This window comes from Pseudomonas sp. 3MA1, from assembly GCF_029237275.1.
In the GTDB taxonomy this organism is placed as follows: domain Bacteria; phylum Pseudomonadota; class Gammaproteobacteria; order Pseudomonadales; family Pseudomonadaceae; genus Aquipseudomonas; species Aquipseudomonas fluorescens_AP.
This window is the reverse complement of sequence record NZ_JAACFX010000011.1, coordinates 1-171,017: the sequence shown is the minus strand read 5'-3', so window position 1 is coordinate 171,017 and position 171,017 is coordinate 1. Positions and strand designations below refer to the sequence as shown.

The 171,017-nt window shown below is 60.4% G+C and carries 166 protein-coding genes, 1 tRNA gene, 1 other RNA gene and 1 pseudogene; 102 read left to right on the top strand and 67 right to left on the bottom strand.

Annotated features, from left to right (window positions below; all coding sequences use genetic code 11):
• The 3 genes from GWQ44_RS25600 to GWQ44_RS25590 form a co-directional block, all read right to left on the bottom strand.
• Positions 1-1,615: M10 family metallopeptidase (locus GWQ44_RS25600; protein ID WP_275928530.1), on the bottom strand; the 1,615-nt coding region annotated here is incomplete at its 3' end.
• Between the two features lie 171 nt (positions 1,616-1,786).
• Positions 1,787-3,130 carry a HAMP domain-containing sensor histidine kinase gene (locus GWQ44_RS25595; protein ID WP_103740516.1) on the bottom strand — a complete coding sequence of 448 codons (1,344 nt, stop codon included), beginning with the start codon at positions 3,128-3,130 and terminating at the stop codon, positions 1,787-1,789.
• Positions 3,123-3,797 carry a response regulator transcription factor gene (locus tag GWQ44_RS25590; RefSeq protein WP_016963924.1) on the bottom strand — a complete coding sequence of 225 codons (675 nt, stop codon included), beginning with the start codon at positions 3,795-3,797 and terminating at the stop codon, positions 3,123-3,125. The genes GWQ44_RS25595 and GWQ44_RS25590 overlap by 8 nt, the downstream gene beginning before the upstream one ends.
• A gap of 298 nt (positions 3,798-4,095) precedes the next feature.
• On the opposite strand from GWQ44_RS25590, the gene GWQ44_RS25585 reads away from it, so the two are divergent.
• From GWQ44_RS25585 to GWQ44_RS25570, 4 genes are all read left to right on the top strand, one after another.
• Entirely contained in the window at positions 4,096-4,350 is a 255-nt protein-coding gene (locus GWQ44_RS25585) for a hypothetical protein (RefSeq protein ID WP_253165753.1), read from the top strand.
• Between the two features lie 163 nt (positions 4,351-4,513).
• Positions 4,514-5,014, top strand: a complete 501-nt coding sequence (locus GWQ44_RS25580; protein WP_016963920.1) for a methylated-DNA--[protein]-cysteine S-methyltransferase — start codon at positions 4,514-4,516, stop codon at positions 5,012-5,014.
• 58 nt (positions 5,015-5,072) lie between these two features.
• Positions 5,073-5,717 carry an MBL fold metallo-hydrolase gene (locus tag GWQ44_RS25575; RefSeq protein ID WP_103740514.1) on the top strand — a complete coding sequence of 215 codons (645 nt, stop codon included), beginning with the start codon at positions 5,073-5,075 and terminating at the stop codon, positions 5,715-5,717.
• A gap of 111 nt (positions 5,718-5,828) precedes the next feature.
• Positions 5,829-6,575, top strand: a complete 747-nt coding sequence (locus tag GWQ44_RS25570; RefSeq protein WP_047306025.1) for an OmpA family protein — start codon at positions 5,829-5,831, stop codon at positions 6,573-6,575.
• A gap of 88 nt (positions 6,576-6,663) precedes the next feature.
• Here the strand turns inward: GWQ44_RS25570 and GWQ44_RS25565 are convergent, their stop codons facing one another.
• Positions 6,664-7,098, bottom strand: coding sequence for a DUF1043 family protein (locus GWQ44_RS25565; protein ID WP_011063336.1), 435 nt, complete (start codon positions 7,096-7,098; stop codon positions 6,664-6,666).
• A 144-nt stretch (positions 7,099-7,242) separates the two neighbouring features.
• Here GWQ44_RS25565 and GWQ44_RS25560 point away from each other — a divergent pair, with 144 nt between their 5' ends.
• The 3 genes from GWQ44_RS25560 (at position 7,243) to zapE (ending at position 10,435) form a co-directional block, all read left to right on the top strand.
• Complete coding sequence (locus GWQ44_RS25560; RefSeq protein WP_179602074.1) at positions 7,243-7,872, top strand: alpha/beta fold hydrolase; 630 nt, start codon at positions 7,243-7,245, stop codon at positions 7,870-7,872.
• A gap of 24 nt (positions 7,873-7,896) precedes the next feature.
• Positions 7,897-9,252 (top strand): tryptophan--tRNA ligase, encoded by a 1,356-nt coding sequence (locus GWQ44_RS25555; protein ID WP_047306023.1) that lies wholly within the window; start codon positions 7,897-7,899, stop codon positions 9,250-9,252.
• A gap of 88 nt (positions 9,253-9,340) precedes the next feature.
• Positions 9,341-10,435 carry a cell division protein ZapE gene (gene zapE / locus GWQ44_RS25550; protein ID WP_047306022.1) on the top strand — a complete coding sequence of 365 codons (1,095 nt, stop codon included), beginning with the start codon at positions 9,341-9,343 and terminating at the stop codon, positions 10,433-10,435.
• A gap of 43 nt (positions 10,436-10,478) precedes the next feature.
• Here zapE and GWQ44_RS25545 read toward each other — a convergent pair whose 3' ends face one another.
• Positions 10,479-11,378 carry a GlxA family transcriptional regulator gene (locus tag GWQ44_RS25545; protein WP_179602076.1) on the bottom strand — a complete coding sequence of 300 codons (900 nt, stop codon included), beginning with the start codon at positions 11,376-11,378 and terminating at the stop codon, positions 10,479-10,481.
• 243 nt (positions 11,379-11,621) lie between these two features.
• Between GWQ44_RS25545 and GWQ44_RS25540 the strand changes: the two genes are divergently transcribed.
• Complete coding sequence (locus tag GWQ44_RS25540; RefSeq protein WP_275928529.1) at positions 11,622-12,758, top strand: acyl-CoA dehydrogenase family protein; 1,137 nt, start codon at positions 11,622-11,624, stop codon at positions 12,756-12,758.
• A 60-nt stretch (positions 12,759-12,818) separates the two neighbouring features.
• On the opposite strand, the gene GWQ44_RS25535 is transcribed toward GWQ44_RS25540, so the two are convergent.
• Positions 12,819-13,859 (bottom strand): NADP(H)-dependent aldo-keto reductase, encoded by a 1,041-nt coding sequence (locus tag GWQ44_RS25535; RefSeq protein ID WP_275928528.1) that lies wholly within the window; start codon positions 13,857-13,859, stop codon positions 12,819-12,821.
• A gap of 247 nt (positions 13,860-14,106) precedes the next feature.
• Here GWQ44_RS25535 and rplM point away from each other — a divergent pair, with 247 nt between their 5' ends.
• The 7 genes from rplM (at position 14,107) to GWQ44_RS25500 (ending at position 18,978) form a co-directional block, all read left to right on the top strand.
• Positions 14,107-14,535, top strand: coding sequence for a 50S ribosomal protein L13 (gene rplM / locus GWQ44_RS25530; RefSeq protein WP_007928449.1), 429 nt, complete (start codon positions 14,107-14,109; stop codon positions 14,533-14,535).
• A 14-nt stretch (positions 14,536-14,549) separates the two neighbouring features.
• Positions 14,550-14,942 carry a 30S ribosomal protein S9 gene (gene rpsI / locus GWQ44_RS25525; protein ID WP_003228056.1) on the top strand — a complete coding sequence of 131 codons (393 nt, stop codon included), beginning with the start codon at positions 14,550-14,552 and terminating at the stop codon, positions 14,940-14,942.
• Between the two features lie 253 nt (positions 14,943-15,195).
• Positions 15,196-15,789 carry a ubiquinol-cytochrome c reductase iron-sulfur subunit gene (gene petA / locus GWQ44_RS25520; RefSeq protein ID WP_047306018.1) on the top strand — a complete coding sequence of 198 codons (594 nt, stop codon included), beginning with the start codon at positions 15,196-15,198 and terminating at the stop codon, positions 15,787-15,789.
• Positions 15,789-17,000, top strand: a complete 1,212-nt coding sequence (locus tag GWQ44_RS25515; protein ID WP_016966673.1) for a cytochrome bc complex cytochrome b subunit — start codon at positions 15,789-15,791, stop codon at positions 16,998-17,000. Before petA ends, GWQ44_RS25515 begins: the two co-directional genes overlap by 1 nt.
• The gene (locus tag GWQ44_RS25510; RefSeq protein WP_047306017.1) at positions 17,000-17,779 is read left to right on the top strand and encodes a cytochrome c1; all 780 of its coding nucleotides are present in this window, start codon (positions 17,000-17,002) and stop codon (positions 17,777-17,779) included. Before GWQ44_RS25515 ends, GWQ44_RS25510 begins: the two co-directional genes overlap by 1 nt.
• Positions 17,780-17,930: 151 nt before the next feature.
• On the top strand, positions 17,931-18,548 hold the full coding sequence (locus GWQ44_RS25505; protein ID WP_103740510.1) for a glutathione S-transferase N-terminal domain-containing protein: 618 nt from the start codon (positions 17,931-17,933) through the stop codon (positions 18,546-18,548).
• A gap of 16 nt (positions 18,549-18,564) precedes the next feature.
• Positions 18,565-18,978, top strand: a complete 414-nt coding sequence (locus tag GWQ44_RS25500) for a ClpXP protease specificity-enhancing factor (protein WP_016966670.1) — start codon at positions 18,565-18,567, stop codon at positions 18,976-18,978.
• A 53-nt stretch (positions 18,979-19,031) separates the two neighbouring features.
• Here GWQ44_RS25500 and GWQ44_RS25495 read toward each other — a convergent pair whose 3' ends face one another.
• The 4 genes from GWQ44_RS25495 to GWQ44_RS25480 form a co-directional block, all read right to left on the bottom strand.
• The gene (locus GWQ44_RS25495) at positions 19,032-19,610 is read right to left on the bottom strand and encodes a BON domain-containing protein (protein WP_016966669.1); all 579 of its coding nucleotides are present in this window, start codon (positions 19,608-19,610) and stop codon (positions 19,032-19,034) included.
• Positions 19,607-20,200 carry a phosphoheptose isomerase gene (locus tag GWQ44_RS25490; RefSeq protein WP_007928463.1) on the bottom strand — a complete coding sequence of 198 codons (594 nt, stop codon included), beginning with the start codon at positions 20,198-20,200 and terminating at the stop codon, positions 19,607-19,609. Before GWQ44_RS25490 ends, GWQ44_RS25495 begins: the two co-directional genes overlap by 4 nt.
• Before the next feature lie 104 nt (positions 20,201-20,304).
• The gene (locus tag GWQ44_RS25485) at positions 20,305-20,676 is read right to left on the bottom strand and encodes a YraN family protein (RefSeq protein WP_060844575.1); all 372 of its coding nucleotides are present in this window, start codon (positions 20,674-20,676) and stop codon (positions 20,305-20,307) included.
• Positions 20,676-22,490, bottom strand: a complete 1,815-nt coding sequence (locus GWQ44_RS25480) for a penicillin-binding protein activator (protein ID WP_275928527.1) — start codon at positions 22,488-22,490, stop codon at positions 20,676-20,678. The genes GWQ44_RS25485 and GWQ44_RS25480 overlap by 1 nt, the downstream gene beginning before the upstream one ends.
• A gap of 237 nt (positions 22,491-22,727) precedes the next feature.
• On the opposite strand from GWQ44_RS25480, the gene rsmI reads away from it, so the two are divergent.
• The 18 genes from rsmI (at position 22,728) to lpxC (ending at position 42,111) form a co-directional block, all read left to right on the top strand.
• On the top strand, positions 22,728-23,582 hold the full coding sequence (gene rsmI / locus GWQ44_RS25475; protein WP_275928532.1) for a 16S rRNA (cytidine(1402)-2'-O)-methyltransferase: 855 nt from the start codon (positions 22,728-22,730) through the stop codon (positions 23,580-23,582).
• Positions 23,583-23,654: 72 nt separating this feature from the next.
• Positions 23,655-24,008, top strand: an RNA gene (rnpB, locus tag GWQ44_RS25470) — RNase P RNA component class A.
• A gap of 308 nt (positions 24,009-24,316) precedes the next feature.
• A complete protein-coding gene (gene mraZ, locus GWQ44_RS25465; protein WP_011063319.1) occupies positions 24,317-24,772 on the top strand; it encodes a division/cell wall cluster transcriptional repressor MraZ in 456 nt (151 codons plus the stop codon).
• Positions 24,773-24,774: 2 nt separating this feature from the next.
• A complete protein-coding gene (gene rsmH / locus GWQ44_RS25460; RefSeq protein WP_275928531.1) occupies positions 24,775-25,716 on the top strand; it encodes a 16S rRNA (cytosine(1402)-N(4))-methyltransferase RsmH in 942 nt (313 codons plus the stop codon).
• Positions 25,713-26,006, top strand: a complete 294-nt coding sequence (ftsL, locus tag GWQ44_RS25455) for a cell division protein FtsL (RefSeq protein WP_016966657.1) — start codon at positions 25,713-25,715, stop codon at positions 26,004-26,006. The genes rsmH and ftsL overlap by 4 nt, the downstream gene beginning before the upstream one ends.
• Positions 26,003-27,742 (top strand): penicillin-binding protein 2, encoded by a 1,740-nt coding sequence (locus GWQ44_RS25450; RefSeq protein ID WP_016966658.1) that lies wholly within the window; start codon positions 26,003-26,005, stop codon positions 27,740-27,742. Before ftsL ends, GWQ44_RS25450 begins: the two co-directional genes overlap by 4 nt.
• Positions 27,742-29,205: a UDP-N-acetylmuramoyl-L-alanyl-D-glutamate--2,6-diaminopimelate ligase gene (locus tag GWQ44_RS25445; protein ID WP_179599905.1), complete on the top strand. Its 1,464-nt coding sequence runs from the start codon at positions 27,742-27,744 to the stop codon at positions 29,203-29,205. The genes GWQ44_RS25450 and GWQ44_RS25445 overlap by 1 nt, the downstream gene beginning before the upstream one ends.
• Positions 29,198-30,565 (top strand): UDP-N-acetylmuramoyl-tripeptide--D-alanyl-D-alanine ligase, encoded by a 1,368-nt coding sequence (murF, locus tag GWQ44_RS25440; RefSeq protein WP_016966660.1) that lies wholly within the window; start codon positions 29,198-29,200, stop codon positions 30,563-30,565. The genes GWQ44_RS25445 and murF overlap by 8 nt, the downstream gene beginning before the upstream one ends.
• Positions 30,565-31,647: a phospho-N-acetylmuramoyl-pentapeptide-transferase gene (gene mraY / locus GWQ44_RS25435; RefSeq protein WP_016966661.1), complete on the top strand. Its 1,083-nt coding sequence runs from the start codon at positions 30,565-30,567 to the stop codon at positions 31,645-31,647. Before murF ends, mraY begins: the two co-directional genes overlap by 1 nt.
• A gap of 5 nt (positions 31,648-31,652) precedes the next feature.
• Entirely contained in the window at positions 31,653-32,999 is a 1,347-nt protein-coding gene (murD, locus tag GWQ44_RS25430; protein WP_275928526.1) for a UDP-N-acetylmuramoyl-L-alanine--D-glutamate ligase, read from the top strand.
• A 2-nt stretch (positions 33,000-33,001) separates the two neighbouring features.
• Positions 33,002-34,213 carry a putative lipid II flippase FtsW gene (gene ftsW / locus GWQ44_RS25425; protein ID WP_173655959.1) on the top strand — a complete coding sequence of 404 codons (1,212 nt, stop codon included), beginning with the start codon at positions 33,002-33,004 and terminating at the stop codon, positions 34,211-34,213.
• On the top strand, positions 34,203-35,273 hold the full coding sequence (murG, locus tag GWQ44_RS25420; protein ID WP_016966664.1) for an undecaprenyldiphospho-muramoylpentapeptide beta-N-acetylglucosaminyltransferase: 1,071 nt from the start codon (positions 34,203-34,205) through the stop codon (positions 35,271-35,273). Before ftsW ends, murG begins: the two co-directional genes overlap by 11 nt.
• Entirely contained in the window at positions 35,266-36,723 is a 1,458-nt protein-coding gene (murC, locus tag GWQ44_RS25415; protein WP_016966665.1) for a UDP-N-acetylmuramate--L-alanine ligase, read from the top strand. The genes murG and murC overlap by 8 nt, the downstream gene beginning before the upstream one ends.
• On the top strand, positions 36,720-37,676 hold the full coding sequence (locus tag GWQ44_RS25410; protein ID WP_275928525.1) for a D-alanine--D-alanine ligase: 957 nt from the start codon (positions 36,720-36,722) through the stop codon (positions 37,674-37,676). The genes murC and GWQ44_RS25410 overlap by 4 nt, the downstream gene beginning before the upstream one ends.
• Before the next feature lie 4 nt (positions 37,677-37,680).
• Positions 37,681-38,547, top strand: coding sequence for a cell division protein FtsQ/DivIB (locus GWQ44_RS25405; protein WP_275928524.1), 867 nt, complete (start codon positions 37,681-37,683; stop codon positions 38,545-38,547).
• A gap of 14 nt (positions 38,548-38,561) precedes the next feature.
• A complete protein-coding gene (gene ftsA, locus GWQ44_RS25400; RefSeq protein ID WP_011063306.1) occupies positions 38,562-39,821 on the top strand; it encodes a cell division protein FtsA in 1,260 nt (419 codons plus the stop codon).
• Between the two features lie 72 nt (positions 39,822-39,893).
• Positions 39,894-41,087 (top strand): cell division protein FtsZ, encoded by a 1,194-nt coding sequence (gene ftsZ / locus GWQ44_RS25395; protein ID WP_011063305.1) that lies wholly within the window; start codon positions 39,894-39,896, stop codon positions 41,085-41,087.
• Positions 41,088-41,199: 112 nt separating this feature from the next.
• Entirely contained in the window at positions 41,200-42,111 is a 912-nt protein-coding gene (gene lpxC, locus GWQ44_RS25390) for a UDP-3-O-acyl-N-acetylglucosamine deacetylase (RefSeq protein WP_011063304.1), read from the top strand.
• Between the two features lie 67 nt (positions 42,112-42,178).
• Here lpxC and GWQ44_RS25385 read toward each other — a convergent pair whose 3' ends face one another.
• The 7 genes from GWQ44_RS25385 to GWQ44_RS25355 all read right to left on the bottom strand — a co-directional run bounded on the left by GWQ44_RS25385 (position 42,179) and on the right by GWQ44_RS25355 (position 52,052).
• On the bottom strand, positions 42,179-43,702 hold the full coding sequence (locus GWQ44_RS25385; protein WP_275928523.1) for a diguanylate cyclase: 1,524 nt from the start codon (positions 43,700-43,702) through the stop codon (positions 42,179-42,181).
• 143 nt (positions 43,703-43,845) lie between these two features.
• Complete coding sequence (locus tag GWQ44_RS25380; protein ID WP_275928522.1) at positions 43,846-45,168, bottom strand: OprD family porin; 1,323 nt, start codon at positions 45,166-45,168, stop codon at positions 43,846-43,848.
• 190 nt (positions 45,169-45,358) lie between these two features.
• Positions 45,359-45,583: a hypothetical protein gene (locus GWQ44_RS25375; RefSeq protein WP_016963263.1), complete on the bottom strand. Its 225-nt coding sequence runs from the start codon at positions 45,581-45,583 to the stop codon at positions 45,359-45,361.
• A gap of 179 nt (positions 45,584-45,762) precedes the next feature.
• Complete coding sequence (locus GWQ44_RS25370) at positions 45,763-47,127, bottom strand: heavy metal sensor histidine kinase (protein ID WP_275928521.1); 1,365 nt, start codon at positions 47,125-47,127, stop codon at positions 45,763-45,765.
• A complete protein-coding gene (locus GWQ44_RS25365) occupies positions 47,117-47,794 on the bottom strand; it encodes a heavy metal response regulator transcription factor (protein WP_016963265.1) in 678 nt (225 codons plus the stop codon). The genes GWQ44_RS25370 and GWQ44_RS25365 overlap by 11 nt, the downstream gene beginning before the upstream one ends.
• Before the next feature lie 8 nt (positions 47,795-47,802).
• Positions 47,803-50,898, bottom strand: coding sequence for a multidrug efflux RND transporter permease subunit (locus GWQ44_RS25360; RefSeq protein ID WP_275928520.1), 3,096 nt, complete (start codon positions 50,896-50,898; stop codon positions 47,803-47,805).
• Positions 50,895-52,052 (bottom strand): efflux RND transporter periplasmic adaptor subunit, encoded by a 1,158-nt coding sequence (locus GWQ44_RS25355; RefSeq protein ID WP_047306005.1) that lies wholly within the window; start codon positions 52,050-52,052, stop codon positions 50,895-50,897. Before GWQ44_RS25355 ends, GWQ44_RS25360 begins: the two co-directional genes overlap by 4 nt.
• Positions 52,053-52,276: 224 nt before the next feature.
• Between GWQ44_RS25355 and GWQ44_RS25350 the strand changes: the two genes are divergently transcribed.
• Together GWQ44_RS25350 and GWQ44_RS25345 are read left to right on the top strand one after the other, a co-directional pair.
• A complete protein-coding gene (locus GWQ44_RS25350; protein WP_275928519.1) occupies positions 52,277-52,522 on the top strand; it encodes a hypothetical protein in 246 nt (81 codons plus the stop codon).
• A 157-nt stretch (positions 52,523-52,679) separates the two neighbouring features.
• Complete coding sequence (locus GWQ44_RS25345; protein WP_047306004.1) at positions 52,680-54,263, top strand: PAS domain-containing methyl-accepting chemotaxis protein; 1,584 nt, start codon at positions 52,680-52,682, stop codon at positions 54,261-54,263.
• Positions 54,264-54,301: 38 nt separating this feature from the next.
• Here the strand turns inward: GWQ44_RS25345 and GWQ44_RS25340 are convergent, their stop codons facing one another.
• The 4 genes from GWQ44_RS25340 to norR form a co-directional block, all read right to left on the bottom strand.
• Positions 54,302-55,051 carry a YkgJ family cysteine cluster protein gene (locus tag GWQ44_RS25340; protein WP_275928518.1) on the bottom strand — a complete coding sequence of 250 codons (750 nt, stop codon included), beginning with the start codon at positions 55,049-55,051 and terminating at the stop codon, positions 54,302-54,304.
• A 125-nt stretch (positions 55,052-55,176) separates the two neighbouring features.
• Positions 55,177-55,665: an N-acetyltransferase gene (locus GWQ44_RS25335; protein ID WP_103740496.1), complete on the bottom strand. Its 489-nt coding sequence runs from the start codon at positions 55,663-55,665 to the stop codon at positions 55,177-55,179.
• A gap of 3 nt (positions 55,666-55,668) precedes the next feature.
• A complete protein-coding gene (locus GWQ44_RS25330; RefSeq protein ID WP_047306001.1) occupies positions 55,669-56,571 on the bottom strand; it encodes a chemotaxis protein in 903 nt (300 codons plus the stop codon).
• A 182-nt stretch (positions 56,572-56,753) separates the two neighbouring features.
• On the bottom strand, positions 56,754-58,346 hold the full coding sequence (norR, locus tag GWQ44_RS25325; RefSeq protein WP_275928517.1) for a nitric oxide reductase transcriptional regulator NorR: 1,593 nt from the start codon (positions 58,344-58,346) through the stop codon (positions 56,754-56,756).
• A gap of 156 nt (positions 58,347-58,502) precedes the next feature.
• Here norR and hmpA point away from each other — a divergent pair, with 156 nt between their 5' ends.
• Positions 58,503-59,684 carry an NO-inducible flavohemoprotein gene (gene hmpA / locus GWQ44_RS25320; RefSeq protein ID WP_275928516.1) on the top strand — a complete coding sequence of 394 codons (1,182 nt, stop codon included), beginning with the start codon at positions 58,503-58,505 and terminating at the stop codon, positions 59,682-59,684.
• 306 nt (positions 59,685-59,990) lie between these two features.
• The gene (locus tag GWQ44_RS25315) at positions 59,991-60,500 is read left to right on the top strand and encodes a disulfide bond formation protein B (RefSeq protein WP_275928515.1); all 510 of its coding nucleotides are present in this window, start codon (positions 59,991-59,993) and stop codon (positions 60,498-60,500) included.
• A gap of 573 nt (positions 60,501-61,073) precedes the next feature.
• Here GWQ44_RS25315 and GWQ44_RS30820 read toward each other — a convergent pair.
• Positions 61,074-61,268: pseudogene (locus GWQ44_RS30820) on the bottom strand (hypothetical protein); the annotation flags it as partial.
• Between the two features lie 27 nt (positions 61,269-61,295).
• On the opposite strand from GWQ44_RS30820, the gene cyoA reads away from it, so the two are divergent.
• From cyoA to cyoE, 5 genes are read left to right on the top strand one after another with little or no spacing between them, the layout of a single operon-like run.
• On the top strand, positions 61,296-62,240 hold the full coding sequence (gene cyoA / locus GWQ44_RS25310; RefSeq protein ID WP_016964599.1) for a ubiquinol oxidase subunit II: 945 nt from the start codon (positions 61,296-61,298) through the stop codon (positions 62,238-62,240).
• A gap of 3 nt (positions 62,241-62,243) precedes the next feature.
• The gene (cyoB, locus tag GWQ44_RS25305; protein ID WP_016964600.1) at positions 62,244-64,262 is read left to right on the top strand and encodes a cytochrome o ubiquinol oxidase subunit I; all 2,019 of its coding nucleotides are present in this window, start codon (positions 62,244-62,246) and stop codon (positions 64,260-64,262) included.
• A 3-nt stretch (positions 64,263-64,265) separates the two neighbouring features.
• Positions 64,266-64,892, top strand: coding sequence for a cytochrome o ubiquinol oxidase subunit III (locus GWQ44_RS25300; protein WP_011063285.1), 627 nt, complete (start codon positions 64,266-64,268; stop codon positions 64,890-64,892).
• Positions 64,893-65,222: a cytochrome o ubiquinol oxidase subunit IV gene (gene cyoD, locus GWQ44_RS25295; RefSeq protein WP_016964601.1), complete on the top strand. Its 330-nt coding sequence runs from the start codon at positions 64,893-64,895 to the stop codon at positions 65,220-65,222. It abuts the gene before it with no gap.
• Between the two features lie 10 nt (positions 65,223-65,232).
• Positions 65,233-66,120: a heme o synthase gene (cyoE, locus tag GWQ44_RS25290; protein WP_016964602.1), complete on the top strand. Its 888-nt coding sequence runs from the start codon at positions 65,233-65,235 to the stop codon at positions 66,118-66,120.
• Between the two features lie 140 nt (positions 66,121-66,260).
• Here the strand turns inward: cyoE and GWQ44_RS25285 are convergent, their stop codons facing one another.
• The 6 genes from GWQ44_RS25285 to GWQ44_RS25260 form a co-directional block, all read right to left on the bottom strand.
• Entirely contained in the window at positions 66,261-66,533 is a 273-nt protein-coding gene (locus GWQ44_RS25285; protein WP_103740492.1) for a hypothetical protein, read from the bottom strand.
• A gap of 397 nt (positions 66,534-66,930) precedes the next feature.
• Positions 66,931-67,200: a PAAR domain-containing protein gene (locus GWQ44_RS25280; RefSeq protein ID WP_179599925.1), complete on the bottom strand. Its 270-nt coding sequence runs from the start codon at positions 67,198-67,200 to the stop codon at positions 66,931-66,933.
• A gap of 43 nt (positions 67,201-67,243) precedes the next feature.
• Entirely contained in the window at positions 67,244-68,143 is a 900-nt protein-coding gene (locus GWQ44_RS25275; RefSeq protein WP_241774772.1) for a hypothetical protein, read from the bottom strand.
• Positions 68,144-68,162: 19 nt separating this feature from the next.
• Entirely contained in the window at positions 68,163-68,726 is a 564-nt protein-coding gene (locus GWQ44_RS25270; protein ID WP_275928514.1) for a hypothetical protein, read from the bottom strand.
• Positions 68,723-69,637 (bottom strand): hypothetical protein, encoded by a 915-nt coding sequence (locus GWQ44_RS25265; RefSeq protein WP_275928513.1) that lies wholly within the window; start codon positions 69,635-69,637, stop codon positions 68,723-68,725. The genes GWQ44_RS25270 and GWQ44_RS25265 overlap by 4 nt, the downstream gene beginning before the upstream one ends.
• 4 nt (positions 69,638-69,641) lie before the next feature.
• Positions 69,642-71,024 (bottom strand): hypothetical protein, encoded by a 1,383-nt coding sequence (locus GWQ44_RS25260; protein ID WP_275928512.1) that lies wholly within the window; start codon positions 71,022-71,024, stop codon positions 69,642-69,644.
• Between the two features lie 67 nt (positions 71,025-71,091).
• On the opposite strand from GWQ44_RS25260, the gene GWQ44_RS25255 reads away from it, so the two are divergent.
• On the top strand, positions 71,092-71,403 hold the full coding sequence (locus GWQ44_RS25255) for a hypothetical protein (protein WP_275928511.1): 312 nt from the start codon (positions 71,092-71,094) through the stop codon (positions 71,401-71,403).
• Between the two features lie 151 nt (positions 71,404-71,554).
• Here GWQ44_RS25255 and GWQ44_RS25250 read toward each other — a convergent pair whose 3' ends face one another.
• From GWQ44_RS25250 to tssI, 3 genes are read right to left on the bottom strand one after another with little or no spacing between them, the layout of a single operon-like run.
• Positions 71,555-72,397 carry a hypothetical protein gene (locus tag GWQ44_RS25250; protein WP_275928510.1) on the bottom strand — a complete coding sequence of 281 codons (843 nt, stop codon included), beginning with the start codon at positions 72,395-72,397 and terminating at the stop codon, positions 71,555-71,557.
• Positions 72,397-72,975, bottom strand: a complete 579-nt coding sequence (locus GWQ44_RS25245) for a DUF4123 domain-containing protein (RefSeq protein ID WP_047305995.1) — start codon at positions 72,973-72,975, stop codon at positions 72,397-72,399. Before GWQ44_RS25245 ends, GWQ44_RS25250 begins: the two co-directional genes overlap by 1 nt.
• Positions 72,972-75,056 carry a type VI secretion system tip protein VgrG gene (gene tssI / locus GWQ44_RS25240; protein WP_275928509.1) on the bottom strand — a complete coding sequence of 695 codons (2,085 nt, stop codon included), beginning with the start codon at positions 75,054-75,056 and terminating at the stop codon, positions 72,972-72,974. Before tssI ends, GWQ44_RS25245 begins: the two co-directional genes overlap by 4 nt.
• Positions 75,057-75,339: 283 nt before the next feature.
• On the opposite strand from tssI, the gene GWQ44_RS25235 reads away from it, so the two are divergent.
• Both GWQ44_RS25235 and queC read left to right on the top strand, forming a co-directional pair.
• Entirely contained in the window at positions 75,340-75,894 is a 555-nt protein-coding gene (locus GWQ44_RS25235) for a cytochrome b (RefSeq protein ID WP_275928508.1), read from the top strand.
• A gap of 119 nt (positions 75,895-76,013) precedes the next feature.
• Positions 76,014-76,712, top strand: coding sequence for a 7-cyano-7-deazaguanine synthase QueC (gene queC / locus GWQ44_RS25230; RefSeq protein WP_275928507.1), 699 nt, complete (start codon positions 76,014-76,016; stop codon positions 76,710-76,712).
• Positions 76,713-76,806: 94 nt separating this feature from the next.
• On the opposite strand, the gene GWQ44_RS25225 is transcribed toward queC, so the two are convergent.
• Together GWQ44_RS25225 and GWQ44_RS25220 are read right to left on the bottom strand one after the other, a co-directional pair.
• Positions 76,807-77,691: a queuosine precursor transporter gene (locus tag GWQ44_RS25225; protein WP_275928506.1), complete on the bottom strand. Its 885-nt coding sequence runs from the start codon at positions 77,689-77,691 to the stop codon at positions 76,807-76,809.
• Entirely contained in the window at positions 77,678-78,280 is a 603-nt protein-coding gene (locus GWQ44_RS25220) for a helix-turn-helix transcriptional regulator (protein ID WP_016964606.1), read from the bottom strand. Before GWQ44_RS25220 ends, GWQ44_RS25225 begins: the two co-directional genes overlap by 14 nt.
• A 530-nt stretch (positions 78,281-78,810) precedes the next feature.
• Between GWQ44_RS25220 and GWQ44_RS25215 the strand changes: the two genes are divergently transcribed.
• Positions 78,811-80,166 carry a serine hydroxymethyltransferase gene (locus GWQ44_RS25215; RefSeq protein ID WP_275928505.1) on the top strand — a complete coding sequence of 452 codons (1,356 nt, stop codon included), beginning with the start codon at positions 78,811-78,813 and terminating at the stop codon, positions 80,164-80,166.
• Between the two features lie 96 nt (positions 80,167-80,262).
• Here GWQ44_RS25215 and GWQ44_RS25210 read toward each other — a convergent pair whose 3' ends face one another.
• The 9 genes from GWQ44_RS25210 to GWQ44_RS25170 form a co-directional block, all read right to left on the bottom strand.
• Complete coding sequence (locus GWQ44_RS25210) at positions 80,263-80,964, bottom strand: hypothetical protein (protein ID WP_275928504.1); 702 nt, start codon at positions 80,962-80,964, stop codon at positions 80,263-80,265.
• A gap of 190 nt (positions 80,965-81,154) precedes the next feature.
• Complete coding sequence (locus tag GWQ44_RS25205) at positions 81,155-81,652, bottom strand: DUF6622 family protein (protein ID WP_275928503.1); 498 nt, start codon at positions 81,650-81,652, stop codon at positions 81,155-81,157.
• A gap of 127 nt (positions 81,653-81,779) precedes the next feature.
• Positions 81,780-82,706 (bottom strand): GTP-binding protein, encoded by a 927-nt coding sequence (locus GWQ44_RS25200; RefSeq protein WP_275928502.1) that lies wholly within the window; start codon positions 82,704-82,706, stop codon positions 81,780-81,782.
• Complete coding sequence (locus GWQ44_RS25195) at positions 82,703-84,451, bottom strand: amidohydrolase (protein WP_179599935.1); 1,749 nt, start codon at positions 84,449-84,451, stop codon at positions 82,703-82,705. The genes GWQ44_RS25200 and GWQ44_RS25195 overlap by 4 nt, the downstream gene beginning before the upstream one ends.
• A gap of 216 nt (positions 84,452-84,667) precedes the next feature.
• On the bottom strand, positions 84,668-85,849 hold the full coding sequence (locus GWQ44_RS25190; protein ID WP_275928501.1) for an aminotransferase class I/II-fold pyridoxal phosphate-dependent enzyme: 1,182 nt from the start codon (positions 85,847-85,849) through the stop codon (positions 84,668-84,670).
• Positions 85,850-85,892: 43 nt separating this feature from the next.
• Positions 85,893-86,597 (bottom strand): ABC transporter permease subunit, encoded by a 705-nt coding sequence (locus GWQ44_RS25185; protein ID WP_275928500.1) that lies wholly within the window; start codon positions 86,595-86,597, stop codon positions 85,893-85,895.
• Positions 86,598-86,606: 9 nt separating this feature from the next.
• The gene (locus GWQ44_RS25180) at positions 86,607-87,320 is read right to left on the bottom strand and encodes an ABC transporter permease subunit (RefSeq protein WP_047305985.1); all 714 of its coding nucleotides are present in this window, start codon (positions 87,318-87,320) and stop codon (positions 86,607-86,609) included.
• Positions 87,321-87,371: 51 nt separating this feature from the next.
• Positions 87,372-88,145 carry a transporter substrate-binding domain-containing protein gene (locus tag GWQ44_RS25175; RefSeq protein ID WP_016966680.1) on the bottom strand — a complete coding sequence of 258 codons (774 nt, stop codon included), beginning with the start codon at positions 88,143-88,145 and terminating at the stop codon, positions 87,372-87,374.
• 49 nt (positions 88,146-88,194) lie between these two features.
• The gene (locus GWQ44_RS25170; RefSeq protein ID WP_016966681.1) at positions 88,195-88,989 is read right to left on the bottom strand and encodes an ATP-binding cassette domain-containing protein; all 795 of its coding nucleotides are present in this window, start codon (positions 88,987-88,989) and stop codon (positions 88,195-88,197) included.
• Between the two features lie 225 nt (positions 88,990-89,214).
• Between GWQ44_RS25170 and GWQ44_RS25165 the strand changes: the two genes are divergently transcribed.
• The 3 genes from GWQ44_RS25165 (at position 89,215) to GWQ44_RS25155 (ending at position 92,455) form a co-directional block, all read left to right on the top strand.
• The gene (locus tag GWQ44_RS25165; protein ID WP_275928499.1) at positions 89,215-90,135 is read left to right on the top strand and encodes a LysR substrate-binding domain-containing protein; all 921 of its coding nucleotides are present in this window, start codon (positions 89,215-89,217) and stop codon (positions 90,133-90,135) included.
• Positions 90,136-90,259: 124 nt separating this feature from the next.
• The gene (locus GWQ44_RS25160) at positions 90,260-91,867 is read left to right on the top strand and encodes a 5-guanidino-2-oxopentanoate decarboxylase (protein WP_275928498.1); all 1,608 of its coding nucleotides are present in this window, start codon (positions 90,260-90,262) and stop codon (positions 91,865-91,867) included.
• Between the two features lie 111 nt (positions 91,868-91,978).
• The gene (locus GWQ44_RS25155) at positions 91,979-92,455 is read left to right on the top strand and encodes an HIT family protein (RefSeq protein WP_016966684.1); all 477 of its coding nucleotides are present in this window, start codon (positions 91,979-91,981) and stop codon (positions 92,453-92,455) included.
• 361 nt (positions 92,456-92,816) lie between these two features.
• On the opposite strand, the gene GWQ44_RS25150 is transcribed toward GWQ44_RS25155, so the two are convergent.
• The 6 genes from GWQ44_RS25150 to GWQ44_RS25125 form a co-directional block, all read right to left on the bottom strand.
• Entirely contained in the window at positions 92,817-94,070 is a 1,254-nt protein-coding gene (locus tag GWQ44_RS25150; protein WP_275928497.1) for a glycosyltransferase family 4 protein, read from the bottom strand.
• Between the two features lie 16 nt (positions 94,071-94,086).
• The gene (gene wecB / locus GWQ44_RS25145; RefSeq protein ID WP_275928496.1) at positions 94,087-95,217 is read right to left on the bottom strand and encodes a UDP-N-acetylglucosamine 2-epimerase (non-hydrolyzing); all 1,131 of its coding nucleotides are present in this window, start codon (positions 95,215-95,217) and stop codon (positions 94,087-94,089) included.
• The gene (locus GWQ44_RS25140; protein ID WP_275928495.1) at positions 95,210-96,340 is read right to left on the bottom strand and encodes an NAD-dependent epimerase/dehydratase family protein; all 1,131 of its coding nucleotides are present in this window, start codon (positions 96,338-96,340) and stop codon (positions 95,210-95,212) included. Before GWQ44_RS25140 ends, wecB begins: the two co-directional genes overlap by 8 nt.
• Positions 96,341-96,344: 4 nt before the next feature.
• The gene (locus tag GWQ44_RS25135; protein ID WP_275928494.1) at positions 96,345-97,379 is read right to left on the bottom strand and encodes a polysaccharide biosynthesis protein; all 1,035 of its coding nucleotides are present in this window, start codon (positions 97,377-97,379) and stop codon (positions 96,345-96,347) included.
• Complete coding sequence (locus GWQ44_RS25130; RefSeq protein ID WP_275928493.1) at positions 97,372-98,583, bottom strand: glycosyltransferase; 1,212 nt, start codon at positions 98,581-98,583, stop codon at positions 97,372-97,374. Before GWQ44_RS25130 ends, GWQ44_RS25135 begins: the two co-directional genes overlap by 8 nt.
• Before the next feature lie 107 nt (positions 98,584-98,690).
• Positions 98,691-99,875, bottom strand: a complete 1,185-nt coding sequence (locus tag GWQ44_RS25125) for an oligosaccharide flippase family protein (protein ID WP_275928492.1) — start codon at positions 99,873-99,875, stop codon at positions 98,691-98,693.
• Positions 99,876-100,324: 449 nt separating this feature from the next.
• Here GWQ44_RS25125 and GWQ44_RS25120 point away from each other — a divergent pair, with 449 nt between their 5' ends.
• A complete protein-coding gene (locus GWQ44_RS25120) occupies positions 100,325-100,954 on the top strand; it encodes a GNAT family N-acetyltransferase (RefSeq protein ID WP_275928491.1) in 630 nt (209 codons plus the stop codon).
• 8 nt (positions 100,955-100,962) lie between these two features.
• Here GWQ44_RS25120 and GWQ44_RS25115 read toward each other — a convergent pair whose 3' ends face one another.
• Positions 100,963-101,820, bottom strand: a complete 858-nt coding sequence (locus GWQ44_RS25115; protein WP_275928490.1) for a DUF4087 domain-containing protein — start codon at positions 101,818-101,820, stop codon at positions 100,963-100,965.
• Positions 101,821-102,066: 246 nt separating this feature from the next.
• On the opposite strand from GWQ44_RS25115, the gene GWQ44_RS25110 reads away from it, so the two are divergent.
• Positions 102,067-102,771, top strand: coding sequence for a hypothetical protein (locus tag GWQ44_RS25110; protein WP_275928489.1), 705 nt, complete (start codon positions 102,067-102,069; stop codon positions 102,769-102,771).
• A gap of 10 nt (positions 102,772-102,781) precedes the next feature.
• Here the strand turns inward: GWQ44_RS25110 and GWQ44_RS25105 are convergent, their stop codons facing one another.
• Positions 102,782-103,408, bottom strand: a complete 627-nt coding sequence (locus tag GWQ44_RS25105) for an SMI1/KNR4 family protein (protein WP_275928488.1) — start codon at positions 103,406-103,408, stop codon at positions 102,782-102,784.
• A 153-nt stretch (positions 103,409-103,561) separates the two neighbouring features.
• On the opposite strand from GWQ44_RS25105, the gene GWQ44_RS25100 reads away from it, so the two are divergent.
• From GWQ44_RS25100 to GWQ44_RS25090, 3 genes are all read left to right on the top strand, one after another.
• Positions 103,562-104,392: an amidohydrolase family protein gene (locus GWQ44_RS25100; protein ID WP_275928487.1), complete on the top strand. Its 831-nt coding sequence runs from the start codon at positions 103,562-103,564 to the stop codon at positions 104,390-104,392.
• A 134-nt stretch (positions 104,393-104,526) separates the two neighbouring features.
• On the top strand, positions 104,527-104,967 hold the full coding sequence (locus GWQ44_RS25095) for a DUF3592 domain-containing protein (RefSeq protein WP_179599949.1): 441 nt from the start codon (positions 104,527-104,529) through the stop codon (positions 104,965-104,967).
• A gap of 4 nt (positions 104,968-104,971) precedes the next feature.
• Positions 104,972-105,556: a hypothetical protein gene (locus GWQ44_RS25090; RefSeq protein ID WP_103740476.1), complete on the top strand. Its 585-nt coding sequence runs from the start codon at positions 104,972-104,974 to the stop codon at positions 105,554-105,556.
• A gap of 24 nt (positions 105,557-105,580) precedes the next feature.
• Here GWQ44_RS25090 and GWQ44_RS25085 read toward each other — a convergent pair whose 3' ends face one another.
• From GWQ44_RS25085 to GWQ44_RS25070, 4 genes are all read right to left on the bottom strand, one after another.
• The gene (locus GWQ44_RS25085; RefSeq protein ID WP_275928486.1) at positions 105,581-106,828 is read right to left on the bottom strand and encodes an aspartate aminotransferase family protein; all 1,248 of its coding nucleotides are present in this window, start codon (positions 106,826-106,828) and stop codon (positions 105,581-105,583) included.
• A 129-nt stretch (positions 106,829-106,957) separates the two neighbouring features.
• Entirely contained in the window at positions 106,958-107,530 is a 573-nt protein-coding gene (locus GWQ44_RS25080; protein WP_042942208.1) for a DedA family protein, read from the bottom strand.
• A 266-nt stretch (positions 107,531-107,796) separates the two neighbouring features.
• On the bottom strand, positions 107,797-108,315 hold the full coding sequence (locus GWQ44_RS25075; protein WP_275928485.1) for a hypothetical protein: 519 nt from the start codon (positions 108,313-108,315) through the stop codon (positions 107,797-107,799).
• 40 nt (positions 108,316-108,355) lie between these two features.
• Positions 108,356-108,865, bottom strand: a complete 510-nt coding sequence (locus tag GWQ44_RS25070; RefSeq protein WP_016968362.1) for a DUF2938 domain-containing protein — start codon at positions 108,863-108,865, stop codon at positions 108,356-108,358.
• Between the two features lie 109 nt (positions 108,866-108,974).
• Between GWQ44_RS25070 and GWQ44_RS25065 the strand changes: the two genes are divergently transcribed.
• From GWQ44_RS25065 to GWQ44_RS25055, 3 genes are all read left to right on the top strand, one after another.
• Entirely contained in the window at positions 108,975-109,640 is a 666-nt protein-coding gene (locus GWQ44_RS25065; protein WP_016968361.1) for a metalloregulator ArsR/SmtB family transcription factor, read from the top strand.
• 214 nt (positions 109,641-109,854) lie between these two features.
• Positions 109,855-111,903 (top strand): c-type cytochrome, encoded by a 2,049-nt coding sequence (locus tag GWQ44_RS25060; RefSeq protein WP_275928484.1) that lies wholly within the window; start codon positions 109,855-109,857, stop codon positions 111,901-111,903.
• 206 nt (positions 111,904-112,109) lie between these two features.
• Positions 112,110-112,679 carry a hypothetical protein gene (locus GWQ44_RS25055; protein WP_016968359.1) on the top strand — a complete coding sequence of 190 codons (570 nt, stop codon included), beginning with the start codon at positions 112,110-112,112 and terminating at the stop codon, positions 112,677-112,679.
• Between the two features lie 9 nt (positions 112,680-112,688).
• On the opposite strand, the gene GWQ44_RS25050 is transcribed toward GWQ44_RS25055, so the two are convergent.
• Together GWQ44_RS25050 and GWQ44_RS25045 are read right to left on the bottom strand one after the other, a co-directional pair.
• Positions 112,689-113,051, bottom strand: a complete 363-nt coding sequence (locus GWQ44_RS25050; protein WP_179599957.1) for a hypothetical protein — start codon at positions 113,049-113,051, stop codon at positions 112,689-112,691.
• Positions 113,052-113,103: 52 nt separating this feature from the next.
• The gene (locus tag GWQ44_RS25045) at positions 113,104-115,032 is read right to left on the bottom strand and encodes an alkaline phosphatase D family protein (RefSeq protein WP_275928483.1); all 1,929 of its coding nucleotides are present in this window, start codon (positions 115,030-115,032) and stop codon (positions 113,104-113,106) included.
• 508 nt (positions 115,033-115,540) lie between these two features.
• Here GWQ44_RS25045 and GWQ44_RS25040 point away from each other — a divergent pair.
• Positions 115,541-115,819 carry a DUF3077 domain-containing protein gene (locus tag GWQ44_RS25040; protein ID WP_016968356.1) on the top strand — a complete coding sequence of 93 codons (279 nt, stop codon included), beginning with the start codon at positions 115,541-115,543 and terminating at the stop codon, positions 115,817-115,819.
• 175 nt (positions 115,820-115,994) lie between these two features.
• On the opposite strand, the gene GWQ44_RS25035 is transcribed toward GWQ44_RS25040, so the two are convergent.
• Positions 115,995-116,318 carry a hypothetical protein gene (locus GWQ44_RS25035; protein WP_275928482.1) on the bottom strand — a complete coding sequence of 108 codons (324 nt, stop codon included), beginning with the start codon at positions 116,316-116,318 and terminating at the stop codon, positions 115,995-115,997.
• A gap of 167 nt (positions 116,319-116,485) precedes the next feature.
• On the opposite strand from GWQ44_RS25035, the gene GWQ44_RS25030 reads away from it, so the two are divergent.
• Both GWQ44_RS25030 and GWQ44_RS25025 read left to right on the top strand, forming a co-directional pair.
• Entirely contained in the window at positions 116,486-117,196 is a 711-nt protein-coding gene (locus GWQ44_RS25030; protein WP_047305971.1) for a response regulator, read from the top strand.
• Positions 117,193-118,533 (top strand): ATP-binding protein, encoded by a 1,341-nt coding sequence (locus GWQ44_RS25025; protein WP_016968353.1) that lies wholly within the window; start codon positions 117,193-117,195, stop codon positions 118,531-118,533. The genes GWQ44_RS25030 and GWQ44_RS25025 overlap by 4 nt, the downstream gene beginning before the upstream one ends.
• Before the next feature lie 99 nt (positions 118,534-118,632).
• Here the strand turns inward: GWQ44_RS25025 and GWQ44_RS25020 are convergent, their stop codons facing one another.
• The gene (locus GWQ44_RS25020) at positions 118,633-119,361 is read right to left on the bottom strand and encodes a hypothetical protein (protein WP_016968352.1); all 729 of its coding nucleotides are present in this window, start codon (positions 119,359-119,361) and stop codon (positions 118,633-118,635) included.
• 51 nt (positions 119,362-119,412) lie between these two features.
• Positions 119,413-120,255, bottom strand: a complete 843-nt coding sequence (locus GWQ44_RS25015; RefSeq protein WP_103741911.1) for an AraC family transcriptional regulator — start codon at positions 120,253-120,255, stop codon at positions 119,413-119,415.
• Between the two features lie 80 nt (positions 120,256-120,335).
• On the opposite strand from GWQ44_RS25015, the gene GWQ44_RS25010 reads away from it, so the two are divergent.
• Positions 120,336-120,962: a glutathione S-transferase family protein gene (locus GWQ44_RS25010; protein ID WP_275928481.1), complete on the top strand. Its 627-nt coding sequence runs from the start codon at positions 120,336-120,338 to the stop codon at positions 120,960-120,962.
• Between the two features lie 49 nt (positions 120,963-121,011).
• The gene (locus GWQ44_RS25005; protein ID WP_047305969.1) at positions 121,012-121,911 is read left to right on the top strand and encodes a DMT family transporter; all 900 of its coding nucleotides are present in this window, start codon (positions 121,012-121,014) and stop codon (positions 121,909-121,911) included.
• A gap of 95 nt (positions 121,912-122,006) precedes the next feature.
• Here the strand turns inward: GWQ44_RS25005 and ppk2 are convergent, their stop codons facing one another.
• Together ppk2 and GWQ44_RS24995 are read right to left on the bottom strand one after the other, a co-directional pair.
• Positions 122,007-122,903, bottom strand: coding sequence for a polyphosphate kinase 2 (gene ppk2 / locus GWQ44_RS25000; protein WP_179602084.1), 897 nt, complete (start codon positions 122,901-122,903; stop codon positions 122,007-122,009).
• A 615-nt stretch (positions 122,904-123,518) separates the two neighbouring features.
• Positions 123,519-123,603, bottom strand: a tRNA-Leu gene (locus GWQ44_RS24995).
• Between the two features lie 108 nt (positions 123,604-123,711).
• On the opposite strand from GWQ44_RS24995, the gene queA reads away from it, so the two are divergent.
• From queA to GWQ44_RS24965, 6 genes are all read left to right on the top strand, one after another.
• Entirely contained in the window at positions 123,712-124,776 is a 1,065-nt protein-coding gene (gene queA, locus GWQ44_RS24990; RefSeq protein WP_275928480.1) for a tRNA preQ1(34) S-adenosylmethionine ribosyltransferase-isomerase QueA, read from the top strand.
• Positions 124,777-124,790: 14 nt separating this feature from the next.
• Positions 124,791-125,906, top strand: a complete 1,116-nt coding sequence (tgt, locus tag GWQ44_RS24985; protein WP_161799191.1) for a tRNA guanosine(34) transglycosylase Tgt — start codon at positions 124,791-124,793, stop codon at positions 125,904-125,906.
• 47 nt (positions 125,907-125,953) lie between these two features.
• Positions 125,954-126,292 (top strand): preprotein translocase subunit YajC, encoded by a 339-nt coding sequence (yajC, locus tag GWQ44_RS24980; RefSeq protein WP_016968346.1) that lies wholly within the window; start codon positions 125,954-125,956, stop codon positions 126,290-126,292.
• Between the two features lie 62 nt (positions 126,293-126,354).
• Positions 126,355-128,223 carry a protein translocase subunit SecD gene (secD, locus tag GWQ44_RS24975; RefSeq protein ID WP_275928479.1) on the top strand — a complete coding sequence of 623 codons (1,869 nt, stop codon included), beginning with the start codon at positions 126,355-126,357 and terminating at the stop codon, positions 128,221-128,223.
• A 9-nt stretch (positions 128,224-128,232) separates the two neighbouring features.
• A complete protein-coding gene (gene secF, locus GWQ44_RS24970; protein ID WP_016968344.1) occupies positions 128,233-129,147 on the top strand; it encodes a protein translocase subunit SecF in 915 nt (304 codons plus the stop codon).
• A 122-nt stretch (positions 129,148-129,269) separates the two neighbouring features.
• Positions 129,270-129,824, top strand: coding sequence for a glycine zipper 2TM domain-containing protein (locus tag GWQ44_RS24965; protein WP_016968343.1), 555 nt, complete (start codon positions 129,270-129,272; stop codon positions 129,822-129,824).
• Positions 129,825-129,957: 133 nt separating this feature from the next.
• Here GWQ44_RS24965 and suhB read toward each other — a convergent pair whose 3' ends face one another.
• Positions 129,958-130,773 carry an inositol-phosphate phosphatase gene (gene suhB / locus GWQ44_RS24960; protein ID WP_011063220.1) on the bottom strand — a complete coding sequence of 272 codons (816 nt, stop codon included), beginning with the start codon at positions 130,771-130,773 and terminating at the stop codon, positions 129,958-129,960.
• A gap of 246 nt (positions 130,774-131,019) precedes the next feature.
• On the opposite strand from suhB, the gene trmJ reads away from it, so the two are divergent.
• The 22 genes from trmJ to GWQ44_RS24850 all read left to right on the top strand — a co-directional run bounded on the left by trmJ (position 131,020) and on the right by GWQ44_RS24850 (position 150,378).
• Positions 131,020-131,793 (top strand): tRNA (cytosine(32)/uridine(32)-2'-O)-methyltransferase TrmJ, encoded by a 774-nt coding sequence (gene trmJ / locus GWQ44_RS24955; RefSeq protein ID WP_092310762.1) that lies wholly within the window; start codon positions 131,020-131,022, stop codon positions 131,791-131,793.
• A complete protein-coding gene (cysE, locus tag GWQ44_RS24950) occupies positions 131,793-132,569 on the top strand; it encodes a serine O-acetyltransferase (protein ID WP_016968341.1) in 777 nt (258 codons plus the stop codon). Before trmJ ends, cysE begins: the two co-directional genes overlap by 1 nt.
• A gap of 239 nt (positions 132,570-132,808) precedes the next feature.
• The gene (gene iscR / locus GWQ44_RS24945) at positions 132,809-133,300 is read left to right on the top strand and encodes a Fe-S cluster assembly transcriptional regulator IscR (RefSeq protein ID WP_011063217.1); all 492 of its coding nucleotides are present in this window, start codon (positions 132,809-132,811) and stop codon (positions 133,298-133,300) included.
• Between the two features lie 50 nt (positions 133,301-133,350).
• Positions 133,351-134,565, top strand: coding sequence for an IscS subfamily cysteine desulfurase (locus tag GWQ44_RS24940; RefSeq protein WP_102860394.1), 1,215 nt, complete (start codon positions 133,351-133,353; stop codon positions 134,563-134,565).
• A gap of 94 nt (positions 134,566-134,659) precedes the next feature.
• Positions 134,660-135,046, top strand: coding sequence for a Fe-S cluster assembly scaffold IscU (gene iscU / locus GWQ44_RS24935; protein ID WP_007929523.1), 387 nt, complete (start codon positions 134,660-134,662; stop codon positions 135,044-135,046).
• 42 nt (positions 135,047-135,088) lie between these two features.
• Positions 135,089-135,412 carry an iron-sulfur cluster assembly protein IscA gene (gene iscA, locus GWQ44_RS24930; protein ID WP_007929524.1) on the top strand — a complete coding sequence of 108 codons (324 nt, stop codon included), beginning with the start codon at positions 135,089-135,091 and terminating at the stop codon, positions 135,410-135,412.
• Between the two features lie 8 nt (positions 135,413-135,420).
• Positions 135,421-135,942, top strand: coding sequence for a co-chaperone HscB (hscB, locus tag GWQ44_RS24925; RefSeq protein ID WP_011063215.1), 522 nt, complete (start codon positions 135,421-135,423; stop codon positions 135,940-135,942).
• Positions 135,943-135,993: 51 nt separating this feature from the next.
• The gene (hscA, locus tag GWQ44_RS24920) at positions 135,994-137,856 is read left to right on the top strand and encodes a Fe-S protein assembly chaperone HscA (RefSeq protein WP_016968338.1); all 1,863 of its coding nucleotides are present in this window, start codon (positions 135,994-135,996) and stop codon (positions 137,854-137,856) included.
• Positions 137,857-137,859: 3 nt separating this feature from the next.
• Complete coding sequence (fdx, locus tag GWQ44_RS24915) at positions 137,860-138,201, top strand: ISC system 2Fe-2S type ferredoxin (protein WP_011063213.1); 342 nt, start codon at positions 137,860-137,862, stop codon at positions 138,199-138,201.
• A gap of 14 nt (positions 138,202-138,215) precedes the next feature.
• Positions 138,216-138,416: a Fe-S cluster assembly protein IscX gene (gene iscX / locus GWQ44_RS24910; RefSeq protein ID WP_011063212.1), complete on the top strand. Its 201-nt coding sequence runs from the start codon at positions 138,216-138,218 to the stop codon at positions 138,414-138,416.
• Positions 138,417-138,510: 94 nt separating this feature from the next.
• Positions 138,511-138,936, top strand: a complete 426-nt coding sequence (gene ndk, locus GWQ44_RS24905; RefSeq protein WP_025129556.1) for a nucleoside-diphosphate kinase — start codon at positions 138,511-138,513, stop codon at positions 138,934-138,936.
• Between the two features lie 28 nt (positions 138,937-138,964).
• A complete protein-coding gene (gene rlmN / locus GWQ44_RS24900; RefSeq protein ID WP_103741917.1) occupies positions 138,965-140,113 on the top strand; it encodes a 23S rRNA (adenine(2503)-C(2))-methyltransferase RlmN in 1,149 nt (382 codons plus the stop codon).
• A 12-nt stretch (positions 140,114-140,125) separates the two neighbouring features.
• On the top strand, positions 140,126-140,884 hold the full coding sequence (gene pilW, locus GWQ44_RS24895) for a type IV pilus biogenesis/stability protein PilW (RefSeq protein ID WP_047305960.1): 759 nt from the start codon (positions 140,126-140,128) through the stop codon (positions 140,882-140,884).
• Complete coding sequence (locus tag GWQ44_RS24890; protein WP_275928478.1) at positions 140,884-141,906, top strand: RodZ domain-containing protein; 1,023 nt, start codon at positions 140,884-140,886, stop codon at positions 141,904-141,906. Before pilW ends, GWQ44_RS24890 begins: the two co-directional genes overlap by 1 nt.
• Positions 141,907-141,909: 3 nt before the next feature.
• The gene (ispG, locus tag GWQ44_RS24885; protein ID WP_016968333.1) at positions 141,910-143,019 is read left to right on the top strand and encodes a flavodoxin-dependent (E)-4-hydroxy-3-methylbut-2-enyl-diphosphate synthase; all 1,110 of its coding nucleotides are present in this window, start codon (positions 141,910-141,912) and stop codon (positions 143,017-143,019) included.
• Between the two features lie 23 nt (positions 143,020-143,042).
• Positions 143,043-144,332 carry a histidine--tRNA ligase gene (gene hisS, locus GWQ44_RS24880; RefSeq protein ID WP_016968332.1) on the top strand — a complete coding sequence of 430 codons (1,290 nt, stop codon included), beginning with the start codon at positions 143,043-143,045 and terminating at the stop codon, positions 144,330-144,332.
• Positions 144,333-144,372: 40 nt separating this feature from the next.
• Positions 144,373-145,014, top strand: a complete 642-nt coding sequence (locus GWQ44_RS24875) for a tetratricopeptide repeat protein (RefSeq protein WP_016968331.1) — start codon at positions 144,373-144,375, stop codon at positions 145,012-145,014.
• Positions 145,007-146,158 carry an outer membrane protein assembly factor BamB gene (gene bamB / locus GWQ44_RS24870; RefSeq protein WP_016968330.1) on the top strand — a complete coding sequence of 384 codons (1,152 nt, stop codon included), beginning with the start codon at positions 145,007-145,009 and terminating at the stop codon, positions 146,156-146,158. The genes GWQ44_RS24875 and bamB overlap by 8 nt, the downstream gene beginning before the upstream one ends.
• A gap of 141 nt (positions 146,159-146,299) precedes the next feature.
• Positions 146,300-147,772: a ribosome biogenesis GTPase Der gene (gene der, locus GWQ44_RS24865; RefSeq protein WP_016968329.1), complete on the top strand. Its 1,473-nt coding sequence runs from the start codon at positions 146,300-146,302 to the stop codon at positions 147,770-147,772.
• A gap of 187 nt (positions 147,773-147,959) precedes the next feature.
• A complete protein-coding gene (locus GWQ44_RS24860) occupies positions 147,960-149,108 on the top strand; it encodes a pyridoxal phosphate-dependent aminotransferase (RefSeq protein WP_275928477.1) in 1,149 nt (382 codons plus the stop codon).
• Positions 149,096-149,887 (top strand): amidohydrolase, encoded by a 792-nt coding sequence (locus GWQ44_RS24855; protein WP_016968327.1) that lies wholly within the window; start codon positions 149,096-149,098, stop codon positions 149,885-149,887. The genes GWQ44_RS24860 and GWQ44_RS24855 overlap by 13 nt, the downstream gene beginning before the upstream one ends.
• Positions 149,888-149,976: 89 nt before the next feature.
• Positions 149,977-150,378, top strand: a complete 402-nt coding sequence (locus GWQ44_RS24850; protein WP_275928476.1) for a hypothetical protein — start codon at positions 149,977-149,979, stop codon at positions 150,376-150,378.
• 88 nt (positions 150,379-150,466) lie between these two features.
• On the opposite strand, the gene leuA is transcribed toward GWQ44_RS24850, so the two are convergent.
• The 4 genes from leuA to GWQ44_RS24830 form a co-directional block, all read right to left on the bottom strand.
• Complete coding sequence (gene leuA, locus GWQ44_RS24845; protein ID WP_016968325.1) at positions 150,467-152,146, bottom strand: 2-isopropylmalate synthase; 1,680 nt, start codon at positions 152,144-152,146, stop codon at positions 150,467-150,469.
• A gap of 356 nt (positions 152,147-152,502) precedes the next feature.
• Entirely contained in the window at positions 152,503-153,324 is an 822-nt protein-coding gene (locus GWQ44_RS24840) for a peptidoglycan DD-metalloendopeptidase family protein (RefSeq protein WP_275928475.1), read from the bottom strand.
• A 3-nt stretch (positions 153,325-153,327) separates the two neighbouring features.
• Positions 153,328-154,707, bottom strand: coding sequence for an exodeoxyribonuclease VII large subunit (gene xseA, locus GWQ44_RS24835; protein ID WP_275928474.1), 1,380 nt, complete (start codon positions 154,705-154,707; stop codon positions 153,328-153,330).
• The gene (locus tag GWQ44_RS24830) at positions 154,704-155,651 is read right to left on the bottom strand and encodes a LysR family transcriptional regulator (RefSeq protein ID WP_275928473.1); all 948 of its coding nucleotides are present in this window, start codon (positions 155,649-155,651) and stop codon (positions 154,704-154,706) included. The genes xseA and GWQ44_RS24830 overlap by 4 nt, the downstream gene beginning before the upstream one ends.
• Before the next feature lie 102 nt (positions 155,652-155,753).
• Here GWQ44_RS24830 and GWQ44_RS24825 point away from each other — a divergent pair, with 102 nt between their 5' ends.
• From GWQ44_RS24825 to GWQ44_RS24795, 7 genes are all read left to right on the top strand, one after another.
• Complete coding sequence (locus GWQ44_RS24825) at positions 155,754-156,524, top strand: sulfite exporter TauE/SafE family protein (RefSeq protein WP_016968320.1); 771 nt, start codon at positions 155,754-155,756, stop codon at positions 156,522-156,524.
• Between the two features lie 129 nt (positions 156,525-156,653).
• A complete protein-coding gene (locus GWQ44_RS24820; RefSeq protein ID WP_016968319.1) occupies positions 156,654-157,202 on the top strand; it encodes a hypothetical protein in 549 nt (182 codons plus the stop codon).
• A 116-nt stretch (positions 157,203-157,318) separates the two neighbouring features.
• On the top strand, positions 157,319-158,788 hold the full coding sequence (gene guaB, locus GWQ44_RS24815) for an IMP dehydrogenase (protein ID WP_047305953.1): 1,470 nt from the start codon (positions 157,319-157,321) through the stop codon (positions 158,786-158,788).
• A 104-nt stretch (positions 158,789-158,892) separates the two neighbouring features.
• Positions 158,893-160,470 carry a glutamine-hydrolyzing GMP synthase gene (guaA, locus tag GWQ44_RS24810; RefSeq protein ID WP_199009698.1) on the top strand — a complete coding sequence of 526 codons (1,578 nt, stop codon included), beginning with the start codon at positions 158,893-158,895 and terminating at the stop codon, positions 160,468-160,470.
• Between the two features lie 148 nt (positions 160,471-160,618).
• Positions 160,619-161,503, top strand: a complete 885-nt coding sequence (locus GWQ44_RS24805; protein ID WP_275928472.1) for a M24 family metallopeptidase — start codon at positions 160,619-160,621, stop codon at positions 161,501-161,503.
• Between the two features lie 262 nt (positions 161,504-161,765).
• The gene (locus GWQ44_RS24800) at positions 161,766-162,044 is read left to right on the top strand and encodes a hypothetical protein (protein WP_042942202.1); all 279 of its coding nucleotides are present in this window, start codon (positions 161,766-161,768) and stop codon (positions 162,042-162,044) included.
• Positions 162,045-162,049: 5 nt separating this feature from the next.
• A complete protein-coding gene (locus GWQ44_RS24795; RefSeq protein WP_016968315.1) occupies positions 162,050-162,571 on the top strand; it encodes a hypothetical protein in 522 nt (173 codons plus the stop codon).
• Between the two features lie 16 nt (positions 162,572-162,587).
• On the opposite strand, the gene treR is transcribed toward GWQ44_RS24795, so the two are convergent.
• Positions 162,588-163,292, bottom strand: a complete 705-nt coding sequence (gene treR / locus GWQ44_RS24790) for a trehalose operon repressor (RefSeq protein ID WP_016968314.1) — start codon at positions 163,290-163,292, stop codon at positions 162,588-162,590.
• Between the two features lie 230 nt (positions 163,293-163,522).
• Between treR and treP the strand changes: the two genes are divergently transcribed.
• The 5 genes from treP to GWQ44_RS24765 all read left to right on the top strand — a co-directional run bounded on the left by treP (position 163,523) and on the right by GWQ44_RS24765 (position 170,868).
• Positions 163,523-164,965 carry a PTS system trehalose-specific EIIBC component gene (gene treP, locus GWQ44_RS24785; protein ID WP_047305920.1) on the top strand — a complete coding sequence of 481 codons (1,443 nt, stop codon included), beginning with the start codon at positions 163,523-163,525 and terminating at the stop codon, positions 164,963-164,965.
• Positions 164,966-165,026: 61 nt separating this feature from the next.
• The gene (gene treC / locus GWQ44_RS24780; protein WP_275928471.1) at positions 165,027-166,673 is read left to right on the top strand and encodes an alpha,alpha-phosphotrehalase; all 1,647 of its coding nucleotides are present in this window, start codon (positions 165,027-165,029) and stop codon (positions 166,671-166,673) included.
• A gap of 89 nt (positions 166,674-166,762) precedes the next feature.
• Positions 166,763-167,986: a carbohydrate porin gene (locus GWQ44_RS24775; RefSeq protein WP_275928470.1), complete on the top strand. Its 1,224-nt coding sequence runs from the start codon at positions 166,763-166,765 to the stop codon at positions 167,984-167,986.
• A gap of 60 nt (positions 167,987-168,046) precedes the next feature.
• Positions 168,047-170,575, top strand: coding sequence for a phosphoenolpyruvate--protein phosphotransferase (ptsP, locus tag GWQ44_RS24770; RefSeq protein WP_275928469.1), 2,529 nt, complete (start codon positions 168,047-168,049; stop codon positions 170,573-170,575).
• Positions 170,576-170,577: 2 nt separating this feature from the next.
• A complete protein-coding gene (locus GWQ44_RS24765) occupies positions 170,578-170,868 on the top strand; it encodes a PTS transporter subunit EIIB (protein ID WP_016965774.1) in 291 nt (96 codons plus the stop codon).
• Positions 170,869-171,017: the final 149 nt, after the last annotated feature.

Sequence of the window (171,017 nt, the reverse complement as noted above, 5' to 3'; positions counted from 1 at the left end):
AGCCTTCGCCCTCGAGTTCGATAATCTTGTCGGCGAGGTTGTCGACGATATAGGTGTCATCGCCCGTACCGCCGATCAGGGTATCGATGCCGGCACCGCCGTCGAGGTAGTCGTTGCCGGCACCGCCTTGCAATTGGTCATTGCCTGCGCCGCCGCTGAGTTGATTATTACCATCGTTGCCGATCAGTACATTGTTCAGTGCGTTGCCAGTGCCACTGAGGTTGGCATTGCCGGTCAGTGTGAGGTTTTCCAGGTTGGCACCCAAGGTCCAATTGACTGAAGAGCGAACAGTGTCGATTTCGCTGGCTAGGGTACTGGTTTCTATAACCTGATCGTTCAGGTCGTCGACCACATAGGTGTCGTTGCCGGTGCCGCCGATTAGTGTGTCTGTTCCTGCACCACCGTCCAGTAGGTTGTTGCCAGCGTTCCCGGTGATGCGGTTGTCGAGTTCATTGCCAAGCCCATCGATATTGTCTTTTCCGGTCAGGGTCAGTATTTCCAGATTGGCCCCAAGGGTGAAACTAACGGAGGACAGGACAGTGTCTATTTCGCTGGACAGGGCACTGGTCTCAGTCACTACATCGCCAATGTTGTCGACAATGTAAGTGTCGTTGCCCAGTCCACCGATCATCGTGTCCTTGCCGGCGCCACCGTCCAGTACATTATTCAGCGTATTGCCGATCAGAGTGTCGTCATTGGCAGATCCCACCGCATTCTCAATTTGGCTGCCATAGGCTATCGCCAGTCCGCTGTTGACCAGCGTCTGGTTCTTCAGGTCGACAAAAGCTTTACCAATGGTGCTGAAGTGACCTTCATTGAGATCAATGCTTACTGCGGTCAATTGATTGCTGGCGTTGATTGTATCGATGCCGCCGCTGTCCCAGATGGTCTCGAAAACAGATTGATCGGCGGCCCATTGATAGGTTGTGTTGCCGTTCTGCCACAACTTGTTGGCGCCATACAGGCGTTGTATCGCCAGGATATCCAGGAGCATTGGCGTGGTGGGCTCGTAGGAATAGGCGTTGTTGTAGCTCATCAAGGTGAAGCGCACGTCATCCAGTTCGGGCGTCAGGATCGTGCTGTTGCTACTGCTGGCACTGAATGGATGCTTGAGGCCCAAAGCATGGCCAATCTCATGCATGAACGTCATGTAGTCATAAGTGCCTTTGACTGGCATATCGCTATTGGTAGAGGGGCTGATCCATACATCCCCAGCATTTGGCGAGCGGCCGGGAAAGTATGCCCAGGCCGCCGCGTCATCATCCATGTAGGAGTAGCCGCCAAAACGCAGATCACCCACATTGCTTGGTGTTTCCGGCACCAGGGTGAACTGAATATTGGCTACCGCCGACCATTTACCCAGTGTTTCAGTTACAGCGATCTTCTGTTGGGCGGTCAGGGCATAGCTGGCCGTGTACTCGTTGTCACTGGAATAGTTGCGGGCGAACACTGACTGGAATGGTGTGATGAAACTGTAGCTCAGCCGAGTGGTGAAAATGCTGTTGCTCCACTCGCTGGATCCCCACGCCGTACCAGCCAGGAGGCTGTCGAGGTAAGGATTGCCGGTGAGTTGTTGCAGCGACCAACTAGAGGAAGAAGTGAGTGGAGAAGGCATTTTCAAGACCCGAACTAACTGCGGTCCATCCCAGTGTGACCGCTACAGGCGGCGATTTTGCATCAGAAATTATTTGCTTGATATTGTTTTGATATTATTTTTGGCGTCAAATTTATGTTTCTGATCATTGTTCATATAAATCAATAAGTTAGATTCATGGCTCTTTGGTTCTCAGTTATTTGGGCCGCAGTTGTGTTCCTGCGTTTCCGGTGGCGCAGAAGTGCTAGCAAGGGCCTCGGCGAAGTCCAGGGTGACGGCAAAATGCTGTTGCTTGACGATGACTTCGATATGCCAGCCTAACTTGGCGCATAACTGGCGCATCAGTTCCAATCCCAGACCGTAGCCGAAGTCACTGGACTCTTCCGTCGGTTTGGCTTCTCGGATGCGATTGACTATGCGCAGCTGCGGATAGTTGAAATTGATCTCTACGCTGCCTTCTTCAGCGTACTGCAGGGCATTGCGCAGGAAGTTGCCGACAACAATGCGGCAGGCGGTAAGTGGCAGGCGGCATGGGGTGCTGCTGATATCGAGCAGCAGCTCGATGCCCCGTTTGCCAATCAGGTAGCGATGTTCCTCGATCAACTCCGTGACCAGGCCGCTCATGTCGATGGCTTCTTCTGGCAAGGCTTCAGGCAGTTCCCGGCTCATCCAGAGGAGGGTTTCGGCGATGCGCTGCATGTTCAATACCGAGCGCTCGATCCGCTGCAGGGGCGGCGGCAGGACGCCGCCGGATTGCAGGGTCAGCAGTTCGATATTGGCCTTGAGCACCGCCAGCGGGGTGCGCAGTTCATGGCTGGTGTAGCGCAGCAGGCGGCCTTCGCGCAGGCTGGCGGCCTGCACCTGCTGCACACTTTGGGCCAGGGCACCGGCCAGCACGTTGAATTCCTTGAAACCGAAATTCGGCCGCTGGCTGGACACTGCATCCGCATCCTTGAGAGTCGAGGACCATTGGGCCAGGCGCTCCAGTGGCCGAACCAGCCACCACACCAGCAGGGCAATGATGATCAGCGCCGGGACGAACACCGCCAGGCTGATGAAGTTGACGCCGCGCAGCTCGCGGTCGAGGTAGGCGTCGGACAGCGGCGTTTCCACTTCGCCGCCCTCTTCCTGATCGTGGTCGACGTCGTACATGTATAGGGTCTTGCCGTCGCTAAGCGGCTGGGCCAGCACCGCCCGCCCTTCATCCTCGTTATCGGAATCCAGGTCGCCGAACACTTGCACCGCGCCGAAGGACAGGCTGGGCGGGGTGTCCAGCATCTGACGGATTTTCTCCGGCAGGGCTTCCTTGCCGATGACGCTGGTATAGAAGTAGTTGTGCGGCGGCGGGGTGGTGGGGTCCTTCTTGTAGTGCCTGGCGAAATACTGGGCTTCCTCTTCCATCATGGCGCTGGCGGTGTAGAGCAGGCCGCGCACGCTGTATTCGGGCAGCAGCAGGCTGTAGATCAGCAAGACGACGGCGATCAGCAGCAGGAAGCTGCCGCTGATCACCCATTTCAGGCCCAGACCGTTACGCATGTGACCTCAGCTGTATGCCAATACCGGGGAGGGTGTGGATCAGCGGTTGGCCGAAGGATTTGTCCACGGTCTTGCGCAGCCGGTGCATGTGCACCTTGAGGGTATTGCTGTCCGGCGGCTCATCGCCCCAGATGGTCGCTTCCAGGCGTTCCCGGGTCACGGGTTCCGGGCTGGCGCGCATCAGGCATTCCAGCAATGTCCAGCAAATGGGTGACAGGTGCAGTTCCTGGCCCGCGCGGCTGACCTTGCGGGTGGTCAGGTCCATGATCAGGTCGGCCACTTGCAGGCGGCTGGCCTGGCCGCTGCGGCGCATGCTCAGGGCGCGGATGCGAGCGACCAGCTCCGCCAGCTCGAAGGGTTTGACCAGGTAGTCGTCGGCCCCGGCGGCAAAGCTGGCGAGCTTGTCGGAAAGGGCGTCCAGTGAGGTGAGCATCAGGATCGGCGTCTGGCTGCCGTGCTGGCGCAACTGTTGGCACAACTGCTGGCCGTCCAGTCGCGGCAGCATGATGTCGAGGAGGATCACGTCGTAGTGCTGGTTCAGAGCCAGGTTAAGGCCGGTCTGGCCGTTGCTGGCGTGGTCGCAGACGATGCCGCTGATTTCCAGGTATTCGATGATGGTATTTGCCAGGTCGAGGTTGTCCTCGACCAGCAGCAGGTTGATATGCACGGGTATGTCCCCCTGGACCCTAGGCGCTCAGGGGAGGAAGGATAGCGGAGTCGGGTAGGGTTCTACCGATGTTTACCCAGTGTTAACCCCGCGCGGCCTAGGCTGGGGTTCAACTCATCTGGAGCGTCATCTGCCATGAACCTGTCTTCAGTGGTCAAAGGTCTATTGTTGCTCATGATTGTCCTGGTCCTGATGGCCTGTGTACTACCCTCCAGGGTGCCTTTGGTGCGCCTGGGGCAGGGTGGCCCATTGAGTTGGTTGGTGATTGGGCAGGGCAAGGAGCAAATAGGGTCGGATTATGTCGCCAGTGCTTTCTGATGACTCCGGCGCCCGTTACACCGATCAGTTGGTGGGGTGTCTGGTGCTGATTCTCTGTGTATCGATTTCCCTCGGGGTATACATCGTGCGCCTGAATGCGCAGATCGACAGTCAGCGCGAACTGGCGCCGGTGCGCTTGCTCGAATGTGGCCAGGGCCGTGGAGCCTTTATCGTCGATCCCTATGGTCAGCGCAGCAGCAGTGACAATTGTTATCTGGTGGATGAGGACGACTAGCCTCGGGCCCGCTCGGTGCGCGGAATCTGCGCCGTGAGATTCAAACGCAAGAAACGTGGTTCTTGCGCTTGAATCTCCCTTTACAGTGCAGGCTATCGAGAGGGCGGTGCGGCCGGCGCGACAGGCCCGCCTGACGCCTCTGGCGCACTGAAGGAGAGCTGAGATGTCCTGCGTATTCAAATCTATGGCGTCCCCTGTTGGCCAACTGACCCTGGTGGCCAGAGGGCGCAAGTTGGCGGCGATTCTCTGGGAGCACGAACGGCAGAATCGGGTTCGTCTCGGGCCGTTGCAGGAGGCGCCTGATGATCCGCTGTTGCGGGAAACCGAGCGTCAGTTGCAGGAGTACTTTGCCGGCGACCGTGAGCGTTTCGAGCTGGAGCTGGATTTTGTCGGCACCGAGTTTCAGTGTCAGGTCTGGCAGGCGCTGTTGACCATTCCTTTCGGTGAAACCCGCAGCTACGGCCAGATTGCCCGACAGATCGGCCACCCCAAGGCGGTACGGGCAGTCGGGGCGGCCAATGGCCGTAACCCGATTTCGATTGTTGCGCCCTGTCATCGAGTGATCGGCGCTTCGGGAAGCCTGACCGGCTTTGCCGGTGGGCTGCAAGCCAAGCAGTATCTGCTGGCTCTGGAGGGCGAAGAGACGTTGCCACTGAGGTTCTGAGTCAGCAGTGACGGCGAGCTGTGCCAGAATGGCCGATCGTTTTTTCTGGAGCCTTGCCATGAGCGCCGTCCTACCCAGCCTGATCCGCGAGACCTTTCCCGTCGGTCCGTTGCAGTGCAACTGCACCATCATCGGCGACCCGCTGACCAAGAAAGCCATAGTGGTCGATCCGGGCGGCAATCCGGATTTGATCATGGCCCGCCTCGATGCCCTGGGGCTGAAGGTGGTGAGCATCATTCATACCCATGCTCACCTGGACCATTTCCTGGCCTCGGGGCAGATGAAGGAAAAGACCGGTGCCACCTTGCATCTGCACAAGGACGACCAGTTCCTCTGGGACAACCTGGAGATGCAATGCAGCATGTTCGGCGTGCCCTTTACCCCGGTGCCCTCACCGGACCGCTGGCTGGATCACGAGGAAGAGTTGGCCTGTGGTTGCGGCGTGGCCTTGCATACCCCCGGGCATACCCCGGGTTCCATGAGCTTTTGGTTTTCTGAAGCTAAGCTTCTGATTGCCGGCGACACACTGTTCAAGCGTGGGGTCGGGCGTACGGACTTGTGGGGCGGAGATCAGGCCACCCTGGTGCGTTCGATCAAGCAGCGTCTGTATACCCTCGACGAAGACGCCACGGTGGTTGCCGGGCACGGTCCAGACACCCGCCTGGGGGATGAGATGCGTCAGAATCCGTTCGTGAGGGCCTGAGGATTTGCTCTGCTGTTCACGGAATTTTTGCCGTTTCGCGTGTTCCAACGCCAGCAAAGGTCTGTTGCCAACGTCCGCTGCACCACAGAATGCAAAAAGTAGGAGCTTTCCATGTTCACCTCGCGTCGTTTGATTGTTGTCGCTACTGCTGTGGCCTTGTTGTCCGGCTGCGCTTCGCCTAACCCCTATGACAATCAGGGGCAGGCCGACGGCGGCTCGTCGGGCATGAGCAAAACTGCAAAATACGGTGGCCTGGGTGCCCTGGCCGGTGCCTTGGCCGGTGCCGCCATCGACCACAACAACCGTGGCAAGGGGGCGCTGATCGGCGCCGCCGTGGTGGGGGCGTCCGCCGCCGGTTACGGTTACTACGCCGACCAGCAGGAGAAGAAGCTGCGCGCCAGCATGGCCAATACCGGGGTTGAAGTGCAGCGTCAGGGCGATCAGATCAAGCTGATCATGCCGGGCAACATCACCTTCGCCACCGACTCGGCGAACATCGCTCCCAGCTTCTATCAGCCGCTGAACAACCTGGCCAACTCCCTGCGCGAGTTCAACCAGAACCAGATCGAGATCGTCGGCTACACCGACAGCACCGGCAGCCGCCAGCACAATATGGACCTGTCCCAGCGCCGTGCCCAGAGCGTGGCGACCTATCTGACGTCCCAGGGCGTGAGCAGTGCCAATCTGTCCGCTCGCGGCGCCGGCCCGGACAACCCGATTGCCAGCAATGCCGACGTCAATGGTCGCGCGCAGAACCGTCGGGTGGAGGTCAACCTCAAGGCGATTCCGGGCCAGCAGTATCAACAGCCGAACCAGCAGTACCAGCAGCCCTACCAGCAGCAAGGTCAGCAGTACTAAGAGCATCCCTGACCGAGCTGGCTGAACCCCAGGCACAAAAAAGCCCGCCCGATGCAGATCGGGCGGGCTTTTTAATGGCTGAGGCGTATTACTTCTTCAGGCCGTATTGCTCATCGAGCATGCCGGGGGCATTCGGCGTCTTTGGCGCGTAGTCCCGTGGTGGCTCCTGGTCCCGCGGTGGTGTCAGGCGTTCACGCGGAGCCTGCACCGACTCCGAGTGCAGAGCGGCCAGCAGGCGCTGGCGGGTCAGTTCGTCCAGGGCCAGGCGGTTGGCGCCCTCGGCGAGATGGTCCTGCACTTCCTGATAGCTCTGGGTGAGTTTTTTCACCAGGGTGGCGGTGCTGTTGAAGTGGGTGACCACTTCGTTCTGATAATTGTCGAAACGTTCCTGAATATCGTCCAACTGACGCTGCGTGCGGTTAGGCGCGGCATTGGGCAGCAGGCGAGCAACCAGGAATCCAATGGCGACACCCGCGACCAGGGCAAGAGTCGGCAACAACCAAACTAAGAGCGAGTGTTCCACGAGTCCTTCCTCTATAAACGGCTTTGCTTTACGTTAACGGCTCGAACCTGCGCTGTATACCGCGATTCACTCGCAATAGATTGGCACAGACCATTTGCTAGACGAGTCGACCCCCTTCGAGGTCACGGAGTTCCTTCCTTGCTAATGCGTGAAACCCCTGTAGTGATTGCCGGCCCGGTGGGCCAACTGGAAGCCCTGTATCTGGAGGTGCCCGACGCTCGCGGCGTGGCGCTGATCTGTCACCCCAATCCGGTGCAGGGTGGCACCATGCTCAACAAGGTGGTGTCCACCTTGCAGCGTACAGCGCGGGATGCCGGGCTGATTACCTTGCGCTTCAACTATCGGGGCGTGGGCGCCAGTGAGGGCAGTCACGACATGGGCACTGGCGAAGTCGATGACGCCCAGGCCGCTGCTCAGTGGCTGCTGGCCCGGCACCCGGGGCTGCCATTGACGCTGCTGGGGTTCTCCTTCGGTGGTTTTGTCGCCGCCAGTCTGGGCGGCCGCCTGGAAGCTCAGGGCGTGCAGCTCAAGCACCTGTTCATGGTGGCGGCGGCGGTGACCCGGCTGCGAGACAGCGACCAGTTGCCGGAGAACTGCCCGCTGACCCTGATCCAGCCGGAAACCGATGAAGTCATCGACCCACAGGCGGTCTACGACTGGTCCGACGCGCTTGTTCGCCCCCATGAGCTGCTGAAAGTGGCAGAATGCGGGCACTTTTTTCATGGCAAGCTCACCGACCTCAAGGATCTGGTGCTGCCGCGACTTTCGAATTGATAGCAGTCTGATAAGCGATTACCCATGACTACTCGTACGCGTATCCTCACCGGCATCACCACCACCGGCACCCCGCACCTGGGCAACTACGCCGGCGCGATTCGCCCGGCGATCCTTGCCAGTCGCGACAGCAATGCCGACTCCTTCTACTTCCTGGCCGACTACCACGCGCTGATCAAGTGCGACGACCCGTTGCGCATCCAGCGCTCGCGTCAAGAGATCGCCGCCACCTGGCTGGCCGGTGGCCTGGATGTGGAGCGCGTGACTTTCTATCGCCAGTCGGACATTCCGGAAATCCCGGAACTGACCTGGCTGCTGACCTGCGTCGCAGCCAAGGGGCTGCTCAATCGCGCGCATGCCTACAAGGCTTCGGTGGACAAGAACCTGGAAGCCGGCGAAGACCCGGATGCCGGCATCACCATGGGGCTGTACAGCTACCCGGTGCTGATGGCCGCGGACATCCTGATGTTCAACGCCCACAAGGTGCCGGTTGGCCGGGATCAGATTCAGCACGTGGAGATGGCCCGTGATATCGGCCAGCGCTTCAACCACCTGTTCGGTCAGGGCAAGGAGTTCTTCGCCATGCCCGAGGCGCTGATCGAGGAAAGCGTCGCCACCCTGCCGGGGCTGGACGGGCGCAAGATGTCCAAGAGTTACGACAACACCATCCCATTGTTCACCAGCGCCAAGGACATGAAGGATGCGATCTCGCGCATCGTCACTGACTCCAAGGCGCCGGGCGAGGCCAAGGATCCGGACAACTCTCATTTGTTCACCCTGTTCCAGGCCTTCTCCACCCCGGCGCAGGCTGCCGAGTTCCGCGGCGAACTGCTCCAGGGCCTGGGTTGGGGCGAGGCCAAGAACCGCCTGTTCCAATTGCTGGATGCCGAGCTGGGCGAAGCCCGCGAGCGTTATCACCAGTTGATCGCACGCCCGGCGGACCTGGAAGACATCCTGCGTGCCGGCGCCGTCAAGGCCCGTGCTGTGGCCACGCCGTTCCTCGCCGAGTTGCGCGAAGCCGTGGGCCTGCGCTCCTTTGCCAGCCAGGTGCAGGTTGCCGCCACGACCAAGAAAAAAGCCGCCAAGGCTGCACGCTTCATCAGCTTCCGCGAAGACGATGGCAGCTTCCGTTTCCGCCTGCTGTCTGCCGATGGCGAGCAGTTGCTGCTGTCGCGCCATTTCGCCGACGGCAAGGCTGCCGGTGCGGCGAGCAAACAGCTGCAGTCCGGGCAGGCGCTGGATCTGCGCAGCGAAGCCGGCAGTTTCAGCGTCTGGCTGGATGGCGCCTGTGTCGCTGACAGCCCCGAGTTCGCCGACGCTGCCGCGCGTGATGCGGCCATTGAGGCACTGCGCATTGCGTTGACCCCGGCGCAGGACTAATCGGAATCTTCCCGACCAAGGGCTGATTGCCATTCCCCAGGGCCGTCGCTAAAGTGACGGCCCGTTTTTGTTGCCTTGCTAACGAATTATGACGCCCCTAGAACGATATCAAGCAGATCTGAAACGCCCGGACTTCTTTCATGACGCGGCACAGGAAACCGCTGTGCGTCATCTGCAGCGTCTGTACGACGATCTGATTGCAGCCGAGCAAAACAAGCCGGGGCTGCTCGGCAAGCTGTTCGGCAAAAAGGATCAGGTGCCGGTCAAGGGCCTGTATTTCTGGGGGGGAGTGGGGCGCGGCAAGACCTACCTGGTGGATACCTTCTTCGAAGCCTTGCCGTTCAAGGAAAAGGTTCGGACGCACTTTCACCGCTTTATGAAGCGCGTCCACGAAGAGATGAAGACGCTGGGGGGCGAGAAGAATCCGCTGACCATCATCGCCAAGCGCTTCTCGCAAGAAGCGCGGGTGATCTGCTTCGACGAGTTCTTCGTCTCCGACATTACCGATGCGATGATTCTCGGCACCCTGATGGAGGAGCTGTTCAAGAATGGCGTGACCCTGGTCGCCACCTCGAACATCGTTCCGGACGGTCTGTACAAGGATGGTTTGCAGCGTGCGCGTTTCCTGCCGGCCATTGCTCTGATCAAGCAGAATACCGAGATCGTCAACGTCGACAGCGGTGTCGATTACCGTCTGCGGCACCTGGAACAGGCCGAGCTGTTTCATTACCCCCTGAATGAAGCGGCTCACGAAAGCCTGCGCAAGAGCTTCCGGGCGCTGACGCCTGAATGCACTCAGGCGGTGGAAAACGATGTGTTGATCATCGAGAACCGCGAAATTCGTGCGCTGCGTACCTGTGATGATGTGGCCTGGTTCGACTTCCGCGAGCTGTGCGACGGTCCCCGCAGCCAGAACGACTACATCGAACTGGGCAAGATCTTCCACGCGGTGCTGCTCAGCGGCGTGGAGCAGATGAGCGTCACCACCGACGACATTGCCCGGCGCTTTATCAATATGGTCGACGAGTTCTATGACCGTAACGTCAAGCTGATCATCTCTGCCGAGGTTGAACTCAAGGATCTCTACACCGGTGGGCGACTGACGTTCGAGTTCCAGCGGACCCTCAGCCGGTTGCTGGAGATGCAGTCCCACGAGTTCCTGTCGCGGGCGCACAAGCCGTAATCGTCATCCAATAAAAAAGGGCCTGCATTGCAGGCCCTTTTTTTTATGCCGCCTGTTGCTGGAATTGCTGGCGGTACTGGTTGGGCGAAAGTTCGGTGTGCTGGCGGAACAGCCGGGCAAAGAAGCTGGCGTCGTCGTAGCCGACTTCGTAGCTGATGGTCTTGATGCTCTTGCGCGTTCCCGAGAGCAGGCCTTTGGCGGTTTCGATACGCAGCCGTTGCAGGTAATGCAGGGGTTTGTCGCCGGTGGCGGTCTGGAAGCGGCGCATGAAGTTGCGAATGCTCATGCCGTGCTCGCGGGCCACGTCTTCGAAGCGGAACTTGTCGGCGAAGTGTTCTTCGAGCCAGTGCTGGATCTGCAGGATGATCACGTCCTGATGCAGTTTCTGGCCGCCAAAGCCGATGCGTCCCGGGGCGTAACTGCGTTGCACTTCATAGAGGATGTCCCGGGCTACGGCCTGGGCGACGTTGGCCCCGCAGAAGCGCTCGATCAGGTAGATGTACAGGTCGCAGGCCGAGGTGGTGCCGCCAGCGCAGTAGAGGTTGTCGGCGTCGGTCAGGTGCTTGTCCTGATTGAGTTGGACCTGGGGGAAGCGTTCGCTGAAGGCGCTGAAGAAGCGCCAGTAGGTGGTGGCCTCCTTGCCGTTGAGCAGTCCGGTTTCGGCCAGCCAGAACACGCCGGTGGCCTCGCCGCAGAGCACGGCGCCGCGAGCGTGCTGGGCACGCAGCCAGGGCAGTATCTGTGGATAACGCTGGCACAGGGTGTCGAAGTCGTCCCAGAACGCCGGGAGGATGATCACGTCAGTGTCTTCCAGCGGGCCGTCCACGGGCATGATCACATTGCTGAAGCTGCAAACCGGCTGGCCATCGGGGCTGACCAGGCGGGTTTCGAAGGCCGGGGTCAGGCCTTGGCCCAGTTGTTTGCCGTAGCGCAGGCTTGCCAGATGGAAGAAATCCTTGGCTTGCATGAGGGTGGAAGCGAAAACCCGGTCGATGGCCAGGATGCTGACGCGCCGCAAGGGCGTGGAGGTTTGGTTAGACATAATTCAATTGTTCTTATAGGGGAAAGTGGTCACCAGACGGCTGGATCGTCTTATTTTTTGTCGGATGTGTCCAGTGTCCTGTGCGCGGGGCTGGGCTTAGGCTCAGACGGCCAATCCCGATCAATAACGACCACAGGTGGCCGCATGATTCCCAGAACCTTGTTCAGTTCCGAGCATGAGCTCTTCCGCGACAGCGTACGCAGCTTTCTTGAGAAGGAGGCGGTGCCCTTTCATGGCGATTGGGAAAAACAGGGCTATATCGACCGTCAGCTGTGGAGCAAGGCGGGGGAGGCGGGGATGCTGTGTTCGCATATTCCCGAGCAGTATGGCGGCCTGGGAGCGGACTTTCTGTACAGCGCGGTGGTGATCGAGGAAATCGGCCGGCTGGGCTTGACCGGCATCGGTTTTTCCCTGCATTCGGATATCGTCGCCCCCTACATCCTGCATTACGGCAGTGAGGCCTTGAAGCAGAAGTACCTGCCCAGGCTGGTGTCGGGGGACATGGTCACCGCCATTGCCATGACCGAGCCGGGTGCCGGTTCCGACCTGCAAGGGGTGAAGACCACGGCGGTGCTCGATGGCGACGAGTATGTGATCAATGGTTCCAAGACCTTTATCACCAACGGCTACCTGGCCGAGCTGGTGATTGTGGTGGCCAAAACCGATCCCAAGGCCGGGGCCAAGGGCACCAGCTTGTTTCTGGTGGAGGCCGATACGCCGGGGTTCTCCAAGGGCAAGCGTCTGGAAAAAGTCGGGATGAAGGCGCAGGACACGTCGGAATTGTTTTTCCAGGATGTGCGCGTGCCCAAGGAAAACCTGTTGGGGCAGGCTGGAATGGGGTTCGCCTATCTGATGCAGGAGTTGCCTCAGGAACGTCTGACAGTTGCCATTGGCGGTCTGGCCAGCGCGGAGGCCGCGTTGCAGTGGACCCTGGAATACACCCGTGAACGCACGGCGTTCGGCAAGGCGATTGCCGATTTTCAGAACACTCGTTTCAAGCTGGCGGAAATGGCCACGGAAATCCAGATTGGCCGGGTGTTTGTCGACCGCTGCCTGGAGTTGCATCTGCAAGGCAAACTCGATGTACCCACGGCGGCGATGGCCAAGTACTGGGGCACCGACCTGCAGTGCACGGTGCTGGATGAGTGCGTGCAGTTGCACGGTGGCTACGGCTTCATGTGGGAGTACCCGGTAGCCCGAGCCTGGGCCGATGCCCGGGTGCAGCGCATTTATGCCGGGACCAACGAGATCATGAAGGAAATCATCGCCCGTTCACTGTAGTGGTCGGCTTGCTGGCGAATGGGCGGCGCACATTCGCCGGCGAGCCGGCTCTTGAAGTGTTCAAGGGGCGGGGTTGGGGTGGTCCTTGTGAATCGCCTCGATTCCGGCCAGGACTTCTTGCGGCAATTTCAGTTCGGCACTGGCGATGTTGCTGTCCAACTGTTCCAGGGTTGTGGCGCCGATGATGTTGCTGGTCACGAACGGCTGCTGGTTGACGAAGGCCAGGGCCATTTGCGCTGGGTCCAGCCCGTGTTCGCGGGCCAGGGCGACGTAGCGGCTGCAGGCCGCTTCCGACTGCGGATTGAAGTAGCGGCTGAAGCGGCTGTAGAGGCTCAGTCGAGCCTTGGCTGGCCGCGCGCCGCCTTCGTATTTACCGGACAGGTAGCCAAAGGCTAATGGCGAGTAGGCCAGCAGGCCGCATTGCTCGCGAATGGCAATTTCCGCCAGGCCCACTTCAAAGCTGCGATTGAGCAGGTTGTAGGGGTTCTGGATCGAAACCGCGCGAGGCCAGCCACGGCTTTCGGCCAGGGCGAGGAACTTCATGGTGCCCCAGGGCGTTTCATTGGACAGGCCGATATGGCGGATCTTGCCGGCCTTGACCTGCTCGTCCAGGGCTTCGAGGGTTTCTTCCAGCGGGGTGAAGTCTTCGTCGGCCTGGTGCTTGTAGCCCAGTTGGCCGAAGAAGTTGGTGCTGCGCTCGGGCCAGTGCAATTGATAAAGGTCGATCCAGTCGGTCTGCAGGCGCTTGAGGCTGGCATCCACGGCTTGGACTATGTGTTTGCGGTTGTGCTTGAGCTGTTTGTCGCGGATGTAGTCGATGGTGTTGCCGGGGCCGGCGATCTTGCTGGCCAGGATCCAGTCGGCGCGGTCGCCGCGCTGTTTGAACCAGTTGCCTATGTAGCGCTCGGTGGTGGCGTAGGTTTCAGCCTTGGGCGGCACCGGATACATCTCGGCGGTGTCGATGAAGTTGATTCCGGCGTGTTTGGCTCGCTCGATCTGAGCGAAGGCTTCAGCCTCGGTATTCTGTTCGCCCCAGGTCATGGTGCCCAGGCAAATTGCGCTCACGTTAAGGTCAGTTCGGCCCAGCTGGCGGTAGTCCATCGGGTGCTCCCTTGGCAAAACAATCATAAAAGCAGGTTGAAATTTTTTTCGCAATCTGCATAATTCGGCAGCTCTTTCTGCAGTGGAAGTGATGCGCCGCCTGCCGAAGAATCTTGCCGTATCTCAGACGCGCTGACCCGAGCCCCCGATAGCGTCTGTGTCCGGCTGCCTTTGACCTTGTCAAAGTACGCACTATTCAGTAAGATCCGCCGTCTATTTTGCTGGGCGGCCCCTGAGGCTATAAAGAATGAAAACTTTTACTGCTAAACCGGAAACAGTAAAGCGCGACTGGTTCGTCGTCGACGCTGCTGGTCAGACCCTGGGTCGTCTGGCCACCGAAATCGCGAGCCGTCTGCGTGGCAAGCACAAGCCTGAGTACACTCCTCACGTTGACACCGGCGACTACATCGTCGTTATCAATGCCGAGCAGGTACGTGTTACTGGCGCTAAAACCACTGACAAAATGTACTACTCCCACTCCGGTTTCCCGGGCGGCATCAAGTCGATCAACTTTGAAAAGCTGATCGCCAAGGCCCCTGAGCGCGTGATCGAGACCGCGGTAAAAGGCATGCTGCCTAAGAACCCGCTGGGTCGCGACATGTACCGTAAGCTGAAAGTCTATGCGGGCGCTGCTCACCCTCATACTGCTCAGCAGCCCCAAGAACTGAAGATTTAACGGAATAGTTCATTATGTCGGCGACTCAAAATTACGGCACTGGCCGTCGCAAGACTGCAACCGCACGCGTTTTCCTGCGTCCGGGCACTGGCAACATCTCGATCAACAACCGCTCTCTGGATAACTTCTTCGGCCGCGAAACTGCCCGCATGGTAGTTCGTCAGCCGCTGGAGCTGACCGAGACTGTTGAGAAGTTCGATATCTACGTTACCGTTATCGGCGGCGGTGTAAGTGGTCAAGCTGGCGCGATCCGCCACGGTATCACTCGCGCTCTGATGGATTACGACGAAACTCTGCGCAGCGCTCTGCGTAAAGCCGGTTTCGTAACCCGTGACGCACGTGAAGTTGAACGTAAGAAAGTGGGTCTGCGTAAAGCGCGTAAGCGTCCGCAATACTCCAAGCGTTAATTCGCTACTGCGTTCAAAAACGCCCAGTCTCCTTGCGGAGCTGGGCGTTTTTTATTGTCTGAAATTTGCGCTGTGACAACTTGCCACATCCACGGAGGCCCTATACTACAAGGCTTCGGGCTGGCTTGGCTCGGTAATTACCTTGTCAGAATAGGGGCTTTTCATTACCATTCGGCAAAATTTTTATAAGTTCAGATTTTTACTTAGTAGATGCCTGATTTAACAGGCCACAAAGCTGATGGGAGAGGACTGAATGAGCAATGACGGCGTGAATGCAGGCCGGCGTCGCTTCTTAGTAGCAGCCACATCCGTGGTGGGTGCTGCAGGAGCGGTGGGGGCTGCGGTCCCGTTCGTGGGGTCATGGTTTCCCAGTGCCAAGGCGAAAGCCGCAGGTGCACCGGTGAAAGTGAATATCAGCAAGATCGATCCAGGTCAGCAGATGATTGCTGAGTGGCGTGGTCAGCCGGTGTTCATCGTCCGCCGTACAGAGGAAATCCTGGGGAATCTTAAAAAGATCGAGGGCCAGCTGTCTGACCCTGACTCCAAGAACTCGGTACAACCAACCTACGTCGATCCGGAAGTGCGTTCGATCAAGCCAGAGATTCTGCTGCTGATCGGGATCTGCACCCACCTGGGTTGTTCTCCGACCTTCCGTCCTGAAGTGGCGCCCGCCGATCTGGGCAAGGACTGGGTAGGTGGCTATTTCTGCCCTTGCCACGGCTCCCACTACGATCTGGCTGGTCGCGTCTACAAGGCGCAGCCTGCGCCCCTGAACCTGCCAGTACCCCCGCATTCCTATGAGTCGGATGACATCATCGTCATTGGCGTCGACACGGAGAAAGCGTGATGAGCAAGTTCATGGATTGGGTTGATGCGCGCTTCCCCGCGACCAAGATGTGGGAAGACCATCTCAGCAAGTATTACGCTCCGAAGAACTTCAACTTCTTCTATTTCTTTGGCTCCCTGGCGCTGCTGGTTCTGGTCAACCAGATCGTTACCGGTGTCTGGCTGACCATGAGCTACACCCCTTCGGCAGAAGAGGCTTTCGCTTCTGTTGAATACATCATGCGCGACGTAGAGTACGGCGCGATCTTGCGTCTGCTTCACTCCACCGGCGCTTCGGCGTTCTTCATCGTGGTCTATCTGCACATGTTCCGTGGCTTGCTCTACGGTTCCTACCAGAAGCCTCGTGAGCTGGTGTGGCTGTTCGGCATGCTGATCTACCTGGCGCTGATGGCTGAAGCCTTCATGGGCTACCTGTTGCCTTGGGGGCAGATGTCCTACTGGGGTGCCCAGGTGATCATCTCGCTGTTCGGTGCGATCCCCGTAATTGGTGACGACCTGACCCAGTGGATCCGTGGTGACTACCTGATTTCCGGGATTACCCTGAACCGCTTCTTCGCCCTGCACGTAGTGGCTCTGCCGATCGTGATTCTCGGTCTGGTGGTGCTGCACATCCTGGCGTTGCACGAAGTGGGTTCGAACAACCCGGATGGCGTTGATATCAAGAAGAACAAGGACGAGAACGGCATCCCGCTGGATGGCATTCCTTTCCACCCTTACTACACCGTGAAAGACATTGTCGGCGTAGTGGTGTTCCTGTTCATCTTCTGCTCGATCGTGTTCTTCTTCCCGGAAATGGGCGGTTACTTCCTTGAGAAGCCGAACTTCGAGCAAGCCAACCCGTTCAAGACCCCCGAGCACATTGCCCCAGTTTGGTACTTCACGCCGTTCTACGCGATCCTGCGTGCGGTGCCGGACAAGCTCTTGGGCGTTATCGCCATGGGCGCTGCAATTGCGGTCCTGTTCGTACTGCCTTGGCTCGACCGTAGCCCGGTCAAGTCCATGCGTTACAAGGGCTGGCTGAGCAAGATCTGGCTGCTGGTGTTCTGCATCTCGTTCGTGATCCTGGGTGTGCTGGGTGTCTTGGCACCAACTCCGGGCCGTACGCTGCTGTCGCAGGTATGTACCTTCCTGTACTTCGCCTACTTCATTCTGATGCCGTTCTACACCAGGCTCGAGAAGACCAAACCGGTTCCGGAAAGGGTGACTGGCTGATGAAAAAGCTATTTGCTGTACTGATTCTTGCTGCTATGCCTGTGCTGTCTTTCGCGAATACTGCGGGTCCTGAGTTGGAGAAGGTTGATATTGACCTGTCCGACAAGGCTGCCCTGCAAGACGGCGCGCGTACTTTCGCCAACTACTGCATGGGCTGCCACAGCGCCAAGTTCCAGCGTTATGAGCGAGTGGCCGATGACTTGGGTATTCCTCACGACCTGATGTTGAGCAAGCTGGTCTTCACCGGTGCCAAGATCGGTGACCATATGAACATCGGCATGCAGCCGGCGGATGCCAAGACTTGGTTCGGTGCTGCGCCGCCAGATCTGACCCTGGTGGCTCGTGTTCGTGGCACTGACTGGCTCTATGGCTACCTCAAGTCCTTCTATGAAGATCCGGCGCGCCCCTGGGGTGTGAACAACAAGGTCTTCCCGAACGTTGGTATGCCTAACGTCCTGGTCGGCCTGCAAGGGCGTCAGGTTGTCGGTTGCAAGCAGGTGCAGATCGTTGAAGACGGTAAGAAACAATACGATCCGCTGACGGGTACGCCCCTGACTCACGAGGCGTGCGACCAACTGACAATCAAAGAGGGTACCGGAACCCTCAATGAGGCTCAGTTCGACGAGAAGGTCAAGAATCTGGTGACTTTCCTTGCCTACTCGTCCAACCCGGTCAAACTGCAACACCAGCGCATCGGCACTTATGTGCTCTTGTATCTGGCCTTCTTCTTTGTGTTCGCCTATCTGCTCAAGCGCGAATACTGGAAGGATGTGCATTAATAACGTTTTAAGCATCAGTTGTTGAGCGTGCGCGCCCAAGGGCGTCTCTGAACAGTAACAACCCTGTATCATTCGGGGGTTACCAGAGGCGCCCTGAGGGCGCGCTCGTTTTTTCTGCTTCCGATAATTTCAACAAGCGAGGAGGATCGCCATGGGCGTGACCAATCGGTTGGCCTGTTACTCCGACCCCGCCGACCACTATTCCCACCGAGTGCGCATTGTGCTCGCGGAGAAGGGTGTCAGCGCCGAGATCATCAGTGTGGAGGCGGGACGTCAGCCGCCGAAGCTGATCGAAGTGAATCCTTACGGGAGCTTGCCAACGCTGGTTGATCGTGACCTGGCGTTGTGGGAATCGACAGTGGTAATGGAGTACCTGGATGAGCGTTATCCTCATCCGCCGCTGTTGCCGGTTTACCCTGTGGCGCGTGCCAACAGCCGTTTGCTGATGCACCGAATCCAGCGTGACTGGTGTGGGCAAGTGGACCTGATTCTGGATTCGCGGACCAAGGAGGCGGCGCGGGTGCAGGCGCGTAAGGAATTGCGGGAAAGTCTGACCGGAGTGTCTCCGCTGTTCGCTGACAAGCCATTTTTCCTCAGTGAGGAACAAAGTCTGGTGGACTGCTGCCTACTGCCCATACTCTGGAGATTGCCAATCCTGGGTATCGAATTGCCGCGGCAGGCCAAGCCGCTGCTTGATTATATGGACCGCCAATTTGCACGCGAGGCTTTCCAGGCGAGTCTGTCTGGTGTCGAACGTGATATGCGCTGAGGCTTAAGGAGCCGCTATGAACTCCAGTCGACCTTATTTGGTCCGCGCGCTCTATGAGTGGATTGTGGACAACGATTGCACCCCCCATCTGCTGGTCAATTCCGACTATCCGGCCGTGCAGGTGCCTCAGGGTTTTGCCAGTGATGGGCAAATTGTCCTGAATATTTCTCCCAGTGCCGTACGTCATCTGCATATGGATAACGACGCCGTGACCTTTGAAGGGCGCTTCGGCGGTGTGCCCCATAGCTTGCACGTGCCGGTATCGGCGATCCTCGGAATCTATGCGCGTGAGAATGGTCAAGGCATGGTTTTTGATCTGGAATCGCCTCTGGATGAAGAGGATGACCTCGAGCCGGATGACGATTTGCCGCCACCGGACAGTGAGCCGCCGCGCCCCAGCGGTCGGCCCAGCTTGAAAGTGGTCAAGTAATAAAAAAGGCGATCCGGATGGATCGCCTTTTTTGTGCCTGACGCAGTGCTGTGTCAGTCGATGTATTCGAACAGCTTGACGATTTTTTGCACGCCGGAGACGCCCTGCACCAGACTGGTGGCTTGTGCGGCTTCCTGTTGGGTCAGCAGGCCCAGCAGGTAGACGATGCCATTCTCGGTGACAACCTTGATCCGCGATCCGGGAATGCTGGCGTCAGTCAGCATCTGAGTCTTGATCTTGGTGGTCAGCCAGCCATCGTTCTGCCGTGCCAGAAAGCCGGAGGGCGGCAGTACTTGCAGTTCGTTATGTACCTTCTTGACTCGCTGCACTTCGCTGGCAGCCTGTTCGGCTGCTGCCTTGAGGTCGGGGCGCGGTGTCTGGCCTGCCAGCAGGACAATGCCGTTGAAGCTGGTGACGACGATGTGCGAGTTGTTTTCCAGGTCCGGGTTGGCCTTGGCAACGTTGACGGCGACTTTGGTTTCAATCAGTGAGTCGTCGATCTTGCTGCCAAAGGTGCGAGTGCCACGATCATCATCAATGGGTTTGTCGCGGGTGGCGGTAATCACCGAGCTGCAACCAGTGATGCCGAGGCACAAGGTCAAGGCCAGGAGGCCAAGGCGATTAGGGGTCATTCTTCACTCCCGAACAATTGGCTGTCGATCAAGTCGCAAAGGCAATGGATCGCCAGCAGGTGGACTTCTTGAATACGTGCGGTGACGTTGGCCGGTACACGAATTTCAACATCTTCAGGCAAAAGCAGGGAAGCCATGCCTCCACCATCGCGACCGGTCAATGCTACGACAATCATTTCTCGATCATGTGCGGCCTGGATGGCTTGAATAATGTTGGCCGAGTTGCCGCTGGTGGAAATCGCCAGTAACACGTCGCCGGGTTGTCCCAGGGCGCGGATCTGCTTGGAAAAGACTTCGTTATAGCTGTAGTCGTTGGCGATCGAAGTGATGGTCGAGCTATCGGTGGTCAGGGCGATGGCTGGCAGGCTGGGGCGTTCACGTTCGAAGCGGTTGAGCAGTTCGGAGGAAAAATGCTGGGCGTCGCCCGCGGAACCGCCGTTGCCACAGGAGAGCATTTTGCCCTCATTGAGCAGGGCGTTGACCATGACTTGGCTGGCTTGCTCGATGTGCGGTGCAAGTACGTCCATCGCCTGTTGCTTGGTGTCGATACTGGCCTGAAAAAGCTGGCGAATTCGGGATTGCATGTCCATCTGTGTGACCTTAAGTAGCGCGGCTTGGTGGCACGTGAATGTGCAGCCCGCAAAGCAAAGAGCAAAAAAGTTGAGTGAAAATGGGTGCTGCCTGATGGCTTCTTTCAGCTGTCAAAGGCATTGCGCAGCCAGTTCAGGCGGGCTTCTGCACCTGGGGCGCCGTCAATGGCGACCACATCGAAACGGCAGGGGTGGTTGGACCAGCGTGATTCTTTTTGCAGAAAAATCTGCGCGGCAAGAATGAGTTTCTGACGCTTGCGCCCATCAATACTGCCCAGAGCGCCACCCCATTGCGTGTGTTGTCTGTAGCGGACTTCGACGAATACTACTGTATCGCCGTCAAGCATGACCAGATCAAGCTCGCCGCGTTTGCACAGCCAGTTCTGCGCCAGCAGGCGCAGCCCTTGCTGTTGGAGATGCCTGAGCGCTTGGCTTTCGGCATCTCTTCCGCTTTGCTGGCGTGATCCTTGGAGCATCAGCGCGGCGTATCGGGCAGGCGGGTGACCTGACCGTTGACGAACTTGGCCCATGGCAACTGGCGCTCGATGCGCTGACCTGCGGCCATGCCCAGGCTGCCGGACTCACCTTCGATCCGGCTGTCAGGCAGGGCCTTGAGCTGGCCCAGGCGTGGTGCAAGACGGTAGGCATCGACGCCCATGGCGTACAGGCGACCTAGGCTGCCTCCGGCTTGTGGCCATTGTGCCGTGACCTGGCGCCGCAGAAGGCCGTTGGCGTCCAGCAGCCAGGGCGTTTCACAGAACATTACCCCGTTCATGTCGTTGTATTGGTTCTGATCACCGCTGGCGCTAAATACGTTGGAGGTGGCGTACACCGGAACATCGCCGGCGTACTGGAAGTTCAGGGTCGGCTTGATCTGTTGTGCCTGCTGTGGCGTTGCAGCAAGGAAAATGAACTCGATGTCCTGGCGGCGTGCTGGTTGCGCGGCGACTTGAGTGCCTACGGTGCTTTGCAGGCTCTTGGCGCGACCCTCGCTTTGGCGCAGTTGGAACAAGTCGGCAATCTGCTGTGCCAGGGCGACGGGCTGATCGATGCGTTCGATGCCAATCATGCTGCCACCGTTGGCTTCCCAATCCTGGCGGAAGGCCTTGAGTACGCGATCGCCCCACTCACCCTTGGGCACCAGCGCGGCGGCGCGGTGCAGGCCGTCGGCGCGGGCGCGACGAGAAACTTCACGGGCTTCGTCTTCGGCTGCCAGGCCAAACTGGAACAGCTGCGCGGGGCCCTGTTCACCGCCCTCGCTGTAATTCAGTGCCAGGGTGGTAATCGGCAGTTGCGGGCGCGCGGCCAGCTGTTTGACCAGGGGTTTTTCCAGTGGGCCGACTACCAGTTGCACGCCGGCGGCTTGGGCCTTGCGATAGAAATCATCCAGAGAACTCAGGCGCGAGCTGTCGTAGAACTCGATGCTGGGTGGTTTCTGTCCGGCTTGCTGGGCTTGATAGTGAGCCGCCATGAAGCCTTCGCGCAGGGCTTTGGCTACGGAGGCCAGCGGGCCGTCCTGTGGCAGCAGCAGGGCGATTTTCGACACGGGTTGGCTGGCCAACTCTTTGAGTTTGATCAGCGGTTGCGGCAATTGGAGAGCGGCAGGGTGTTTTGGATTCTGTGCGCGCCACTGATCAATGGCGGCCTGTTGTTGCTCCAGGGTTCCGGCGCTCTTGACTGCCAGGGCCAGGCTCAGCCATCCGGCCAGATCGTCATTGCCCGCAGGCTGCAGTTGGTCGGTCGGTAGGGCGGCGATCAGTGCCCAAATGGCCTCGTGGTTCTTTGCAGCGGCATCGTCCTTGAGCAAGGGGGCAATAAAGATGCGTTCCTTGGCGGCCGCCAATGTCTGGCCGTCGGCCTCAAGGGCGCGAGCATGAACAGTGCCGGTACGAATCTGCTGGGGGGCGGGCAGCTCGCTCAGGTGCTGCAGGCTTGGATGGCTTAGGGCGGTCAAAGCCGCTTTTGGCTGGTTGCGTACCATGGCCAGCTCTGCGGACAGTGTGCTGGCGAAGATTTGCTGGGCAGGTTTGAGCTGATCCAGCGGTACTTGCTGCAGAATCTGTCCGGCGCGTCCGGCGTTGCCTTGGCGATACGCCATGTCCGCCGCGCTCAGACGCAGCAGGGCGGCTTTGTCCGGGCTTTTGCTGGTGGCGGCCTGTTCGAGCAATTGCTCGATGCTGGCATCCGGTGTCCGTGGAAGTTCGCCAAGGCTGGAGGAGGGCGAGCTGGCGCAAGCCACCAAAAGGGTAGCCAGGCAGAGGGCGAGAAACAGCCGCAGGCAAGCGATCATGTAAGTGTTCCTGATACTCGATCAAATGAGCGTGGAATTGTACCCAAGCGCTGGCCGGGGCGCGATGTTACTGGTGATAAACCGTCCAATTTGCTGGTGCAAATGTTGCTGAGCGGCACAAAAGCCTGCAAAGGATCGGAGTATTGAGCGATTGTCGGGCCTATTGAGAGGGCTTCAACGCGCTACAATGGCGCTTTTGCCGATCAAGAGGTGTGCGCTTTGACTGTTCCGGGTCCTTTGAATTCCGCTGCTGGCTCGCTTTATGTGGTGGCGACGCCCATCGGTAACCTGGACGATATCAGCGCCCGGGCTCTGAAGTTGTTGCGTGAGGTGTCGCTCATTGCAGCCGAGGATACCCGGCACTCTCAGCGCCTGATGCAGCACTTCGGCATTGCTACGCCCCTGGCGGCTTGTCATGAGCACAATGAGCGTGACGAGGGCAGTCGTTTCATCACCCGTTTACTCGCCGGAGATGATGTTGCGTTGATCTCCGATGCGGGCACGCCGCTGATTTCCGATCCGGGTTATCACTTGGTGCGTCAGGCGCGAGCAGCAGGTATCAATGTGGTTCCTGTGCCGGGAGCCTGTGCTTTGGTCGCTGCATTGTCGGCGGCCGGCCTGCCATCGGACCGGTTCATCTTCGAAGGTTTTCTACCGGCCAAGGCGGTTGGGCGTCGTGGGCGCCTGGAGTCGGTCAAGGAAGAGCCGCGTACGTTGATTTTCTATGAGGCTCCGCATCGGATTCTTGAGTGTCTGCAGGATATGGAGGCGATATTTGGTGGCGATCGGCCTGCGTTGCTGGCTCGGGAGCTGACCAAGACTTTCGAGACTCTCAAGGGCTTGCCGCTTTCTGAGTTGCGCCAGTTCGTTGAGTCCGACAGCAATCAGCAGCGTGGCGAGTGCGTCGTGCTGGTTGCGGGATGGACGGCGCCGGAAGGTGATGAGGCGATCAGCAGTGAGTCGATGCGCGTGCTTGATCTGTTACTCAAGGAAATGCCTCTCAAGAGGGCGGCGGCGCTGGCGGCCGAGATCACTGGTGAGCGCAAGAACGTGTTGTATCAGGTCGCCTTGAATAAGCAGAAAGAGCAATAAATGGCACGCCTGGGTGGCCAATGGCTTTTAGCGCTTGTTCTCGGGCCGCTCTGCCGTTAACCTGCGCGGCGGAGAGTCGATTGGACAGTCGCTGCCCTCTATGAAAATTAGAGGGGGGAGGAAAGTCCGGGCTCCATAGGGCGGAGTGCCAGGTAATGCCTGGGGGGCGTGAGCCTACGGAAAGTGCCACAGAAAATAACCGCCTAAGCACTTCGGTGCCGGTAAGGGTGAAAAGGTGCGGTAAGAGCGCACCGCACGTCTGGTAACAGTTCGTGGCTAGGTAAACCCCACTCGGAGCAAGACCAAATAGGGTTCCAAGGCGTGGCCCGCGCTGGAACCGGGTAGGTTGCTAAAGATGTCCAGTGATGGCCATCGTAGAGGAATGACTGTCCTCGACAGAACCCGGCTTACAGATCGACTCTCCACCTTTTCCCTCCCTGCTTGAATCAATAGCAGAAGCGTTTTTGTAATACCGAAAAAATCTTACTCTTAATAAATCACTTTAACTTCGTTGTGCAGCTTATTGAGCTGTTTGAAGTTGATGCTCTGGAATGCCCCTCGAATTCTCGTTACCTCTCCTCTTAGTGTCCTAAATCTCCGTTCTATAAGGCTTTTCCGTCGCCGCGCGCCTTGACGGTGGTGTGGGCGCATTCCTATAGTGTGCGCAAGTGGCGGAAAGTGGCATGAAGTGGGTTTTATGAGCGCAAAACGCTAAAATTTGGAGAAACGCTGACGTGTTTCGCGGAGCTAACGCTATTAGTCTCGATGCAAAAGGCCGTCTCGCCATGCCGAGCCGGTATCGTGACGAGCTCGTTTCGCGAAGTTCTGGGCAGTTAATCGTCACGATCGATGCTGTTGATCCTTGTTTGTGTGTTTACCCTCTCGATGAGTGGGAGCTGATAGAAACCAAACTGCGCGCACTGCCTTCGCTACGCGAAGAGAACCGTCGTTTGCAGCGTTTGCTGATTGGTAATGCCGTCGATCTTGAGCTCGATGGCAGTGGTCGTTTTCTGGTACCGCCGCGCCTGCGTGAATATGCCAAGTTGGATAAACGCGCAATGTTGGTGGGCCAACTGAACAAGTTCCAACTGTGGGACGAGGATGCCTGGAATGCTGTTTCCGCAGCGGACCTGGCGGCTATTCAACAACCGGGCGCCATGCCTGATGAACTGCGTGATTTGATCCTGTGACTATTGATAGCGGCTTTAACCACATCACCGTGCTGCTTGACGAAGCCGTCGAGGCTCTCGCCGTGCGGCCTGATGGCTGCTATCTGGATGGCACCTTCGGTCGTGGCGGGCATAGCCGGCTGATTCTCAGCAAGCTCGGCGCTCAGGGCCGGCTCCTCGGATTCGACAAAGACCCCCAAGCGATTGCCACCGGGCAAGCGCTAGCGGCCGAAGACGGCCGCTTTGTCGTTGTGCAGCGCAGTTTTGCCGAGCTGGGTTCGGAAGTCGCCGAGCGCGGACTGGCCGGAAAAGTCAGTGGCGTACTGCTCGATTTGGGCGTGTCGTCACCTCAACTGGACGATCCTGAGCGTGGCTTCAGTTTTCTCAATGACGGCCCCCTGGACATGCGTATGGACCCGACTCGCGGCATCAGCGCCGCTGAGTTCATCGCCACCGCGCCAGTGGAGGAAATTGCCCGCGTATTCAAGGAGTACGGCGAGGAGCGCTTCTCCGGTCGTATGGCGCGGGCAGTGGTCGAGCGTCGTGAGATCCAGCCTTTCGAACGCACTGCCGACCTGGCTGAAGTGCTCAAGGTCGCCAACCCGGCCTGGGAAAAGGGCAAGAATCCGGCGACCCGGGCCTTCCAGGGCTTGCGCATTCATGTGAACAACGAGCTGGGTGATCTGGAGGCGGGCCTGGAAGCCGCGTTGGACGCCCTGGAAGTCGGTGGCCGTCTGGTGGTCATCAGTTTCCATTCCCTGGAAGATCGCATCGTCAAATTGTTCATGCGTCGTCTGGTAAAAGGCGAGTCTGACAATCTGCCGCGTAACCTGCCGGTGCGCTTCGAAGCCTTCGTGCCGAAAATCAAGGTCCATGGCAAAGCGCAGTTCGCCTCCGAGGCCGAACTCAGGGCCAACCCGCGTGCTCGTAGTGCTGTCATGCGTGTTGCGGAGAAGCTTCGGTGAGCAAGCTCTTCGCCAAGCCGCTTCCAGGCGGAAGCTTTTTCATGCTGCTGCTATTCGTAGGGGTGCTGGTGTCCGCGATCGCGGTTTCCTACAGCGCCCACTGGAACCGTTTGCTGCTCAATACGCTGTACGGCGAGCTGAGCGTGCGCGACAAAGCCCAGGCTGAATGGGGCCGGTTGATCCTTGAGCAAAGCACCTGGACCGCGCATAGCCGGATTGAAGTACTGGCCACCGAACAGTTGAAGATGCACATTCCGGGTGCGGCCGAAGTTCGAATGGTGGCGCCATGAAGCTTGAAGGCGCGCTCTATCCCTGGCGTTTTCGCGTGGTGCTGGGCTTGCTGGCGGTCATGGTGTCGGCGATTGGCTGGCGCATCATCGATCTGCAGGTGGTCGATCGTGACTTCCTTAAAGGGCAGGGCGACGCCCGCAGCGTTCGTCATATCCCTATTCCCGCGCACCGTGGCCTGATCACCGATCGCAATGGCGAGCCTCTGGCGGTGAGTACGCCAGTGACTACCCTGTGGGCCAACGCCAAGGAAATGCAGGTGGCCAAGGATCGTTGGCCAGCATTGGCCATGGCCCTCGGTCAGGACCCCAAGGCGCTGGCCGAGCGTCTCGAAGCCCAGGCCAATAAAGAATTCATCTACCTGGTCCGGGGGCTCACTCCGGAGCAGGGACAGGCTGTGCTCGACCTCAAGGTGCCGGGTGTCTATGGCATCGAGGAGTTCCGCCGTTTCTATCCCGCCGGCGAAGTGACTGCGCACATGGTGGGCTTCACCGACATTGACGATCGCGGGCGCGAAGGCGTCGAGCTGGCCTATGACGAATGGCTCGCCGGTGTTCCTGGCAAGCGCCAGGTGATCAAGGACCGGCGCGGCAGATTGATCAAGGACGTCCAGGTCACCAAGAACGCCAAGGCCGGCAAGCCCTTGGCGTTGTCGATTGACCTGCGCCTGCAGTATCTGGCCAACCGTGAGTTGCGCAATGCCATCGTCGAGAACGGTGCCAAGGCCGGCAGCCTGGTGATCATGGACGTGAAGACGGGCGAGATCCTCGCCATGGTCAACCAGCCGACCTATAACCCGAACAACCGTCGCAACCTGCAGCCGGCAATGATGCGCAATCGCGCGATGATCGACGTGTTCGAGCCCGGCTCGACCATGAAGGCGATCTCCATGAGCGCGGCGCTGGAAACCGGGCGCTGGAAGCCCAGCGATACCGTCGAGGTTTATCCGGGCACCCTGCAGTTGGGCAAGTACACCATTCGTGACGTATCCAAGACCGAAGGGCCGGTACTCGACCTGACCGGGATTCTGATCAATTCCAGTAACGTGGGCATGAGCAAGATCGCCTTCGACATTGGCGGCGAGACTATTTTCCGCCTGGCGCAGAAAATCGGTCTGGGTCAGGACACTGGGCTGGGCTTTCCTGGTGAGCGGGTCGGCAACCTGCCCAACTACCGGGAGTGGCGCAAGGCCGAGACCGCGACTCTGTCCTATGGCTACGGCATTTCCGTGACGGCGATCCAGTTGGTCCATGCGTTCTCCGCATTGGCCAACAATGGGCGTATTGCTCCCTTGACCCTGATCAAATCCGACAAAGCGCCGCAAACCACCCAGGTGATTCCGGAAAACGTCGCCAAAACCATGCAGGGCATGCTGCAGCAGGTGATCGAGGCGCCGCGTGGTGTGTTCCGTGCCCAGGTCCCGGCTTATCACGTGGCCGGCAAGAGTGGTACTGCGCGCAAGACTTCGGTGGGCACCAAGGGCTACGCCGAGAACTCCTATCGCTCGCTGTTTGCCGGCTTTGGCCCGATGAGCGATCCGCGCTACGCCATCGTGGTGGTGATCGACGAACCGAGCAAGGCCGGCTACTTCGGTGGTCTGGTATCGGCACCGGTGTTCAGCAAAGTGATGTCCGGCACCCTGCGTTTGATGAACATCACTCCGGATAACCTGCCGACCACACAACAGGCCAACGCGGCTCCTGTCACCCCAGTACGAGCCAATGGAGGGCGCGGCTAATGCCTCTTAGCCTGAACAAGATTTTTGCCCACGCTGGTCGCGATCTGCTGATCCGTGAGCTGACCCTGGACAGCCGCAACGTGCGCGCTGGTGATCTGTTTCTGGCCGTGCCCGGCGCCAAGTTCGATGGCCGGGCGCACATTGCCGATGCCTTGCAGCGCGGTGCTGCGGCTGTGGCCTATGAGGCTGAAGGGGCAACCGTTTTGCCGCTGACCGATGTGCCGCTGATTCCGGTCAAGGGCCTGGCAGCGCAGCTGTCGGACATTGCCGGACGTTTTTACGGTGATCCGAGCCGCCAGTTGAACCTGGTGGGCGTGACCGGTACCAACGGCAAGACCAGCGTCACCCAGTTGGTGGCTCAGGCGCTGGACCTGCTGGGTCAGCGTTGCGGCCTGGTGGGCACCTTGGGCACAGGATTCTACGGCGCGCTGGAAAGCGGTTTGCACACCACGCCGAACCCTATCGCCGTGCAGGCAACCCTGGCTGACCTGAAGAATGCCGGTGCCAAAGCCGTGGCGATGGAAGTCTCGTCCCATGGCCTGGATCAAGGACGTGTGGCAGCCCTGGCGTTCGATGTAGCAGTGCTGACCAATCTGTCCCGAGATCATCTGGACTATCACGGAACCATGCAGGCCTATGGCGCAGCCAAGGCCAAGCTGTTCAATTGGACCGACCTGCGTTGCCGGGTGATCAATCTCGACGACGAGTTCGGCCGGCAACTGGCTGCCGACAAGCACGAATCGCGGTTGATTACCTACAGCCTTGAGGATGCCTCTGCTTATCTGTACTGCCGTGAAGCGAACTTTGACGATGACGGCGTGCGCGCAACACTGGTGACTCCACAGGGTGAACACCACCTGCGCAGCTCGCTGCTCGGGCGCTTCAACCTGAGCAATGTGCTGGCCGCGGTCGGCGCTTTGCTGGGCCTGGAGTATGCCCTGGATGAAATCCTCGCCGTGTTGCCCAAGCTGGAAGGCCCCGTCGGACGCATGCAGCGCCTGGGCGGAGGCAACCAACCGTTGGTGGTGGTGGATTACGCCCATACCCCGGATGCCCTGGAAAAAGTACTGCTGGCCCTGCGTCCTCACGCCAAGGGTCGCCTGCTGTGCCTGTTCGGCTGTGGGGGCGACCGCGACCGCGGCAAGCGTCCGTTGATGGCCGAAGTGGTCGAGCGCCTGGCCGACGGCGTGCTGGTCACCGATGACAATCCGCGCAGCGAAGACCCAGCACAGATCTTCGATGACATCCGTGTCGGCTTCAGCGCCGTCGACAAAGTCGACTTTGTCCCCGGTCGCGGCCTGGCCATCGCCCGTCTGATCGCTGACGCTGCCGCAGACGATGTGGTGCTGCTAGCGGGCAAGGGGCATGAGGATTATCAGGAGATCAATGGCCAGCGCCATGATTTCTCCGATCTTGCCGAAGCCGACAAGGCTCTGACCGCATGGGAGGTGGCACATGCTTAAACCCCTGCAGCTCAGTGAAGTCATGGCCCCGCTGGACGCCCGCTTGATCGCGGGCGACGCGCGTTTTAATGGCGTCAGTATTGATAGCCGGGCCATTCAGGCCGGGCAACTGTTCGTGGCCTTGACCGGCCCGCGTTTCGACGGCCACGACTACTTGAATGAAGTAGCCGCCAAGGGCGCGGTAGCCGCGTTGGTCGAGCGTGAAGTTCCCGACAGCACCCTGCCGCAGTTGCTGGTCAAGGACACGCGCCTGGCGCTGGGACAACTGGGTGCTCTGAATCGTGGTGCCTTTACCCGGCCGGTGGCCGCGGTGACCGGTTCCAGCGGCAAGACGACGGTCAAGGAAATGCTGGCCAGCATCCTGCGTACTCGCGGTCCGGTGTTGGCCACCCGAGGCAATCTCAATAATGACCTGGGTGCCCCCCTGACCCTGCTGGAACTGGCTCCCGAGCACAGCGCTGCGGTGATCGAGCTTGGCGCGTCGCGTATTGGTGAAATCGCCTACACCGTGGCGATGACTCGTCCCCATGTGGCGATTATCAACAATGCCGGTACTGCTCACGTCGGTGAGTTCGGTGGTCCGGAGAAGATTGTCGAGGCCAAGGGCGAAATTCTCGAGGGACTTGATAGCACCGGGATCGCTGTCCTCAACCTGGATGACAAGGCATTTTCGATCTGGAAGGCTCGCGCTGCCGGGCGACAAGTTCTGAGCTTTGCCCTGAACAATAGCGCTGCGGATTTCCATGCCTCTGATATAGGACGCGATGCCCGAGGCTGCCCGTCCTTCAAATTGCATAGCCCCAAGGGCGTGGAGACGGTGCAATTGAACCTGTTGGGCACCCATAACGTGGCCAACGCCCTGGCCGCCGCTGCGGCCGCCCATGCCATGGGTGTGTCGTTGTTCGGCATTGCCACTGGCTTGAATGCAGTGCAACCGGTCAAGGGCCGTACCGTCGCCCAGCTGGCCAAGAATGGCATGCGGGTGATCGATGACACTTACAACGCGAACCCCACCTCAATGTGTGCCGCCGTTGATATACTCGCCGGCTTTTCCGGCCGCACCGTCCTGGTGCTCGGAGACATCGGCGAGTTGGGCGAGTGGGCGGAGCAGGGGCACCGCGAAGTAGGTGCATATGCCGCTGGCAAGGTTTCGGCCCTCTACGCCGTAGGCCCGATGATGGCGCATGCCGTCGCCGCCTTTGGCGAGCATGCGCGTCACTTCGCCAGCCAGGCTGACCTGATTGCCGCCCTGAACGTCGAGCAAGACCCCAATACCACCATTTTGATCAAGGGATCGCGCAGCGCGGTGATGGAAAACATCGTCGCGGCTTTGTGCGGTTCCAGTACGGAGAAACATTGATGCTGCTGCTGCTAGCGGAGTACCTGCAACAGTTCTACAAAGGCTTCGCGGTCTTTCAGTACCTGACCCTGCGCGGGATTCTCGGGGTACTGACTGCGCTGTCTTTGGCGCTGTGCCTGGGTCCGTGGATGATCCGTACTCTGCAAAACCGGCAGATTGGCCAGGCCGTGCGTAACGACGGCCCACAGTCCCACCTGTCCAAATCGGGTACACCGACCATGGGTGGCGCGCTGATCCTTTCCGCGATCGGCATCAGCACCCTGCTCTGGGCCGACCTGCGCAACCACTATGTGTGGGTGGTGCTGGTGGTGACCCTGGCGTTTGGCGCCATCGGCTGGGTGGATGACTACCGCAAGGTGATCGAGAAGAACTCCCGTGGCCTGCCTAGTCGCTGGAAGTATTTCTGGCAATCGGTGTTCGGTCTTGGTGCTGCGATCTTCCTTTATATGACCGCCCAGAGCCCGGTGGAAACCACCCTGCTGATCCCGATGCTCAAGGATGTGAGCATTCCTTTGGGTGTCGGTTTCGTGGTCCTGACCTACTTCGTCATCGTCGGTTCGAGTAACGCCGTCAACCTGACCGACGGCCTCGACGGCCTGGCGATCATGCCGACCGTGATGGTCGGTGGCGCGCTGGGGATCTTCTGCTACCTGTCGGGTAACGTGAAGTTCGCCGAATACCTTCTGATTCCCTATGTGCCGGGTGCTGGGGAACTGATTGTCTTCTGCGGCGCGCTGATCGGTGCCGGCCTGGGCTTCCTGTGGTTCAACACCTATCCGGCACAAGTCTTCATGGGCGACGTCGGCGCACTGGCGCTGGGCGCGGCCCTGGGCACCATTGCGGTGATCGTCCGTCAGGAAATCGTCCTGTTCATCATGGGCGGCGTGTTCGTGATGGAGACCCTGTCGGTGGTGATCCAGGTTGCCTCCTTCAAATTGACCGGTCGCCGGGTATTTCGCATGGCACCGATCCACCACCACTTTGAACTCAAGGGCTGGCCCGAGCCTCGCGTGATCGTCCGTTTCTGGATCATCACCGTGATCCTCGTGTTGATCGGCCTTGCCACCCTGAAGCTGAGGTAGAACGAGTGTCTCTGATCGCTTCTGACCACTTCCGCATCGTTGTCGGCCTCGGCAAGAGCGGCATGTCCCTGGTTCGCTTTCTGGCGCGCCGGGGCGTTGCTTTTGCGGTGGCCGATACGCGGGAAAATCCACCTGAGCTGGCCACGTTGCGTCGTGACTATCCCCAGGTGGAAGTGCGTTGTGGCGAGCTGGATTTCGATTTCCTGTGCCGCGCCGACGAGCTCTACGTGAGCCCCGGTCTGGCCCTGGCGACTCCGGCCCTGCAGGCCGCGGCTGCCCGTGGCGTGAAATTGTCCGGCGACATCGAGCTGTTCGCGCGTAACGCGAAGGCGCCGATCGTGGCCATCAGCGGCTCCAACGCGAAAAGCACCGTGACCACTCTGGTGGGCGAGATGGCCGCCGCGGCAGGCAAACGTGTTGCTGTGGGCGGCAACCTGGGCACTCCGGCCCTGGATCTGCTCAGCGACGACGTCGAGCTGTACGTGATGGAACTGTCCAGCTTCCAGCTGGAAACCACCGATCAGCTGGGCGCCGAAGTGGCTACTGTGCTGAACATCAGCGAAGACCATATGGACCGCTACAGCGGCCTGCCGGCCTATCACCTGGCCAAGCACCGGATCTTCCGGGGCGCGCGGCAAGTGGTGGTCAATCGTCAGGACGCCCTGACCCGGCCGTTGCTGAGCGAGAACCTGCCGTGCTGGAGCTTCGGCCTGGGCAAGCCGGACTTCAAGGGCTTCGGCCTGCGGGAAGAGAATGGCGAGAAGTACCTGGCCTTTGAATTCCAGAATCTGCTGCCGGTGCGCGAACTGAAGATCCGCGGCGCCCACAACCAGTCCAACGCCCTCGCGGCCCTGGCCCTGGGGCATGCGGTTGGCTTGCCGTTCGACGCCATGCTGTCGGCCCTGCGCGCTTTCGCCGGCCTTGAACACCGTTGCCAGTGGGTGCGGGATGTGGACGGCGTGGGTTATTACAACGACTCCAAGGCCACCAACGTCGGCGCCGCATTGGCCGCCATCGAAGGCCTGGGCGCCGACATCGACGGCAAGATCGTGCTGATTGCCGGCGGGGACGGCAAGGGCGCCGAGTTCAAGGACCTGCGTGATCCGGTGGCGGCCAACTGCCGCGCCGTGATCCTGATGGGCCGCGACTCCGACAAGATCGGCGCCGCTATCGGTGATGCCGTGCCGCTGATTCGCGCCAGTTCGCTGGTCGAGGCGGTAGCGCAATGCCGCGCCGTCGCACAGCCTGGCGACGTGGTGCTGTTGTCGCCCGCCTGCGCCAGTTTCGACATGTTCAAGAATTACGAAGACCGTGGTCAGCAGTTCGTCCGTGTCGTGGAGGAGCTGGCATGAACCTGAGAAACATCATCAAGCCCTATCCGTCTCCGCTGATTACCGGGCGTGGCATCGACCTCGACTTTCCGATGCTCGCCGGCTGCCTGACCCTGCTGGGCCTGGGGCTGGTGATGATTGCCTCGGCCTCCACCGAAGTGGCGGCGGCGCAGTCGGGCAGTGCCCTGTACTACATGATTCGCCACCTGATCTACATCGTGCTGGGGCTGGGTGCCTGCATCGTCACCATGATGATTCCAATCGCTACCTGGCAGCGCCTGGGCTGGATGATGCTGATCGGCGCGTTCGGCCTGCTGGTGATGGTGATCATCCCGGGGATCGGTCGCGAAGTGAACGGTTCGATGCGCTGGATCGGCTTCAGCTTCTTCAACGTCCAGCCTTCGGAAATCGCCAAGGTCTTTGTGGTGATCTACCTCGCCGGCTATCTGGTGCGACGGCAGAAGGAAGTGCGTGAGAGCTGGATGGGCTTCTTCAAGCCGTTCATCGTGCTGTTGCCGATGGCCGGGCTGTTGCTGATGGAGCCGGACTTCGGCGCCACTGTGGTCATGATGGGAGCCGCTGCGGCCATGCTGTTCCTGGGCGGTGTCGGACTGTTCCGTTTTTCCCTGATGGTGGTCCTGGCTGTGGCGGCGGTGGTCCTGCTGATTCAGATGCAGCCCTATCGGATGGCGCGTCTGACCAACTTTGCCGACCCTTGGGCCGACCAGTTCGGTGCCGGTTATCAATTGTCCCAGGCGCTGATCGCTTTTGGTCGCGGTGAGTGGCTGGGTGTCGGCCTGGGCAACAGTGTGCAGAAACAGTTCTACCTGCCGGAAGCCCACACCGACTTCGTGTTCTCGGTCCTGGCCGAAGAGCTGGGCGCCGTGGGTTCCCTGTGCACGGTGGCGCTGTTCGTATTCGTCTGTATTCGCGGTATGTACATCGGTCTGTGGGCCGAGAAGGCCAAGCAGTTTTTTGCCGCTTACGTGGCCTATGGCCTGTCGTTCCTGTGGATCGGCCAGTTCCTGATCAATATCGGCGTGAACGTCGGCCTGTTGCCGACCAAGGGTCTGACCCTGCCGTTTCTCAGTTATGGCGGCAGTTCGTTGGTGATCTGCTGCGCCTGTCTCGGCTTGTTGCTGCGCATCGAGTGGGAGAGCAGGACTCACCTGGGCAGCGAAGAGATGGAGTTCAGTGAAAGTGACTTTGCCGAGGAGCCGCTCCATGGGCGCTAACGTGCTGATCATGGCCGGCGGCACCGGTGGCCACGTGTTCCCGGCGCTGGCTTGTGCCCGCGAGTTCCAGGCCCGTGGCTACAGCGTGCACTGGCTGGGCACCCCGCGGGGAATCGAGAACGAGCTGGTTCCGGCTGCGGGCCTGCCGCTGCACCTGATCAACGTCACCGGCTTGCGGGGCAAGGGCAAGCTGTCCCTGCTCAAGGCGCCGTTTGTCCTGATCAAGGCGGTGCTTCAGGCGCGGCGGATCATTCGTCAGCTCAATCCGGTCTGCGTGCTGGGTTTTGGTGGTTATGTGACCGGCCCTGGCGGAGTTGCCGCCAAGTTGTCCGGAGTGCCGGTCATCGTTCACGAACAGAACGCGGTTGCCGGTACCGCCAATCGGCTGCTGGTGCCGTTGGCCGCGCGAGTCTGCGAAGCTTTCCCGGACACCTTCGGGGCCTCCGGCAGCCGCCGCACCACGGGCAATCCGGTACGCACCGAACTGTTCCTCGAAACACCGCGCGAGGCCCTGGCCGGACGCAAGGCGCGTTTGCTGATCCTGGGCGGAAGCCTGGGGGCAGAGCCGTTGAACAAGTTGCTGCCGGAAGCCCTGGCACAGGTCGCCCCCGAGCTGCGCCCGGAGGTGTTCCACCAGGCCGGGAAAAACCACGATGAAGTCACTGCAGAGCGCTATCGCGCCGCCGGCGTCGACGCGCAAGTGCAGCCCTTTATCAAAGACATGGCCCAAGCCTATGGCTGGGCCGACCTGGTGGTCTGTCGCGCAGGCGCGCTGACCGTCAGCGAACTGGCTGCCGCCGGTCTGCCCTCGATGCTGGTGCCGCTGCCCCATGCGATCGACGATCACCAGACCCGCAACGCCGAATATTTGGCTCGTGAAGGCGCCGCTTTCCTGATGCCGCAAAGAACGACTGGTGCAGCGGACCTTGCCGCTCGCCTGACAGAGGTTTTGATGCAACCAGAACGACTCGACAAGATGGCCCAGGCCGCACGCCGCCTGGCCAAACCCGATGCCACCCTGGATGTGGTGAATATCTGCCTGGAGGTGGCCCATGGTTGAGAACCAGAAAGCCATGCCGCAGCCGGAAATGCGCCGCATCCGCCGTATCCACTTCGTCGGCATCGGTGGCGTGGGCATGTGCGGGATCGCCGAAGTGCTGCTCAACCTGGGTTATCAGGTCTCGGGTTCCGATCTCAAGGCGTCGCCGGTCACCGAGCGCCTGGAATCCTTTGGCGCACAGATTTTCATCGGTCACCGTGCCGAGAACGCCGCCAACGCCGATGTGCTGGTGGTTTCCAGCGCCGTGAACACCTCCAACCCGGAAGTCGCCACTGCTCTGGAACGCCGTATTCCAGTGGTGCCGCGGGCGGAAATGCTCGCTGAGCTGATGCGCTACCGTCACGGCGTTGCCGTGGCCGGCACCCACGGCAAAACCACCACCACCAGCCTGCTGGCTTCGGTGTTCGCCGCCGGCGGTCTGGACCCGACCTTCGTCATCGGTGGCCGGCTCAATGCCGCGGGCACCAATGCACAGTTGGGCACCAGCCGCTACCTGATTGCCGAAGCCGACGAAAGCGATGCCAGCTTCCTGCATCTGCAGCCGCTGGTGGCCGTGGTCACCAACATCGACGCCGACCATATGGCGACCTACGACGGCGACTTCAACAAACTGAAGAAAACCTTCGTCGACTTCCTGCACAACCTGCCGTTCTACGGTTTGGCGGTGATGTGCCTGGACGATCCGGTGGTGCGCGATATCCTGCCGCAGGTCAAGCGTCCAACCGTGACCTACGGCTTCAGCGAAGAAGCCGACGTGCGAGCGATCAATGTTCGCCAGCAAGGCATGCAGACCTTTTTCACCGTGCTGCGTCGCGACCGCGAGCCGCTGGACGTCTCGGTGAACATGCCGGGCAACCACAACGTGCTCAATTCCCTGGCGACCATCTGCATCGCCACCGACGAAGGCATCAGCGACGAAGCCATTGTCCAGGGCCTGTCGGGCTTCCAGGGCGTGGGCCGGCGCTTCCAGGTCTACGGCGAACTGCCGGTGGATGGCGGCAATGTCATGTTGGTGGACGACTACGGTCACCACCCGACCGAGGTTGCCGCGGTGATCAAGGCCGTGCGTGGTGGTTGGCCGGAGCGCCGTCTGGTGATGGTCTACCAGCCGCACCGCTTCAGCCGTACCCGCGATCTGTACGACGATTTCGTGCAGGTGCTGGCCGATGCCAACGTCTTGCTGTTGATGGAGGTCTACCCGGCCGGTGAAGAACCGATCCCCGGCGCCGACAGCCGCCAGCTGTGCCACAGCATCCGTCAGCGTGGCCAGTTGGACCCGATCTATATCGAACGTGGTGTGGACCTGGCGCCCATCGTCAAGCCACTGCTGCGTGCCGGCGACATTCTGCTGTGCCAAGGCGCCGGTGATATCGGCGGTCTGGCGCCAAAACTGCTCAACAGCCCGCTGTTCGCCGGGGCTGTGGCCGCTGGCAAGGGAGTGTCGAAATGACGGCTGCCTACAGCAAGTTGTTCTCCACCGTGAAACCGAGCGATTTCGGCCGCGTAGCCGTGCTGTATGGCGGCAAGAGTGCCGAGCGCGAGGTTTCGCTGAAATCCGGCAAGGCTGTGCTTGAAGCCTTGCAGAGCGCAGGCGTGAACGCTTTCGGTATCGACGTCGGTGATGACCTGCTGCAGCGTCTCCTGAGCGAGAAGATCGATCGTGCCTTCATCATCCTTCACGGCCGTGGCGGTGAAGACGGCAGCATGCAAGGTCTGCTGGAGTGCCTGGGCATTCCTTATACCGGCAGTGGCATCCTGGCTTCGGCCCTGGCCATGGACAAGCTGCGCACCAAGCAGGTCTGGCACAGCCTGGGTATTCCGACGCCACGCCATGCGGTGCTGAGTTCGGAAGCCGACTGTATTTCCGCAGTGGCGGAACTGGGCCTGCCTTTGATCGTCAAACCGGCTCATGAAGGCTCCAGTATCGGTATGGCTAAGGTGACTTCCGCGCCCGAGTTGATCGACGCATGGAAGGCGGCCAGTACCTACGATTCGCAAGTGTTGGTCGAACAATGGATCCAGGGTCCGGAGTTCACCATCGCAACCCTGCGTGGCCAGGTGCTGCCACCGATCGCCCTGGGCACTCCCCACACGTTTTACGACTACGACGCCAAGTACCTGGCTTCCGATACCCAGTACCGGATTCCGTGCGGCCTCGATAGCACCAAGGAACAGGAACTGATGGACCTCACGGCGAAAGCCTGTGAGGCACTCGGTATCGCCGGTTGGGCGCGTGCCGATGTGATGCAGGATGCCCAGGGGCAGTTCTGGTTCCTGGAAGTGAACACCGCTCCCGGGATGACCGACCACAGTCTGGTGCCGATGGCCGCCCGTGCGGCCGGTCTGGATTTCCAGCAGTTGGTCCTGGCCATCCTGGCGGCCAGTCTTGAGGCGAGAGGTTAAGTCCATGCAAGGCGCGTCGCTTCGTCATCAGCAACCCGCACCCGGCCGCAAGCCGGTGCCGCGGGGTGCCAGCCGGATGGTGGCCAAAGAGCCGATGTCGGTGCGCCTGCCGAAAGCCAACTTTGGCTTTCTGAAAAGCCTGTTCTGGCCGGTGCTGCTGGTGGCGCTGGGGTTTGGCACCTATGAAGGTGCCCAGCGTTTGCTGCCATACGCCGACCGGCCGATCACCAAGATCGCGGTGCAGGGGGACTTGAGCTACATCAGCCAGCAGGCGGTGCAGCAGCGGATCGCGCCCTATGCCGCGGCGAGCTTCTTCACCATCGACCTGGCGAGCATGCGCACCGAGCTGGAACAGATGCCCTGGATCGCCCACGCCGAAGTACGTCGGGTGTGGCCGGACCAAGTGGTGATTCGCCTGGAAGAGCAACTGCCGGTAGCCCGTTGGGGCGACGAGGCGCTGTTGAACAACCAGGGCCAGGCCTTCACTCCACGTGAGCTGGCGAACTACGAACACTTGCCGCAGTTGTTCGGGCCACAGCGGGCCCAGCAGCAAGTGATGCAGCAGTATCAGGTGTTGAGCCAGATGCTGCGGCCGCTGGGCTTTTCGATCGCCCGTCTGGAGCTGCGCGAGCGCGGCAGTTGGTTCCTGACCACCGGCGCCGGCAGTGCCGGTCCCGGTATCGAGTTGCTCCTGGGTCGCGATCATCTGGTGGAGAAGATGCGCCGCTTCATTGCCATTTATGAAAAAACGCTGAAAGAACAGATCACGAACATCGCGCGCATCGATCTGCGCTACGCCAACGGCCTGGCCGTGGGCTGGCGCGATCCGGCGGCACCCACGACGGCGCAACCTGCCGTCGCGAAGAATTAAGAAGAGGCAGGACCATGGCAAATGTGCAAAGCGGCAAAATGATCGTCGGCCTGGATATCGGCACCTCCAAGGTGGTGGCGCTGGTGGGCGAAGTCGCGGCCGATGGCTCGCTGGAAATCGTCGGCATCGGCACCCATCCTTCCCGCGGCCTGAAGAAGGGCGTGGTGGTGAATATCGAGTCCACCGTGCAGTCGATCCAGCGCGCGGTGGAAGAGGCGCAACTGATGGCGGGCTGCCGTATCCACTCGGCGTTCGTCGGCGTGGCGGGCAATCACATCCGCAGCCTGAACTCCCACGGCATCGTGGCGATCCGCGACCGTGAAGTCAGCTCGGCGGACCTGGAGCGGGTACTGGATGCGGCCCAGGCCGTGGCGATCCCGGCTGACCAGCGGGTCCTGCACACCCTGCCGCAGGATTACGTGATCGATAACCAGGAAGGCGTGCGTGAGCCCTTGGGCATGTCCGGCGTGCGCCTGGAAGCCAAGGTGCACGTGGTGACCTGCGCGGTGAATGCCGCGCAGAACATCGAGAAGTGCGTGCGTCGCTGCGGCCTGGAAATCGACGACATCATCCTCGAGCAACTGGCCTCGGCCTACTCGGTACTCACCGACGACGAGAAAGAGCTGGGCGTGTGCCTGGTGGACATCGGCGGCGGCACCACCGACATGGCGATCTTCACCGAAGGCGCGATCCGTCACACCGCGGTGATCCCGATTGCCGGCGACCAGGTGACCAACGACATCGCCATGGCCTTGCGCACGCCGACCCAGTACGCCGAAGAGATCAAGATCCGTTACGCCTGCGCCCTGGCCAAGCTGGCCGGTGCCGGCGAAACCATCAAGGTGCCAAGCGTTGGCGACCGCCCACCACGCGAGCTGTCGCGCCAGGCCTTGGCCGAGGTGGTCGAACCGCGTTACGACGAACTGTTCACCCTGATCCAGGCCGAGCTGCGTCGCAGCGGCTACGAAGACCTGATCCCGGCGGGCATCGTGCTCACCGGTGGCACGTCGAAGATGGAAGGCGCGGTGGAACTGGCCGAGGAAATTTTCCACATGCCGGTTCGCCTGGGCGTGCCCCACAGTGTCAAGGGCCTGTCCGACGTGGTGCGCAACCCGATCTATTCCACCGGCGTCGGCCTGCTGCTGTACGGGCTGCAAAAGCAGTCCGACGGCATCTCGTTCTCCGGCATCGGCAGCCGCGACAGCTACAGCAGCGACGAGCCCAAGGCCGCGTTGCTGGACCGCATCAAGAGCTGGGTCCAGGGCAACTTCTAAAGATTTACCGCAACACCGTTTCAAAGCAGTAGGCAGTAGGCGAAAAACTAGAGAAATGAAAGGAGAGGGAAAATGTTCGAACTCGTAGACAACATCCCGCAGAGTCCGGTAATCAAGGTTATCGGTGTTGGCGGTGGCGGCGGCAACGCGGTCAATCACATGGTCAAGAGCAACATCGAAGGCGTCGAGTTCATCTGCGCCAACACTGATGCTCAAGCACTGAAAAACATCGGCGCGCGGACCATCCTGCAACTGGGCACCGGCGTGACCAAGGGTTTGGGTGCTGGCGCCAATCCGGAAGTCGGCCGTCAAGCCGCTCTGGAAGACCGCGAGCGCATCGCCGAAGTACTGGCGGGCACCAACATGGTGTTCATCACCACCGGCATGGGCGGTGGTACCGGTACCGGTGCGGCGCCGATCATCGCTGAAGTGGCCAAGGAAATGGGCATCCTCACCGTTGCGGTGGTGACCCGTCCGTTCCCGTTCGAAGGCCGCAAGCGCATGCAGATCGCCGATGAGGGCATCCGCGCGCTGAGCGAAAGCGTCGACTCGTTGATCACCATCCCCAACGAGAAGCTGCTGACCATCCTCGGCAAGGACGCCAGCCTGCTGTCGGCTTTCGCCAAGGCTGACGACGTGTTGGCCGGTGCCGTTCGCGGTATCTCCGACATCATCAAGCGTCCGGGCATGATCAACGTCGACTTTGCCGACGTACGCACCGTGATGAGCGAAATGGGCATGGCGATGATGGGCACTGGCTGCGCCAGCGGTCCGAACCGTGCACGTGAAGCCACTGAAGCGGCGATCCGCAACCCGCTGCTGGAAGACGTGAACCTGGAAGGTGCACGCGGCATTCTGGTTAACATCACCGCCGGTCCTGACCTGTCCCTGGGTGAGTACTCCGACGTGGGTAGCATCATCGAAGCCTTCGCTTCCGAACACGCCATGGTCAAGGTCGGTACCGTTATCGATCCGGACATGCGTGACGAGCTGCATGTAACCGTAGTGGCCACCGGCCTGGGCGCGAAAATCGAGAAGCCGGTAAAGGTCATCGACAACACCGTTCAGACTTCCATGTCCGCACAGTCGCAAGCGCCAGCCCCTGCTCGTCAGGAACTGCCGTCGGTGAACTACCGCGACCTGGACCGTCCGACCGTCATGCGCAATCAGGCGCAGTCGAACGCGGCGACCGCGGCGAAGCTGAATCCGCAAGATGATCTGGATTACCTGGACATCCCGGCATTCCTGCGTCGTCAGGCCGATTGATGGAATGTATCAGGGGTATTAGGGTGATTGGTGTTCAGCAAAGGCATGGTCTGCTATTATCGCCAGCCTTTGTTGATACCAGTTCGCAATTTGCGCTGAAGCGGCCCAAGCCATGATTAAACAACGCACCCTGAAGAATATTATCCGTGCCACAGGTGTAGGCCTGCATTCCGGGGAGAAGGTATACCTGACCCTCAAGCCTGCGCCTGTCGACACCGGCATTGTGTTTTGTCGTGCCGACCTGGACCCTGTGGTGCAGATTCCTGCTCGCGCGGAAAATGTTGGCGAAACCACGATGTCGACCACTCTGGTCAACGGTGACGTCAAAGTGGACACGGTGGAGCACTTGCTCTCGGCCATGGCTGGCCTGGGCATCGATAACGCCTACGTCGAGCTCTCCGCGTCCGAAGTCCCGATCATGGATGGCAGTGCCGGACCCTTCGTATTCCTGATTCAATCTGCTGGCCTCGAAGAACAGGACGCAGCTAAAAAGTTCATCCGCATCCTTCGTGAAGTGACCGTGGAAGACGGCGACAAGCGCGCCACTTTCGTGCCTTTCGATGGTTTTAAAGTGAGCTTCGAGATCGATTTCGATCACCCGGTTTTCCGTGACCGCACCCAGAGTGCAAGCGTGGACTTCTCCAGCACTTCGTTTGTAAAAGAAGTCAGCCGCGCCCGTACCTTTGGTTTCATGAGTGACATCGAGTACCTGCGCAAGCACAACCTCGCACTCGGCGGCAGCGTGGAAAACGCCATTGTGGTCGATTCGGATGGCGTGCTGAACGAAGACGGTCTTCGCTACGAAGACGAATTCGTCAAGCACAAGATCCTGGATGCAATTGGTGACCTCTACCTGCTGGGCAATAGCCTGATAGGCGAGTTCAAAGGCTTCAAGTCGGGCCACGCACTGAACAACCAGCTACTGCGCAAGTTGATTGAGCAGAAAGATGCCTGGGAAGTCGTGACCTTCGAAGACGCCAGTACTGCACCGATCTCTTACATGCGTCCGGTCGCGGCCGTGTAAGTACTCTCTCTTTCCTTTTGTTTTTGAAGGCCATCCCCCCGGATGGCCTTTTTTTATGCCCCAGGTTTCAGGCGCTGCGCGGGTAGCCGCTGTAGGACATGTTGGAAACCACCCGATTGCGACCGCTGTACTTGGCCTGGTACAGGGCCTTGTCGGCGTCGCTCACCCATTGTTCCAGAGCGACATCGGGTTGGCCCGACCAGGTGTTGATGCCGATGCTCACGGTCAGGGACGTGGCCTGTGCGCTGATGGCCGGCAAGGCGGCGATGCTGGCGCGGATCTTCTCCGCCAGGACGGCGGCGCCGGCACTGTCGGTCCCTGGCAGGATGACCGCAAACTCCTCGCCGCCATAGCGCGCTGCCAGGTCCGACGGCCGCCCGGCGCAAGCGTCGATGCACTGCGCCACCGCACGCAGGGCCTGATCCCCCAGCGGATGGCCGAAGCGGTCGTTGAAGGATTTGAAGTGATCGACATCGATCATCAATAGCGACAACGGCAGATGGGTGCGTCGGGCCCGTGCCCATTCGTTGCTCAGCACCTGGTCCAGAGTACGGCGATTGGCCAGGCCGGTGAGGGCATCGACAGCGGCCAGTCGCGCCAGCTCCAGCTCGGCGTTCTGCCGGCGCCGCAGTTCGCGACACAGTTGCCAGGTCAGCCAGAACAGAGCGATGCACAGTACCCCGGTGGCGCCGCTGATCAGCAGCGCAGTGCGTTGCCAGGCCGCGAAGACCTCGTCGATGGACAGCGCGACAATCACGATCAGCGGCAGATCGCCCACCTGGGAGAAGGTGTACAGCCGGTGCATCTGATCAACGCTGGAGACGCCGCTGAAGCTGCCATTGCCTTCGCGCAGGATGCGCAGGAAGTTGGGACGATTGCTGAAGTTCTTGCCAATCAGATCGTCCGCCAGAGGTGGCTGCTGGGCCAGCAGAACCCCGTCGCGACTCACCAGGTTGATCGAGCCGTTGCGCCCGATATCCAGATTCTTGAACAGCTCGTTGAAATAGCTCAGGCGCATGGCCGCTTCGGCAACCCCGATGAACTGGCCCTGTTCATCGCTGAGGCGACGGCTGAAGCTGATCCGCCAGTCGTGGTCGGCGTTACGGGCGCGGAATGGCGGGCTGATCATCATTCCCGGGTCCGGGTTGTCGATATGCGCGCGAAAATACTCGCGATCGGCGAAGTTGCCTTGGCGTGGCACTACCGATGCCGAGTCGGCCAGCACGTCGCCCTGCTTGTCCAACAGCAGGATGTCGCCCTTGTAGGGCGCGGCGGTGGCCCGGTCGAACAATGCCAGGTGACGAATGGGCGCCGAAACCTGCTGCAGGTCGTTGCGTTGCGTGGCGCTGATCAGGCCCTTGAGGGACAGGTCGTAGAGTTCGACGTTGCGCAAGACATCGGCATCGATCAGTTGCACGATGTTGTTCGCGGCACGGGTCGCTGCCTGCTCGGCGGCCGCGCGTTCGCGGATCAACAGATAGGTGACGATGCTGAGAATGGCCACGACGATCAGCGAGCTGGCCAGGACCACCAGGCGTTCCGTGTTTGACGCGATTTTCCCTGTGCGAGGGGGCGCACTGCTCACGTTCATGATTTTGATTTCTGCTACGTCGTCGACAGGTGTCAGGCTAGTGTGGACGTGGGCTACAGAAATCGGTCACGCCGTCGCGCCTGTATAAATCCCGAATGCAAAAAAGGCCAGCAAAACATGCCGGCCTTTTTGCCTGACGCGCCTTAGAAGACGTTGATCGGGTAGTCGACGATCACGCGGTATTCATCGGTGTCGTTATCCAGCGCGCCGTAACCGTTGCCGCCACGGTTGGTCGCCCATTGCAGGCGCACGGCGAGGTCCTTGGCGGTGCCGCCCTGGACCACGTACTTGAGGTCCAGGTCGCGTTCCCAGTGCTTGGCGTTCTTGCCGTCGGCGCTGTACCAGGAGGCGTAGCCACGGCTGTCCGGATCGACCTTGGTCAGGTCCAGTTCGCCGCGGGAATAGGACAGCGACGAGGTCAGGCCGGGCAGGCCGAGGCCGGCGAAATCATAGGCGTACTTGAGCTTCCACGAGCGCTCGTTGGGGCCGTTGAAGTCCGAGTATTGCTGGGAGTTGTCCAGGTAGATGCTGTCGCCTTGAGCGATGTAGTCGAACGGCGTGTTGCCGTTGACCCGCTGGTAGGCCGCAGTGACGCTGTGACTGCCCACGCCGACGGTGAAGTGCAGGCTGTAGGTGTTGTTGTCGATGTTGCCCAGCAGGGCCTGACCGGTGTCCTGGGTGTGATAGAAGTGCAGGCCAGGGTTGAGGCTGACCAGATCATTGACCGCGTAGGTGTAGTCCAGGTCGTAGTAGTACTGGTTCCAGATGTCCTTGAGTTCGGAGGCGTAGAGACTGCTGGTCAGCCCCGGAACGCCGCTCCAGGCCACCCCGGCCCAGTTCAGGTGCCGGCTCTCGTCGCCATCGCGCAGACTCCCGTAGGAACTGCCGATGCGCTGGCGACCGCTCTGGTTGTAGGGTTTGGTGAAGCTGGCCTGGCCGCCTTCGAACATCCAGCCGTCGAAGCTGCGGTTGGTCAGGCTGACGCCGCGGAACGTCTGCGGCAGCATGCGGCTCATGCCCCCGGCGATCACCGGGTTGTTGAGGAACAGGTCGCCGGCCTTGAGCTCGGTGTCGAAGGCTCGCATCTTCAGGGTGGCCCCAGCGCTGGAGAAGGCTCCGGGCGCTTTTCCGTTGCCATCGCTGATGGGCAGGATGCTCGAACTGTCGGTGCCGCCACCGCCATCGAGCTTGATGCCGAGCATGGCATTGGCATCCAGGCCGAAACCCACGGTGCCCTGGGTATAGCCGGACTCGAAGACCCCGAGGAAGCCCTGGCCCCACTCGATGTTGTCATCCGCCTGCTGCTGCCGGTTGCGGTTCATGTAGTAGTTGCGGGCGTTGAGCTTGAGGCTGGAGCCGGCGACAAAGCCCTGTTTGTCGCTCTCTTCGGCAGCCTGGCCCAAGGTGGGAATAGTTGCAGCGATTGCAATGAATAGTGGGCTGATTCTCAGCGTGATCCTGAACAACGTGTAGCTCCTTTGGTGGATGAACTTGGTTTTTTATTGTGAATTCGCGAGTTGCTTGCTCTGGGCCCGACGCCTGGGGCGCGGGTTCTTGCATGGCAAAAAAAAGCCGCTGAAGTCAGCGGCTTTAAGACAACTTACTCCGGGGTTGAAAGCAGAGAAGTTGTCGAGGGAAACGAGTCGGTATCGCGGATCAGCTGTCTTTTCGAGCGTCGCTCTTGCTTTGCTCGGCCGTGACTTTCTGGGCTTGCTGACTGTTTTGCTGCTGGGTGGCCTGGGCGATCTGTGCTTGTTCGAAGGCGGCGGCGCGTGCGGCATTTCTGGCCACGAATCCCTGGGATTCCTCGGCCATGGCCATCGGTGCCACGAACAGGGAAGACAAAACAAAAGCGCTGGCGATACCCATACTGTTGGACATTTCTGAAGACCTTCTTGCAGAGCAAGTTCAATTCGGTGCGACAAAAATATATCCAGTGGGTGCCAGGAAAAAGAGCCGAACAGGATAAGGACTGTTACCAAAAAAACAACAGTCGGCGCGAACTTGTGGGCACTGGCTGGCCAGCGCCTACAGAATCCGAGCGTCCGAGAATCCGCGAGTCAGAGAGGCAGGTAAAGTCCAAAGGTATTGACGCCGCGGTCGCTGCTGACGAAAACGTCGCCACCGTGCATCAGGGCGATGGCCTTGACGATGGCCAGCCCCAGGCCATGGTTGGCGCCGCTGTTGCTGCGCGAGGCGTCGACCCGGTAGAAGCGTTCGAACAGCCTGGGCAGCTGTTCACTGGCAATGCTCTGCCCCGGATTGCTCACGGCGATCGTCGCCTGATGGTCCTGCACCTCGATCCGCACCCGGATCACTTCTCCCGCCGCCGTGTGCTGCACGGCATTGCTCAACAGGTTGATCAGGGCCCGGCGCAGGTGGGCAATCTCGATCTGCACCTGGGCATCGCCCTGGACCTCGACCCGGACCTGGGCGTCTTCGAGGATGAAATCCAGGTAGTCCAGGGTGGTGGCCACTTCCGCCGCCAGGGAGGTGCTGGTGAGCTTGGTGGCCTTGCTGCCCTGGTCGGCACTGGCCAGGAACAGCATGTCGTTGACGATCGAGCGCAAGCGTTCCAGTTCTTCCAGGTTGGATTGCAGCACCTCGAAGTAATGCTCCGCCGAGCGGCCCCGGGTCAGGGCCACCTGGGTCTGGCCGATCAGGTTGGTCAGCGGCGAGCGCAGTTCATGGGCCACGTCGGCGTTGAACGATTCCAGGCGCGAGTAGGCATGCTCGACCCGTTCCAGGGTGGAGTTGAAGGAGTTGACGAACTGGCTCAGCTCCGGCGGCAGGGGCGAGAGCTGCAGGCGCCCGGACAGCCGTGGCGGTGCCAGGCGCTGGGCCTCCTGGGACAGCTTGATCAGCGGCTTGAGGCCGATCCGCGCCACCCAGTAACCCAGGGCCGAGGCCAGCACGACGCCGACAATGGCCAGGCCGATCAGCGCCATCAGCAACTGGTGCTGGGTCTGGTGAAAGGTGTCGGTCTCGATGGCGATCAGAAAGCGCAGGGCCGGGCGTTGTTCCTTGGCCGGCAACTGGCTGACCAGCACCTTCAACGGATAGGGGTGGTCGCTCAGGTTCAGGTCGCGCATGCCCAGCGGTCCTGCGGCGAAAGCGCGGATCTGCGGGTCCGGGTTGCCGTACTCATAACCGGGGTCGCCGCTCACCGCCCAGAAGCGGATGCGTTTGTCTTCCTCGCTGAGCAGCTTGAGCTTGGCATTGATCTTGGCCCAGTGTTCCGGATTGCCGTAGCGGTTCAGGGCCGACTCCAGCACGCTGTAGCGCGCATCCAGCTCGGCTTCCGGCAGCAGCCCCAGGCCCTTGTCCACCTGTTGATAAAGGGCGCCGCCAATCAGCAGGAAGATCAGCAGGGCCACCAGGGTGAACAGCCCGCTCAGGCGCAGGGCGATGGAGTTACTCGCCACTGCGGTTCTCCAGCACATAGCCCATGCCGCGGATGGTGTGCAGCAGCTTGTGCTCGAACGGCCCGTCGAGCTTGGCCCGCAGGCGCTTGATCGCCACTTCGACGACATTTGCGTCGCTGTCGAAATTGATGTCCCAGACCATCTCGGCAATCGAGGTCTTGGACAGGATCTCGCCCTGGCGCCGGGCCAGTACGCTGAGCAGGGAAAACTCCTTGGCTGTCAGGTCCAGGCGGGTGCCGGCGCGACTGGCCTTGCGGCTGATGAGGTCGATCCACAGGTCGGCGATGCTGATCTGTACCGGCTCGTGACCACCGCTGCGGCGGGTCAGGGCCTGCAGGCGGGCCACCAGTTCAAGGAAGGAGAAGGGCTTGCCCAGGTAATCGTCGGCGCCATCGCGCAGGCCGCGAATCCGGTCCTCGACGCGTTCGCGGGCGGTGAGCATGATCACCGGGGTCTGCTTGCGCGCGCGCAGGGCCCGCAGCACGCCAAAGCCGTCCAGGCCGGGGAGCATGACATCCAGCACGATCACCGCGTAGTCGCTTTCCAGCGCCAGGTGCAGCCCCTCGATGCCATCCCGGGCCAGGTCGACGGTGTAGCCCTGTTCGGTCAATCCGCGATGCAGATAGTCCGCAGTTTTTTCTTCGTCTTCGATAATCAGAACGCGCATGACCCGCCTCAGGTGTTGGTGGCCGGCGAAAGGGCCGGCCGGGGCCGGTGGAACAGCCGCTCGAGCCACAAGTATATGACTGGCGTGGTGAACAGCGTCAGCGCCTGACTCACCAGCAAACCGCCGACCACGGCGATACCCAGGGGCTGGCGCAGTTCGGCACCGGTGCCGTAGCCGAGCATCAGCGGCAGGGCGCCGAGCAAGGCGGCCAGGGTGGTCATGATGATCGGCCGGAAGCGGGTGATACAGGCCTGGTAGATGGCCTCTTCGGGAGGCAGGCCGCCGTTGCGCTGGGCTTCCAGGGCGAAGTCGATCATCAGGATGCCGTTCTTCTTGACGATGCCGATCAGCAGCACCAGGCCGATCAGCGCCATGATGGAAAAGTCCTGGCCACAGAGCCAGAGCATCAGCAGGGCGCCGAGCCCCGCCGAAGGCAGGGTGGAAATGATCGTCAGCGGATGCACGAAGCTTTCGTACAGCACCCCGAGAATGATGTACACGGCCACCAGCGCGGCGAGGATCAGGTACGGCTGGCTGGCCAGGGAGCTCTGGAAGGCCTGGGCCGCGCCCTGGAAATTGCCGCTGATGGCCGCTGGCATACCGATCTCGTTCTTGGCCTGTTGCAGCAGGATCACCGCGTCCCCCAGGGCCACGCCGGGGGCCAGGTTGAACGACAGGTTGGCGGCCGGGAACATGCCGTCGTGAGCGATCGACAGCGGGCCGATGCTGGGCGCATCGAAACGCGCCAGGGCCGACAGCGGGACCATGTCCCCGGTCAACGGCGAACGCAGGTAGAAGTAGTTGAGGCTCTCGGCCTTGCCCCGTTGCTGGGTGTCGAGTTCGAGGATCACGTTGTACTGGTTGATCTCGGTCTGGAACTCGTTGATCTGGCGCTGGCCGAAGGCGTCGTACAGCGCTTGGTCGACATCGCTGGCGGTGAGGCCGAAGCGCGCGGCGGCGGTCCGATCGATATTGATATGGGTGATGCTGCCGCCCAGTTGCAGGTCGTTGGAGACGTCGCGGAACGCCGGGTTGCTGCGCAGTTTTTCGGTCAGGCGCTGGGTCCAGGTGGTCAGGGTCGGGCCGTCGTTGCTTTTCAGCACGTACTGGTACTGGGCGCGGCTGGGGCCGGAACTGAGGTTGATGTCCTGCCCGGCTCGCAGGTAGAGGACGATACCGGGCACCTGCATCAGTTGCGGGCGGATGCGGTCGATGAAGGCGCTGGCCGAGACATCCCGGTCGCCACGGTCCTTGAGGGAAATCCAGAAGCGGCCGTTGGCAATGGTCTGGTTGCTGCCAGAGACGCCCACCGAGTGGGAGAAGGCTTGCACCGCCGGATCGGCGGCGACGATCTCGGCCAGGGCCTGGTGTTTTTTCACCATGTCCGGGTAGGAAATGTCGGCGGCGGCTTCGGTGGTGCCGAGCACGAAGCCGGTGTCCTGCACCGGGAAGAAGCCCTTGGGAATCAGGATGTAGCCGGCAATCGCCATGCTCAGGGTCAGGCCGAAAATGCCCAGCATCAGTTTCTGGTGGGCCAGGGCCCGGCGCAGGGCGCGTTCATAAAACGCCAGCAGGCGCTCGCCGAAGCCCGGTTTGGCGTGGACCGGGTGCACCGGGGCGCGCATGAACAGGGCGGCCAGGGTGGGCGCTAGCGTCAGCGAGACCAGCACCGAAATCAGGATGGTGGACGTGGCGGTCAGGGCGAACTCCTTGAACAGCCGACCGACCACGCCGCCCATGAACAGCAGGGGAATGAACGCCGCCACCAGGGAGAAGCTGATGGACACCACGGTGAAGCCGATCTCGCCGGCGCCCTTGATCGCCGCCTCGCGCATGCCGTCGCCGGCTTCCAGGTGGCGGTGGATGTTTTCCACCACGACGATGGCGTCGTCGACCACAAAACCCACGGCGATGACGATGGCCACCAGGGTCAGGTTGTTCAGGCTGAAGCCCATCAGGTACATCAGGGCGAAGCTGGCGGTCAGCGATACGCCGAGTACCGCGGAGACGATCAGGGTCGCCGACCACTGGCGCAGGAACAGCGCCATCACCGCCACCACCAGCAGCACCGCGATCAGCAGGGTGATCTCCACCTCGTGCAGCGAGGCGCGGATGGTCTGGGTGCGGTCCACCAGCACCATGACCTGCACCGACGCCGGCAGCATGGCCTCAAGCCCCGGCAGGGCGGCCTGGATACGGTCCACGGTGTCGACGATATTGGCCCCCGGCTGACGCGAGATCACCAGGTTGACCCCCGGCTGATCGCCGGACCAGGCCTGGACGTAGGCGTCTTCCGGGCCATTGACCACCCGGGCCACGTCCTGCAGGTGCACCGGTGCGCCGTTCTTGTAGGAAACGATCAGCTGAGCGTATTCCTCGGGATGAAACAGCTGGTCGTTGGTGGACAGGGTGGAGATGCTCGACTCGCCGTACAGCGCGCCCTTGGCCAGGTTGAGGCTGGTTTGCTGGATCGCCAGGCGGATGTCGGCCAGGGTCAGGCCGATGGCCGCCAGTTTGTCCGCCGCGGCCTGGATCCGGATCGCCGGGCGTTGCTGGCCGGTGATGTTGATCTGGCCGACGCCGTCGATCTGGCTGATCTGCCGGGCCAGCAGGGTTTCCGCGTAGTCGCTGAGCTCGGTGCCGGGCATCTGCGTCGAACTGATGCTGAGGATCAGCACCGGGCTGTCGGCCGGGTTGACCTTCCTCCAGGTAGGCAGGGTGGGCATGTCCTTGGGCAGTTTGCCGGCGGCGGTGTTGATCGCCGCCTGCACTTCCTGGGCGGCGGTGTCGATGCTCTTGTTCAGGGTGAACTGCAGGGTCAGCAGGGTCGAGCCCAGGGCGCTGCTGGAGGTCATCTGGGTCATGCCGGGGATGGCGCTGAACTGCACTTCCAGGGGCGTGGCCACCGAGGACGCCATGGTGTCCGGGCTGGCCCCGGGCAGGGAGGCGGAGACCTGGATGGTGGGGAACTCGGCTTCCGGCAGCGGCGCCACCGGCAGGCGTGGAAAGGCGATCACCCCCAGCAACACCAGGGCCAGGGTCAAGAGCACGGTGGCGACCGGATGGTCGACGCACCAGGCGGACAGGGAGCCGCGCCCCTTCATGGCTTGGGCTCCTGGGCAGGCGCAGGCGGCGGGGCATCCAGCACCTGGACCTGGGAGCCGGGCTTGAGCCGCGACTGGCCGTCACTGACCAATATGTCCCCGGCCTGGACCCCGGCAATGATGTTCAGCTCGCTGTCCTGGTACAGCAACTGCACCGGCACGCGTTCCACCTGCTGGCCCTTGACCCGGAACACGAAGTGCTGATCCAGGCCGCGCTGGACCACCGTGGGCGGCACGGTCAGCGCGCCCTGGTCCAGCGCGGTCTGGATCTTCACGGTCACCAGTTGACCGGGCCAGAGCTTTTGCTGGGGGTTGGCGAACTCCGCCTTGGCGCGCAGGGTGCCGGTGCCGGTATCGATCTGGTTGTCGATCAGGCTCAGATGGCCATTGCCCAGCAGGGCGTCGGCCTTGTTGCTGTCGGTGCCCAGGTAAGCCTGGACCGCTGCCGGGTCCTGGGCGCGAACCAGTTGCTGCAGGGTGGGCAGCATCTGCTGGGGCAGGGAGAACTCGACGGCGATGGGGTCGATCTGGGTCACCGAGAACAGGCCTTGGGCGTCGCTCATGCGCAGGAAGTTGCCTTCGTCCACGGTGCGAATACCCACCCGGCCAGTGACGGGCGAGCGGATCTGGGTGTAGGACAGTTGGACCTGCGCGGCATCGATGGCGGCCTGATTGCCCTGGGCCGTGGCGTTGAGCTGATTGACCAGGGCCGCTTGCTGGTCGTAGGTCTGTTTCGAGACGCCGTCATCCACCGACAGCAGCTTGTAGCGCTTGAGGTTGATCTGCGCCACCTGCAACTGGGCCTGGTTCTGCGCCAGTTGGGCCTTGGCCTGGTCCAGGTTGGCGCGGATCGAGCGGTCATCGAGGGTGGCCAGCAGGTCCCCGGCCTTGACCAGTTGGCCCTCCTTGACCAGCAAGCGAGTGAGGATGCCATCCACCTGGGGACGGATGATCACGCTGTGCAGCGAAAGCACCGTACCGATGCCGCTGACGTAGCGCGGCACATCCTGCTGGACCACCTGCACCACTCGCACCGGAATCGCCGTGGGCGCGGCCAGTCTGGCGGTCGCCGGCTTGTTGAGGAACCAGGCCGCGCCAGCGATGAGAGCCACCAGCAGCGCGGCGGACACGACGGTTTTCTTGGCAATGGGCATAGAGGTCGAGCGCCGGGGGCAATAGTGTCGGAAGGATGGCCATGATCTGTTGACAGTTATAGTCCGGCAACCCGGTCAGCACCGTGACCGCCAGCTGTCAGCGCTGTCAGAAAAGTACGGCCCGGGCGCCGCGCCCCAGGTCAAAGATCGCGGGCGCACAGGTATACTGCCGGCCACCGCAGCCTGTCCCCTGGCGCGGATTATCTTTCTCCCCTGGAGCTTCCATGACTGCCCCTGCACAACCCGCAGCGGATGACGGCCTGAACGTCGATCCCGCGGCCGCCCCGGCCACTCCTGAATCCGAGGCCAAAGCGGCGATTCCGGCGTTCAAGTTTCCGTTCAAGCCGTCCGAGTTCGCCACGGCCAAGAATGCCCAGCAGCCCTGGTACAAGAACGGCGCCAGCAACGGTCACACCAAGACCCCTGGCGCCGCGCCGCCCGGCACCCGTCGCTCCATGGGCAAACGTTGATATCGCCGACAATCGCAGACATTGCCTTGATTTGCGCTTTTTAAGCGCAATGATGGCTAATTGCTTTAAACCTGAGCTGGATCAGTATTTGTGGCATCAGTGCGCTTAGAGTCAGCAGCCCTGCCGACTCCTCCTAACAATTACGAGCGCGCTTGCCATGAAGATCAACCTGCCGGTTACTGGGCGAAACGTGGACTTTGCCCCTGATGCGAACATCCTTTCGACCACCGATCTGACCAGCGCGATCACCTACGCCAATCCTGATTTCATCAAGATCAGCGGCTACACCCGCGAGGAACTGCTGGGTTCGCCGCACAACCTGCTGCGTCATCCAGACATGCCCTCCGCGGCGTTCGGCCATATGTGGCGCACCCTCAAGAGCGGCCGCTCGTGGATGGGCATGGTCAAGAACCGCTGCAAAAACGGCGACCACTACTGGGTCAGCGCCTACGTCACGCCGGTGACCCGCGACGGTCAGGCGGTGGAGTACCAATCGGTGCGCACCAAGCCCAGCGCGCAACAGATCGACGCCGCGGAGCGGGCCTATGCCCGGCTCAGGGAGGGCGGGCGTTCAGGCTGGAGCCTGCTGCCGGTGGTGAGCCTGCGCTTGCGCCTGTGGGCCGCCATCAGCGCCGGTTTTATCGGCTGCTTCGGGGTTTCAGCGTGGCTGCTGCCCGAGTCCTGGATGCTCCAGGGCGCGGTGATGGCCATGGGCTGGTGCCTGAGCCTGGTGGCGGTCGGTGTGCAAATGCGTCCGCTGGATCGCCTCGCCGAGCGCGCCCGGCAGATCGGCGACAACCCACTGAGCCAGGGCATCTACACCGGTCGTGCGGACGAGTTCGGCCGTATCGAGTTCGCCTTGCAGATGCTCGAAGCCCAGGTCGGAGCCGTGGTGGGGCGCATTGGTGACGCCTCCCAGCGCCTGGCCGGGCATGCCGCGGAGCTGGTGGAGCATCTGCACAGCAGTCATAACAGCACCCTGGAGCAGCAGGCGGAAACCGATCAGGTGGCCGCCGCCATTCATCAGATGGCCGCCAGCGTGGCCGAGGTTGCCACCCATGCCCAACAGGCATCGGTGGCGGCCGATCAGGCGGAAAGCGAAACCCGCGAAGGTCATCAACTGGTGGGCGAAAGCCGCAGCGCGGTGCTGCGCCTGGCCAGCGAGCTGGAGCGGGCCACCGAGGTCATCCATCAGCTGGAGGGCCACAGCACGGATATTTCCGGGGTGCTGGAGGTGATTCGCAGCATTGCCGAACAGACCAACCTGCTGGCCCTGAATGCGGCCATCGAGGCGGCGCGGGCCGGCGAGCAGGGGCGCGGTTTTGCCGTGGTGGCCGATGAGGTGCGTGGCCTGGCCCAGCGGACCCAGGATTCCACCAACGAGATCCAGCGCATGATCAGCACCCTGCAAAACGCCGCGCGCCATGCGGTGGAGGCCATGCAGCACAGCAGTGCGCATGTGGAAAGCAGCGTCGACCAGGCCCAGCGCGCGGCGGTGGCCCTGGACGGGATCAGCCAGCGGGTCAACCAGATCACCGAGATGAGCCTGCAGATTGCCGCGGCGGTGGAAGAGCAGAGCGCGGTCAGCGAGGACATCAACCGCAACATCATGGGCATCCGCCATGCCTGCGAGGTCACGGTCAATGCCGGCCAGCTCAGCCACGTCAATTCAGGCGACGTGGCCGGGCTGGCGGGTGATCTGCGCCAGCTGGCCCAGGAGTTCTGGCATAAGCGTGGCTAGGCCGCTGCGCGGATCGCCCGCCAGCCGGCGCCGTTGGTTCAGGCGGCGCGCAGGGAGATGAAGGCGTAGTCCTGGCCGGCAGTGCTGACCACCTGGGCACCGGCGGCCAGCACCTGGCTGGCGATGTCGTCGCCGGACAGGTGAAAGCGCCAAGGCTGGCTCGCGCTCTGCGGGGGAGCGGCGCGGACCTGGTCGATGGCGTCGGCCAGGGCGTTCATCTCGGGCAGGTAAGCAGTGAAACCGTCGCCCTTGAGAGCCGTGGTGCGTATCCCCAGCAAGGCGCAGATGGCTTCCTTGGTGTGGATGTCGTCACGGTCGGCCTGGCGCGAGCGCGCGATCAGCTCCGCCAGCTCCTGGTCCACCAGTTCTCCGCCGAGGATCAGTTGCGGGCCCTGTTCCCATGAGTGCGGCGGGCACTCCTTGGCCAGTGGGTTGAGCGGAATGTGCGGGTTGATTTCCATCGGATAGATGCGACACACCAGCGGTCGCCGCGCGTAGATGCGACAGCGCGACTCTTCGTCAAGATTCCGGCAGGGGCCGACGTTGTAGGCGGCGAAAGTGATCGCCACATAGGCCTCGGCGCTGCCACTGAGCACCCGGCAGGAACGGCGTTGCGCATGTTCGCGCTGCGCCACCGGCAGGCCCAGGCCATTGCCGAGAAAGGCTTCCACCAGGACGATCACCTGACCGCCGTCAGCCGCCCAGGCCCGGGCTTCCGTGAGGGTCAGGGGCACGTGGTGATCGCTGCAGCACTTGCCGCAACCAACGCAGGAAAACTGGGTGTTCATGGATCGGGGAACCCTTCTGGGGCGATGGGGATGGCGTCGAAAAAAACACGTCGGCGCGGCTGGAGCAGGGGCCAAGCAAGTTGCACGCCACCCTCCGCGGCTGGCGGCGTGGGTCGTGCCGGTGTTCAGGAACCCTGGGGCACGCGCTCGCGACGCAGGATCTGCATGCCGGCGCTTTCATACAAACGGCGGGCTCGCCGGTTGTCTTCCAGAACCCGCAGATCGACGAAGCCTTCCCGGCGTTCGGCGAACATCACGAAGGCCTGCTCCAGCAGGGCCCGGCCCACGCCCTGGCCACGGGCGCGGGGATGCACCACCAGATCCTTGATGTAGGCACTGGTCCAGCATTGGGCGACCCCGATCAGTCCGCTGGCATCGCGGGCCAGCAGACAGAGTTGCGGATCGTATTCGGCATCGTTCTCGAATGACTGGCGCCAGCGGTCCAGCGTCGGCACGCTGCCGCCGCCGTCCTGGTAGCCCAGGTGCATCAGCTGATGCACCTGGGCGGCCAGCTCGGGCTGGTAGTGCAGCACCGTGACCCCGGGCGGCCACTGCGGGACGGCCTGCGGGCGGGAGAGATCGCGACGCAGCAGCAGGCAGTGGATCTCGCTCATGGCTCAGGCCGCCTGGGTGGCGATGGTTTTGGCAGCGTCGATCAGGCAGCGGGTCAGTTCCGGCGAGGAGAACTTGGTGAGTACCGCATTGGCCCCGGCCAGACGCGCTTTTTCACTGTTCATGGCGCTGTCCAGGGAGGTGTGCAGCAACACGTAGAGGTGAGCGAAGTCCGGGGTTTCCCGCAGGGTCCGGGTCAGGGCGTAGCCGTCCATTTCCGACATCTCGATGTCCGAGACGATCAGGTTGATTTCGTTGGCCGTGCCCTGCAGTTCCAGCAGGCAGTCGATAGCCTCCTTGGCACTGCGGGCGGTGTGGCACTGCAGGCCGAGGTTGCGCAGGGTGTGCACCGATTGCTGCAGCGCCACCTGGCTGTCGTCCACCACCAGGATCCGCGCGTTGCCCAGGGCTTCGGCGTCTTCCATGCTCAGCTCGGTGGGCGCCATCTCGATCTGGGCCGGGGCAATGCCGTGGATCACCTTCTCGATGTCCAGCACCTGCACCAGGGTGCCGTCCACCTGGGTCACGCCGGTGATGTAGGACTTGATACCGCCGGAACCGAAGGGCGGCGGGCGGATATCGGTGGTCAGGCAATGCACGATCTTGCTCACCGCCTGCACGTGCAGGCCCTGCTTGGAGCGGCTGACGTCGGTGACGATCAGGCAGCCGCTGTCGGGGTCGGCCAGAGGGCGTTCGCCAATGGCCCGGCTCAGGTCGATCACCGACAGCGAGTTGCCGCGCAGGGTGGCGATGCCTTTCACATGGGGGTGGGATTCCGGCAGCTTGGTCAGCGGCGGGCAGGGAATGATTTCACTGACTTTAAGCAGGTTGATTGCCATCAGCTTGCCGCTGCGCAAGGTAAACAGCAGAAGCGAAAGCGAATCTGCGCGGGCTTTGTTGGAGGACATAAAAACCTTCTCTGAAAAAGTTGGCGTGTGGCTCGACCCACGCAACACCATTGATAACGGGTTATCGACGTATTCAGGGCAGGCTTTAGCGGTGTTCCTGCTTTCCGTCGGTGCAGGGCGGTGCAGTGGATCCGTGCTCTGCCCTTCGCTGGCAAGCCAGCTCCTGCGCCCAACCCTGGTGCCTAGCGCAGGCCCAGGCGCTTGGCCAGACGGCTGAGGTTGGCTCTGTCCAAGCCTAGCTCACGGGCGGCACTGGCCCAGTTGTGCTGGTGCCGTTCCAGGCAGGCGTTGATCAGTTGGCGTTGATAGTGCTCGGTGGCCTGGCGCAGGTCGCCATGGAGGGGCGCCGATGGGGCGGTGTCAAGGGTGGTGTCAAGGGTGCTGTCAAGGGTGCTGTCAAGGGTTAGCTCGGCGATGTCCGGCGCTTTCTCGCTGATCCGCGGCAGGTCCAGGTCGGCGGCATCCAGGCTGAGAATCCTCGGTCGTTCGCGGCGGTTGCCCAAGGCCTTGAGGGCGCTGCGGCCGATCAGGTGCTCCAGCTCGCGAACGTTGCCCGGCCAGTGGTAGCCCAGCAGCGCCTGCTGCGCATCGGCGCTCAGCCGCAGGCTGCCCAGGCCCATGCGCGAACGGTTCTGCTCAAGGAAGTAACCGCTGAGCAGCAGCACGTCCCGGCCCCGCTCGCGCAGGGCCGGCACCCGCAGCGGGTAGACGCTGAGGCGGTGGTAGAAGTCGGCGCGATAGCGTCCGCTGCGCACTTCTTCGGCCAGGTCGCGGTTGGTGGCGGCGATCAGGCGCACGTCCACCTGATGCTCCTTGTCCGAACCCAGGCGCTGCAATTGTCCGCTCTGCAATACCCGCAACAGTTTGGCCTGGACCGTGAGCGACAGTTCGCCCACCTCATCGAGAAACAGCGTGCCGCCATTGGCCAGCTCGAATTTGCCCCGCCGATCCTGGGTGGCGCCGGTGAAGGCGCCGCGCACGTGGCCGAACAGTTCGCTTTCCACCAGGGTGTCGGGCAGGGCCGCGCAGTTGAGGCTGATGATCGGCTGTTCGGCCCGGGGCGAGGCGGCGTGAATGGCCTGGGCCACCAACTCCTTGCCGACGCCGGTTTCACCGGTGATCAGTACCGTCAGGTCGCTGCCGCCCACCAGGCTGATTTCTTCCAGCAGGCGCTTGTGGGCCTTGCTCTGGCCGATCATCTCGCGGTTTTGTCCACTGGCCTGGCGATAGACCTCGGCCCGTTGATGCTCGTTTTCGGCCCGCAGCGCCAGGCGTTCGATGCGCTCGGCGGCACTGACGGTGGCCGCGGCGAGGCTGGCGAAGGCTTGCAGGGCGTCGAGCTCGATGGGCTCGAAACGCTGCGGGTCCAGGGCATCGAGGGTCAGCAGGCCCCAGGGCCGCTCATCGACGAACAGCGGGCAGCCCATGCAGTCATGCACTTCCAGGTGGTCGTCAAGACCGTCCACCAGGCCGTCATAGGGATCGGGCAGCTCACTGTCGCTGGCAAAACGGGTCGGGCCCGGGCTGGCGAGCAGGGCGGCAAAGCGTGGGTGCTCGCTGACCTTGAAGCGGCGGCCCAGGGTGTCGGTGCTCAGGCCGTCCACCGCCAACGGCACCAGCCATTCGCCATCCAGACGCAGCAGCGCGGCGGCGTCGCAGGGCAGCAGGGCGCGCAAGGCTTCCAGCAGGCGGCGGTAACGTTCGCCCTCGGGCAGTTCCCGGGACAGGTCGGTCACCAGGGGGAGCAGGGTCGTGAGCAGGGATTTTGCGGTCATAATGACTCCGTCTAGTCTTAATGACTATAAGTGCAATGCTGTCTTTATGACTAACTTAATTTTAAGTTGTTGATTTATATGAATTTTAATCTTGGCATGAAAACTGACTGGATAAGGGAAACCTGCAAGCAGTCATAAAGTCCAGGAGTTGTCCTTATGCTAAGCGTTCAAGATCGCGCCATCATCAAAGCCACTGTGCCCCTGCTGGAAAGCGGTGGCGAAGCCCTGATTACCCACTTCTACCGGATGATGCTGTCCGAGTACCCCGAGGTGCGCCCGCTGTTCAATCAGGCCCACCAGGCCAGTGGCGATCAGCCCCGCGCCCTGGCCAACGGGGTACTGATGTATGCCCGGCACATCGACCAGTTGGATCAACTGGGGGATCTGGTGGCCAAGATCATCAACAAGCATGTGGCCCTGCAGATCCTGCCGGAGCATTACCCCATTGTGGGGGGCTGCCTGTTGCGGGCCATTTCCGAAGTGCTGGGCAGCGAGATTGCCACTCCTGAAGTGATCGCTGCCTGGGGCGCGGCCTATAACCAGTTGGCGGATATCCTGATCGGTGCCGAGTCGGCGATCTACGAGCAGAAGGCCCAGGCTCCGGGCGGCTGGCGCGGCGCGCGGGCATTCAAGCTGGTGCAGAAGGTGCAGGAGAGCGCGGAAATCACTTCCTTGCATTTGGAGCCGCTGGATCAGGGGCCGATCCTCGCCGCCGAGCCGGGCCAGTACATCGGCTTGCAGCTGTTCATTGACGGGCAGGAGGTGCGGCGCAACTACTCCCTGTCGGCACTTTCCAACCAGGGGCAGTACCGCATCAGCGTCAAGCGCGAACCCGGGGGCGTGGTGTCCAACTACCTGCACGACCAATGCGTGGTGGGCACGCGCATCATGCTGTTCCCGCCGGCCGGCGAGTTCACCTTGCAGCCCAGCGACAAGCCACTGGTGCTGATCAGTGGCGGCGTGGGCATCACCCCAACCCTGCCGATGCTGGAGGCGGCGCTGGCCACCGAGCGCCCGGTGCATTTCATCCACTGCGCGCGCAATGGCCAGGTGCATGCGTTCCGTGACTGGGTCGATGAACTGGCCCAGCGTTATCCACAGCTCAAGCGCTTCTACTGTTATGCCGAGGACGACGGCGTCAGCCCGGCGGCGGACAAACTGGGGCTGCTGACCCGGGAGCAGTTGGCCGACTGGTTGCCGCAGCAGCGAGATCTGGACGCCTACTTCCTCGGTCCCAAGGGCTTCATGGCGGCCATCAAGCGCCACCTCAAGGCCCTGGGCATTCCCGAGCAACAGAGCCGTTATGAGTTCTTCGGCCCGGCGGCGGCCCTGGAATAACCCAACCGTCGGCGCCTGCCAGCACAAGCCGGCCCTGCAACGGGGCTGGCTTGTTAATCCTTGCTTAACCTGCCTGACGTTAATTCCCCCCTCGATGCCGGGATGGCGCTGCCATGCCGGCCCTTTCATTCATGTGTCCCCCAGGCCCGTAAACCTTGGGTGTTGCCTGCGATGCCATGCATTCAAAGGTCATGATCAGCGTGTAGACTTCCGGGCACCCGATGGCAATCAGATCAACTTCGCAATTCAACCCGCGTGACAAGCACGGCCACGCCGGTTGAGCAGACAACAGAAAAAGGAATAGGGATGAGTGACGACAGACTGCGTTTAGGACGTGAACGGCGCTTCCTGGTACTGCTGGGGATTATCTGCCTGGCGCTGATCGGCGGGGCCCTGTACCTGCAGGTGGTGCTGGGCGAGGCGCCTTGCCCGCTGTGTATCCTGCAACGCTATGCCTTGCTGCTGATCGCTCTGTTCGCCTTTATCGGGGCGGCCCTGAGTTCGCGACGTGCGGTGACGGTGATGGAGACCCTGGTGGTCATCAGCGCCATCGCGGGGGCCGGGGTGGCCGGGCACCATGTGTACACCCAGTTCTATCCGGCGGTGAGCTGCGGCATCGATGTGCTGCAGCCCTTTGTCGACAGTCTGCCGCTGGCGAGCATCTTTCCCCTGGTCTTCCAGGTGGACGGTTTCTGCTCCACGCCCTATCCGCCGATCCTGGGCCTGTCCCTGGCGCAATGGGCACTGCTGGCGTTCGTGCTGACGGTGATCCTGGTGCCCCTGGGCGTGGTTCGCAACCGCAAGAAAACCTACTGATTCACCCGGAAAAGCCCCGGTCCCTCAACAGGGGCCGGGGCTTTTTCATGTCGCTCATCCAGCGCTTGAAAAGTCCGTGATGTGCAGCAAGGGAAGGGGCGGTAAAAGTGCGACATGTTGTCACACTGTCGCGGTCGCACAGGGCCGGAGGGAGGCCGATAACAGACTGCTGAGCGGGCTGTCGGTTCCCCTGAAGTCTGTCATTTTGTGTAAATCGCCAGGCTGGGTTAAATCCATAGCCTGCTATCTATACAACTCTTCACAAAGCCCGTTTTACGGGGGTTGAAGCCCCATCCAAGGCGGCTTTCAGCGGCTTGTTCAGCCGGTTGAAAGGGGGCGTTGGGAGTCTCTTTTGCGGCTTTTTATTGAGAATGAAAATCGATATAGTTGCGATCCATCGCAATAATCGTGAGGGATTGTTGCGCCCCGGGATAAAAATTATTTCGGGATAAGACATGGTTTATGAAACGCGACATATCTACAATCGCACGCACTGAATTTCCGACGCTGCTCATCCCTGAGCACACGAGGACGGTCGAGGGGCGGATTGAGCGCTCCGTGCGACTGCGGGTGTCGGCGCCTTCCAAACTTCCGCACCAAATGGAATTGGTCTGTAACAAGGCCTTTGACCACGAGATCGAATAAGAACCACTGCTAGCCCGGGATGTGTCGTTGAGCGTTTAACGCAACGGGCAGGCCCTTATTCAATTGAAGAAAAATGCCAACCCTTGGCAGGGTGAAGTGTTGGCGATCAAAACCCAACTGCATTGCGCAAGCTGCTTTAGAGGTCGTGAGATGAGTAAAAACAGGTACCCCAGATTACTAGGCTTATTGCCGCTGCTCGGCATGTTAATGCTGGGAGGCTGCAAATGGACCTTGCTTGATCCCAAAGGTCAGGTTGGTCTGGATGAACGAAACCTGATCATCACGGCAACCATTCTGATGCTGCTGGTGGTTGTGCCGGTCATTCTCATGACCTTCGCCTTCGCCTGGAAATATCGCGCCTCGAACAAGGACGCGACCTACGCGCCGAAGTGGTCCCACTCCACCAAGATCGAGATCGCGGTGTGGCTGGTTCCGGTGCTGATCATCATTGCCCTGGGTTATGTCACCTACAAGTCGACCCACGCCCTGGACCCTTATCGCCCGATCGAATCCGACGTCAAGCCGGTCACCATCGAGGTGGTGGCCATGGACTGGAAGTGGCTGTTCATCTACCCCGACCAGGGCATCGCCACCGTCAACAAGATCGTGTTCCCGGCCCATACCCCGGTGAACTTCCGTGTCACCTCCGACACCGTGATGAACTCGTTCTTCATCCCGGGCCTGGGCGGCCAGATCTACGCCATGGCGGGCATGACCACCAAGCTGCACCTGATTGCCAACCAGAACACCGAACTTGAAGGTATCTCCGCCAACTACAGCGGCGCGGGTTTCACCGGCATGAAGTTCAAAGCGATCGCTACCAGTCAGGAAGATTTCGACGCCTGGGTAAACGAAGTCAAGAAGGCACCTAAACAGCTGGATACCGCTGAATACGAAGCCCTTTCCAAGCCGAGCCAGAACAATCCTGTCGAGCTCTACTCCGCTTACGCGCCAAACCTGTTCCAGACCGTCATCGACAAGTATGAAGGCATGAAACCGGGCAAGCCGCTCAAGCACGAGAAGAAAGAAAAGGAAGTGGCCGCAACCGAAGGGATGGACGTGAGTTCGCATTCAGCTGCCGGGGCAGAGGAGTAAACGATGTTTGGTAAATTAAGTCTGGAAGCGATACCGTTCCACGAGCCGATCGTCATGGTGACCGTTGCCATGATTCTGCTCGGTGGTCTGGCGCTGTTCGCGGCAATCACCTACTTCAAGAAGTGGACCTACCTGTGGACCGAGTGGCTGACGTCCGTCGACCACAAGAAAATCGGTGTGATGTACATCATCGTCGCCATGGTCATGCTGCTGCGTGGCTTCGCCGACGCCATCATGATGCGTACCCAGCTGGCCATGGCCACCGAGGGTTCGCCTGGCTACCTGCCGCCTGAACACTATGACCAGATCTTCACCGCCCACGGTGTGATCATGATCATCTTCATGGCGATGCCTTTCTTCACCGGCCTGATGAACCTGGTCGTGCCGCTGCAGATCGGCGCGCGTGACGTGGCCTATCCGTTCCTCAACTCCCTGAGCTTCTGGCTGCTGGTATCGGGCGTGGTGCTGATCAACCTGTCCCTGGGCGTTGGCGAATTCGCCAAGACCGGCTGGGTTGCCTATCCGCCGCTTTCGGGCCTGCAATACAGTCCGGGCGTGGGTGTGGACTACTACATCTGGGCGCTGCAGCTATCGGGTCTGGGGACAACGCTGACGGGGGTCAACTTCCTGGCCACCGTGCTGAAAATGCGTACCCCTGGCATGAAGATGATGGACATGCCGATCTTCACCTGGACCTGCACCTGGGCCAACGTGCTGATCGTGGCTTCGTTCCCGATCCTCACCGCCACCCTGGCACTGCTGACGCTTGACCGTTACATGGATTTCCACATTTTCACCAATGAACTTGGTGGCAATCCAATGATGTACGTGAACCTGTTCTGGGCCTGGGGTCACCCCGAGGTGTACATCCTGATCCTGCCGGCGTTCGGTATCTTCTCCGAAGTGATCTCGACCTTCTCCGGCAAGCGCCTGTTCGGCCACCACTCGATGATCTACGCCTCCGGCGCGATCTCGATCCTTGGCTTCATGGTCTGGCTGCACCACTTCTTCACCATGGGTTCGGGGGCCAGCGTCAACGCCTTCTTCGGCCTGGCGACCATGCTGATCTCGATTCCGACCGGGGTGAAGCTGTTCAACTGGCTGTTCACCATCTATCACGGCCGTCTGCGCATCACCAGCCAGGTTCTGTGGACCCTGGGCTTCATGGTGACCTTCGCCATCGGCGGCATGACCGGCGTACTGCTGGCCATCCCGGGTGCGGACTTCGTGCTGCACAACAGCCTGTTCGTGATCGCGCACTTCCACAACGTGATCATCGGCGGCGCGGTATTTGGCTACATCGCCGGCTTCAGCTTCTACTTCCCGAAAGCCTTCGGCTTCAAGCTGCATGAAGGTTGGGGCAAGGCTGCGTTCTGGTTCTGGATCTCGGGCTTCTTCGTTGCCTTCATGCCGCTCTACGCACTGGGCTTCATGGGCATGACCCGTCGTCTGAACGCCACCACCAACCCTGAGTGGGTGCCATACCTGTACGTGGCCATGGTGGGTGCGCTGATGATCGCCGTGGGCATCGCCTGCCAGCTGATCCAGCTGTACGTCAGCGTGCGTGACCGCAAGCAGAACATGTGTGTGTCCGGCGACCCTTGGAACGCCCACACCCTGGAATGGTCGACTTCGTCGCCTCCGCCGTTCTACAACTTCGCGGTACTGCCGAAAGCCGAAGGCATCGACCCGTTCACCGAAGCCAAGGAAAACGGCACTGCCTACGCGCAGCCTGGCCGCTACCAGCCGATCCACATGCCCAACAACACCGCTACCGGTGTGGTCATGGGGGCTCTGCTGACCGTGTTCGGTTTCGCCATGATCTGGCACATCTGGTGGCTGGCCATCGCAAGCCTGGCCGGCACCGTGATCTATTTCGCGATCCACGCTGCCCGTGATGATCAAGGCTACATGGTGCCGGTCGAGACGATCGAACGCATCGAAGCCGAGCAGCACAAGCGTCTGGTATCGGAGAACAAGATCCCGGCTACCCGTGTTGAAACCTCGTTGGAACAGGCTTAATCCATGTCGAACTTAGTGACCAATGCTGGACACGCCCATGTCGATGACCATGGGCACGATGACCATCACCACGACTCGGGCGAGATGACCGTATTCGGTTTCTGGCTCTACCTGATGACCGACTGCATTCTGTTTGCGTCGATCTTCGCGGTATACGCGGTACTGGTTAACAACGTAGCGGGTGGCCCGTCGGGCCACGACATCTTCGAACTGCCTTACGTACTGGGCGAAACCGCTCTGCTGCTGTTCAGTTCGATCACCTACGGCTTCGCCATGCTGGCGTTCTTCCGGGGCAACAAGAAGCAGGTACTGGGCTGGCTGGCCATGACCTTCCTGTTCGGCCTGGGCTTCATCGGCATGGAGATCAACGAGTTCCACCTGCTGATCTCCGAAGGTTACGGCCCTAGCCGTTCCGGCTTCCTGTCCGGGTTCTTCACCCTGGTCGGCACCCACGGTCTGCACGTGACCAGCGGTCTGATCTGGATGGCGATCATGATGTATCAGGTGCAGAAAAACGGCCTGACGGCGACCAACAAGACCCGTCTGAGCTGCCTGAGCCTGTTCTGGCACTTCCTGGACGTGGTGTGGATCTGCGTATTCACCGTTGTTTACCTGATGGGGACTATGTAAATGGCCAACACACACTCCCACGACGAAGCCGGTCACGGCAGCGTCAAGTCCTACGCCATCGGCTTCATCCTGTCGGTCATCCTGACACTGATCCCGTTCGGCCTGGTGATGTACCCGTCGTTGCCTAAAGACGTGACCCTGTGGATCGTCCTGGCGTTCGCGGTCATCCAGGTGATCGTTCACCTGGTGTACTTCCTCCATCTGGACCGTTCCGCGGCGCAGCGTAACAACGTCATCGCGTTTATTTTCGCGGCGCTGGTCATTGTTCTGCTGGTTGGTCTGTCGTTGTGGATCATGTTCAGCATCCACACCGTCATGATGGCCAAGTGAGGTAAACCCGATGTCGCTCAAGCACTTTATCCAAATCACCAAACCGGGGATCATTTTCGGTAACGTGCTTTCTGTGGCAGGCGGGTTTTTCCTGGCCTCGAAAGGGCATGTCGATCTGGCCATTTTCCTGGCCGCCATGATCGGCACCTCGCTGGTGGTAGCCTCCGGTTGCGTGTTCAACAACTGCATCGACCGTGACATCGACCTGAAGATGGAGCGCACCAAGAACCGCGTGCTGGTCCAGGGCCTGATCTCCCTGGAAGCGGCCCTGGTCTATGCCTCCCTCCTCGGGATCGCCGGCGTCGCCCTGCTGTACTACGTGGCCAACCCGTTGGCCGCGTTGTTCGCGGTAATCGGCTTTGTCATCTACGTCGGCCTGTACAGCCTGTACCTCAAGCGCAAGTCGGTTCACGGCACGCTGGTGGGCAGTCTGTCCGGGGCCATGCCGCCGGTGATCGGTTATGTGGCTGTGAGCAACACCTTCGACATGGCCGCGCTGACCCTGCTGGTGATGTTCAGCCTGTGGCAGATGCCGCATTCCTACGCCATCGCAATCTTCCGCTTCAACGATTACCTGGCCGCATCGATTCCGGTGCTGCCGGTAAAACGCGGGATTCGCGTGGCCAAGAAGCACATCCTGCTCTACATCCTGGCGTTCCTGGTGGCGACCCTGATGCTGACCTTCAGCGGTTACGCCGGCATGAGCTACCTGGCGGTAGCGGCGGCGATGGGCATGTACTGGCTGTACATGGCCTGGACCGGCTACAAGGCGGTGGATGACACCGTGTGGGCGCGCAAGCTGTTCGTGTTCTCGATCTTCACCATCACCGCGCTGAGCGTGATGATGTCGGTGGATTTCAAGGCCCCGACCGAGTTGTTGCTGACCTACGCACACTAAGCTGTCCAGGCCACAGAAAAGCCCCGCCTTCGTAAGGAGCGCGGGGCTTTTTACATACGTGAACGAGTAACTCATTCTGGGTGACGATTAAGGTTTACGCTGCCGCGCTTTTCATCGCCACTGTCGCAAGGCCACCGGCGTTAAGGCTCAGGTAAATCCATTGCTTGTTGTTCTGCTACGTGCAACACGTCGCATCCGTCCTGCAACAACAAGGTGGCCACACTGGAGAAACGCATCAGATCGAGGTCGTCGGCGTTGCGGCGGGTCATGCCGGAGACACTGTCCAGCAGGTCGCGGGCAGCGCGGATGCGCAAGCCGGCGTAGGTCAGCAGATCAAGCAAGGGCGCTTGAGGGTTGATAAAGGCAACGGCGTGGTTGGTGGTGTTGGAAGAGGTGAAAGCTTGGTAATCCATTGGGTAACACTCCATCGTTTCGGGAGTTACCACCGTTCGCGGCCAAGCAAAGGAGGGTGTCAACTGTACGCGGGTTGGCCGACCGGGCCCGAAACATCCCGGCACACCCGAAGGTGTCCCACGCACAGTCGCCATAACACAAACGCGCAGGCGCAAAAAAAGCGCTTGCCTTTCGTTTGGTGAGCGCCTGTGCGTTACGGGAATGCTGACGGCCAAGTCAGGTCGCTGAATTGGCAGCGACGGGCGTCACTTTATGGATGCCAGTTCGTCACCGCAAGAGCCGTGTTTTTCCGAAATGTAAAAGCAGGACGTCCGTGAAACTGAGTGCGATACCTTGTCTGGAGCCACGTTTTCGCAGCGGGCATCGACTGTATTTCTCATCAATGAGTGGGCTCCCTCAGGCCTTCGCATATTGGGCTGTACAAGAGGACGTGACGCTGCAGCCACAGGCGAGCGTCGCGGGTTCAAATGCCATCGGGCGGCCATTATGGATCGCGCTGCCATCACCACCGGACACCAGGGCATAAGTACCCAGGTGGGTCGGGCAAAGGGCTTTATCGCCGAGCAGGCATTGGGCAATGCCATTCACCGGAAAGCCGCTGGCCTCAATCATGGCTCCCCCGCCTGAGTGATTGTCGCCCAAGCGGATTGCGCCTCGTCCGGACATGTTTGCCTCCTTTTCATTGAAGGTGTTGTCGTGTACCCATCGCTCACAACCCCGCCGGCAAAACCTGCGGATCACGCTGACGCACAACGGCCAGAAACTGCTCCAGCAACTCGTCGCGCTCGGTGACGGCGCCCGGCAGGCAAGTGATCGCGGCGTAAGGCGTCTTCATTAAGGGATGGTCGATTTCTTTGGGGTTAGGCAGGCCAAGCAAATCACGCAGACGCAAGACAGCGAGGATTTCGGTGGGGTGTACGGCCAAAAATTCAGAGCTGAATTCAAACTTTCCGCTGTCGCTTTCGCGTTCTGTCAGCGCGATGCGTTCCACGTGGGTATCGCAGGCCAGCAGTAGCGTAGATAGCAATACATCGGGGTCGGGATGGCGCCAGTGAGCGACCAGTTGCCCCCAAGCCACGTCACGGGGCAAGGCGTGCTTTTCAAGATCAAGGGGTTGACCCAGCCAGTCGCCGATAATGCTTAGACCGAAGGCGGCGTAGCGCAGAGTGGTGCCTAGGGGAAGGTCATGACCGTCACGAATGCCATAACCACCTTCAATACCGGCGAACAATATTTTATGAGCAGGTTGCACAAACTCCGACCGTCCCATTGCGATAGCACCTAACATCAGGTGAGTAACGCTGTCCAATCCGCCAATTATTTTTCGATTAGTGCCTTTCACGCTGTTTATATCAATTGTTTTCGCATACAACATACGTGTGAAGCCGAAAGCCATATGCAGGTTAGCCAAATTCCATTGGTTTCTCCCAGCTGCTAGAAGACTTTGATTGACCTCCTGCATTCCTAATGCAAATAGTCCGAAAACGCCATCAACAGCAGCCCTAACATCTCCCTGGCCTTCTAGGTATTCCTCAAAATCAGTTGTCGGAAAAGAACGCCCTGATGCCCATTCTTTTGTTCTACGTAGACTTTTCTCTAATCTACTCATAGTGCTCTTTGCCATTTTTTCACCACGTATTGAGTTGTAATCCGGAGCCCTCGCCAACCAGCTTGTTCAAGCCTCCTTGAGAGTCGAAGAATATCTGTGCGTGAAGGTATTCAATTTTTTCGTCGCGTTGCGCGCGCCTAATTGCTCTCATTTTATTATTCGCACTTGGGTCAACTTCTGCCATTTTTTCGGGAGTCCACCCCTTTTGTTTTTGTTCTATAGTTTCCATTAGTTTTTCTATTTTCTTCGCCCCACCATCTTTTTGCGTCTTATTAAACCCCGACGTTTTTATTCCCCCCAGCGTCGCTTTGACTTCGATCACCAGCAACGTATCTTCGGTAAAGTTCAAGGTCTTGGTCGGCGCCGTACCTTTGACTCCATCAATAAAATGCCGCTCGGCATCGGTAGGGACCCGTACGGTGATCGAGGGCGGTGGCGGTACCCAAACCAGCATGTCAAGGCCATGGCCCATCTTGTTCGACAAGCCGAAGCGGTTGGGGACTTGGGCGTTGTCGCTGTAGCCAAGAATGCGTTTGGGCGGCACACCCCACTTTTCGATCAGTGCTGCGACATCTGCATTCACAACCCCACTGGTAAAACCTGAGGATCGCGCTGACGTACAACAGCCAGAAACTGCTCCAGCAATTTGTCGCGCTCGGTGACGGCCCCCGGCAGGCAAGTGATCGCGGCATAAGGCGTCTTCATCAAGGGGTGGTCGATTTCTTTGGGATTAGGCAGGCCAAGCAAATCACGCAGACACAAGACAGCGAGGATTTCGGTGGGATGAACAGCCAGGAAAACCGAACCGAATTCAAACTTTCCGCTGTCATCCTCGCGCTCGGTCAAGGCAATGCGCTCGACGTGGGTATCGCAAGCCAGCAGTAGCGCAGGTAGCAGCACTTCGGGATCGGGATTGCGCCAGTTGGCCACCAATTGTCCCCAGGCCAGGTCACGGGGTAGGGCGTGTTTTTCCAGATCGAGGGGTTGGCCCAGCCAGTCGCCGATAATGCTCAGGCCGAAGGCGGCGTAGCGCAGGGTGGAACTGAGGGGTAAGTTGTGACCATTGCGGATGCCATAACCTTCTTCAATGCCAGCAAACAACACCTCATGATAGGGTTTGACAAGTTCGGGGCGCCCCGTTGCAATAGCACCTAGCATCAGATGAGTGGCACCATCTAGATCGCCAGCTGATTCACGATTAGTACCTTTCAATCTTTTTATATCGATTGTTTCCGCATACAACATGCGTGCAAAACCATAGGCCATATGTCGGCTGGCTAAATGTGATTGTCCTGCGCGAGCAGCCAGTAGGCTTTGTTGTATTTCTTGCATTCCTAATACAAACAATCCCGATAATCCACTTACAGCCAAGCCAATATTTCCAAGACCTTCAAGATACTCCTCAAAAGATATTGTGGGTAAAGAGCCTCCAGATGCCCATTTATTTACTTTGCGCAGGCTTTCATCCAATCTATCTATAGTGTTTTTTGCCATTTTTTCACCACGTATTGAGTTGTAAGCCGGAGCCTTCTCCAACTAGTTTGTTTAACGCCCCCTGCGAGTCGAAGAAGACTTGTGCATGGAAGTACTCAAGCCTTCCATTTATTAGGGCACTATCAATGGCTAAAATTTTTTCTGTGTAATTTGGATCCATTTCCGCCATTTTTTCAGGTGTCCATCCTTCTCGGGTCAACTGAATTTTCTTTCTCAATTCCTTCATTTTTTGCACCCCACCATCCTTCTGCGTCTTATTAAACCCCGACGTCTTTATCCCCCCCAGCGTCGCTTTGACTTCAATCACCAGCAACGTATCTTCGGTAAAGTTCAAGGTCTTGGTCGGCGCCGTACCTTTGACTCCATCAATAAAATGCCGCTCGGCATCGGTAGGGACGCGTACGGTGATCGAGGGCGGTGGTGGCACCCACACCAGCATGTCGAGTCCATGGCCCATCTTGTTCGACAAGCCGAAGCGGTTGGGGACTTGGGCGTTGTCGCTGTAGCCAAGAATGCGTTTGGGCTGCACGCCCCATTTTTCGATCAGGGCCGCAGCAAAGGCTTCCTCTCCGGCATCACCGACGATCTTGCCGACTCTGCCCACCACCTTGAGGCTGCCGCAGTGTTGCACGATCAACATGGTGAGTCGGTTGCGCAAGGTGTTGGACATGACCGCGTAGTTGGCTTTGCCCATGGGGGAGCTGTAGCCAACCTGGCTGCTGTTGGTGTCCAGCGAGGGGCGGTCGAACCAGTCGCCGCCGCCCGTCTGGTGATCGCTGTTCCTGGCGCTGTAGCCACCTTCGCGCTTGCTGCCGCGCAGTTCGATGGCCAGGGGCTCTGCCGAGGTGTGGCCGCCCAGGCGCTTGCGTTGCTCCTCGCTCAGGACCTGGACATTGAGTGCGGCCGAGGCTGGAGCGTCGCGGCGTATCTTGCGCAAGATCCAACGCGCCCCGCCAAAGGCCGCGGGGGTCAACATGACCAGGTTGATGAACATGAACACCTGACGTCCGCGCTCTGCGCCATCCTTGGGGTCGGCAAGCTGTCCCAGGCTGGCGAAGAGCTTTTCCCCAACGTCGATGTTTTCACCGGTGATCAGCTTGGTGCTGCCGCTGCCGATGGCATTCAAGGCCAGCGCCGTGTCTATGGCGGCGATGGTGTAGCGAATGGCCTTGTAGCCTCCGAACAGACCGCGGGTCGCGATACCCACCACCGGAATCAAGGCCAGGACGCCAAAGACGATCTCGGTAACGGCGAAGACCTTCATCCAGGTCTTGTCGATGTCCTTGGCTCGCTGCAGGTGCCGGGCCAGATCCTCGGCCGCTTTGGCCGGGTCGTACTGACCGCTGATAGTCCAGTTGAAACTGGGCAGCGCAGAGCGTTCTGCCATAGGCACCGATGGCTCGGTCGTCGGCACAGCGGGCACTGGTAAAGGTCCAGAAATAGATCCGCTGATCATGGAAGACGAAGTTGCCATTGCCGCAAGCGATGTTCGGCGGCGTTGGACGGATGCCGAGGACTTGCGCCCAGAAGTGCGGGGTGACGTAGTCCTCGGTGTCCATCTCGTCGTCCAGGCAGACGAACTCGTAACCCTTGGCTGCGACAAAGGCATAGAGCTCGGCCAGATAGGCATCGCCACGGGTCGCTCCCAGGCTGTCGATGACCTGCAACAAGTAGGCATCCCGGAAGTTCTGAACCTTGTCCTTAATCCACGGGTTGCGGGTAAACCAGTCGCTGGTGGCCGCCTTCTCGTGGGACGGGATGCCTAACAGCAGGTCCGCATCTCGGGGCCCCGATGGGCCGTTGAGGGCGAATGGAACCCCCAGTTCGGTGCAAGCTGCGCACACGATCCTGGGGCGCGGTGCCTGGTTATTCATTGCGTCCTGGGCGAGTTTTTCGTAGCTGGCGTTGACGGGGTTCTCAGCCATGGTCGGCCTCCATCAGGACGTTCTGGTGCTGGCGCAGGAAGGTCGCCAAGGCATGGCTTCGGGCAGGCAGGTTGGTGACTGGGTCGAGTGCGCGGTGCAGGGTTTTAAGCAGCGGATTGAGGTGGTAGAAGCGACCGAAGCTCGCCGCCAATAACAGGTGGTGTGTCAACAGCACCAGGCTGGTACGCGCCACGCCGTGCAGCTCATCGGTAGGCAGCGGCACGGGCAGCCCCATCTCCTGGTAGATCCGGTACTCGTAGGCGGTCAGCGCCTTGCGCTTGATGGGAGCCAATCCGAGAAACTCGCAGGCATCGGCTTCGTACAACATGAACAGCTGTAGGACCTCCGCCGCCTTGAGCACGCCGCGCAAGGCCGCTAGTCGCTGAAACGCCGACCAGATAGCGTCGTGACCGAGTTTTTCGCTGGGAATGGACAGGATGTCGAGGGTCACCTCATGCATCGAGCACTGCACGGACTCAAGCTGCCGACGCAGCTTGATCGCGGTATTGACCGCCATGTCCAGGCGCACGTCCTGTTCCATGCCTGGGTCTTCGAGGATGAGAGCAACCTGTGCGTAGGTCGGATCACGTTCCCAGTGCAGCCCCAGCAGGACACTCAAGGTGATGTGGCTGCTGTACGCCTTACCCTGATCGTAGCCGGCGGCTGTGGCATCAACGCCAGCCTGGTTGACCAAACCTTGTATGCAGTCCGGCTTGCTGGGGATGCGGGGTATGACGGCTGCCAGGGTCTCGCACAAATAGCACGTCAGCCTGCGGTTCGCCTGTTCGCGCTCGATGCGCTCCATCGCGCTTAGGTTCAAGGTGTTCAGGGGCATCAGCTTTCCCCCTTCGCCGTCACTTCATGCCAGACCAGACAACCATCGAATGTGGCAGCGCTGTCGCCTTGCTGTTCGAACAGGGGTTGCACCCGCCGCGACAAGCCGCTGTGTGGCCCATGAAAATACAGTGCTTCAATGCCGCCCTCGGCAAACAGTCGTGCCAGGGGTTCTGGGGCGTGAGAGAGCGAGGCCACGTAGGTGTGCAGCGCGTCCGGATGGCCCAGGCGCAGGAAAAAGAAACGGCCCTGATCTTCGAACTTGCTGAAGCGTCGCAGGTGTTGCCAGAGCTCCGGGAAAGGCCGTCGGCTGAACAGCCAGGTCAAGGCCAGCCTGTCGTAGTGTTCGCCCAGCCAGTCATCAAAATCGCTGCCCCGCTCGACCTGGCACAGGTACGGCGCATGTTGCTCCAGGCCACTGAGCGATTCCAGACGCCACAGTGAACGGTGGGCGACGCCATGGAACTCCAGGCGGGCGAGCAGATTGCGCTCGGCCGATGCTTCGACCAGAACGAAAGCGGATGGGCTGTTTGCAGGCCTGAGCAGGCCAAGGTCATCGAGGTGTTGATAGGCACTCATGCTTTGTCCCCCCTGGCGAAGGGGCACTCTTCGATCAACGCAGAACCTTGGTTGATCGCGGCCTCAATGGCTTGGACCTGGTCACCGGCGGGGGCGACGATGCTCACGTTGCCCTTGAGCCGGATGTTGGGCGCCTCCAGGGTGATACCGCTGGCATCGAGCACGATCTTTCCTGCCGGCCCACGAATCAGAATGCGCTCGGTACCTTGCAGTTGATATTCCCGGGTCAAGGTGCGCAGGGCCGTCCTGGCTTCGATGGACTGCACGCCCTCTATCACGATTTTTTCGTTTTCACCGACAGTCACCCAATGGCTGGCGGTGATGTCTTCCTTGAGGGTGTTTCCGATCTTGCGGACTTCGTTGCGATCAATGGTGATGAACACATCCTGACGGATGTGCTCCTTGCGATTGCGGCTGACCGTATTGGTTTCGTCTTGACCGATGGAGGTGATGCGATCACGCACCACACCAATAGTCTGGTCATTGCCAATAGAGACTGTCTCGTCGTTATTGACATGGATGGTCTGGTCTTTCTGTGCGTGAACGTAGATCTCTTCCTGGCCTTTGCGGTCTTCGATGCGCAACTCGTTGTAGCCGCCTCCGCCTGGACTACTGTTGCTTTTGAACACGCTGCGCGTTTTGTTCGCTGGCAGCGGATAGGGCACGGGAGTGTGCTGATTCGGTACGCAGCCGGTCACCAGGGGCTGCTCGGGATCACCACCGATAAAGCTCACCAGCACTTCCATGCCGATCCGCGGGATCACCACGTGGCCAAAGCCTTCACCGGCCCAGCTGGTGGCCACCCGCACCCAGCAACTGGAGAAGTCGTTGCGTTCGCCTTCGCGGTCCCAATGAAACTGAATCTTTATCCGCGAGAATTCGTCACACCAGATTTCTTCGCCCGCAGGACCGGTCACCAGCGCGGTCTGGCTGCTCAGTCGCGGCTTGGGGGCCGGCTCTTGGGGGCGGAAGAATGTTTCGCTGGGGATGGCGCTGAAGCGGTTGCGGTAGCCCTGGGTGAAGCCGCCGTGGCGCTCGTCGCTGGTGACCGACTCCTCCAGCACCTGCGGTTGGCGACCCTCATGTTCAACGCTCACCAGCAGCCACATCTGGTTGTATTCGCTGCGTGGGTGTTCGCTGAGGGAGACCAGATGGCCGCAGCGCAAGTTCGACAGATCACTTTGTCCCTTGGCCAACTGGTAGTCGGCGCGGTGACCTTCGAGGGCGATCTGGCTCAACTGCTTGCCCACCGCGCCGGTGCTGTAGCGGCCGGGGTAGCGATAGTCTTCCAGCTCCGGGGTGGTTTCGCTGCGTGCCCCGGTATGCAAGGTGCTGGGCACCGGATCGAGTGGAGCGCCGCTTGAGGCGCTGCGCGGATCGGGTTTTTTCAGGTTGTAGTCGCGACGCACCACCTGGCTGGTGCGGGTGCTGAAACGCACCGCGAAATGGTTGACCACCGGGTCTTCGGCGGCCAGGCCGCTGTCCTGCTGATAGCGCGCGGTGGGCAGGATCGGGTAGTCGGTCTGGTTGTCGGAAAACACCAGCAGGTGCTGGTCGAGGCTGTGTTCGTGGTGCCAGTGAATGCCGTCTTCAAAGCACAGGCGTTGCAGAAACTGGAAATCCGTCTCCCCATATTGCACGCAATACACCCTGGGTACTGAAGGCTTGGGAGCGATGTTGAAACGGTATTGGTCGGCGAGTATGCCGTGCTCCTTGAGCACCTTGGCAATGATCTGCGGCACCGTCAGGTTCTGGTAGACCCGCTGGTTGTGACGGTGCTGCAACTGGTACAGGTGAGGGCGCAGGATCAGTTGATAGCGGGTCATGCGCTTGCCGCTGTCGCCGATTTCGATGTCGTCGATCAGGCCATGGATGCCTTCGCCCTTGAGACCGAACTGTAAGAACGCCGGCTGGTTGAGCAGGCTCTCCAGATCGACACGGGGGTTGTCAGAAACCAGTTCGATGTGGATGGCATACAGCTCGCTGATGGCTTCGCGACCCTTAAAGGCCAGCACCTTGAAGTCGTGGCGAACGGCTGGGATGGACAGCACGAAATGCGCAGTGTCGGCCGGCGCGAACATAGGCTCATCCTTAAGCGTGAGAGAGGCCAGACCCGCGCCGTACCTGGCCCGGGTGCAAAGTGGCGCTCAACCTAGCAAAGGGTGCAACGAGGTTTATATGGGACTGGTCTGGAAAATTATTTGAAATTTCTGGCTTGATGTTGACGTTTTCGATGACGAAGCCTCGTGTGGAGCAATCGCCCCACCAAATGTGGAGTCACACATTCCTTAAAGTTTTTCGGCCCAGTACGATCGCTTGGCCGGGTAAAATTGCCGGTTCGTTGATTTAGCCTGAGTGGATGTCATGCAAAGCCGTATTGAAATGAACGACTCCAAGGCGCGTTACGGCGCGGTCAGTCGTGGGTTGCACTGGGCCATGGCGCTGGCCTTTGCCTGGATCTATTGCTCGACCGCCGCCCATTACCTGCTGGAGGATTCGGCACTGGACAAGTTCCTCTGGCCGACCCACAAGCAAGTCGGGCTGCTGTTGATGGGGCTGTTGCTGGTGCGGCTGCTCTGGAGCCTATTGAACCGCCATCGGCGCCCGCCGAGCCTGAACCTGGCCGCGCGTCTGGGGCATGGGCTGCTGTATGCCGGGATGTTCGCCATTCCGTTTCTCGGGCTGCTGCGCCAGTACGGCTCCGGGCGAGCGTTTTCCGCCTTCGGGCTGCCGGTAATGAGCGGCTTCGAAGGGCCGAAGATCCAGTGGATGACCGACCTGGGCAACAGCTTCCATAGCCTGCTGGGCTGGACCTTGCTGGTACTGATCGCCGGTCATGTGGCGGCGGTGATCCTGCATTGCGTCAAAGGCCAGGGGCATATCCTGCGGCGCATGGCCGGTCGCACGACCTCGGCTTGAGTGATCGTCCGAGCAGAGAAAACCCCGTCTTCTAGAGAAGGGCGGGGTTGTTTATCCACAGTCCGCCATTGGGCTGTTCAAACCTTACAAGTGACTCAACCTTTGCAGGAAGCAGAATGATGAAAAAAATAGCCGTTGTCGTTTTTAGTGGCGGGCAGGACTCAACAACCTGTTTGCTCCATGCACTGCCGGTTTATGACGAAGTGCACTGTATTACGTTTGACTATGGTCAGCGTCATCACGCGGAAATTGAAACGGCACAGAGACTGTCCAAACAATTGGGGGCGACAGTTCACAAGGTACTGGACGCTTCGTTGTTGAATGAGTTGGCGATCAGTAGCCTTACCCGGGACAATATTCCCGTTCCGACGGTAAACAGTTCCGGTGAAAGCTTGCCGAGCACTTTTGTGCCAGGAAGAAATATTCTATTTTTAACTTTGGCTTCTATATATGCCTATCAAGTAAAGGCTGAGACTGTCATTACCGGTGTGTGTGAGACGGACTTTTCCGGTTACCCCGATTGTCGGGACGAGTTCGTGAAAGCCTTGAACAAGGCCCTTGAATTGGGAATGGAGTACCGGCTGCGCCTTGAAACCCCGTTGATGTGGCTAAACAAGGCAGAGACTTGGGCGCTGGCGGACTACCACAACCGGTTGGAGCTGATTCGTGAGCAAACACTGACTTGCTATAACGGTGTCATTGGAAGTGGTTGTGCTAATTGTGATGCTTGCAACCTTCGTGCAAGAGGCTTGAACAGTTACTTGGAAAATAAAGCCGAAGTGATGAATAGCTTGAAAAGCAAAATGGCTCTGAAATAAAGATATAGATGTCGGCTCGCCATTGCTATTCAACACTGCACCTGTTTTTGACACAGGTGAGTGTTGAATTCAATGGCTTAAGCTGACGGGGTGTTTATCTAGCTATCTGGCTATCGGTGACGTATCTCTTGAATAGTGATCGCGCACCATAGGCAGGCAGAATGTTGAAAAAGGCAAAGCATACTTTGATCGCGATCTGGACATAGATCATGCTCAGGATATCGTTGTTCTGCATTGCTCCATAGAAAGCAATGTAGCAGAACAGGAAACTATCGATAATCACTGCAAACAAGGTGCTCAAGAATATACGCAGGAAGAGAAATCTAGAGTTTGTCAGTTCTTTTATCTTGCATAGTAAGTATGAGTTTACGTTTTCCGAAACCAGGAAAGAGACGGAGGATGCAATCAATACAGAAGTCACCTGAATGATGACGTCGTTATAAGGCTTGTCGAGCTTCCAGTCAGGCAGTCCAGGGAGAAAGGTCGAAGCATAAAGTAGGATGATGATCATTGCGTTGCTTGCAAATGCAAAGAAAATGGCTTTTCTTGCAAGCCTGAGCCCGAAGTTTTCGTTCAGCAGGTCAACGATCAAAAATGTCAGGGGATAAAGAAAGGTGCCGGGAGTGATGATGATATTGAGCGACTCCAGATAGATTGGCTTTGTCGCAGCAATACTTGTGAAAATATAGAACGTAAAAAGTAGTAGGTTCAGGATGATATAAATCATCCATGAGTTTTCGTGACGGTCATTCAGGTCGTAGGCAGTAAGTGCTCCTCCTTGGGAATAGAATTTTTTATATAGGTTTCTGATTTCCATTTTGTTCAGGTTGTCCATTATTTCGCTGTTCAATACTTCGCTCAGCTTTATTTTGATGACCTTGCCCGTGGCGATAATCATGATCACGGCTAGGCTCTTATTGTTTTCAAAGCCCAATAGTTTATATTTGCTATTCTCGATTTCACTTTCAAATGCTGTCATTGAATCGCTCCTCGATGATGTCTCCCACAACGCACATATCATCTGAGCTTGAGCACGGAGTGTTCACGATTAACAGCTTGTTTGTCAGCCTGTCGTAAACGAGTTTTTCCTTGTCGTCTGTCGATGACCCTTTTTGCACGATCAAGAGATCGCCAGGTTCATTCATGTCACGTATTTCATTCTCAAGCAGCACTGCTATCAAGTTGCAAGATGTGCCGAAATAATAAGTCAGCGGATAAAGCGTGGCCAGTTCGCCGATGCGTCTATCGAGATTGGCGATCAGCAGACTTTCCTTGATGATTGGCACAGCGGCGGGATTCATGTTGCCTTGAGGTGAGATGCTGCTTTCGATGATCTCCTTTTCCTCAAAGTCGATAGTTTCTATTTCTTCGTAGGAAACACCGAAGAAGTCGGAAATTTTTCGAATAGTGGACTGCTGTACATTAGTAACCTTGCCTTCCAGGATGTTGTATATGGTCGTTCTGGTCAGGCCACTAGCGTTGCACAAAGACAGTTGCGTCTCGCCGCGACTTTTTATCAGGTATTTTATATTGCTCTTCAAATACTCTGTTCTTTCTCTTTTGTGCATCAAATGCTCACCATTTCCTTATAGTCGTCAGGCATTGAGACGTTCATAGAAGTTGTGCCGTGCACGGCGCTCGACATATCTAATGCCAAGCGCTGGGCTACTGCCGCGAAAGTGGTCAGGTTAGTGTTTGATTTTTACCAATTCGCTACTACTCCTTTAGTCAGCCTGCATCCGTCCTGGGTTGCTCTGCTGTTGGTATGTGGGGCGATCAAATCGTGGGGGAAATCCGATTCGTGAGGGCCCGCGGTGGGTAAGTGTTACATGCGTCCGCCAGGGGAATAAAGCCCCAAAATCTGTCGTCTTGCTCCTCGTTGCTGGGTATTGAGCAGCAGCGCAGTGTTGATGTTTTCAGCTCAAGCAGAAAAGCATCATTTAATTTGGAAAATGTTTAATTCTTTGATTAATTTTGTTGCGCCTTATAGAGTCTGACGCCGAGGCTTGGATAAGCCCGATGCAGGCAAACGAACGTGATATCCAGGAAGCGTGCTGTCGTTCGTGGCGCGCAACACTCAAGGAAGGGACACAGAACAATGGCAGCTGACACTGAACCACTCAGGACCCAGGCCGACTTGCTGCGACGCGGTTTGGCCGATCTGCGAACCGAAGATGCCGAGCTGGCAAACATCCTCGATGCGGAAGTCACGCGTCAACATCACACGCTGTCGTTGGTTTCATCCTCCTGTGCCGCCGGCCCGCGGACCTTGGCCGCTTCGGCCTCGGCCCTGGTCAACGTCACTCTGGAAGGCACCCTTGGCCGACGTCATCACCCCGGGTGCGGGAACGCCGACCGGGTCGAGTCGCTGGCGATTCGGCGGGCCCAGGCGCTGTTCGGTGCGCAATACGCCAGTGTGCAATCGCATTCGGCCTCCAGTGCCGTTTACCAGGTGCTCACGGCCCTGGCCGAGCCCGGGGATACGATTCTCGGCATGGCCCTCGACCACGGTGGGCAGCTGACTCACGGCAGTGCGCTGGCTTTCACGGAGGCCCATTACAAGGCCATCCGCTACGGCACCACGTCCCTGGGCAGTATCGATTACCAAGAAGTGCGGCAACTGGCGTTGGCCCATCGTCCGCGGATCATCCTCTGTGGTGCGACGGCCTACTCGCGAGTTCTGGATTTCCAGCGCTTGCGGGCCATCGCCGATGAAGCCGGGGCGCTGCTGCTGGCGGACATTTCGCACATCGCCGGGCTGGTGGCCACCGGGCGCCACCCGAGCCCGATCGACGCGGCGCACGTGACCATCACCTGCACCCACAGGCAACTCGGAGGGCCTCGTTCAGGGCTGATTCTTTCCGGACGGGACGCCGACACCAAGGTGCCCGGGCTGCGCTCGACCTTGCGCCGTATCCTCGATCAGGCGGTGTTCCCGGGCATGCAGGGAGCGCCCATGGTGAACATGATCGCCGCCAAGGCGGCCGCCCTGGGGCATGCCATGTCTCCCCAGTTCGATGCCTACATGGGGCGGGTTCGCGACGCGGCGGATGAAATGGCCTGCGCGTTCATGGCTCGGGACTACGAGGTCGTGGGCGGGGGCACGGAGAACCATTCGATTCTGTTGCGGTTGCGGGGAGGCATCACCGGGGCCATCGCTGAGTCGGCGCTGGAAGCCTGCGGCATCATCGTCAACAAACTGCGCGCTCGGGGGGAAACCCGCTCGTCCTTTGTCGGCAATGGGCTGTGCATCGGCAGCGGCTCCGTCGCCCAGCGTGGCCTCGATCCCCAAGGCTGTCGCCAGGTCGTCGATCTGGTGTGCCGGATACTGGACAAAGTGACGCCCCTTGGCGAGCAGAGGTACCAGCTGGATCCCGTGCAGCAGGAGCAGTTCCGCCTGGAGGTGGAGGCTTTGTGCTTGAGGTATCCGATTGCGGATTACCGGGATAGCTGAGGAGCAGGCCAAGCCCCGACTTCGCTGTGAAGTACGGGGCTTTTTCTTGGCGGCTGGGGGAGGCTTCGCGAGCAAGCTCGCTCCTACAGGGCCGGGTTACAGCTGTTGTTGCGTGCTGTAGCCTTCGAATGCGGTCTGTTGCTGGATCGCGGTGATGATGTTCTTGCGGGTCGCTTGCTGCTCGTTGCCGTTCTTGTCGAGGAACATTTCGCTTTCCAGCTCCGCCTCATCGCCTTCGCCGACAAAGCTGAAACCGAGGAATTCGAAGGCTTCACGGTCGACGTTGGCCTTGGAGCGCGGGCGCATCGGCAGGGTGACGCTGATGCCGTCCTTGCTGATGGCGAACACTTCCATTTCCTTCTTCGGCCGCGCCTTGCTCTTGCCGCCGCTGGGGTTGCTGATGGCCTGGTGCGTCTGGTTCAGCACTTTCAGGGCCAGGCCGTAGACCAGCTCCTGGAAATCCGGGTCGTCCTTGTAGCTGGAGAGAATCCGGCTGATGGGGAATTTCTTGCTCAGGTCTTCCAGGGCGGCCAGATCGGCGGCTTCGGCGTCTTTGAGTTGCTTGAGCTGGCCCATGAGTTCATAGGCGGTGTCGTCGTCAAAGCGGTCGTGGGCCTGGCGAATCGCAGCACGCAGTTCGCGAATCTGGTCACTTTCTTTCGAGCTGTGGAAGGCGTCGAGCACCATCTCGCTGATGGTCTTGGCCTGGGACACGTGCTGGGAAAGATGAATGGCGTTTTCGTATTCGGCCTTGTTGGACAGGGCGATCACGGATTCTTCGGTGTTGGAATCAGGCATTGAACATCCACTACTTGGTTTAACAGGTTTGAGGCGCGAAAGGCCCGGGGGGCATTTTCGGGGGCGCCTAATCTATTGGACCCGGACCCTAATGTCACGGACCAAGCGACCCGCCCAGCAGGACGGTCCCTACAGACCGGTTTGCACAGCGAAGATTCCCCAGTGCCCGGAGGGCATGGCCGCGCGGCTTTCAGGCGTTGAGCCGCAGTTGCTGGAAGTTGCGGTACAGCTTGAGTGCTCGCCCGCAGAACAGACCAACGGTAAAGCCTGCGGCGGCGCCACTGATAGCGAGCATCTGCACGCTGGCGGCCTGTTCGGGGTGCACGGCGGTTTGGTAGCCGATCCAGTATTTCACCGCGAAGAACAGCAGCGAGATGGCGAGGATCTTCAAGGTGCCAGGCACCAGGATCGCCTCGCCGCCGGACTCCAGTAGCACGCCGGCGCTGGAGAACAACAGCAGCGCCAGCAGGCTGCCGAGTGTCGCGCCGCCGGCCCAGGCGCTCAGCGCCAGCAATGGGTGATCGCCAAGGTTCACCGAACACAGCGACCAGACCAGCAGGATCGCCGGTGTCAGCAGCAGCGAACGGCGGCTCTCGCGAGTGGTGGCGAGGGCGCGCAGGCCGTAGTAGCAGATCAGGGCGAAGACCGCATACACCCACATGGGGGTGCCTTGGAGGATATCGAGCATCTGTAGCGTCCTTGCTTCAGCGGAAAATGAGCGCTCCATGGTGCGCTTTGTACTCGCCTACGTGAAGCCTCCGCCCTCGGCACAGCTCAGCGCAGCCGCTTGCGCCTGAACACTTGCTGCTTGAAGCTCAGTGCACCTGCGTATCGCTGACCCCAGCCTCCAGTTCCTGGCGCAGATCGCTGCCCCGGCGGGCGATGAACACCAATTGCGCGGCATGTTCGGTGGGCTGGTCGGCGGCCAGGGTGAACTGACTGCGGTTGCCCACATGCTGCAACCAGTAGGGTTGTTCATTGCCCTCCAGGCGCACCAGGCCCTTGAGGCGCAGCAGGTCGGCGGGCAGGCGCGCCAGCCAGTCGCGCAGGGCCTTGGGCTGCAGCGGTCGCGAGCTTTTCCACACCCAGCTTTCGAACAGTTCGTCGTGGGCCTGGGGCAGGGCCTTGAACAGCACTTCGGTGGAGCGCACCGGCGGCGCCAGCAGCAGCTCGGGGGGCAGTTCGGCCTGCACCGTGTCGAACACCGGGGCACGATGGCCGAGGCTGGCGCGAATGCTCTGCAACTGCTCGGCGCTCACCAGGTCGGCCTTGTTCAGCAGCACCCAGTCGGCGCAGGCCACCTGGGCCCGGGACAGCCGGGCCATTTCCCCTTCCAGGCTCTGGTAGCCGCTGGCGTCCACCAGGGTGATCACCGCGTCCAGGTGCAGGCGGTTGCGCAGTTGCGGGTAGCCGATGGTCTGCACGATGCGCTGCGGATCGGAGACCCCGCTGCACTCGATGACGATCCGCTCCAGGGGCGGGCGCAGCTTGGACAGGCTCACCAGTTGCGCCAGCAGGTCCTCCTGCACGGTGCAGCAGATGCAGCCGTTCTGCAGGCTGTACACCGCGTCGGTGACCTCGGCAATGATCGCCGCATCGATGTTCAGTTCGCCGAAGTCGTTGACGATCACCGCCAGCCGGCCGCTGTCGGCGCGCTGCACCATGCGGTTGAGCAGGGTGGTCTTGCCGGCACCAAGAAAGCCTGCGACCACTGTGACCGGGATGCTCGGGGTGCTGTTCATTGTTCCTTGCCCTCGATCACCGGCGGCAGGCCTTCCCACACCGCTTGCATTGGCGTGTCGCTGAAGGTGCCCTGGCGGTCGTAGACCAGTTGCCCTTCGACGAAGGTCAGTTGCACCTGGGTGTGGTGGATGTAATTGCGCGCGCCCTGGGCAAACAGGTCGCGGTCGAGGACGATCAGGTCCGCCGACTTGCCGGCCTCCAGGCTGCCGGTCAGGTGTTCCAGGCCCATGGCGTGGGCGCCGTTGAGGGTCGCCACTTGCAGGGCCTGTTCCAGGCTGATGGGGTCGCCGAAGGTGTCGGGTTCCTGGTTCCACGGGTTCTGCCGGGTGACCATGGTTTCCAGGGCCAGCCACGGGTCGATGGACGCCACCGGCCAGTCGGTGCCGAACACCGCGATGCCGCCGGCCGCCAGCACGCCCTTGAAGTCATAGATGCGCTTGAGGCGCTCCTGGCCGTAGCCGGAACGCGCACCGCTGGCGAAGGGCGTCGGATACCAGGCCGCCGGGGAGAACTCGGCGATCACGTCCAGGCTCTGGAAGCGCTTGAGGTTGCCCGGGTGCAGCAGGGTGCTGTGGGCGCATTGGTGGCGGATGCCACTGTTGCCGTTGCGCCGCCGGGCTTCGGCCACGGCGTCGAGGAACACGTCGGAGGCGCCGTCGCCGGTGCAGTGGGCGATCACCCGCAGGCCGCGCTTGTCCATGTCCACCACCATGTCGGTGATGTGTTCCGGGGTCAGGTTGAGCTTGCCGCGCCAGCTCGACTCTTCCGGCCAGGGGGTCAGCAGGTAGGACGACTTGGGCTCCACGGTGCCGTCGAAGTGGAACTTCACCGCGTTGGCATTCAGGCGCGCGCTGCGATAGAAATGCCGCTCGCCGCTGAGCAGCTCCCAGCGCCGACGCACCGGGAAGATATCGTCCTGCCAACTGATCGCCGCCTCCACCCGCAGGGTCAGCTCGCCGGCATCGTCCAGTTCCTTGAGGGCTTGCAGGCGGTTCTCGCAGACGTGCACGTACTTGGTGGCGGTGACCCCGCGAGAGGTCTGGAAGTGCACGCCATCGCGATAGGCACGGCGCAGCACCGACACCGGAGTCGGCGGCATGGCGGCGTGGATCAGGGCGTAGGCCCCGTCGATCAGCAGGCCGTTGGGCTCGCCGGTCAGTTCATCGCGTTCCAGGTAACCGTTGCGCGGGTCGCTGGTGTGGCGGTCGATACCGGCCAGTTCCAGGGCTTTGGAGTTGACCATCATGGTCCCCCACATGCGGTCCAGCAGGGCCACCGGACGATCCGGCATGACGCTGTCGAGCCACTCGCGGCCCGGGGTCAGGCCGGCTTCGCGGAAGGTGTAGCGCACCCAGTACTGGCCGTAGATCCAGCCGTCGCCGGGGTGACTGTCGGCGTAGGCATGAATCGCCGCCGCCAGTTGCTCGGGAGTCGGGTCCTCGATGCCCACGTCCAGGTCGTCGGCGTAGCGCGGCGCCAGGGCCAGGTCCGGGTGGGTGTGCATGTCGTGCAGGCCGGGCATGCAGAAGGCCCCGTCCAGATCGTGTTGGCGGGTGTTGGGCCCGATCAGCGATGCCAGGGAGGCGAGGCTGCCCACCGCGATCAGCTTGCCCTGGCGGATCGCCACGGCATCGGCCCAGGGCTGGGCCGGGTCGAGGGTGTACATCCGGCCGTTGTGCAGCACCAGTTCGGCGTATTGATCGACGGCGCTATGGGTGGAGTTGAATTGGTCGGAAGCGGTCACGGGGTCAACCTCTCAAGCAGGGGGCCCTTCAAAGGTGGGCAGAAAAGTGGGCGACAAGCTCAGTTGCATTCTTGTTGTGCGGGCTAATGTGGCGAGGGAGCTTGCTCCCGCTGGGTGGCGTAGCCACCCCAATGGCCGCGACCGCGATGGCCAGGCCTTTACGACTGCTTCGCAGCCGAACGGGAGCAAGCTCCCTCACCACTAGCGGGCTGTTGTTTAGCGTTGTGCGCCCAAGGTTTCGACAAAGCCGGCGATGCGCTGGCAGGCGTCCTTGAGCACCTCGTCGGCGACGGTGAAGGAGATCCGCACAAAGCCCTCGGCGCTGGCGCCAAAGGCTTGGGCGTCGAGCACCGAGACGCCGGTGGCGCGGAACAGCTGCCAGGCGAAATCCATGCTCGACAGCCCGGTGCGGCGCACGTCCACCAGCATGAACATCCCGGCTTCCGGCTCGCGGCAATCAAGCAGTTGCACCGACTTGAGTCCGGCCACCACCAGGTCACGGCGCCGGCGATAGACCTCGCGGGCACTGCCGATCACTTCTTCATCCAGCTCCAGGGCCTTGAGCGCGGCTTCCTGGATAAACCCGGGCAGGCCGTAGAGCATGCACAGCAGCAGGTTGTCCAGGTGCCCGACCAGGGCGGGCGGGGCGATCACCCAGCCCACGCGCCAGCCAGTCATGGCGTGGGTTTTTGACAGGCTGTTGAGGATCACCGTGCGTTCGGCCATGCCTGGCATTGAGGCGATGCTCAGGTGCTCGCGGTCATAGGTCAGTTGCCCGTAGACCTCATCTGAGATCACCCACAGGTCGTGCTTGCGCGCCACCTCGGCCACGGCTTCCAGCTCCTCGCGGCTGTAGACGTTGCCGGTGGGGTTGCACGGGGTGGCCAGGGCGATGCCCCGGGTCTTGTCGGTGAGCGCGGCTTCCAGCGCGGCGGCGGTCAGGCGAAAGCCGTTGGCCGCCGGCTGCTGGACGCAGGCGATCTGCGCCCCGGAGGCATGCACGCAGGCCTCGTAGGTCAGGTACATGGGCTCGGGCACCAGCACTTCGTCGCCACTGCCGAACAGGCACAGGCAGGTGGCGAACAGGCCGTTCTGCGCACCGGCCACCAGGGCCACGTTGTCGGCGCTGACGTCGATGCCCAGCAGGCGCCGCTGCTTGGCGGCAATCGCCTCACGCAGGGCCGGGCGGCCTAGAACGTGGGTGTAGTGGGTGTCGCCTTGCTCCAGGGCGGCACTGGCGGCGGCGCTGATGCGTTCGTCGGTGGCAAAGTCCGGATCACCGACGCTGAGGACGATCACATCCTCGCCACGCCCGCGGGCCTCGATGGCCGCGTAGTGGATGTCCCAGGCGCTGACGGATTCGCCGCTGATGCGCTGAACGAAAGGTGAGTAACGCATGCTGTTCTCCTCACGGGCGTGGTTGCCCGCGCAATAAATGGGTTCAGGCCTGACGCTGGGGCCGCTGATGCTGCGAGGCGTTGCCCAGGCGTGCGCACAGGTGTTCGATGACAAAGGCCAGGACGATGTAGATCAGCGCCACCGCCAGCAGCGGTTCGTAGACCTTCAGGGTCTGGGCCCGCACCAGGTTGGCCGCGCCCAGCAGGTCGGTGACCGCCACGGTGGACGCCAATGCGGTGGCCTTGAGCAGCAGCACGCATTCCCCCACCAGGGTCGGGCGCACCAGCTCCAGGGCCCGGGGCAGCCAGACCCGGCGCAGGGTCAGCCAGTAGCCCATGCCATAGGCGCGGGCGGCTTCCAGTTCGCCGCGGGGCACGGCCCGCAGGCCGCCGCGCAGCACTTCGCCGACATAGGCGCCGACACTCAGGGTCAGGGCCAGGGCCACGTACCAGAAGCCTTCGCGCAGGTAGGGCCAGAGAAAGCTGCCGCGAATTGGCGGGTAGGCGGCGAACAGGCTGCCGACCCCGTAATAGAGGATGTAGATCTGCACCAGCAGCGGCGTGCCGCGAAACACACTGATGTAGAACTGCATGGGCGCGCGCAGCAGTGGGTTGCGCGACACCCGGCCCAGGCCCACCACCACCGCCAGGGCAAAGCCGCAGACTCCGCTCAGCAACAGGAGCTTGAGGGTGATGCCTAGGCCGCGCAGCAGCTCTGTGGAAAAACCGTTGATCCAGGAAAAGTCCATCCAAGCCTCCTAGTGCTGGGGCAGCCAGCGGTTGGTGCGACGTTCGAGCACGCGGAACAGGCTGCCGGACACCAGGGTGATGACGAAATAGAAGGCCGCGACCGCCAGGTAGAACACCAGGTAATGCTTGGTGGAACCGGCCGCCTGTTTGCCTACCGAAAGCAGTTCGCTGTAGCCGACGATGCTGATCAGCGCGCTGTCCTTGACCAGCACCAGCCACAGGTTCGACAGCCCGGCCATGGCGTAGGGCAGCATGCTCGGCAGCAGGATGCGCCGCACCAGCAGCCAGCGCTCGATGCCGTAGGCCCTTGCCGCTTCGATCTGGCCGTGGGGGATGGCCTGGATCGCGCCACGGATGATCTCCGCCGAATAGGCGCCCTGGACAATCCCCAGCACCAGTACCGCCGCGATAAAGCCGTTGACCGTGACACTCGGCCGGTCCATGGCGGCCATGGCCATGTTCAGCAGGTCGGTGCCGGCGTAGTACAGCAGCAGGATCAGCAGCAGCTCGGGCATGGCCCGGTACAAGGTGGTGTAGACGTTGGCCAGCTTCACCAGCCAGCGCGGGCCCTTGAGCTTGATCATCGCCACCAGCAGGCCGATGCCCAGGCCGAGGACGAAGGCCCCGGCGGAAATCTGCAGGGACACCAGCGCGCCCTGGGCCAGGGCGCCGAGCCAGCCGTCGGCGACGAACAGTTGGGAAAGGTCGGACAGAGAAATCATGACGTATCCAGTCAACGCCGGCGGCCCGCGCAAACGGGCGCGCCGGACGGCTTAGTTGGCAGAAATGTCGACGCTGAAGTAGCGGCTGCGGATCTTGTCGTAGGTGCCATCGGCCTTGAGCGAGGCCAGGGCGCTGTTGATCCGCTGCTGCAGGGCGCTGTCACCCTTGCGCAGGCCGACGCCGATACCGGAACCGAACAGCGGGTCTTTCGGCGCCAGGCCCTTGTCCGCCAGGCCAGCACCGGTGGCGGTCTTGAGGATCGGCTCGATGGTCAGCGCGTCGGCCAGCATCACGTCGATTCGCCCGCTTTGCAGGTCGGCGATCATGTCGTCCTGAGTGGTGTAGTAGCGCAGGGTCGAGGTCTTGCCGTAGTAGGTCTTGGCGAAGGTGGCGTTGGAGGTCGAGCCCTGCACGCCGATCAGCTTGCCCTTGAGGCCCTCGGGGGTGGTGACCAGCTCCAGGCTCTGGTCGGCGACCCACATGGCCGGGGTCTGGTAGTAGGGCGCGGAGAAATCGATGACCTTCTCCCGTTCCTCGGTGATGCTCAGGGAGTTGAGGATGGCGTCGATCTGGCTCGATTGCAGGGCCGGAATCAGCCCGTCCCAGGCCACTTCCTTGAGCGGGCACTGAGCCTGCATACGCTCGCACAGGGCCTTGATCAGCTCCGGTTCGAAGCCGCTCCAGTCGCCGTTACCGCTTTTCATCGAGAACGGCGGGTAGGGTTCCAGGGCGATGCCGAAGACGATCTTGTCGGCGGCCACGGCGTGGCTGGCCAATGCACTGAACAGGCAACCGGTGGCGAGCACCTTGAGCAGGTTTTTCATGGCTTTACCCTTTATCGAAGTTGTTGTTTTCAAGGATTGAAGCGGGACGTCAGACGCGGTTTTCCTGGGCCATGACGAATTGCCGGCAGCGTTCGCTGACCGGGTTGAGGAACACTTGCTGCGGTGGGCCTTCCTCCTCCACCAGCCCCTGGTGGAGGAACATCACCTTGCTCGACACATCGCGGGCGAAGGCCATTTCGTGGGTCACCAGGATCATGGTGCGGCCTTCCTCGGCGATGCCCTGGATGACCTTGAGCACTTCGCCCACCAGTTCCGGGTCCAGGGCCGAGGTCGGTTCGTCCATCAACAGCACCTGGGGGCGCATGGCCAGGGCCCGGGCGATGGCCACCCGTTGTTGCTGGCCGCCGGAGAGAAAGGACGGGAAGGCGTCGCGCTTGTTGGCCAGGCCGACCTTTTCCAGCAGGTGCTCGGCGTGGGCGATGGCGTCCTTGCGGTCTTCACCGAGGACATACACCGGCGCCTCGATGACGTTTTCCAGCACGCTGCGATGGGGCCACAGGTTGAAGCTCTGGAACACCATGCTCAGTTGCGTGCGCAGGCGCGCCACCTGGGCCGGGTCGGCGACCTGCGGGTTGCCGGCGCGATCGGTCTTCAGACGCACTTCCTCGCCATTGATGCGCAGGCTGCCGCTGCAGGGAATCTCCAGCAGGTTGATGCAGCGCAGCAGGGTGCTTTTGCCCGAGCCGCTGGAGCCGATCAGCGACACCACTTCACCTTCATTGGCGCGCAGGGCAATGCCCTTGAGCACGTGGTGATCGGCGTAGCTCTTGTGCAGATCATCGATCGCCACCACGGGATTGACGGAGTTGGGCTGCGATTGCAAGGGTCGACCCTCTTGTTATTGTGCGATGGCCGGGCAGTACCCGGCACAGGGTAGGGCTGGAGAATTAGCCATCGATGGCCTGGGGTCAATCGAGCATTTTTAGCCCGATGCGGTAATTTTTTTCAGCATTCGGGGATTTTTTCAGCGACGGACAAGGCTATTGCCGGACCGCGATTGCCGTTATGGTGCTGGCACTCGTTTTTTTGCAGTCGAGGCCTGATCGGTATGCGTTATCCCTCCATGACCGCCCTGCGCGCGCTGGACGCGGTGGCCCGCCTGGGCAGTGTCGCCGAAGCCGCCAATGAGCTGAACCTGACCCCCAGCGCCATCAGTCACCAGATCAAGAGCCTGGAGCAGACCCTGGGTTTTGCCCTGACCGAGCGCCAGGGCCGCAGCATTCGCATCACCTACCAGGGCGAGCGCTATGCCCGGGACATTCACCTGCTGCTGGCCAATATCCTCGAGGCCGGCCAGCGCTCTGACGGCCAGCAGGTCAGCGGGCGGCTGTGTATCAGCAGCCCGCCGGGGTTCGCCACCTATTGGCTGTGCACCCATATCGCCGAGTTCCAGGCGCTGTATCCCCAGGTCGAATTGCAGCTGGTTTCACCGCGCACGCCAGGCGACACCAGCGACAGCAGCGTCGATCTGTTCGTCGCCTACGGCATGGGCGACTGGCCCAACCAGCATGTGCAGAAGATCGTCTCCCTGCGCTATTTCCCGGTGTGCAGCCCGAGCCTGGTCAATGCCATGGGCGGTCTGAAAACCCTCGACAGCCTGGACCATGCCTTGCTGCTGCACATGATCGACTACTCCGACTGGCGGGTCTGGCTGGCGGCGGCCGGGGCGCCGAATGTCGATGTGCGCCGGGGCATCGTGTTCGCCGATGCGCATTTCGTGCAGTCGGCCTGTATTGCCGGCCAGGGCATTGCCATGGGCGACAACCTGATCAGCGGCGAGGCCCTGGCCAGGGGGCAGTTGGTGCAGCCCTTCGACACCGAGATCGAATCCAACCGCGGCTACTACCTGGTGGCTGATCTGCTCAAGGCCGAGCGCCCGGTGGTGCTGGCCTTCAGCGAGTGGGTCAAGTCGCAGTTGCAGGGCATCACCCGCCTGCACCCGGAACCCCGGCGCAATAGCAAAGCGTGAATTTTATTGAGCAATCGCGGCGATTTTTTTCGATTGTTGCCCCGCGGTTGCAGCGACTAATGTCCCTCGACATCAGCCGGGCGCAGGGTGTCGTCCGGACGCATAAGAACAAGAGGAGTAGTCGATGACCACCTGTGCCCAGTCCCTGGTTCGTTTGCTGGAAGGTTATGGCGTGGACACGGTGTTCGGGATTCCCGGCGTGCACACCGTCGAGCTGTATCGCGGCCTGCACGGCAGCCGCCTGCGTCATGTCAGCCCGCGGCACGAACAGGGCGCCGGGTTCATGGCCGACGGCTACGCCCGGGCCAGCGGCAAGCCCGGGGTGTGCTTCATCATCACCGGCCCGGGCATGACCAACATCCTCACCGCCATGGGCCAGGCCTACGCCGATTCGGTGCCGATGCTGGTGATTTCCACAGTCAACCGTCGCGAGCACCTGCGCCTGGGCCATGGTCATTTGCATGAGCTGCCGGACCAGCGGGCGATGGTCGCCGGGGTCTGTGCCTTCAGCCACACCCTGCAAGCGCCAGCCGAACTGCCCGAACTGCTGGCCCGGGCCTTTGCCGTGTTCAAGTGCGCGCGGCCACGGCCGGTGCACATTGAGATTCCCCTGGATGTGCTGGAGATGCCCGCCGCTGACCTCAACCTGATGCCCCGCAGCCTGCCCGGTGCGCCGGCGCCTGCCGGGGCTTCGATCGAGGCGGCCGCGACCTTGCTCAACAGTGCCCACCGGCCGCTGATCCTGGCCGGCGGCGGCGCCCGGGGTTGCGCCGAGGTCCTGCGGCAACTGGCCGAACGCCTGCAAGCGCCGGTGGCGCTGACCACCAACGCCCGCGGTTTGCTGCCTTGTGCTCACCCTCTGTTGCTTGACGGCGTACAGTCCTCGGCCCATGGCCGGGCATTGATCGACGAGGCCGACGTGGTGCTGGCCGTGGGCACCGAACTGGGGGAAACCGACTACGACTTCTTCGGCCTCGGGCCGCTGCGCTTCAAGGGTTCGCTGATCCGCCTGGACATCGACCCGATGCAGGTCATGGGCGTGCAACGGGCCCATGTCGGCCTGGTGGGCGATGCCCTGGAAGGCTTGCAGGCCTTGCTGGGCAAAGTGGTGCAACCCAGCTCGCGCGGGCGTTGGGCCGTGGACAGCGTGCAGCGGGTCAACCAGGCCGAACGCGCTGGCTGGACGCCCAAGCAACAAGGCCTGCAAGGCTTGCTCGACCTGCTGCGCGACACCCTGGACAGCCCGATCCTGGTGGGCGACTCGACCCAACCGGTGTACCAGGGCGCCTGCGGCTACCAGGCCCCGGCCCCAGCCAGCTGGTTCAATGCCGGCAGTGGCTACGGCACCCTGGGCTACGGCCTGCCGGCAGCCATGGGCGCCAAGCTGGCGCAGCCGGAGCGTCCGGTGGTGGCACTGGTGGGGGACGGCGGCTTGCAGTTCGCCAGCAGCGAACTGATTGCCGCCAAGGAAGCGCAGATCGGCGTGATCCTGCTGGTGTGGAACAACCAGTGCTACGGCGAGATCCGCGACTACATGCAGGCCCGGGACATCACGCCGCTGGGGGTGGACATCCTCACCCCGAACTTCCAGGCCATGGCCCAGAGCTTCCACGTGGCGCACCATCGCGCCGACACGCCAGGGCAACTGCAGGAGCTGCTGCAGACCCTGAAGGACACCCGGCAGCCGGTGATGATCGAGGTCGACGCCCGGGCCTATCTGGCCCTGGACTGATGCCCCGGCCGGTTCGGCACCCGGGCTGACAAGGAGCGGGCCTTCAAGGCACAAGGTGGGTTACATTGGCCGCGCTCGCCAGGACGCACCTTGTCACTTGAGGATTCAGGGATGAACTGCATTTTCTGCCAGATCGTCGCCGGCACCCTGCCGGCGGCCGTGGTCTACCGTGATGAACACTGCATGGCCTTCATGGACGTGCACCCGTTGGGGCAGGGGCATGTGCTGCTGATTCCCCAGTCTCATGTGGAAAAGCTCGAGCAACTGCCCGGCTTTGTCCGCCAGCACCTGTACCAGGTGTTCGACGGCCTGCTGGCCGCCCAGCGGCGTGCCGGCTTCGGCGTTGAAGGCACTCATCTGCTGGTCAACGATGGCCGGGCCACCAACCAGCACATCCCCCATGCCCATCTGCACCTGATCCCGCGCAAGCGTGGCGACGGCCTGGGGTTTGCCGGGCGCTTGCTGCTGCATTTCACTGGAATCTTTGGGCGGCGCGCCAAGCTGGAGGTCCTGCAGCAGCAGGCTGCCAGCATCGCCGAGCAGGTGCGCGTGCCCTGGGTCAGTGAAACCCCGGTGGGTAACCGCTGAGCAGTGTTTGATTGTTTTTCCTATAGCGGGCGCTCTAGAAGTAGATTGACATGCAATACAATGATATGTGCTGGATCGATTTAACTATGCTTTTGGCGTTGGATTTGGCAATTACTTCTTGGCAGCGGTAGTGCCCGTGTATGGCGCGCTAGCAAATATATGAAGTTGAATAGGAGGAACGTAAAACTGTACCCGGCACAGCGCTTTGAAGTTATTGTCGCAAGAGTGCACTGCGCATGCTGTGGTGATTGTCACGTATGTAGCTAGTGGTTGAAGACGAGGCGCTCTTTAGGGCGCCTCGATAATATTTAAATACTGTATTTTTAGTATGTGGATGTTGCGGGCTATTGAAAATAAAAAATTATTTTCTATTGTTCTTCCTTAGAGTAGCGAAGTGGAAGATTTTCTCAAGTCGGTCAAATAATTTTTCTTTGGAAAAATTATCAAGGTAGTAGCGTCTACCCGCATTACCCATAGCTTTATGTTGGTCGGGAGATAATGCTGCTATGGAACGTACAATATTAGCCAGTCCACTAGGGTCGCCTGATTTGCAAGTCATACCTGCTCCGGCATCCTTGATCACTCTAGCAGCTTCTCCTTCAATCATCGCAATAATAGGTTTGCCAGATGCCATATAGGCTTGCACTTTCCCTGGGATGGTTTTTTCGAAAGCCTCATTGGCTTTCAAAGAAACTAACAAAGTGTCTGCTGCTGCGAATAATGCGGGCATTTTTTCTAGGGGATGACGTCCTAAGAGAAAAACGTTATTCAAACCGCGAGCAGCCACTTGCTCATGTAACCAATTGCTGGCGCGCCCATCTCCCACGATGATCCATCGTAAAGGTAGTTCGGCTCTGAGTGTTTCTACTGCTTTTAATATAGTTGGGAAGTCTTGAGCTTCACCAAGATTTCCTGCAAATACTATTGTGAAAGTTGAGTTGTCACGTTCCAGAATGTCTGAATGTGCTGGTATTTCATCAGAGAAATTATCTTCGGCCCAACTAGGGAAATGAATAATTCTATCTTGTGATATGTGTTTTGTGCAGTATTTTCTAATATTCTCCTCAAAGGATTTTGACTGTAGGAGCAAATAGTCTGCTCGATTGTAAATCCAAGAAACTAGCTTTCCAACAAGCGCTAAAATTTTTGGGTTTTTTACAACGCCGACAGCGCTTAGAGACTCTGGCCAAAGATCAAGGATCCAAATGAAAACAGGCGCTTTTTTTATGCGACCTATGATTAGGGCCGGTATTGCAGCCATTATTGGAGATACGGCATAAACAAATACAGTATCAAACTTATTGTTGCGAATTTTGTAGGTGCCTATAGTTGAGGCGCTACAAAAAAAAGATAAGTAGTTAATGGCCAAAGTAGTGTTTCGGCGACCACGTGGTAACATTGGAACTCTTAAAATTTTAGCTCCAAAGTAGTTGGAGTATCTATCAGGGTTTTCACGATACTCTGAAAATACTCTGCCCTCAGGATAATTTGGCCGGCCTGTTAGGACTGTTACCTCATGGCCCTTGGCAATAAAACCTTCAACCAGGCTATTGATACGCATGTTTTCTGGCCAGAAGTATTGAGTTACAACCAGAATTTTCAATGGCTTATCCATGTTATTTAGCGCCCGCTTAGTATTTTTTCCAAACAGTACGCATTACATAATCACGATAGCTATGAATAATTCTAACTACTTTCTCCGCTACATTTGGCATGCTGTAGTCAGATACCAAGCGTAAATTACGCTCGTTCACAGAGAGTTGGTTTTCTAAAATTTCTATGCCTTGCATGATACGATCGATTTCCAATCCTACCATCATTGTAGCTGCTTCCTCCATCCCCTCAGGTCGCTCATGGGCTTCACGAATATTTAATGCGGGGAAGTTGAGAATTGAGGACTCTTCATTAATGGTTCCACTATCGGATAATACAACTTTAGCAGTGAGTTGTAGCTTATTGTAGTCCTTGAATCCTAGCGGTTTGAGTAGTCTGATATTTTGGTGAAAAGTTATCCCCATAGTATCTATCCGCTTCTGTGTCCGGGGATGGGTTGAGACGATAATAGGAAGATTGTAATGTGTTGCTATGGTGTTTAAACTTGAGACTAACTTTAAAAAATTTGTGTCGGAGTCGATGTTTTCCTCGCGATGAGCGCTCACGACAAAAAACCTTCCAGGTTCTAAAGCTAGGCGAGCCAAAATGTCGGAGTTTTCAATGCCTTCACGATAATAGTTTAGGACTTCAAACATGGGGCTGCCGGTTTTGATTATCATTTCTGCCGGCAGACCTTCCCGCAATAAATAGTCCCGAGCAATACTACTATAAGTCAGATTAATGTCGGCCGTATGATCCACGATTCGCCGGTTAATTTCTTCAGGAACGCGCATATCAAAGCATCGATTACCGGCCTCCATATGAAATGTTGGTATTTTACGACGTTTCGCGGGTATAACTGCCATGCAGCTATTGGTATCACCAAGCACTAGTAGAGCTTCTGGTTTATTTTCGAATAGGACGCGGTCCACTGCAATAATGACATTGCCAATAGTTTCTGCACCACTAGCTCCGGCAGCATTAAGGAAAATATCAGGTTTGCGGATCCCCAAGTCCTGGAAAAAAATTTCATTTAGTTCATAGTCATAATTCTGACCTGTGTGCACCAATGTGTGTTCACAGTATTCATCTAGTTTCGAAATTACTCGGGATAAACGAATGATTTCAGGGCGAGTTCCTACGACAGTTAGTACTTTTAACTTATTCATGGTTGTTCTCTTGTATACTTACCAACTTAGCGTATGTGTCAGGGTGAGCACGGTCAAAAATTTCATTGGCCCACAGCATTACTATCATGTCGCCTTCACCAATATTAGTTATGTCGTGTGTCCAGCCTGGCACGGTTTCGACTACCCTTGGATGCTCGTCGGTAGTAATGATTTCATAAAACTCGTTAGAAACGATATGTCTGAATCGGAAACAGGCATTACCTTTAATAACTAGGAATTTTTCAGTTTTACTATGGTGATAATGCCCTCCACGAGTGATTCCAGGGCCAGCAGTAAAAAATGAAAACTGTCCACAGTCAGGAGTTTTCAAAAATTCTGCAAATACACCTCGTGAGTCGCCATATACCGGAATTGAGTAGGTGAAATCTTCAGGTGGAAGGTAGCTTAGATATGTAGAGTATAAGGCACGTGTCAAACCAGACCCAACAGACTCTGTAATTAACGTATGTCGACTCTCACGAAACTTAAACAACTGCTCAGCCAAGTCGCCGACTGTAAGAGCATATTGAGGTTCGACTTTGGGAAATGGATGCTCGCTCGATTCTCCATCCATGATTTCAATGAATTTACTTATTACATCATCAATGTAAACAAGATTTATTTGCGCTTCACGGGTGTTTATCTGGATGTCTAAGTTTCTGGCTATATTGTGACAGAAAGTAGCCACCACGGAGTTGTAGTTAGGCTTAGCCCACTTTCCAAAAACATTGGGCAGTCGAAATATATATACTGGCGAGGAGCTTGATTCTAATAGTTCAAGCAAAGTTTGTTCTGCAGAGAGCTTGCTGTGCCCGTAAGGGTTGTTCAGCTCGGCTTGAATAGAGGAAGTATATATTATTGGAGTTTTTTTGTTGCTGTTTTTAACTGCTTTGCAGAGAAGTTCAGTGAGTTCAGAGTTTCCAGTAAAAAACTCTAAAGAGTTTTTCGTGCGATTTACACCAGCCAGATGAAAAATGAAGTCTGCCTCAGAGGCAAACTTCTCTAAGTCTTCTGATGAGTCATTGCGTGTGAATTGTAGGATCTCTATGTCTGCACGTTCTCGTAGATGCAATACTAGATTTTTACCAATAAAACCATTGGCCCCAGTAATCAGAACTTTCATTCCTTTACTCCTCGGGTGTGACTTTTTCACCGCGTTGTATAGCACGCATGAAATCTAGCTTCAATAATAGTTTTTGCATGCCCGTGAGATCTAAACGTTCGGTATTATGCGAGTTATAATCTTCTGTTCTTGAAATTTTGGTCTCGCCTTGCTCAACGTACTTTGTATAATTGAGATCACGTAAGTCAGGAGGTATACGGAAGTACGCTCCCATATCATCTGCACAGGCCATTTCCTCTCTACTGAGTAAGGCTTCATATAGTTTTTCTCCATGTCGGGTTCCTATGACCTGGATGGGGTGCTCGGATTTCCCCATCAGCTTACTCAGAGCTAATGCTAAAGTTTCTACGGTGGCCGCAGGTGCTTTTTGAACAAACAAGTCTCCATTATTGCCATTTTTAAAGGCATAGAGAACAAGATCTACTGCATCAGCAAGTGTCATCATGAAACGTGTCATATTAGGGTCTGTTAAAGTCAAAGCTTTACCAGCATTAATTTGTTCGATAAATAGGGGAATTACAGAGCCTCGTGACGCCATCACGTTGCCGTAACGGGTTCCACAGATCACAGTCTTGTGCTCATCAATATTACGCGACTTGGCCACCATGACCTTTTCCATCATCGCTTTGGAGATACCCATAGCGTTGATGGGGTACACTGCCTTATCTGTACTCAAGCAAACTACGCGTTTGATTTCATTCTGTATTGCTGCTTCAAGTACGTTCTCTGTCCCTAGAACATTTGTCTTGACTGCTTCCATAGGGTGGAACTCGCAAGATGGAACCTGTTTTAAGGCTGCTGCATGAAAGATATAATCTACACCACGAGTAGCGTTGATTACACTTTGATAATCTCGCACATCGCCAAGATAAAACTTTAGCTTAGCGTTCGAATAGTACTTGCGCATATCATCTTGTTTCTTCTCATCGCGACTGAATATACGGATTTCAGAAATATCGGTATTCAAAAATCGCTTAAGAACGGCGTTACCAAAAGATCCAGTGCCACCAGTGATAAGTAACTTTTTGTCTTTAAACATTTTTTGCCTCGCTAATAGATTTTAGTAGTTTTTCAACTTGCAATTCGGGTAGTTTATTTTCGATGATGAATTTTTTTGCAGATATTCCTGTCTTAAAAAGTTCTTTTTCTGAAAGCAGAGAAAGCTCTATTAGCTTGTTTTTTAATCCGTCAGGGCCTGGTGGTATAAGGTAACAATATTGGTGGTATTCATCCGGGATTCCGTCAAGCCAATACATTAGTACCGGTACGCCAGAGGACATATATTCAATTATTTTAGAGGGGAAGGAATATTTTGTATACTCTGACTCATTATCTCTAGGATTGATTAAAAGTGTCGCGTTTTTTTGGAGGGTTAATACTTTTTCTCGATCAAGTTGCCCCAGGTACTTTATGTTTGCTCCGTTGGAAATGGCATTTTCAATATAGTCTCTATCGTCGCCGTCACCGCAAATGTAAAGTTTGTAGTCTTTGAGGTTGGATGCTATATACGAATTAATCAGGTGTCTTATTCCGTAGCGCTGATCAAGAGTGCCGCTATATAAAAAGTACTTCTTCCGCTCTGTTATGTCTGCGGTAGAGGTGTACTGAGGGTCTGCAATTCCCTCTATTAATACCTTGTTTAGTTTGTTGGGGAACTTGTTGGACATATGTTTGGTAATAACTACGACGCTATCGAATTTTGAAGCTGTGATGTATGATATACGAGAAAGCAAGCTGAATACAAATTTGCTTACTCCTTTTCTATCTGCCATGTATTCTGGGAGGTCTGGAGCTATTATGCATAAATGTATGTCTTTTTTAACTAGTTTTGCAAAGTAGCAGCCAAGTAAAAAAGGTAGGTGCATAGAGTAGCAGAGTAATATTGTTTTGCTGTTGTTAAGTTTTTTTGTTTCTGAAATTATTAACTTGGCAGACAGAAAAAGTCTGTGGAGGTTTTTCAGGAATATGAGGTTTAAAAATGGCGTGTTTTTAATTGTGACTCGGCCTAGGTGTTCGGTTTTGTTGGCTGGTAGGAAGAGGATGTTTTTATATCTTTTGGGGTAAGCTCCTATAAAGGGTAGGTTTATAACTGATATTGAGTCTACTTTTTTGTTTTTAGATAGTCCTTCGATATAGTTTTTTTGTAACGTATCAGCAGCGAACTGCATTCCTCCTTTCGATTTAAGAAGAATGTCTGATTTGTTGCCTTTGCTGAAAATTCCACCCAGAAAAATAATATTCATATGCTTTCCTGTTAGATAGGTTGTGTATTTGTATTTGTTTGAATTGAATGGCGGTTTTTTAAATGATTTGTGGTGTCTCTCGATTTTAAAGAGAGCTTCTGAAAATATTAATGATTATTTATTTTTCTTGTTAAATAAATGCAGTAAAGTATTTCTAAGGCTGCTGAGCTTACCAAGGCAAAAACAATAGAGAAAATACTCCAGCTTAATAGTAGGTAGATGCTGCATAATAGAAAGAATGAAAATAATGAGATGATTTGGTTTTTTAGGACAAAATCATATTTTTTGTGTGGGACGAAAATAAAGTAAATATAACTGCTAACTATTGGGTAAGTGATTACGTTAAGGCTTAGTAGTATTGAAAGGTAGTAGGAGTCTCTCATGTTGTGTGTGGAAACTAAGTCGACAATCCAGTCGCCAAGCAAGGCAATAGATATAATGCATAGCAAACCGACAAAGGTCTCGGCTTTTATTATCATCTTTATTGTGTTGTGGTTGATGTTTTTAACTAGTGCGGGGAAAATTGCGGAGTTTATATTGGAAACAACCAGGCTTGGAACTGAGAATATTTTGTTGGCTAAGTCATAAATGGCGACTTCTCGCATACCAAACATAGAGCCTATGATGATCTCAATGCTTCTCTGTTTGAATGTGCTTACTGCCCCAGACCAGAAGAAAGGTTGCACCTCATGTAAGATGAGTTTTATATCTGAAATAGAGGGTGGGGTGAGTCTTATGCGAATAAGATGGCTTGCTAGAAAAAAAGCAGTAACAGATGAAAGTATGTTTGAGGAGATTACAAAAAATGCGTACCACTCAATGTCTGTTTTGTCTTTTACAAAAAGATAAATAGCAGGTAGTGATAGAGCCTTAAAGAAAAGTTGTGTTATTGTAAGGATCTTCATTTTTTGTATTCCGTGAAAGTACCATGTGGGTAGGAATACACATGACATAATGTTGGCGAAACACAAGGAAAATATTTTCCAGTTGGAGTTTAAGGTTGGTAAGCAAAAAACAATTATACAAAATAGCAGGGTGGAGATAAGTGCTAAAAATATCTTGGATACGGTAATTAAGGATAGTAGTGAAGAGTGTAGTTTTTTGTTGTTTGGTTCTGTTGATATAAGTTTTGCTGTGTGTATGTCAAAGCCAAAGTTTATGAAGACCGCAAAGTATGCTGCAATACTTGAGGCGAAAACGAAAAGACCGAAGCTTTCTGCTCCGACTTGATTTATAACAAAAGGATAAATTAAAAGATAAAAAAATGAGTTGATAATTTGCAAGCTTGTCATGTGGAAGTAATTGCTTGCCACATTCTTGTTTCTTAAATAAAGCTTTTTAATTTCTGAGATTTTCAAAGAGGTGTCTCACAATAAATATGGCGTTTTAATGTTTTGGTTGTTAAATATCGATGGTGAAGTGATTTTTTTTTTGTGAAGGTTCTATTTGGTGCTTTGAAAGCATAACTGTCTATAAAAATTATCTGGTTCTCTGGTGGCGATTTAGTTTTGAAGTTTCTGTTGTCGGACATTGAGGCTCCCAAGGTCTTTGGTCAGGATACACCCCCGAAAACCTGCTGGTTCTTTGAGCAATACGCTAGCCTTTGAGCATTTTCCTAAAACTGCGTGATAGTAACGACCTATATGCGTATCTTGTAGCTCTTTTCGTTTAATTCGGTGGATCAGCACGTTCACTGGGGGGCAGTGTGCTGTGCTCAGCGGATGGGATAGGGGTGAATTTTGTGAACACTAATTCATTCAGCGTCCGTACCTGGATAAGGTGTTCGACGATCTGGCAGCAGCCCAACGGCGCCCCGGCGATCACCTTGATCGCCGAGTCAGCCAAGGTGGCGAGCACTCTGGAACTTGAAGGGCAGCCGTTGAAGCGTCTCAAGGGCTGGACCCACGGGCAGTTGTTCGCCTCGGTGGACGAGTGTGTCGCGTCCTCTTCGGCGCTGGATATAGAACCGGTGACGGTCTCTACCCTGGAAGACTTCTGCGCTCTGCATGGCGAAAACTTCAAAACGCCTGCGGCGGCGAGGCCGGTCAATCAGGCAGCCTTCTGCGGATTGCTCAATGAAGGGCTTGGGCACTTGTACCTGTTGCGTGAGCAGGGTGTTGCAGTGGCCGGGGCGGCGCTGTTCCTTGCCGACAACGGCGTGGCCTACTTGGGCACCGCCTTTACCACCAGGGCCGCCCGGGGCCAGGGCTATCACCGGGCCCTGATCGTCCATCGCTTGCAGCAGGCCGCCGCCTTCGGCGCGCGGAGTGTGGCGGCCACCGCCCTGTTGAACTCGCAAAGCCGGCGTAACCTCGAACACTGCGGCTTGCACCTGTCCCACCGGCAAACCTTGTATCGGGCCGTACCTTAGCGCGGGCTTTATTGCCCCGCTGGCGCCGGGTCGAAGCGGATCGAGTACAGAATCGCCCTCAGGGTGGCGAAGTCCTGAAAGAACCCGACGCTGTCAGCCACCACCTGACGCTGGCCGCTGTCGATCAGCGCCATCAGGCAGGTGCCGCCATAGGCGTGAAAGCCGGTGTCCCCATCGCTGATGCCGCAGGTCTGATAGGCCTGCAGGCCTTTCCAGCCGGGGCCTGAAATCTCTTGTACCGGGCTGGGTTCATCCCTTCCGGCGCTGCGCATCCACACGCCGTTTTCCTGATAGAAAAACAAACCTTCGGCGGCCTGTTCCAGGCTGCCCTGCTGCAGGCACAGGTGCAGGGTGTATTCCTCCTGGGGGCGTTTTTTCGGGTGGTCCAGGGTGAGGCAGTTCTGCGCCTGGCCAAGCTTCCAACCTTTGGGGTATTGCAGGCTGAAGCCCTGGCCCTTGAAGCGTGGCGAATCCATGGGCAATACCGGAACTCCGGCTTCCTCGCGCAAGGGTTCGTACAGGCTGGGATCGTTGCGACAGGCAGACAGCGGGCGGGCCTTGGCCTTGTGCAATTGGTCGAGGCGATGGGTCTGTGGATCAGCACTGGCGCTGACGCAGGCACAGCCGTAGCCGTAGTGGTTGTTGGTGCGCACCCATTGCTGGTCGTTGAAGGTGGGCCAGTCGCCCTCGGCCTGATAACCGCCCTGGCTGGCAATTTCCCAGACGCCGTCGCGGTCGGTCAGGGTGGCGTTGGCCGGCGTCGGGTTCTTGAACCAGCCGCAACGGCGTTCGACCTTGGCGGGTGCGGCGAACGCGGGCAGGGCGAATACTGTCAGTAGGGTGCAGAGCATGACGCGCTGAAGCATGGAGCATCCTTGTTCGAGAGGCAGGGCGGGAACAATGGGGCGCCGGTTCAGGCGCGTCAACCCGATAGGGGCGTCGGACTGGCTAGGCGGCAGGACCAGGATGGTCTCAGTCTGCTGGCTGTGACCCTGTGGCTGACTTAAGTTCTGTGCAGCTAAGGCTCCGACAATTCTGGCCGAAACAGCGGTTGGGAAATGGCGTAATCTCGCGCCTGGTCAACGAGCCGTCCACCCGCCCTGGGGCATGTCATGCAACGGATGCTGTGCAGTGTTTTAAGCCTGACGATCATCCTGTCATCGCTGGGCGGTTGTACCGCAGCGCCGGTCAGGCCGGCGGTCGAGGGTCCGCAGGTGTATGGCTACACCCTCAATCAGCCACTGAGCCGCGAGCAGGTGCAGCGGCTGACCGACACCGGCAAGCACTTTGTCGGGGCCATCAAGCTGTATCAGCAGGAGTTGCCGGACGGCAGCCAGTTCGGCTTCTACACCAATTACCAGAACTGGCTGGACACGCTGACCCGCACCAGCCGAGAGTTCCCCGCTGAGAGCGATTGCCTGGCGGCCCAGCAGGCGGACCAGTTGCAGCTCACCACCCTGATCGATGACTTCAACGCCCGTCTGGCCCGCCCGGCGGGAGCGCCGCGTCAGGTGGGGGATGTTTATGCCGTCCAGGCGCTGGATGCCTGTCAGCGTGTCGGTGGCCAGGGGCCTGGAGCACAAGCCTTTCGCTACACCCTCTGGGCCACCCTGCAAACCGAGACCGCGGCCCATGAGCGCGACTTCCAGCGCAAGGTCGAGGACCCGCATGCCCAGGCCCGGGGCATCGTGCAGGTGGTGCTCCTGCTGCCCTTTGCCGCCCTGGCCGCGTTCATGGGAGGCGGTTGCACCGATCTGCAGTCGCAGCCCAATGGCGACGGCTACTGCGCCCGGCAGCGCGCAGGCACAGGCAGATAAGGCGCTGGGGTCAATAGCGCCACTTGCGCACCAGGTCCTCGCTGTAGCGCTGGCTGAGCAGCGCTTCGGCTCCGTCGTCGTCCTCGTACACCTCGGCCAGGCACAGCAGCATCAGCGCATCCAGGTACTCCTCGGGCGAGTCGAAGAAGCGCGTCAGCGCTGTGCCTGTGTCGTGGTCGAAGTAGTAGACCGCGCCGCTTTCCCGGTGAAAGCAGAACAGATTGCCGTTGCCCAAGTAGTCGCCGAACGCGATCAACTGGTGCGCCAGCGCCAGGTCCAGATTGCTGTCGGGGATATCGACAATGCCAGGGTAGGCCTCCAGCAGAGGCTGGATCGGGGTATGGCCGGGGCCTACGCTGCAAAGGACTTCCGCCAGGGACAAGACCCCCAGCTGTCGGTGATAGTCACGCAGCGAGGGCGGCAAGGCACAGCCCAGGCGCTGCTCCAGGGCCAGCAGGGCCTCCTCGCTGACGGGGGTTAATTCCGGCTCGTTGACGTGGCCTTCCCACAGCGCACCGTAGGCGCCGATGACCGCGAGGTACCAGCTCAGACGCGCGGCTTGATCAGGCAGGTCCGGCCAGGCCAGGGGCGGGCAGCCGGCAGGGGGCCATTGCTCGGGGGTGGTTTGATCGGTCATGGAGCTTCCTTGCGAGGGTGTCGGGAAGGGGAAAGCTTTATCCATGGCTTGAACACATGGGTCAAGCCTGATGAGCGTTGCGGACATTGTTGGCGGCAAGGTGCGGATCTAGCCTGTGGTTTCGATCTTGAATACACAGGGGGGGACCGCCCAATGACCTTGAAACGGGGCGCCATCGATGCCTGGGCGCAGCCGGCCAACGGCCGTGCCCGGGCGCTGTTGCCGGAAGTGGCGCGGTTGTTCGAGAAGTCCGGGTCCGCGCATTTGCTCGACCAGGCCCTGAGCATTGAGCGCACCGTGGAACTGATGGACCAGGCGGGTGTGGAGAAACTCATGCTGTCAGCCTGGTGCCGGCCCGAGGGCTGGGTGTTCAGCAACGATGAGATAGCGGTTTATACCCGGGCCTTTCCCGAACGTTTCGTCGGCGTGGCCACGGTGGACCTGAGCCGGCCGATGGCGGCGGTGGCCGAGTTGGAACGGGCCGTCAAGGAGCTGGGCTGCAAGGCCCTGCGCATCGTGCCCTGGTTATGGAAACTGCCGCCCAATCACCGCTGGTATTACCCGCTGTATGTGAAGTGCATCGAATTGGGCATTCCCTTTTGTACCCAGGTTGGTCATACCGGGCCGCTGATGCCGTCGGAAACCGGGCGGCCAGTGCCGTACCTGGACGAGGTGGCCCTGGACTTTCCCGAACTGGTGATTGTCGGCGGGCACATCGGTCATCCCTGGACCGACGAGATGATCGGTCTGGCCTGGAAGCACGACAACATCCACATCGATACCTCCGCCTACCTGCCGGCCTATTACCCTTCGCAGTTGCTGCACTTCATGCGCACTTATGGCCAGGACAAGGTGTTGTTCGGCAGCAACTTCCCCCAGCTGTCACTGAAAAAATGCCTGGAACAGGTGCGCGCCCTGGAACTTCCGCCGGCCATTGCGGACAAATTCCTCCAGGGCAATGCCCGTCGGGTATTCGGTTTGTAAGCGTTGGCAACAGTCGCTCACCAGCCTGGCCCGGGCGCCTGAGCGCCGTTGCCACGCGCGGCAGCGGTTTTTTTGGTCGGAGGTTTCTTGCTATCGTGGCCTCCCTCTTTCACGGACGAATATCGAGACAGCCCATGGCTAACTCCACCCCGTCACGCCTCGGCAAGATCCTCCAGGGTCTGCTGTTTGTTCTGATCGGCATCGGCCTGTTGGTCATCGCCGGCAACCTCACCCTCGAGCGTCGCGAATTCATCGCCAGTGCCCAGACCGCCGACGGTATCGTCAGCGACCTGAACGCCGGTGGCTCGCACCCCGAGATCGCCTTTACCACCGGCAGCGGTGAGAAAATTTCCTACCCCCAGGGCGGCTTTATCTTCGGTTACCAGAAGGATCAGCCGGTGCGGGTGTACTACCAGCCTGAGCGGCCGGCCAACAGCGCGGTCATCGATGACCCGGCAGCACTCTGGGCCACCCCGGGTGTGCTCGGCCTGATCGGTTTGGTATTTACCCTGGCCGGCCTGGTGGGTGTCATCAGCCAGCGCGGACGAGCCACACAAAGAGCAAAAGGACTTTGACCCCATGAACCTCAGTATTCCGATTCCGGTCAACGAAAGTAAATGGCTGTACCAGACCGCCAGCGGCGGCGGCCTGACCATCGCCATCGTGGCCGGCGGTGGTGGATCGATCACCCTGCGTTCGCCCCAGGGCAAGGACGTCAGCTATCGCTACGGCGGCCTGGGGGTGGGCGCCGGCTTTGGTGGGCGCCTGCCGCGTTTCGGCAAGGTCAATATCCAGGTCAAGGGCAAGAGCGTCAGTGGTGCCGGTGCGGCGGAGGCTTTTCCCAGCACCGGCAAGGTCTTTGTCAGCGATGCCCTTCGCAGCCGGGACCTGACCGAGGACGACATCACCGGGCCTTGCTTCTATACCGAAGTCGGTGGCGGACTGGTGGTGGGCGGTTCGGCCACGGCCTTGCTGTTCGGCCTTGACCCCAAGCTACTGGCCCTGGCCGCCGTTTTGGGAAGCAACCCGGCGACCATGATGGCTTCGATCAAGGTCAACGAGCAGCTGTTGCGTTCGGCCAAGGGCGCAGTGGTCATGGCGGGCATGAACGTCGGACCACAGGCCGGTGGCGGCATTGCCACCTACATGGGCTACCTGTTCTAGCCTCGCCCTGAGGCGCGCCGGGAATCACAGGCGCGCCAGGCACTCCTGGAGAATATCCAGGCCCTCCTCGAAGATTTCAGGCTCGGTGGTCAAGGGCGCCAGCAGGCGAATGATGTGCCGCGACTTGCCGCTGGGCATCAGCAGCAACCCGGCCTCCCGAGCACTGCCGAGCAGAGCGCTCAACTGTTCCGGCGCCGGTTCGCCTGCGGCGTTGACCAGCTCGATGCCGCGCATCGCGCCGACCCCGGTCAAGCGGCCCAGATAGGGGCTCAGCCGATCCGCTTTCCAGCTTGCATAACGTTGTACGATCGCCTGTTCCTGACGCTCGCCCCAGGTTTGCAGGTGCTCGTCGGTCATTTCCTCCAGGGTCGCGAGCGCCGCCGCGCAGGCAATCGGGTTGCCCGAGTAGGTGCCGCCCAGGCCGCCCTTGGGCAGCACGTCGAGCAATTCCTTGCGCCCCACCACGGCGCCCAGCGGCACCCCGCCGCCAATGCTCTTGCCCAGCAGGATCAGGTCCGGCTCGATATCCAGCCGTGAGAAGGCAAAACGCTGCCCGGTGCGGCCGAAGCCGGACTGGATCTCATCGGCGATCAGCAAAATGCCATGTTCGTCGCAGAAGCGGCGCAAGGCCTGGGCGAAGGTCGCATCCAGGGCCAGGAAGCCGCCTTCGCCCTGCACCGGTTCGAGGATGAAACAGGCCACTTCCTCGACATCGATTTCCACACTGAACAGGCGTTGCATGGCCTTCAGCGCTTCGGCGCAGGTGACGCCGTTGTCGGCGCTGGGGTAGGGCAGGTGGTACACCGGCCCGGGTAGTACTCCGACCTTCTGCTTGTAGGGCGCTACCTTGCCGTTGAGGTTGAGGGTGGCCAGGGTGCGCCCGTGGAATCCGCCGTCGAAGGCGATCACCGCGCTGCGTCCGGTGGCCCCGCGCACAATCTTCAGGGCATTTTCCGCGGCTTCGGCGCCGCTGTTGGTGAGCATGCCGCTGACCGGGTAACGCACCGGGATAAAGGCCGCCAGGCGTTGCATGAACTCGATATAGGGTTGGTGCTGCGCGGCGTTGAAGGCGTAGTGGGTAAGCCGGGTGGCCTGCTGCTGAATGGCCGCGACGATACGTGGATGGCAATGCCCAAGGTTGAGCACGCCGATACCGCCGACGAAGTCGATGTAGCGTTTGCCGTCGCTGTCCCAGACCTCGGCATTGCGCCCGTGGCTGAGGCGGATCGGGTGGACGGTGGAAATTGAACGGCTGATGTTCTCGTGGCTCATGGATGCGGGCTCTGGGTGCCGGAAACGAGCCGTTATCTAAGCCGGGGCCGGGGGGGCGGGACAAACGAAATAAAGTCGCCGGGTCAGTATGAAAATTCCCGATGTGCTGTGGCCTTTATCTCAGTGCTGTTACGCCTTGCGCCGGTTGCGCAGATGCCGCACCAGCGCCGCCAGGGCCACCAGCGCCAGCACCCCGAGGAAGATCGGCAGACGGTAGGGTTTCAGATCACCGAGGAAATGCTGCAAGGCTTCGCCGGCCCAGTAACCGGCGCTGACGAACAGGATGGCCCAGACCGCCGCGCCCAGCACATTGAGCAGGGCGAAACGCCAGGGCGCCAGGCCGCTGGCGCCGATCACCATGGGGCCGACCAAGCGCATGCCGTAGAGAAAACGCACGGCGAACACCGAGGTCGAAGGGTAGCGCTGGATCAGCCCCTGGACCCGCTCGATGGCCGCCTGATGGCGCTTGAGCCTGGGCAGCAGGCGCGCCCCGGAATAACGGCCGGTCCAGAACAGCAACTGATCGCCGAGGATGCCGCCGAGGGTGGCCCAGCCGATCACTTGCGGCCACTGCAGGCTGCCCTGATGCGCCGCCATGCCGCCGAGAATCAACACGGTTTCGCCTTCCAGCAGGCAGCCGATGAAGATCACCCAGTAGCCGTAGGCGGCGATCAGCGCGTTGAGGTCGAGGTGTTCGAGCATGGGCAAGGGCTTCCGCAGGGGGCATGAAAACAAGCCGGGCGATGATCAGGTTACACATGGCTCTGATTCCTTTCACCGGCACAAGTGCCCGGGATCTTCCAGCGCAGGTACCGCAAGGGCGCCGGCCAGTCCATCAGAACCCAGCGTAGACGCCAGCCTCGGCGGCGGACACGGGTGGGCCTACGGGCCATTGCTTGCGTGGAGCAAACTGGGTTCGGCGGGTGTGTGAAAGCCCCTGTGAGTGCAGGCCGGATGCGCGAGCAGGATCAGTCGTTATCTGCGTCGGCTTGCTCGGCCCAGGCGGACTTGGACGAGGGATAGCGTACTTCAACCTGGGCGCCGGCTTGAATCAGGGCCTCCTGCCAGACCCTGAACTGTTGCGGCCAGGCCTGGATCACCTTGAAGGGGACGCCGGTCAGCAAGTTTCTGGCCACGTTGGGGCTGACGCCCATGGCTTGCCTGATCAGCGCGAAGATCTTCGCAGGGTTGGGGCCCACCTCGGTGATCCAGAGTGCTGGATCACTGGAGGCGAGGGGCGGGTAGTCCGCAAGCGGAGCATACTGCCGGGTCAGCACTGCCCTGGCATCGCTATAGCTCAGCGAAGCCAGGGCCCGGGCACTGGCCAGATGTTCATCGCAGAACCACTCGTAGCCATGAGGGTGCCCCGCGCACCCTTGGCCCAGCGGGCGATAATCGGCGAACTGCACCATGCCGCCGCCAGTTCCGGCATGGCACATCTCCGAGGAAAAACCGTTGTGGCACAGGTCGCATACGGGTGGCTTCATCGATCGATCCCTCTGGGCATGCTCGGCCTCTGGGCTGAGGTCACGCAGTCTGCCCCAACACCCACGCCCAGAACATCCCCGCCATGTACAACCCCAGCCCGAACACCGAATGCGCCATCAGGCTGCGCAGCCGGGCCACATTCGGCTTGGGCATCTTGCTCGCCGCGATCCCGGCGCCCATGCCCGGTTGCATCAGCAGGAACGGCGCAGCCACCGTCAATACGCCGATGATCAGGGCCGGTGCCAGGCTCGGTTGCCGCGCCCACTCCAGGCCGCAGATCAGCAGCAACAGGGCGGCAAAGACGACGCCGATCAGGTAGTGAGCCAGCCAACCCAGTGCCCGTTCCCCGGGTACTGCATCGGCCTGGGCGATGCTTTGGTGCACAAACTTCCCACGAGGAAAATGCCCGATCCAGCGGCCGACCATGGCCCAGTTGGCGCCAGGAATGTTCAGCACTCGCGCCAGAAACAGCGTCCACAGATCGAGGATCAAGGTGGCGCCGATGCCCAACAGCAGCGCCTGTAATATCAACGCGACGAATTCATGCATTAAGGGCTCCTTGAAGTGCGGCGGGCTGTGCTTCAGCCTTGTGCACGGGTGTGATAAGTTTTCATTCAATTAAGTGATTGAATGATCAATAAAGCAGCAGGAACTGTCAATGAGCGATTCGATTTCCCCCCAGCAGCCTCTGGCCGATATGGCTGAGTTGGCGCGTGTCCTGGGCCACCACCATCGTCTGATCCTGCTGGAGCACATGGCTCGCGGCGAGCTGCCGGTGGAGCGTCTGGTGGAGGCCTCGGGCTTGTCGGTGGCCAATACCTCCCAGCATCTGCAGCAGTTGCGGCGGGGCGGTTTCGTGCAGACCCGGCGCGATGGCAAGCGGGTGCTCTACAGCCTCAGCCAGGGGCCACTAGCCAGTTTGTTGGGCGCCTTGCGTCAGTACGTCGATTACAACCATGGGCAGATTCGTCAACTGCTGGCCGACAGTGAGCAGCAACCCATGCGACTGGAGGGCATCTCCCGTGAGGAATTGCGTCAACGCTTGCAGGAAGGCGCCATGACCCTGCTGGACGTGCGTTCGCCGCAGGAGTTCGCTCAAGGGCATTTGCCCGGGGCAATCAACATCCCGCTGGAGGAGCTGGAACAGCGTCTGGCCGAATTGGCCGCTGATCAGGAGCTGGTGGCGTATTGCCGCGGCCCCTACTGCGTGCTGTCACAGAATGCCGCTGCCTTGCTGCGGGCCAAGGGCTTCAAGGTGCGGCGCCTGGACCAGGGGTTCACCGATTGGCAAGCGGCGGGATTGAGGGTGGAAACCCGCGAGTAAAAGCGCCACCTGGGCCGGCATACAGGACATTGCCTACAGCGCCATGATCCATATCAACAGGGTTTTCAGAAAAATCCGCTACAAGGGCAGCAGGCTCGGACCCACAAGGTATCGAGCCCCTGGCCTGCACCGTGAAGGCCGGGATAACCAATAAGAACCTTTGTGGATATCGGCCGAGGGGACTACCCCAGGCGGATTTTAAAGGAATAACCTGATGGCTTTTTCTCTGTCGCGCCTGAGCCTGCTGGGCGCTGCGTTGCTCTGCGTCCCCCTATTGCATGCCAGCGAGCCGACCCCGGCAGCGGCGGCTTCTACCCCCGACCCAGAGCTGATCCAGCGTGGCCTGTACGTGGCCCAACTGGGTGACTGCATCGCCTGCCACACCGCCAAGGGCGGAGCCACCATGGCCGGTGGCCTGGAGCTGAAGACGCCCATGGGCACCATTTACTCCAGCAACATCACCCCGGATAAAACCACCGGTATCGGCCGCTACAGTTTTGAAAAGTTCGACCGCGCCATGCGCGAAGGCGTTACCCCTGACGGCAGCCATCTTTACCCAGCCATGCCCTATCCGTCCTACGCCAAGATGACCGAAGCGGACATGCGCGCTCTCTATGCCTACCTGATGCACGGCGTGGAACCGGTGGCCCAGGGCAACCTGGAAGCCGACATGGGCTTCCCCTTCAACCAGCGCTGGGGCCTGTGGTTCTGGAACCTGGCCTTCGTCGACAAGCAGCCGTTCAAGCCCGATCCAGCCAAGGACGAGCAGCTCAATCGCGGCGCCTACCTGGTCCAGGGCCTGGGCCACTGCGGCTCCTGCCATACGCCACGGGGCATTGCCTTCCAGGAGAAGGCCATGAGCGACACCGAGTCCGGCGGCCAGCATTACCTGGCCGGCGAGACGGTGGAAGAGTGGCGGGCCCTGAGCCTGCGCAACCTGTGGACCGTGGAAGATACGGTGCAATTGCTCAAGACCGGGCAGAACCGCTTCGCCACGGTGTCCGGCAACATGGCCGATGTGATCCACCACAGCACCCAGCACTTCACCGACGCCGACCTGACCGCCATCGCCGCGTACCTCAAGTCCCTGCCGGCCGGCAAGGATGACCTGCCCATGCCTTCGGTGGCCCTGACCCCGGCGGCACCGCCGAGCAACCTGTTCACCTCTCGCGGTGGCCTGGGCTACGCGCAATTCTGTTCCGACTGCCACCGCCAGGACGGCGCCGGCGTGCCGCAGATGTTCCCGTCCCTGGCGGGCAACCCCAGCGTCGCTTCGGCCAACCCGACCTCCCTGCTGCACATCACCCTGACCGGCTGGCAGACCGCGCAGACCGCGGCTCATCCACGGGTCTACACCATGCCCGGGTTTGCTCAGCTGGCGGACGGCGAGATCGCCGAGATCCTCAGTTTTATCCGCAGCAGTTGGGGCAACAACGGTTCGGCCATCAGCGCCGAGCAAGTGCAAAAGATGCGTGCGCAACTGAGCCCACAAGTGGAAAACACTCTGTTCGAAACCCCGCGCCTGGCCAACCTGCTGGCGGCGCCGAATGCCGAGCAAGTGGTGCGTGGCATGCGTCTGCACCTGGAAACCAAGGCCCTGTTGCCGGACAACGTCGGCAACTCGCTGAACTGCACCAGCTGCCACCTCAACGCCGGCACCGTGGCCGACGGTTCACCCTTTGTCGGCGTCTCGGCGTTCTTCCCCGGCTACGCGCCGCGGGCGGGCAAGACCATCACCCTGGAAGAGCGCATCAACGGCTGCTTCCGCCGTTCCATGCATGGCAAGCCGCTGCCGGTGAACGGCGCCGACATGCAAGCCATGGTGGCCTACTTCGAGTGGATGAAAATGAACACCCGTCCTGAAGACAAGGTGGCCGGGCGCGGCGTGGGCAAGATCGACCCGGCCCTCAAGCCCAACGCCGACAACGGCAAGCAGGTGTACGCCAAGCAATGCGCGGTGTGCCACGGGGTGGATGGCGAAGGCCTGAAACGGGCCGACGGCAGCCTGATCTTCCCGCCGCTGTGGGGCGATCAATCCTTCAACATCGGCGCCGGCATGGCTCGCACCTACACCGCGGCGGCCTTCGTCAAACGCAACATGCCGATTGGCTTCCACGAAAAATTCCCCCTGGGCCAGGGCGGCCTGTCGGACCAGGAGGCCCTGGACGTGGCCGAATACTTCTCCCACCAGCCACGGCCGGACTTTCCGGACAAGGTCAAGGACTGGCCGAACGGCGGCCGCCCGGCCGACGCCCGCTACTGACCACCGCAACGGCTCTGTAGCCGCTGCCGCAGGCTGCGAAAAAGCCCTGAGCGGTCCTCAAGCGCTCGTGCTCTTCGGGGGCCGCTCAGGGGCTTCGGCAGCCGCTCCCGAAATCGCAGAAAAGTCTGTGGCGGCATCGTGGCGCCGGAGTAAGATCGCCATCCTTTGCCCGCCGCCTGCGCGGGCGTTCCCATCAAGGATGAATCATGCGGCTTCGTTCGATCCTGTTGCTCAGCCTGTCCCTGGGCCTGGGCGGTTGTGCTTTTGTCTCTGCCCTCAAAGCCACCACCGTGAGTTACCGGGTGCCGGCCGATGCCGGTGAAACCGCGCTGATCCGCATCGTCGCCCAGGGGCTGGTGCGCGGCGTGCCCTACAGCGATTGCATCGACTGGAGCAAGCCCGCGTCGGGGCTGATGGTTCGGCCCCATCGCGGCATCGCCCATCCCAACTTCCGCAACCTGGGCATTCCCATGACCGCCGCCACCGACCGTATGCGGCGCCAGGAGGGCTTTGGCGCCAACGAGCTGAAGATCCCGGCCAATCGTCCGTTCGCCTTCATGTTCTACAACACGGAACCGGGGATGGATAAGGACTACCGCGCCGTGTGCGAACAAAGCGTGACCTTCGTGCCCGAAGCCGGCGCGACCTATCAGATGGAGTTTCTCCAGGACCAGATGTGCACCGCGAGGCTGCGCAAGATCGATGAGCATGGCGAGGCGCTGCCGGACCTGGTGGTTCTGCGCCCCACCGATCTGTGCAGCGCCAAAGCGCCATAGGGCGTGAATCTAGGGCGCGTAGTGCTTGCAGATCTCTTCCCAGATGTAGGCGCCGCGAAAGCGGATCCAGCGGATGAACAAGCGCCCGCGAAACGCCTGCCAGCGGCTGTTACGCCTTAGCGCCAGGCTTGCCTCGATCTCCTCCAGCAAGGGCTCGCGGGCGAAGCCCATCCAGATTTCCGGGATCACCGCCATCAGGTTGATGTAGCACACCGGCGCCACCTCTTCGTAGAGAATGCGCTCGACCTCGGCCCGGTCATAGGCCTGGGTTTCGCGGGCGATGTAGGCGTAGTCCACCTCGTTGTCCACAAAGGCGTCCGACAGCACGTAGCGAATATCGTCCCGCTGCTTCGGGGTGATGTCTGATGACACGCGGTGCTCCTTCCTTGGGCTTTCGGGGATCTGTCTGGCGCGCTGGCGGATTCTATTTTGGGGCGATCATCCGGGTCGGCGCCGCGCCATTGGCATTGTGCTGGAGGATGGTCACCGGCTGGCCCTGCTGATTGAAAAACACCTGGCCGATCCCCGAGGAATTCCACAGCCGTTCTCCGGCTTGGGCATGCTCGGGTACATGGGGAATGACCTTCATGCGCCGGCGTTTGGTGAACCAGTTCAACGGTGAGCGTGGCGAATAGAGCCAGCGGTTGAGACGGTCGAACCATTCCAGCAGGGCGGCGGGGAATTCGTTCTTGATGCCGCTGCTGGTGATCTGCCAGATGCGCGGGCCGCCTTTTCGATGGCGGATCAGCACTTCGTAGACGAAGGAATAATGCACATCGCCGGAGAGAATCACGTAGCTGCCCGGGGTTCGCGAGTGGCGGAAGATGTTCAGGATCACCTGGGCCGAACCGCGATGGGCCATCCAGTTTTCCGCGTCCACCAGCAGCGGGTAGCCGCACCAGCTGAAGACCTTCTGCACCGTCTCGATCAGCTTGACGCCGAAGATCGGCGCCGGTGAAACGATGATCGCCGAGGGGTGATCCAGCAGTTCGTGTTGCAGTTCGCACAGTGCCTCCCAGTCCAGCAGGCCGGAGGGCTGGCCCAGGTTGGACTCGCTGCGCCAGCGCCGGGTGCGGGTGTCCAGCACCACCAGGGCCGGGCTGCTGGGCAAGACGTATTGCCATTGCGCAAAGCGCAGCAACTGGTCGATCAAGTCGTCCTGGGCTTGAGGCTGCAACAGGTTTTCCGGACCTTGTGGCGTGGCGCTCAAGGCCTGGGTGTGTTCCAGCAGTTGGGTGAAGGCGTCCGGGTTGTTGCCCCAGCCCTGGCACAGCAGGTAGGCCAGCAGCGCGTTGCCGATGATGCGTTTGGAGAAGGGGTGACCGTAGGCGGTTTCTTCCCACTGGGCGCTGAGGTTCCAGTCGTCGGTGATGTCGTGGTCGTCGAAGATCATCAGGCATGACAGGTGGGCGAAGACCCGCGCGGCACCCTTCAGGCCCTGGACAAAATCATCGATGCGCTGCTGTTCCCGGGTGTAGCGCGCTTGCTGTTCCGGCGTCAGTTGCGGTGGCTGCGGCGCGATCAGGGTCCAGGGCAGCGGTGACCACGCCAGCAGGTACATGGCCAGCACCTCGGCGAAGGTCACCAGGTGGTTGTCGGCATTGCTGCTGGTGAAGATCGGCTTTTTTACCCCGCCGAAAAACCGCTCGCGCAGGGTTTCATTGCTCTTCAGCGCCGGGAGCAATTCGGCCCGCTGGTAGTAGCTGGCGCCATGGCGGTACAGCGCCTGGCTGTCGGCCACCACCGCGCCCTCCAACGCTTCATCGAACAGCCCGAGGCGCTCGATCAGGGCGTGAATGGCCCGCAACATGGGCCCGGCCACATCGTCGGCGTAGATCTGGTCGCCACTCATCATCAGCAAGGCCGGGCGCTGCGCGGGCTCGGGCTGTTGCGCCAGCAGGCGGTCGACGCAGAGCAGGCCGTCGTTGGACGGGTGATGGGGCTTGCGGCAGGAGCCGTGGAGCAGGTTGTCGATGCGGCTGTGGAGCACGAACTCCGGAGTCCTGGCATCGCCATACAGCAGGTGCGGCGCCCAGTCGGCAATGGATCGGGCGCCGTCTTCGGCGTCATTGATCAACAGGTCATAGGCAATCTTCACGTCCTGGGGCAGGGCGTGGTCCAGGGGCACATCGATCAGGTGGATAAAGGCCTGGCGCCCGACGGGGATGACCTGGCATTGCTGCTGATCGAGGGGCCGTTCCAGGGCCGGGCCGCCCGTGGGTTGCAGGCGCAGGGTCAGCGGCAAGGCCCTTGAACCCACCAGCCACAGCACCAGCCGCGTTGGCTCCAGGCGGCGCAGCAGCGGGCCGGCAAGAACGGGGGGCAGGGCAGGGGCGGGCTTAGTCAGTGGCATTTGCTGCGGGGTCTCTAGCGGTTGCAAAGGGGGCGCAATGGTAGCTCAGCCGATGTCGAAGAAACGTCGGCTGTGGGGGCGGCAGCAAGGCTTTTGTATCCGATTATTTATGGGCGCTGGCTCGCAGCGTGAACCTTCATGCTCACGAAACATCTCGCGCCAAAGCCTTGATTGAACACTTCGGGTATCTCGCTAGGCTTGTACTGTCGCTGCCAATCCAGCGACCGGGCCTGAGAATCCGTGGAAACAATAGGCGCACAGGCGCCACCATGCATTAGACTGCTGGCGCTTTTTTGCGTACGCACATCTTGTTATGGCGGCTGTGCGCGGGAGGTCTTCGGGCCTGCCGGGTTTCCTATTGTCCCGGTTTCTCAGCCTGCGCACAGCTGCCACCCTTTCGCCTGAGAACGAACGTGGCAGCACTTCAAATAGGAGTGAGTTCCATGGACGTTTCGACTCAGTATCTTCACCCTACCCCTTGCACTAAGGCCCACGCCGGAGGTGCGCAATGACCATCAAGACCCTCGGCCATGTCACTTTCGCCGCCAGTGGCGAAGCCCAGCATTCGCTGTTCCGGGTCAATCCGGACGTGCCGCTGCGCGAAGCCCTGGAGCAGGTGTCGCAATTGCTGTTTCACGCCAAGCATCTGGCTCGGGACGCGGCGCTGGAGCGGGACGACCGCTATGCCTGGGCCGCTCATTATTTCAGCGAGATGGGCAAGGCGATTGTCGATGATTTGTGCCTGGGGAGCTGGCCGGCTGCCGGGGAAGGGCAGCGCGCGGGTTGAGGTGAAGCTTTAAAGGTCTGTGCAGGCGCAGGGGAGCCCGGAGGTGTGAGTTGCTCCCCGCCTGAAACTCTGTAGGAGCGAGCTTGCTCGCGATGATGCTGAGAGCGCCGCATTCTTCCCTGTGAACGCGCGTTATCGTTGACGTCCATCGCGAGCAAGCTCGCTCCTACAGGCCTCAGGCCGAGGCCTTGTGCGTTTCACCGCGTTCAATGCTCTGCGGCTGACCCTGTTCGATCACCCAGCGCAGCAGCTCGGTCACCGACACCCGGTGCTTGCGCTCGACCCATTCCATGCCTTCGGGGCTGTAGTGCTCGCTGTAGCGGGTCAGCACCAGGTAGTGCTGGTCGTCTGACAGGCGCAGGCTGACTTCGCGGCAATGCAGGCTGGCGTCGGCGAGTTTGGTCACCCGTTGCAGCAGCATCAGGGCGTGTTGATCGGAGGTGGGCAGGGGCAGATCCTGCGCGACGAGAGGGGCCGGGGCGGGGTTGATCAGGCGCATGGTCAGGGTTCTCCAGCAAGGGGAGGCCGATGCTGGCAGGCAAACCTTGCGCAAAGATGTCTGCTTTATTGCGTTGCTGAAGGTTTGTTACTGCGTTGAAATATATGACGCCGGGCGGCGAATGGTTTTAGATAACCGCTCATTCCGAGTTGAAGTGATGTCCGCTGGTGAGCCGTCTCTTGATCGTGGACGACGACATTGAAGTCCTCGCGCTGCTGAAGAAATTCTTTGTCCAACAGGGCTATCAGGTGGCCGTGGCCACCGATGGCGCGTCGCTGTGGGCGGCGCTGGAGCGCGAGGTGCCGGACCTGATCATCCTCGATCTGATGCTCCCCGGCGACAACGGCCTGACCCTGTGCCAGCGCCTGCGCCAGCAGCACGCCACGCCGGTGATCATGCTCACCGCCATGGGCGAGTTGAGCGACCGGGTGGTGGGCCTGGAGATGGGCGCCGACGATTACCTGAGCAAGCCCTTCGATGCCCGTGAGCTGCTGGCCCGGGTGCGGGCGGTGCTGCGCCGGGCCGGGGAGAGCCGGCCGGTGAGCGGCGAGGTGCCACGGCCGTTGATCAAGTTCGCCGACTGGCAGCTGGACCTGACCCGTCGCGAACTGCGCTCGCCGGACCAGGTGATGATTCCGTTGTCGGCGGGGGAATTCGACCTGCTGCTGGTGTTTGTCGAGCACCCGCAGCGCATCCTCACCCGCGAGCAGTTGCTGGACCTGGCCCGGGGCCAGGCCCATGACGCCTTCGATCGCAGCATCGATGTGCAGGTCAGCCGTCTGCGGCGCAAGCTGGAGTTCGACACCAAGCGCCCGGCGATGATTCGCACCGTGCGCAACGGCGGCTACCTGTTCACCCCCAGCGTGACCCGCCAGTGAAGCTGATCAAGCCCCTGTGGCGCTATCGCCTGCGCGACACCGTGGCGCGCTGGATCGCCCTGACCATCATCATGGCCATGCTCACCGCCCTGGCGTTCAATGCGTTGTTCGTGCAATTGGCCGGGGTATGGGCTTATCCACCGCTGGCGGAAACCGGGTTGCTGGAAAAGTCCGCGGCCATCGTGCGCATGATCGAAGCCTCGGAGCCGGGCCAGCGCTCGCGGCTGGCGGCGTCGGTCAGCAATGATCACTTGAGCATCGTCTGGCAGGCCACGCGCGAAGGCCTGGATCTGCCTTTGCTGGAAGACTCGGAATACCGCGATGGCTCCGAAGCGTTTCGCGCCTTGCTCGGCCCGCCGCAGCGGCATATCGAGGCCTATCAGCCCAGCGACTGGCGAAGCGATAAAGGCCGCTATGCGTTGTTGGTGCAGTTGAGCGACCAAAGCTGGCTGATGTTTTCCTCGGCGTCGCGCAGTTGGGGCCTGGAGGAGGGCACGCGCAACCTGATCGTGATCGCCCTGGTGCTGATCTCCACTGGCCTGGTGGCCTTGATCGCCACGCGCCGGCTGGCCAAGCCGCTGCAGCAGTTCGCCCAGGGCGCGCGGCGCTTTGCCGTGGACTTTCGCGCGCCGCCCATCGATCCGGTGGGCCCCCATGAGATCCGCCAGGCCATCCTCGCTTTCAACGCCATGCAGGCGCAGTTGCAGCACTTCATCAAGGACCGCACCCAGATGCTCGCGGCCATTTCCCATGACCTGCGCACGCCGCTGACCCGCATGCGCCTGCGCGGCGAGTTCATTGAGGACGCCGATCAGCAGCAGCGCCTGTTTCGTGATGTGGACGAAATGCAGGCCATGATCAATTCGGCCCTGGAGTTCTTTCGCGACGATGCGCGGCTGGAACAGGCCACCCATTTCGATCTGGCCGAGCTGCTGCAGACCCTGGTGGACGATTATCGCGACCAGTCCATGGAAATCCTTTTTAGCGGGCCGCCGCGCCTGGTGTATTGCGGCCGGCCCCTGGGGCTCAAGCGGGTGATGACCAACCTGCTGGATAACGCGATCAAGTACGGGGGCGAGCCGGCCATCGTGCTGGAGCAGGGCGCCGATCAACTGCGGGTGCGGGTGCTGGACCGTGGCCCGGGAATCCCGCCCGAGGCCTTGGAGCAGGTATTTGCGCCGTTCTACCGGCTGGAGAGTTCGCGCAACAAGAGCACCGGTGGCGTGGGACTGGGGCTGTCGGCGGCGCGGGCCATCGTTCGCGAGCATGGCGGCGAGTTGCGTCTGTTCAACCGTGACGGCGGTGGCTTGGAAGCGCGGGTGGAGTTGCCGCTGTAGCCGCTGGCGCAGCCTGCGACAAGGCCCGAAGGGCCTTGCGAAGCCCTTCGAGCGCCCTGGCCGGCCGATCCCGGCCTGGGCTCAGTGATCCGTTGCGGCTCAGGACCAGTCGAAGCTGAACAGCACCAGGCCTTCCACCGGTTCGTAGAGCATCACCACCCGGTCGGCGCCGCTGATGCCGTAGTGGTAGGCCGGCACGCTGAGCACGTGCTGAAAGCGCCGGCCCGCCGGGCTCAGGGGCCAGATATTGCAGCTGTCGTCCGACTCTTCGACGTCCATGGGGAACTCCACGGTTTCCACCCAGTTGCCGTAGCCCTCGGCCACACCGCCCATTTCCTCGATATAGGTCAGGCGCTCCTTGTCGTTCTTGGGCCAGGTCAGGTAGCCCAGTTCCTGATGGCGCTGGCGCGCGGTGAGGTAGGCGGCGTGCTGCTTGCGGTAGTGGTGTTGCAGGTTGGCGCGCTGGTTACGCCGGGATTCGGGCAACTCGGCGTTGTCGCCGTGGAGGAAGAAATAGCGTGGACTGCCGCACAGGCGATAGCGGCCGTTCTCGATCTTGAAGCCGATCCAGTTGGTTTTCAGCAGCTCGCTGCCGAATTCGTAATCGTCGGTCAATTCGCCCACCAGCCCCTCGTCGGGCTCGATAGGGCTCAGCAGATGCAGGCGGCCGGACCACTCGGGATTGATCAGGCTGGCGTCGAAGGACAGCAGCGGTAGCAGGTGTTCGGCCAGCTCCTGCTGGTCGGCGACGAACAGCTCGCGGGCGTCGGGGTAGGCGATGGCGCCTTCAGGTAGTTGGGTCAGGTTCGGGGCGGCAACTGTGGGCATGGAGCAATCCTTTGAGGAATGGGCCGGTGCTCGGGGCAAGCGGCACTGGGGTCAGGTGTGGCGATGGCGAAAGTGACCGGGGGTGATGCCGACGACTTTCTTGAAGGCGCGGGTCATGTGGCTCTGATCGAAGAAGCCACAGTGGATCGAGGCTTCGCTGAGGCTTGTGCCGCTGCGCAACAGGCTCTGGACCCGGGCGATGCGGCGTTGGATCTGATAGCTGTGGGGCGAGATGCCCAGGCTGTTCTTGAATACCCGGATCATGTACAGCGGTTCCAGGTTCACCTGGGCTGCCAGTTGTTCCAGGGGGATGTTCTGCTCGCAGTGCTCGTCCAGGCGCTGGCGGATACGCTGCACCGCCACCCGCTCATTGGCATCACGGGTCGACAGGCGCACCCCGTTTCTCTGGAACAGCTGCTCCAGCAGTTCCAGCAGGATGGTTTCGCGCTCAAGGGGGCTGTCGGCCTGTTCGATCAGTTGATGCTGCGCCAGGAACCATCGCGCGAACGCCGGATCTTCGCCCAGCACTTCGCGGAACAGGTGGATGTGTTCGCTGCCGAAGCGGTTACCGAAGACCGCCTGGTTCAGCCACTGCGGGTCGATGTACAGCATGCGATAGACCCAGCCCTGGTCGCAGGCCTGGACCCCGTCGTGGATTTCGCCGGGGCTGATGGTCACCACGCAGCCCTGGGTCGCCAGGTGGTGGCTGCCGCGATAGAAGAGTTTTTCCACGCCGCCGCTGATGACGCCTAGGGCATAGCGGTCATGGCTGTGACGGCCAAACGACTGCCGACTGTAGCGGGCCGCCAGCAGCTCGCAGTCACCTTCCGGAATGCGCCAGAAGCGGGAGAAATCCTCGGGCGGTGTTGGGGGGCGGTTCTGGTGGGCATCCATTCCATGTCCAGTTTTGTGCAATACGCAGAGATTGCCGGCCGCTAAATTTACCACTCCTTGAATCCTGCGAGCTAGACGCGATGAGTGTGATGAAACTGGTGATCGGCGACTACAAGAAGTCCTCCTGGTCATTGCGGGCCTGGTTGGTCCTGGTCACTGCGGATGTGCCCTTTGAGCTCATCCAGATCAAGTTGGAGGCGCCGCAGACCGGCGAGCGAATCCTTGCCTATTCAGCGTCGGGCAAGGTGCCGGTGCTGTTGCAGGACGACCTGTCGATCAACGACAGCCTGGCGATCTGTGAATACGTTGCGGAACACTGGCCCCAGGCTCAGCTATGGCCTGCGGATGCCGGACTCAAGGCACTGGCGCGCTCGGCCTGCGCCGAAATGCATGCCGGTTTCATTCAGTTGCGCACCCAACTGCCGTTCGGGGTCAACCGCGACGAGCCTGCCCAGGTGTTGAGCCAGGCGGCCGAGGCCGAGATCCAGCGGGTGTTTTCGATCTGGCGCCAGTTGCTGGCCAGGAGCCAATCCGAGGCGTTCCTGTGCGGAACCTTTGGGGTGGTGGATGCCATGTTTGCGCCGGTGCTGTTGCGCTTCATGCGCTATGGCATCGCCATTCCCGAGGATCTGAAACCCTACGCCGATGCGGTGTTGCTGCACCCTCCGGTGTTGCTGTGGCTGAAACTGGCGATGCAGGAAACTTGAATGTGCAGCGAGCAAGGCAACTGCAAGGTCAATCAGGGTGGGGAAATCTATGTCGAGCAATAGAGCGGTAGTGGAGCTGACCCTGGGGGGGCTGATGCTCAGCCTGTCGGCCCTGGCGGTGGCCTTTGCCCATATCGGCGCGGGCGGGGCGGGCTTCTACCGCATGCTGTTCGCTTCGATCCTGTTCTTTGTGCTGCTCAAGGTGCGCCGCATCCCGGTGCGGCTCAAGAGTGCCAAGGCTAGGCTGTACACGGCCCTGGCCGGGGTGTTCCTGGCCATCGACCTGGTGCTCTGGCACCAGAGCATCTACATCGTCGGCCCGGGTATCGGCTCGATCCTGACCAACTGCCAGGTGTTCTTCATGACCCTGCTGGGCCTTTATCTGCTCAAGGAAAAGCCTTCGCTCTACTTTTTGATCTCCATCACCCTGGCGTTTGTCGGACTGTATCTGTTGCTGCTGCCGGAAATGAGCAGTGCTCTGGGTATCAAGGGCGTGGTGTATGGCGTGCTGTCGGGCTTGGCTTACGCCGTCTGTGTGTATTTCCTCAAGGTCAACACGCAGTTGCCTGACGGCGGTGGCGACAAGATCGCACAGATGCTCAACCTGAGCCTGTGGGCCGCGCTGGTGCTGCTGGCCTACGCCCTGGCCATGGGAGAAAGCCTGGCCATCGTTGATGGGCAGACCTTGGTGATGCTGATCATCTATGGGGTGATGGTGCAGTTCGTGGGCTGGCTATTGGTCAACCGCTCCATCGGTGCCATCAGCCTCGGACTGGCGGGATTGATCCTGTTGCTGGAGCCGGTGATCACCTACTTCGTCGACGTGGCGTTTCTCGGCAAGGCCAGCTCGGCGTTGCAGATCGCTGGCGCGTTGCTGACGATCTTTGCCGTGTACATCGGTTCGATCAAACCGCCGGTCAAGGTGACACCGGTGACCGAGGCCGCTTGAGGCCCCGATCTGATGCAGCGTTCTGATTCAGCGTTGTGCTGAACCTTTACTGCGCCCAGACCCGCCTGTCTGTGCGCAGTTTTTTTACCTGCCCGTCAGGCCGACAGGGCCAGTTTTGTAGCGCCGGCGTCTGTCGCAGCCTGGGCCTGGGTGCGCTCGTCCTCTTCCAGCCCCCGGGAGGCGCGGCCGACCAGCAGTGGGTCCGGGGCGTGGGCGACTTTCAGGTCCTTGCCCGGGTAGTCCAGTTCATGCAGGAAATGGCGGATGCAGTTGATCCGCGCGCGTTTCTTGTCGTCGGACTTGATCACCGTCCACGGTGCATCGGCGGTGTCGGTGTGGAAGAACATCGCCTGCTTGGCGGCGGTGTATTCGTCCCACTTGTCCAGGGACTTGATGTCGATGGGCGAGAGCTTCCAGTGCTTGAGCGGGTCGTCCCGGCGCGAGATGAAGCGCCGCAACTGTTCTTCGCGGTTCACCGAGAACCAGAACTTGAACATCAGGATGCCGCTGTTGCACAGCATGCGTTCCAGCTCCGGGGTCTGGCGCATGAACTCCAGGTATTGCAGGGGCGAGCAGAACTCCATCACGCGCTCCACCCCGGCGCGGTTGTACCAGGAGCGGTCGAAGAAGACCATTTCCCCGGCGGTGGGCAAATGCTGGATGTAGCGCTGGAAATACCACTGGCCCTTTTCCTGTTCCGAGGGCTTTTCCAGGGCCACGATCCGCGCGCCACGGGGGTTGAGGTGTTCCATGAAGCGCTTGATGGTGCCGCCTTTACCGGCCGCATCACGGCCTTCGAACAGCACCACGATGCGCTGCCCGGTTTCCTTGACCCAGCTCTGCACCTTGAGCAGCTCGATCTGCAGCTCGTTCTTGGCCTTTTCGTACTCGGCGCGGCGCATGCGGTTGCGATACGGATAGTTGCCCGGCAGCGCAGCGGACACGCTGTCCTCATTGGAACCGCGAGGCGCGCTGGCCACTTGCAGGGCCATGGGCTTCTGGCTGATGGCACTGATTTCGGCTTCGGCGGCTTTCACCGGGGCGGCCTTGGTGGTCCGGGGGCGGCGTGGGCGCGGCGTGGCGGCTTTGCGTGGAGCGGCCTTGGTGCTGGCGGGGCTGGTGCTGGCCGGGGCCTTTTGCACCGGGGCGGGAGGCAGGGGCAGGGCGGTGGATTCTTCACTCATGGGAGGGGCCTGTAGTTGCGTTCAATGTCCTCCGGTCATTTTTAGGGTTGGGGGGCTAGGGGCCGTTGATCTCGATCAAGTTTGCAATAAGGAAAAGTCGGTAGTCAGTTGAGATTTTTTCTGGCGATAGCTTCGGATTTATCTGTGGGACTGGAATGCCTGGACAGCGCAGCGTAATGCGACGGTCGGGTGGCGTCGGACAACCAGAGGCAAGCCTGGAAGATGGGGGAATCAGGAGCTGATCCAGACTGAACAAACCAGGTGTCTTTGTATCCCGCAGTTCGCTGAATAGCTCAGGGTACAAGCCGGGATACACAGGTTTCTGGTCGATGCCGGGCGAAAAGTCAGGCACAAAAAAACCGGCTCAAGTGGCCGGTTTCTTTGGGTTCAAGACGTATTGAGCAACGTCTTGAGATATGTGCTTGGTGCCCCGAGGGAGACTCGAACTCCCACTTCTTGCGAAAACGGATTTTGAATCCGCCGCGTCTACCAATTCCGCCATCAGGGCTCAATGGCGGCGAAGTATAGAGAGGCGGTTACCGTTGGTCAATCGGCTTTCGTGGTCAATTTTTAGTTATTCCGCTAAACTTTCCGGCCCTGCTAGACGAACCCCATCATGCGCGTTGCTGACTTTACCTTCGAGCTTCCTGATTCGCTGATCGCCCGCCATCCATTGGCCGAGCGTCGCGGCAGCCGTCTGTTGACCCTGGATGGGCCAACCGGCGCCTTGGCCCACCGTCAATTCACCGATCTGCTGGAGCATTTGCGCCCTGGCGATCTGATGGTGTTCAACAATACCCGGGTGATTCCGGCCCGTCTGTTCGGCCAGAAGGCCTCCGGCGGCAAGCTGGAGATCCTCATTGAGCGGGTGCTGGACAGCCATCGTGTGCTGGCCCATGTGCGCTCCAGCAAGTCGCCCAAGCCGGGGTCGAAGATCCTGATCGAGGGCGGTGGCGAGGCCGAGATGCTGGCTCGCCACGACACGCTGTTCGAGCTGGGCTTCGCCGAGGAGGCGCTGCCGCTGTTGGACCGGGTCGGGCACATGCCGTTGCCTCCTTATATAGACCGCCCGGACGAAGGCGCCGATCGCGAGCGCTATCAGACCGTGTACGCCCAGCGCCTGGGCGCCGTGGCAGCGCCGACCGCGGGGCTGCATTTCGACCAGCCGCTGCTGGAGGCGATAGCTGCCAAGGGTGTGGAGACGGCGTTCGTGACCCTGCATGTCGGTGCCGGGACCTTCCAGCCGGTGCGGGTCGAGCGCATCGAAGATCACCATATGCATCGCGAGTGGCTGGAAGTCGGCCAGGACGTGGTGGATGCAGTGGCCGCGTGCCGGGCTCGCGGCGGCCGGGTGGTGGCGGTGGGTACCACCAGCGTGCGCTCCCTGGAAAGCGCCGCCCGCGATGGCGTGCTCAAGCCGTTCAGCGGCGACACCGACATCTTTATCTACCCGGGCCGGCCGTTCCATGTGGTCGATGCCCTGGTGACCAACTTCCACCTGCCGGAATCCACGCTGTTGATGCTGGTTTCGGCGTTCGCCGGTTATCCAGAGACCATGGCCGCCTATCGCGCCGCGGTGGAAAATGGGTACCGCTTTTTCAGCTACGGTGATGCGATGTTCATCACCCGTAATCCCGCGCCGACCGCTCCCAAGGATCCGGCCCCCGAGGAAACTGTATGAGTCGCACTTGTCGTATGTCCTTCGAGCTTCTGGCCACTGATGGCAAGGCTCGTCGCGGTCGCCTGACCTTCCCCCGCGGTACGGTGGAAACCCCGGCCTTCATGCCGGTGGGCACCTACGGCACGGTCAAGGGCATGTTGCCGCGGGATATCGTCGCCACTGGCGCCGAGATCATTCTCGGCAACACCTTCCACCTGTGGCTGCGCCCAGGCACGGAAGTGATCAAGGCCCATGGCGACTTGCATGATTTCATGCAGTGGAACGGTCCGATTCTCACTGACTCCGGTGGTTTCCAGGTGTTCAGCCTGGGCGCCATGCGCAAGATCAAGGAAGAGGGCGTGACCTTCGCCTCGCCGGTGGACGGCGCCAAGGTGTTCATGGGCCCGGAAGAGTCGATGCAAGTGCAGCGCGACCTGGGTTCGGACATCGTGATGATCTTCGACGAATGCACGCCGTACCCGGCCGATGAGGACGTGGCGCGGATCTCCATGGAGCTGTCCCTGCGCTGGGCTCAGCGCTCGAAGAACGCCCACGGCGACAACACTGCGGCGCTGTTCGGCATCGTCCAGGGCGGCATGCACCAGGACCTGCGCATGCGTTCTCTGGAAGGCCTGGACAAGATTGGCTTCGACGGCCTGGCCATCGGCGGTCTGTCGGTGGGCGAGCCCAAGCATGAAATGATCAAGGTGCTGGACTACCTGCCGGGCCAGATGCCTGCCGACAAACCTCGTTACCTTATGGGAGTTGGCAAGCCGGAAGATCTGGTTGAGGGTGTGCGCCGCGGTGTGGACATGTTCGATTGCGTGATGCCAACCCGCAATGCCCGCAATGGGCATCTGTTCATCGATACAGGCGTGCTGAAAATCCGTAACGCGTTCCATCGCCATGATGATTCGCCGCTGGACCCAACTTGTGATTGCTACACCTGCCAGAACTTCTCCCGTGCCTATCTGCATCACTTGGACAAGTGCGGGGAAATGCTCGGGAGTATGCTCAATACCATCCATAATTTGCGCCATTACCAGCGTCTTATGGCTGGTTTGCGCGAGGCTATTCAACAAGGTACATTGGCCGCCTTTGTCGATTCCTTCTATGCCAAACGCGGGTTACCCGTGCCGCCTTTAGAGTAAGTTCTAAAGACGTTAAGCCACCAATTCTGCAATTATCGGAGTGTTAAATGAGCTTTTTGATCCCTGCCGCGTATGCGGACGCCGCTGCACCTGCTGCTGCCGGTCCTGCTGGCACTGGTTTCGAGTGGATTTTCCTGATCGGCTTCCTGGCTATCTTCTATCTGATGATCTGGCGCCCACAGGCCAAGCGCGCCAAAGAGCAGAAAAACCTGCTGAGCAACCTGCAGAAAGGCGACGAAGTTGTGACCACTGGCGGTATCGCCGGCAAGATCAACAAAGTGACCGACGACTTCGTGGTTCTGGAAGTGTCGGACTCCGTTGAGCTGAAGTTCCAGAAGGGCGCGATCGCTGCCACGCTGCCAAAAGGCACGCTGAAAGCGATCTAAGTTTCATCTTTTACCAATCGACGGGGCGCGCAAGGCGCCCCGCGTCATAAACGGGCGGCGTGATGCTGAACAAATATCCTCTGTGGAAGTACCTACTGATCCTGGCGGTGCTGGCGATCGGTTTTATTTATTCCGCTCCCAATCTATACCCTGATGATCCGGCCATTCAGGTCAGCGGTGCGAGCACCGCGTTGCAGGTCACTCAGGCGGATCTGGATCATGCGAGCAAAGCGCTCACCGACGCCGGTATCAAGGTCAGGGCTTCTTCCATTGCCGCCAACGGCAAGGGTGGCCTGCTGCGCTTGATCAACAAGGAAGACCAGCTTCCGGCCAAGGATGTAGTGCGCAAGGCGCTGGGCGATGACTATGTGGTGGCGTTGAACCTGGCGCAAACCACCCCGCAATGGCTGCGCAACCTCGGCGCGCACCCGATGAAACTGGGTCTGGACTTGTCCGGTGGTGTGCACTTCCTGCTGGAAGTGGACATGGACAAAGCCCTCGATGCCCGCCTGAAAGTCTATGAAGGCGACGTCAAGAGCCTGCTGCGCAAAGAGCGTCTGCGCTATCGCAGCCTGCCGCAGCTCAATGGTGCCATCCAGCTGGGCTTCAGCGATGAAGACAGCCGTGAACAGGCCCGTTCGCTGATCCGCAAGAACTTCAATGATTTCGATATCGTACCGGCCGACCTCAATGGCCAACCGGTGCTGCGTCTGGCGATGACCCCGGCCAAGCTGGCGGAAATCCGCGAATACTCCATCAAGCAGAACTTGACCACCGTGCGTAACCGGGTCAACGAACTGGGTGTGGCCGAGCCTCTGGTTCAGCGTCAGGGTGCCAACCGTATCGTGGTTGAGCTGCCGGGCGTGCAGGACACCGCTGAAGCCAAGCGGATCCTGGGCAAGACCGCCAACCTGGAATTCCGTCTGGCCGCTGAGCCGGGTGCTTCCAAGGCGACTTCCGAGTCCTTCGAATTCCGTGAGGGCAATCGTCCTCCAGCGCTGATCGAGCGTGGCCTGATCATCACCGGTGACCAGGTGACCGATGCCCAGGCCGGCTACGACGAACATGGTCGTCCACAGGTGAACATCAAGCTTGATGGTCACGGTGGCGAGCTGATGAATCGTTCGACCCGCAGCAACGTCGGCCGCAGCATGGCGGTGATCTTCATCGAGCAGAAGCCGGTCACCACCTACACCAAGCAGATGGTCGACGGCGTCGAGAAAGACGTACCGGTCCAGGCGTTCAAGGAAGAGAAGAAGATCATCAGCCTGGCGACCATTCAGTCGCCACTGGGCAGCCAGTTCCGCATCACCGGCCTCAATGGCCAGGGTGAGTCCTCCGAGCTGGCGCTGCTGCTGCGTGCCGGTGGTCTGGCGGCGCCGATGTACTTCGCCGAAGAGCGCACAATCGGTCCGAGCCTGGGTGCTGACAACATCACCAAGGGTATCGATGCGTCGCTGTGGGGCATGTTGTTCGTGTCGCTGTTCATCATTGCCATCTACCGTTTCTTCGGTGTGATCGCCACGGTGGCGCTGGCGCTGAACATGGTGCTGCTGCTGGCCCTGATGTCCCTGCTGGGGGCTACGCTGACCCTGCCGGGTATCGCCGGTATCGTGCTGACCATGGGTATGGCGGTGGACGCCAACGTACTGATCTTCTCGCGGATACGTGAAGAGCTCGCCGCCGGCATGACGGTGCAGCGGGCAATCAACGAAGGCTTCGGCCGGGCATTCACTGCGATTCTCGATGCCAACCTGACCACCTTGCTGGTGGGCGGCATCCTCTTCGCCATGGGCACCGGCCCGGTCAAGGGCTTTGCGGTGACCATGTCCCTCGGGATCTTTACCTCGATGTTCACGGCCATCTGGCTGACCCGCGCGATGGTCAACCTGATCTTCGGCGGTCGTGACTTCAAGAAGTTGTGGATTTAAGGGGCTGCCATGTTACGTACTATCAACTTCATGGGCGTGCGCAACTTTGCGTTCGGCGTCACTGTGCTCCTTACCGTTCTGGCGTTGTTCAGCTGGTTCCACAAGGGGTTGAACTATGGTCTGGACTTTACCGGCGGTACGCTCATCGAGCTGACCTACGAGCGTCCGGCGGATGTGATGAAGGTGCGTTCGCAACTGAACGATGCCGGTTATCACGAAGCCATCGTGCAGAGCTTTGGTGCGACCACTGATCTTTTGGTGCGGATGCCGGGTGAAGACCCGCAACTGGGTCACCAGGTGGCCGAGGCGCTGCAGAAGGCAGGCAGTGACAACCCGGCGCAGGTCAAGCGCGTCGAGTTCGTTGGCCCGCAAGTGGGTGAAGAGCTGCGCGACCAGGGCGGCCTGGGCATGCTCATGGCGCTGGGCGGCATCCTCATCTACCTGGCCTTCCGCTTCCAGTGGAAGTTCGCCGTGGGCGCCATCGTTTCGCTGATCCACGACGTGATCGTGACCGTGGGTATCCTCTCGTTCTTCCAGATCACCTTCGACCTGACGGTGCTGGCGGCGGTGCTGGCGATCATTGGTTACTCGCTCAACGACACCATCGTGGTGTTTGACCGGGTGCGGGAGAACTTCCGTGTGCTGCGCAAGGCCAGCCTGATCGAGAACATCAATATCTCGACCACGCAGACTCTGTTGCGGACCATGGCTACGTCGATCTCCACCTTGCTGGCGATCATTGCGCTGCTGTTCTTTGGTGGTGACAACCTGCACGGCTTCTCCATCGCCCTGTTTGTCGGTGTTCTGGCGGGTACCTACTCGTCGATCTACATCGCCAACGTGGTGCTGATCTGGCTGAACCTGAATAGCGAGGATCTGATTCCTCCGGCCAACACCGAGAAGGAAGTGGACGACCGTCCTTGAGGATCTAGCCCTTTTCCGGCTGTCAGTTAAAAAGGCGCGAGTGTTGAACTCGCGCCTTTTTTATTGCTCCAACGCTGGGAGAAGCGCGGGCCAAGTCCCGTTTGTATGGTCAGGAGGTTCACGTGAACAAGTCGTTGCTGGTTGGTGCGGTATTGGGTGCTGTCGGTGTCACCGCCGGGGGTGCTGTTGCCACCTACAGCCTGGTTAAAAGCGGCCCTGAGTATGCGCAAGTGCTGGCTGTGCAGCCGGTCAAACAACAGATCAAGACCCCTCGTGAAGTCTGCAAGGACGTCGCGGTCACCCGTCAACGTCCGGTCAAAGATGAGCATCAGATCCTCGGTACTGTGGCGGGTGCGGTGGGTGGTGGTTTGCTGGGCAGCATGATTGGTAATGGCAATGGCAAGAAGCTCGCCACTGTGGCCGGTGCCGTGGGTGGTGGTTATGCGGGCAACAAGGTGCAGGAAGGCATGCAGGAGCGTGATACCTACACCACCACGCAGACTCGCTGTAACACGGTCAATGACATCAGTGAGAAAGTCGTGGGTTATGACGTGAAGTACGACCTGGGTGGCAAGCAAGGCCAGGTGCGCATGGATCGTGACCCGGGCAATCAAATCCCGGTGGATAAAGAGGGTCGTCTGATTCTGGGTCAGAACCAGAATCAACCCGGCCAATAACCCTCGCTTGTAGGGGGTGGCTTGCCGGCGAATGGGCTTTGAGATCGCCTTCGCCGGCAAGACGGCTCCTACAGGTCGGGTTTAGCAGATATAAAAAAAGCACCCCGAAGGGTGCTTTTTTTGTCGCTGGCGCTTAGCGCTTCAGCGAGGCCGGCAGGTGCGGCTGGATGGCGGTCAGGACCGCCTTGAAGCATTTGGTGTTGCCGGCAACCACATGGCCTTTTTCCAGGAAGTCGTGACCGCCGGTGAAGTCGCTCACCAGGCCGCCGGCTTCTTGAATCAGCAGGGCGCCTGCGGCCATGTCCCACTCCGACAGGCCCGATTCCCAGAAGGCATCGAAACGACCGGCGGCCACGTAGGCCAGGTCCAGGCTTGCGGCGCCAGCGCGACGAATGCCGGCGGTCTGGCCTACCAGGGCGCGGAACATGCCCAGGTAGTTGTCCAGGTTGTCCATCTGATCGTCACGGAACGGGAAGCCGGTGCCCAGCAGGGCGCCGTCGAGGCTGGTACGGCCGCTGACCCGCAGGCGACGACCGTTCAACTGGGCGCCACGGCCACGGCTGGCGGTGAATTCTTCCTGGCGAACCGGATCCAGAACCACGGCGTGTTCCAGGCGGCCACGGTATTTGCAGGCAATGCTTACGGCAAAGTGCGGGATGCCGCGCAGGAAGTTGGTGGTGCCGTCCAGTGGGTCGATGATCCACAGGTAGTCTTCGCCTTCGCCGCTACCGGCATGCAGGCCGGTTTCTTCGCCGAGGATGGCGTGGGTCGGGTAGGCCTTGCGCAATGCGTCGATGATCTTCTGCTCGGCGGCACGATCAACTTCGGATACGTAGTCTTTGGCGTCTTTTTCGTCGACCTTGATGGTATCCAGGCGCTCGATGGAGCGGAAAATCAATTCACTGGCGCTGCGGGCGGCGCGCAGCGCGATATTCAGCATTGGCTGCATGGATAGGTCACCTAAGGTTGTTAAAGAAAGCCGAGCATTCTAGCAGAAAACTTTTGCAGATGAAGGTCGGTGTTCGCTTTGATTGCATTGATCCGCTGTGCGGCGCCATTGGAAGGTGTGGGCTCGCCTCGCTGGCCGGCGGCTCCTGATTGATGTGTCGTCAGTTGCAGGTGGTTATTTTTGAGGCGGGAGTCTTGCCTGTTCTGTAAGATTTGCTCCCCTTTCCTGTGTCCGAGAGCGCCTCCCTTGCTGCAGAACATTCGTGTCGTCCTGGTCAATACCAGTCATCCCGGCAATATCGGCGGGGCTGCGCGTGCCATGAAGAACATGGGCCTGTCGCGGCTGGTGCTGGTGGAACCCCGGGTGTTTCCGTCCCATGAGGCCGATGCGCGGGCCTCCGGCGCCACCGACATCCTTGAGAGCGCTCAGGTGGTCGCCACCCTGGAGGAGGCCCTGGCCGGTTGCACTCTGGTGTTTGGTACCAGTGCTCGTGATCGACGCATTCCCTGGCCGCTGCTGGATCCTCGTGAATCCGGCCTGAAAGTGGTGGAAGAGGCCGGCCAGGGCGCGCAGATCGCCCTGGTGTTCGGTCGTGAAGATTCCGGCCTGACCAATGACGAGCTGCAGCGATGTCATTTTCACGTGCATATCCCGTCGGACCCGGCGTTCAGCTCGCTGAACCTGGCCACGGCGGTGCAGGTGCTGACCTATGAAGTGCGCATGTCCTGGCTGGCGGCCCAAGGCCAGCCGACCAAGATCGAGAAGGATGAAGTGGCCTCGCCGCGCAGCGAAGAGCTGGCGACCATGGATGAGCTGGAGCGGTTTTATGAGCATCTGCAGCAGACGCTGGTGGCCATCGACTTCCTCGATCCGGAAAAGCCGCGGCACTTGATGGCGCGTCTGCGTCGGTTGTACGGTCGCAGCTCGGTCAGCCGGGCGGAAATGAATATATTGCGTGGCATTCTCACGGAAACCCAGAAAGCGGCCCGTGGGGAGCTACAGAAGCGGAAGGATCAGTGATGTTCGAGCGTTTGCGTGAAGATATCCAAAGCGTATTTCATCGTGACCCGGCGGCGCGTAATGCCTTCGAGGTGCTGACCTGCTACCCGGGGATGCACGCGATCTGGATTCACCGCTTGTCCGCCGCCCTGTGGGGCATGGGCTGGAAATGGCTGGCGCGGCTGGTGTCGAACTTCGGCCGCTGGTTGACCGGGATCGAGATTCATCCGGGGGCCAAGGTGGGGCGGCGTTTCTTTATTGACCATGGCATGGGCATCGTCATTGGTGAAACCGCCGAGATCGGTGACGACGTGACGCTTTATCAGGGCGTGACCCTGGGTGGGACCAGCTGGAACAAGGGCAAGCGCCATCCGACCCTGGAGGACGGCGTGGTGGTGGGTGCGGGCGCCAAGGTGCTGGGGCCTTTCACGGTTGGTGCGGGGGCCAAGGTCGGCTCCAATGCGGTGGTGACCAAGGCGGTGCCGGCGGGTGCGACAGTGGTCGGCATTCCGGGGCGGATTATCATGAAGTCCAGTGACGAGCAGGAAGCCAAGCGCAAGGCCATGGCGGAAAAGCTCGGTTTCGATGCCTATGGCGTCAGCGAAGACATGCCTGATCCGGTGGCGCGGGCCATTGGTCAGTTGCTTGACCACCTGCAGGCGGTGGACGCTCGCCTGGAGGGGGTGTGCGGCGCTCTGAAGGATCTGGGCAGTGACTACTGCGCCAAGGATCTGCCGGCCCTGCGCGAGGAGGACTTCGCAGAGGTCAAGGGCAAGAGCGATAGCCAGACCGGCTGATGGCCCACCAAGCGGCTCCTAATGTAGGAGCCGGCTTGCCGGCGAAAGGGGGCTGATGCCACCTGAGTGCCCCGCGGGTCAGTTGCTGGCAACCCGCTGTGCCATTACGTCGCAGACTTTGCTATGATTCGCGCGCTCTTTTGCGGGTAAACCCGACTAAAGTAGTTGGTCTTATAGTTGACCTGATTACTCGGGTATTGCATACTCGCCTCCATTCCGAAACTCCGTGGTACTTGTCCATGCGACTGACTACTAAAGGCCGATACGCGGTGACCGCCATGCTTGATCTGGCGTTGCACGCGCAACATGGCCCGGTCTCCCTGGCCGATATCTCTGAGCGCCAAGGCATTTCCCTGTCCTATCTCGAACAGCTTTTCGCCAAGCTGCGCCGCAGTAATCTGGTGTCCAGCGTCCGTGGTCCGGGTGGCGGCTATCAGCTGTCCCGCGACATGCAGGGGATCCAGGTAGCCCAGGTGATTGATGCCGTGAACGAATCGGTCGATGCCACCAAATGCCAGGGGCTGGGTGATTGCCATGCCGGCGACACCTGCCTGACCCATCACCTGTGGTGCGACCTGAGCCTGCAGATCCACGAATTTCTGAGCGGTATCAGCTTGGCAGACCTTGTCACTCGCCGTGAGGTACAAGAAGTTGCCCAGCGTCAGGATCAGCGCCGTTGTAATGGCAAGGCGCCGCGCCTGGACAAGATTGAAGCGTCAGCCGTCGAATGACAGCCAAAGAGCTAGCGGCACGCCAGCCAGCCTGATTTAGGAGAGAGTCCATGAAATTGCCGATTTACCTTGATTACTCTGCAACCACCCCGGTTGATCCGCGCGTGGCGCAGAAGATGAGTGAATGCCTGCTGGTCGACGGAAACTTCGGTAACCCGGCGTCCCGCTCCCACGTGTTTGGCTGGAAGGCCGAAGAGTCGGTGGAAAATGCCCGTCGCCAAGTGGCTGACCTGGTCAACGCCGACCCGCGTGAAATCGTCTGGACTTCCGGTGCCACCGAGTCCGACAACCTGGCAATCAAGGGCGTCGCGCATTTCTATCACACCAAGGGCAAGCACCTGATCACCTCGAAGATCGAGCACAAGGCTGTCCTGGACACCATGCGCCAACTCGAGCGTGAAGGCTTCGAAGTGACCTACATCGAGCCGGGCGAAGATGGCTTGATCACTCCGGCCATGGTTGAAGCGGCCCTGCGTGACGACACCATCCTGGTTTCGATCATGCACGTGAACAATGAAATCGGCACCATCAACGACATCGCCGCCATTGGCGAGTTGACCCGCTCCAAAGGCATTCTGTTCCACGTCGACGGCGCTCAGTCCACCGGCAAGGTCGAAATCGACCTGCAGGCCCTGAAAGTCGACCTGATGTCCTTCTCTGCCCACAAGACCTACGGCCCTAAAGGCATTGGCGCGCTGTACGTCAGCCGCAAGCCTCGCGTGCGCCTGGAAGCCACCATGCACGGCGGTGGTCATGAACGCGGCATGCGTTCCGGCACCCTGGCTACTCACCAGATCGTCGGCATGGGCGAAGCCTTCCGCGTCGCCAAGGAAGATATGGTCGCCGAAAATGCTCGCATCAAGGCCCTGAGCGATCGCTTCTACAAGCAGGTTGAACACCTGGAAGAGCTGTACATCAACGGCAGCATGACGGCTCGTGTACCGCACAACCTGAACCTGAGCTTCAACTACGTTGAAGGCGAGTCGCTGATCATGGCCCTCAAGGACCTGGCAGTGTCTTCCGGTTCGGCCTGTACTTCGGCTTCGCTTGAGCCTTCGTACGTGCTGCGCGCCCTGGGCCGCAACGACGAGTTGGCTCACAGCTCGATCCGCTTCACCTTCGGCCGCTTCACCACCGAAGAAGAAATCGATTACGCGGCGCAGAAAGTCTGCGAAGCCGTTACCAAGCTGCGCGCTCTGTCGCCGCTGTGGGACATGTACAAAGATGGCGTCGATATCTCGAAGATCGAGTGGGCGGCGCACTGAATATAAGTCGCCGCACAGGGTTCTGTAGAGCGTACCGATAACGGCGATTTGCAGAACCCAAGAGCGACTCTCTGATGAGTGAGGATTAAGAATCATGGCTTACAGCGAAAAGGTCATCGACCACTACGAGAACCCGCGCAACGTCGGCAAGATGAACGCGGAAGATCCGGATGTCGGCACCGGCATGGTCGGCGCTCCTGCCTGCGGCGACGTGATGCGCCTGCAGATCAAGGTCAACGAGCAGGGCATCATCGAAGACGCCAAGTTCAAGACTTATGGCTGCGGTTCCGCCATTGCTTCCAGCTCCCTGGCCACTGAGTGGATGAAGGGCAAGACGCTGGATGAGGCCGAAACCATCAAGAACACCCAGCTGGCTGAAGAGCTGGCCCTGCCTCCAGTGAAGATCCACTGCTCGGTTCTCGCCGAAGACGCCATCAAGGCCGCCGTTCGCGACTACAAGCAGAAGAAAGGCCTGATCTGATCGATCGGCTTTCACAGATTTGGCGACAAGTAAGGAGTCACGATGGCTATCAGCATGACAGAAGCGGCTGCTCAACACGTGCGACGCTCCCTCAATGGGCGCGGCAAGGGTGATGGGATTCGTCTGGGTGTTCGCACCACAGGCTGTTCCGGCCTTGCCTATGTGCTGGAGTTCGTCGACGAGATCGGCGAGGACGATCAGGTGTTCGAGAGTCACGGCGAGAAAGTGATCATCGACCCGAAAAGCCTGACCTATCTGGACGGCACCGAGCTTGATTTCGTCAAGGAAGGGTTGAACGAAGGCTTCAAGTTCAACAACCCCAACGTGCGCGGTGAATGTGGCTGCGGCGAAAGCTTCAACATCTGAGGCTTCTTGTGGGTACTCCTTGTCATTTCGCTTTATTTGAGCTGCAACCGAGTTTCCGCCTGGATCTCGAGCAGTTGGCTGCGCGCTACCGTGAGTTGGCGCGTGGGGTTCATCCAGACCGTTTTGCCGATGCTTCCGAGCGCGAGCAGCGTCTGGCCCTTGAGCAGTCGGCGAGCCTCAACGAGGCTTACCAGACCCTCAAGAGTCCGCCCAAGCGCGCCCGTTATCTCCTGGCCTTGAATGGCGGTGAGTTGCCGCTGGAAGTCACGGTGCATGATCCGGAGTTTCTTCTGCAGCAGATGCAGTGGCGCGAAGAGCTCGAAGACTTGCAGGACAGTGCTGACCTGGCTGGAGTCGCGGCATTCAAGCGTCGACTCAAGACTGCACAGGATGAACTGAATGAAAGCTTCGCAGCCTGTTGGGATGATGCAGCGCAACGCGAGCAGGCCGAGCGCCTGATGCGGCGCATGCAGTTCCTCGACAAGCTCACCTACGAAGTGCGCCAGTTAGAAGAGCGCCTCGACGATTAACCCAGTGCCGCTCCGGTCGCACGCCTGATATACAGATAAGTCCAGATAAGCATGGCCCTACTGCAGATCGCCGAACCCGGCCAAAGTCCTCAACCGCACCAGCGTCGCCTGGCTGTGGGGATCGACTTGGGCACTACCAATTCGCTGGTCGCTGCCTTGCGCAGTGGTCTTTCCGAGCCTCTGGCCGATGCGCAGGGTCAGGTGATTCTGCCGTCCGCCGTGCGCTATCACGCCGACCGCGTCGAAGTGGGCGAGTCCGCCCGCCTGGCCGCGCCTACCGATCCCTTGAACACCGTGCTTTCGGTCAAGCGCCTGATGGGGCGCGGCCTGGCCGATGTCAAGCAGCTGGGCGAGCAACTGCCTTATCGCTTCGTTGGCGGCGAGTCGCACATGCCGTTCATCGAGACCATCCAGGGGCCGAAAAGCCCAGTGGAAGTGTCGGCTGAAGTGCTCAAGGTATTGCGTCAGCGCGCTGAAGCGACCCTGGGCGGCGAGCTGGTGGGGGCGGTGATTACTGTTCCGGCCTATTTCGACGATGCCCAGCGTCAAGCCACCAAGGATGCGGCCAAGCTGGCCGGTCTGAATGTGCTGCGCTTGCTCAACGAGCCGACCGCGGCTGCCGTGGCCTATGGTCTGGACCAGCACGCCGAGGGTGTGGTGGCGATCTATGACCTGGGCGGCGGTACTTTCGATATTTCCATCCTGCGCCTGACCGGCGGTGTCTTTGAAGTGCTGGCCACTGGTGGCGATACCGCCCTGGGTGGCGATGACTTCGATCACGCCATCGCTGGCTGGATCATCGAGGGTGCGGGCCTGTCCGCCGACCTGGATCCGGGGACTCAGCGCAACCTGTTGCAAACCGCCTGCGCGGCCAAGGAAGCCCTGACCCATGCCGACTCGGTGGAGGTGGTTTACGGTGAATGGCGCGCGGCGTTGACCCGCGAAACCTTTGACGCGCTGATCGAGCCCATGGTGGCTCGCAGCCTCAAGGCCTGTCGTCGCGCCGTTCGCGACTCCAATGTCGAGCTGGACGAAGTGCAGGCAGTGGTCATGGTCGGCGGTTCGACCCGGGTGCCGCGTGTGCGTGAAGCGGTCGCCGAAATGTTCGGTCGCCAGCCGTTGACCGAGATCGATCCGGATCAAGTGGTGGCCATTGGTGCCGCGATCCAGGCCGATACCCTGGCCGGCAACAAGCGTGAAGGCGGTGAATTGCTGCTGCTGGACGTGATTCCGCTGTCCTTGGGGCTGGAAACCATGGGCGGGCTGATGGAGAAGGTGATTCCGCGTAACACCACCATCCCGGTTGCCCGTGCCCAGGACTTCACCACCTACAAGGATGGCCAGACGGCCATGATGATTCATGTGCTGCAGGGCGAGCGCGAGCTGATCAGCGACTGCCGCTCCCTGGCGCGCTTCGAATTGCGCGGCATTCCGCCAATGGTGGCCGGTGCGGCGAAGATTCGCGTGACCTTCCAGGTCGACGCCGATGGCCTGCTCAGTGTCTCTGCCCGAGAGCTGGGTTCGGGTGTTGAAGCCAGCATTCAGGTCAAGCCGTCCTACGGCCTGACCGACGGCGAAATCGCCAAGATGCTCAAGGACTCCTTCCAGTACGCCGGCGACGACAAGGTGGCCCGCGTGCTGCGCGAGCAGCAGGTTGATGCCCAGCGCCTGATCGAGGCCGTGCAGGGCGCCCTGGACGCTGACGGTGACCGTCTGCTGGACGCTGAAGAGCGCATGGTCATCGAGCTGCAGATGCAGGAACTGAGTGAATTGATGCGTGGCACCGATGGTTACGCCATCGAGCAGCAGACCAAGCGTCTGTCGCAAGTGACCGATGCCTTTGCTGCCCGCCGCCTGGATTCGACGGTGAAGGCCGCTCTGGCGGGGCGCAACCTGAATGAAATCGAGGAATAACTGATGCCGCAGATCATTTTTCTGCCACACGCCGTGTTCTGCCCGGACGGTCTGGTTGTCGAGGTCGAGCCCGGGGTTTCGGTGCTCGAGGTGGCCCACGACAACCACATCGAGATCGAGAGTGCCTGCGGCGGCGTCTGCGCCTGCACGACCTGCCACTGCATCATTCGTGAAGGGTTTGACTCGCTGAACGAAGCCGACGAGCTGGAAGAAGACTTGCTGGACAAGGCCTGGGGCCTGGAAGCACAGTCGCGCCTGTCGTGCCAGGCCATCGTTGGCGATGAAGACCTGACCGTGGAAATTCCCAAGTACTCGCTCAACCATGCCGCCGAAGCGCCGCACTGATTCAAGGAGTCGTCATGAGTCTGAAGTGGGTTGATGTACTGGAAATCGCGATCCAGCTGGCTGAGTCCAAGCCGGATGTGGATCCGCGTTATGTGAACTTTGTCGATCTGCACCAATGGGTTCTGGCACTGCCAGAGTTCAGCGACGATCCGGCTCGCGGAGGCGAGAAGGTTCTTGAAGCAATTCAGGCCGCCTGGATCGACGAAGCGGACTGAATCCGCGGGCTACGCAGTTAGGCAATCCCTATAAACCCGCGTATAATTCGCGGGTTTAATTTTTCGCTTTAATCACCGTTTCTGGAGTTACACCATGGCTGTTCAACGTACTTTCTCCATCATCAAGCCTGACGCTGTTGCAAAAAACGTTATCGGCAAGATCGTTTCCCGTTTTGAAGAAGCCGGCCTGCGCGTTGTAGCTTCGAAAATGAAGCAACTGTCCAAGGCTGAAGCTGAAGGCTTCTACGCTGAGCACAGCGAGCGTGGCTTCTTCGGCGAACTGGTTGCCTTCATGACTTCCGGTCCAGTTGTTGTTCAGGTTCTGGAAGGCGAAAACGCCATCGCTCGCAACCGTGAGCTGATGGGCGCTACCAACCCTAAAGAAGCTGCTGCCGGCACCATCCGTGCTGACTTCGCCGAGTCCATCGACGCCAACGCCGTTCACGGTTCGGACTCCGAAGCTGCCGCTGCTCGCGAAATCGCTTACTTCTTCGCAGCTACTGAAGTAACCGCTCGCTGAGTAAGGCTGGCGCGTGAGGGGTGAGACCATGAATGCATCGATCGGCAAAACTAACCTGTTGGGGCTGACTCAACCGGAAATGGAGAAATTCTTCGACTCAATCGGGGAGAAGCGTTTCCGTGCCGGTCAGGTAATGAAATGGATTCACCACTTTGGCGTCGATGATTTCGACGCCATGACGAATGTCGGCAAGGCCTTGCGCGAAAAGCTCAAGGCCGTTGCCGAGATTCGCGGTCCGGAAGTGGTCAGCGAGGACATCTCCAGCGACGGCACCCGTAAGTGGGTGGTGCGCGTGGCGTCCGGCAGCTGCGTCGAGACCGTGTACATTCCCCAGGGCAAGCGCGGCACTCTGTGCGTTTCGTCCCAGGCAGGCTGTGCCCTGGATTGCAGTTTCTGCTCCACCGGCAAGCAAGGCTTCAATAGCAACCTCACCGCCGCCGAAGTCATCGGCCAGGTGTGGATTGCCAACAAATCCTTTGGCAGCGTCCCGGCGACCGTCGACCGTGCCATCACCAACGTGGTGATGATGGGCATGGGTGAGCCGCTGCTGAACTTCGACAACGTCATCGCCGCCATGCACCTGATGATGGACGACCTGGGCTACGGCATTTCCAAGCGCCGGGTGACCCTGTCCACCTCCGGCGTGGTGCCGATGATCGATGAGCTGGCCAAGCACATCGACGTCTCCCTGGCGTTGTCGCTGCACGCACCCAACGATGCGCTGCGTAACCAGCTGGTGCCGATCAACAAGAAGTACCCGCTGAAGATGCTGCTTGAGTCCTGCCAGCGCTACATGTCCTCCCTGGGCGAGAAGCGCGTGCTGACCATCGAGTACACCCTGCTCAAGGACGTCAACGACAAGCTGGAACACGCCGTTGAAATGATCGAGTTGCTCAAGGACGTTCCTTGCAAGATCAACCTGATTCCGTTCAACCCGTTCCCCCACTCCGGCTACGAACGTCCGAGCAACAATGCCATTCGCCGTTTCCAGGACCAGCTGCACCACGCCGGCTTCAATGTCACCGTGCGCACCACTCGCGGTGAAGACATCGACGCCGCCTGCGGGCAATTGGTTGGGCAGGTGCTGGACCGCACCCGTCGCAGCGAACGCTATATCGCCGTGCGTGAGTTGAGCGCCGACGCCGATATGCCGCAAAGCGCCGCGACCCGTACCTGAGAGAGGAACTCCATGGCCCTGCGCTTCGCGCTGCTCCTGCTGATTGCCAGTCTCTGTGCTGGCTGTGTTCTGTCGGGTGATTCCAATCCGCTGAACACCAGCAAGGGCCGCGATGAGGCGCGTGCGGCCTATGTGCAGTTGGGCTTGGGTTATCTGCAGCAAGGCATGAGCGAACGCGCCAAGGTTCCGTTGCGCAAGGCGCTGGAACTGGCTCCTGCCGATGCCGATGCCAATGCCGCCCTGGCGTTGGTATTCCAGGCCGAGATGGAACCGGCCCTGGCCGACGAGTATTTTCGTCGGGCCCTGGCGGCGCGTCCGGACAGTGCGCGAATCCTCAATAACTACGGCAGTTTCCTGTTCGAAGAAAAACGTTACAAAGAGGCCTATCAGCGTTTTGAGCAAGCCGCGGCTGATACTCTGTACCCCGAACGTTCCCGGGTGTTTGAAAGCCTCGGGATGACCGCTTCGAAGCTGGGCCAGCGTGAGCTGGCCCGGTTGCAACTGGAAAAAGCCCTGCGCCTGAATCACCAACAGCCCCGCGCGTTGCTGGAAATGGCTGAGTTGTCTTACGAAGACAGGCATTATGTGCCCGCCCGCGACTATTACGATCGTTTTAGCCTGCTCGCCGAGCAAAATGCACGTAGTCTATTGCTCGGCGTTCGGCTGGCAACGGTGTTCGAAGATCGCGACAAGGCCGCCAGTTACGGTCTGCAACTAAAACGACTTTATCCCGGTACGCCGGAATATCAGCAATACCTGTCGGAGCAATGATGAAAGCGGCGCATCCCGAAGTTCAAGCAGTGACTCGCGTAAACCCCGGTGAGACCCTGCGTCAGGCCCGCGAAAGCAATGGTTGGTCGCTGGCAGAAGTGGCCCACAAGCTCAACCTCACCGTGAGCTCCCTGAGCAACCTGGAAGCCGGCGCTTTCGACAAGCTGCCGGGGCATACCTTTGCTCGCGGCTATATCCGCGCCTATGCCAAGTTGCTGGGCATGGACCAGGCCATCCTGGTTCAGGAATTCGATCAATACACCGGTACCGACTCTCAGGGCAGCAACGTTCATGCTCTGGGACGGATCGAGGAGCCGGTACGGGTTTCCCACACCATCCTGCGCATTGTCAGCCTGTTGCTGCTGGTGGCGGTGGTCGGTGGCGGTTTCATCTGGTGGCAGGATCAATCCTCCCAGCGTGGCAAGGAGCCGGTGTCCCTGAGTCCCGAGCATGTCGAGGTCGAAGGGGCTGACGGCACCACGCAGATTCATCCGATCGACGAGCCCGAAGATCAGGCCGTTGCCGAAGGTCAGAGCGAAGCCCTGGACAACGCCGCACAAACCCAGAGCCAGGCGAGCGCCGAGGCGCCGGCCAATCCGCCAGTTCCTGCAACCCCGGCTCCTGTTGCGCCGTCTGCGGCAGCGGCCGCTCCTGCGCATGCCGCCCCAACCGTCGCGCCTGTTGTCAGCGCGCCGGTAGCACCGGCTCAGGTTCCGGCCGCCGCGGCCGCTGTGCCGGCAAATGCTGGCAGTGCTGCTGCGCCAAGCTCTGCGGTCGCCGGTTCAGGTCAGGTACAGATCCAGTTCAGCGCCGATTGCTGGGCCCAGGTCATCGATGGCAACGGCAAGATTCTGCTCAGCGCCCTCAAGCGCAAGGGCGAGAACGTTGATGTCAGCGGCAAGCCGCCTTTTGCCGTGCGTCTGGGGTATGCCCGCGGCGCACAAATCACTTACAACGGTCAGGCGGTGGATATCGCCCCGTTCACCAGTGGCGAGACTGCTCGCCTGAAGTTAGGTCAATAAGTCATGCACGGCGAATCTCCAATCAAACGTCGCGAGTCCCGCAAGATCTGGGTCGGCTCGGTACCGGTCGGCGGCGACGCGCCGATCGCGGTGCAGAGCATGACCAACAGCGACACCAACGACGTAGCGGCAACCGTCGCCCAGATCAACCGCCTGGAAGCCGCCGGTGTCGACATCGTGCGGGTTTCGGTGCCGGACATGGACGCCGCCGAGGCGTTCGGCCGCATCAAGCAGCAGGTCAAGGTGCCCTTGGTGGCCGACATTCACTTCGACTACAAGATCGCCTTGCGCGTAGCCGAGCTGGGTGTCGATTGCCTGCGGATCAACCCCGGCAACATCGGTCGCGAAGACCGGGTTCGCGCGGTGGTGGATGCCGCTCGTGATCGCGGGATCCCGATCCGTATCGGGGTCAACGCCGGCTCCCTGGAAAAGGACCTGCAGAAGAAATACGGCGAACCGACTCCCGCTGCGCTGGTAGAGTCGGCGCTGCGTCATGTCGAGCACCTCGAACGCCTGAATTTCCAGGACTTCAAGGTCAGCGTGAAGGCGTCCGACGTGTTCATGGCGGTCGAAGCCTACCGTTTGCTGGCCAAGGAAATCATCCAGCCGCTGCACCTGGGCATCACCGAAGCCGGTGGATTGCGTTCCGGTACGGTGAAATCCGCTGTCGGCCTCGGTATGCTGCTGGCCGAAGGGATTGGCGATACCATTCGCATCTCGTTGGCGGCCGACCCGGTCGAGGAAGTGAAGGTCGGCTACGACATTCTCAAGTCCCTGCACCTGCGTTCCCGTGGCATCAACTTCATCGCCTGCCCGAGCTGCTCGCGGCAGAATTTCGATGTGGTGAAAACCATGAACGAGCTGGAAGGGCGCCTTGAAGACCTGCTGGTGCCGTTGGATGTCGCCGTGATCGGTTGCGTGGTCAACGGTCCGGGTGAAGCCAAAGAGGCGCACATCGGCCTGACCGGCGGTACGCCGAACCTGATCTACATCGACGGCAAGCCGGCACAGAAACTGACCAATGACAATCTGGTGGACGAGCTTGAAAAGCTGATCCGGCAGAAGGCGGCCGAAAAGGTCGAAGCCGACGCAGCGCTGATCGCTCGCGGCTAACCGAACGTATTTAAGGATTTTTTGTGAGCAAGTCTCTGCAAGCCATTCGTGGCATGAATGACATCCTGCCCGAGCAGACGCCCCTGTGGCGTTATTTCGAGGGCACCGTGGCGCGTCTGCTGGATAACTACGGCTACAAGCAGATCCGCATGCCGATCGTCGAATTCACCGAGCTGTTCAAGCGCTCCATCGGTGAAGTGACCGACATCGTCGAAAAAGAGATGTACACCTTCGAAGACCGCAACGGCGATTCCCTGACCCTGCGTCCGGAAGGTACTGCGGCGTGCGTACGCGCTGTACTCGAGCACGGCATCACTGGCGGTGGCCAGGTGCAGAAGCTCTGGTACATCGGCCCGATGTTCCGTCATGAGCGCCCGCAGAAAGGCCGTTATCGCCAGTTCCACCAGATCGGTTGCGAGGTTTTCAACCTCGACGGTCCGGACATCGATGCCGAGCTGATCGTGCTGACCTGGCGCCTGTGGGGCGAGCTGGGCATCCGCGATGCGGTCAAGCTCGAACTCAACAGCCTGGGCACTGCTGAGGCTCGCGCACGTTATCGCGACGCGTTGGTGGCGTTCCTGTCGGCGCGCATGGACAAGCTGGACGAAGACAGCCAGCGTCGCCTGAAGACCAATCCGCTGCGCGTGCTCGACACCAAGAACCCGGACACTCAAGCCGTGCTGGTAGACGCGCCCAAGCTGGCCGACTACCTGGACGAAGAGTCCCGTGTGCACTTCGAAGGCCTCAAGGCCCGTCTGGACGCCGCGGGTATCCCTTATGTGATCAACCCGAAGCTGGTGCGCGGGCTGGATTACTACAGCAAGACCGTTTTCGAATGGGTCACCGACAAGCTCGGCGCCCAGGGCACAGTGTGTGCTGGCGGCCGTTACGACGGACTGGTCGAGCAAATGGGTGGCAAACCTACACCGGGTGTTGGCTTCGCCATGGGGATCGAGCGTCTGGTGCTGCTGCTGGAAACCCTGGAGCAGATCCCGGAAGAAATCTCGCGCCAGGTCGACGTTTATCTCTGCGCCTTCGGTGAGGCGGCTGAACTGGCCGCGTTGGCTTTGAGTGAACGGGTTCGTGACCAGTTACCGAACCTGCGTCTGCAGATCAATGCCGGTGCTGGCAGCTTCAAGAGCCAATTCAAGAAGGCCGACAAGAGCGGTGCGTTGTACGCGCTGATCCTCGGTGACGACGAACTGGCCCAGCAAGTGGTAGGTTTCAAGCCCCTGCGTGGCCAGGGCGAACAACAAAGCATTGCCTGGGATGCGCTCGCGGCGCACCTGGCCACCTGCGTCGTGCAGGGTTGAAGCTGTCAAACAGCCGAATTAGCGAATAAGGAGTATTGGGGTGTCGAGTACCGAAGACGAACAGCTAGCGGAATTGAAAGACTGGTGGCAGCGCAACGGCAAACCTCTGGTGACCGGCGGTCTGCTGGCTCTGGTCATCGTGTTTGGCTGGCAGGCCTGGCACAAGTATCAGAACAATCAGTCGCAAGGCGCTTCGGTGCTCTATCAGCAACTGCTGGAAACCACTCTGACGCCGGATGGCAAGCCTGATGCCGCCCGTGTTGCGGACCTGGCCGGCAAGCTCAACAGCGAGTTTGGCGGTACTGCCTACGCGCAGTACGGCAGCCTGTTCGTCGCCAAGGTGGCGGTAGACACCGGCAAGCTGGATGATGCGGCTGCACAACTGAAGGCCATCGCCGACAAGCCTGCAAACCCGACCCTGGGTGAAGTGGCGCGTCAGCGTCTGGCCCAGGTGCTGGCGGCGCAGAACAAGGCCGACGAAGCCCTGAAACTGCTCGACGGCGATGCCGACAAGGCCTTCCTGGCAACCCGCGAAGAGCTCAAGGGCGATCTGCTGGTGCAGTTGGGCCGTGTCGATGAAGCTCATGCGGCATATCAAAAAGCCAAGGCAGCGCTCTCGGATGAAGCGGCGGTCGGTGGCTTACAAATCAAGCTGGACGACCTGGCCAAAGGGGATGCATGACGTGATCCGTTGGAAACATGCAGCATTGCTGGCTCTGGCCTTGTTGGCCGCGGGTTGCAGCAGCAACAGCAAGAAAGAACTGCCGCCGGCTGAGCTGGTCGACTTCAAAGAAGAAGTGGTCCTGCAGAAGCAGTGGAGCCGTTCGATCGGTGACGGTCAGGGCGAAACCTACAACATGCTGGTACCGGCCATCGATGGTGACACCATCTATGCCGCCGACGTCACCGGTGTGGTGGTTTCCATGGATCGCATGAACGGCGACGTCAAATGGAAGAAAGATCTCGAACTGCCTGTTTCCGGCGCCGTGGGCGTGGGTTATGGCCTGGTCATGATCGGCACCCTGAAAGGCGAAGTGGTTGCCCTGGATGCTTCCAGCGGTGAAGAGAAGTGGCGTACCCGCGTGACCAGTGAAGTACTGGCTCCGCCTGCCACCAACGGTGACGTGGTGGTGGTGCAGACCCAGGACGATCGGGTGATTGGCCTTGAAGCCAGCACCGGTCATCAGATCTGGTTGTACGACAGCACCCCGGCGGTACTGACCCTGCGGGGCACCAGTGCCCCCTTGGCGACCAACCGTCTGGCCCTGGCCGGTCTTTCCACCGGCAAGGTGGTGGCCCTGGATATCCGCAACGGCGTGCCGGTGTGGGAGCAGCGCATCGCTATTCCACAAGGTCGTTCCGAACTGGATCGCGTAGTGGACATCGACGGCGGCCTGCTGCTGTCCGGTGGCACGCTGTATGTCGCCAGTTACCAGGGGCGTGTGGTGGCCCTGGACCTGGAGAGCGGTCGCCCGCTGTGGCAGCGTGATGCGTCCAGCTATGCCGGTGTGGCTCAAGGTTTTGGCAGCGTCTATGTCAGCCTGTCCTCGGGCACCGTGGAAGGCGTGGACGAGCGTTCGACCACGGCCCTGTGGAGCAACGACTCCCTGGCTCGTCGTCAACTGTCGGCCCCGGAAGTCTTCTCCAGCTACGTGGCTGTCGGTGACCTGGAAGGTTACCTGCACCTGCTGAGTCAGGTTGACGGTCGTTTCGTCGGCCGCACGCGCATTGACAGCGATGGCCTGCGCGCCCGTCCGCTGGTGGTGGGCGACATGATTTATGTGTATGGCAACAGCGGCAAACTGGAAGCCCTGACCATCAAGTAATGGTTTGACTATGCTTGGGGTTGATTCCCCAAGCGGCCTTGTCTCGACAAGGTTCGCAGCACGTCAAGGTGCTGCCCCGAGCACCAGCCGCTGCCACGCAGCGGCTTTTGTATTTTCGCAATTAACGCAGTGGAGAGCCGCATGGTTCCCGTAATCGCCCTGGTGGGCCGACCTAACGTCGGCAAGTCCACCTTGTTCAACCGCCTGACTCGGACTCGCGACGCCATTGTCGGCGACCTGTCCGGTCTGACCCGTGATCGCCAATACGGTGAGGCCAAGTGGCAAGGGCGTACCTATATTCTGATCGACACCGGTGGTATCTCCGGTGACGAACATGGCATGGACGAAAAGATGGCCGAGCAGTCGCTGCTGGCCATTGAAGAAGCTGATGTGGTGTTGTTCCTGGTGGACGCCAAGGCCGGGTTTACCGCGGCCGACCAGATGATTGGCGAGCACCTGCGCAAACGTAACAAGACCTCCTACGTGATCGCCAACAAGGTCGACAACATCGACCCGGACATGGCCCGCGCCGAGTTCGCGCCATTGGGCATGGGCGACGCGATTCCGATCGCCGGTGCCCATGGCCGCGGCATCACTCAGATGCTGGAAATTGCCCTGCGCGAATTCCCCAAGGATGACGCCGACGAGCCGGAGGAGGGTGAGGAAGAAATCGTCGCCGAAGGCGAGGAAGCCAAGCGCATTCCGGGCCCGAGCGAGAAAGACGGGATCAAGATCGCCATCATCGGTCGCCCCAACGTGGGTAAATCCACGCTGGTCAACCGCATGCTCGGTGAAGACCGGGTCATCGTCTACGACCAACCCGGCACCACCCGCGACAGCATCTACATCCCGTTCGAGCGCAACGACGAGAAGTACACGCTGATCGACACCGCCGGTGTGCGCAAGCGCGGCAAGATCCACGAGGAAGTTGAAAAGTTCTCGGTGGTCAAAACCCTGCAGGCAATCAAAGACGCCAACGTGGTGATCTTCGTCATGGACGCCCGCGAAGGCGTGGTGGACCACGACCTGAACCTGCTGGGCTTTGCCCTGGAAGCCGGTCGGGCCCTGGTGATCGCCCTGAACAAGTGGGACGGCATGCAGCCGAGCGAGCGCGACTATGTGAAGACCGAGCTGCAACGCCGGTTGTTCTTCGTCGACTTCGCCGATATCCACTTCATCTCGGCACTGCACGGCACGGGTGTGGGCAACCTCTACCAGTCGGTGCAGAACTCGTTCAAGTCGGCGGTGACCCGCTGGCCGACCAGCCGCCTGACCCAGATCCTCGAAGACGCCGTTGGCGAGCACGCGCCACCCATGGTCAACAACCGTCGGATCAAGCTGCGCTACGCCCACTTGGGCGGTGCCAACCCACCGCTGATCGTGATTCACGGCAACCAGGTGGAGAAGGTGCCCAAGTCCTACGTGCGCTACCTGGAAAACACCTACCGTCGGGTGTTGAAGCTGGTGGGCACGCCGATCCGTATCGAGTTCAAAGGTGGCGAGAACCCATACGAAGGCAACAAGAACACGCTCACCGACCGCCAGGTCAACAAGAAGCGTCGTTTGATGTCGCACCACAAGAAGGCCGACAAGAAACGCCGCGACAAGCGCTAAAAAGCAGCGGCAAGCTGCAAGTGACGAGCTGCAAGTGAGGGTAGGGAAGTCTTGCCGCTCGTGGCTTGCAGCTTGAAGTAGCGACAGAAGAAGGGGCCTTGGGGCCCCTTTTTTAATCGCCGCGCTTTGGGCTATTCTCGGGACCTCCCGCGCCGCCGTAGTGCCGGGTGTTCAGCAGGGAACCCTCATGATCACCAGTAAGCTGCCGCATGTCGGCACCACCATCTTCACGCAAATGTCCCAGCTCGCGGTGGAAACCGGAGCGCTCAACCTGTCCCAGGGCTTTCCTGATTTCGACGGCCCCCAGGCCTTGCGCGACGCGGTTGGCCGGCATGTCGCCAATGGCCATAACCAATACGCTCCCATGACCGGTTTGCCGGCTCTGCGCCAACAGGTGGCGGCGAAAATCGCTCGCAGCTATGGCGTCGAGGTCAATGCAGACAGCGAAGTGACCATTACTCCGGGCGCGACCCAGGCCATTTTCTGTGCCATCCAGACGGTGATTCAGCGTGGCGACGAGGTCATCGTTTTCGATCCTTGTTACGACAGTTATGAGCCGGCGGTTGAGCTGGCTGGCGGCCGTTGTGTGCATGTGCAACTGGGTCTTGAGGACTTTGCCATCGACTGGCAGCAACTGGGTGAAGCCCTGAGCCCGCGCACCCGGATGATCATCCTCAACTCACCGCACAATCCCAGTGGGGCCTTGATCAGCCGGGCCGAGCTGGACCAGCTGGCAGCGTTGATCCGTGATCGCGACATCTACCTGGTCAGCGACGAGGTTTATGAACACCTGGTATTCGACGGTGTGCCCCATGTCAGCGTATTGGCTCACGAGGAGCTGTATAAACGGGCCTTCGTCGTCAGTTCCTTCGGCAAGACCTACCACGTGACTGGCTGGAAGACGGGATATGTGGTTGCGCCACCGGCCCTGAGCGCCGAACTGCGCAAGGTGCATCAATATGTCAGCTTCTGCGGCGTAACCCCTTTGCAGTACGCTCTGGCGGATTTCATGGCCCATTGCCCGGAACATGTCGAGGAGCTGCCGGCCTTCTATCAGGCCAAGCGTGATCTGTTTTGCGACTTGCTGAGCGCTTCGCGTTTGCGCTTCAGCCGAGCGGCCGGTACTTACTTTCAACTGGTGGACTATGCGCAGATTCGTCCGGACTTGAATGATGTCGACATGGCGCAATGGATGACCCGCGAACATGGCGTGGCCGCCATTCCGGTGTCGGTGTTCTATCGGCAGCCGCCCCAGGGGCAGCGTCTGGTACGACTGTGTTTCGCCAAACGCGAGGAGACGCTGCGTCAGGCAGCGGAGAAGCTATGCGTGATCTGAGTGCATTACCCGATCTGAATCTGGCGTTGATTCAGACCACCCTGGCCTGGCATGACCGCCAGGCCAACTTCGAACACTTCGAGCAGTTGCTGGAGCAGGCCCGCGGTGCGGATCTGATCATCCTGCCGGAGATGTTCACCACCGGATTTTCCATGGAGTCCAGCACCCTGGCGGAGGCTGAGAACGGCCCCACCAGCAAGTGGCTGCGCTGCCAGGCGAAGAAGCTCGATGCGGTGATCACCGGTAGCGTGATCATCCAGGCGGCGGATGGCAGCCACCGTAACCGCCTGCTGTGGGCGCGTCCCGACGGCGAAGTCTGGCATTACGACAAGCGCCATCTGTTCCGCATGGCCGGCGAGCACAATCACTTCACTCCGGGCGAGCGCCAGGTGCAGTTCGAGCTCAAGGGCTGGCGCATTCGCCCGCTGATTTGCTACGACCTGCGCTTTCCGGTGTGGAGCCGGGATGCCCAGGACACCGATCTGCTGCTGTACACCGCCAATTGGCCGGGCGCCCGGCGTTTGCACTGGAACCGTCTGCTACCGGCCCGGGCCATTGAAAATCTTTGCTACGTGGCCGCGGTAAACCGGGTCGGCACTGACGGCAAGGGCTTTGCCTACACTGGTGACAGCCAGGTGCTGGATTATCAGGGCGAAACCCTGCTCAGCGCCGGTGAAGCGGATGGGGTGTTTCAGGTGCGCTTGAATGCCGGCGAGCTGGCGGCCTACCGCGCACGCTTTCCAGCGAACCTCGATGCCGACACGTTCATGTTCACCTAGGGCAGGTTGCGCCACACTTTTTTACAGATTGCCGATATCAAGCTTCAGGGACGAGCGCCGATAGGACGGATATTCAGGAGGAATCAAGCATGACCACCATCAACGCCAATGCCGTCAATCCTTATCCATTGTCCGCGCCGAAAGTCGTGACCGGGGAAGCTGAAGACGCCAGCCCGCTGGCGCCAGCTGTCCAGAGCAAGGAGGGCGAGGACAAGGAGCTGCGGGTCAACTCTGCCGGTGCCAGCATCGAAGCGGTGCGCAGTGGTGGCGATCCGGTCCGACAGTTGCAAAAGCAGATTGAGCAGACCCAGAAGATTCTGGAGCAACAACAGGCGCAATTGACCAGTACCGAGAAGGGACAGGCCAGTGATGAGCAGAAGGCCCAGCAGGTCATGGAGATTCAGGCGCAGATTGCCGTGACCAACAGCACTTTGCAGGTATTGCAGGCCGCTTTGCTGCAAGCCATGTTCAGCGTCGATGTTCATGCCTGAACCCAGTGCCGCGCCCATTTAACGTGGCGCCGGATGCAAAAAGGCCCCGAGGAGCAGAGCTCCCCGGGGCCTTTTTGATCAGCGCTGTTTAAGCCGCCTTGGCTTCCTGCTCGCTCAGGGAGCGGTTCAGGGCACTGAACAGCGCCTTGAAGCTGGCCGTGGTGATGTTTTCGTCGATGCCCACGCCGTGGACCGCACGCTCACCGTTGACCCGCAGTTCGATGTAGGCCGCCGCCTTGGCGTTGGTGCCAGCGCCGATGGCGTGTTCGTTGTAGTCCATGATCTCCACCGGAACCGGCAGCCCGGCCACCAGCGCTTCCAGGGCGCCGTTGCCCTTGCCACGCCAGTGCAGGTTGGTTTCGCCCTGGCCCTTGCTCGACACTTCCACTTCCACGGCGCTGTGGCCGTTCTCTTCCTGCAGGCGATGGCTGACCAGCGCGTACGGGGTGTTGGCCTGCAAGTACTCGCTGTGCAACAGCGCATGGATTTGCTGGGCGGTCATTTCCAGGCCCAGGCGATCGGTTTCCCGCTGCACAACCTGGCTGAACTCGATCTGCATGCGGCGCGGCAAGCTGATGCCGTATTCCTGCTCCAGCAGGTAGGCGATGCCGCCCTTGCCCGACTGGCTGTTGACGCGGATGACCGCCTCGTAGCTGCGACCGATGTCGGCGGGGTCGATCGGCAAGTACGGCACTTCCCACAAGCCATCGGCCTTCTGCTGGGCGAAGCCCTTGCGGATCGCGTCCTGGTGGGAGCCGGAGAAGGCGGTGTGGACCAGGTCACCGACATACGGGTGACGCGGGTGCACGGCAATCTGGTTGCACTCTTCCACCACTTTGCGCACGCCGTCGATGTCGGAGAAGTCCAGCTCAGGATCGACGCCCTGGGTGTAGAGGTTCAAGGCCACGGTGACCAGGTCGACGTTGCCGGTACGCTCGCCGTTGCCGAACAGGCAGCCTTCGACACGGTCGGCGCCGGCCATCAGGCCCAACTCGGTGGCGGCTACGCCAGTGCCACGGTCGTTGTGGGTGTGCAGGCTGATGAGCACGCTGTCGCGACGGTTGATGTGGCGGCAGAACCACTCGATCTGGTCGGCGTAGATGTTCGGTGTCGCCACTTCAACGGTGGCCGGCAGGTTGAGGATCACCTTGTTGGTCGGCGTCGCGTTCCAGACTTCCACCACGGCGTCGCAGACTTCCTTGGCGAACTCCAGCTCGGTGGCGCTGAAGGTTTCTGGCGAGTACTCGAACTGCCACTGGGTTTCCGGCTGCTGGGCGGCGTATTTGACGAACAGCTTGGCGGCGTTTACCGCGATTTCCTTCACCCCGGCCTTGTCCTGGTTGAAGACGATGCGGCGGAACGATGGGCTGGTGGCGTTGTACAGGTGGACGATGGCTTTCTTCGCCCCACGCAAGGATTCGAAGGTACGGGCAATCAGGTCTTCACGGGCCTGGGTCAATACCTGGATGGTGGTGTCGTCCGGGATGTGGCCGCCTTCGATCAGGGTACGCACGAAGTCGAAGTCGGTTTGCGAAGCGGCGGGGAACGAAGCTTCGATTTCCTTCACGCCCACGGCTACCAGGGTTTTCCAGAAGCGCAGCTTCTTGACCGCATCCATGGGCTCGATCAGCGACTGGTTGCCGTCACGCAAGTCCGAGCTGCACCAGATCGGCGCGCGGGTGATGGTCTTCGACGGCCAGGTGCGGTCCGGCAAGTTGATGGTCGGAAACGCGCGGTACTTGGAGGATGGGTCTTTGAGCATGGTCATGGAGAAATCCTTATGGTCCGGGCCGAGAAGAGGCGGCCTGCCGGTGAGTCAAGAGTGCAGTGTTGACGCAGGGGGATGAGGCACCGCGATTCAGCCTGGCAGTCGTGCGCTGACGAGGCAGAGGCTCCGGTGTTGACGACGCTGAATGAGGGTGTGAGAGGTTTTCATGCGCTCAACCCTAACCACTGAGATGAGAGATGGCAAGCAGTCGAAAAAAATTGAGAGGAATACTCGAAATTGAAGCTATATCGAGATTTTATGCTGGCTATTCTTGTAAAGAATATTAACGATTGCGCAGTCGTCCAGGCCTGCGCAATCCTCGTGGGGGCCGGCTTGCCGGCGATCAGGCCCGGGGATCAGGGCTGAAACGCCCCGATAAATATCGCCGGATCAACCCGCGCATCATTCAGGCTGACGTTCCAGTGCATATGCGGGCCCGTGGCGCGTCCGGTCGATCCGACCTTGCCCACCACCGCGCCGCGCGCCAGCGATTGGCCAACCTTCACGTCGATCTTCGACATGTGGCAGAACATGCTGATAAAGCCCTGGCCGTGGTCGACGAACACCGTGTTGCCGTTGAAGAAGTAGTTGCCGGTCAGGATCACCTTGCCAGCCGCCGGAGTCTTGATCGGCGTGCCTGCCGGTACGGCGAAGTCCAGGCCAGCATGGGGATTGCGCTCTTCGCCATTGAAGAAACGCCGCACGCCGAACTTGCTCGACAGCGGACCGTTCACCGGCTTGTCCAGCAGCAGGTTGCTCGGAGTGTTGGGGCTGAAGCTGCGATAGGCTCGGATCTGCTCCGCCAGTTCGCCATCGATGCGCTTGAGGTCCGCCGGGTTCGGGTTGACCTGGCGCGGGTTCTTCAGGGTGATGTGCTGTTCGGGGTACTTCTTGCTGCCCACCACGAAGTTCAGGCTGCGGTTGCCGGCGCTGATCTGCTGAGGACCGGGCTTGACCGTCAGCGGAATACCGACGATCGCCAGCCAGTTGTTCTGCTCCTTGACCACCAGCACCGGCTTGCCCTGATAGCTGGCATTGGGCGCCTGGGCGGCGTTGCCCAGGTCGACCACCGCGACGCCACCGGGCACAGGTTTGTTCAACAGGCGGGTGATGTAGCTGTCGGCGTGAGCATTGCAGGCCAGGCACAGCAACAGCAGGGAGCAGAGAAAACGCGGCATGGATCAATCCAGTAGAGAAAGGGTGACGGGCGTCAGGTGGTTGTCTTCGACCCGCACTTGCAACTCGCCTTCGCCCAGGCGGGCGGTGAGGCGCTGGCCATTGCGGGTCTGCTCGGCGCTGCGAATGGCCTGGCCACGATCGTCCAGCAGGATGCTGTAGCCGCGGCCTAGCGTTGCCAGGGGGCTGACCACGTGCAGGGTCTGCATCTGGCTGTGCAATTGCAGGCGCCGAGCCTTGAGGCCTTCACGCATGGCGCGGGGCAGTCGTTCGGCCAGGCTGTCCAGGCGCTGGCGCAGCAGCGTCAGTTGTCGACCTGGATGCTGGGCGCCGAGGCGGGTTTCCAGGCGGATCAAGCGTTCACGCCGGGTATTGAGGCTGCGTTCGAAGGCCCGGCGCAGGCGCATGTCCAGGTCATCCAGGCGCTGTGCTTGCTGGCGCAGGCGTTCGCCGGGATGGCGCAGGCGCCGGGCCAGGCCGTCCAGACGCAGGCGATCGCGCATCAGCCGGTCGCGGATGCGCATCACCAGGCGCCGATGCAGGCTGTCGATGCGGCGTTGCAGGTCGCTGGAGTCGGGGGCCAGCAGTTCGGCGGCGGCAGAAGGCGTGGGGGCACGAACGTCGGCCACGAAATCGCTGATGGACACGTCGGTTTCATGGCCGACGGCACTGACGATCGGCGTCACGCAGGCATCCACCGCCCGGGCCACGGCTTCTTCGTTGAAGCACCAGAGGTCTTCCAGCGAGCCGCCGCCACGGGCCAGGATCAGCGCGTCGAAGCCTCGGGCATCGGCCAGCTGCAAGGCGCGGACGATCTGCGCGGTGGCCTCGCGGCCCTGTACCGCCGTGGGGATCAGGGTCAGGGACACCTGGGGCGCCCGGCGGCGGAACACGCTGATGATGTCGCGGATCACCGCGCCAGTGGGGGAGCTGATGATGCCGATGCGTTGTGGATGGACCGGCAGCGGCACCTTGCGCTCGGCACTGAACAGCCCTTCGGCGCTGAGCTTTTCCTTCAATGCATCGAAGGCCAGGCGCAGGGCGCCATCACCGGCCGGTTCCACGGTGTCGAGGATCAGTTGGTAGTCGCCACGCCCCTCGAACAGCGAAACCTTGCCCCGGACCTTGACCGCCAGGCCGTCCTTCAGCGCCTGGCGGACCCGCGCGGCATTCTGCCGGAACAGCGCGCAACGCACCTGGGCGCCACTGTCCTTGAGGGTGAAGTAGACATGGCCGGAAGCCGGGCGAGCGAGGTTGGAGATCTCGCCTTCGACCCAGATATTGCTGAACACGTCCTCGAGCAGCACCCGGGCGCGGCCGTTGAGCTGGGTGACAGTGAGGACCTCGCGGTCCAGGCCGAGTCGTGCAAAGGGATCTTTAATCATGGGGCGCAGTTTAAGGGGCTGTCAGTCCATGGAACAACGCAATTCGATTGCCAATGATTGCGCAGCTGTTCGACAAACTGCGCCACCAGCGGCGTGGGGTCTTGCCGATAGGCGAGGGCGACGGTGCTCTGGCAATCGCTATCGGTCAGAGGCAGGAAACGCACGCTGGCCGGGGCGATGTCCTGCATCGATTCGGGCAGCAGGGCAACGCCGAAACCGCCCTGGATCAACTGCAATTGAGTGGTCTTGCGGGACATCACTCGCGCCGCCTTGGGAAAGAAACCCTGGCGCATGCACAGCTCGGCCGACAGGTAGCTCAAGCCCCCGCGCTGGGGATGGGGGATGGAGATAAAGGCTTCGTTGCGCAGTTGGGCCAGCTCCACCCCGTGGGCCGGCGGATCAAGGGCCAGGGGGTGTTGCGGCGGCAATGCCAGTAGCAGGGGTTCGCTGAACAAGGGCACGATTTGCACTCCCTCGCGTTGGCGCAGTACCGGCAGGCGCAGCAGGCCAGCATCCAGCCGGCCTTCGGCGAGCTCTTGCAACTGCGCCTCGGACGACAGCTTGACGATGTCCATCGAAGCTCCGGGGCACGCCTGCAGATACTCACCGATGCCCCCCAGCAGACGACCGCTCATGGGCACGGTGCTTGAGTGACTGAGGCGCAGAGTGCCCAGTTGCCCCTGGCCGACCTGGGTGGCCAGCTCGGCGGCCTTGTGCAGTTCGCTCAGCAGGTTGCGGGCCTTGGGCAGGAAGGCTTCGCCGGCGGCGGTCAGCCGAGGCTGGCGGGCAGTGCGTTGGAAAAGTGGGGTTTGCAGCTGGCTTTCCAGTTCCTTGATCTGCCGGCTGAGGGCTGACTGGGCAACGAACAGGCGTTCTGCCGCCGCGCCGAAGCTACCGCTCTCGGCAATTTCCACGAAATAGCGCAGTTGACGGGTTGAAATCACAAGGTATGCCTTTATGCGATGGGTTGAAGGCTTTGACGATATTAGTCGCAAGGCTCGCCGCTGGCTAAAGTCATGGCTGATTCGGTTGGGGAAGTTGCTGTGATGAGTGTGGTAATCGAAGGTTTGAACCAGTGGTCTTTCGGCCCGGGTGGTTGGTTGGCGATCGGCCTGGGCATCGCGCTGGCGTACATCGTGTTTGGCATTGCCGGTTTCGGCACGGCGCTGGTGGCGGGACCGATCCTGATCCTGTTCATGCCACTGTCGAAGATCGTGCCGTTGCTGGTGCTGCTGGATTTCGTCGCCGCCTTTGGCAATCTGCTGCCTTCGCGCCGGGACGTGGCCAAACCCGAGCTGTTGCGGCTGCTGCCCTGCATGGCGCTGGGTTGCACCTTGGGGGTGATTTTCCTGCTCAACCTCAAGTCCGATCTGCTGCTTCTATTGATGGGGCTGTTTATCAGTGCCTACGCCATCTACAGCTTGTGGGTGAAGGTGCGCCCGACTCAGCTGGCGGCCGGCTGGGCGGTGCCGATGGGCATAGTGGGAGGGATGTTTGGCGCGTTGTTCGGCAGTGGCGGCTTTCTATATGCCATTTACCTGAACAGCCGTTTGCCCAAGGACCCGGCCCGGGCCACTCAGAGTGCGTTGATCAGTTGCAGCACCGTGGTGCGTCTGAGCCTGTTCGCACTGGCCGGGGTGTATGCCGAGTTGCCGCTGCTGCTGTTGGCCGGGTGCTTGTTGCCGGCGATGGCGTTGGGTTTATGGGTGGGACGGCGCTTGACCATGAAGTTGTCCCGGGAGGCTTTTGTGCGCCTGGTGACCTGGCTGGTGCTGGCCAGTGGTGTTGCCTTGATCGGGCGTTACCTGAGCACTTGACCTGCGGGGTTCAGGGATTAAGCTGCGGGCCTTTCAATCGGTTCGCCGGGCCGGCTCCTACAATTGATGGTAGGAGCCGGCTTGCCGGCGCAAGCGCTCGTACCGTCCCAGCATGTTCCAGGCTTATCCATGAACTCGCAAAGCATCCTCGTCCCGAAAATTTCCACCCTGCCGGTGCACGAGCCCCGCGCCCGGGCCATCGTGCGCTGGCTGGTGCGCAAGAACATCGTCGAGGAAACCCTGAGCACTTGCGGGCGCACCGGCAATCGCATGGGCCATGCGATTGCGCCGGGGGCACGGGAGGTGGTGCTGCGCCCGGAGGCGCTGCCCTTCGGCGAGCCGATCAATGGCCTGGAGATCATCACCAAACGCTGCATCTATACCCCGGCCAAGGGCTTTCTCGAAGAAGCCGGCTGTGCCGAATGCCGGCAGGAAATCGGTGAGGCGCTGTTCGAGAGCCTGGAAGACTGGATGCCGGGGCGCACCGATAACTTCACCTGTCCCGAATGCGGTCATGAAGATGACATCAACGGCTTTCTGTTTCTTCAGGAATGCGGCTTTTCCAACTTGGGCTTTATCTTCAACAACTGGGCCGAAGCGGGTTTCAAACAGAGCTTTATCGACGAGTTCGCCGACTGGCTGGATCAACCGATAAGTTGGGTCAAGGTCGAGTTGTAGCGCGCTGATATCTCCATCTATCACTCCAGCGATATTAGACAGAGTTTTACATTGAGCCCGGGTAGGTGTCTGAGTATAATGGCGCGCTTCCATTTTCCCGCCCGGGAGCCCCCGCGATGCTGCGTATCAGCCAAGAAGCCCTCACCTTCGACGACATCCTCTTAGTGCCCGGTTATTCCGAAGTACTGCCTAATGAAGTCAGTCTAAAGACCCGTTTGACCCGTGGCATCGAGCTGAATATTCCACTGGTTTCCGCCGCCATGGACACCGTCACTGAAGCCCGTCTGGCAATCGCCATGGCTCAGGAAGGCGGCATCGGCATCATTCACAAGAACATGACCATCGAGCAGCAAGCTGCCGAAGTGCGCAAGGTCAAGCGTTTCGAAGCCGGTGTGGTCAAAGACCCCATCACCATCGAAGCCGACGCCACCGTGCGTGACCTGCTCGAACTGACCAACATGCACAACATCTCCGGTGTGCCGGTGCTGCACAACGGCGACCTGGTGGGCATCGTGACTTCCCGCGACGTGCGTTTCGAAAGCCGTCTGGACGTCAGCGTTCGCGAAGTGATGACGCCTAAAGAGCGTCTGGTCACCGTCAAGGAAGGCGCCGACAAGACCGCCGTCCGCGAGCTGCTGCACAAGCACCGCATCGAGCGCGTGCTGATCGTCGACGACGCCTTCGCCCTCAAGGGCATGATGACCGTCAACGACATCGAAAAAGCCAAGGCTTACCCACTGGCCAGCAAGGACGATCAAGGTCGTCTGCGTGTAGGTGCGGCGGTCGGTACCGGTAAAGACACCGGCGATCGCGTTGCTGCGCTGGTCAACGCCGGCGTCGACGTGGTGGTGGTCGACACCGCCCACGGTCACTCCAAAGGCGTGATCGACCGCGTTCGCTGGGTCAAAGAGAACTTCCCGCAAGTGCAGGTGATCGGCGGCAACATCGCCACCGGCGCTGCCGCCAAGGCCCTGGCCGAAGCCGGCGCCGACGCGGTCAAGGTCGGTATCGGCCCAGGCTCGATCTGCACCACCCGTATCGTGGCTGGTGTCGGCGTGCCGCAAATCAGCGCGATCGCCAATGTTGCAGCGGCGCTGGTCGGCACGGGCGTTCCGCTGATCGCCGACGGCGGCATCCGTTTCTCCGGTGACCTGTCCAAGGCCATCGTGGCCGGTGCCTCCTGCGTGATGATGGGTTCGATGTTCGCCGGTACCGAAGAGGCTCCGGGCGAGATCGAACTGTTCCAGGGCCGTTCCTACAAGGCTTACCGCGGCATGGGTTCCCTGGGCGCCATGTCCCAGGCCCAGGGCTCTTCCGACCGCTACTTCCAGGACTCCTCCGCGGGTGCCGAGAAGCTGGTGCCGGAAGGGATCGAAGGTCGCGTGCCGTACAAGGGCTCCCTGACCGCAATCATCCATCAGCTGATGGGCGGCCTGCGTTCTTCCATGGGCTACACCGGTAGCGCCAACATCGAAGAAATGCGCACCAAGCCGGAGTTTGTCCGCATCACCGGCGCCGGCATGGCTGAATCCCACGTCCACGACGTGCAGATCACCAAGGAAGCGCCAAACTATCGCGTAGGTTGATAGTGATCGCCTCCAGGCCCAGGCCCGGAGGCGATTGACGAATTTAGTAACCGGGGCTGTGTTTTTCAGCCCCGTGTCGTTTCTGAAATTAGACGAGACTGACCATGGCCCTCGACATTCACGCCCACCGCATTCTGATCCTCGACTTCGGTTCCCAGTACACCCAATTGATCGCCCGCCGCGTGCGTGAAATCGGGGTCTACTGCGAACTGCATCCGTTCGACATGGACGACGAAGCGATCCGCGAATTCGCTCCCAAAGGCGTCATCCTCGCCGGCGGTCCCGAGTCCGTGCACGAAGCCAACAGCCCTCGCTGCCCGCAAGCGGTGTTCGATCTGGGCGTTCCGGTCTTCGGCATCTGCTACGGCATGCAGACCATGGCCGAGCAAATGGGCGGCAAGGTCGAAGGTTCCGAACTGCGCGAATTCGGTTACGCCCGGGTTGACGTGGTGGGCAAGAGCCGCCTGCTGGACGGCATCGAAGACCACGTCGACGCCGACGGCCTGTTCGGTCTCGATGTGTGGATGAGCCACGGTGACAAGGTCACCAAGATGCCCAAGGACTTCCACATCCTGGCCAGCACCCCGAGCTGCCCGATTGCCGGCATGTTCAACGACGAGCTGCGCTACTACGGCGTGCAGTTCCACCCGGAAGTGACCCACACCAAGCAGGGCGGCCGCATCCTGTCGCGCTTCATCCTCGACATCTGCGGCTGTGAAGCGCTGTGGACCCCGTCGAAGATCGCCGAAGACGCGATTGCCCAGATCCGCGCCCAGGTCGGCAGCGACAACGTCCTGCTGGGCCTGTCCGGCGGCGTCGACTCTTCGGTGGTCGCGGCCCTGCTGCACAAGGCCATCGGCGACCAGCTGACCTGCGTCTTTGTCGACAACGGCCTGCTGCGCCTGCACGAAGGCGAGCAAGTGATGGCCATGTTCGCCGAGAACATGGGTGTCAAAGTGATTCGCGCCAATGCCGAGGAGCAGTTCCTCAACAACCTGGCCGGCGAGTCGGACCCGGAGAAGAAGCGCAAGATCATCGGCCGTACCTTCATCGACGTGTTCGATGCCGAATCCTGCAAGCTGGAAAACATCAAGTACCTGGCCCAGGGCACCATCTACCCGGACGTCATCGAGTCGGCTGGCGCGAAAAGCGGCAAGGCCCATGTGATCAAGTCGCACCACAACGTGGGCGGCCTGCCGGAAGAAATGAACCTCAAGCTGGTTGAACCGCTGCGCGAGCTGTTCAAGGACGAAGTCCGCCGTCTGGGCCTGGAGCTCGGCCTGCCGTACGACATGGTCTACCGTCACCCGTTCCCGGGTCCGGGCCTGGGCGTGCGCATCTTGGGTGAAGTGAAGAAGGAATACGCCGACCTGCTGCGTCGCGCCGACCACATCTTCATCGAAGAACTGCGCAAGGCCGACTGGTACCACAAGGTCAGCCAGGCATTCGTCGTATTCCAGCCGGTGAAATCGGTGGGCGTGGTGGGCGATGGTCGTCGTTACGCCTGGGTTGTGGCCCTGCGCGCCGTGGAAACCATCGACTTCATGACCGCACGTTGGGCGCACCTGCCTTACGAACTGCTGGAAACCGTCAGCGGCCGGATCATCAACGAAATCGAAGGCATCTCCCGCGTGACTTACGACGTGTCGAGCAAGCCGCCGGCCACCATTGAGTGGGAGTGATCCCACAGCCTCACGCTAGTCAGGCTTGGGTGAAAGGGACGAGTATTTTCTAGTCCGCTAAGAAGGCCCCTGATCGCGAGATCAGGGGCTTTTTTGCTAAAGAAAACGGGCCGCCCTGCGAGGCGGGTCATCGGATAGGGATGTTGAGATGAGCGTGTTTGGCAAGTTGCTGCGAACCTTGGGCCTGGCGGCAGAAGCGCCTGAACTGCCGAGCGCGACAGCGCAGCCATTGTCGCGTTTTGATCGTTTTGCCGCGGACAATCGCGAAGCCTTTGCGCTGATCGGCACCTTGCCGGAGCAGGAGATTGTGGCTGAAGAGAGGCGCCTCGCTGCCCAGGTGACGGACATTCTGCTGTCGCTCAAGCCGTTTATGGTGGAGGGGGTGTCGCGCCTGGAGATTCAGGAGCATGTGCTCCAGCAGCTTGATAGCCGGCAGTTGCTGCCTGCGCTGGTGGGCTACAAGGGGTACCCCGCAGCCGTTCCTGTCTCGGTGAATGCGGAGCTGATCAGTTGCCTGCCCTCGGAGAAACTCTTGCCGGCCAGTGCATTGGTCAAGGTCGAGGTCGTGGTGTCATCCCACAAGGGGTATGGGGCCCAGTCCTGGACCTTTGCCACGCCTGGGGCCAGCGCGGAACAGTTGCGTCTGCTGAGTTGTGCCAAGGATGCTCTGGAACAGGGCTTGCAACAGGTCCGCAGTGGTGAGCCTCTGGGGGCTATCGGTGGTGCTATCCAGGATGTGCTGGACGTCCAGGGATTCAGCGCGGTGGCTGAATATTGCGGCTATGGCATGGGCAGGCAACGAATCCAGGCGCCCCAGGTACTGGGGTACCGCGTAAAGGATAATTCCGAGCTCATGGTGGCCGGGCAGGTGCTGAATATTCAGGTGTTGGCCAAGGCCGGCTCCGCTCACGTCCGGGTGATGCCCAACGGCTGGAATGTGGTCGCTGGTGATCGATGCGATGGGGTGGTGGTCAGTGCCATGGTCCGAGTAACGGAGGAGGGAGCAGAGCGTTTCAGCCGATTCGTCGATTGAAGTCTGCGTTACAAAAAATGGCGATCACACCTTGGGTGGATCGCCATTTGTATGTCCAGGTATTGGAAACCCCGGCTTTTTCGTATGCGCGCAATACCGGGAAAGATATTGCCCCGTTTAGCCTCAGGGGCGCGGTCTACCCTTCGAGTCTGCACCTCACTGTTTTGCCTTGGCAGCGAATTATCCGCTGAGCGACGTTGATCAGATTGTTTTTGGTTGTCAGTTGACAACCTTGTATTCCTGACGATACTGGAGGCTATGGATGGCTCGTGCAACTCATCCCAAGAAGGACATTGAAATGGCCCTGCGCTACGCCGAATGGCAGGGCTGGCGCATCGAGGTCGGCGGTGGTCATGCCTGGGGGCGGATCTACTGCCCGTACAACAACGAAGTGTGTCGCTGTGGCGAGTTCTGCATCACCAGTGTCTGGCGTACACCGAAGAACCCGACCCAGCACGCCCGGGCGCTTTGCCGGGTGATCGACAACTGCACCGTGAACCAGCTGCGTGGGGCCCAGGCGCCGGCAGCCCGTCAGGAGTAAGCACCATGGAATACCTGTTCACCCTCAACTATCTGCTGCCGCTGGAGGGCTGCGATCCGCTGCAACTGGTGGAGCGCCTCGGTGCGGCGGGGTGCACCGACGTTCTGGTCGGCACCGGCCTGGCCGGGCGTCTGGCCCTGGAGTTCAGCCGCGAGGCCGAGAGCGCCGAGGCGGCGCTGCTCAGCGCCCTGGGCGATATCAAACGGATCATCCCCGAGGCGCGGCTGGTGGAGGCCAGCCCGGATTTCGTCGGCCTCAGCGAGATCGCCGAGATCGTCGGCGTATCACGGCAGAACATGCGCAAGCTGATGCTCGGCCACGCCGACAGTTTTCCCCTGGCGATCCATGAAGGCAGCACTTCGCTGTGGCATCTGGCGGAGGTCCTGAGCTGGCTGGACAGCAAGGGCGGCTACCCCCTCAAGCACCCGGTGATCGAGGTGGCGCGGGTGGCGCAGCAGGTGAACACCGCCAAGGAGTCCAAGCGCATCGGCCCCTTGAGCGGTGAACTGGTGGCACTGCTGGGCTGACGGGGCAGGGTGGGGCTTAGCGCCGGGCCACGTCGGAGAAGTAGAACTTGTCCAGGGTGTGCCGTGATTCGGTGTACTCGAACTGCCGCCCGTCCTGGAGAAAGGTCTGGTTGCTCACCACGATCACATGGCTCTGGCCGTCCAGGTCGAGCAACTGCTGGTCGTCCTTGCTCCGCGGGCTGGCCTCGATGGTGCGCTGGGCATAGCTGATGTTCAGTTGCAGGGTCTGTTCGATGTAGGCGTAGATCGAATGCTCGGCGATCTGCCGGTCCAGCCCCGGAATCAGCTCGGCGACAAAATGGTTGATGTCGAGAATCACCCGCTTGCCATCGATTCGTCGCACGCGCTTGATCCGCGTGATCAGGCTGCCTTCTTCCGCCTGCAGATGGTTGCGCAGGGCGCCTTGCAGGGGGAACTGGCTGAACTCCACCACCTCGGTGCTGACGTCATCCCCCAGGCGCGGATAGGTTTCCTGGAAGCTGACGATGCCACCCAGCTGGAATTCGATGGGCGTCGGCGAGAGCACGAAGGTGCCCTTGCCATGGATCTTCTGCGCGAATCCGCGCTCCTGCAGCAATTCGATGGCCTTGCGCACGGTGCCGCGACTGGCCTGGTAGCTGTCCATCAACTCTGTTTCCGAAGGCAGGCGGGCGCCGCGCTCCAGGCGTTCGGTGGTGATGCTGGCAAGCAGATCGCTGTAGATCTGGTTGTACTTACTCATGGGATGGCTCTGTGCCGGAGTGTGCTCAAGGCAGGCACCTTAAGGGCTGGACGGGGCATTTGTCCATGCGCCCGGGCAAGGGCTGCGCGGCTGGAAAAGGCCGGGCCCAGGGGCGTCTTGGTAGAAAATTCCAAACTCGTCTGTACGAGTTGTTGATTTAACTCGTACAGACGAGTAATTTGCCCCTCGGCGTGCTGCCAATAACAAAAATCTCAGGTGGAAGAACAAGCATGAGCCACGACTATTCAACGATCGCCAGCGATTTGCTGCACAGCCTCGGTGGCGCCGACAACCTCGAACAGGCGGCCCACTGCGTGACCCGCCTGCGCCTGGCCCTGAAGGATGCGAGCCTGGTCGACAGCGCCACCCTCAACCAGATCGACCTGGTCAAAGGCTCGTTCTTCACCGGTGGTCTGTTCCAGGTGGTGATTGGCCCCGGCGAGGTGGAAAAGGTCTATGCCGCCTTGCGCCAGCAGACCGGCCTGGCGGCCTCGACCATTGCCGATGTGAAGGACAAGGGCGCGCAAAAGACCCACGCCATGCAGCGTCTGGTGCGGGTGTTCTCCGATGTGTTCATGCCGATCCTGCCGGCGCTGATCATCGCCGGCCTGCTGATGGGGGTGAACAACCTGCTGGGGGCCAAGGGCATGTTCATCGAGGGCAAGACCCTGCTTGAGGCCTACCCGGGCCTCGACGGGCTCTGGAGCCTGATCAACCTGATGGCCAACACCTCCTTCGTGTTCCTGCCGGCCCTGGTGGGCTGGTCGGCGGCCAAGCGCTTTGGCGGCAGCGAGATCCTCGGCATCGTCCTCGGCCTGATGCTGGTGCACCCGGACCTGCTCAATGCCTGGAACTACGGCAAGGCGGTGGCCGGGCTGGACGGCCAGAGCCTGCCGTACTTCGATATCTTCGGTCTGTTCCAGATCGAGAAGGTCGGCTACCAGGGGCAGATCCTGCCGATCCTGCTGGCGGCCTATGTGATGAGCGTGATCGAAAAGTGGCTGCGGGCCCGGGTGCCCAACGCCATCACCCTGCTGGTGGTGCCCATCACCACCATCGTGGTCACCGGCGTGCTGGCCCTGGCGATCATCGGTCCGGTGACCCGGCACCTGGGGATTCTGATCACCGAAGGCGTGGTCACCCTGTTCGAGCTGGCGCCCATGCTTGGCGGCGCGATCTTCGGCCTGCTCTATGCGCCGCTGGTGATCACCGGCATGCACCACATGTTCCTGGCCGTCGACCTGCAACTGATCGCCACCCAGGGCGGCACCTTCATCTGGCCGATGATCGTCATGTCCAACCTGGCCCAGGGCAGCGCGGCCCTGGCGGTGTTCATCATGAGCCGCAATGCCCGGGACCGCAGCATGGCCTCGACCTCGGCGATTTCCGCCTACTTCGGCATCACCGAGCCGGCGATGTTCGGCGTCAACCTGCGCTACAAGTTTCCCTTCTACGCCGCGCTGATCGGCTCGGCCCTGGGCAGCGTGTTCCTGTCGCTGAACAAGGTCCAGGCCTCGGCCATTGGCGTCGGCGGGCTGCCGGGGTTCATCTCGATCATTCCCCAGTACATCCCGATGTTCGTCATCGGCATGCTCATCGCCCTGGTGGTGCCTTTTGTCCTCACCTGCGGCCTGAGCCTGAAGATCATCCGCCCCGGTTATCGCGTGGCCTGACCGGCCCTGTAGGCGCCGGCTCGCCGGCGAATGTCCTCGCACTTTCCAAAGGATTCCCCCCATGCAAGACTGGCAGCGTTCGGTGATCTACCAGATCTACCCGAAGAGTTTTCACAGCCACCAAGGCCAGCCCACCGGTGACCTGCTGGGCGTGGTGGACAAGCTCGACTACCTGCAATGGCTGGGGGTCGACTGCCTGTGGCTGACCCCGTTCCTGCGCTCGCCGCAACGAGACAACGGTTATGACATCAGCGACTACTACGCCATCGATCCCAGTTACGGCAGCATGGCCGACTGCGAGTTGCTGATCGCCGAAGCCGGCAAGCGCGGGATCAAGCTGATGCTGGATATCGTGGTCAACCACACCTCCATCGAGCACGCCTGGTTCCAGCAGGCCCGCAGCAGCCTGGACAACCCGTACCGGGACTTCTACATCTGGCGTGACGCGCCCAACAACTGGGAGTCCAAGTTCGGCGGCTCGGCCTGGGAGTACGAGGCCCAGACCCGGCAGTACTACCTGCACCTGTTCGATCACACCCAGGCCGACCTCAACTGGGACAACCCCCAGGTGCGCGCCGAGGTGTTCAAGATGATGCGCTTCTGGCGCGACAAGGGCGTCGGCGGCTTCCGCCTTGATGTGATCAACCTGATCTCCAAACCGGCGGATTTCCCCGAGGACCAGAGCGACGGCCGCCGTTTCTACACCGATGGCCCCAACGTCCACCAGTACCTGCAGGAGATGCACCGGGAAGTGTTCGCCGGGCACGACCTGGTGAATGTCGGCGAGATGTCCTCCACGTGCCTGGAGCACTGCATCCGCTATTCCCATCCGGAGTCGAAGGAGCTGTCGATGACCTTCAACTTCCATCACCTGAAAGTGGACTACCCCAACCAGCAGAAATGGCTGCGGGCCGATTTCGACTTCCTCGAACTCAAGCGCATCCTCTCCGACTGGCAAACCGGCATGCAGGCCGGTGGCGGCTGGAATGCGCTGTTCTGGTGTAACCACGACCAGCCGCGAGTGGTTTCGCGCTTTGGCGACGACGGCGAACACCGGGTGGTGTCGGCGAAGATGCTGGCCACCGCGCTGCACCTGCTCCAGGGCACGCCTTTCGTCTACCAGGGCGAAGAGCTGGGCATGACCAATCCGCATTTCGAGCGCATCGAGCAGTATCGCGATGTCGAGACCCTGAACATCCACCGTCTCAAGCGCGAGGCCGGTGAAGACCCGCAGGCCATCATGGCGGCGATCCAGCAGAAATCCCGGGACAACGGACGCACGCCGATGCAGTGGCATGCCGGGGTCAATGCCGGTTTCAGCAGCGCCGAGCCCTGGATCGGGATACCGGCCAACGCCAGCCAGATCAATGTCGCGGCCCAGCTCGATGACCAGGATTCGGTGCTGCATCACTATCGTCGGCTGATCGCTTTGCGCCGCCAGGAGGCGCTGATCCAGCACGGCCTCTATCACCAGTTGCTGCCCGAGCATCGACAAGTCTGGGCCTATGTGCGTGAGGGCGACGGCGAGCGCCTGCTGGTGGTGAACAACTTCTATGGCGCGCCGTGCGAGGTCGAGTTGCCGGAAGCAGTGATCAGCACCGGTATGCAACAGCGTCTGCTGATCAGCAACTACCCGGACCACGAGCCCCGCAGCCAGCACTTGCACCTGCGGCCTTACGAATCCTTCGTCCTGCACCTGACCCTGTAGCAGCCGGCTTGCCGGCGAACCGGGCCAGGGCAGCTTTCTGGCCGGGCGCCTACGAATTCGAACAACACAATAAAAATAATCGGTGGCTTATGAGAACAACCATAAATCGTGCTCTGGCGGCGTCCTGCCTGTGCCTGGCCTTGCCCTTTCCGGCCCAGGCCCTGGAGTTTGCCGGCTACCTGCGCAGTGGCCTGGGCACCTCGGTCAACAGTGGCTCGCAATCCTGCTTCCAGTTGCCCGGCGCGCAGTCCAAGTACCGCCTGGGCAACGAGTGCGAGCAGTACGCCGAGCTGGAGTTGCGCCAGGACCTGTACACCCTGGATGACGGCTCGGTGCTCAGCGTCGACGGCATGGCCTCGCTCTACAACCGCTACGACCGCAACCTGAGCTTCCAGGGCGAAAACGGTTCGGCGCGCATGCCGCAGATGTACGCCCAGTGGTCGAACCTGCCCAGCCTCAATGGCGGCTCGCTGTGGGCCGGGCGCCGTTACTACAAGCGTAACGACATCCATATTTCCGACTTCTACTACTGGAACCAGAGCGCCACCGGCGGCGGGGTCGAGGACGTGCGCATCGGCGATCTGAAATACAGCTACGCCTTTTCCCGCAAGGACAACCTCTACCAGAAGCAGGCGGTGAGCCGTCACGACTTCAACGTCGCCGGCTTCCAGACCAACCCCGGCGGCGAGCTGGAGCTGGGCCTGAGCTACCTGGAAAAGCCCGATCGCCGGGGTGCCCACAATGGCTGGGCGCTCACCACCCAGCATGTGCAGAAGGACTTCTTCGGCGGCAAGAACAAACTCGCCCTGCAATACGGCGAAGGCCCCGGCACCGGCCTGGGCTATACCGGCAATCCCTACCTGGATGACGGCAACAAGAGCTATCGCCTGGTGGAGTTCTTCGACTGGCAGGTCACCCCGCGTTTCGGCGGCCAGATCGAGGCGGTCTATCAGAAGGACATCCGCCCCGACGGCCAGGACCAGAACTGGATCTCCCTGGGCGTGCGCCCAGCCTACGCCATCACCGAGCAGTTCAAGCTGGTGACCGAGTTCGGCCACGATCAGGTGGAGGCGCCCGGGGGCACGCGCAAACTCAGCAAGTTCACCTTCGCGCCGACCTGGTCACCCAAGGGCCCGGACTTTTGGGCCCGGCCGGAGGTGCGCCTGTACTACACCTACGCCAGCTGGAACGAGGCCGCCAAACGCGCGGCCAATGAGTTGGCGGCCGGTTCCGCGCTGTCCGACAGCGGCGTGTTCGGCAGCGCCCGGCACGGCGCGAACGTCGGCTTGCAGGTCGAGTACTGGTGGAAATAAGCGATGCTGTCGGGGCTCGCGCTCCATCGGCACTTCAAGGAATCATTAGCAGGTGACGTCATGGCCATAACCCAACCCTTGCAATTGCTCGCGCCCCTGTCCGGGGTGCTGCTGCCCCTGGAGCAGGTTCCGGACCCGGTGTTTTCCAGCCGGGTGATCGGTGACGGGCTGTGCATCGACCCGACTTCCCAGACCCTCTGCGCACCGCTGTCCAGGGTGGTCAGCAACCTGCAACACAGCGGCCATGCAGTCAGCATCACCGGTGAACAGGGCCAGCAGGTGCTGCTGCACATCGGGCTGGACACGGTGAACCTGGCGGGCAAGGGCTTCACCTGCCTGATCGAGGAAGGTCAGCAGGTCACGGCAGGCCAGCCGCTGATCGAGTTCGACGCTGACTACCTGGCCCTGCACGCCCGCAGCCTGCTGACCCTGATGCTGGTGGTCAGTGGCGAAGCGGTGACCGGGCTGGTCGGCGACAGCGTGCTGGTGGAAACAGGGCAGCCGGTGCTGCGCCTCGACCCTACCACCGCAGCCGCGCACACCCCGGAGGTCGCAGGGCAGGCGCTGTTTTCCGAACCGCTGATCCTCGGCAACCCCCAGGGCCTGCATGCGCGCCCGGCGGCGCTGTTGGCCCAGGCGGCCAAGGGCTTTGCTGCGAATATCTGCTTGCATCGGCGCGAGGACTCGGCCAATGCCAAGTCCCTGGTGTCGATCATGGCCTTGCAGACGGTGCAGGGCGATGCCTTGCAGGTCAGCGCCGTGGGCGCGGATGCCGAGCAGGCGATCCAGGCGCTGGTGGCGCTGCTGGCGTCCGGTTGTGGCGAAACGATCAGCGCCGCAGCAAGCCCCGAACCACGGGTGGTGCTTGATGATGCGCTGGATCCGTTGTGGCGAGGCGTCTGCGCGTCACCGGGCTCGGCATTCGGTCAGGTGTTGCAAGTGGCCGAGCAGCGCCTGCAGATACGCGAAGCGGCAACCAGCCCGCAGCAGGAGCGCGAGTCTCTGGGGCGGGCCCTGGCCCAGGCCCGGGAGGCTCTGCAACTGCTGCGGGACAGCGCCAGCGGTGACGCCCAGCAGGAGATCTTCCGCGCCCATCAGGAGCTACTCGACGACCCGAGCCTGCTGGAGCAGGCCGACGCCCTGATCGCCACCGGCAAGAGCGCGGCCTTTGCCTGGAACAGCGCCATTGAACTCACCGCCGAGTTGTTCAAGGGCCTGGGCAGCAGCCTGCTGGCCGAGCGCGCGGTGGATCTGGCGGACGTCGGCCAACGGGTGCTCAAGCTGCTGCTCGGGGTGCAGGAGCAGGCCCTGAACCTGCCGGATCAGGCGATCCTGATTGCCGAGCAACTGACCCCTTCGCAGACCGCGAGCCTGGACACGACCAAGGTGCTGGGGTTTGTCACCGTTGGCGGCGGCGCCACCAGCCATGTGGCGATTCTGGCCCAGGCCTTGGGCCTGCCGGCGATCTGTGGCCTGTCGCCGCGGGTGCTATCGCTGGTCAATGGCACCCGGGTCCTGCTGGATGCCGATCGCGGCGAACTGCATACGGACCCGGACCCGCAGCGGGTGCAGCAATTGCAGGCCCTGCGTCAGCAGCAGCGCCAGCGCCAGCAGCAGGACCTGGCCCAGGCCGCGCATCCCGCGGTGACCCGCGACGGCCATCACCTGGAAGTCACGGCCAATATTGCCTCCCTGGCGGAGGCCGAGCAGGCCATGAGCCTGGGCGGTGAAGGCGTCGGCCTGTTGCGTTCGGAGTTTCTCTACCAGGACCGCAGCCAGGCCCCGAGCCCCGAGGAGCAGGCCGAAACCTATCGGGCCATTGCCCGGACCCTGGGGCCGACGCGCAATCTGGTGGTGCGGACTCTGGACGTCGGCGGCGACAAGCCCCTGGCCTATGTGCCCATGGACCGCGAAGCCAACCCCTTTCTCGGCCTGCGCGGCATCCGCCTGTGCCTGGAGCGTCCGGAACTATTGCGCGAGCAGTTGCGGGCGATGCTCGCCTGCGCTGGAGAGGCCCGCCTGCACATCATGTTGCCGATGGTCAGCCAACTGGCGGAGCTGCGTCAGGCGCGCCAGCTACTGGATGAAGAGGTCCAGGCCCTGGGCCTCGCGCAGCGACCCAAGCTGGGAATCATGATCGAGGTGCCTTCGGCGGCCTTGATGGCGGATCGTTTTGCCCCGGAAGTGGATTTCTTCTCCATTGGCACCAACGACCTGACCCAGTACACCCTGGCCATGGACCGCGATCATCCGCGCCTGGCCAGTCAGGCCGACAGCTTCCATCCATCGGTGCTGCGCCTGATCGCACGCACGGTGCAGGCCGCCCATGCCCACGGCAAGTGGGTTGGCGTCTGTGGCGCGCTGGCTTCCGAGCTGCTGGCGGTGCCGCTGTTGCTGGGCCTGGGGGTGGATGAATTGTCGGTGAGCGTGCCGCTAATCCCGGCCATCAAGGCCCGGGTGCGGGAGCTGGACCTGAGCCAGTGCCAGGCCTTGGCTGCGAGGATCATCGATCTGGAAGACGCGGTTCAGGTACGTGAGTGCCTGCAACGGCAGCAAGTCACAACCGACTCACTGGTTCTGGAGAACTGAAGATGTTCGAGAAATTGCAACGGGCGTTCTGGAAGGCCCTGACTCCAGACCTGATCCCTGATCAGCCGAAGGCCCCGACGGCCAGCGCCAGCCGGCTCAATGCCGCGATGCTGCAGGCCTTGGGCGGCAGCGCCAACATCAAGAGCCAGCAACCCCTGGCCCTGACCCGCTTGCGCGTGGAACTGCATGATCCGCAGTTGCTCGATGCCAGTGCCCTGCGGGTGGCCGGGGTGCCGGCGGTGATGCCTCTGGCCGGTGGCGTGGTGCATCTGCTGGTGGGCTTGCAGGGCTGAGGGGGCTTGTTCGCCGGCAAGCTGAACTGGCCTAATGATCCCGGACACCTCTTAAGGGCGATATGATTCGCCCAATCAGGAGGCTCCATGCAAGAACGAAAGACCTATACCCGCGAGTTCAAACAACGTGCTGCAAGCATGGTTCTCGA

Coding starts and splice junctions, on each gene's coding strand:
- GWQ44_RS25595 (WP_103740516.1), bottom strand. CDS start 3,130: ATGCGTAACGGTCTGGGCCTGAAATGGGTGATCAGCGGCAGCTTCCTG.
- GWQ44_RS25585 (WP_253165753.1), top strand. CDS start 4,096: ATGTCGCCAGTGCTTTCTGATGACTCCGGCGCCCGTTACACCGATCAG.
- GWQ44_RS25580 (WP_016963920.1), top strand. CDS start 4,514: ATGTCCTGCGTATTCAAATCTATGGCGTCCCCTGTTGGCCAACTGACC.
- GWQ44_RS25575 (WP_103740514.1), top strand. CDS start 5,073: ATGAGCGCCGTCCTACCCAGCCTGATCCGCGAGACCTTTCCCGTCGGT.
- GWQ44_RS25570 (WP_047306025.1), top strand. CDS start 5,829: ATGTTCACCTCGCGTCGTTTGATTGTTGTCGCTACTGCTGTGGCCTTG.
- GWQ44_RS25560 (WP_179602074.1), top strand. CDS start 7,243: ATGCGTGAAACCCCTGTAGTGATTGCCGGCCCGGTGGGCCAACTGGAA.
- GWQ44_RS25555 (WP_047306023.1), top strand. CDS start 7,897: ATGACTACTCGTACGCGTATCCTCACCGGCATCACCACCACCGGCACC.
- zapE (WP_047306022.1), top strand. CDS start 9,341: ATGACGCCCCTAGAACGATATCAAGCAGATCTGAAACGCCCGGACTTC.
- GWQ44_RS25540 (WP_275928529.1), top strand. CDS start 11,622: ATGATTCCCAGAACCTTGTTCAGTTCCGAGCATGAGCTCTTCCGCGAC.
- GWQ44_RS25535 (WP_275928528.1), bottom strand. CDS start 13,859: ATGGACTACCGCCAGCTGGGCCGAACTGACCTTAACGTGAGCGCAATT.
- rplM (WP_007928449.1), top strand. CDS start 14,107: ATGAAAACTTTTACTGCTAAACCGGAAACAGTAAAGCGCGACTGGTTC.
- rpsI (WP_003228056.1), top strand. CDS start 14,550: ATGTCGGCGACTCAAAATTACGGCACTGGCCGTCGCAAGACTGCAACC.
- petA (WP_047306018.1), top strand. CDS start 15,196: ATGAGCAATGACGGCGTGAATGCAGGCCGGCGTCGCTTCTTAGTAGCA.
- GWQ44_RS25515 (WP_016966673.1), top strand. CDS start 15,789: ATGAGCAAGTTCATGGATTGGGTTGATGCGCGCTTCCCCGCGACCAAG.
- GWQ44_RS25510 (WP_047306017.1), top strand. CDS start 17,000: ATGAAAAAGCTATTTGCTGTACTGATTCTTGCTGCTATGCCTGTGCTG.
- GWQ44_RS25505 (WP_103740510.1), top strand. CDS start 17,931: ATGGGCGTGACCAATCGGTTGGCCTGTTACTCCGACCCCGCCGACCAC.
- GWQ44_RS25500 (WP_016966670.1), top strand. CDS start 18,565: ATGAACTCCAGTCGACCTTATTTGGTCCGCGCGCTCTATGAGTGGATT.
- GWQ44_RS25495 (WP_016966669.1), bottom strand. CDS start 19,610: ATGACCCCTAATCGCCTTGGCCTCCTGGCCTTGACCTTGTGCCTCGGC.
- GWQ44_RS25490 (WP_007928463.1), bottom strand. CDS start 20,200: ATGGACATGCAATCCCGAATTCGCCAGCTTTTTCAGGCCAGTATCGAC.
- GWQ44_RS25485 (WP_060844575.1), bottom strand. CDS start 20,676: ATGCTCCAAGGATCACGCCAGCAAAGCGGAAGAGATGCCGAAAGCCAA.
- GWQ44_RS25480 (WP_275928527.1), bottom strand. CDS start 22,490: ATGATCGCTTGCCTGCGGCTGTTTCTCGCCCTCTGCCTGGCTACCCTT.
- GWQ44_RS25450 (WP_016966658.1), top strand. CDS start 26,003: ATGAAGCTTGAAGGCGCGCTCTATCCCTGGCGTTTTCGCGTGGTGCTG.
- GWQ44_RS25445 (WP_179599905.1), top strand. CDS start 27,742: ATGCCTCTTAGCCTGAACAAGATTTTTGCCCACGCTGGTCGCGATCTG.
- murF (WP_016966660.1), top strand. CDS start 29,198: ATGCTTAAACCCCTGCAGCTCAGTGAAGTCATGGCCCCGCTGGACGCC.
- mraY (WP_016966661.1), top strand. CDS start 30,565: ATGCTGCTGCTGCTAGCGGAGTACCTGCAACAGTTCTACAAAGGCTTC.
- murG (WP_016966664.1), top strand. CDS start 34,203: ATGGGCGCTAACGTGCTGATCATGGCCGGCGGCACCGGTGGCCACGTG.
- murC (WP_016966665.1), top strand. CDS start 35,266: ATGGTTGAGAACCAGAAAGCCATGCCGCAGCCGGAAATGCGCCGCATC.
- GWQ44_RS25410 (WP_275928525.1), top strand. CDS start 36,720: ATGACGGCTGCCTACAGCAAGTTGTTCTCCACCGTGAAACCGAGCGAT.
- GWQ44_RS25405 (WP_275928524.1), top strand. CDS start 37,681: ATGCAAGGCGCGTCGCTTCGTCATCAGCAACCCGCACCCGGCCGCAAG.
- ftsA (WP_011063306.1), top strand. CDS start 38,562: ATGGCAAATGTGCAAAGCGGCAAAATGATCGTCGGCCTGGATATCGGC.
- ftsZ (WP_011063305.1), top strand. CDS start 39,894: ATGTTCGAACTCGTAGACAACATCCCGCAGAGTCCGGTAATCAAGGTT.
- lpxC (WP_011063304.1), top strand. CDS start 41,200: ATGATTAAACAACGCACCCTGAAGAATATTATCCGTGCCACAGGTGTA.
- GWQ44_RS25385 (WP_275928523.1), bottom strand. CDS start 43,702: ATGAACGTGAGCAGTGCGCCCCCTCGCACAGGGAAAATCGCGTCAAAC.
- GWQ44_RS25375 (WP_016963263.1), bottom strand. CDS start 45,583: ATGTCCAACAGTATGGGTATCGCCAGCGCTTTTGTTTTGTCTTCCCTG.
- GWQ44_RS25365 (WP_016963265.1), bottom strand. CDS start 47,794: ATGCGCGTTCTGATTATCGAAGACGAAGAAAAAACTGCGGACTATCTG.
- GWQ44_RS25360 (WP_275928520.1), bottom strand. CDS start 50,898: ATGAAGGGGCGCGGCTCCCTGTCCGCCTGGTGCGTCGACCATCCGGTC.
- GWQ44_RS25355 (WP_047306005.1), bottom strand. CDS start 52,052: ATGCCCATTGCCAAGAAAACCGTCGTGTCCGCCGCGCTGCTGGTGGCT.
- GWQ44_RS25350 (WP_275928519.1), top strand. CDS start 52,277: ATGACTGCCCCTGCACAACCCGCAGCGGATGACGGCCTGAACGTCGAT.
- GWQ44_RS25345 (WP_047306004.1), top strand. CDS start 52,680: ATGAAGATCAACCTGCCGGTTACTGGGCGAAACGTGGACTTTGCCCCT.
- GWQ44_RS25340 (WP_275928518.1), bottom strand. CDS start 55,051: ATGAACACCCAGTTTTCCTGCGTTGGTTGCGGCAAGTGCTGCAGCGAT.
- GWQ44_RS25335 (WP_103740496.1), bottom strand. CDS start 55,665: ATGAGCGAGATCCACTGCCTGCTGCTGCGTCGCGATCTCTCCCGCCCG.
- GWQ44_RS25330 (WP_047306001.1), bottom strand. CDS start 56,571: ATGTCCTCCAACAAAGCCCGCGCAGATTCGCTTTCGCTTCTGCTGTTT.
- norR (WP_275928517.1), bottom strand. CDS start 58,346: ATGACCGCAAAATCCCTGCTCACGACCCTGCTCCCCCTGGTGACCGAC.
- hmpA (WP_275928516.1), top strand. CDS start 58,503: ATGCTAAGCGTTCAAGATCGCGCCATCATCAAAGCCACTGTGCCCCTG.
- GWQ44_RS25315 (WP_275928515.1), top strand. CDS start 59,991: ATGAGTGACGACAGACTGCGTTTAGGACGTGAACGGCGCTTCCTGGTA.
- cyoA (WP_016964599.1), top strand. CDS start 61,296: ATGAGTAAAAACAGGTACCCCAGATTACTAGGCTTATTGCCGCTGCTC.
- cyoB (WP_016964600.1), top strand. CDS start 62,244: ATGTTTGGTAAATTAAGTCTGGAAGCGATACCGTTCCACGAGCCGATC.
- GWQ44_RS25300 (WP_011063285.1), top strand. CDS start 64,266: ATGTCGAACTTAGTGACCAATGCTGGACACGCCCATGTCGATGACCAT.
- cyoD (WP_016964601.1), top strand. CDS start 64,893: ATGGCCAACACACACTCCCACGACGAAGCCGGTCACGGCAGCGTCAAG.
- cyoE (WP_016964602.1), top strand. CDS start 65,233: ATGTCGCTCAAGCACTTTATCCAAATCACCAAACCGGGGATCATTTTC.
- GWQ44_RS25285 (WP_103740492.1), bottom strand. CDS start 66,533: ATGGATTACCAAGCTTTCACCTCTTCCAACACCACCAACCACGCCGTT.
- GWQ44_RS25280 (WP_179599925.1), bottom strand. CDS start 67,200: ATGTCCGGACGAGGCGCAATCCGCTTGGGCGACAATCACTCAGGCGGG.
- GWQ44_RS25275 (WP_241774772.1), bottom strand. CDS start 68,143: ATGAGTAGATTAGAGAAAAGTCTACGTAGAACAAAAGAATGGGCATCA.
- GWQ44_RS25265 (WP_275928513.1), bottom strand. CDS start 69,637: ATGGCAAAAAACACTATAGATAGATTGGATGAAAGCCTGCGCAAAGTA.
- GWQ44_RS25260 (WP_275928512.1), bottom strand. CDS start 71,024: ATGGCAGAACGCTCTGCGCTGCCCAGTTTCAACTGGACTATCAGCGGT.
- GWQ44_RS25255 (WP_275928511.1), top strand. CDS start 71,092: ATGGAAGACGAAGTTGCCATTGCCGCAAGCGATGTTCGGCGGCGTTGG.
- GWQ44_RS25250 (WP_275928510.1), bottom strand. CDS start 72,397: ATGCCCCTGAACACCTTGAACCTAAGCGCGATGGAGCGCATCGAGCGC.
- GWQ44_RS25245 (WP_047305995.1), bottom strand. CDS start 72,975: ATGAGTGCCTATCAACACCTCGATGACCTTGGCCTGCTCAGGCCTGCA.
- tssI (WP_275928509.1), bottom strand. CDS start 75,056: ATGTTCGCGCCGGCCGACACTGCGCATTTCGTGCTGTCCATCCCAGCC.
- GWQ44_RS25235 (WP_275928508.1), top strand. CDS start 75,340: ATGCAAAGCCGTATTGAAATGAACGACTCCAAGGCGCGTTACGGCGCG.
- queC (WP_275928507.1), top strand. CDS start 76,014: ATGAAAAAAATAGCCGTTGTCGTTTTTAGTGGCGGGCAGGACTCAACA.
- GWQ44_RS25225 (WP_275928506.1), bottom strand. CDS start 77,691: ATGACAGCATTTGAAAGTGAAATCGAGAATAGCAAATATAAACTATTG.
- GWQ44_RS25220 (WP_016964606.1), bottom strand. CDS start 78,280: ATGCACAAAAGAGAAAGAACAGAGTATTTGAAGAGCAATATAAAATAC.
- GWQ44_RS25215 (WP_275928505.1), top strand. CDS start 78,811: ATGGCAGCTGACACTGAACCACTCAGGACCCAGGCCGACTTGCTGCGA.
- GWQ44_RS25210 (WP_275928504.1), bottom strand. CDS start 80,964: ATGCCTGATTCCAACACCGAAGAATCCGTGATCGCCCTGTCCAACAAG.
- GWQ44_RS25205 (WP_275928503.1), bottom strand. CDS start 81,652: ATGCTCGATATCCTCCAAGGCACCCCCATGTGGGTGTATGCGGTCTTC.
- GWQ44_RS25200 (WP_275928502.1), bottom strand. CDS start 82,706: ATGAACAGCACCCCGAGCATCCCGGTCACAGTGGTCGCAGGCTTTCTT.
- GWQ44_RS25190 (WP_275928501.1), bottom strand. CDS start 85,849: ATGCGTTACTCACCTTTCGTTCAGCGCATCAGCGGCGAATCCGTCAGC.
- GWQ44_RS25185 (WP_275928500.1), bottom strand. CDS start 86,597: ATGGACTTTTCCTGGATCAACGGTTTTTCCACAGAGCTGCTGCGCGGC.
- GWQ44_RS25180 (WP_047305985.1), bottom strand. CDS start 87,320: ATGATTTCTCTGTCCGACCTTTCCCAACTGTTCGTCGCCGACGGCTGG.
- GWQ44_RS25175 (WP_016966680.1), bottom strand. CDS start 88,145: ATGAAAAACCTGCTCAAGGTGCTCGCCACCGGTTGCCTGTTCAGTGCA.
- GWQ44_RS25165 (WP_275928499.1), top strand. CDS start 89,215: ATGCGTTATCCCTCCATGACCGCCCTGCGCGCGCTGGACGCGGTGGCC.
- GWQ44_RS25160 (WP_275928498.1), top strand. CDS start 90,260: ATGACCACCTGTGCCCAGTCCCTGGTTCGTTTGCTGGAAGGTTATGGC.
- GWQ44_RS25155 (WP_016966684.1), top strand. CDS start 91,979: ATGAACTGCATTTTCTGCCAGATCGTCGCCGGCACCCTGCCGGCGGCC.
- GWQ44_RS25150 (WP_275928497.1), bottom strand. CDS start 94,070: ATGGATAAGCCATTGAAAATTCTGGTTGTAACTCAATACTTCTGGCCA.
- wecB (WP_275928496.1), bottom strand. CDS start 95,217: ATGAATAAGTTAAAAGTACTAACTGTCGTAGGAACTCGCCCTGAAATC.
- GWQ44_RS25140 (WP_275928495.1), bottom strand. CDS start 96,340: ATGAAAGTTCTGATTACTGGGGCCAATGGTTTTATTGGTAAAAATCTA.
- GWQ44_RS25135 (WP_275928494.1), bottom strand. CDS start 97,379: ATGTTTAAAGACAAAAAGTTACTTATCACTGGTGGCACTGGATCTTTT.
- GWQ44_RS25130 (WP_275928493.1), bottom strand. CDS start 98,583: ATGAATATTATTTTTCTGGGTGGAATTTTCAGCAAAGGCAACAAATCA.
- GWQ44_RS25125 (WP_275928492.1), bottom strand. CDS start 99,875: ATGACAAGCTTGCAAATTATCAACTCATTTTTTTATCTTTTAATTTAT.
- GWQ44_RS25115 (WP_275928490.1), bottom strand. CDS start 101,820: ATGCTTCAGCGCGTCATGCTCTGCACCCTACTGACAGTATTCGCCCTG.
- GWQ44_RS25110 (WP_275928489.1), top strand. CDS start 102,067: ATGCAACGGATGCTGTGCAGTGTTTTAAGCCTGACGATCATCCTGTCA.
- GWQ44_RS25105 (WP_275928488.1), bottom strand. CDS start 103,408: ATGACCGATCAAACCACCCCCGAGCAATGGCCCCCTGCCGGCTGCCCG.
- GWQ44_RS25100 (WP_275928487.1), top strand. CDS start 103,562: ATGACCTTGAAACGGGGCGCCATCGATGCCTGGGCGCAGCCGGCCAAC.
- GWQ44_RS25095 (WP_179599949.1), top strand. CDS start 104,527: ATGGCTAACTCCACCCCGTCACGCCTCGGCAAGATCCTCCAGGGTCTG.
- GWQ44_RS25090 (WP_103740476.1), top strand. CDS start 104,972: ATGAACCTCAGTATTCCGATTCCGGTCAACGAAAGTAAATGGCTGTAC.
- GWQ44_RS25085 (WP_275928486.1), bottom strand. CDS start 106,828: ATGAGCCACGAGAACATCAGCCGTTCAATTTCCACCGTCCACCCGATC.
- GWQ44_RS25080 (WP_042942208.1), bottom strand. CDS start 107,530: ATGCTCGAACACCTCGACCTCAACGCGCTGATCGCCGCCTACGGCTAC.
- GWQ44_RS25075 (WP_275928485.1), bottom strand. CDS start 108,315: ATGAAGCCACCCGTATGCGACCTGTGCCACAACGGTTTTTCCTCGGAG.
- GWQ44_RS25070 (WP_016968362.1), bottom strand. CDS start 108,865: ATGCATGAATTCGTCGCGTTGATATTACAGGCGCTGCTGTTGGGCATC.
- GWQ44_RS25065 (WP_016968361.1), top strand. CDS start 108,975: ATGAGCGATTCGATTTCCCCCCAGCAGCCTCTGGCCGATATGGCTGAG.
- GWQ44_RS25060 (WP_275928484.1), top strand. CDS start 109,855: ATGGCTTTTTCTCTGTCGCGCCTGAGCCTGCTGGGCGCTGCGTTGCTC.
- GWQ44_RS25055 (WP_016968359.1), top strand. CDS start 112,110: ATGCGGCTTCGTTCGATCCTGTTGCTCAGCCTGTCCCTGGGCCTGGGC.
- GWQ44_RS25045 (WP_275928483.1), bottom strand. CDS start 115,032: ATGCCACTGACTAAGCCCGCCCCTGCCCTGCCCCCCGTTCTTGCCGGC.
- GWQ44_RS25040 (WP_016968356.1), top strand. CDS start 115,541: ATGACCATCAAGACCCTCGGCCATGTCACTTTCGCCGCCAGTGGCGAA.
- GWQ44_RS25035 (WP_275928482.1), bottom strand. CDS start 116,318: ATGCGCCTGATCAACCCCGCCCCGGCCCCTCTCGTCGCGCAGGATCTG.
- GWQ44_RS25020 (WP_016968352.1), bottom strand. CDS start 119,361: ATGCCCACAGTTGCCGCCCCGAACCTGACCCAACTACCTGAAGGCGCC.
- GWQ44_RS25015 (WP_103741911.1), bottom strand. CDS start 120,255: ATGGATGCCCACCAGAACCGCCCCCCAACACCGCCCGAGGATTTCTCC.
- GWQ44_RS25010 (WP_275928481.1), top strand. CDS start 120,336: ATGAGTGTGATGAAACTGGTGATCGGCGACTACAAGAAGTCCTCCTGG.
- GWQ44_RS25005 (WP_047305969.1), top strand. CDS start 121,012: ATGTCGAGCAATAGAGCGGTAGTGGAGCTGACCCTGGGGGGGCTGATG.
- ppk2 (WP_179602084.1), bottom strand. CDS start 122,903: ATGGCCCTGCAAGTGGCCAGCGCGCCTCGCGGTTCCAATGAGGACAGC.
- queA (WP_275928480.1), top strand. CDS start 123,712: ATGCGCGTTGCTGACTTTACCTTCGAGCTTCCTGATTCGCTGATCGCC.
- tgt (WP_161799191.1), top strand. CDS start 124,791: ATGTCCTTCGAGCTTCTGGCCACTGATGGCAAGGCTCGTCGCGGTCGC.
- yajC (WP_016968346.1), top strand. CDS start 125,954: ATGAGCTTTTTGATCCCTGCCGCGTATGCGGACGCCGCTGCACCTGCT.
- secD (WP_275928479.1), top strand. CDS start 126,355: ATGCTGAACAAATATCCTCTGTGGAAGTACCTACTGATCCTGGCGGTG.
- secF (WP_016968344.1), top strand. CDS start 128,233: ATGTTACGTACTATCAACTTCATGGGCGTGCGCAACTTTGCGTTCGGC.
- suhB (WP_011063220.1), bottom strand. CDS start 130,773: ATGCAGCCAATGCTGAATATCGCGCTGCGCGCCGCCCGCAGCGCCAGT.
- cysE (WP_016968341.1), top strand. CDS start 131,793: ATGTTCGAGCGTTTGCGTGAAGATATCCAAAGCGTATTTCATCGTGAC.
- iscR (WP_011063217.1), top strand. CDS start 132,809: ATGCGACTGACTACTAAAGGCCGATACGCGGTGACCGCCATGCTTGAT.
- GWQ44_RS24940 (WP_102860394.1), top strand. CDS start 133,351: ATGAAATTGCCGATTTACCTTGATTACTCTGCAACCACCCCGGTTGAT.
- iscU (WP_007929523.1), top strand. CDS start 134,660: ATGGCTTACAGCGAAAAGGTCATCGACCACTACGAGAACCCGCGCAAC.
- iscA (WP_007929524.1), top strand. CDS start 135,089: ATGGCTATCAGCATGACAGAAGCGGCTGCTCAACACGTGCGACGCTCC.
- hscA (WP_016968338.1), top strand. CDS start 135,994: ATGGCCCTACTGCAGATCGCCGAACCCGGCCAAAGTCCTCAACCGCAC.
- fdx (WP_011063213.1), top strand. CDS start 137,860: ATGCCGCAGATCATTTTTCTGCCACACGCCGTGTTCTGCCCGGACGGT.
- iscX (WP_011063212.1), top strand. CDS start 138,216: ATGAGTCTGAAGTGGGTTGATGTACTGGAAATCGCGATCCAGCTGGCT.
- ndk (WP_025129556.1), top strand. CDS start 138,511: ATGGCTGTTCAACGTACTTTCTCCATCATCAAGCCTGACGCTGTTGCA.
- rlmN (WP_103741917.1), top strand. CDS start 138,965: ATGAATGCATCGATCGGCAAAACTAACCTGTTGGGGCTGACTCAACCG.
- pilW (WP_047305960.1), top strand. CDS start 140,126: ATGGCCCTGCGCTTCGCGCTGCTCCTGCTGATTGCCAGTCTCTGTGCT.
- GWQ44_RS24890 (WP_275928478.1), top strand. CDS start 140,884: ATGAAAGCGGCGCATCCCGAAGTTCAAGCAGTGACTCGCGTAAACCCC.
- ispG (WP_016968333.1), top strand. CDS start 141,910: ATGCACGGCGAATCTCCAATCAAACGTCGCGAGTCCCGCAAGATCTGG.
- bamB (WP_016968330.1), top strand. CDS start 145,007: ATGCATGACGTGATCCGTTGGAAACATGCAGCATTGCTGGCTCTGGCC.
- der (WP_016968329.1), top strand. CDS start 146,300: ATGGTTCCCGTAATCGCCCTGGTGGGCCGACCTAACGTCGGCAAGTCC.
- GWQ44_RS24860 (WP_275928477.1), top strand. CDS start 147,960: ATGATCACCAGTAAGCTGCCGCATGTCGGCACCACCATCTTCACGCAA.
- GWQ44_RS24855 (WP_016968327.1), top strand. CDS start 149,096: ATGCGTGATCTGAGTGCATTACCCGATCTGAATCTGGCGTTGATTCAG.
- GWQ44_RS24850 (WP_275928476.1), top strand. CDS start 149,977: ATGACCACCATCAACGCCAATGCCGTCAATCCTTATCCATTGTCCGCG.
- leuA (WP_016968325.1), bottom strand. CDS start 152,146: ATGACCATGCTCAAAGACCCATCCTCCAAGTACCGCGCGTTTCCGACC.
- GWQ44_RS24840 (WP_275928475.1), bottom strand. CDS start 153,324: ATGCCGCGTTTTCTCTGCTCCCTGCTGTTGCTGTGCCTGGCCTGCAAT.
- xseA (WP_275928474.1), bottom strand. CDS start 154,707: ATGATTAAAGATCCCTTTGCACGACTCGGCCTGGACCGCGAGGTCCTC.
- GWQ44_RS24825 (WP_016968320.1), top strand. CDS start 155,754: ATGAGTGTGGTAATCGAAGGTTTGAACCAGTGGTCTTTCGGCCCGGGT.
- GWQ44_RS24820 (WP_016968319.1), top strand. CDS start 156,654: ATGAACTCGCAAAGCATCCTCGTCCCGAAAATTTCCACCCTGCCGGTG.
- guaB (WP_047305953.1), top strand. CDS start 157,319: ATGCTGCGTATCAGCCAAGAAGCCCTCACCTTCGACGACATCCTCTTA.
- guaA (WP_199009698.1), top strand. CDS start 158,893: ATGGCCCTCGACATTCACGCCCACCGCATTCTGATCCTCGACTTCGGT.
- GWQ44_RS24805 (WP_275928472.1), top strand. CDS start 160,619: ATGAGCGTGTTTGGCAAGTTGCTGCGAACCTTGGGCCTGGCGGCAGAA.
- GWQ44_RS24800 (WP_042942202.1), top strand. CDS start 161,766: ATGGCTCGTGCAACTCATCCCAAGAAGGACATTGAAATGGCCCTGCGC.
- GWQ44_RS24795 (WP_016968315.1), top strand. CDS start 162,050: ATGGAATACCTGTTCACCCTCAACTATCTGCTGCCGCTGGAGGGCTGC.
- treR (WP_016968314.1), bottom strand. CDS start 163,292: ATGAGTAAGTACAACCAGATCTACAGCGATCTGCTTGCCAGCATCACC.
- treP (WP_047305920.1), top strand. CDS start 163,523: ATGAGCCACGACTATTCAACGATCGCCAGCGATTTGCTGCACAGCCTC.
- treC (WP_275928471.1), top strand. CDS start 165,027: ATGCAAGACTGGCAGCGTTCGGTGATCTACCAGATCTACCCGAAGAGT.
- GWQ44_RS24775 (WP_275928470.1), top strand. CDS start 166,763: ATGAGAACAACCATAAATCGTGCTCTGGCGGCGTCCTGCCTGTGCCTG.
- ptsP (WP_275928469.1), top strand. CDS start 168,047: ATGGCCATAACCCAACCCTTGCAATTGCTCGCGCCCCTGTCCGGGGTG.
- GWQ44_RS24765 (WP_016965774.1), top strand. CDS start 170,578: ATGTTCGAGAAATTGCAACGGGCGTTCTGGAAGGCCCTGACTCCAGAC.